The sequence below is a fragment of the Paenibacillus sp. Y916 genome (assembly GCF_056786435.1).
The window spans coordinates 1-230686 of sequence record NZ_JBXCJA010000004.1; the positions used below are offsets into that span (position 1 = coordinate 1).

227 protein-coding genes, 4 tRNA genes, 1 rRNA gene, 2 pseudogenes, 3 riboswitches and 3 other annotated features (1 of these 240 cut by a window edge) are annotated in these 230686 nt (G+C 40.8%); of the genes and pseudogenes, 52 read left to right on the top strand and 182 right to left on the bottom strand.

Annotated features, from left to right (window positions below; genetic code table 11):
* From AC1TO9_RS10655 to AC1TO9_RS10680, 6 genes are all read right to left on the bottom strand, one after another.
* A 16S ribosomal RNA gene (locus tag AC1TO9_RS10655) occupies nt 1-74 on the bottom strand; the annotation flags it as partial.
* A gap of 559 nt (nt 75-633) precedes the next feature.
* Nucleotides 634-1950: a LysM peptidoglycan-binding domain-containing protein gene (locus tag AC1TO9_RS10660; protein ID WP_482055650.1), complete on the bottom strand. Its 1317-nt coding sequence runs from the start codon at nt 1948-1950 to the stop codon at nt 634-636.
* Nucleotides 1951-2124: 174 nt separating this feature from the next.
* Nucleotides 2125-3006 carry a prephenate dehydratase gene (pheA, locus tag AC1TO9_RS10665; protein WP_482059158.1) on the bottom strand — a complete coding sequence of 294 codons (882 nt, stop codon included), beginning with the start codon at nt 3004-3006 and terminating at the stop codon, nt 2125-2127.
* Nucleotides 3003-3968 (bottom strand): homoserine kinase, encoded by a 966-nt coding sequence (thrB, locus tag AC1TO9_RS10670; RefSeq protein WP_482055648.1) that lies wholly within the window; start codon nt 3966-3968, stop codon nt 3003-3005. The genes pheA and thrB overlap by 4 nt, the downstream gene beginning before the upstream one ends.
* A 243-nt stretch (nt 3969-4211) precedes the next feature.
* Entirely contained in the window at nt 4212-5498 is a 1287-nt protein-coding gene (locus AC1TO9_RS10675) for a homoserine dehydrogenase (protein ID WP_482059159.1), read from the bottom strand.
* A 43-nt stretch (nt 5499-5541) separates the two neighbouring features.
* Nucleotides 5542-5979 carry an ACT domain-containing protein gene (locus tag AC1TO9_RS10680; protein WP_482055646.1) on the bottom strand — a complete coding sequence of 146 codons (438 nt, stop codon included), beginning with the start codon at nt 5977-5979 and terminating at the stop codon, nt 5542-5544.
* Between the two features lie 270 nt (nt 5980-6249).
* Here AC1TO9_RS10680 and AC1TO9_RS10685 point away from each other — a divergent pair, with 270 nt between their 5' ends.
* Nucleotides 6250-7413, top strand: a complete 1164-nt coding sequence (locus AC1TO9_RS10685; protein WP_482059160.1) for a polysaccharide deacetylase family protein — start codon at nt 6250-6252, stop codon at nt 7411-7413.
* A gap of 82 nt (nt 7414-7495) precedes the next feature.
* On the opposite strand, the gene obgE is transcribed toward AC1TO9_RS10685, so the two are convergent.
* The 18 genes from obgE to AC1TO9_RS10775 all read right to left on the bottom strand — a co-directional run bounded on the left by obgE (nt 7496) and on the right by AC1TO9_RS10775 (nt 21385).
* A complete protein-coding gene (gene obgE, locus AC1TO9_RS10690) occupies nt 7496-8806 on the bottom strand; it encodes a GTPase ObgE (protein ID WP_482055644.1) in 1311 nt (436 codons plus the stop codon).
* A 13-nt stretch (nt 8807-8819) separates the two neighbouring features.
* Nucleotides 8820-9560 (bottom strand): Spo0B domain-containing protein, encoded by a 741-nt coding sequence (locus AC1TO9_RS10695; protein ID WP_482059161.1) that lies wholly within the window; start codon nt 9558-9560, stop codon nt 8820-8822.
* A 164-nt stretch (nt 9561-9724) separates the two neighbouring features.
* On the bottom strand, nt 9725-10036 hold the full coding sequence (gene rpmA / locus AC1TO9_RS10700) for a 50S ribosomal protein L27 (RefSeq protein ID WP_482055642.1): 312 nt from the start codon (nt 10034-10036) through the stop codon (nt 9725-9727).
* Between the two features lie 17 nt (nt 10037-10053).
* A complete protein-coding gene (locus AC1TO9_RS10705) occupies nt 10054-10386 on the bottom strand; it encodes a ribosomal-processing cysteine protease Prp (RefSeq protein ID WP_482055641.1) in 333 nt (110 codons plus the stop codon).
* 14 nt (nt 10387-10400) lie between these two features.
* The gene (gene rplU / locus AC1TO9_RS10710; RefSeq protein WP_438347107.1) at nt 10401-10712 is read right to left on the bottom strand and encodes a 50S ribosomal protein L21; all 312 of its coding nucleotides are present in this window, start codon (nt 10710-10712) and stop codon (nt 10401-10403) included.
* 13 nt (nt 10713-10725) lie between these two features.
* Nucleotides 10726-10810, bottom strand: a sequence feature (ribosomal protein L21 leader region).
* 58 nt (nt 10811-10868) lie between these two features.
* Nucleotides 10869-12113, bottom strand: a complete 1245-nt coding sequence (locus tag AC1TO9_RS10715) for an Rne/Rng family ribonuclease (protein ID WP_482055680.1) — start codon at nt 12111-12113, stop codon at nt 10869-10871.
* A 98-nt stretch (nt 12114-12211) separates the two neighbouring features.
* Complete coding sequence (locus AC1TO9_RS10720; protein WP_482055640.1) at nt 12212-13072, bottom strand: M50 family metallopeptidase; 861 nt, start codon at nt 13070-13072, stop codon at nt 12212-12214.
* A complete protein-coding gene (locus tag AC1TO9_RS10725; protein WP_482055639.1) occupies nt 13065-13781 on the bottom strand; it encodes a peptidoglycan DD-metalloendopeptidase family protein in 717 nt (238 codons plus the stop codon). The genes AC1TO9_RS10720 and AC1TO9_RS10725 overlap by 8 nt, the downstream gene beginning before the upstream one ends.
* Before the next feature lie 157 nt (nt 13782-13938).
* Nucleotides 13939-14733, bottom strand: a complete 795-nt coding sequence (gene minD, locus AC1TO9_RS10730) for a septum site-determining protein MinD (RefSeq protein ID WP_482055638.1) — start codon at nt 14731-14733, stop codon at nt 13939-13941.
* A 3-nt stretch (nt 14734-14736) separates the two neighbouring features.
* Nucleotides 14737-15399 carry a septum site-determining protein MinC gene (gene minC / locus AC1TO9_RS10735; protein WP_482059162.1) on the bottom strand — a complete coding sequence of 221 codons (663 nt, stop codon included), beginning with the start codon at nt 15397-15399 and terminating at the stop codon, nt 14737-14739.
* An 80-nt stretch (nt 15400-15479) separates the two neighbouring features.
* A complete protein-coding gene (gene mreD, locus AC1TO9_RS10740; RefSeq protein ID WP_482055636.1) occupies nt 15480-16010 on the bottom strand; it encodes a rod shape-determining protein MreD in 531 nt (176 codons plus the stop codon).
* Nucleotides 16010-16885: a rod shape-determining protein MreC gene (gene mreC / locus AC1TO9_RS10745; RefSeq protein WP_482055635.1), complete on the bottom strand. Its 876-nt coding sequence runs from the start codon at nt 16883-16885 to the stop codon at nt 16010-16012. The genes mreD and mreC overlap by 1 nt, the downstream gene beginning before the upstream one ends.
* Nucleotides 16886-16939: 54 nt before the next feature.
* Complete coding sequence (locus tag AC1TO9_RS10750; protein WP_482055634.1) at nt 16940-17962, bottom strand: rod shape-determining protein; 1023 nt, start codon at nt 17960-17962, stop codon at nt 16940-16942.
* 40 nt (nt 17963-18002) lie between these two features.
* A complete protein-coding gene (gene radC, locus AC1TO9_RS10755) occupies nt 18003-18692 on the bottom strand; it encodes a RadC family protein (protein WP_482055633.1) in 690 nt (229 codons plus the stop codon).
* Between the two features lie 40 nt (nt 18693-18732).
* Complete coding sequence (locus AC1TO9_RS10760) at nt 18733-19335, bottom strand: Maf family protein (protein WP_482055632.1); 603 nt, start codon at nt 19333-19335, stop codon at nt 18733-18735.
* A 22-nt stretch (nt 19336-19357) separates the two neighbouring features.
* On the bottom strand, nt 19358-19600 hold the full coding sequence (locus tag AC1TO9_RS10765) for a DUF4321 domain-containing protein (RefSeq protein ID WP_438347118.1): 243 nt from the start codon (nt 19598-19600) through the stop codon (nt 19358-19360).
* Between the two features lie 119 nt (nt 19601-19719).
* Entirely contained in the window at nt 19720-20892 is a 1173-nt protein-coding gene (locus tag AC1TO9_RS10770) for an SPOR domain-containing protein (protein ID WP_482059163.1), read from the bottom strand.
* Between the two features lie 229 nt (nt 20893-21121).
* The gene (locus tag AC1TO9_RS10775; protein ID WP_482055630.1) at nt 21122-21385 is read right to left on the bottom strand and encodes a hypothetical protein; all 264 of its coding nucleotides are present in this window, start codon (nt 21383-21385) and stop codon (nt 21122-21124) included.
* A gap of 218 nt (nt 21386-21603) precedes the next feature.
* Between AC1TO9_RS10775 and AC1TO9_RS10780 the strand changes: the two genes are divergently transcribed.
* Nucleotides 21604-22023 (top strand): YlbF family regulator, encoded by a 420-nt coding sequence (locus AC1TO9_RS10780; protein ID WP_482055629.1) that lies wholly within the window; start codon nt 21604-21606, stop codon nt 22021-22023.
* Nucleotides 22024-22084: 61 nt separating this feature from the next.
* On the opposite strand, the gene AC1TO9_RS10785 is transcribed toward AC1TO9_RS10780, so the two are convergent.
* Nucleotides 22085-22570, bottom strand: a complete 486-nt coding sequence (locus AC1TO9_RS10785) for a hemerythrin domain-containing protein (RefSeq protein WP_482055628.1) — start codon at nt 22568-22570, stop codon at nt 22085-22087.
* 139 nt (nt 22571-22709) lie between these two features.
* Between AC1TO9_RS10785 and AC1TO9_RS10790 the strand changes: the two genes are divergently transcribed.
* A complete protein-coding gene (locus AC1TO9_RS10790) occupies nt 22710-22943 on the top strand; it encodes a DUF2249 domain-containing protein (RefSeq protein ID WP_482055627.1) in 234 nt (77 codons plus the stop codon).
* Between the two features lie 86 nt (nt 22944-23029).
* Here the strand turns inward: AC1TO9_RS10790 and murC are convergent, their stop codons facing one another.
* The 21 genes from murC to AC1TO9_RS10895 all read right to left on the bottom strand — a co-directional run bounded on the left by murC (nt 23030) and on the right by AC1TO9_RS10895 (nt 51524).
* Entirely contained in the window at nt 23030-24403 is a 1374-nt protein-coding gene (murC, locus tag AC1TO9_RS10795; RefSeq protein ID WP_482055626.1) for a UDP-N-acetylmuramate--L-alanine ligase, read from the bottom strand.
* 7 nt (nt 24404-24410) lie between these two features.
* Entirely contained in the window at nt 24411-25787 is a 1377-nt protein-coding gene (locus AC1TO9_RS10800) for a bifunctional folylpolyglutamate synthase/dihydrofolate synthase (protein WP_482055625.1), read from the bottom strand.
* Between the two features lie 40 nt (nt 25788-25827).
* On the bottom strand, nt 25828-28494 hold the full coding sequence (locus AC1TO9_RS10805) for a valine--tRNA ligase (protein ID WP_482059164.1): 2667 nt from the start codon (nt 28492-28494) through the stop codon (nt 25828-25830).
* A 222-nt stretch (nt 28495-28716) separates the two neighbouring features.
* Nucleotides 28717-28993: a binding site (T-box leader), on the bottom strand.
* Between the two features lie 352 nt (nt 28994-29345).
* On the bottom strand, nt 29346-30530 hold the full coding sequence (locus AC1TO9_RS10810) for a LysM peptidoglycan-binding domain-containing protein (protein WP_482055623.1): 1185 nt from the start codon (nt 30528-30530) through the stop codon (nt 29346-29348).
* A 321-nt stretch (nt 30531-30851) separates the two neighbouring features.
* Nucleotides 30852-31763 (bottom strand): RluA family pseudouridine synthase, encoded by a 912-nt coding sequence (locus AC1TO9_RS10815; RefSeq protein WP_482059165.1) that lies wholly within the window; start codon nt 31761-31763, stop codon nt 30852-30854.
* A complete protein-coding gene (gene hemL, locus AC1TO9_RS10820) occupies nt 31760-33061 on the bottom strand; it encodes a glutamate-1-semialdehyde 2,1-aminomutase (protein WP_482055621.1) in 1302 nt (433 codons plus the stop codon). Before hemL ends, AC1TO9_RS10815 begins: the two co-directional genes overlap by 4 nt.
* A gap of 19 nt (nt 33062-33080) precedes the next feature.
* Entirely contained in the window at nt 33081-34082 is a 1002-nt protein-coding gene (gene hemB / locus AC1TO9_RS10825; protein WP_482059166.1) for a porphobilinogen synthase, read from the bottom strand.
* Between the two features lie 291 nt (nt 34083-34373).
* Nucleotides 34374-35924 (bottom strand): uroporphyrinogen-III C-methyltransferase, encoded by a 1551-nt coding sequence (gene cobA / locus AC1TO9_RS10830; protein WP_482055619.1) that lies wholly within the window; start codon nt 35922-35924, stop codon nt 34374-34376.
* Nucleotides 35925-35928: 4 nt separating this feature from the next.
* Entirely contained in the window at nt 35929-36873 is a 945-nt protein-coding gene (gene hemC / locus AC1TO9_RS10835; RefSeq protein ID WP_482055618.1) for a hydroxymethylbilane synthase, read from the bottom strand.
* A gap of 3 nt (nt 36874-36876) precedes the next feature.
* Nucleotides 36877-37536 carry a precorrin-2 dehydrogenase/sirohydrochlorin ferrochelatase family protein gene (locus tag AC1TO9_RS10840; protein WP_482055617.1) on the bottom strand — a complete coding sequence of 220 codons (660 nt, stop codon included), beginning with the start codon at nt 37534-37536 and terminating at the stop codon, nt 36877-36879.
* A complete protein-coding gene (gene ccsA, locus AC1TO9_RS10845; RefSeq protein WP_482055616.1) occupies nt 37533-38360 on the bottom strand; it encodes a cytochrome c biogenesis protein CcsA in 828 nt (275 codons plus the stop codon). Before ccsA ends, AC1TO9_RS10840 begins: the two co-directional genes overlap by 4 nt.
* Before the next feature lie 16 nt (nt 38361-38376).
* On the bottom strand, nt 38377-39771 hold the full coding sequence (gene hemA, locus AC1TO9_RS10850; protein ID WP_482059167.1) for a glutamyl-tRNA reductase: 1395 nt from the start codon (nt 39769-39771) through the stop codon (nt 38377-38379).
* Nucleotides 39772-39955: 184 nt separating this feature from the next.
* On the bottom strand, nt 39956-40477 hold the full coding sequence (locus tag AC1TO9_RS10855) for a hypothetical protein (protein WP_482055614.1): 522 nt from the start codon (nt 40475-40477) through the stop codon (nt 39956-39958).
* Between the two features lie 197 nt (nt 40478-40674).
* Nucleotides 40675-41301, bottom strand: coding sequence for a ribosome biogenesis GTP-binding protein YihA/YsxC (gene yihA, locus AC1TO9_RS10860; protein WP_482055613.1), 627 nt, complete (start codon nt 41299-41301; stop codon nt 40675-40677).
* 15 nt (nt 41302-41316) lie between these two features.
* Entirely contained in the window at nt 41317-43653 is a 2337-nt protein-coding gene (gene lon / locus AC1TO9_RS10865; protein WP_482059168.1) for an endopeptidase La, read from the bottom strand.
* An 89-nt stretch (nt 43654-43742) separates the two neighbouring features.
* Entirely contained in the window at nt 43743-45479 is a 1737-nt protein-coding gene (gene lonB / locus AC1TO9_RS10870) for an ATP-dependent protease LonB (protein ID WP_482055611.1), read from the bottom strand.
* 260 nt (nt 45480-45739) lie between these two features.
* Entirely contained in the window at nt 45740-46849 is a 1110-nt protein-coding gene (gene ispG / locus AC1TO9_RS10875; protein ID WP_482055610.1) for a flavodoxin-dependent (E)-4-hydroxy-3-methylbut-2-enyl-diphosphate synthase, read from the bottom strand.
* Nucleotides 46850-46973: 124 nt separating this feature from the next.
* Nucleotides 46974-48236 carry an ATP-dependent protease ATP-binding subunit ClpX gene (clpX, locus tag AC1TO9_RS10880; RefSeq protein WP_482055609.1) on the bottom strand — a complete coding sequence of 421 codons (1263 nt, stop codon included), beginning with the start codon at nt 48234-48236 and terminating at the stop codon, nt 46974-46976.
* Nucleotides 48237-48247: 11 nt separating this feature from the next.
* Entirely contained in the window at nt 48248-48838 is a 591-nt protein-coding gene (gene clpP, locus AC1TO9_RS10885) for an ATP-dependent Clp endopeptidase proteolytic subunit ClpP (RefSeq protein WP_482055679.1), read from the bottom strand.
* A gap of 268 nt (nt 48839-49106) precedes the next feature.
* Nucleotides 49107-50438: a trigger factor gene (tig, locus tag AC1TO9_RS10890; RefSeq protein ID WP_482059169.1), complete on the bottom strand. Its 1332-nt coding sequence runs from the start codon at nt 50436-50438 to the stop codon at nt 49107-49109.
* Between the two features lie 216 nt (nt 50439-50654).
* Entirely contained in the window at nt 50655-51524 is an 870-nt protein-coding gene (locus AC1TO9_RS10895) for a hypothetical protein (protein WP_482059170.1), read from the bottom strand.
* A gap of 235 nt (nt 51525-51759) precedes the next feature.
* On the opposite strand from AC1TO9_RS10895, the gene AC1TO9_RS10900 reads away from it, so the two are divergent.
* A tRNA-Arg gene (locus AC1TO9_RS10900) sits at nt 51760-51833 on the top strand.
* A 156-nt stretch (nt 51834-51989) separates the two neighbouring features.
* Here AC1TO9_RS10900 and AC1TO9_RS10905 read toward each other — a convergent pair.
* The 7 genes from AC1TO9_RS10905 to AC1TO9_RS10935 form a co-directional block, all read right to left on the bottom strand.
* On the bottom strand, nt 51990-52178 hold the full coding sequence (locus AC1TO9_RS10905; RefSeq protein WP_482055606.1) for a sporulation protein Cse60: 189 nt from the start codon (nt 52176-52178) through the stop codon (nt 51990-51992).
* A 59-nt stretch (nt 52179-52237) separates the two neighbouring features.
* Complete coding sequence (locus AC1TO9_RS10910) at nt 52238-52687, bottom strand: GreA/GreB family elongation factor (protein ID WP_482055605.1); 450 nt, start codon at nt 52685-52687, stop codon at nt 52238-52240.
* 465 nt (nt 52688-53152) lie between these two features.
* Nucleotides 53153-53226, bottom strand: a tRNA-Arg gene (locus AC1TO9_RS10915).
* Between the two features lie 85 nt (nt 53227-53311).
* Nucleotides 53312-53443 (bottom strand): hypothetical protein, encoded by a 132-nt coding sequence (locus AC1TO9_RS10920; RefSeq protein WP_482055604.1) that lies wholly within the window; start codon nt 53441-53443, stop codon nt 53312-53314.
* 343 nt (nt 53444-53786) lie between these two features.
* Nucleotides 53787-54410 (bottom strand): XTP/dITP diphosphatase, encoded by a 624-nt coding sequence (locus tag AC1TO9_RS10925; protein ID WP_482055603.1) that lies wholly within the window; start codon nt 54408-54410, stop codon nt 53787-53789.
* 1 nt (nt 54411) lies between these two features.
* Entirely contained in the window at nt 54412-55173 is a 762-nt protein-coding gene (gene rph, locus AC1TO9_RS10930) for a ribonuclease PH (protein ID WP_482055678.1), read from the bottom strand.
* A gap of 93 nt (nt 55174-55266) precedes the next feature.
* Nucleotides 55267-56334 carry a GerMN domain-containing protein gene (locus AC1TO9_RS10935; protein WP_482059171.1) on the bottom strand — a complete coding sequence of 356 codons (1068 nt, stop codon included), beginning with the start codon at nt 56332-56334 and terminating at the stop codon, nt 55267-55269.
* A gap of 139 nt (nt 56335-56473) precedes the next feature.
* On the opposite strand from AC1TO9_RS10935, the gene AC1TO9_RS10940 reads away from it, so the two are divergent.
* Entirely contained in the window at nt 56474-57052 is a 579-nt protein-coding gene (locus AC1TO9_RS10940) for a phosphatidylglycerophosphatase A family protein (RefSeq protein WP_482055601.1), read from the top strand.
* A gap of 82 nt (nt 57053-57134) precedes the next feature.
* Here AC1TO9_RS10940 and AC1TO9_RS10945 read toward each other — a convergent pair whose 3' ends face one another.
* Complete coding sequence (locus tag AC1TO9_RS10945; protein ID WP_482055600.1) at nt 57135-58142, bottom strand: MBL fold metallo-hydrolase; 1008 nt, start codon at nt 58140-58142, stop codon at nt 57135-57137.
* 443 nt (nt 58143-58585) lie between these two features.
* Between AC1TO9_RS10945 and AC1TO9_RS10950 the strand changes: the two genes are divergently transcribed.
* Entirely contained in the window at nt 58586-59395 is an 810-nt protein-coding gene (locus AC1TO9_RS10950; protein ID WP_482059172.1) for a TerC family protein, read from the top strand.
* 253 nt (nt 59396-59648) lie between these two features.
* Here AC1TO9_RS10950 and AC1TO9_RS10955 read toward each other — a convergent pair whose 3' ends face one another.
* The 5 genes from AC1TO9_RS10955 to AC1TO9_RS10975 all read right to left on the bottom strand — a co-directional run bounded on the left by AC1TO9_RS10955 (nt 59649) and on the right by AC1TO9_RS10975 (nt 63897).
* On the bottom strand, nt 59649-60401 hold the full coding sequence (locus tag AC1TO9_RS10955) for an ABC transporter permease (RefSeq protein WP_482059173.1): 753 nt from the start codon (nt 60399-60401) through the stop codon (nt 59649-59651).
* Nucleotides 60395-61168, bottom strand: coding sequence for an ABC transporter ATP-binding protein (locus AC1TO9_RS10960; RefSeq protein WP_482059174.1), 774 nt, complete (start codon nt 61166-61168; stop codon nt 60395-60397). The genes AC1TO9_RS10955 and AC1TO9_RS10960 overlap by 7 nt, the downstream gene beginning before the upstream one ends.
* Nucleotides 61149-62129 carry an ABC transporter substrate-binding protein gene (locus tag AC1TO9_RS10965; protein ID WP_482059175.1) on the bottom strand — a complete coding sequence of 327 codons (981 nt, stop codon included), beginning with the start codon at nt 62127-62129 and terminating at the stop codon, nt 61149-61151. Before AC1TO9_RS10965 ends, AC1TO9_RS10960 begins: the two co-directional genes overlap by 20 nt.
* 443 nt (nt 62130-62572) lie before the next feature.
* Nucleotides 62573-62797, bottom strand: coding sequence for a helix-turn-helix domain-containing protein (locus AC1TO9_RS10970; RefSeq protein WP_438347154.1), 225 nt, complete (start codon nt 62795-62797; stop codon nt 62573-62575).
* Nucleotides 62798-62997: 200 nt separating this feature from the next.
* Nucleotides 62998-63897: a YhcN/YlaJ family sporulation lipoprotein gene (locus AC1TO9_RS10975; protein ID WP_482059176.1), complete on the bottom strand. Its 900-nt coding sequence runs from the start codon at nt 63895-63897 to the stop codon at nt 62998-63000.
* A gap of 253 nt (nt 63898-64150) precedes the next feature.
* Between AC1TO9_RS10975 and AC1TO9_RS10980 the strand changes: the two genes are divergently transcribed.
* Nucleotides 64151-65224: a glucose-1-phosphate thymidylyltransferase gene (locus AC1TO9_RS10980; RefSeq protein ID WP_482055594.1), complete on the top strand. Its 1074-nt coding sequence runs from the start codon at nt 64151-64153 to the stop codon at nt 65222-65224.
* Nucleotides 65225-65343: 119 nt separating this feature from the next.
* Here AC1TO9_RS10980 and AC1TO9_RS10985 read toward each other — a convergent pair whose 3' ends face one another.
* Both AC1TO9_RS10985 and AC1TO9_RS10990 read right to left on the bottom strand, forming a co-directional pair.
* Nucleotides 65344-66423, bottom strand: a complete 1080-nt coding sequence (locus AC1TO9_RS10985) for a glycosyltransferase (RefSeq protein WP_482055593.1) — start codon at nt 66421-66423, stop codon at nt 65344-65346.
* Nucleotides 66424-66455: 32 nt separating this feature from the next.
* Nucleotides 66456-68264 carry a glycosyltransferase gene (locus tag AC1TO9_RS10990; RefSeq protein WP_482059177.1) on the bottom strand — a complete coding sequence of 603 codons (1809 nt, stop codon included), beginning with the start codon at nt 68262-68264 and terminating at the stop codon, nt 66456-66458.
* Nucleotides 68265-68438: 174 nt separating this feature from the next.
* Between AC1TO9_RS10990 and AC1TO9_RS10995 the strand changes: the two genes are divergently transcribed.
* The 7 genes from AC1TO9_RS10995 to AC1TO9_RS11025 all read left to right on the top strand — a co-directional run bounded on the left by AC1TO9_RS10995 (nt 68439) and on the right by AC1TO9_RS11025 (nt 75740).
* A complete protein-coding gene (locus tag AC1TO9_RS10995) occupies nt 68439-69464 on the top strand; it encodes a CotS family spore coat protein (protein ID WP_482059178.1) in 1026 nt (341 codons plus the stop codon).
* On the top strand, nt 69403-70530 hold the full coding sequence (locus AC1TO9_RS11000) for a glycosyltransferase (protein WP_482059179.1): 1128 nt from the start codon (nt 69403-69405) through the stop codon (nt 70528-70530). Before AC1TO9_RS10995 ends, AC1TO9_RS11000 begins: the two co-directional genes overlap by 62 nt.
* A 4-nt stretch (nt 70531-70534) precedes the next feature.
* Nucleotides 70535-71380, top strand: coding sequence for a glycosyltransferase family 2 protein (locus tag AC1TO9_RS11005; protein WP_482059180.1), 846 nt, complete (start codon nt 70535-70537; stop codon nt 71378-71380).
* A 20-nt stretch (nt 71381-71400) separates the two neighbouring features.
* Nucleotides 71401-72171, top strand: coding sequence for a GT-D fold domain-containing protein (locus tag AC1TO9_RS11010; RefSeq protein ID WP_482055588.1), 771 nt, complete (start codon nt 71401-71403; stop codon nt 72169-72171).
* Between the two features lie 17 nt (nt 72172-72188).
* Nucleotides 72189-73517, top strand: a complete 1329-nt coding sequence (locus tag AC1TO9_RS11015) for a UDP-glucose dehydrogenase family protein (RefSeq protein WP_482059181.1) — start codon at nt 72189-72191, stop codon at nt 73515-73517.
* On the top strand, nt 73514-74467 hold the full coding sequence (locus AC1TO9_RS11020; protein ID WP_482059182.1) for an NAD-dependent epimerase/dehydratase family protein: 954 nt from the start codon (nt 73514-73516) through the stop codon (nt 74465-74467). The genes AC1TO9_RS11015 and AC1TO9_RS11020 overlap by 4 nt, the downstream gene beginning before the upstream one ends.
* Before the next feature lie 79 nt (nt 74468-74546).
* The gene (locus AC1TO9_RS11025) at nt 74547-75740 is read left to right on the top strand and encodes a YheC/YheD family endospore coat-associated protein (protein WP_482059183.1); all 1194 of its coding nucleotides are present in this window, start codon (nt 74547-74549) and stop codon (nt 75738-75740) included.
* A 96-nt stretch (nt 75741-75836) separates the two neighbouring features.
* Here the strand turns inward: AC1TO9_RS11025 and AC1TO9_RS11030 are convergent, their stop codons facing one another.
* The 4 genes from AC1TO9_RS11030 to AC1TO9_RS11045 form a co-directional block, all read right to left on the bottom strand.
* Nucleotides 75837-76142, bottom strand: a complete 306-nt coding sequence (locus AC1TO9_RS11030; protein WP_482055584.1) for a hypothetical protein — start codon at nt 76140-76142, stop codon at nt 75837-75839.
* Nucleotides 76139-76483 carry an alpha-helical endospore appendage domain-containing protein gene (locus AC1TO9_RS11035; protein ID WP_482059184.1) on the bottom strand — a complete coding sequence of 115 codons (345 nt, stop codon included), beginning with the start codon at nt 76481-76483 and terminating at the stop codon, nt 76139-76141. Before AC1TO9_RS11035 ends, AC1TO9_RS11030 begins: the two co-directional genes overlap by 4 nt.
* 27 nt (nt 76484-76510) lie before the next feature.
* Entirely contained in the window at nt 76511-76798 is a 288-nt protein-coding gene (locus tag AC1TO9_RS11040; RefSeq protein WP_482055582.1) for a nucleoside-diphosphate sugar epimerase, read from the bottom strand.
* Between the two features lie 304 nt (nt 76799-77102).
* Nucleotides 77103-79712 carry a WIAG-tail domain gene (locus AC1TO9_RS11045; RefSeq protein ID WP_482059185.1) on the bottom strand — a complete coding sequence of 870 codons (2610 nt, stop codon included), beginning with the start codon at nt 79710-79712 and terminating at the stop codon, nt 77103-77105.
* 441 nt (nt 79713-80153) lie between these two features.
* Between AC1TO9_RS11045 and asd the strand changes: the two genes are divergently transcribed.
* Nucleotides 80154-80960 (top strand): archaetidylserine decarboxylase, encoded by an 807-nt coding sequence (asd, locus tag AC1TO9_RS11050; protein ID WP_482059186.1) that lies wholly within the window; start codon nt 80154-80156, stop codon nt 80958-80960.
* Here the strand turns inward: asd and AC1TO9_RS11055 are convergent.
* The 3 genes from AC1TO9_RS11055 to pdxR form a co-directional block, all read right to left on the bottom strand.
* Entirely contained in the window at nt 80957-81811 is an 855-nt protein-coding gene (locus tag AC1TO9_RS11055; protein WP_482059187.1) for an SDR family oxidoreductase, read from the bottom strand. The two genes, asd and AC1TO9_RS11055, sit on opposite strands and share 4 nt — an antisense overlap.
* 25 nt (nt 81812-81836) lie before the next feature.
* Nucleotides 81837-82622: a helix-turn-helix domain-containing protein gene (locus AC1TO9_RS11060; RefSeq protein ID WP_482059188.1), complete on the bottom strand. Its 786-nt coding sequence runs from the start codon at nt 82620-82622 to the stop codon at nt 81837-81839.
* 64 nt (nt 82623-82686) lie between these two features.
* Nucleotides 82687-84135, bottom strand: a complete 1449-nt coding sequence (pdxR, locus tag AC1TO9_RS11065; protein WP_482059189.1) for a MocR-like pyridoxine biosynthesis transcription factor PdxR — start codon at nt 84133-84135, stop codon at nt 82687-82689.
* Nucleotides 84136-84284: 149 nt separating this feature from the next.
* Between pdxR and AC1TO9_RS11070 the strand changes: the two genes are divergently transcribed.
* The 3 genes from AC1TO9_RS11070 to AC1TO9_RS11080 all read left to right on the top strand — a co-directional run bounded on the left by AC1TO9_RS11070 (nt 84285) and on the right by AC1TO9_RS11080 (nt 86552).
* Nucleotides 84285-84899: a pyridoxamine 5'-phosphate oxidase family protein gene (locus tag AC1TO9_RS11070; RefSeq protein WP_482059190.1), complete on the top strand. Its 615-nt coding sequence runs from the start codon at nt 84285-84287 to the stop codon at nt 84897-84899.
* A 100-nt stretch (nt 84900-84999) separates the two neighbouring features.
* On the top strand, nt 85000-86307 hold the full coding sequence (locus AC1TO9_RS11075) for an aminotransferase class I/II-fold pyridoxal phosphate-dependent enzyme (protein WP_482055677.1): 1308 nt from the start codon (nt 85000-85002) through the stop codon (nt 86305-86307).
* 128 nt (nt 86308-86435) lie between these two features.
* The gene (locus AC1TO9_RS11080) at nt 86436-86552 is read left to right on the top strand and encodes a YjcZ family sporulation protein (protein ID WP_482055575.1); all 117 of its coding nucleotides are present in this window, start codon (nt 86436-86438) and stop codon (nt 86550-86552) included.
* Nucleotides 86553-86616: 64 nt separating this feature from the next.
* Here AC1TO9_RS11080 and AC1TO9_RS11085 read toward each other — a convergent pair whose 3' ends face one another.
* The 5 genes from AC1TO9_RS11085 to AC1TO9_RS11105 form a co-directional block, all read right to left on the bottom strand.
* On the bottom strand, nt 86617-87834 hold the full coding sequence (locus AC1TO9_RS11085) for an ABC transporter permease (RefSeq protein WP_482055676.1): 1218 nt from the start codon (nt 87832-87834) through the stop codon (nt 86617-86619).
* Nucleotides 87835-87836: 2 nt separating this feature from the next.
* Nucleotides 87837-88583 carry an ABC transporter ATP-binding protein gene (locus tag AC1TO9_RS11090; RefSeq protein ID WP_482055574.1) on the bottom strand — a complete coding sequence of 249 codons (747 nt, stop codon included), beginning with the start codon at nt 88581-88583 and terminating at the stop codon, nt 87837-87839.
* A gap of 103 nt (nt 88584-88686) precedes the next feature.
* On the bottom strand, nt 88687-90174 hold the full coding sequence (locus AC1TO9_RS11095) for a DEAD/DEAH box helicase (RefSeq protein ID WP_482055573.1): 1488 nt from the start codon (nt 90172-90174) through the stop codon (nt 88687-88689).
* A 146-nt stretch (nt 90175-90320) separates the two neighbouring features.
* Nucleotides 90321-91094, bottom strand: coding sequence for an SDR family NAD(P)-dependent oxidoreductase (locus AC1TO9_RS11100; protein WP_482059191.1), 774 nt, complete (start codon nt 91092-91094; stop codon nt 90321-90323).
* Nucleotides 91095-91134: 40 nt separating this feature from the next.
* Complete coding sequence (locus tag AC1TO9_RS11105) at nt 91135-91593, bottom strand: chemotaxis protein CheX (protein WP_482055571.1); 459 nt, start codon at nt 91591-91593, stop codon at nt 91135-91137.
* A gap of 342 nt (nt 91594-91935) precedes the next feature.
* Between AC1TO9_RS11105 and AC1TO9_RS11110 the strand changes: the two genes are divergently transcribed.
* Nucleotides 91936-92838, top strand: a complete 903-nt coding sequence (locus AC1TO9_RS11110) for a LysR family transcriptional regulator (protein ID WP_482055570.1) — start codon at nt 91936-91938, stop codon at nt 92836-92838.
* Nucleotides 92839-92869: 31 nt separating this feature from the next.
* Nucleotides 92870-93682: a histidinol-phosphatase gene (locus tag AC1TO9_RS11115; protein WP_482055569.1), complete on the top strand. Its 813-nt coding sequence runs from the start codon at nt 92870-92872 to the stop codon at nt 93680-93682.
* Nucleotides 93683-93794: 112 nt separating this feature from the next.
* Here the strand turns inward: AC1TO9_RS11115 and AC1TO9_RS11120 are convergent, their stop codons facing one another.
* From AC1TO9_RS11120 to AC1TO9_RS11150, 7 genes are all read right to left on the bottom strand, one after another.
* A complete protein-coding gene (locus AC1TO9_RS11120; protein WP_482059192.1) occupies nt 93795-94388 on the bottom strand; it encodes a GNAT family N-acetyltransferase in 594 nt (197 codons plus the stop codon).
* Nucleotides 94389-94394: 6 nt separating this feature from the next.
* Nucleotides 94395-95273, bottom strand: coding sequence for a metallophosphoesterase (locus AC1TO9_RS11125; RefSeq protein ID WP_482055567.1), 879 nt, complete (start codon nt 95271-95273; stop codon nt 94395-94397).
* Between the two features lie 31 nt (nt 95274-95304).
* On the bottom strand, nt 95305-96087 hold the full coding sequence (locus AC1TO9_RS11130; RefSeq protein ID WP_482059193.1) for a DUF3891 family protein: 783 nt from the start codon (nt 96085-96087) through the stop codon (nt 95305-95307).
* 25 nt (nt 96088-96112) lie between these two features.
* Nucleotides 96113-96949 (bottom strand): AAC(3) family N-acetyltransferase, encoded by an 837-nt coding sequence (locus AC1TO9_RS11135; protein ID WP_482055565.1) that lies wholly within the window; start codon nt 96947-96949, stop codon nt 96113-96115.
* A 72-nt stretch (nt 96950-97021) separates the two neighbouring features.
* Complete coding sequence (sdhB, locus tag AC1TO9_RS11140; protein WP_482055564.1) at nt 97022-97786, bottom strand: succinate dehydrogenase iron-sulfur subunit; 765 nt, start codon at nt 97784-97786, stop codon at nt 97022-97024.
* A gap of 78 nt (nt 97787-97864) precedes the next feature.
* Complete coding sequence (gene sdhA, locus AC1TO9_RS11145) at nt 97865-99610, bottom strand: succinate dehydrogenase flavoprotein subunit (RefSeq protein ID WP_482055563.1); 1746 nt, start codon at nt 99608-99610, stop codon at nt 97865-97867.
* Between the two features lie 13 nt (nt 99611-99623).
* On the bottom strand, nt 99624-100292 hold the full coding sequence (locus AC1TO9_RS11150) for a succinate dehydrogenase cytochrome b558 subunit (RefSeq protein WP_482055562.1): 669 nt from the start codon (nt 100290-100292) through the stop codon (nt 99624-99626).
* A 299-nt stretch (nt 100293-100591) separates the two neighbouring features.
* On the opposite strand from AC1TO9_RS11150, the gene AC1TO9_RS11155 reads away from it, so the two are divergent.
* Nucleotides 100592-101497, top strand: coding sequence for a LysR family transcriptional regulator (locus AC1TO9_RS11155; protein WP_482059194.1), 906 nt, complete (start codon nt 100592-100594; stop codon nt 101495-101497).
* Between the two features lie 56 nt (nt 101498-101553).
* On the opposite strand, the gene AC1TO9_RS11160 is transcribed toward AC1TO9_RS11155, so the two are convergent.
* Both AC1TO9_RS11160 and AC1TO9_RS11165 read right to left on the bottom strand, forming a co-directional pair.
* A complete protein-coding gene (locus AC1TO9_RS11160) occupies nt 101554-102222 on the bottom strand; it encodes a potassium channel family protein (protein ID WP_482059195.1) in 669 nt (222 codons plus the stop codon).
* A 40-nt stretch (nt 102223-102262) separates the two neighbouring features.
* Nucleotides 102263-103603, bottom strand: a complete 1341-nt coding sequence (locus AC1TO9_RS11165) for a TrkH family potassium uptake protein (RefSeq protein WP_482055559.1) — start codon at nt 103601-103603, stop codon at nt 102263-102265.
* Between the two features lie 348 nt (nt 103604-103951).
* On the opposite strand from AC1TO9_RS11165, the gene AC1TO9_RS11170 reads away from it, so the two are divergent.
* On the top strand, nt 103952-105592 hold the full coding sequence (locus AC1TO9_RS11170; protein ID WP_482059196.1) for a CPBP family intramembrane glutamic endopeptidase: 1641 nt from the start codon (nt 103952-103954) through the stop codon (nt 105590-105592).
* Here AC1TO9_RS11170 and uvrC read toward each other — a convergent pair.
* Together uvrC and trxA are read right to left on the bottom strand one after the other, a co-directional pair.
* Nucleotides 105564-107453 (bottom strand): excinuclease ABC subunit UvrC, encoded by a 1890-nt coding sequence (gene uvrC / locus AC1TO9_RS11175; protein WP_482059197.1) that lies wholly within the window; start codon nt 107451-107453, stop codon nt 105564-105566. The two genes, AC1TO9_RS11170 and uvrC, sit on opposite strands and share 29 nt — an antisense overlap.
* A 94-nt stretch (nt 107454-107547) precedes the next feature.
* Nucleotides 107548-107865: a thioredoxin gene (trxA, locus tag AC1TO9_RS11180; protein WP_482055556.1), complete on the bottom strand. Its 318-nt coding sequence runs from the start codon at nt 107863-107865 to the stop codon at nt 107548-107550.
* Between the two features lie 232 nt (nt 107866-108097).
* Between trxA and AC1TO9_RS11185 the strand changes: the two genes are divergently transcribed.
* Nucleotides 108098-108256, top strand: a complete 159-nt coding sequence (locus AC1TO9_RS11185; RefSeq protein WP_482055555.1) for a YqzM family protein — start codon at nt 108098-108100, stop codon at nt 108254-108256.
* 230 nt (nt 108257-108486) lie between these two features.
* Here the strand turns inward: AC1TO9_RS11185 and dnaI are convergent, their stop codons facing one another.
* The 3 genes from dnaI to AC1TO9_RS11200 all read right to left on the bottom strand — a co-directional run bounded on the left by dnaI (nt 108487) and on the right by AC1TO9_RS11200 (nt 111442).
* On the bottom strand, nt 108487-109440 hold the full coding sequence (gene dnaI, locus AC1TO9_RS11190) for a primosomal protein DnaI (protein WP_482059198.1): 954 nt from the start codon (nt 109438-109440) through the stop codon (nt 108487-108489).
* A gap of 43 nt (nt 109441-109483) precedes the next feature.
* Nucleotides 109484-110992: a DnaD domain protein gene (locus tag AC1TO9_RS11195; RefSeq protein WP_482059199.1), complete on the bottom strand. Its 1509-nt coding sequence runs from the start codon at nt 110990-110992 to the stop codon at nt 109484-109486.
* A gap of 156 nt (nt 110993-111148) precedes the next feature.
* Nucleotides 111149-111442 carry a YuiB family protein gene (locus tag AC1TO9_RS11200; RefSeq protein ID WP_482055552.1) on the bottom strand — a complete coding sequence of 98 codons (294 nt, stop codon included), beginning with the start codon at nt 111440-111442 and terminating at the stop codon, nt 111149-111151.
* Nucleotides 111443-111650: 208 nt separating this feature from the next.
* On the opposite strand from AC1TO9_RS11200, the gene hemQ reads away from it, so the two are divergent.
* A complete protein-coding gene (gene hemQ / locus AC1TO9_RS11205; RefSeq protein WP_482055551.1) occupies nt 111651-112400 on the top strand; it encodes a hydrogen peroxide-dependent heme synthase in 750 nt (249 codons plus the stop codon).
* Between the two features lie 71 nt (nt 112401-112471).
* On the opposite strand, the gene AC1TO9_RS11210 is transcribed toward hemQ, so the two are convergent.
* Together AC1TO9_RS11210 and AC1TO9_RS11215 are read right to left on the bottom strand one after the other, a co-directional pair.
* Nucleotides 112472-112717, bottom strand: a complete 246-nt coding sequence (locus tag AC1TO9_RS11210) for a hypothetical protein (RefSeq protein WP_482055550.1) — start codon at nt 112715-112717, stop codon at nt 112472-112474.
* A gap of 1 nt (nt 112718) precedes the next feature.
* Nucleotides 112719-113912 carry an NAD(P)/FAD-dependent oxidoreductase gene (locus tag AC1TO9_RS11215; RefSeq protein ID WP_482055549.1) on the bottom strand — a complete coding sequence of 398 codons (1194 nt, stop codon included), beginning with the start codon at nt 113910-113912 and terminating at the stop codon, nt 112719-112721.
* 329 nt (nt 113913-114241) lie between these two features.
* Here AC1TO9_RS11215 and AC1TO9_RS11220 point away from each other — a divergent pair, with 329 nt between their 5' ends.
* Nucleotides 114242-115243, top strand: a complete 1002-nt coding sequence (locus AC1TO9_RS11220; RefSeq protein ID WP_482055548.1) for an NAD(P)/FAD-dependent oxidoreductase — start codon at nt 114242-114244, stop codon at nt 115241-115243.
* Nucleotides 115244-115399: 156 nt separating this feature from the next.
* On the opposite strand, the gene sda is transcribed toward AC1TO9_RS11220, so the two are convergent.
* The gene (gene sda, locus AC1TO9_RS11225) at nt 115400-115522 is read right to left on the bottom strand and encodes a sporulation histidine kinase inhibitor Sda (RefSeq protein WP_482055675.1); all 123 of its coding nucleotides are present in this window, start codon (nt 115520-115522) and stop codon (nt 115400-115402) included.
* 274 nt (nt 115523-115796) lie between these two features.
* Entirely contained in the window at nt 115797-116459 is a 663-nt protein-coding gene (locus AC1TO9_RS11230; RefSeq protein ID WP_482059336.1) for a YheC/YheD family protein, read from the bottom strand.
* Nucleotides 116460-116597: 138 nt separating this feature from the next.
* On the opposite strand from AC1TO9_RS11230, the gene AC1TO9_RS11235 reads away from it, so the two are divergent.
* Nucleotides 116598-116807 (top strand): hypothetical protein, encoded by a 210-nt coding sequence (locus AC1TO9_RS11235; RefSeq protein ID WP_482059200.1) that lies wholly within the window; start codon nt 116598-116600, stop codon nt 116805-116807.
* A gap of 526 nt (nt 116808-117333) precedes the next feature.
* On the opposite strand, the gene AC1TO9_RS11240 is transcribed toward AC1TO9_RS11235, so the two are convergent.
* Entirely contained in the window at nt 117334-117921 is a 588-nt protein-coding gene (locus tag AC1TO9_RS11240) for a DUF4352 domain-containing protein (RefSeq protein WP_482059201.1), read from the bottom strand.
* A gap of 378 nt (nt 117922-118299) precedes the next feature.
* Nucleotides 118300-118662 (bottom strand): HesB/IscA family protein, encoded by a 363-nt coding sequence (locus AC1TO9_RS11245; protein ID WP_482055546.1) that lies wholly within the window; start codon nt 118660-118662, stop codon nt 118300-118302.
* 178 nt (nt 118663-118840) lie between these two features.
* Here AC1TO9_RS11245 and mqnE point away from each other — a divergent pair, with 178 nt between their 5' ends.
* Complete coding sequence (gene mqnE, locus AC1TO9_RS11250; protein WP_482059202.1) at nt 118841-119947, top strand: aminofutalosine synthase MqnE; 1107 nt, start codon at nt 118841-118843, stop codon at nt 119945-119947.
* Nucleotides 119948-119990: 43 nt separating this feature from the next.
* A complete protein-coding gene (locus AC1TO9_RS11255) occupies nt 119991-121052 on the top strand; it encodes an NAD(P)/FAD-dependent oxidoreductase (protein ID WP_482055545.1) in 1062 nt (353 codons plus the stop codon).
* Here AC1TO9_RS11255 and AC1TO9_RS11260 read toward each other — a convergent pair.
* Nucleotides 121049-121309, bottom strand: a complete 261-nt coding sequence (locus AC1TO9_RS11260; RefSeq protein ID WP_482059203.1) for a YuzB family protein — start codon at nt 121307-121309, stop codon at nt 121049-121051. The two genes, AC1TO9_RS11255 and AC1TO9_RS11260, sit on opposite strands and share 4 nt — an antisense overlap.
* Nucleotides 121310-121390: 81 nt before the next feature.
* Between AC1TO9_RS11260 and AC1TO9_RS11265 the strand changes: the two genes are divergently transcribed.
* The gene (locus tag AC1TO9_RS11265; RefSeq protein WP_438347211.1) at nt 121391-121636 is read left to right on the top strand and encodes a NifU family protein; all 246 of its coding nucleotides are present in this window, start codon (nt 121391-121393) and stop codon (nt 121634-121636) included.
* A 91-nt stretch (nt 121637-121727) separates the two neighbouring features.
* Here the strand turns inward: AC1TO9_RS11265 and AC1TO9_RS11270 are convergent, their stop codons facing one another.
* The 7 genes from AC1TO9_RS11270 to AC1TO9_RS11300 form a co-directional block, all read right to left on the bottom strand.
* Entirely contained in the window at nt 121728-122492 is a 765-nt protein-coding gene (locus AC1TO9_RS11270) for an SDR family oxidoreductase (protein ID WP_482059204.1), read from the bottom strand.
* A gap of 162 nt (nt 122493-122654) precedes the next feature.
* The gene (locus AC1TO9_RS11275; RefSeq protein WP_482059205.1) at nt 122655-123446 is read right to left on the bottom strand and encodes a MetQ/NlpA family ABC transporter substrate-binding protein; all 792 of its coding nucleotides are present in this window, start codon (nt 123444-123446) and stop codon (nt 122655-122657) included.
* An 86-nt stretch (nt 123447-123532) separates the two neighbouring features.
* Nucleotides 123533-124201: a methionine ABC transporter permease gene (locus AC1TO9_RS11280; protein WP_482059206.1), complete on the bottom strand. Its 669-nt coding sequence runs from the start codon at nt 124199-124201 to the stop codon at nt 123533-123535.
* Nucleotides 124201-125223 (bottom strand): methionine ABC transporter ATP-binding protein, encoded by a 1023-nt coding sequence (locus AC1TO9_RS11285; RefSeq protein WP_482055540.1) that lies wholly within the window; start codon nt 125221-125223, stop codon nt 124201-124203. Before AC1TO9_RS11285 ends, AC1TO9_RS11280 begins: the two co-directional genes overlap by 1 nt.
* 109 nt (nt 125224-125332) lie before the next feature.
* Nucleotides 125333-125477, bottom strand: a riboswitch (SAM riboswitch).
* An 87-nt stretch (nt 125478-125564) separates the two neighbouring features.
* Nucleotides 125565-126287, bottom strand: a complete 723-nt coding sequence (locus tag AC1TO9_RS11290; protein WP_482055539.1) for a Cthe_2314 family HEPN domain-containing protein — start codon at nt 126285-126287, stop codon at nt 125565-125567.
* Between the two features lie 67 nt (nt 126288-126354).
* Nucleotides 126355-127272, bottom strand: a complete 918-nt coding sequence (locus AC1TO9_RS11295; protein WP_482059207.1) for a COX15/CtaA family protein — start codon at nt 127270-127272, stop codon at nt 126355-126357.
* Nucleotides 127273-127418: 146 nt separating this feature from the next.
* On the bottom strand, nt 127419-127757 hold the full coding sequence (locus tag AC1TO9_RS11300; RefSeq protein ID WP_482059208.1) for a thioredoxin family protein: 339 nt from the start codon (nt 127755-127757) through the stop codon (nt 127419-127421).
* Between the two features lie 116 nt (nt 127758-127873).
* On the opposite strand from AC1TO9_RS11300, the gene AC1TO9_RS11305 reads away from it, so the two are divergent.
* Nucleotides 127874-129202 carry a DUF2515 family protein gene (locus tag AC1TO9_RS11305; RefSeq protein ID WP_482055536.1) on the top strand — a complete coding sequence of 443 codons (1329 nt, stop codon included), beginning with the start codon at nt 127874-127876 and terminating at the stop codon, nt 129200-129202.
* 16 nt (nt 129203-129218) lie between these two features.
* Here the strand turns inward: AC1TO9_RS11305 and AC1TO9_RS11310 are convergent, their stop codons facing one another.
* The 4 genes from AC1TO9_RS11310 to AC1TO9_RS11325 are packed head-to-tail and all read right to left on the bottom strand — an operon-like array spanning nt 129219 to nt 134281.
* Nucleotides 129219-130850 (bottom strand): putative polysaccharide biosynthesis protein, encoded by a 1632-nt coding sequence (locus AC1TO9_RS11310; RefSeq protein WP_482055535.1) that lies wholly within the window; start codon nt 130848-130850, stop codon nt 129219-129221.
* Between the two features lie 60 nt (nt 130851-130910).
* The gene (locus AC1TO9_RS11315; RefSeq protein ID WP_482055534.1) at nt 130911-131396 is read right to left on the bottom strand and encodes a DUF456 domain-containing protein; all 486 of its coding nucleotides are present in this window, start codon (nt 131394-131396) and stop codon (nt 130911-130913) included.
* On the bottom strand, nt 131393-132151 hold the full coding sequence (locus AC1TO9_RS11320) for a Cof-type HAD-IIB family hydrolase (RefSeq protein ID WP_482055533.1): 759 nt from the start codon (nt 132149-132151) through the stop codon (nt 131393-131395). Before AC1TO9_RS11320 ends, AC1TO9_RS11315 begins: the two co-directional genes overlap by 4 nt.
* A gap of 57 nt (nt 132152-132208) precedes the next feature.
* Entirely contained in the window at nt 132209-134281 is a 2073-nt protein-coding gene (locus tag AC1TO9_RS11325; RefSeq protein ID WP_482055532.1) for a peptidoglycan D,D-transpeptidase FtsI family protein, read from the bottom strand.
* Nucleotides 134282-134536: 255 nt separating this feature from the next.
* On the opposite strand from AC1TO9_RS11325, the gene AC1TO9_RS11330 reads away from it, so the two are divergent.
* The 6 genes from AC1TO9_RS11330 to queF all read left to right on the top strand — a co-directional run bounded on the left by AC1TO9_RS11330 (nt 134537) and on the right by queF (nt 138429).
* Nucleotides 134537-134965, top strand: a complete 429-nt coding sequence (locus tag AC1TO9_RS11330) for a hypothetical protein (RefSeq protein ID WP_482059209.1) — start codon at nt 134537-134539, stop codon at nt 134963-134965.
* 36 nt (nt 134966-135001) lie between these two features.
* On the top strand, nt 135002-135706 hold the full coding sequence (locus tag AC1TO9_RS11335) for an AIM24 family protein (protein ID WP_482055530.1): 705 nt from the start codon (nt 135002-135004) through the stop codon (nt 135704-135706).
* Nucleotides 135707-135834: 128 nt separating this feature from the next.
* Nucleotides 135835-135878, top strand: a riboswitch (PreQ1 riboswitch).
* 94 nt (nt 135879-135972) lie between these two features.
* Nucleotides 135973-136656, top strand: a complete 684-nt coding sequence (gene queC, locus AC1TO9_RS11340; protein WP_482055529.1) for a 7-cyano-7-deazaguanine synthase QueC — start codon at nt 135973-135975, stop codon at nt 136654-136656.
* A complete protein-coding gene (queD, locus tag AC1TO9_RS11345) occupies nt 136653-137162 on the top strand; it encodes a 6-carboxytetrahydropterin synthase QueD (protein ID WP_482059210.1) in 510 nt (169 codons plus the stop codon). Before queC ends, queD begins: the two co-directional genes overlap by 4 nt.
* On the top strand, nt 137159-137905 hold the full coding sequence (gene queE / locus AC1TO9_RS11350) for a 7-carboxy-7-deazaguanine synthase QueE (RefSeq protein ID WP_482059211.1): 747 nt from the start codon (nt 137159-137161) through the stop codon (nt 137903-137905). The genes queD and queE overlap by 4 nt, the downstream gene beginning before the upstream one ends.
* 26 nt (nt 137906-137931) lie before the next feature.
* Nucleotides 137932-138429 carry a preQ(1) synthase gene (queF, locus tag AC1TO9_RS11355; RefSeq protein ID WP_482055526.1) on the top strand — a complete coding sequence of 166 codons (498 nt, stop codon included), beginning with the start codon at nt 137932-137934 and terminating at the stop codon, nt 138427-138429.
* Nucleotides 138430-138527: 98 nt separating this feature from the next.
* Here the strand turns inward: queF and AC1TO9_RS11360 are convergent, their stop codons facing one another.
* Entirely contained in the window at nt 138528-140429 is a 1902-nt protein-coding gene (locus AC1TO9_RS11360) for an ATP-binding protein (RefSeq protein WP_482059212.1), read from the bottom strand.
* A gap of 276 nt (nt 140430-140705) precedes the next feature.
* On the opposite strand from AC1TO9_RS11360, the gene AC1TO9_RS11365 reads away from it, so the two are divergent.
* Complete coding sequence (locus AC1TO9_RS11365; protein ID WP_482059213.1) at nt 140706-141635, top strand: hypothetical protein; 930 nt, start codon at nt 140706-140708, stop codon at nt 141633-141635.
* A gap of 71 nt (nt 141636-141706) precedes the next feature.
* Nucleotides 141707-141946 carry an NHLP leader peptide family RiPP precursor gene (locus AC1TO9_RS11370; RefSeq protein ID WP_482055523.1) on the top strand — a complete coding sequence of 80 codons (240 nt, stop codon included), beginning with the start codon at nt 141707-141709 and terminating at the stop codon, nt 141944-141946.
* Between the two features lie 81 nt (nt 141947-142027).
* Here the strand turns inward: AC1TO9_RS11370 and AC1TO9_RS11375 are convergent, their stop codons facing one another.
* The 3 genes from AC1TO9_RS11375 to AC1TO9_RS11385 form a co-directional block, all read right to left on the bottom strand.
* Nucleotides 142028-143941 carry an ATP-binding protein gene (locus tag AC1TO9_RS11375; RefSeq protein ID WP_482059214.1) on the bottom strand — a complete coding sequence of 638 codons (1914 nt, stop codon included), beginning with the start codon at nt 143939-143941 and terminating at the stop codon, nt 142028-142030.
* Nucleotides 143942-144163: 222 nt separating this feature from the next.
* On the bottom strand, nt 144164-146599 hold the full coding sequence (locus AC1TO9_RS11380; RefSeq protein ID WP_482055521.1) for a glycoside hydrolase family 94 protein: 2436 nt from the start codon (nt 146597-146599) through the stop codon (nt 144164-144166).
* A 131-nt stretch (nt 146600-146730) separates the two neighbouring features.
* Nucleotides 146731-147789, bottom strand: coding sequence for a LacI family DNA-binding transcriptional regulator (locus AC1TO9_RS11385; RefSeq protein WP_482059215.1), 1059 nt, complete (start codon nt 147787-147789; stop codon nt 146731-146733).
* 202 nt (nt 147790-147991) lie between these two features.
* Between AC1TO9_RS11385 and AC1TO9_RS11390 the strand changes: the two genes are divergently transcribed.
* The 3 genes from AC1TO9_RS11390 to AC1TO9_RS11400 are packed head-to-tail and all read left to right on the top strand — an operon-like array spanning nt 147992 to nt 150633.
* Nucleotides 147992-148675, top strand: a complete 684-nt coding sequence (locus tag AC1TO9_RS11390) for a GntR family transcriptional regulator (protein WP_482055519.1) — start codon at nt 147992-147994, stop codon at nt 148673-148675.
* Nucleotides 148676-148690: 15 nt separating this feature from the next.
* A complete protein-coding gene (gene uxuA / locus AC1TO9_RS11395) occupies nt 148691-149779 on the top strand; it encodes a mannonate dehydratase (RefSeq protein WP_482055518.1) in 1089 nt (362 codons plus the stop codon).
* A complete protein-coding gene (locus AC1TO9_RS11400) occupies nt 149776-150633 on the top strand; it encodes an SDR family oxidoreductase (RefSeq protein ID WP_482055517.1) in 858 nt (285 codons plus the stop codon). The genes uxuA and AC1TO9_RS11400 overlap by 4 nt, the downstream gene beginning before the upstream one ends.
* A 50-nt stretch (nt 150634-150683) precedes the next feature.
* Here AC1TO9_RS11400 and AC1TO9_RS11405 read toward each other — a convergent pair whose 3' ends face one another.
* Nucleotides 150684-151310 (bottom strand): TraX family protein, encoded by a 627-nt coding sequence (locus AC1TO9_RS11405; protein ID WP_482059216.1) that lies wholly within the window; start codon nt 151308-151310, stop codon nt 150684-150686.
* A gap of 140 nt (nt 151311-151450) precedes the next feature.
* Here AC1TO9_RS11405 and AC1TO9_RS11410 point away from each other — a divergent pair, with 140 nt between their 5' ends.
* From AC1TO9_RS11410 to AC1TO9_RS11425, 4 genes and pseudogenes are all read left to right on the top strand, one after another.
* Nucleotides 151451-152629, top strand: a complete 1179-nt coding sequence (locus AC1TO9_RS11410) for a MalY/PatB family protein (RefSeq protein ID WP_482059217.1) — start codon at nt 151451-151453, stop codon at nt 152627-152629.
* 229 nt (nt 152630-152858) lie between these two features.
* Nucleotides 152859-153164 (top strand): annotated as a pseudogene (locus AC1TO9_RS11415) (lactate/malate family dehydrogenase); the annotation flags it as partial.
* 88 nt (nt 153165-153252) lie between these two features.
* A complete protein-coding gene (locus tag AC1TO9_RS11420; protein WP_482055514.1) occupies nt 153253-153954 on the top strand; it encodes a hypothetical protein in 702 nt (233 codons plus the stop codon).
* 72 nt (nt 153955-154026) lie between these two features.
* Nucleotides 154027-155274, top strand: a complete 1248-nt coding sequence (locus tag AC1TO9_RS11425; RefSeq protein ID WP_482055513.1) for a polysaccharide deacetylase family protein — start codon at nt 154027-154029, stop codon at nt 155272-155274.
* Between the two features lie 138 nt (nt 155275-155412).
* On the opposite strand, the gene AC1TO9_RS11430 is transcribed toward AC1TO9_RS11425, so the two are convergent.
* Nucleotides 155413-155913 carry a CYTH domain-containing protein gene (locus AC1TO9_RS11430; RefSeq protein ID WP_482055672.1) on the bottom strand — a complete coding sequence of 167 codons (501 nt, stop codon included), beginning with the start codon at nt 155911-155913 and terminating at the stop codon, nt 155413-155415.
* 24 nt (nt 155914-155937) lie between these two features.
* Nucleotides 155938-156894, bottom strand: a complete 957-nt coding sequence (locus tag AC1TO9_RS11435) for a 3'-5' exoribonuclease YhaM family protein (protein WP_482055512.1) — start codon at nt 156892-156894, stop codon at nt 155938-155940.
* Between the two features lie 372 nt (nt 156895-157266).
* Between AC1TO9_RS11435 and AC1TO9_RS11440 the strand changes: the two genes are divergently transcribed.
* On the top strand, nt 157267-158703 hold the full coding sequence (locus tag AC1TO9_RS11440) for a SpoVR family protein (RefSeq protein WP_482059218.1): 1437 nt from the start codon (nt 157267-157269) through the stop codon (nt 158701-158703).
* A 62-nt stretch (nt 158704-158765) separates the two neighbouring features.
* Here the strand turns inward: AC1TO9_RS11440 and AC1TO9_RS11445 are convergent, their stop codons facing one another.
* Both AC1TO9_RS11445 and AC1TO9_RS11450 read right to left on the bottom strand, forming a co-directional pair.
* Nucleotides 158766-159773, bottom strand: coding sequence for a LacI family DNA-binding transcriptional regulator (locus tag AC1TO9_RS11445; RefSeq protein ID WP_482055510.1), 1008 nt, complete (start codon nt 159771-159773; stop codon nt 158766-158768).
* A 197-nt stretch (nt 159774-159970) separates the two neighbouring features.
* Entirely contained in the window at nt 159971-161866 is a 1896-nt protein-coding gene (locus tag AC1TO9_RS11450; RefSeq protein ID WP_482059219.1) for a PrkA family serine protein kinase, read from the bottom strand.
* A 183-nt stretch (nt 161867-162049) separates the two neighbouring features.
* Between AC1TO9_RS11450 and AC1TO9_RS11455 the strand changes: the two genes are divergently transcribed.
* On the top strand, nt 162050-162817 hold the full coding sequence (locus tag AC1TO9_RS11455; RefSeq protein WP_482055508.1) for a DUF2161 domain-containing phosphodiesterase: 768 nt from the start codon (nt 162050-162052) through the stop codon (nt 162815-162817).
* Here the strand turns inward: AC1TO9_RS11455 and AC1TO9_RS11460 are convergent.
* From AC1TO9_RS11460 to metA, 21 genes and pseudogenes are all read right to left on the bottom strand, one after another.
* Complete coding sequence (locus tag AC1TO9_RS11460; RefSeq protein WP_482059220.1) at nt 162814-164043, bottom strand: aminotransferase-like domain-containing protein; 1230 nt, start codon at nt 164041-164043, stop codon at nt 162814-162816. The genes AC1TO9_RS11455 and AC1TO9_RS11460 overlap by 4 nt on opposite strands.
* Before the next feature lie 488 nt (nt 164044-164531).
* Nucleotides 164532-164783 carry an AbrB/MazE/SpoVT family DNA-binding domain-containing protein gene (locus AC1TO9_RS11465; protein WP_482055506.1) on the bottom strand — a complete coding sequence of 84 codons (252 nt, stop codon included), beginning with the start codon at nt 164781-164783 and terminating at the stop codon, nt 164532-164534.
* Between the two features lie 149 nt (nt 164784-164932).
* Entirely contained in the window at nt 164933-165397 is a 465-nt protein-coding gene (gene trmL / locus AC1TO9_RS11470) for a tRNA (uridine(34)/cytosine(34)/5-carboxymethylaminomethyluridine(34)-2'-O)-methyltransferase TrmL (RefSeq protein WP_482055505.1), read from the bottom strand.
* 122 nt (nt 165398-165519) lie between these two features.
* Entirely contained in the window at nt 165520-166608 is a 1089-nt protein-coding gene (serC, locus tag AC1TO9_RS11475) for a 3-phosphoserine/phosphohydroxythreonine transaminase (RefSeq protein WP_482059221.1), read from the bottom strand.
* A gap of 268 nt (nt 166609-166876) precedes the next feature.
* Nucleotides 166877-167935: a 3-deoxy-7-phosphoheptulonate synthase gene (gene aroF / locus AC1TO9_RS11480; RefSeq protein WP_482059222.1), complete on the bottom strand. Its 1059-nt coding sequence runs from the start codon at nt 167933-167935 to the stop codon at nt 166877-166879.
* 285 nt (nt 167936-168220) lie between these two features.
* Nucleotides 168221-168322: pseudogene (locus tag AC1TO9_RS11485) on the bottom strand (transposase zinc-binding domain-containing protein); the annotation flags it as partial.
* A 644-nt stretch (nt 168323-168966) separates the two neighbouring features.
* Nucleotides 168967-169923, bottom strand: coding sequence for a 4-hydroxy-3-methylbut-2-enyl diphosphate reductase (locus AC1TO9_RS11490; RefSeq protein ID WP_482059223.1), 957 nt, complete (start codon nt 169921-169923; stop codon nt 168967-168969).
* A gap of 44 nt (nt 169924-169967) precedes the next feature.
* On the bottom strand, nt 169968-171431 hold the full coding sequence (locus AC1TO9_RS11495; RefSeq protein ID WP_482059224.1) for a sensor histidine kinase: 1464 nt from the start codon (nt 171429-171431) through the stop codon (nt 169968-169970).
* A 1-nt stretch (nt 171432) separates the two neighbouring features.
* Nucleotides 171433-172122: a response regulator transcription factor gene (locus AC1TO9_RS11500; RefSeq protein WP_482059225.1), complete on the bottom strand. Its 690-nt coding sequence runs from the start codon at nt 172120-172122 to the stop codon at nt 171433-171435.
* Between the two features lie 111 nt (nt 172123-172233).
* A complete protein-coding gene (locus AC1TO9_RS11505) occupies nt 172234-173799 on the bottom strand; it encodes a S1C family serine protease (RefSeq protein ID WP_482059226.1) in 1566 nt (521 codons plus the stop codon).
* Between the two features lie 150 nt (nt 173800-173949).
* Nucleotides 173950-174600, bottom strand: a complete 651-nt coding sequence (locus tag AC1TO9_RS11510) for a response regulator (RefSeq protein WP_482055499.1) — start codon at nt 174598-174600, stop codon at nt 173950-173952.
* Between the two features lie 2 nt (nt 174601-174602).
* On the bottom strand, nt 174603-175661 hold the full coding sequence (locus tag AC1TO9_RS11515) for a sensor histidine kinase (RefSeq protein WP_482059227.1): 1059 nt from the start codon (nt 175659-175661) through the stop codon (nt 174603-174605).
* A 4-nt stretch (nt 175662-175665) separates the two neighbouring features.
* A complete protein-coding gene (gene liaF, locus AC1TO9_RS11520) occupies nt 175666-176670 on the bottom strand; it encodes a cell wall-active antibiotics response protein LiaF (RefSeq protein WP_482059228.1) in 1005 nt (334 codons plus the stop codon).
* 173 nt (nt 176671-176843) lie between these two features.
* Nucleotides 176844-177035, bottom strand: coding sequence for a hypothetical protein (locus AC1TO9_RS11525; protein ID WP_482055496.1), 192 nt, complete (start codon nt 177033-177035; stop codon nt 176844-176846).
* Nucleotides 177036-177182: 147 nt separating this feature from the next.
* Nucleotides 177183-177896 carry a 3D domain-containing protein gene (locus AC1TO9_RS11530; RefSeq protein WP_482055495.1) on the bottom strand — a complete coding sequence of 238 codons (714 nt, stop codon included), beginning with the start codon at nt 177894-177896 and terminating at the stop codon, nt 177183-177185.
* Nucleotides 177897-177992: 96 nt separating this feature from the next.
* Nucleotides 177993-179933: a threonine--tRNA ligase gene (gene thrS, locus AC1TO9_RS11535; protein WP_482055494.1), complete on the bottom strand. Its 1941-nt coding sequence runs from the start codon at nt 179931-179933 to the stop codon at nt 177993-177995.
* A gap of 386 nt (nt 179934-180319) precedes the next feature.
* On the bottom strand, nt 180320-181225 hold the full coding sequence (gene ytxC, locus AC1TO9_RS11540) for a sporulation protein YtxC (RefSeq protein ID WP_482055493.1): 906 nt from the start codon (nt 181223-181225) through the stop codon (nt 180320-180322).
* A gap of 147 nt (nt 181226-181372) precedes the next feature.
* A complete protein-coding gene (gene mqnC / locus AC1TO9_RS11545; protein ID WP_482055492.1) occupies nt 181373-182506 on the bottom strand; it encodes a cyclic dehypoxanthinyl futalosine synthase in 1134 nt (377 codons plus the stop codon).
* Nucleotides 182507-182609: 103 nt separating this feature from the next.
* Nucleotides 182610-183794, bottom strand: coding sequence for a trans-sulfuration enzyme family protein (locus AC1TO9_RS11550; protein WP_482055491.1), 1185 nt, complete (start codon nt 183792-183794; stop codon nt 182610-182612).
* A 3-nt stretch (nt 183795-183797) separates the two neighbouring features.
* On the bottom strand, nt 183798-184976 hold the full coding sequence (locus tag AC1TO9_RS11555; protein ID WP_482055490.1) for a PLP-dependent transferase: 1179 nt from the start codon (nt 184974-184976) through the stop codon (nt 183798-183800).
* Between the two features lie 20 nt (nt 184977-184996).
* A complete protein-coding gene (gene metA / locus AC1TO9_RS11560; protein ID WP_482059229.1) occupies nt 184997-185932 on the bottom strand; it encodes a homoserine O-acetyltransferase MetA in 936 nt (311 codons plus the stop codon).
* A gap of 111 nt (nt 185933-186043) precedes the next feature.
* A riboswitch (SAM riboswitch) is annotated at nt 186044-186170 on the bottom strand.
* Between the two features lie 511 nt (nt 186171-186681).
* Between metA and corA the strand changes: the two genes are divergently transcribed.
* Nucleotides 186682-187617 carry a magnesium/cobalt transporter CorA gene (gene corA / locus AC1TO9_RS11565; RefSeq protein ID WP_482055488.1) on the top strand — a complete coding sequence of 312 codons (936 nt, stop codon included), beginning with the start codon at nt 186682-186684 and terminating at the stop codon, nt 187615-187617.
* 66 nt (nt 187618-187683) lie between these two features.
* Here corA and AC1TO9_RS11570 read toward each other — a convergent pair whose 3' ends face one another.
* From AC1TO9_RS11570 to AC1TO9_RS11635, 14 genes are all read right to left on the bottom strand, one after another.
* Nucleotides 187684-188697, bottom strand: coding sequence for an HRDC domain-containing protein (locus tag AC1TO9_RS11570; RefSeq protein WP_482055487.1), 1014 nt, complete (start codon nt 188695-188697; stop codon nt 187684-187686).
* A gap of 175 nt (nt 188698-188872) precedes the next feature.
* On the bottom strand, nt 188873-189754 hold the full coding sequence (locus tag AC1TO9_RS11575) for an ROK family protein (protein WP_482059230.1): 882 nt from the start codon (nt 189752-189754) through the stop codon (nt 188873-188875).
* Between the two features lie 20 nt (nt 189755-189774).
* Nucleotides 189775-190218 (bottom strand): phosphodiester glycosidase family protein, encoded by a 444-nt coding sequence (locus AC1TO9_RS11580; RefSeq protein ID WP_482059231.1) that lies wholly within the window; start codon nt 190216-190218, stop codon nt 189775-189777.
* Between the two features lie 29 nt (nt 190219-190247).
* Nucleotides 190248-190463 carry a hypothetical protein gene (locus AC1TO9_RS11585; RefSeq protein ID WP_482059232.1) on the bottom strand — a complete coding sequence of 72 codons (216 nt, stop codon included), beginning with the start codon at nt 190461-190463 and terminating at the stop codon, nt 190248-190250.
* A complete protein-coding gene (locus AC1TO9_RS11590; RefSeq protein ID WP_482059337.1) occupies nt 190464-191324 on the bottom strand; it encodes a 5'-3' exonuclease in 861 nt (286 codons plus the stop codon). It lies immediately after the preceding gene.
* 117 nt (nt 191325-191441) lie between these two features.
* Nucleotides 191442-191804 (bottom strand): arsenate reductase family protein, encoded by a 363-nt coding sequence (locus AC1TO9_RS11595; protein ID WP_482055483.1) that lies wholly within the window; start codon nt 191802-191804, stop codon nt 191442-191444.
* Between the two features lie 14 nt (nt 191805-191818).
* A complete protein-coding gene (locus AC1TO9_RS11600) occupies nt 191819-192826 on the bottom strand; it encodes an RluA family pseudouridine synthase (protein ID WP_482059233.1) in 1008 nt (335 codons plus the stop codon).
* Nucleotides 192823-193395 carry a cob(I)yrinic acid a,c-diamide adenosyltransferase gene (locus AC1TO9_RS11605; protein WP_482059234.1) on the bottom strand — a complete coding sequence of 191 codons (573 nt, stop codon included), beginning with the start codon at nt 193393-193395 and terminating at the stop codon, nt 192823-192825. The genes AC1TO9_RS11600 and AC1TO9_RS11605 overlap by 4 nt, the downstream gene beginning before the upstream one ends.
* Nucleotides 193396-193419: 24 nt before the next feature.
* Nucleotides 193420-193959 (bottom strand): hypothetical protein, encoded by a 540-nt coding sequence (locus AC1TO9_RS11610; protein WP_482055480.1) that lies wholly within the window; start codon nt 193957-193959, stop codon nt 193420-193422.
* Nucleotides 193960-194060: 101 nt separating this feature from the next.
* The gene (locus AC1TO9_RS11615) at nt 194061-194321 is read right to left on the bottom strand and encodes an aspartyl-phosphate phosphatase Spo0E family protein (RefSeq protein WP_482055479.1); all 261 of its coding nucleotides are present in this window, start codon (nt 194319-194321) and stop codon (nt 194061-194063) included.
* 104 nt (nt 194322-194425) lie between these two features.
* A complete protein-coding gene (locus tag AC1TO9_RS11620; RefSeq protein WP_482059235.1) occupies nt 194426-195637 on the bottom strand; it encodes an aminotransferase class I/II-fold pyridoxal phosphate-dependent enzyme in 1212 nt (403 codons plus the stop codon).
* A 13-nt stretch (nt 195638-195650) separates the two neighbouring features.
* Nucleotides 195651-196151 carry an Lrp/AsnC family transcriptional regulator gene (locus tag AC1TO9_RS11625; protein WP_482059236.1) on the bottom strand — a complete coding sequence of 167 codons (501 nt, stop codon included), beginning with the start codon at nt 196149-196151 and terminating at the stop codon, nt 195651-195653.
* A gap of 183 nt (nt 196152-196334) precedes the next feature.
* The gene (locus AC1TO9_RS11630; RefSeq protein ID WP_482055476.1) at nt 196335-196883 is read right to left on the bottom strand and encodes a hypothetical protein; all 549 of its coding nucleotides are present in this window, start codon (nt 196881-196883) and stop codon (nt 196335-196337) included.
* Nucleotides 196884-197016: 133 nt separating this feature from the next.
* A complete protein-coding gene (locus tag AC1TO9_RS11635; RefSeq protein WP_482059237.1) occupies nt 197017-199380 on the bottom strand; it encodes an endonuclease MutS2 in 2364 nt (787 codons plus the stop codon).
* A 152-nt stretch (nt 199381-199532) separates the two neighbouring features.
* Here AC1TO9_RS11635 and AC1TO9_RS11640 point away from each other — a divergent pair, with 152 nt between their 5' ends.
* Nucleotides 199533-199889, top strand: coding sequence for a phage holin family protein (locus AC1TO9_RS11640; RefSeq protein ID WP_482055474.1), 357 nt, complete (start codon nt 199533-199535; stop codon nt 199887-199889).
* Between the two features lie 176 nt (nt 199890-200065).
* The gene (locus tag AC1TO9_RS11645) at nt 200066-200452 is read left to right on the top strand and encodes a cupredoxin domain-containing protein (RefSeq protein ID WP_482055473.1); all 387 of its coding nucleotides are present in this window, start codon (nt 200066-200068) and stop codon (nt 200450-200452) included.
* 100 nt (nt 200453-200552) lie between these two features.
* Here the strand turns inward: AC1TO9_RS11645 and zapA are convergent, their stop codons facing one another.
* The 23 genes from zapA to AC1TO9_RS11760 all read right to left on the bottom strand — a co-directional run bounded on the left by zapA (nt 200553) and on the right by AC1TO9_RS11760 (nt 220906).
* Nucleotides 200553-202145, bottom strand: a complete 1593-nt coding sequence (gene zapA, locus AC1TO9_RS11650) for a cell division protein ZapA (protein ID WP_482059238.1) — start codon at nt 202143-202145, stop codon at nt 200553-200555.
* 134 nt (nt 202146-202279) lie between these two features.
* On the bottom strand, nt 202280-204730 hold the full coding sequence (gene pheT, locus AC1TO9_RS11655) for a phenylalanine--tRNA ligase subunit beta (RefSeq protein WP_482059239.1): 2451 nt from the start codon (nt 204728-204730) through the stop codon (nt 202280-202282).
* 24 nt (nt 204731-204754) lie between these two features.
* Complete coding sequence (gene pheS, locus AC1TO9_RS11660; protein WP_482055470.1) at nt 204755-205789, bottom strand: phenylalanine--tRNA ligase subunit alpha; 1035 nt, start codon at nt 205787-205789, stop codon at nt 204755-204757.
* Nucleotides 205790-205856: 67 nt separating this feature from the next.
* Nucleotides 205857-206120, bottom strand: a binding site (T-box leader).
* Between the two features lie 236 nt (nt 206121-206356).
* Nucleotides 206357-206704 carry a holin gene (locus tag AC1TO9_RS11665; RefSeq protein ID WP_482059240.1) on the bottom strand — a complete coding sequence of 116 codons (348 nt, stop codon included), beginning with the start codon at nt 206702-206704 and terminating at the stop codon, nt 206357-206359.
* A gap of 288 nt (nt 206705-206992) precedes the next feature.
* Nucleotides 206993-207646, bottom strand: coding sequence for a M23 family metallopeptidase (locus AC1TO9_RS11670; protein ID WP_482059241.1), 654 nt, complete (start codon nt 207644-207646; stop codon nt 206993-206995).
* Complete coding sequence (locus tag AC1TO9_RS11675; protein WP_482059242.1) at nt 207643-208050, bottom strand: phage holin family protein; 408 nt, start codon at nt 208048-208050, stop codon at nt 207643-207645. The genes AC1TO9_RS11670 and AC1TO9_RS11675 overlap by 4 nt, the downstream gene beginning before the upstream one ends.
* An 88-nt stretch (nt 208051-208138) precedes the next feature.
* Nucleotides 208139-208279: an XkdX family protein gene (locus tag AC1TO9_RS11680; RefSeq protein WP_482059243.1), complete on the bottom strand. Its 141-nt coding sequence runs from the start codon at nt 208277-208279 to the stop codon at nt 208139-208141.
* Nucleotides 208272-208712, bottom strand: a complete 441-nt coding sequence (locus tag AC1TO9_RS11685) for a hypothetical protein (RefSeq protein ID WP_482059244.1) — start codon at nt 208710-208712, stop codon at nt 208272-208274. Before AC1TO9_RS11685 ends, AC1TO9_RS11680 begins: the two co-directional genes overlap by 8 nt.
* A gap of 11 nt (nt 208713-208723) precedes the next feature.
* A complete protein-coding gene (locus AC1TO9_RS11690) occupies nt 208724-211558 on the bottom strand; it encodes a pyocin knob domain-containing protein (protein ID WP_482059245.1) in 2835 nt (944 codons plus the stop codon).
* Nucleotides 211559-211569: 11 nt separating this feature from the next.
* The gene (locus AC1TO9_RS11695; protein ID WP_482059246.1) at nt 211570-212202 is read right to left on the bottom strand and encodes a hypothetical protein; all 633 of its coding nucleotides are present in this window, start codon (nt 212200-212202) and stop codon (nt 211570-211572) included.
* A gap of 1 nt (nt 212203) precedes the next feature.
* A complete protein-coding gene (locus AC1TO9_RS11700; RefSeq protein ID WP_482059247.1) occupies nt 212204-213376 on the bottom strand; it encodes a baseplate J/gp47 family protein in 1173 nt (390 codons plus the stop codon).
* Complete coding sequence (locus tag AC1TO9_RS11705; RefSeq protein WP_482055460.1) at nt 213366-213734, bottom strand: DUF2634 domain-containing protein; 369 nt, start codon at nt 213732-213734, stop codon at nt 213366-213368. Before AC1TO9_RS11705 ends, AC1TO9_RS11700 begins: the two co-directional genes overlap by 11 nt.
* Complete coding sequence (locus AC1TO9_RS11710; RefSeq protein WP_482055459.1) at nt 213722-214108, bottom strand: Gp138 family membrane-puncturing spike protein; 387 nt, start codon at nt 214106-214108, stop codon at nt 213722-213724. The genes AC1TO9_RS11705 and AC1TO9_RS11710 overlap by 13 nt, the downstream gene beginning before the upstream one ends.
* Complete coding sequence (locus AC1TO9_RS11715) at nt 214105-214899, bottom strand: phage protein (RefSeq protein WP_482059248.1); 795 nt, start codon at nt 214897-214899, stop codon at nt 214105-214107. Before AC1TO9_RS11715 ends, AC1TO9_RS11710 begins: the two co-directional genes overlap by 4 nt.
* Nucleotides 214892-215218, bottom strand: a complete 327-nt coding sequence (locus tag AC1TO9_RS11720; protein ID WP_482059249.1) for a phage baseplate plug family protein — start codon at nt 215216-215218, stop codon at nt 214892-214894. Before AC1TO9_RS11720 ends, AC1TO9_RS11715 begins: the two co-directional genes overlap by 8 nt.
* A 17-nt stretch (nt 215219-215235) precedes the next feature.
* Nucleotides 215236-215769 (bottom strand): phage baseplate protein, encoded by a 534-nt coding sequence (locus AC1TO9_RS11725; RefSeq protein ID WP_482059250.1) that lies wholly within the window; start codon nt 215767-215769, stop codon nt 215236-215238.
* A complete protein-coding gene (locus AC1TO9_RS11730; RefSeq protein WP_482059251.1) occupies nt 215769-217880 on the bottom strand; it encodes a phage tail tape measure protein in 2112 nt (703 codons plus the stop codon). The genes AC1TO9_RS11725 and AC1TO9_RS11730 overlap by 1 nt, the downstream gene beginning before the upstream one ends.
* Before the next feature lie 42 nt (nt 217881-217922).
* A complete protein-coding gene (locus AC1TO9_RS11735; RefSeq protein WP_482059348.1) occupies nt 217923-218111 on the bottom strand; it encodes a hypothetical protein in 189 nt (62 codons plus the stop codon).
* Nucleotides 218074-218382, bottom strand: a complete 309-nt coding sequence (locus AC1TO9_RS11740; protein WP_482055454.1) for a hypothetical protein — start codon at nt 218380-218382, stop codon at nt 218074-218076. The genes AC1TO9_RS11735 and AC1TO9_RS11740 overlap by 38 nt, the downstream gene beginning before the upstream one ends.
* A gap of 20 nt (nt 218383-218402) precedes the next feature.
* Nucleotides 218403-218795, bottom strand: coding sequence for a phage structural protein (locus tag AC1TO9_RS11745; protein WP_438347300.1), 393 nt, complete (start codon nt 218793-218795; stop codon nt 218403-218405).
* A 15-nt stretch (nt 218796-218810) separates the two neighbouring features.
* Nucleotides 218811-219815, bottom strand: coding sequence for a DUF3383 family protein (locus AC1TO9_RS11750; RefSeq protein WP_482059252.1), 1005 nt, complete (start codon nt 219813-219815; stop codon nt 218811-218813).
* Nucleotides 219816-219820: 5 nt separating this feature from the next.
* Entirely contained in the window at nt 219821-220333 is a 513-nt protein-coding gene (locus tag AC1TO9_RS11755; RefSeq protein ID WP_482059253.1) for a phage neck terminator protein, read from the bottom strand.
* A gap of 210 nt (nt 220334-220543) precedes the next feature.
* Nucleotides 220544-220906, bottom strand: a complete 363-nt coding sequence (locus AC1TO9_RS11760; RefSeq protein ID WP_482059254.1) for a hypothetical protein — start codon at nt 220904-220906, stop codon at nt 220544-220546.
* 293 nt (nt 220907-221199) lie between these two features.
* Here AC1TO9_RS11760 and AC1TO9_RS11765 point away from each other — a divergent pair, with 293 nt between their 5' ends.
* Nucleotides 221200-221622 carry a helix-turn-helix domain-containing protein gene (locus AC1TO9_RS11765; protein ID WP_482059255.1) on the top strand — a complete coding sequence of 141 codons (423 nt, stop codon included), beginning with the start codon at nt 221200-221202 and terminating at the stop codon, nt 221620-221622.
* Nucleotides 221623-221639: 17 nt separating this feature from the next.
* Nucleotides 221640-222050 carry an ImmA/IrrE family metallo-endopeptidase gene (locus tag AC1TO9_RS11770; RefSeq protein WP_482055449.1) on the top strand — a complete coding sequence of 137 codons (411 nt, stop codon included), beginning with the start codon at nt 221640-221642 and terminating at the stop codon, nt 222048-222050.
* Between the two features lie 110 nt (nt 222051-222160).
* Here AC1TO9_RS11770 and AC1TO9_RS11775 read toward each other — a convergent pair.
* The 10 genes from AC1TO9_RS11775 to leuB all read right to left on the bottom strand — a co-directional run.
* A tRNA-Gly gene (locus AC1TO9_RS11775) sits at nt 222161-222234 on the bottom strand.
* 15 nt (nt 222235-222249) lie between these two features.
* A tRNA-Pro gene (locus AC1TO9_RS11780) sits at nt 222250-222323 on the bottom strand.
* A 155-nt stretch (nt 222324-222478) separates the two neighbouring features.
* Nucleotides 222479-223438 carry an aldolase catalytic domain-containing protein gene (locus AC1TO9_RS11785; RefSeq protein ID WP_482055448.1) on the bottom strand — a complete coding sequence of 320 codons (960 nt, stop codon included), beginning with the start codon at nt 223436-223438 and terminating at the stop codon, nt 222479-222481.
* A gap of 131 nt (nt 223439-223569) precedes the next feature.
* Nucleotides 223570-223794 (bottom strand): hypothetical protein, encoded by a 225-nt coding sequence (locus AC1TO9_RS11790; protein WP_482059256.1) that lies wholly within the window; start codon nt 223792-223794, stop codon nt 223570-223572.
* A 471-nt stretch (nt 223795-224265) separates the two neighbouring features.
* The gene (locus AC1TO9_RS11795; protein ID WP_482059257.1) at nt 224266-225624 is read right to left on the bottom strand and encodes a DUF4129 domain-containing protein; all 1359 of its coding nucleotides are present in this window, start codon (nt 225622-225624) and stop codon (nt 224266-224268) included.
* On the bottom strand, nt 225621-226733 hold the full coding sequence (locus AC1TO9_RS11800) for a DUF58 domain-containing protein (protein WP_482055445.1): 1113 nt from the start codon (nt 226731-226733) through the stop codon (nt 225621-225623). Before AC1TO9_RS11800 ends, AC1TO9_RS11795 begins: the two co-directional genes overlap by 4 nt.
* A 3-nt stretch (nt 226734-226736) precedes the next feature.
* Nucleotides 226737-227705, bottom strand: coding sequence for an AAA family ATPase (locus AC1TO9_RS11805; RefSeq protein ID WP_482059258.1), 969 nt, complete (start codon nt 227703-227705; stop codon nt 226737-226739).
* Between the two features lie 166 nt (nt 227706-227871).
* Complete coding sequence (locus tag AC1TO9_RS11810; RefSeq protein WP_482059259.1) at nt 227872-228975, bottom strand: ATP-binding protein; 1104 nt, start codon at nt 228973-228975, stop codon at nt 227872-227874.
* 237 nt (nt 228976-229212) lie between these two features.
* On the bottom strand, nt 229213-229620 hold the full coding sequence (locus tag AC1TO9_RS11815; RefSeq protein WP_482059260.1) for a hypothetical protein: 408 nt from the start codon (nt 229618-229620) through the stop codon (nt 229213-229215).
* Between the two features lie 318 nt (nt 229621-229938).
* On the bottom strand, nt 229939-230686 hold the 3' portion of the coding sequence (gene leuB / locus AC1TO9_RS11820; RefSeq protein WP_482059261.1) for a 3-isopropylmalate dehydrogenase. 332 nt of this gene lie beyond the right edge of the window; 748 of the gene's 1080 nt are visible here — the last part of the coding sequence; the start codon falls outside the window, past its right edge; it ends in the stop codon at nt 229939-229941.

Consider the following 230686-nt stretch of genomic DNA (forward strand, 5'->3'; position numbering starts at 1 on the left):
AATCTCCGCTCGACTTGCATGTATTAGGCACGCCGCCAGCGTTCGTCCTGAGCCAGGATCAAACTCTCCAATTAAGATCAAACAAAGTTTGATCGACCGTCATGTAACTCGTCCATCTCCTTGCGGAGAAGATGATCTACATGACGAGTTATGAAAAGAGCGATTATGCTCATTTTGAAACAAACTGACGAGAATATTACATTCTCAATCCAAATGATTTCTCATTTGTTTTGTTCTCACTTTCGTGAAAACCACTCACTCGTTGTTCAGTTTTCAAAGATCAATTTTTGTCTTGCTCATCACCAGTGTGTCTCGGTGACAACTTTTATATCATATCATGTGAGATTTGATAACGCAAGCTTTATTTTTATAGATTAATTTCCCTGATCTTATATACTACCAAATCCATCGCTTCCAACCCGCCAAACTTTAATTGGCTGGATTAATAATTTAACATACTCTCCCCCTATTTGGCAAGTAGTAATAATACAGCACACAAAGGACGACTGCCGAAGCATACGCTTTTGTGCAAAAACCTGAATTTTTGAACTCGAACTTATGATACTGGTGCTGTTACCATTCAATAGATCAAGACGAGCGTCAACTAATCGCTCGTCTTGATATTAAAATATTTTAGTTTTTTATCCAAGGATTACGCCGTCTATGTTGTACACTTGATTTCTTGTTCTCCTTTTTTGGAGCTGATTTCCCAACCTGATTTCCAGCACCTTTTCTACCTTTACTCACACTGGATGTCTGCGCAGTCTGTAATTCCTTATCACTTACTAATACATCAGATTCGGTTGGAGCCGCATCTTGCTCTCTACTATGACAACCACAATCTTGTGTAGCTTTAACTTCTGATTGTTGTTGGGAGGGAGAATTGTATCCCCCATAAGACATGTTTGGATTCATCGAATAACCACCCTGCATATTGGACTGCGGGAAAGTCCACTCGAAAGGGTGAGTGCAAGAGTAGATATCCGAGTGAATTACAGGTCCATTCTCCATCGCATGTGTAGCATTAGATACGGCTACTGGTGCATTCTCCTTGCCCCCTCCAACTGATGAGTAGCCTAAATTATTGTCCGTAAACGGAAAATTATAAGGTGAAATATTCTGATTACCGCAATCTGGCATTTGATTAGTCATGGGCATCATCTCAGGATAGCACGATTGCTCATTTCCATAACCATAGCCATAGCCCTGTTGTTCATACTGCGGCTGAGAATACGAGTAACCCTCCGTCAGTCCTGGATAGGTTGTTTTCTCCGCCATAACTGGGCACTTTTGAGCCGGCTCTATAATAGGTTGATGTGCCACCACTTCTTGTGCAGGGACAGGAAATTGTATAAACAATTGCTGCGACATCTCTACTTTTTCCTCATGACTTTCAAATACAGGATTAGGTGCAACTGAGATTTCTAAATTCAGATTCGGTGCCGGTATATTGGGAGCAGGATTCACTGGAAGCTGCGGCAGTTGTGGAATGACTGGTGGGAGGGCCTGATTAGGCGTTTTCTCTGTCTTTGTTCCTGTATACGTTTTACCTCCATGCATCATCTTATCCGTCGTTACCTTCTCTTCAACTGGTGCATTATAAACTCCCTCCTTCATCACCACCTTAGGTATGTTTACAATTTCACCAACGAGTAGGGCATTCGGGTTTTTCAAATGCGAGTTAGCATCGATCATTTCTTTTAAAGTAACTCCCCATGCTTTGGAGATCTTCCAAAGACTATCTCCCTGTTTCACTACATGCTTGTGAACCGTGTCTTCTGGTTTAGGTGAAGAAACAGACTTCGATGGAATTTTGACCTTCTCACCTATGTTTAGTTTGTTCGGATCTGAGAGCTGCGGATTTGCTTCAATTAACTGTTCTAAAGAGATTCCATATTTGCCAGATAAGTTGTATAAGGTGTCGCCTTTCTTAACCATGTGTATTTTCACGCGGTAAAACCTCCTAAACTTCTTTTAGGCAGAATAATAGCCCGCCTTCGTTACTATCATCTTATGCAGAGTTTGGGCGAATGACATCATTGATAACAAAAAAAATCCTTCCATGTTCAATCATGAAAGGATTTCTATAGACTTAACCCCATAATCCGAGGTAAACGGATCTCACTACTTCTTCACATTCTTATCATAGGTATACGTTGGATAGGATCCCAATACTCGTACCTGACACCCTAACGCCTCGATTTCCAATATAGCCGCTTGCAATAGAACCGTATTAACCTCTTCAAGAATATCAATATAGAAATAATAATTTCCAAGTTTCTTCTTCGTAGGACGTGATTCGATTCGAGATAAATTGAGCCTTCTCCAAGCAAAGGTCGAAAGAACTTGATGAAGTGCCCCTGGGAAATCCTCTGGAAGCGTAACGATAATACTTGTTTTCAATGCATTGTTTTGACGCTCGAGATTCACTAGATCAGGACCAATAAGTACAAATCTGGTGAAGTTATTGTCATGATCTGTCACACGCTCAGACATCACATCTAAACCATGAGTTGCTGCACCAAGAGCTGTACCAATCGCCGCCCATCCATGTCCTGGATTCTTTTTCACAATATGAACAGCTTCAGTTGTGCTCCCTACATTCTCTATCTCAGCTTGAGGAGCATGGTTACGTATAAACTGCTGACATTGCGCAGAGGCAACAGGATGAGAAATAATCTTAGTAATTCGGCTATAATCTATACTGCCTGACTCAGAAAGAAATTGTTCTCGATCTCCTATCAAGTTCTGTATAGATGGATAGACCCATTCCGCTTGCATAGGAATATCAACTTCATTCACAAGCCAATCCATATGCAGACTTACTGATCCTTCTATCGTATTCTCAATAGGAATTACACTGTAGTCACTTTTACCTTGAACAGTTGCAAGAAACACATCCGAAATAAGCTTGTAATACTGTAGTTCAACAGGTTCATCACCAAATAAATGAAGTACAGCCTCATGAGAAACAGAGCCTTCTGGTAGTAATGCTATTCGTTTCATACTCCAACTTCCCCTTTAATCATGTTCATAAATGAGTTAGAGTTCATCTCATAGACCTCAACACCCTTAATAGATGGTCTAAGCCATCTTGCGGATGCTTGAATGCCATGCGACCCCATTGTATTTAACAGATAGGATTCCAATTCTTTTTTTCGGATATCTCGACGATCTACTAATGCTAACAGAGTCGGACCCGCGCCACTCAAGGCAACCCCAAGCGCTCCATGATTCGGAGCTTCCTCCAATATAGATGTCATGCCCGGCACTAGACTTGCTCGATATGGCTGATGCAATCGATCCGACATAGCTTTTCCTATCAGATCAAACCTTCCACTAGAGAGCGCAGCCACCAATAGCGATGATCGACTAATATTATACACCGCATCTTTTCGGCTAATATGATCAGGCAATACTTTTCGAGCTTCAGTAGTAGACAATTGAAATTCCGGAATAACAACCAAAACCTCTAATTCTTCATGTGGTTCTATCTTTATATAATCAGCCTGAACTCCGTCCCACACTGCAGTAATAATTCCCCCGAACAAAGACGCTCCCACATTGTCAGGATGACCTTCTAAACTTGTAGCCATGTCAAATATTTTATCATTAGATAGTGGCGATCCGATTAGAGCATTTGCCGCACTCATTCCCCCAATAATAGCTGACGCACTACTCCCAAGACCTCTCGTCAAAGGAATGTCTGAATACATAGAAATTTCAACCTCTGGCATACAAATCCCAGCCTCATCAAAGACAAGTTGCGCCACTCGGTATAATAAATTGGTTTTATCCTTAGGAATCCCCTTCATCTGGTCTCCATACAAATAAATTTGAGTTTGTTCCGATTCTTTCATCTCTACCCATGAATATAACGATAAGGCCATCCCTAACGTATCAAATCCAGGACCTAGGTTCGCCGTGCTAGCAGGAACCTTTACTCGCACTCCTTTAATTCTATCCATAACGGCTCCTTTATAGAGGTAGTTCAAAAAGTCATCTTTTGATCACGAAGTATAGCAAGAAGCGTATTCGACATCGAATATTGAATTCAGCCGGTCCTAGCAAATGCTTTCGGGGTATGTTTCCTCCGGAAACATTTCAGGTGCTCACGTAGGTACTGCCTACGCTCCGCTCCTCTCTCCCTTGCTTCTTTCAATCTTCTTGGTGCTGAAAATTTGACTTTTTGAACTCACACTTATATATAATTATCCCTCTACCCGATAAACACTTTTAATGGTACGAATAACATCAAGTCCTTCAAAATGCTGCAATACCTTATTCATACTAGCTTTGCTTACATCATGAGTAACGATAATAATTTCTGCAAAAGGGTTATGTTCGTTCGGCTGTTGCACAACAGACTCTAAACTCACATCGAATTGGGCAAAAGCCTGTGTAATCTGTGCAAGTACTCCTGCCTTATCAACCACATGTAGAAGAATAAAGTTTTTGTACTTAATTTGTTCATCACTCTTTAGCTTCTTTACCTTATAAGGAACTATGGCTTTCAAGCCATTTACCCCAAGCTTCAAATTCTTAATCACCGCTACTAAATCTGCCACCACTGAAGTTGCCGTAGGCATCGCTCCAGCCCCAGCTCCATAGAACATCGTCTCCCCAACCGCTTGGCCATACACATACACTGCGTTATACACCCCGTTAACCGCAGCGATCGGATGACTGCGTCGTACCATTGTAGGCTGAACACTAATACTGATAGACTCATCCTCACAATCCGCGATCCCTAGAAGCTTCATTTCATAACCTAGACGTTTAGCATACGCAATATCTTCTTTGGTCACTTGAGAAATACCACGGACACTCACATCATGTAATTCAACATTGGTTCTAAATCCAAGCGTTGCCAAAATAGTCATCTTGCGAGCAGCATCCAATCCTTCTACGTCCGAGGTTGGATCTGATTCTGCATAACCAAGTTGTTGTGCTTCTTGCAGTACATCATCGTAAGAAGCTCCTTCTTTACTCATCTTAGTCAGAATGAAATTTGTTGTGCCGTTTACAATCCCCATTATTTTCAAAATACGATCTGAAGAGAATCCTTCAATTAACGTACGAATAATGGGTATCCCACCAGCTACACTCGCTTCATAGAACACATCGCATTGGTTCTCTTGCGCCTTAGCAAGAATTTCAGATCCATGCAATGCCATTAAATCTTTATTCGCGGTAATAATATGCTTCCCACGCTCCAAAGCTTCCAATACGTAAGCTTTGGTCTGCTCAACACCGCCCATAACTTCTATAATGACATCAATTTCAGGATCACGGATAACATCCCATGGGTCCTCTGTCAGTTTCGATGGATCAATATCGATTTCCCGTGGTTTATCACTGCTCTTCACAGCTATCTTTTCAATAATGATTGGAGATCCTACCTGACTGCTTAAATCCTCCTGATTTCCTTCCACAATTCGAACGACACCTGTACCTACTGTACCTAATCCTAATAGACCAACTTTTATCGATTTCATTAACATACCCTCCCAGACCACTTCGTCCACCCTTTATTTACCCCTAACCCTGCCCAATCATATGAACGCGTTTCACTCCTGAAACACCTTTTATGTCTTCCAGCATCTCATTAAGCTCTTCACTGATCCTTGATATTTCCACGGAGATAACAACATTGGCCACTCCTTGCAAAGGTATGCTTTGATGCATCGTTAGTACGTTACCACCAAGGCCAGCCACAAGACTTAACACCTTCGATAACATCCCAGCACGATGTACTAAATCAATGGATATCGTCACAATGCGTTCACGTTCCAAATGATTAATAAGATGAACCCCATCTTTGTATTTATAAAATGCACTACGGCTTAATCCAACTTGTTCCACCGCTTCGTGGATCGTCTTCACATCTCCAGAAGTGAGCAATTGCTTCACTTGCATCGTCTTAATGATAGCTTCTGGTAAAATATCCTCACGAACTAGGTAATAGCGTTCTTTCACGAACGTCCTCTCCTTAAAGACTGCTGTTTGCGTATAGTGGACATTATAATATAAAAACCCGTTAAGGGTCAATAGACAGACATCCCCCTAAGGCTTTGTCGAGAACTCCATTTCAAACATCAAATAGGGCAGAGTATGCCCATTCCCAAAGTCCAGGTGTTTCCTTGCAATACTTTTACCCTCTTCGGATTCATCATGAATCGACATATATATACATTCATTATAAATGGATGATGTGGTATGATAATCCTAAAAAACGGAGTTCATTACATGAAATTTAAAATAAAATTTATCTTATTGTCCTTAATTTTAGGGATCAGCGCGTCCGCGTTTGGCTACTTCGTAGTCCAAAACTATTATTTACGAATACCTATACTGGCCGAACTCTTCTCCGATAATACTCAGTCGACTATCGTAAACCAATACGAAAGTTTAGTCCCAGAAGCCAATGATCCTGAAGGAATCTATTACCAAGATCGAGTTCTCGTACTGATGTATCATGATCTCAGTCCAGATCCGGTCGATATCGGGACATTATCTGTTGCTCATTTTGAACAGCAGTTAGCGTTAATGAGAGACAATAACTTTCACTGGATTTCAATGACTCAGTACAGGGATTTCATTCTGCATTCGTCCCCTGTTCCAGTTAATGCAGTCCTTCTCACTTTTGACGATGGCTATGAATCGCTCTATAAGTATGCTTATCCTCTCCTTCAGCAATATCAAGCACCTGCTACTAGCTTCATTATTGTCAACTCAATCGACAATCCGAAGCATGTTGGTATTCCAAAAGTAACCTGGGAGCAGGCTAAGTTAATGCAAGAAAACGGCATCGACTTCTATAGCCATACATACGATTCGCATAAATATGTCCCTACAGGTCCTAGCAATGATGAATTAACTGCGATGATCGCAGGACAAATCTACTTAACAGATAAGAATCGACAAGAAACCAAACAAGAATATGAGCAACGTGTGACCTATGATTTGAAGATGGCAAATGAGATCCTGTATCAGAATTTGGGCATCCAGAATAACGTACTCGCCTTCCCTTACGGTAAGTTCTCTAAATCGTCGTTGAACATAGCTAAACAATTGGGCATCGATATTACGTTAACTGTGAAAAGCGGACTTAACAAGCCCGGACAAGCCAACGGCTTCAGGGTTAATGCCGGGGGAATGACCAATGATCCAGTGTTACAAATTTCCCTCATGAAGCATGCAGTCGAGCTACTTGGAGACATTCAGTTTAATGATGGTGCTAAAGCCCGTTACTATACGTTATCAGGATTGATCATCCTTATGATCATTGGTACTTTCTGGTTATGGTCAGGCTGGAGATTGCTCGCGGAACGCCAAAACCTCTCTTTAGCATCGAGCGGGAACGAAGTACAACCCAAAAAGTTGTCTAGGGATGACGTAACATCACTATAGACTTATAGAGTACCCATCAATAGGTCAAAAAAAAAAAAACCGTATTCAGCACCTTATAGGTCTGCGTACGGTTTTTATTATTTTAATAATAACTACTGCCTTCAACAAATTCGAACTCAAAATCTCCAAGTCGAACGATGGTTCCATCTACAGCTCCGCGTTTACGAAGTTCTTCGTCCACACCCATGTTTCTGAGAATGCGTCCTAATTTGAGAACAGCTTCATGCGAATTAAGTTGCATTCTCTTCATCATTTGTTCAATCTTCTCACTATGAACGACGAATTCATCATTATCTCTAACGATCGTAAATGAATCATCATCCTTCTTATCTAGTTTATACACTTTTCTTTCCTTCAGTTCAGAAACTTCCTCTATAACAAGCTCATCCGGAATTTGATCAAGTAAGTCTGTAGCACGGTATAGCAATTCCTGTATACCTTGACGCGTCAAGGATGATATTGGCATAATCTCCATTTCTGGTCTGATTAGCTTAACCTTTTCACGGAAAGATGCTAATAGCGCTTCTGAGTCAGGCATGTCCATTTTGTTCGCCGCAACAATCTGCGGACGATTGACTAATACCGGATTATATAGTTGTAATTCATCATTGATCTTGACCCAGTCTTCGTAAGGGTCTCTGCCTTCAGATCCTGACATATCCACCACATGAATAATAACACGAGTTCGTTCAACATGACGTAGGAATTCATGCCCAAGCCCTACACCCTCGTGTGCACCCTCAATGAGCCCTGGTAAATCTGCCATAACAAAACTACGATGATCTCCCACATCAACTACACCTAAATTGGGAGTAAGCGTTGTGAAGTGATACGCTCCTATTTTAGGAGTAGCAGCAGATACGACAGACAACAAAGTAGATTTACCCACACTTGGGAAGCCCACTAGTCCAACATCCGCCATCACTTTTAATTCTAATACAATATAACGTTCTTGACCTTCTTCACCATTCTCGGCAATTTCAGGTGCGGTATTCTTAATTGTAGCGAAGCGATTATTACCTCTTCCTCCGCGTCCTCCACGTGCAACAACTACAAATTGACCATGTCTGGTTAAATCTGCAATTACTTCTCCGGTGTCATCATCCAATATGATTGTACCCGGTGGGATGCGAACGATCATATGGTCTGCATTAGCACCATGTTGACTCTTATTCCGCCCCTTCACACCTTTATCCGCCTTAAAGTGACGTTGATAACGGAAATCCACCAAAGTCCGAAGCCCTTCATCCACCTGAAAAATGACGTCGGCACCTCTTCCTCCATCGCCACCTGCAGGACCACCATTTGGCACAAACTTCTCACGTCGGAATGCGACGATACCGTCACCACCATCGCCTGCTTTCACAAAAATCTTTGCTTTATCTATAAACATAACTTCACCTTCCTCATGTATCACACGGTACGCGTAACTGAAATGAAGATGAAGCAGTATCCAACTTCTCCATCCTTATTCTATTACTACGCACCACATTATGAATTTGCTGCTCAAAAACTTCTGGCGTTCCTTGCAAACCACTACCTTCAAAAAGAGCGACTATTTCCCTATCTTCTTCATAAAGACTGAGCGTAAGATTACGACTCTCCCCCCAGGATACCCGTCCAATGTATTGAAACGCTCGAATACTTTTTACAATAGCGGATACCCATTCCTCAGTATCATCTTCTTTCATTCTATTACTAAGATGTAAGTCATCTGCAATATTGATCTCAAGTTCCACATTACTTCCTATGGTACGAAAAGCTTGCAGATAAAAAACTAAAGATGGAATACCAAGCTTCGCAATCTTACCCTCAAGCTCCATCCGTTCCTTTATTCTTCCCACACATTCAATAGATTTATCATGCTTTCCAAGTTGAATGTATCCATATAAAATTTGTAAATCGTTCATCCAGTCATGTCGATGATGATTCAAGCTTTTGATAGCAGTCAGTTCAACGCTTTGAATCAGTAATCGCTGTTCCCGTTCACTCTGCCTATGAATAATTGTGATTACGATCCAAAAGACTGTTGCCACCCAAAGCGTAAGCAAAACATACCATATTATCGATGGAAACCAAATAACGAACAACAAAGGAATCCATGTGGATATGATAGCTAGAGCCCATAACTTTTTCCACGTTTTCACAGCTTCTCCTCGTTCCTAAATCACCTATTGACTAATTTCGCCACTACATAGTATAGCACAAATATGAAGTTTATCTCACCTATTTATCCTAATCGTTACAAAAAAACCCCCGGCACTTAATGGCCGGAGGCTTCTTCCTTGTGTCACAGCTGTTTACTTAGCAATTAAGCTTCCACTGCTGCCGCTACAGGAGCGATATTTACCGGGTAGACGCTCACTTTCTTGCGATCGCGGCCCCAACGTTCAAATTTCACAACGCCTTCCACTTTAGCAAACAAAGTATCGTCACTTCCGATGCCAACATTCGTACCTGGATGAATTTTTGTTCCACGTTGACGAACTAGGATACTTCCGCCAGTAACCGTTTGTCCGTCAGCACGTTTCACACCAAGACGTTTCGAATGGCTATCACGTCCGTTTCTTGTGGAACCAACACCCTTTTTCGATGCGAACAATTGAAGATTCAATTTTAACATGTTGTCTACCTCCTTCTTTAAATAGTAATTTCTTCTATTTGAATATACTCACCGTATGATTCAGCAATATTATTCAACATAACGACCATTGATTCCATTAAGAGCTGCACATGACTTCCAGTAGATATATCCTCACGAAGAGGAATCTTTCCACTTAAGAAACCATCATGCATTTCACAATCCAAAATAACACCTGTTAACGCTTCAATCGAATTAACTGTTCCGACAGTGACAGCTGATACTCCAGCACATACAATATCTTCTCCAGCTTTCGCATAATCTGCGTGTCCCTTTATCTTGAACCTTTGGATCAACCCGCTATCGTTACGAAAGATACGCACGATAATCACTTTATCGCACCTTCTTACGCCTGAATTTTTCCGATTGTTACTTTAGTGTATGGTTGACGATGACCTTGCTTCTTATGGTAGTTCTTCTTAGGTTTGTATTTGAATACAACAACCTTATGACCTTTACCATGTTTCTCAACTGTAGCGGCTACAGTTGCACCGGAAAGTAACGGTGTACCTGCTACCAAACCATTGTCATCACATATTGCTAGTACACGGTTAAAAGTAACACTTTCTCCGTCTTCTGCATGTAGTTTCTCAATGAACAACACATCGCCTTCTTGAACTTTGTATTGTTTACCACCTGTTTCGATAATTGCGTACATATTCTTGCACCTCCTCATGTCTCAGACTCGCCTAATCTAGGTGGCAGCATAAAAATATACTGCACTTCATAACCCAACCGGAGCGGTTACAGCATGTGCAGGGCAATGAAGCACCAAACACATACTCGTATATATTACCACACTTCTTTCGCGCAGTCAATGAATTGTAACGATATTAATTCGCCCTGTTCCGGAACAGCTATCACAAGTTCTATCAAGCAATATCGATGTATCCTCGCGAACCTTTTTACGAGTGAGCTCAAGAAGTCCAAGTTTCGTCCATCCAACAATTTGACTCTTGGCTCGATCTTTTTTCATCACTAAGTCTAAAGCCTCCACCACATTCTGACGATGCTCTTCCTGCTCCATATCAATAAAATCGATAACGATAATTCCACCGACATCCCTAAGGCGGATTAATCTTGCTATTTCTTGGGCAGCTTGTAAATTGGTCAACGTTACCGTCTCTTCCAAACTATAAGCACCCGTATATTTGCTTGTATTTACATCAATGACGGTTAACGCTTCCGTATGATCCCATATAATCGTTCCGCCACTCGCAAGAGATACTTTTCGGGAAAGACCTTTATCTAATTGCTCAATAACACCATGAGCTTTGAAGATGGATTCAGAGGATTGAAACAACTTCACAGGTAAATGGACGCCATTACTCATTTCATACAAATATTTCTTTGCTTCATCCGCTTCTGTAACATTATTAATTATCAGTTCATCTTCTAAGGGGTTCAATACATCTCGAATTTGGCGCTGAACAATACTCAAGTCTCGATGAAGCAGACTAGGCGCAGCTAATTGGTTAGCTATCTCTTGAATTCGTTGCCACTGTTCTCGCAATAATTCCAAATCACCTTTAATAGCGTCAATATGTTCATCCTGCGATACTGTTCTAACTATAATTCCCTCACCACGAAAACGTAACTGTTCACTTAAGATCTTAAGCCTTGTTCGTTCACTATCGCTTTGGATCTTCTTCGAAACAGCTACATAATCCGCAATTGGCATATACACAATCCAGCGACCAGGAAGTGAATAGTGGGTAGTTACTCTTGGTCCTTTGCCCCGAAGAGATTCTTTCATAACTTGGACAACAACTTCTTGTCCCACTTTCAACAATTCTTCTATCGAAGGTTTAACCTTCGGCTGCTTATCAAGATGGGGGTGTAGCACATCATCAACATAAAGAAAGGCATTCTTCTTATGGCCAATATCTACAAAAGCCGCTTGCATGCCTGGTAATACATTGACGACTCGCCCTTTGTAAAAGCTTCCTACTAAGCTCTCGCCTTGGCTACGTTCCGTCGCAAACTCCACAAGCTTACCTTCCTCTATGAGAGCCATCTGTGTAAACTTCGTTTCACAGTTAACGATCATCTGTTTCATGGCTTCACCTCTGCTAGAAGACATTTCATAATCTCTACATGAAATCTCTAATAAATTTTGTAGCATACCATTATAACGTTATAACGCGTAATTCAATATTAGGGAATTCGACGTTCAGTAGAAAAATAGGCAGATATGAGTCGTTGCTCAGGTAAAACAGCAATGACATCCCCTTTTTTATCCACAACATAAATTAAATGATATTTCTCTCTCTTAAATAGACGCAAAATAGGGTCTAAATGTTTCGTTCCATTCGTAATAATCGGTTGTGCAATGGTACTTAGCATGGCGTATTTAGCATATACTGGATCTCTATTCATCAGAAATCTCATAAACCGATAAGGAATGTTACGATAATCGACAACATTGGAATAGAAAAGAAATAGACCAATCATGAGCAGATTAAGTTGTATTACTCCTTTTCCCTCAATTAGAGGCAGTATTGCATATAATACTACAGCTATACTTGTTACTATACTTACTCTTGTTGACCATAGTAAAGTCCCGTAATAAGAAAAATATCGACTTGTCAGTGATTGTAATATTTTACCACCATCGAGCGGAGGAATCGGTAGCAGATTGAACAATGCAATGACCATATTTCCTTGCATAATATATGAAATATATTCGCTATTCCCCCACCCTAGAGACATGAACATCATTCCAATAATTATCATGATTCCATTTTGAAGGGGGCCTGCCACAGCAATTGCGATTTCCTTCCATGCCGTTAACTTTCCCTGGTCTTCAATTATCACTACGCCTCCGAATGGAAGTAACTGGACAGATAAGACCTTTATACCAAATAATAATGCCATACTTAAATGACCCATTTCATGTATAAGGACAATAACAAATAGCGTGATTAACTCAATAAAGTTACCAGTCAATATAGACATTAACATCACAATTATAAATAAAGGATGTAATTTTAGCGTTATCCCTCGGATATTAATCAAAAGACATCACATCTAATGGATCAACATAACTCTCGCCCTGTTTCATAGCAAAATATAATGTTTGCGGCTGTACAGAATGTGCGTTAGATAACCATCCAATATGCTCTCCAGCTTCTATCCAATCATTTACCTTCAAAGTAGTATCTAAGTGGCCATAAACAGCCGACAATCCACCCCTATGTTGAATAGTTAGTGTTTTGCCCGACATCGTTTCGTTCAGCACTTCTATGACACGTCCAGTCGCTACACTTTTAACCTGCTGAGTAGCATTTGAATCTTCGTTCGGACTTATTTCAATTCCTCTTAGCTCCGCAGAGAAAGGAGTTGTTACTATTCCATGTATCGGCGCAATCAAGGTTTGTGATGCAATAACCTTCAGTGGGTCATTCTTACTCTCCTTGAAAATAGGGATAATGCTGGGTGCCTCTCCGAAATGAGCAACATACCATGACTCTGCCGCTTGGAAATCCATTTCCCGATTTAGTGATTGTGCAATATAATGTTGAATACTCACTGTCCAAGCCTGCTGCGAACGATAGATTCCAATAATTAACCCAAACAATACGGCACTTAATAGTAGTCTCCATATAAAACTTGAGATAAAAGAATGACTTGTTCTATTTCCATAGTCTTCATTCCAACGCCCCCGTTCCTTTTTCCATACCACTTCAGGATCACGTTCCCGCACTTCTTTTTTATCGATGATCATTCATCCCCTTAAGAGACTCTTTTATCACCTATTTTATGAGAGATGCCCATCTATTTAGAACAAGCCTCCTTAACAGCAACATTTATAAATAAAAAAGAGATTGTCCTAAAGCTAGATTCCTAGCTTTTAAAGACAGTCTCTTATTTCCAAAACTATATTATCCCATTCCTAGGAATTTCTTGAATCGTTTAAACGCACCTTGTTTAGTATCCATTTGCATCAAGGGCACTGTATCACCCAAAATACGTCTAGCGATATTACGATAGGCAATCGCTGCTTTGGATTCTGGATTCATTACTGTTGGCTCTCCATTGTTAGCCGCTTTGATCACGTACTCATCATCTGGTACGATCCCAATCAAATCGATATTCAATACTTGAAGAATGTCCTCAATCTCAAGCATGTCACCACTCTTCATCATATTCGGTCGTATTCGATTCACAACGAGCATCGGAGACTTCACATTTGAACTTTCCAATAGCCCGATAATGCGATCAGCATCTCGAACTGCAGCGTTCTCTGGCGTCGTAACAACAATAGCTCTATCAGCCCCAGCAATTGCATTCTTAAATCCTTGCTCAATACCCGCTGGACAATCAATAATAACATAATCATATTCTTTCTTAAGCTCAAGAATAATATCCCTTACCTGTTCAGGTTTAACAGAATCCTTATCTTTGGTCTGTGCTGCTGGTAACATATATAACTCATCGAATCGTTTATCCTTCACTAGTGCTTGCCCTAGACGACACCGTCCCTCGGCTACATCAATTAGATCGTAAATAATGCGATTCTCAAGCCCCATGACCACATCTAAATTACGAAGGCCTATGTCGGTATCCACCAAACACACCTTTTTACCAAGTAAAGCAAGCGCAGTTCCAATATTCGCTGTCGTGGTTGTCTTACCTACCCCACCCTTACCAGAAGTAACGACAATAGCCTCTCCCATGCACTACACCCCCTTAAACATGTTAAAATCTCTCCGTAAACGTACAATATTACTCATTTTATCAATTTGCATAACTCCATCCTGTAAATATGCAAATTCCATAGTCGTTTCCCATGTCTCCCACTCATCGGGCGGACGGCTAATCATATCGGAGATCCTTAACTGTGTCGGAGCAAAGTGAGAAGCTGCAATAACAGCATCCTCATACCCCTCCACTCCCGCGTGAGCCATTCCACGTAACGACCCTAGAATATAAATATCTCCAGTACATGTCACAGAACCTCCGGGGTTAACATCACCCAGAAATAGAAGATTTCCCTGATGATGAAGAACCTGACCCGAACGAACCATTCCACTTACGACGGTAATATTACTCCCTATCTCTTCTTTTTGTTTCAATTCTTGTGATTCAACAGAACGTACCAGTAGATTACCTTTTTGTTTCATAATATCGAGAATATTCTGTTTCTGGTCCTCGGTTACAACCCTTGAACCTAGTTTTATATCCACATGTATAATGGGTCCCGTCAAAATATTCGTATGGCTATATTCCAGTTTATAGCGAAGCTCAGTCAGTAAATCCTCAAAGTCACACTCAGCATCAAGCAGGAATACCAGGCCATCCTTAATCCCCTTAATCGTGACATGATTGGATTTCACAGTCATAACCTGTCCCTCCCATCCTCTTTCATTTCGTGCCCTGAGTCCGAAGTTCCTGCTTTGACCTTTAATTTGTAGAAATTGGCCTAAGCCACTTTCTCTTTTTGGTTAAGTTTACTAATTTTTTCTAATTGAGATCGTAGTGGAACATAGATTATTAAAGCAAAGACAAAATGAACGAATAAGTCAGGAAGAATATGATGCACCAAAGCCCAATCATACGTCGTATGATTCATTTGAAATATCGTATATATTCCAAATAACGTACTATCCAATAGTAGGCTACCCAACAGAATAACTGTCATCATAATTGGCATAGGTGCCCGCGGAGTTTGGAATACGAACCCCATAAAATAGGCGGAGAATCCCATTGCAAATGAATAGGTCCCCATGATTTGACCATAAAAGACAACATCATGGAGCATTCCAAATATGATCCCAAGTACTAATGCCGTATGACGATGGTTATAGATCGACACAAATAGAATCACGATGTACACCAAATTCGGCACAATTCTAGACTGCCATGCTCCAGGAATAAACCAAGGCACAATTGTTCCTTCAAGTATAAACAGTAGAAACAGCAACATAATAAGGACGGGTCTACGCATCATCACTATTCTTGAACCTCCGGTGTAAACACTACAAATAATTGCTTCCAATCCTCAAAGTTTGCGGCAGGTATAATCGTAGCTGTCCTAAGCGATCCCATTTCTCCGACTTGGACACTCTCCACAGTTCCAACAACCATTCCCCTTGGATACAGACCACCACTACCAGAAGTTACTATTGTATCAAACTTTTTGAGTGGGTCCTCCTCTTTAATTCCTGTCATAAGTAATGTACCGCTCTTCTGATCATAACTCTCAATAATTCCAAAGGATTTATCCTGATTATCCAGAGCTGTTGCAGCAATAGCATTTGTATTGGGATCCTTAACATCCATCGTTGTAATCAGCTTCACTGTTGAAGTAAAGTTACTGACTTTACTAACGACACCCACAAGCCCCTCTACAGAAGTAACCGTCATATCCACCTTCACACCATCACGTTGCCCAATATCTATAACCAATGATCGATTATTCGGGTCTGTATTCACACTAACCACCTGCGCAATATGGAATTCATAATTATTTTTCTCACTTTGCGCTTGTGTGAATTTAAGGTGGCGTTTAAGATCGTTATTCTCAGCTTCCATAAAATTAAATCGTGCTTTCTCGCGCGTGTACTGTGCGAGCGCAATTTTTAGCTCTTCGTTCTCTTCATAGATACCTCTCATGTTACCGATATCTTCAAACAAGCCCGCTATATAGCCAGCGGGCTTATAAAATATATTTTGTACGAAACCGACCGTATCTCTTACGAATTTCTCTGGCCAAGACAATGAAGTCCTTGAACCAATCGTAAAACCCATAAGAGTAATAAACATAACGATACCAATTAATATAACAAATAACCTTTTATTCGCTAACAACTTAAACAGTTTCAACACCCTCTAACATTGCTGATTTCTCTCCCATATCAGGGGTTGATTCACATGATCATCCTACCGTTTCGATCTAGATAGAGACTTAAATAAATGAATATTTTCCAAAGCCTTACCTGTACCGATAGCGACACAATCTAATGGATTCTCTGCAACAATAACTGGCATGCCCGTCTCTTGAGCAAGTAACTTATCTAGGTTGCGTAGTAGAGCTCCACCACCTGTTAATACAATCCCACGATCCATAATGTCTGCTGCAAGTTCAGGCGGACACTTCTCAAGGGTTACCTTAACTGCTTCAACAATGGAGTTGACCGTATCACCAAGAGCTTCACTAATTTCATCCGAAGTAATCGTAATGGTCTTCGGTAATCCAGACACTAAGTCCCGACCACGTATTTCCATCGTTTCTACTTGATCTAAAGGAAGGGCAGAACCAATATCGATCTTCATTTGCTCGGTTGTCCGTTCACCAATCATCAAGTTATATTGTCGCTTAATATATTGCATAATGGCTTCATCCATGTTATCGCCTGCAACACGAACCGAACGACTTGTTACAATTCCTCCAAGAGAGATAACAGCCACTTCCGTCGTTCCTCCACCGATGTCTACAACCATACTACCTGTTGGTTCCCAGACCGGAAGATCAGCACCAATAGCTGCAGCAAATGGTTCTTCAATGATAAACGCTTCCCTTGCACCTGCTTGCTTCGTAGCATCCTCAACGGCACGCTGTTCCACAGCCGTAATTCCTGAAGGTACACATACCATAACATTCGGATGACGTTGAAATAAAGAGCGTTGCTTCTGTGCTTGTTTAATAAAGTATTTGATCATCGTCGCTGTGATATCAAAATCCGCAATAACGCCATCTTTCATAGGTCGTATCGCTTGGATATTTCCAGGAGTACGTCCAATCATTCTTTTGGCGGATTCACCGACAGCCTCAATGCTTTTCGTATCTAGTCTAATTGCTACCACTGAAGGTTCTCTCACAACAATACCCTTACCGCGGACATAAACAAGTGTATTCGCTGTCCCCAAATCAATACCTAAATCTTTCGTGAAACCACCTAACATGCTGTAAACTCCCTTTCTCTGTCAATCTTAACCAAGTATATTACATCAAGCCTTGCTCCTTCAAACTAACGAAATCACCATCTCCAATGATGACATGGTCCAATACCTCAATTCCAATAATATGACCTGCCTCTACTAAACGAGAAGTCAAAGATATATCTTCAGGACTTGGAGTTGGATCTCCACTAGGATGGTTGTGCGCACATACGATCGACGCACTACTACATTTGATAGCTGCGCGAAATACCTCACGTGGATGAACGATGGAGGCGTTTAAACTCCCCATAGAAAGTGTCTCCTGGGCAATGACATGATTTTTTGTATTCAGAAATAAACAGACAAAATGTTCCTTTTGTAAATACCTCAATTGTTCGTTGAGCAAATCCACTGCGTCACGCGGGCTACGAATAGTAACCGTGTCACCCATTCGAGATTTCACTAGCCTTTGTCCTAATTCAATTGCAGCTTTAAGCTGAACTGCCTTCGCATTTCCAATGCCTTTAATTTGTGTAAGTTCATCAATACTAAGATCCACTAGGTTGCGAATACTTCCCACTTGATTCATAATCCGTTGCGCTAAGTGAATAGCCGATTCCTTATGGGATCCCGTACGTAATAGTATTGCCAACAATTCAGCGTGGCTTAAGGCGTCCGCCCCATATTGCATCATGCGTTCTCGTGGTCGTTCTTCATGGGGGAGGTCGCGTAATAACATAGCATGCGACTCCATTGTATTCCCCTCTTTCATTCATTTCAAAAACCTAAGAAAACTACAATACGTCCATTCCTAACTCCGATAACATATCGGAGAGAAGAGATAAAGATAAGCCCACGACATTAAAGTAACAGCCTTCTATTCTGTCAATAAAGGTCGCTCCAAGGCCTTGTATTGCATAGGATCCTGCCTTATCTGAAGGTTCACCACTATTTACGTATGCTTGAATCGTTCGATTGGATAAAGATTTCATAGTAACAGAAGTTATCCTATGACTGATCAACGTTCTACCTGTCAGTACATCTATGCACGCTATGCCAGTGTATACCTCATGGGTTCTCCCCTGAAGAGATAATAACATACGATACGCATCCTGGTCATTCTTTGGCTTGCCGAGTACCTCATTGTCTAATAGAACAATAGTATCGCTTCCTACAATGATAGAACGTTCCGTATCATTTAGGCAAGAACGATGAACAGCTTCCGCTTTGCGATGTGCTAATCCTTCTACAATCTCTCCAGGAGTCCAGTTCTCAGGTGTATCTTCATCTACATGACTCGCTTGTATGACGTATGGAATACGTAGGGAGGAGATTAATTCCTGCCGACGCGGTGATGTCGATGCTAGAATAATTACATGTGAATGTTGTGATGTCAAATCAATTTCCCCTTTATCCCAATTATAGCTTGCGATACAGCCAAACAGAGATAATCATACTAAGTAAACTAAGCAAACACAGTTTCAATTGAATTGTGAAATCATACTTGATAATATTCAGGTCAGCTTGTGGTGACCATTTAATCATCGTTGATGCAGTCAAAAAAGATAGACTTTGAACAGGTTCAAGCGCTTGAGCTATTAAAGCCCCTACGAGCCAACCAAGCACAAGAAACAATATAAGCATTCCTACGTTTCTTTTCATTCATATCTTCCTCGCCATTTTTTGACACACACATTATTATACGGTTAATTCTACTTCAATACAAACAAAAATCCGACAAGGGATGTATTTCCAAATCTCCTGTCGGATATACGAACATTTTAACTCGTTATCATCATTTCTAGAACTTGCTTCTGACCCATTATATATTGCATCATGAATGATTGTATTTCCCACAAATGACCTTTTGATGTGTTCTTGTTATATTCAACTACTGATGATAAGGCACTATTCATAGCTAGTTCCATCTGTTTGACCTCTGCGCTTCCTTCAGGAGTAAGCCCCACGTGGATATTCTTGATAGATTCTGTCCATAACCGGTGCAATTCAGTCAAAGCTACTGTGTCACTATTACTTAAAGACGTAGGTCGTTCCATCCCCAGTAAGACTGATGATTGATTACTTAAAGAAGCAATAAGATTCGTGCTGACTGCAAAATAATCATTTAAGCTTTGTGCATCCCCTGCAAAAGTAAGTTCGCTTGCTGACGGAAGTATAATTTCTCGAACATAGAGTTCGACCCCTTGAGTCTTTAACTGATTACTTAGCAATTTAGCCTGTTCACGATCTGTCGATATACCTGCGTATACTCTATTTTCCTGATTCGGATCATCACCAGCAGCTAAACCAATCTGCTCAAGCTCCTTTTTAGCTATTTCCACTCGTTCAGCATTACTAAACACGCCATACTGCAACATATAATAGGTTTGGGGTTCAATCGTTACTGCGACAGCTGGTATTTGTCCATTACTGTCGGTAGGCACCAGGCTTGTAACTGTAATGGCTTCTGTATCTGTTATCGTTGATGAATCCTTAGGAAAGATGCTTCCTAAATCAATAAAGGAAAGAACTACAAAGCCGAACAACGCTCCTGTCACTACAGCGGCAGTAACAGTACCAAATATTTTCCACAATGACGTGGGCCTATGCTTCCGGTATTCTGAATGGATATCATTAATATCAGGGCTTACCTTTCCTTCCAGCTCTGTCTCTATACTATATAAATCATCATATTCATTTTCCCTTAAATCCACTTTTTGTTGACGATTCATCATCATCTCTTCCCACGCTTCATTCTTGCTGAACGGATCTCCCCATCCCTCTAGCGGTTCCGGTACAACGGTTAATCTAGGATAAGTCTCATTTCTCACTACATCCCTGGGTTCACTTTCAATTAGCTTCTCTACTGCTTTCTCTACGTTAGATGTTTTCTCATTCCACTCCGCATTCCGCTCACCTTCATCGAATCGAAATGTCATTCTTCCCTTATTCATTGTGAACACCCACCTTGTCTCATCTTCTATTATCTAGATATATGATAGATTTCAGAAAGATATGTTCAACAATGAATACTTCTGAGAATAGAGACCACTGAGAATCCAATTGTAGAATGCATACATATTCAGAAGGATACCGCTACAATGACGGATTGTCCTTACAATCGCTATTGCCCTCTGATTTCTTAATTATATACCGCTTGAGCGGTTGAAATCAGAGGGCAAATCATATGCTTCCGAGTGGGTTGAAATCTTCTCCGATAATTTTAAATGAATGCTGACCTTCAAAGAGTTCAGTAACAAATACAGCCATACTAGCTGCATTCACCGCAACTAGAAAAAGGCGATCCATAACGTCCAAATCTGAAATCTCCGTAATTTTCAATTGAACATCCTGAGGTATAGAACCAAAACGTGTATTTAATATTCCCAACAAATCTGTTGCATCCGATTTCAAAGCATTGTTCCTCATTATTTGCTCATACGTCATTGTTCATTCTCCTTATCTATGTATGAATCAAGAAACTCTGATTCTTATTCATTTCGTATTCTATTCCATCTAATAGATGTATCTTAACACCCTAAATATAGTCTATTTGTGAGACCAGTCACATGTGCTTCATGTTGCTCATTGTAGAGTAGATGATGTCATTATGTTCTTATTTGAAGTACAGAAATTTGTTAAATCCAATAGAGGAGGATATACACATGATCAATACACTGGATACAACTTTAGTCTTAGGGAAGATGGAGGAGCTGTGTACGGAATTACTACAACAAGACGCATATCAGGAGCTAAGGCAAATGATTGACCAATTCGCCTCAGATGAACAAGCTATTGAGAAATATGAGCACTTCCTGGAACTACAACATACCATGCAACAAAAAGAAGCACAGGGATTGGAGTTGACTGAAGCGGAGGTCAACGACTACGAACAAGAAGAGGCTGACATATATAAGGACGATGTTATCCGCAAATTTCTATTTGCACAACGGGAGTTCAGTCAACTTCACAGTTTGGTTAGTCAGTATTTCACCAAAACCGTTGAGCTCAATAGACTACCCGAACAAAAAGAATTGAAAAAGGGCGGTTGTGGGTGCGGCGGAAACTGTGGCGGAGGACATTAATAACATCAAGAAGAAACGGTAATCCTAAGTTAATAGGATTACCGTTTTTGTTTCCTTTCTGTTACAACACTGTGTTCATTACCCGTGGGAATAGTACGTTATCTTCTAAATTGATATGTTGATTCATATCTGACTCTAACTCCTGTAACATTTGGTAGGTCAACCGAAAGATATCGTTCGCATCATCTGGAAGTGTATAATTATTCGTCACTTCCCGGATTTGGTTAAGGATATCCTCGCTAGAATCATGTTCACTCTCCAATGCCTCCATCATACGCAGACATTTCTGAAGCATTAGGTCAGAAGGATCTTGTTCCAATTTCTTAATCGCCGGGAACATGTCCATCTCTTCCTTCGGCAGATGGATTAATAATTCCTTGTGCACTTTGGCGAACAGCCTACGTACCTTAGTAAGTTCAGGATGGAGCTTACCATGGCTGTTCTCGATTTCAATCGTATATTGAGCAAGCATAGGTAATGTTCGATACAAGTAGCCATGATGAATGTTCACGATATATTCTATCAATTCGCTGAATGTTTTGTCCATATTGGACCTCCTTCAAATGAGATAGAATTATCATAGTTCGCAAAGTCAATCCGAGTATGTGACTGGACTCACTAAGTCGAATCATCTCCTACTCTATAATCAAAATCACAAACAAACTATTTTCTAGGAGGAATAAAAAATGAGTCAATATGCTGCAACTGTCAACGCTACTGAATATCCACCACATTTAAAACATAAGGTGATCTTCGAAACATTTAATAATCTACAACCGTCTGAAGCTATGCTCCTAGTAAACGATCACGATCCGAAGCCTCTCCGCTTCCAGTTCGAATCGATGCATTCAGGACAATTCACATGGGAATATATTGAACAAGGCCCAACGACCTTTCAAGTTAGAATTGGAAGAGTGTAACCTGGCTTAACCATAAAAAAAACACGTCATATCCTTATGGATACGACGTGTTTTTTTATAATGATGCATATGTTGTTATCTCACCATTACTTTTTATTCATACCTTTAGCAAGTTCAGCTCCAACCTTCCAAATATCTCCTGCCCCCATAGTAAGAACAACATCTCCAGATGCGACTCTGTTCTTCAAATCCTCAAGGACCAATTCCTTTGTCGGAATGTATCTTGCCGTCGCATTACTGTTCTGCACAATAAGTTCCACTAATCTAGAAGAATGGACACCTTCAATTTCCTGTTCACCTGCAGGCGAGTATATATCCGTAATAATGACCTCATCTGCTTCACTAAAGGCTCGGCTAAATGCATCCAATAGAAAGAATGTACGCGAATATCGCTGCGGTTGGAATACTGCAATAATGCGTTTACCCGTCGCTTTTGCCGCACTAATGGTAGCTTCAATCTCCGTCGGATGATGTGCATAATCATCAATGATGAGAATACCATTCTCTTCGCCAAGTACCTGGAAACGACGCTTTGCACCATTAAACTCCAATATTTCTCGCACGATAGATTCGAAAGGTATGCCTGACTTAAGACAGACAATAACAGTTGCCATCGCATTATACACATTATGAAGTCCTGGAACAGACAATTTTACTACTCCAAGCTTCTCGCCTCTATGACTCAATGTGAAGGCAATTTGGCGATCTCCAAGAGTAACTTCACTTGCCATATAATCCGCTTCTGTCTTTATACCAAAAGTGGTAATAGAGCTATTTAGTCTCGGTAAAATAGACTGTACATTCTGATCATCAGCGCAAACAACAGCTATACCGTCTTCACGAATCTGATTCAAAAATTGAACGTACGCTCCCTTTAGCTGTTCGAAGTCACTGTTATAATTCTCCAAGTGATCCGCTTCAATATTGGTAACTACGCCAAGCCATGGGTGGTATTGCAAGAACGAACCATCACTTTCGTCTGCCTCAGCGACAACATGTTCTCCTTGACCTGCCTTCGCGTTCGTCCCTATATTCATAATCTCTCCACCGATAATATAGGTAGGATCGATTCCGCATCTTTCCATTACCAGTGCAATCATAGATGACGTAGTCGTCTTGCCATGAGCCCCAGCAACAGCTACCCCTTTCCGCTCGTTTAGCAACCTAGCCAACATTTGCGAACGATGTAACACCGGAATATTGAGTTGTTCTGCTTCCACTACTTCCACATTATCTTTGGATAGAGCAGTCGAATATACGACTACGTCAGCACCATGCACTTGTTCTGCAGTATGTCCAATATAAATTTTGGCTCCATTGGCAGCTAACTTTTCCGTTAACTCCTGGGAGACCATATCCGAACCCGTAACTGTATAACCCATTTCTAACATAACTCTTGCGATGGCGCTCATCCCGTAGCCACCAATGCCAATAAAATGAATATGTTCTGATGTATTCAACCGTTATTCACCAACCTTTTTCAGAATCGGATTGATTTAAGAGAGATCCTCGCACGTCGGCAATGAGATATAATGTACCAGATACCACTCCAAGATCCTCCTCTTCCGTCCGTAACTTTAATTTCTCTAGTGCTATTTGCCAATCAGGTTCTACGATAATTTGCAAAGTAGGTTTAGCGTAATTAGACTGCAAACGTTCCACAACCTCAAGTAGCTTATTAGCGTCCATTTTCTTGCGGAAATCTGGTTCAGTTAGAATAAGTGTATCCACTAAAGGAAGTATATGCTTCAAGTAGGATTCATGATGCTTATTCCCCAACATCCCCATCATTAAATTTAATGATCGGTATTTATAATACTGAGGAATACTGTTAGCCAAGCTCTCAGCACCCTCTGGATTATGCGCTCCATCCACAATAATTCTAGGATGATTCACTACTTCTTCTAATCTTCCAGCCCATACAGTATCTCGGAATCCTTTGAGGATATCTTCATCTTCCATGACATAGGCCATATATTGACGTAGCACCTCTAGCACCATCATCGCACCTGCAGCGTTCGCAATCTGATGCTCACCCTTCATCCCAACTTCAATATCCATTGAGCGAAAAGGACCCTTGAAGTGGAATGACTGAACATCTACTTCAAATTTCACACGTTCATACGTAAAATTCTCCCCCGCAAGGTATAAGGTCGAGTTACTTCTATCTGCTGCTGCTTTCAGTATTTCTACTACTTCAGGCTGATCAGCACAACTAACGACAGGAACGCCACGCTTAATAATACCTGCCTTTTCCGTAGCAATAAGGGATAAGGTATCTCCCAGAATATCCGTATGATCTAAACCAACATTCGTAATGATAGAAACGACTGGAGTTACAATATTTGTTACATCCAGTCTACCCCCAAGACCCGTCTCCCATACGACAATATCAGGAACACAAACCTTAGCGTAGTATACAATCGCAATGGCCGTTGACACTTCAAACATCGTTGGTGATCCTTGGTCAGTTAATGCGATGCTCTCTACCACTGGACGTAATATATTCGTCAGATCGAGCAGCGTTTCTTCTGGAATATCTTCCCCATTATATTGAAATCGGTTAGTAAATTTAGTGATATACGGTGATGTGAACGTCCCTACTGAATAGCCTGCTTGTAACAATACCTTTGTTAAAAAAGCACAAGTGGATCCTTTACCATTGGTTCCCGCTACATGAATAAATTTTAGACGGTTCTGAGGTTGCCCAAGTTGTTCCATCATCATCTCCATGCGAGATAATCCTGGTCGGATTCCAAAAGGTATCAAGCCATTAATCCAATTAACTGCTTCATGATATGTCGTAAAGGGAGCTGGAACTTCAGCTACATTATCATTTCCCATGCTTTCCACCCTCAGCTCTATAAAATATTTGATGTTCGGCTTATCCTCTGAGTTCTTCTATTCTAGCCAATACTTTGCTGCGTTTATTAGAGTAGTCTGCCATCTTCGCAGTCTCTTCTTCTATAACTTTCGCAGGAGCCTTAGCAACGAATCCTTGATTACTAAGCTTCTTCTCAACTCGCTCAACCTCAGCATTTAACGTTTTTACTTCTTTTTCAAGGCGTTCAATTTCTTGAGCAATATCAATCAATCCAGCCAAAGGCAAATACAACTCAGCACCTGTCACAACAGCTGTCATCGACTTATCTGGAGCTTGAATATCCACGCCTACTTCAAAGCTCGATGTATTACAGAAACGCTTCACGTATTTCTCATTACGACTCACGATTCCAAACATCTCCACATCACCTGCTTTGACAATCAGTTCAACCTTCTTACTCATGGGTACGTTAACCTCTGAACGAATATTACGTACCGTCCGAATAATTCCCATCAACATATTCATTTCATTCACTGCTTCTGGATGCTCAAAGGAAGCGTTATACTCTGGCCAGGAAGCTAGTGTAATCGTATCTCCTTCATGCGGAAGATGCTGCCATATCTCCTCCGTTATGAACGGCATGAACGGATGAATCAAGCGTAGCGTACGGTCAAGAACATAAGCAAGGACAGATTTCGTGCTCTTCTTAGCTTCTTCATCTTCTCCATATAATGACAGTTTAGCGAATTCGATATACCAGTCGCAAAGGTCATCCCATATAAAGTTATAAAGAACTCGGCCCGTCTCTCCAAAATCATAAACATCTATTAGACGCGTAATATCACGTGAAGTTTCGTTTAAACGATGTAGAATCCAACGATCTGACGTTTGTAAGTCGCCGCTTATATCAATATCCTCAAATGTGAAGCCTTCTAAATTCATCAGAGCAAATCGAGATGCATTCCATATTTTATTGGCGAAATTACGCGCTTGCTCTACACGCTCCCAACGGAAACGAAGATCTTGACCAGGCGTACTGCCCGTTGAAATCATATAACGCATGGCATCCGCGCCATACTTCTCAATAACTTCTAGTGGATCCACGCCATTGCCGAGTGACTTGGACATTTTGAGTCCATCCGAATCTCTAACCAAGCCATGCATCAATACATCCTGGAAAGGAATCTGGTCCGTGAATTCAAGTGCAGTGAATATCATTCGCGCCACCCAGAAGTAAATGATGTCATATCCCGTAACAAGTACATTCGTTGAGTAGTATCGTTTCAGATCTTCCGTATCATCAGGCCATCCAAGTGTTGAGAAAGGCCATAGTGCTGAGCTGAACCAAGTATCAAGTACATCATCGTCCTGTCTTAGTTCAGTGCTTCCACATTTAGAACATACATTCACATCATCTTGGGAAACGTGGATCTCACCACATGATTCACAATACCAAGCAGGGATGCGATGCCCCCACCAAAGTTGTCTTGATATACACCAGTCACGTACATTTTCAATCCAATTCAAATAAACTTTCTCAAATCGATCTGGAACGAAGTTTACACCCTTACCAGACTTCTGTACTTCAATCGCTCGTTCTGCTAATGGCTTCATCTTAACGAACCACTGTGTAGAAAGGTAAGGTTCCACTACAGCTCCCGTACGCTCACTATGTCCAACTTGATGAACATGATCCTCGATAAGGATTAACACACCTTGTTCTTGTAAATCCTTTACAATCTGTTTGCGGCATTCACTACGATCTAGACCTTCATATGGACCAGCAAGATCATTCATCGTTCCCGTATCATCCATAACTATAATTTGTTCCAATTGATGACGGAGGCCTACTTCGAAATCGTTCGGATCATGAGCAGGGGTAATCTTAACTGCACCACTCCCAAATTCTCGATCGACATATTCATCAGCAATAATCGGTATTTCACGATTCACGATAGGTAGTAAGACCGTTTTGCCAATCATATCTGTATATCGCTCATCTTTTGGATGAACAGCAATAGCAGAATCTCCTAGCATCGTCTCAGGGCGCGTCGTCGCCACAACAATATGACCGCTACCATCTTGTAGAGGATACTTCAGGTGATAAAGATGTCCCTGTACCTCTTTATGCTCCACTTCAATATCAGATAAGGCTGTTCGTGCAACTGGATCCCAGTTGATAATATATTTACCACGGTAGATTAGCCCCTTCTTATAGAGCTTCACAAACACTTCTTTTACAGCTTTGGAGAGACCTTCATCCAATGTGAACCGTTCTTTAGAATAATCAAGAGACAACCCCATCTTAGCCCACTGATCACGGATCGTATTCGCATACTGATCTTTCCACTCCCATACTTGATCTAGAAATTTCTCTCTTCCCAGATCATAGCGAGTTATTCCTTGCGCACGTAACTTCTGCTCTACTCTCGTCTGTGTAGCAATTCCTGCATGATCAGTTCCAGGCAACCAAAGCGCATCGTACCCCTGCATTCTCTTGGTTCGTATTAGAATATCTTGTAATGTGAAATCCATCGCGTGACCAATATGAAGCATCCCTGTCACATTTGGTGGTGGGATAACGATGGTATATGGCTTCGCATCCGGTCTTTGACCTGCTTTGAAGAATTCACCCTCTAACCAATATTTATACCATTTCTGTTCAGCGGATTTAGGATCATACGTTGTTGGCATTTCCGTCGTTGTTTTCATTTCTTTATCTGTCATTATTATTAAACCTCCAGTACATCTTCAAAATATCTAACAAGCAGAAACGATTATGCCGTCCTTTTTCGTGGACGGTACCCGTCTCTGTGGAAATATAAGGATTAGAGTATCGAGAATCAATTTCATAATTACGCAACCCGATTTAGCTGCATCGGCGATTATGAAATTGATTCAAGTAAAACGTATACTTCTTATATTTGAACACAAAAAAACCTCACGCCCTCAAAGGACGAAAGGTTATCTTTCGCGGTACCACCTTTGTTTCATGATAAGTAAAATAATAAGCCAATATGACATAGGCTTACAATGATACTTCTCACGACACTCATACAGATAACGGCTGCAACCGGCCATATTCTAATCCCTTGTATAACACATGGACTCAAACAGGCAACTCCAGGGCGACTTTCGCTTGGCTTACATCCTACGGAATCTTCCAGCGTTGCAATTCCGCTCTCTGAAGGGTATGCCAACTACTCTTCCCATTCACAGTTGATTGTCAATATTCTGTATTAATAATAGCGTGCATGTTGCATATAGTCAACATCGTGTACATTAAGGACGTTGACTATATACAACATCTTATAGTGCGTGTTCAAAAAGTCAAATTTTCAGCACCAAGAAGATTGGATGAAGCAAGGGAGTGAGGAGCGGAGCGTAGGCAGTACCTACGTGAGCACCGGAAGGACCGGCTGAATTCAATGTTCGATGTCGAATAAGCTTCTTGGCATACTTCGTGATCAAAAGATGACTTTTTGAACAACCTCTTATATACACAAAGGGCTATCATCTTAGTAATGAAAATCTACTAAGGTGATAGCCCTTTGTGTTAATAAAATTATCGTTACATGTTACGGGATATAAAGAATCTGCCCTTCTTCAATCGTCTGCTCAGATAAACGATTATGCAATAGCAGTTCTCTCGGACTCATTTGATAGCGATCTGCAATCAAATCAATCGTCTCTTCCCTTTGTACGATACAAAGTCGAACTTTACTGAATGGCGTTTTCTCAGATGTTCCGCCGAGAAAAAGACTTTTCCACTCGACCTCTTCATTTACTGCATGATCATTATTCACTTCACGAGCTTGCTGCTGCTCTTCCTGAACCTGTTGCTCCAAATCTCTTAGTGTTCTCGCACGACTAGAACTCAATATTGACGATAATCCAACATGGTCTTGCTTAGAAGTTGTGGGTTCTTTTTTGCTTCCTAAAGCAATTTTCATTTCCACTTTCTCATCAGTTTCTTTAAGCTGATCAGCTTCCGGTATTCCAGTCACTAGAATTGAATCCTCTTCTAACAATCCACCTTCTATTGAATCCAATGACGGCTCTCGTTCTCCATTGTTGTCGTTCATAACATGCTCATCAGGAAGACTGTTTTGCGTAGGTGATGAGAGTTCCTGGTCATCCTCAGATTTAATTTGCCACACATTTGAGTGATCTTTAAGACGAGCAAGATCTTCCTCATCTATATGTAGCGCCGATATGTTAGCTTGAGAACCCTCCAAATCAACGGATTCACTTAACTCTAGCAATTCATTCTGCACTTGATCCTCATAGGCTATATCTTTATCCAATGGTCTAGATGAAGACCCTTGAAACACATCCCAATCCGGAGCATGTACAACCGTGAATTCTTCGGCATTCCAGGCTGATATGTCTTCTCCCGGTGATTCAACCCCCTGCAATGACAGCACTCCTGTAATGTTAAGGCTTCTCTTGGATAACAAATCGATGTCGAAGTTCTCAATCTCCACAGCAATCTCGTTCAAGGATGATACACGGTTAAGAGGCACAGTAATTTCAACGGGAATATAGTGCTCAAGCCGTTGTGTACCCTCCTCTTCACCCTCTCCCCTGTATAAACCTGTTAGTAATAAGTGCCCCCGGAGTGTAGCTTCCTCATCCTGATTAATCACCTGAATATGCGGTAACAATTCAACCTCTTCAAGTTCCGCAATTCCAGCCACTTCTTCTGATAATTGAATGCGTTCATAAATATCAAAGCGCAAACCATAGGACTGGTCAAACACAGGTAACGTCCTCCTTTTCAGCATATTCTAACCATGAGTCGACTCATGGCATGAGCCCATTATTCTTAACTCACTATATTTATATGCTCAAGCAGAAACGGCTATGCCGTCCTTTTTCAAAGAGTTTACGCTTCCGATGCTAGCGATACTTCGTATCACTTTAAGGTATCCGTCTCTGCCGAAATATAAGAAATAGAGTATCAAGAATCAATTTCATAATTACGCAACCCGATTTAGCTGCAGCGGCGATTATGAAATTGATTCAAGTGAAACTTCTACTCCCTTATATTTAGAAAAAGGAACACATGCATTTTTTTAAGATTATCCTTTGGTCATAGCTTGCAAATTAATCCGAAGATTGAGCAAATCCTCCGGCCACGGATCCTCTATTTCTATAAATTCACCCGTAAACGGATGGGTGAAACATAACTTCTCCCCATGCAGTGCTTGTCGATGAATCAAGGCATCACTTCCACCATAAAGTGTATCCCCTAGCAATGGATATCCTAAATGGCTTAAATGAACACGTATTTGATGCGTGCGACCTGTATCTAATTCAAGATAAATGAGACTCGCGCCTCTATACACCTCTTCCACACGTACATGTGTGCGTGCAGATTGCCCTGTAGGAGAGACACGACGGCGCTGAGCATGGTGACGATCCTTCCCAATGGGCAGATCAATCACCGATAGATTGGAAGCGACAGTCCCTTCAACGAAAGCGATATATTTTCGCTCAATTTGTTTTCCACGCATGTCTTCATCTAATTTCAATTGAGCCCATTCATTCTTAGCATAGAGCACAGGTCCTGACGTGTGCTGATCAAGTCTATGAATATGTCTAACGGCAACCTGCTCACCCATTCCTTCATAGTGCGCAGCAACAATGTGATCCAGTGTTACCTCGCCCTCCCGCCCGTCCGGATGTATCGTCATTCCTGCTGGTTTATGAACAACTAAACAGAAATCATCCTCATAGAGAATATCAAGTTCCTGCCATAGCGAACCAATACCATGGGAACGTGATGGAAAAAGAGCCAACCTAAGCTTATCTCCATTCCATTGAATCCCTTTCTCATGCTTAAGGCGACGCAACAACTTCTCAGGCATTCCGACAGAATTCAACAACCATGCAAGCGTCTCCGCCTCACGGTTATCTGAATCACGGATAGCTTTGCCAGGAATAAGTTCTAGCCATTCTCCACGGCGACTCCAACTGCCTAGATAGCTCATAGATTCTTAAGGGCTTTATAGTTAGCTTCAATACTATGATCAATATCCTCGATACTATGTGCTGCCGAAACGAACATTCCCTCGAACTGTGATGGAGCAACGCTCACACCATGGTTAAGTAAACCTGCAAAATAACGTCGGAATGTGTCTGAATTACTATTCTTTGCTGTATCAAAGTTAATGACCGGTGCATCAGTAAAAAATGGACATACCATAGATCCCACGCGATTGATCGTAACAGGAACACCGAGTTCTTGAGCATTCCGCTCAAATCCAGCTTGTAGACGTGCAGCGCGCTCCTCTAATTGCTTGTAGACTTCCGGCGTGAGTAACTTAAGTGTCGTGTATCCGGCTGCCATCGCCAACGGATTCCCACTAAGGGTGCCTGCTTGATAGATCGGTCCAGAAGGAGATATCTGCTCCATAAATTCACGTTTGCCACCGTACGCACCTACTGGAAGTCCACCACCAATCACTTTCCCGAGGCAAGTTAAATCTGGTGTTATACCATATAATCCTTGTGCACAATTTAAGTCCACTCGGAATCCAGTCATGACCTCATCAAAAATAAGTAAACTTCCATATTGGGTCGTTAGATCACGTAAACCTTGTAGAAACCCTGGAAGTGGCGGTACAACACCCATATTCCCAGCTATAGGTTCGACAATGATACAAGCAAGTTCTTCACCGAAGCGCTCAAAAGCTATTTTGACAGATTCAAGATCATTATAAGGAACCGTAATCGTGTTCACTGCAACACTTTCTGGTACTCCTGGGCTATCAGGTAAGCCTAATGTAGCTACTCCTGATCCCGCTTTGATCAGAAGGCTATCTGCATGTCCATGATACGAACCTTCAAATTTCAAAATTTTACTTCTGCCCGTAATACCACGCGCTAGACGAATAGCACTCATCGTAGCTTCTGTTCCCGAATTGACCATCCGCACAATTTCAATAGATGGAACACGTTCACAGACAAGCTTCGCCATCTCCGTCTCAATTAAAGTCGGAGCCCCGAAGCTTGTCCCCCGCAAAGCTGTTTCTCGAATAGCTGAAATAACCTCTGGATGAGCATGTCCCATAATCAGCGGTCCCCAAGAGCAGATATAATCAATAAATGTATTTCCGTCGATATCAAAAATACGGGAACCTTCCCCGCGTTCGACGTATATTGGAGTCAATCCGACTCCTTTAAATGCACGAACAGGGCTATTAACTCCCCCTGGAATAACCTGCTTAGCTTCTTCAAATGCCGCTCTAGAAGCCTCTTCTTTGCGCTTGCCAGACAATTGAGTCATTCTCGACACTCCTATCCTTCTATTTTCCTGCGATCCAACCAGCTACATCTTTTGCGAAATAAGTAATAATGATATCTGCACCAGCTCGTTTCATACCCGTAAGCATTTCCTGAACAATGGCTTTCTCATTAATCCAACCTTGCTGTGCAGCAGCTTTAACCATGGAATATTCTCCGCTAACATTATATGCAACCAGTGGAAGATCGAATTGATCCTTAATCATTCGCATAATATCCAAATATGCCAGGGCTGGCTTCACCATAAGCATATCAGCACCTTCAAGCACATCAGATTCTGCTTCTCTAAGCGCTTCTCTGGCATTGGCAGGGTCCATTTGATAAGTCTTACGGTCACCAAATTGAGGTGCAGAGTCTGCTGCTTCACGGAAAGGTCCATAGAATGCAGAAGCATATTTCACCGAATAGGACATAATGGGAATGTTCTGATATCCCTCTTCATCAAGCCCTTCACGAATTGCTCGTACAAATCCATCCATCATATTAGATGGTGCGATGATATCCGCTCCTGCTTTCGCTTGAGATACTGCGGTCTTGACAAGCAATACGAGTGACTCGTCATTAAGCACATCTCCACAAATATGACCTTCATGTTCAAAAGTATGTACCATCCCACAATGCCCATGATCCGTAAATTCGCATAAACAAGTATCCGCAATAACTAACAATTCAGGATACCAACCTTTAATAAGACGCGTTGCCTCTTGTACGATGCCATCATCTGCAAATCCTGATGATCCAATGCTATCCTTCGTTTCCGGTATCCCAAACAATAACACTGCTGGAATGCCCAAAGCTACAATATCGTCCACTTCACTCTTCAACATGTCGAGCGAGAAATGGTACACGCCTGGCATGGAGGAAATCTCCTTCTTCACATTTGTACCATATGCAACGAAGATAGGCTGCACCAAATCCTGCACATTTAGAACAGTCTCCCGTACCATACTCCGAATAGCAGCAGACTGTCGTAAGCGGCGATGCCGCACTAATGGAAAACTCATGGTTGTAACCTCCTAAAAGTTTTTAAGCATACACTTCAAGATTTACTTCGAAAAAACTCGCATCGGAAGCGTAAACTTATTTCTGTTGCATGACCGCTACGGTGACGGATTATTCTTACGATCGCTGTTGCCCTCGGATTTCTTGATTGTATACCACCTATATGTGGTAGAAATCCGATTCATAAGCATATGCTTTCGAAGTAGCTTTCCTATGGAAAGCTTGTAGGCGAGCGCTATCGCTTCTTCAGAACAATTCCGTCCCCTCCGCAAGGTTCTTCACGATCTTTTTTTTCAGTTCTGCACTGCGTTCCAACGGCATAAAGATTGAACCACGCTCTCAATCGTCGCTTCTTCCGCAATCATCCCTACAGTTAATCCCGCTTCCTTTGCGGTCATAGCTGTAATTTCCCCAATACAGAAGGTTTCAACACCTTCCAATTGCTTGACAGGATCTTGAATCCCCATCCGCTTCATGATGGTTAGGAGATTCGTCACGGTTGAGGAACTAGTGAACGTAATGGCATGAATACTGCCCTCATCAAACATTCTTAACAGTTCGCTATCATCTTCGCCCGTTATAACCGTATGATATGTAACCGTATCGGTCACTTCAAGCCCCATCTCCATAAGCTTCTCAGGAAGCCACTTTCTACCTTTATCTCCTCGTGGTAGCAGAACCTTCTGTCCTGCCTTCAACTGTGCCCCCAACATCTCCACCATTCCCTCTGCTTGGAATACTTCTGGAAGTTGCTCAGGGATGATACCATGTGACATCAAGGCTTCTGCAGTAGCCGGTCCAACAGCTACCACTTTTGCACGATATAATGAACGGACATCTCGTCCATGTTCCTGTAAATGCATAAAGAAGAATTCTACTCCATTCACGCTGGTGAAGAAGATCCAATCATACTCCTCTAATTTAGCAAATGACGATTGTATATCTAGTATTTCCTTCGAGTCTGTCGGTCTCACTATATCAATAACTGGAAACTCATATGGTTCGCCACCAAGCTCCTCAATTCTGTTAGCCAACCCGCTCGCTTGGGAACGAGCACGGGTTACAAGAATACGTTTGCCGAAAAGTGGCATATATTCTGCCCACATTAATTTCTCACGCTGTAGTACCACATCACCTACAACAATTACAGCGGGAGGCTGAAAGTCAGCAGCTTTTACTTTATCCTCAATATCTGCAAGCGTCCCAGTCAATGTTTCCTGTTCCGCACGAGTTCCCCAACGTACGAGCGCTACAGGAGTGCTAGCAAGACGACCGTGTGTGATCAATTGCTCACTTATGTACCCTATCTTAGCAACACCCATCATAAAGATAAGGGTTCCCGTAGCATTCGCTAACTTATCCCATTGTATCTTTACATCAAGCTTGTCCGGACTTTCATGACCCGTAATAATCGAAAGTGAAGAAGACAAATCACGATGAGTCACCGGAATACCTGCATAAGCCGGAACACTTATCGCGGAAGTTATTCCCGGAACGATCTCATAACGGATACCATGCTTCCACAGTAGTTCTGCTTCCTCGCTAACACGACCAAAGATAGTTGGGTCTCCACCTTTTAACCTAGTCACTGTCTTACCTTCCAAAGCCAAGTCCACTAACAGCTGATTAATATCTTCCTGTTTCATCGTATGTCTGTCTGGAAGTTTGCCAACGTATACCTTCTCGGCCCCAGGTTTCATCGATTGTAGCAAACGTGGATTTGCCAAACGATCATACACAACTACGTCTGCTTTTTTGATACATTCCAAGCCTTTGACAGTAATTAAACCAGCATCTCCTGGTCCTGCCCCCACCAAATATACTTTACCAGATGTTAACGACATCCCTTCATCCCCTTACTTGCGCCAATATATTCTCCGCTCCCTGAGCAATTAACTTGTTTGCTACTTCAAGACCAAGCTTCTCGGGGTCAGTACCCGTCACCATTTCTTTCAAAATGACATCCCCCTCTGGAGAACCAACCATACCTGTTAATTGTATAACTTTAGAACCTGTTTGAGTATCATCCACCCATATCGCATGAGCCCCAATCGGAACCTGGCAGCCACCATTTAATACACCTAGAAATTTACGCTCTGCTGCTACTGTCATCGAAGTATCTTTATCATTATACAGAGCAAGAAGTTTACGAACTCCCTCATCATCTACACGACATTCAATACCTAGTGCACCTTGCCCAACAGCAGGCAGACAGACATCTACCGAAATATAAGATGTAATTCTATCTTCCCAGCCCATACGTTTCAAACCCGCTACTGCTAGTAGAATGGCCTGGAATTCACCTTCCTCAAGCTTCCGGAGTCGCGAGTCAATATTACCGCGAATAGGCTCTAACTGCAGATCTGGACGATATGCCTTCAGTTGACTTGAACGCCGTAAACTACTCGTCCCAACCTTAGCGCCATGTGGTAGTTGATCTAAATCCAATCCATCCAAGGAGATAAGACAATCGCGTGCATCAGCCCGAACTGGCACAGCGGCATTCATTAGACCTTCCGGTAACTCTGAGGGCATATCCTTCATACTATGTACGGCCATATCGATCTCTCCGTCAAGCATCGCCTGCTCAATCTCCTTAACGAACAACCCTTTACCACCAACCTTTGAAAGAGTCACATCGAGAATTCGATCCCCTTTTGTAACAATCTTTTTAACCTCAAATTTAAAATCAAACCCATGCTCATCACTAATTTTCTGCAACGCCTGAATAACTTGTCCCGTTTGCGTTAAAGCAAGTGCACTTTGTCTACTACCTACTATAATCGTTCGCATTTCTTATTCCCCCTTATTTTCCATAATCCACATTTGTATTTCTGCTTGACTCCACTCCTTATAGGTACCCTGTCGAATATCCCCCAGAATAGAGCATTGCGCTAATTTTCTAAATAACTTACCACGTTGCTCAAGTGATGCAACTCCTTTTTTTATTTCTGAACGCATATGGTACAGGAAATCAAGATATAGCTCGTACTCTTCACCATACTGCTCGGCTAAAGTATTGCTTATACTCCTGGCTATTGTGGGACCCGCACCTAAAGTTGATACAGCAATGGTTAGTCGTCCGCGCTTCATGACAGCTGGAGTGATAAATGTACCTAACTCTGCATTGCTCGCTACATTAACTGGAATCGCCATTTCTTTGGCTTCCTCCGCTATTGTTCTATTCAGATCTTCTTGATTTGTTGTAGCATGAACAATCCAATGTCCCGCAGTATCACCATCAGAGAAACCTCTTTGTTTCCATTGAATACGACCCTCTTTATATAATACAAATAATTCATGCGTAAGCTCTGGACTAATCACGGTTACATTCGCTCGTGCTTCAAGGAGTGCCTTAATCTTTCTCTCCGCGATCATTCCCCCACCCACAACAAGACAGCGCCGATCTTCACACTCTAGCATGATGGGGATATATCCCGCCATTGATCCACTCACACTCCTGTCCACCAATGAAATTTAGACCACGAATTCAGAAGAAGATTTATAATAATAACGGCATATCCGATTAATGCCCACTTTGATATCACTACACCGGAATTTTTCTTAGCCCTTCTTTTAACAAAATACAATATAAAAATACTCAATCCCATGAAAGTGGTCACTACCTTAGAATCCAACAGCAATTCTAAACGCCCTTCGGCAACAATGGACAGCACAGCCACGATTAGTGATACAGATAGAAGTGGTAGGCCCGTTACCATGCCATAGTAAGAGTATTTGTCCATCATTTCAAGACTCGGTAGTCGTCTAACTGTGTCATTCCATTTCTTGTCTTTTAATTTCTTATGCAAAAATAGATACATCACTGCAAATACAGCAGCAACTGTAAACGATACTACACTTAGATTTGCCAAAATAATATGAAATACTAACAACCCATGTACACCTTGCCAATTACTCATAGGATCATTACTGAAATCGAACCACAAGTGATTAAGCACAAAAACACAAAAGCCAATCACACTTAACAAAAGAACAGCAAATTCAGACTTTTTCAAAAAGCACATCACTAATGATGCTATGACAAGAATGAATGCAAACATGAATAAGAAATCATATAGGGTGAAAATTGGAGCAATACGATCCTCCCACATCCGAATTCCAAGGATCGTTAATTGAGATACAAATACAACAACAAGAAGCCCTGTGCCTGTCCACTTCGCTCTCAAATTGCGTCGAATGCAATCAGAGAAAAAGAACAAAAGGCTCAGGGCATAAATATAAATGCCTGCATCATAAATTCTACTTAATAATAACATCTTATCTCACCCACCTCTACAGGCTGGCCGGCATCAAAGATGCCTTAGAAAGAGATGATTTGATCTCCGTAGAAGATTTACTGCTTGTACCCACCAATACATGCTGTGTTCCAACCATCATACCATCATCTCTAGTGTCATTCAGCTGATTCTCTAAAGCGAATATCTGTGTAAAGACATCCAGGGAGTCCTCACCATTCTTCTCACCAGTCAATTCCTTAATTCGATTAATCGGATCATGCAACATCTGGTTCACGATACTTTTAGTTAAACGACGGATCACTTTCCGTTGATGTTCATCCAGTTCAGGTAGTTTATTGAATAAACTTTCCATCGTTTCTTCGTGAATTACATTGGACTTTTCTTGTAAAGCTCGAATAACAGGTCTCACTCCAAGCGTCTTCAACCACTGATTAAACACAATGATCTCTTCCTCAATCATGATCTCAATCTTAGTTGCTTCCGTTCGACGCATTTCAAGATTACTCTGTACTATCCCTTCTAAATCATCGATATCATACAGGAATACATTATGAATATCACCAATAATAGGATCTATATCCCTTGGCACAGCAATATCAATAATAAACAATGGCCGTGATTGACGACGCTTCATACTCTCCTTCACTTGCGCAGAAGTTAATACATATTCTTCGGCACCTGTGGAGCTGATTAGTATATCCACTTCATCTAAGCGCGAAATTGCCATATCTAAAGTACATGGTGTGCCATTAAACTTCTTAGCTAATTCTTCAGCACGTGACAACGTGCGGTTGGCAACAATAACTTCGGCCGCTCCATTTCCATACAAATGCTTCACAGTTAATTCACTCATCTTACCCGCGCCGAGGATCAATACTTTCTTATCTGTAAACAATCCGAAAATCCGTTTACCTAGTTCAACTGCGGCATAACTAATGGATACCGCGCTCTCTCCAATAGTCGTCTCAGTATGCACTCTTTTCCCTAGGGTAACTGCCTGCTTAAATAGCATGTTGAACCAAGTTCCAGTTGCATTATTCCTTTGTGACTCTAGGAATGCACTACGAACTTGACCTAAAATTTGCGTCTCTCCAAGCACCATAGAATCCAGGCTACATGTCACGCGTAGCAAATGAGATATTGCTTGTTCATCTTCATATATATATATGTGTTTCGTGAATTCCTCACGGGAAATACCGAACCACTGTTCCATGAAACCTCGTATGAAATAACCGCACATATGTAGACGATCCACGACTACATAAATTTCTGTCCGATTACAAGTTGCAACAATGACACCTTCCAAAACCGTTTTGGTATGCTTTAATTGGTCTAGAGCTTCCGGTAAATCCTTATCTGCGAATGTGAACTTTTCTCTCACTTCCACAGGCGCTGTCCGATAATTTAATCCTACAACGACGATATGCATATATAAAGTCACCTACCCCAAATAATTTAAATATCTCCGAACTATATAGAGTTTGTTCAAAAAATAAGCTTTTGGAACTCGTAGTTATATCATAATTCATTTATGTTAATTATATCACATTAATTAAAATCTCCATGACGATTTATTGACATGTTTATGAACCTGTATCGTAATGAATGAACTTTCACTTTGAAATAAGATCATCTAACTGCTTACTTAGTTTGCTCAATTGCTCAGCTTGTACTGAATTCACCTGATGGTTACTATTCACAATAATGCTATAAATCGGTATTAAGTCAGTAAATTTAGAACTGAAATCAACTAATAACTCACGTTCCTGCTGATTAATCGAACGATCTCCAGCAATCTGCCAGCCTGTTATCATATTAACCAATTCATCAATGGCTGGCAAATATTCTATCTCTTTCTTACCAAAAGCCCTAACCATCCGTTCATGTCCGAAGTTAGCTGAATAAGCTGCCAATTTCACTCGATCTAACTCTTTCGTATTATTCATATGAGTAGCCTCCATCAAGGAGGAATTCAATATTTCCATTTGAAAATAAACAACTTCATAAAGCATCTGGGATGCATCCACTTTCACCTCATTGGGCTTTAATAATTGATAGCCCTGATACAACAAACTCCCAACTAACAGTAGTAATACACAAGTGAATATAATGTCTTTGTACTTTCTTCGACGCAACTATACCGCCCCCTTATCACATTTATAGCTATGTAACATTGTATGGGAGTGTGAAAAAACAAATAACCACGGACCTCCATGGTTATTTGTCAAATAAAAACGACTATGATCTCCTTATTCAAGGAGATCACGCTTCCGATGCTAGCGATGCTACCGTATCACTTTAAGGCACCCATTTCAGCGGAAATATAAAATTATTACACTTCAGTTAGTGCTTCATCCTCATCATCTTCTTCAGTAGCACTCATATTAGCTTTAATAATACTCCACAGTTCATCCTTGCCTAAGCCTGTATCAGATGAAAATAAGACTAGCGGATGATCGATCCGTAAACCCAAACTTTCCTTCATCTGTTTAATCTGCTTGGCCCATCGGCTACGAGGAATCTTGTCAGCCTTCGTTGCTACAACACAGACAGGAATATCATAATGTGACACCCAATCATACATAATCATATCATCCTTGGAAGGCGGATGCCGCAGATCTACTACAAGTAGCAACAACTTCAATGTCACTCTTTCCAGTAAATACTTCTCGATCATGTTTCCCCATGCAAGTCGCTGCGACTTAGATACTTTGGCAAATCCATATCCAGGAAAGTCAACCAAATACAATTCATCATTAACGACATAATAGTTTAATTGCTGAGTCTTACCAGGAGTTGAGCTCGTTCTAGCTAAATTCTTACGATTAATCATGCGGTTAATTAATGATGACTTACCCACATTCGAGCGACCTGCCAGAGCAATCTCTGGCAAGCCATCGCCCGGGTATTGATCAGGCCCAACGGCACCAATCACGAACTCGGATTTGGTTACTTTCATAGTTATAATCCCTCTCTAGTGCACTCCCTTACGTTCCACAAGCGCATGTTGCAGAACCTGATCCATATGAGACACAGGAATAAATTCCACTTCATTCTTTATGCTGTCCGGAATCTCACTTAAATCCCGTTCATTATCTTTAGGGAGCAAAATTTTCTTATAGCCTGCACGATGGGCAGCTAGTGATTTCTCTTTCAGTCCTCCAATTGGTAGTACACGTCCACGCAGCGTGATCTCACCTGTCATAGCCACATCCTTGGAGACAAATCTCTTACTCAAAGCCGAAACCAATGCAGTAGCAATCGTAATCCCTGCCGATGGTCCATCTTTAGGAATGGCACCTTCAGGAATATGGATATGAATATCATTCTTCTCATGGAAGTCAGAATCGATTCCTAGCACTTCGGATTGGGAACGAGTATAACTAAAGGCGGCCTGTGCAGACTCCTTCATCACGTCACCCAATTGACCTGTCAATATTAGTTTACCTGAACCTGGCACGACTGTCACTTCAATCATTAACGTCTCTCCGCCTACTTCGGTCCATGCAAGTCCCGTTACCGTTCCAATCTGATCCTCAAGATCAGCTACACCATAACGGAATTTAGCAATTCCAAGGTTCTCCTTAATATCTACAGGGGTAATGATAATGGTCAAATCCTGTTGTGAAACAATCTTTCTAGCAGCCTTACGACACAAAGAAGCAATCTGTTGCTCTAAATTCCGAACGCCTGATTCACGCGTATACTCACGAATCACTTTCAATAAGGCATCCTCATCGACCTGTAGTTGATCAGGTTCCAAGCCATGTTCACGCTTTTGCTTCGGCAACAGATAACGATTGGCAATCTGAAGCTTCTCAAGTTCTGTATAACCCGGAATATGGAGTATTTCCATCCGATCCAAAAGAGGTCTTGGAATGTTATGAATAGCGTTGGCTGTCGTAACAAACATCACCTTAGATAAGTCAAATGGTACCTCGATGAAATGATCACTAAATGTATTGTTCTGTTCTGGATCAAGCACTTCAAGTAAAGCCGACGAAGGATCACCTCTGAAATCAGATGCCATTTTATCTATTTCATCTAATAGAAACACCGGATTCATCGAGCCGGCAGATTTCATCCCCTGAATGATACGACCTGGCATGGCTCCTACATACGTGCGACGGTGTCCACGAATTTCGGCTTCATCTCGTACACCTCCGAGCGATATGCGTACGAATTTCCGTTCAAGTGATCGGGCTATTGAACGTGCAAGTGATGTTTTACCAACACCTGGAGGTCCAACAAGACACAGTATCGGCCCCTTCATTTGCTTAACAAGCTTTTGTACTGCCAAGTACTCCAGAACGCGTTCTTTCGGTTTATCAAGACCATAATGATCCTCATTCAGAATATCTTCTGCTTTCTGGAGATCTAGATCATATTCCGTTTCATTAGACCAAGGCAGAGCGAGTAACCAATCAACATAATTACGGATGACTCCACCTTCTGCTGAACTTGAAGGCATCTTTTCAAGCCGATCGATCTCTTTCTCAATTTTTTCTTTTACTTGTTCGGGAAGTTCCTTTCCATCCATCTGCTCACGAAGCTCATCCACTTCGTTCGCCCGACCTTCCTTCTCGCCTAATTCCTTTTGAATAGCCTTCATCTGTTCACGGAGGTAATATTCTTTTTGCGTTTTCTCCATTTGTTTCTTAACTCGCTGACCAATCTTTCGCTCCAATTCAAGCACTTCACGCTCGTTATTAAGAATATCTAGAAGCTTCTCAAGCCGTTCTCGAATATCAACAGTCTCTAATATCTCTTGTTTATCCTTAATCTTCAAAGTCAAATGACTGGTAATCACATCTGATAGTCGGCCTGGTTCCTCAATGTCCGAAACAGCGGCTAACGTCTCTGGAGTAACCTTCTTTGACAAATTAATATAATATTCAAATTGACTAAGAACTGTACGCATTAAAGCATCAATCTCTGGATCATCAATCTCTAATTCTGGAAGTACACGGGCAATAACCTCGTAATACTCTTCATTATCTGTATACTGAAGAACCTCCGCTCGCTCCACACCTTCAACTAGCACACGAATGGTTCCGTTTGGAAGTTTCAACATTTGTCTCACTTTCGCTACTGTACCGACTCTAAATATATCCTCTTGCTCCGGTTCTTCAATGTTCACTTCAGACTGAGAACAAAGGAGAATTAAATTATCTTCTATCATCGCTTTCTCCAATGCTTTGACCGATTTCTCACGACCCACGTCAAGATGAAGCACCATACTTGGGTATACAAGAAGTCCTCTCAAAGGCAGCAAAGGAAAACGACGACCTTTCGATTTAATAGACCCCATCGCTTTCACACCTCCAGTTGCTCTTTTTACGCATATGCATTTTTATATTTTAACAAAAGAATGGCTGAAACACCAATATAACGCGGTTTCTAAATGCTACTCGAATCTGTCACTTGACCTTGTGTAACAGATTTCGCCTGAAGGAGAGATGATGATATTCCAGTGTATACATCCGGGAACTCAGACAGTGTCGTTTCTTGTAGATGATTCACCAGTTCCTTACCAAACACATGATGGAATACTTCCTGAATGTGATCAACTGGGATAACTTGTAACCCATTAAGATCTGCAAACAGAGCCTGCCAGTTGTCTTTAGGTATGATGACTGTTGTTGCTCCAGCTTGAAATGCTGCCTCAACCTTGGCAATAACACCACCAACAGGCTTCACCTTACCGTGAATGCTAATCTCTCCAGTCATCGCTATCTTGTGATCAATCGGTATATTCTTTACTGCTGACACGATTGCCGTTGCCATCGCAATACCAGCAGATGGACCATCAATCGGAGTTCCACCAGGAAAGTTAATATGCAAATCGTAATCACTGGCGTTAAGCCCCATTAAACGAAGAACTGTGAGGACATTCTCTATTGAGCCTTTCGCCATGCTTTTCCTGCGAATCGTCCGAGCTCCACCGCCAATCTCTTCCTCTTCCACCACACCTGTTATATTGATTTTCCCTTGACCCTTTGAACTTATAGAAGCAGATACTTCAATTTCAAGTAATGTTCCTAGATTTGATCCATACACAGCAAGTCCATTAACTACTCCAACCTGTGAATGCGTTGGTATTTTACGTTCAGGCCGAGGTTGGAGTTGGCTGCTATTAGCTACCCACTCCACATCTGTTGCCTCTAATGAGTCTCTCTTTTCAGTCCATGCTAAACCAGCTGCGAGCTGAATGATATTGACAGCTTCTCTTCCATTGGTAGCATACTTCTTCACCACTTCTACAGCCGAAGGACATGGTTTAAGACCTATTTTTGCAATAGCATCTTCTGCAATCATGCCGATTTCATCGGGCAGTAGCGGTCGAAAGTATATTTCCATACAGCGGGACCGGAGCGCAGGTGGAATTTCTTCCGAGGAACGAGTCGTCGCACCAACGAGACGGAAATCAGCAGGTAAGCCATTCTGAAAAATATCATGGATATAAGCAGGCGTATTATTATCTTCAGAGTTATAATATGCACTTTCCAAGAGAACCTTGCGATCTTCAAGTACCTTTAATAGTTTATTTAATTGGATCGAATGTAATTCACCAATCTCATCAATAAATAGAATTCCACCATGCGCTTTCGTCACAGCTCCGGGTTTAGGTTGCGGAATACCCGCAACTCCCATTGAGCCGGCCCCTTGATATATCGGATCGTGAACAGATCCAATGAGAGGGTCTGCTATTCCTCTCTCATCAAATCGAGCAGTGGTTGCATCAATTTCCGTAAATTTCGCTTCACTTTTAAAAGGTGAAGTCGGATTTTTTTTAGCTTCCTGCAATACAACCCTGGCTGCCGCTGTCTTCCCCACTCCTGGAGGCCCATAAATAATGACATGCTGAGGATTATCACTACATAGCGCTGCTTTTAAAGCACGTAATCCTTCCTTTTGTCCTACAATATCATCAATCGATTGTGGTCGGGTTTTCTCTGAAAGAGGTTTGGTAAGTGATATAGAACGTAGTTTCCGTAACTTATCTAATTCTTTCCTCGACTCCCTATCGATTGCTGTTCGGTTTGTCTTCTGACCCCGTAGCAAAGTCCAGAAGTAAATCCCGATAATGACACCAAAGAACAATTGAATCACCATAAATATCATACTTAAATTCATAGTTTTCCTCCCATTTCTATAACTCCCATTAGGCTAATACTTGGTAGTATAGCCTTTTCCTCATTCAATAAACGCACTTATTGTGATTTTCGGCTGGAAATATGTCTAAAGGACTTTCACATGGTTAGATTTAGATGACTTGAATGTATCGTTACTGTCATGGTTAGGAAGTAATGTCTATAGGCTACATCCGCTCTTATCTGTCAAAAAAGCTACAGGCCGATAACTTACGGCCTGTAGCTTTTGTACTTACACTATAATTAGGATTGATGCTGATGATTGCGACCTGGTATTTCTCCAGTAGCTTCATACACTTCAACGATATGATCAATTTCTTTCTTCAATTCATTAACTAGCTCAGCTTCAGGTACCTTACGGATCATCTCTCCGTAGCGGAAAAGCATCCCTTCTCCACGTGCACCAGCAATACCAATATCCGCTTCACGCGCTTCGCCTGGGCCATTCACAGCACAACCAAGTACGGATACCTTAATAGGTACTTTTAAATTAGATATATACTCCTCTACTTCATTAGCAATAGAGAATAAGTCAATATCCAATCTTCCACAAGTTGGACAAGAGATCAATGTTGGAGCATTCGAGATCAGACCAAATGCCTTTAGAATCTCACGTGCTACTTTCACCTCTTCGACAGGGTCCGCACTAAGCGAAATCCGTAGGGTGTTACCGATCCCCATAGAGAGTAGAGCACCAATACCTGCCGAACTCTTAATTGTACCCGAGAACAACGTTCCTGCTTCCGTGATCCCTAGATGCAATGGATATGGGATAACTTCAGCGGCCTTGCGATAAGCCTCGAGAGCCATAGGTACATCCGATGCTTTTAAAGAAACGATAATATCATGAAAGTCCAACTCTTCCAGTATTCCTATATGAAAAAGTGCACTCTCAACCATAGCATCAGGTGTCGGATAACCATATTTCTCAAGCAAATGATTCTCAAGTGAACCAGCATTAACCCCAATTCGTATAGGTATTCCCTTCGCTTTACAGGCTTTTACGACTTCTTCTACCTTGGAGCGACGTCCGATATTACCAGGATTAATGCGCACTTTATCAATGCCGTTCTCAATAGCAGCTAAAGCTAATCTATAATCGAAATGAATATCCGCAACTAATGGGATATGAATCTGTTTCTTTATTTCTTTGATTGCAGCAGCGGCCTCCTCATTATTAACGGTAACCCGCACCATTTGGCAACCCGCTTCTTCTAAACGTAATATTTCAGCCACTGTTGCTTCCACATCTGCCGTCTTCGTCGTACACATGCTTTGAATGATCACATCGTTATTTCCACCTATGATCAGGTCTCCAACTTTAACAGAACGTGTGTCTTTTCTTGAAAACATAGTTAGCCTCTCCCTTTAACGCTAAAACTCCACCCCTTGCCCCGACGTCAATAGCTGCACGTACAGGGCTGGAAGTGGAACTTCGGCAATCTATCTACATAAGCCCTATGGTATTCACAACCCTTTAGGCGCTCTCTTCTTGATTCTTGCTAACCTTAGTGCTGGCACTTAATTCAGGAACTACTTTCTCTTGAACTACCTGCTCGGTGATAACGCAATCTTCGATGTCGTCGCGAGACGGAACCTCGAACATCACATCAAGCATAATGCCTTCAATGATTGCTCTTAAACCACGAGCACCCGTATTACGTTTAATGGCTTCCTTAGCAATAGCCACCAACGCTGCAGGTTCGAATTCCAGATTCACATTATCCATTTCCAACAGTTTTTGATACTGTTTAGTCAATGCATTCTTCGGTTCAGTAAGAATCCGAACTAATGTGTTCTCATCTAGAGGCTCCAAACTTGAAATGATAGGTAGGCGCCCTACAAATTCAGGTATTAGACCAAATTTCAACAGATCCTCTGGTAGAACCATAGATAGATACTCACCAGGATTCAGATCTTTCTGAGCTTCTCCACCGCCGTTAAATCCGATTACCTTCTTACCGATACGACGTTTGATTAATTGCTCCAACCCGTCGAAAGCACCACCGCAGATAAACAATACATTTGTAGTATCAATCTGAATGAATTCTTGATGAGGATGTTTACGTCCCCCTTGAGGCGGAACAGATGCAACAGTTCCCTCAAGAATTTTAAGAAGGGCTTGCTGCACCCCTTCACCCGATACATCGCGTGTAATCGATGGATTCTCCGACTTGCGAGCCACTTTATCGATCTCATCAATATAGATGATGCCACGTTCCGCTTTCTCCACGTCATAATCAGCTGCTTGTATAAGCTTCAATAGAATATTCTCAACATCCTCACCCACATAGCCAGCCTCAGTTAATGATGTCGCATCTGCAATTGCAAAAGGTACGTTAAGAATTTTGGCCATCGTTTGAGCTAGCAATGTCTTACCTGATCCAGTAGGACCCAACAAGAGGATATTACTCTTAGATAACTCTACGTCATCAATCTTACTTTGTGTATTAATTCGTTTGTAATGGTTATAGACCGCAACAGACAATGATTTCTTAGCTTGATTCTGCCCAATAATATATTGATCGAGAATATCGCAAATATCTTTAGGCTTCGGGATATCTTTCAAATCCACTTCTTCCTCATGCCCTAGCTCTTCCTCTACAATCTCAGTACACAACTCGATGCACTCATCACATATATAAACGCCAGGACCTGCAACTAATTTACGCACCTGTTCCTGAGTTTTACCACAGAAAGAACATTTAAGTTGCCCTTTCTCATCATTAAACTTAAACATATTACCACCCCTTAAGATTTGTTCGGTGAAGATAGTACTTTGTCAATAAGTCCATAAGACACTGCTTCTTCAGCGCTCATGAAGAAATCACGATCCGTATCCATCTCGATTTTGTCAAGAGGTTGACCGGTTCGTTCTACATATATTTGATTAAGCTTTTCTCTTGTCTTCAAGATCCAATCCGCATGAATCCGTATATCTGATGCCTGCCCTGAAATACCTCCCAAAGGCTGATGAATCATCACTTCGCTATTACTCAGCGCAAATCTCTTACCTTTCGCTCCCGCGGTCAATAGCAAAGATCCCATACTTGCCGCCATACCCACGCAAATCGTAGATACATCTGGCTTTATGAATTGCATTGTATCATATATCCCCATTCCCGCTGTGACAGAACCACCTGGTGAGTTAATATATAGACTAATATCCTTCTCTGGGTCCTCAGCAGTTAGAAATAACAGCTGTGCTATGACAAGATTGGCAACATCATCGTCAATGGCAGTACTCAGAAAAATAATGCGATCCTTAAGCAATCTGGAGTAAATATCAGAAGAACGTTCTCCACGACTGGTTTGTTCAACAACCATAGGTACGAGACTCATTTGACCAACCTCTTTTCCTTTTAAAAATACAATTTCATATCTCATCAATATTTTAACATGTTAGAAGCGCGATGTCATTTTTTCAACATACGCAATAAGTATGCAACATAATCCCTTTAAATAAGTATGTATCAAGCAAACACGGCTATACCGTCCTTTTTTTTAAAACAAACCCAATTTTCACATGTATTATCCATTTTTTGGTCAGTTTAGGTAAAAATGAGGCGCGTCAAAAAAACGCACCTCATCAACCACTATAATAATTTTCTTATTTGTCTTCTTCTGGAGTTTCATCTTCAACTTCTACAGGAGCAACTTCCTTACTGTTAGACAGTAGGAAATCAACTGTTTTGCGTAGAGAAATCTCTTCACGTAGACTGTTCAATGATCCATTAGCTTCTAGAACACTACGTAGTTCTTCAGGAGAGCGCTTGTATGATTCAGACAATGTAGCCAATTCACTCGTAACGTCTTCTTCGGTAACTTCAATCTTCTCATCCTTAGCAACTTGCTCAAGTACGAGATTGTTACGAACACGTTTCTCTGCATCAACTTTCATTTGCTCTTGAAGATCAGACTTAGTCTGACCTGAGAAGCTTAAGAACATCTCAAGATCCATACCTTGTGAACGAAGACGATTATCGAAATCAGTCATCATATTCTGAACTTCACTTGAAATCATCGATTGTGGAATATCAACTTCTGCTAATTCAGCAACTTTATCCACTACAAGACCTTCACGAACACCTTTCGCTTCTTGGTCTTTACGTGATTCTAGTTGTGTCTTCAAGTCTACCTTGTACTCATCCAATGTTTCGAATTCACTTACATCTTTAGCGAATTCATCGTCCAATTCAGGAAGTTGTTTGCGCTTGATTTCGTGAACTTTCACTTTGAAGACAGCTAGCTTACCAGCTAATTCTTCTACTTGGTAAGTTTCAGGGAATGTTACTTCAACGTCTTTCTGATCGCCAGTAGCCAATCCTATAACTTGTTCTTCAAAGCCTGGAATGAACGAACCGCTTCCCAGTTCCAAAGAATGACGCTCAGCTTGTCCACCTTCAAAAGGAACACCGTCAACGGAACCATCAAAATCAATGATTGTGATGTCACCATTCTCAGCAGTACCCTCTTCAATAATAACTAGCTCTGCATGACGTCCTTGTAAGCGAACTAATTCTTCGTTCAGTTCATCTTCAGTAACTTCAACTTTTTGTGTTGGTACTTCTACGCCTTTGTATTGACCTAAAGTTACTTCTGGTTTAACAGTAACTTTAGCTTTGAACTTAAATACTTCACCTTTAGCAAATTGATCAATATCAATTTCTGGGCGATCTACCGGGAAGATATCCGTTTCGTCTACCGCTTGTGTGTACACTTCTGGAAGCAAAATATCAATAGCATCTTGATACAAGCTTTCTACTCCATAACGTGCTTCAAAGACAGAACGCGGTACTTTTCCTTTACGGAATCCAGGTACATTAGCTTTCTTAGATACTTTCATAAAAGCTTTATCAAGCGCCTCAGCTACACGCTCTGTTTCTACTTCAACTTCAAGAACCCCAAGGTTCTTCTCTATTTTTTCCCAAGTTGCTTTCATTTTATGCCTTCCCCTCCAAAATAATTCTCATGGTTTATTTATAGAAAATAAGAAAGTATAAGTTCCACTCTATACTTAATCCTTATATTTCACGCACAGAACAACCATTATAGTATAAACAACATTGTACCTTTTTTCAAGGGTAGGTTCAACCTAGAATCCTAAATTAATTATTATATTAAAAGTAAATGTTCAAAAAGGCGTCATAACAGTTTATTATGCTTCACCTTCTGTAACAAACTGTTTCATCACTCGGTAGGCTTGTTCGAATCGAAAACGGAAGTTCTCTGTAATCCCGTATATTGCCCGAGTCTCCTCTTCATTGCGGTTTCCTGTTAGACTTTCAGATACCGTCTGATGGAGCGCTGCCGCCCATATATCCATTACCAAATCTTCTTCTGTTAACATGGATAGATAAGCATTTGTTCCATATACCGCCTTAATAAATTGTGACCATAACTCTTGAGCGAAATAAAACAAGGTCGGCTCTTGAACTTCAGTGTACTGAGCAACCCGATCTACAATTTGCTGAACAACTAGCGGAAATTCGCTATCTTTTGTCGGAATACTCTCAATATCAACTTCAACCTGTTCTTGTCCCCTCATAAAAGTAATACTTCCTTGCATACCACGCTGATGTAATGTCTGTAGAACTCGATATTGAAGCAGTGGATGAATGTCATGGCTCTGCAACCAATTAACCAACTCCTGATTAATGGCGTCGCCATTCAAGTAGGAGAGTTGTTCCAATGCGAGCATCGTCTGTTCAGACAAGACTTCATTCTTCACAATGCTTAGCAATTTATTAGCGTAATCAGCATCTTCAGCAAACTTCCACTCCGCATTACGCCGAGCTAGATCTTCCTCATCTAATTCAATTTCACCATCTATAGTTGCTTGTTCATTATCTACTCCAGAAATATATTGAGGAAAAGCAGTCTCTAACCATTCAAGTAAAGCCTGCCATTCATCAACATATCTCTCTTCTTGCCCCTGGCATTGAAGTAGAAAGCGAAGTAAATCCATCGCCTCACCATAGCGTTCACTTTCCAACATAAGCGTAAGTTGTATTTGGTAATAATCCAATGTTTTTGGAAAAAGAATCAGATTATCTTTCGCAGAGGAAATGATGTCGTTAATAAGTGCCCCTCCTCTCTTTGCTTAAACTCTGTTAATTGTACAGGTTGTTCAAAAAGTCATCTTTTAAACTCACATTTGTAGATTATATCATACCCTCTTTAAAATCAAAAAAAAATTCAACACAATTAGTGCTTGATATTCTATCGCATCCATGATATATTATTCATTGTTGATTTTTCGAGTCTCAGTAGCTCAGCTGGATAGAGCAACGCCCTTCTAAGGCGTCGGTCGGGGGTTCGAATCCCTCCTGGGACATATTATAAAAAAGCCCTCCTTTTTGGAGGGCTTTTTTTTGTGTTACAGACAGATACTAGCTATGGTAATTGCAACAATCGAAATGTGGGATACCACTTTAGAGTAAATGTATAAAGAATCCTTAAGAAAACGTATACAATACTATTTGCTTTTACGCTATTCTGCTGTCTTATAGACGACTAAGATCGTGCTTCTTTGACGTTCCGTTTTGGATACACTGGATTTCACTACCGATCCATAACGTATATTAATCACTTGTTCCTCTTTTAATCCAGCTAAAAACTGATTCGCCTTATTCTCTGCATAGGAATTATCTGAATCTACGAACTCTTTAACCTGTATCATATAAGCCCTCCTAAATTCATCAATTACTTTACTACTCATTCATCATGCAACATTCCTTATTATTTGTCTATATTACCGTAATTCATATATTTAACTTCTTGTATCTTCACTCCAATATGACCTGAAGGTACGATAATTTCATACGTTTTATTTATTTCAGTCATTAATAGTTGCAATCCCATCGGAGATAGAAATGAAATCCAGTTCTTACTTGGATCTACTTGATGAGGGAACACAATGATGTACTTCTCCTCATAACCATCATCCTCATAACGAAGGGTCACCTCGCTACCAATAAGAACCATAGAATTTAATGAGCCTTCTTTTCGTTCAGAAATGATCTTTTCAAGCGATGTCGTATATATAGAAAGAATTTGATCGATCCTTTTCTGCTCTTTAGAATCATCTGGTATATATTGCATCAAGAAGAACTTCTTCTCTTCATCAAAGAAAACCAGCTGGTTTACCAACTGTGTATTGGAGTTTTGGAGGATCGTACTATGGTTCATAGTAGATTTCACCTCCTGTTTGAAGATTTTCCCTTTCAAATTCGACGTAAAATAGTACCATTATTTATCCCTCCATAAAAATATAGACCTCGTGTAGGAGGCCTTTATGCTATCTTATCAAATATTCACTATTTTTCCAATGAGAAATAATAATAATTGTGGATAAACTTAAAGGTAATTCTCGTCGCGCACTGATCAAAGAATCGGAAGAAGAATGACTAAACAAACAGGACCCGGATCTATTTCATGTTCTCCACCTATAAATGGATGAAAATTGGTTGCATAGTCTTTGAAACCACGGGCTCACTCTAACCATAAAATAACATACCTCCTATTGTTTGATAAGAGCATTCTATAGTTAACGGAGATATTCTGATTGTACAGATGCCCATTTTGAATCAAAAGATAGGGTTCTCACTCCCTAGAACGCAAAAAAACTCTCCATAATGGAGAGTTTTCTGTATACGTCCCAGGAGGGATTCGAACCCCCGACCGACGCCTTAGAAGGGCGTTGCTCTATCCAGCTGAGCTACTAAGACATGATCATATAACATTGCTCCTGATGAAAAGGGTGCGTTGTTTATTATACCGCACCCTCACAATTAATCAATAGCTAATTTTAAATTACTTATTTCCACGACGCCAGTTTACTTTATCTTGAACGTGTTGTGCATGATTCTTGGACATGACATCCTCAGCAAATTCATTATTATGGGCATACTTGTTGCCTTTATTTTTCTTATATTTATCCGCCACTACGATCACCTCCTGGTATTAGTATGGTTACACTAGTGAGCGGATATAAGTATTATTTTTTGGTTATTATCCATCGTATGAATGAAGAAACGCGCTTACCCCAGACTCCCTCATCTGCATACGGGTCTCCTCTGAGCAAAGCTCATATATCATTCTATAGACATCGTCTAATGCATTCTGATACGCTAAATTTACTACTCGTTCTGGCGTATTATGCTCTCTTTCGGCATATATCTGTATGACTTTGAAAAAAGAAGGCCGCCCAAGGGCAGCCTTCTTATCAATTAATGAATAATCAAGCCATATCGTATTCCTCAGCTTGATTATTCTCCTGTAATAACATTCATTTCTGCAAGCGATCGATTAACTCTCGCAAAGCAATCCCACGATGACTTATGGATTGTTTCTCCTCTAATGAGAGCTCAGCCATCGTCTTCTCATACTGAGGAACATAAAAGAGCGGATCATAACCGAATCCACCGGTACCCGCTACATCTGAAGTGATCCAGCCTGCCACAGATCCAAAAGTCTCCATATGTTCTTCTGAAGAGGGGTTATATAACACCAATGAACAGTTAAAGCTTGCTGGACTTAACAATGTCTGTTCTGTATCTTCACCTTGTTTCAATTGCTCAAGCTCTTGCAATAGCTTCTCGTTGTTCTCCTGATCCGTTGCATTCTTACCCGCATAACGTGCAGAATATACGCCTGGACGTCCATCCAATGCCTCTACGCATAATCCTGAATCATCAGCAAGAACAGGCAAACCAAGCGCGTCCCCAACCATTTTAGCCTTTTTGAGAGCATTCTCTACAAAAGTATGTCCGTCTTCAATCACTTCCGGAAGGTTAGGATAGTCAAACATGCTTTTCACTTGTTTACCTAGTAGCGCAAAAGCATGCTCAAATTCTCTAACTTTCCCTTTATTCTTAGTGGCAACAATGACAATGTCTTGATCTAGCTTCATGTTAGACACCTTTTCCAGTTAATCCAGTTCCGATCATAAGAGCAATTGGACCTAATGTTTCCTGCTGACGCGTAATAATATCTTTGATTCCCTGTTCACCAAGCTGAAGCATTTCATCCAACTCTTGACGTGAGAAGGGGCTTTCTTCACCCGTTCCTTGTAGTTCCACAAACTGCCCCTTTCCCGTCATGACCAAATTCATATCTACTTTAGCCTTGGAATCTTCTTCATAATTTAGATCCAATAGTGTTTGATCTCCTACAACGCCTACACTAACAGAAGCTAAATAATCGGTAATCGGGAATACAGGCAGTCGATGCTGTTGAGATATCTTATTTACTGCTATACAAAGAGCTACAAATGAGCCTGTAATTGAGGTTGTTCTTGTCCCTCCATCAGCTTGAATCACATCGCAATCCAATGTGATTGTACGTTCACCCAAAGCATGTAAATTCACTACAGAACGAAGTGCTCTACCGATTAACCGTTGAATTTCCATCGTCCGGCCCGTTAGCTTGCCACGATTCGCTTCACGATGATTTCGGGTATGCGTCGCTCGTGGTAACATAGAATACTCTGCCGTTACCCAGCCCTTTCCTTGCCCTTTTAAGAATGGAGGTACTTTCTCATCCACAGTTGCTGTGCAGAGTATTTTGGTATCTCCCATTTCTATATACACAGAGCCTTCCGCATATTTATTCACATTTGTAGTTATTTTCATATCCCGTAATTGATCGTTATTCCGTCCGTTCGATCTCAATATTATCTGCCTCCTACATCATTAGCGTCCTATTTTGCAAACCTTATTTTATCAAAGTGTAGCAATAAAAGCATCTTTTGAAGTAGGATTTCCTAATTATAGCGGTATTTCGTTAATATACTGAGGCCTTGATACTGGCTCACTGTAATTTTGGTCGTCATCACCTATTACATTGGACTCGCCATTCATTTGGATCACGACCTTGTTATTTCCAACATTCTCCGTAACGGTCAGTACGACGGACTGTAGTAGTTGTGAAGGAATCTTCTCACCTTTAATAAACATATCTTCCTTAAGTGATACGGTTACTGTTCCATCTTTAGCCGTCTTCACTGACTGCAAGGAAGTTCCTGTCGTCATAACACTTTCTAACCCACCTCTTGGCTGGGGGCCACGAATGAGCTCGCTAAGAGCTGCGTGAAGTGTATCCTGTCCAGATACTACAAGCCGGGTGATCGGCACATAATATTGTATGCCCGCAGGTGATTCTGAAGAGAAGTATATCGTTGCCGAGCTAGAACTCGTATAACTCGCTCCATCTCCTTTTTCTAAATTGATACCCATACTTCGTCCAAGATTCTGATCAAGTGGTGTATGATTAAGGGGCATTTCGGTTATCTTTTTACCTTCTACCCAGAATTGAACTTGCTCAATACTAGGATCACTTGTGAGTGTCCAAGTTACAGCCTCTAGCATTTTCCTTTCATTTGAGGCATCATATTCAGTAAAGGTCTTACTGAATTCTACAACAGCTAACTTTTTTTCCTTCTCAATAGAGACCATCTTTACTTCTGTTCCTTTAGGCAATACACCTGAGAAGCCTTGTGGTAGATAGGTTGCATAAGGTCCATCTTTAACCAGCGCCTCAAGAGATTGACGAAGGAGCATATTATCTTTATTATCCTTTGGAGGAATTCCTAAAGATACTGGAGCCAGTAAACCATGTTGGTCTGCCAAATAAACAGTCGATGTCGGTGTCATTTGCTCTTTCGTTGCTTCTGGAGCGCTGCCATTCATGGACTGAAGCATATCAGCTTCAATTTGAGCAGGGGGTGGATCAATTTCCATTGATTGACTACTGAAACCACTGCACCCAGACAATATGATGGGAACGACTATTAACCCAGCAACGGAGATATTTCGGATTTTCATTTTCTTCAACATTATTATCGCGCCTCCTTAACCATTTTATACAGTTTGTACTAGTATATATACGAGCCCTTTTCAAAAAAATAACTACTTTTTACGTTTTTGGGACCTAAGTGAGAAGTTTATTCTATTACAAAGGATGATGTGAACAGTTATGGCAAACGAAAAGAATTCTTATAGCTTAAATAGCAAGGTCGTATCGGATACAACCCATGAGTTACTTCACCAAAGAGGAGTTACCATTCCCGAAATCGCTGAACTCGTCCTGTTTCTGCAAAAAAAATACTATCCTGCCCTAACTATGGAGGAATGTGTTCACAATGTTGAAATGGTTCTCAGTAAGCGCGAAGTTCAGAATGCCGTCTTAACCGGAATACAACTGGATATATTGGCTGAGGAAGGCAAACTCCTCTCCCCATTGCAGGAGATGCTGGTCAATGATGAAGGACTTTATGGCGTAGATGAAATATTGGCCTTTTCCATTGTTAACGTATATGGGAGTATTGGATTTACGAATTATGGATATGTAGACAAACTAAAACCTGGAATATTAGAAAGGCTTAATGATAAATCCAGTGGACAGGTGCACACTTTCCTAGATGATATCGTAGGTGCGGTAGCTGCTGCGGCAAGTAGCCGTATTGCTCATCGTAAGCAAGCAGAGAGGGAAGTCGACCCTTCCAACCCGAATGCAGAGTCAGATCCTCTAAACGACGGGAGTTCCCCAGAGTAAGCGACAACGTAAAACCTCCGAAACCACTATTTATAGTGATTTCGGAGGTTTTTGTCGATTAATCTATTCTATAAATTCAAGTTCAAAAGATGATATTTCGACCTTCCTCTAAACGCGTGGTAAACGTAATGCTCCCGTCTAATGATGATACTATAGTTCCTGCTTTACTACGGCGAACTAACTCCTGTAAATGTGCGAGCGCTTCACATATGGCAAACCTCATTTGATGTGTTGAAAGATTATCTCCAAATAGAGCACAACAAATCCCATACCCACTCTGCGGGGAGTCGGCTAGTAGCTGCTCAATCTTGATTAATCGCTCTTCATGATGGTTCAGTAGCTCTTCTATTCGTTGCTGAACAGTATGGAATGGATCTCTATGCCCCGGAAATGCTTTATTCACCTCATACTCCTTCAGTCGTTGTAAGCTGTTCATGAAGGTATACAGCGGCTCAGGATCACTACCTGGGATCAGACTAATATTGGGTGAGATCTGAGGTAATATAGCGTCCCCACACATCATTATTCCTAATTCTTGATCGTATAAAGATAGATGTCCTGGTGCATGACCTCCACTCTCAATAGCCAGCCAAGAACGACCTCCCAATGTAATATAGCTTCCACCATCTACTATTGTTATTTCTGGCATCGGAGAAACCTGTGGTAAGAATTCAAGTAAGTGCACTTCAATCTGAGCAGCCAACGTAACAGGTGATCCATGTTGTCGCAACCAACTCGTTAGTTCAGTATTCATATTGGAGTTACTTCCCCACATATGTAAAGACTCAGCATATGCTCTTTGCGACATATACACTTTGCAATCCCCCTGAGATTGAAACCAACCAGCTAGACCAAAGTGATCGGGATGATGGTGTGTCACAAATATCTGGTTCACATCTTCAAACGTATATCCTAAATGTTCAAGAGCTTTCTTCCACTCTTCCTCCGTTATACTATTGCGTGGTCCAGGATCGATAATTGCTACCCCTGTTGAACTCGGCAGCACATAACTGTTCACCCAGCGTAATGGATACGACATTGATATCTTCACTTGAATGATGCCATGATCCCATAAATGAATTTCTGGCATATTTACGATTTCTATAACCTTCTCCTCCTCTACCCCTTTCTACCATATAAGAGGTTGTTCAAAAAGTCATCTTTTGAACACGAAGTATATGTTGATCCTATTATCTCTTCCGCTAAATCTCACCCTACTATTGACATTCACCCGAAATAAATATATGATTTCAATGTTAATTCAACAACTTACTTTCACTCTAAAATCCAAACCCGTAAAGGGGAGTAGCTACATACAATACAGTCGTCAAGACGAGATTATTCTCCGGCTATATTGGCAATTGATACTAAACAATTGTTAGCGAGACCTTTACCAATTAGGGCACCTTTGATTTTTGAAAGGAGCCACCTATTTGGTAAAGGTCTTTTTTGATTTTTATCATCAGAAGTACGTCAAAAGACGTTTTTCTTATAGATGTTTGAAGCATACTAAAGACATGAGGGGGAGAAGTAATGGATTTGGGATTAATATTGGAGTATAGCTGGGTACTTCTCGTACTCGTTGGATTGGAAGGTCTTCTTGCCGCTGATAATGCACTAGTATTAGCAATTATGGTAAAGCACCTTCCTGATGAATCAAGAAAAAGAGCGCTATTCTATGGTCTTGCTGGAGCATTTGTCTTCCGCTTCGGTTCACTGTTTATCATCTCTTATCTAGTTGATATTTGGCAAGTTCAAGCCATTGGCGCACTATACTTGCTATTTATTTGTGGGAATAACATCATACGTAGATTATTTGTAAAAAAGCGTCAATCGGACAATACAACGGATGCTACTTCCAACGATAAACCAGCAACGAAAGCAAACTTTTGGCTAACTGTGCTTAAGGTCGAAGTCGCTGATATTGCCTTTGCAGTTGACTCCATCTTGGCTGCCGTAGCACTTGCCGTAGCACTACCTGCGAGTGGACTGGGTCACATCGGTGGCTTAGATGCTGGGCAATTCCTTGTCATCTTTGCCGGTGGATTCATGGGACTAATCATTATGAGATTTGCTGCCTCCTACTTTGTAAAACTGCTACATTCCCGCCCTGGTCTGGAAGTTGCTGCATTCGTCATTGTGGGCTGGGTTGGTGTCAAGCTATCTGTCATTACACTCGCCCATCCATCCTTAGGTGTTCTATCTGAATCATTTGCTCATAGCACAGCATGGAAGACTACATTCTATATCGTTCTCGTATTGATTGCCGTGTTAGGCTGGTTTATGAGTAGTAAGAATGAGGAAGAAACAGATCCGAAGGTTGCCACTGAAGTGGAGAAATAATGAACTTATTCAACCAAGTAGAAACGGCTGTGCCGTCTTTTTCAAAGACAGCACCCGTTTCAGCGGAAATATAAGGAATAGGGTATCAAGAATCAATTTCATAATTACGCAACCCGATTTAGCTGTATCGGCGATTATGAAATTGATTCAAGTGAAACTTATACTTTCTTATATTTAAATAAATACGGGTATCGTCCTTGAAAAAGGATGATACCCGTATTCTAATTATACATTCAATATACCCTTGGTCTAATCAATGCCGCCACTTCATAAATTTATAATCTAAATAATCCACGAGCAAGAACAACCCGAAGCCCACCAAACTGAATAGTAGAATACCAGCATACATCTCCGAATAATTCATTCTTAACCATGCATCCATAATGAAATAGCCCATACCATGTTCTGTTCCATAGATCTCTGTGAAAAAAAGTACGGAAATAGCTGTTCCCAATGAAATACGAATCGTACTAAGAATAACGGACAATGCACCCGGTAACGTGACATGCCAAAATTTCTGCGCTGTGCTTGCACCAATACTCGTTAATACATCATAGGTATGCTCTGGAATAGCCTTCACGCCATCGCGAACAGATATAATGACTTGAAAGAGTAATATCAACATAATCATCAAAATTTTAGATCCTTCACCAAGTCCAAAAAACAGCATTACTACAGGTAGTAACGCAATCTTAGGTACGGGATATGTCAAATAGACAACAGGATCCAAAAGCTTATTCCAAAACTGCGACCGACCCATGAGCAAACCAATGAGCAGTCCAATAATTAACCCCAGTAACACACCTACAAAAATTCGTCCCATACTGTAGTAAACATGAAGCCCTATCGTTCGCATCCCCAAATGACCTAAAGCGTTGTAAACAGCGCCCGGACTTGGCAGAATCGGATGATTTATGAGAAAAAATGCAATATACCATGCTATATTCATACATAAAAATACGAATAACAATGTTAATCCATAACGGAGTTTACGTCTTTTCACCATTTCTTCTGCATTACCTTTCTAATGTTCTTCATCTGTTGAAAAAATTCGTCACTGTTACGCTTGTCTTCATGCTTCATATGAAAGATAGGGTTGTCGACCACTTCGAGCGACTCATCTTGATTGGACGGCATAACGATGATTTTCTCTCCAAGCAGAATTGCCTCTTCCACATCATGCGTAACAAATAATGTCGTGGTCGGGTGAGTTAACCAATTGTCCAAAAAGATTTGCTGTATCGTTTCACGAGTAAACGCATCTAATGCAGAGAACGGCTCATCTAACAACATCATTGTCGGTAAAATAGCGAAGGCTCTGGCAATCGCCACTCTTTGTTGCTGTCCTCCACTGAGTGATAATGGATAGCGATCTGCTAGATCGGAAATACCCATTGATTTAAGCCAAAATTCAATTTGCTGTTCTTGAGCCTGTCTTCGTGCTGTATCTGGCTGACTAATTTTCATCGCCATAAGTATATTAGAATGAACCGTTTTCCATGGAAGGAGACCGTAACTTTGGGGGACGAGTCCAATCAGTGTTTCTTTGCTATGCACGGATTTTTCATTAAAGAGAATTTCTCCTTGATAGGTCTTGATAAGTCCAGCAATGGCACGTAATAACGTGGACTTTCCGCAACCAGACGGCCCAATAATCGTGTACATCCCATGCTCAGGTATCGTTAAATTAACACGTCCAAGCGCCAATTGTCCTCCGGTATATTCAACCCTTAGATCCGTGACTCTAAGGCCGCTATTGCTTAAATCTGACATCAGAGATCACTTCTTCAGGAGTTATATTTTTACTAAGCAGTCCTTTTTCCCTCGCCCATGCGAAAGCTGATTCCACTTCTTGGATATCCACTTGATTTGATAATATATAGTCAGGCACCTTAATCTCATCCTTTAAGCTCTCCGGAAAGCCTACTTCTTTAATAATCAAATCGATGTATTCTGATTGTTCATGGGATTTAAGATAAGAAACCGCATCATCATATGCCGCGTACATCGCTAGAATTTCTTGTTCATGTGAAACGATAACCTTCTGTTGAAACGCTAAAACAAACGGATTAATCCCCGCTTCCACCGTCGAGCTCAACACATGTAGACCTGCAGATCTCCCCATCGTAACAAATGGCTCAGGCACAATAGCGGCATCTGCCTTATTATTCTTCAACAATTCTAATCTTGTTGGTATTTGCGGTACCTCTTTTATCGTTATATCTTGCTCCGACAGCCCCGCCTGTTTGAGCATCATCGCAACTGTATATTCCGTTGACGTGTTCTTGGAAAGAATAACGGACTTCCCTTTTAAATCTTTGACCTCTTTTATACCGTCAGTTCCTGTTAGTAAATCAAATTCTCCAAAGGTCGTACTAGCAATTTTAACATCCATCCCTGCTTCATTATAAATAGCAATAGCGACCAGATCAGTGCTAATTCCTTGCAGCCTTCCAGCTTGGAAAGCCGCATCACGATCTTTTGCACTTTTAAACGTTTGGATATCCAGATTAACGCCATGCTTCTGATCAAAGCCCTGTTCATGAGCAATTATGAATGGGATAGCATCAATCGAGGGCATCAATCCAAGAGATAGTGATCGTATTTCCTCCTCCACTTTTCTCGCACCATCCGAATTCGCATTTTCAGCTGAACTACAACCAATTCCAAGGGCACTAATTAGAACAACCAACATCATAAGTATAATTACTTTCTTTATTTCTCTGCTCTCCATAATCCTTACAAGCCTCCATGTCTTTTTCATTGTCATTTCTATAAGTGTAGAATCTTTTCTGCTTCGGGTTTTGAATGTAATAATCGAGTATGACTTGGATAAGGAATGAATGCCTTCTCCCTTCATTGCGTAATATACGACATCATATACATTGCGAATTTATTCACAATCATTCCTGTTAAAGAGTCTCTCTACTTTTACCATGAAGCATTCTATATTCCGATTTTACACCACTCCTTATTATTTGTATATTTTAAATTTAAACAAACAGAAACGGCTATACCGCCCTTTTTCAAGGACGGTATCCGTCTCTGCCGAAATATAAGAAATAGAGTATCAAGTAAAACTTATACTTTCTTATATTATCAAAGAACCTTCTTCACCGCACTCCCTAGAAGGGATTCAGGTAAAGAAGGTTAGTCAGAGCTAGCTATACAAGCCCGCTAGATTATGAGTTCCCCAAGCTTGATCAGCTCAACAACCGCTTGAGAACGGCCTTTCACATTCAGCTTTTGCATGACATTGGAAATGTGGTTACGCACTGTCTTTTCACTTATAAATAATAGACCGGCGATGTCGCGTGTCGTTTTATCCTGAACAAGTAATTCAAAAACTTCCCGTTCACGATGAGTCAATAAAAATTTGCTGTTGTGCTCATTTCCCTTCAATGGTGTCACCCCTCCTTGCTCGGGTTTTTGTGGTATAACAAGGTAAAGGGATACAGTCAACTCATTCTATGAAATATTGTGATTAATGGTGCTTTGTTGCTTGAAAATAGGCGCCAGCTATCCTTACACGCAAACAATGCCAAGAACCCTGATTCTCACAGGTTTCTTAGCATTATTTAGTCTATATTTCCATTAGTTCATTAACGCCCCAAATTGTTCATTGGTTTAAGATCATTTGTAGTGTTCACATTCCCTGATGGTGTTGGAAATATTCGATTAACTAGCGTCTGAAATTCATCCACAATACCACTTATCGGATGGCCATTAGATACATCAGTCACGAAGTTTCCTACTCGATCAACAAAATCTGGGTTGGCTGATACGTAAACATTTTTAATGTTAGTATCACTTTTCTTAATGACATCCGCTATCATACCCTTAATTTCTGTAGTGATATATTGGTCATCCCCATTCATATTTCCATTACCTGTATTTGGGGAAGTTGTTAAACCACGCATTAAATCGTCAACGCCTGACGATATTTTTCCACCATAGCCTTGATCGTTATTTGTTGTGTTATTACCAGTCATTTGATTTTGATCATTAGTGCCTGAATCAGTTCTAGCAGGTGCCCCAACGCCATTATTTCCACCCATACCCAACGCATTAGTTCCATTTGTAGTTCCGAATCCAGTTCCGTTACCATTTCCAGCTCTACTCGTCCTATTTTGATTCATTGACGTGCCATTTAAATTGTTATTGTCCTTTATAGATACAGCAACATAAGCATTATCACCAGTTAACATGACGTTTGCCATATCGACTTGTTTCATCTTAGCAATCTTACTCGAAAGCTCTTCACTGTGCCTTAAATTCGTCATCCGATTATCACTGCGTGTAGCGAGACCTCTATCATTATTCACAGAATTTTTACCATATCGACTGAGGTTGCTTTGATTGATTGAATTCGTATTATACTTCACACTTTTAGTACGTAAATTCTGATTATCCGTGTTTTTGGTTCCACATCCCGTTACCCCAATCATACCTACGATGAGAGCAGCGGATAAGGACATCGTTATCGTTTTGGATCGTATCATGAATTCATCCTCCATCTCTACAATTTGTTCGTTCACATAAAATAGGATGACCATTCTAACATAGAGCTATGCTTGAAACAATTTGGAATGTGAGTCATTAAAAACTTGTTACGCTTCCCATGATAAGTACCGTGCCAAAAGAAAGCCAGCTCCCATACAGTAGTAAGAAGCATCATAATAGGTTCTATATCCAAATTGGTATCACTTGTTCAGATGAACGGAAAGTACTTTTTTATAGGGGGAGGTTTTCTTATTGAAAGGCTTGATTTTATGTGCCGGAAAAGGTTCTCGCTTGCGTCCTTTAACCTTCTCTAGCCCAAAACATCTCTTGCCATTGATGAACAAGCCAGTTCTATTCTACGGAATTGAATCATTGATTCAAGCAGGTATTACGGAAATTGCCGTCGTTGTTTCTCCTATATATCGAAAAATCTTTGATGAAGAGTTGCAAGCAGGGAAGCCTTGGAATATCGACATTTCTTTAATAGATCAGCCTCAACCGAGGGGATTGGCTGATGCCATTCGAGTTGCAAAGCACTTTATTCAGCATGACGACTTTCTTTTATATTTGGGTGATAATGTGATCGACGGACCGTTACAACCCCTTATTGACAAATTCCAAGCAGAGAATCTTGATGGTTTGGTGTCCGTAAGCCACGTAGATTTTCCGGAACAATTCGGTGTTGTTCAGTTAGAAGGTGAGACAATAAAAAGAGTAGTCGAAAAACCTAAACATCCTCCAAGTAATCTTGCCATCAACGGAGTTTATCTGTTTCGGCATTCCCTTTTTGATGCGATTGAAAAAATCACTCCTTCACCGCGTGGAGAATATGAACTAACCGATGCCATACAACAATTGATTGACGACAAATATCAACTAGGGGTTTATCGTTCCCCATATTGGTGGAAAGATACAGGTCATCCAATCGATTTGATCATATGTAACCAATACTTATTAAAAAAAATGACCAGTATTGATATCAATGGATTGATCGACCTAAATTCAAACATCTCCTCACCAGTCTCGATCGGAAAGAACGCCCAAATTATTAATAGTGTCATTCGCGGGCCGGTCATTATTGGACAAAACACGGTTATTGAAAACTCCTATATTGGTCCCTTCTCTTCTATTTCTGACAATGTATCCATCTATAACTGTGAGATAGAGAATAGCATTGTGATGGAGAATACAGTTCTCGACAGTATTCCTTATCGCGTGGATGAAAGTTTAATCGGCCGAGAAGTGAAAGTGATCGGACAACCGAAAAAGCCTCAATGTATTCAGTTATGGATAGGCGATAAGTCGCATCTCAATTTCCCCTGCTAAAACTCTTGATAGCGCTCATAATAAGTCTAATAATAGAATAAGAAGGCGGTGACTCTCTACTGGTATAGAGAGTCACCGCCTTCTTCGTTATAATCATACCATGTCCCTTTTGCTACTATTCATTTCGATTTCAAGAGGACTTCATCATAATACTTTTTTTGTTTTTCCAATTGATGTGTCAAATTAAAGTCCTTTTCCACCTTTTTTCGTGCTTTCCGTCCCATAACATCCCATCTTTCAGGATGTTCAGCTAACCAGAACATTGCTCTTGCTAGATCGTTAACCGATCTTTCCGACACCAAAAGTCCCGATACCTTGTTCTCAACCAGTTCAGGAATACCAGCATGTTTCGTTGATATAACAGGCATCCCGGTAGCCATTGCCTCTTTTAACGTATTCGGAATTCCTTCCTGATTCCCTTCCCGATCCGTACAACTCGGAGCACAAAAGATATGGGATTGGTAATATTTCCTCTGAATTTTGCGGTAATCAATCCATCGAATAATGTCAACACTGGTGCCAAGTTGCAATTTTTTGATTAATTCACGGTATTTCGCTTCACAAGGTCCTTCGCCAATTAAAATTAGTTTGACCTCTTTATTTTTCTTTTTCACTTGTGAAAATGCACGAATCAGATCCGAAAACCCCTTTTTCTCTACGAAACGTCCTATAGCCAAAAACTGAACTTTGTTGTTACTATCTAATTTACGGGACTTGAATTCAAATCGGTCTAAGTCAACGCCACCGTATAGAACACGAATTTTATTTTCTGGGCACCCTAATTTGATAATCTCCTTTTTAAGATGTTCACATACCGGGAAAAACCGATCACCCAATCGAAATAACTTTTTTAATTTTTTTAGATTTTTTTCATCCTTAGGGTACGCGGTAGCATCCTTCCCGCGAAAACCGATAAATAAGGGGATTCCATGTTCTTCTTTAAGGAATTGAAATTTAGATGCTAATGTACCATGGTGAATATGAACTCCAACGACATTATGTTTTTTCAATAGCTTCTGATCTTGTTTGATAGTTTCTAAAGAAAGAACGGAAGAAAACGGTGAATGTGTACGACTTTGTTTCGAGTTGCTCATTACCATAACTCCGTTATAACCTTTAATACCCGTGATTTGCGCTGCTACATGCCCGTCTGCCAATGAATATTTATGATGCAGAATAGTAGGATCATTTTTTCCCACGCACAATTTCCCCTTTTATGTTCATATTAGTTTTAATACTTTTTTTTCAGACTTAACAAGGCCTCCCTATCCCAACGATATAATTTATAGGCATTTTTCCTAATTAGCCGGTGTCGATTCCCCATTGGGATAGGTATTCGATTATGTCTGCGGTACAAAACTAATGGTCTTTTTTGGCAGTACCCCTGATAATGACAGGCTAACCGAAGCCACATATCCCAATCTTGTGAATAACGATATTTAGAATTAAAAAGTCCGACTTTATCAAAACAACTATGGTGAATGACTGCCGTCGAGGTTCGGATGGTAAACTTTCTCTCATACAATTGAAGTCGAAACTTATTCAAATTAGGAATTCCTTTGGCATTACTAATAAGCTGTTTTCTCCTCCCTCGTCTAACACTGTAATACCAACTGTATAGAAAACGGCACTCTGGATGGGTTTCCAAAAACTCTTTGTTCTTTTGTAATTTATCCGGAAGAAAGAGGTCATCAGAATCCAAAAATGCGATGTATCTTCCTTTTGCCAGAGTAATCCCCTTATTTCTTCCTGCAGAAGGACCACCATTTTTTTTGTACACATATCGGACTTGTTCCCCAAACGACTTCACTATCTTTGAAGTCTGATCCGTTGAACCATCATCGACCACGATTAATTCATAATCTGTGCAGGTCTGTTGCAGAACACTTTTAATGGCTCTGCCGATAAACCTTTCGCGATTATATGTCGGAATAATGACACTGAAAAGAGGTCTTTCCCGCATCTTGATTGCATGAGTCTGGATCACTTGTTCAAAGAGTTGTTCTAATTTCACCGTTTGTACTTGACGATTGAAGTCTGTCTCGATTTTAATTCGAGCGTTCTTCCCTAACTCTTTCCATAATTCTGGATGCCCCATTAAATACATTAATTTCTCTGCTAGTCCATCGACATCTTGTTCAGAAACCAGATATCCATTCTTACCATCTTCAATAAGTTCTGGGATTCCTGAATGATATGTGGATACAACTGGAATTCCGCAAGCCATCGCCTCTTTAATAGCGTTCGGAATTCCTTCCTGATTTCCGGATCGGTCCTTCATGCTAGGTAGACAAAAAATATGTGCCTGTTCCAATTGCTCCACAACCTGAGAATGCGTTAGAGCACCTTTAAATTCAATATACTGTTCAAGCTGCATCTTTTTGCTCAACTGTTGCAATTTATTTTTTAACTCACCGTCGCCGATCAGGCAGAGTTTAGTATTTGGATAGACCTGCTGGACGCGCTTAAAAGCTTTTATCAGCATTTCAGCACCCTTTTTTTCGACCATCCTACCGACATATAGTATCCGAACCGGGCCTTCTGTTGGTATAGTCCGCTCTTTATAGGCAAATTGTTCAAGGTCAATTCCGCTGTATTGGACAGCAATTTTATCTTCCGGACAGCCATGTTTAATTAAATCTTCTTTCATTGCTTGACAGGGGGCTGTAAAGCAATCGCCGACAGTAAATAGTCGCATTAATGATTTTTTCTGTAGTTTCATCCTTTTGCTACCAGGCGAATCACAGCCATGGAAAGATGTGATTAGTGGTACCCTCCACTTTTCTTTTAACGGCATCATTCTAATGCCAGAGGGCCCAAACCTAGCATGAATCAGTTGAAAAAATCCCTTCTGCAACATCAGATTCAATTGATGATATTTGGGGTCAATCGTTACATTTTTAAATGGAAATAAACTTATATTCTTCTTTTTTTCACAAAAAACGAATGGTTTATAGACTTTCATTTGTTGAATCTCGCCGTAAATAAAAGTTTCACTAATCGGCAAATAAACGGATCGTACCACTGCGATGTGTTGCAAACGTATTCCTCCCTCAAGATTATATCTTGTTTATCTTTAATTTATGAGTGCTTGAAACAGAATGTGTATACGCTCTTGGATACATCGTTTTTTATAAATTAGAATAGGTTTGCCCACTCTTTTTTAGGGGTTGTGCATAGTGTGGTATAAAGAGCGGATGAGGAAGAGAGGATCGTGGGTGCAATAGACCAACTAAAACAAGAATTGGAGAAAGTCTTCGGATTTAAAATCCAAACCTGGGATGTGATCAAACACATAAAAAACTCCAGTTTCGTCGCTCGAGTTGTCACAAATGAGGGTATACAATATGCTCTCAAAAGCCTTTATATCAAACCTGAGCGGCAACTTTTCATCGCTACATCAGAATATTTGTTATCCCAAAGAGGAGTAAGGCTGGCTCTTCCTATTCCGACTTTAAATGGTGACCTGTACATGATCTTTAATGTAGTCCCTTACGTTCTATACCAATGGATTGAAGGTAAAGGAAGTCGCTTACAGGACCGGAATGACCTTGAATCCATTGTTCAGATTATGAGCCAATTACACTATGCTTCCCGCGAACTGGATTATCCTCCAGATGTAAAAATCTATGATCATCTCCATTGGAAGAAGGAATATAAGCAGCGTTTAAAGTCATTAGAAGTTTGGTTCAGCAAACACAAAGAATCAAAGTCAGAGAAAGATGTAATCATCAACAGTAACCTTTCTTTCTTTTATAAGTTTGGTAAAAGAGCACTGAAAGAACTGCAAAGAAGTCGCTATCAAGACTACATGAAAGATCTTGTTTCGGCCAAAGGTTTGGTGCATGGAGACCTTCATCATAAAAACCTAATTAATAAGGAGAATGTACTAACACTGATCGATTTTGAAGATGTTCGCTATGATCTTCCTTCCAAAGATTTACTTCGTATTTACAGCATGTATACAAAAAAAAAGCCATTTAAAAAAAAGACATTCCTAAGAATGATGAATATCTACAACGACAACAATCCACTATCCCCTGAAGTAAAAAATATTGTAACTATCGACTTGTTATTTCCTCATATTTTTGAACGAATGCTACGCAAGAAAAAGTATTCCCGAATGAGCATTGATCAACTTCATTTCACGATTCAACAGGAAAAGAAAAAATCGTTATTTGTTCACAATCATTATTTTAGAAAACAACGGTATCAAGAAAGAGGGAACAGTCTTGACTAAAATTGCCTTTGTTCGTCATCGTTATCTTCCACCCTCGGAAACATTTATTTATGAAGAGTTAAAAAATATTGAAACGTTCAAACCTATCGTGTTCGCACGAAAACAAATGAATTTAAAACTTTTCCCTTTTTCTAGAATTAAACGATTACCCAAAAACCCTAGAAAAACTGCCATGGTATTTAAGAAGAATAAAATTAAACTCATTCATGCACGTTTTGGAAATGCTGGTGTCCGACTAATCGGTGTGAAACAACAGCTTCGTATTCCCATGATCACCTCGTTCCATGGGTTTGATCTACCTACAAAAAGAAATAGACGAAAATCTTATCATCGAAAGCTACCTGTATTGTTCCGAGTTGGCAACAAGTTCACGGTTCCTTCTCGCCATATGAAACAACAGTTGATTAGATGGGGATGTCCTAGGTACAAAATTGAAATTATGTATAGCGGAATTGATCTTAAGAAATTCTCATACAAACAGCGCGATCACAAAACCGCACAACTAACAATCATTTCTGTCGGACGTCTGCATAAAAAAAAGGGGCACCGCTATCTATTGCATGCCTTCAAAAAGATACATGATCAATATCCTTCCATTCGGCTTGTCATCGTAGGTGAAGGAAGTGAAAAAAGAAAAATAAAACATCTTATTTCATCATTAAAGCTAAACAAATATGTACAACTGAAAGGCCTCGTTGCACATAGCCAACTCACCGAGTTGTTGTACCGAGCAGATATATTTTGCCTGCCCAGCATCACGACCAAGGATGGAAACCATGAAGGAATCCCTAACGCAATAAAAGAAGCAATGGCGACGGGCTTGCCCATCGTTTCCACACGCCATGGAGGTATTCCTGAGTTGGTTACCGATGGACAGGAAGGACTCTTAGTACCTGAAAAAGCCATCAATGGATTAGTGGAACAATTCAAATATTTAATAGAAAATCCGAGTATACGACAAGAAATGGGGAGAAAAGGTCGTAAAAAGGTGGAAAGTAACTTCGATTCTTCGAAACAGGTAAGAAAATTAGAGTCTATTTATTCGAATTTAATCAGAAAGGGGTAATATCATGAATGACATCCAAGAGGTAAGACAGGTCCAGCTAACGAATAAGCACTCGGACAGCTATTCACCTCTTATTACTGTAGTTATTCCAACGTATAACCGTGCAAAATTTATAGCCCGAGGAATTAATAGTGTATTAGGGCAAACCACCGAAAATTGGAAACTATTAATTGTTGATGATGGTTCTAATGACCATACAAGTGCAGTGGTTACACCTTTTTTAAAAGATCCAAGAATTACTTATGTGAAATTAAAGAAGAACAGAGGCGTTTGTTTTACGTTGAATCATGCGTTGTCTTTAGTGGATACCAAATATTTCTCACAGCTCGATGCAGATGATTGGTATGAGCCGAACACACTCGCAACTTGTCTGAAAAAAATAGAAAAATGTAACAGTAAAGTTGCAATTATCTATGGGAATGACAAAGTTTGGAAGGCCCAAAAAAGAGATAGGATCAAGTATCAAGGCACGAAAAGAAAACGCCAAATCAACGGTAAATATGACTTCATTACTTTCCATTCGATGTTTTATCCTCGATTTTACCGAACGAAAGCTCTAAAACAGGTTGGAGGTTGGTCGAGAAATGTACCGGAAAACGGCCGTTTTGCTGAGGATAGACAAATTCTTCTCAAGCTAGCAGGACGCTATGCATTTAAATGGGTGAACAAACCATTATATAACCGATTAAAGCATAAAAAAAATAATTCAAGAATAGAAAACCGTGATAAATACGCCCATGTTACAAGATACCTGTATACAAAAGCATTAAAAAGATGGGGAAATAAGTATAAACCTAAATTTATATGGGTTCGTGGCCGCCTTAAAGTAGGTAGGCTAATAAAAAAATAGATTTAAAGTGAGGGAAATATGTGAACAGGCCGAAAGATAGAAAATGGTTGACGACGTTAGATGTCATTGATGAAATCGGGAAGGCATTGGATAAAAAGGAGCCCCTTTCTGTAGTCCGTGTCGGGGATGGTGAAAATATTACACTGTCCCAATACAAAGTATGGCCGATTCGCAAAACACTGTCCACCCGCTGGGCGAGGTTGTCACGAAGTACCAACTGGAAAGGAGTTACATTACCGAATGTCAGACTTCGCGATCAATTGATTAAGTCGATCCAAAAAGCGGACATTGTAGGTATTCCTTACTATAAGGACAATGAAATATTAGCTGAACAACAATTTTTACGCCCTTTGACGAATGCTTGCTTTAGAAGATTCAATATTCATCCAAAAAAATGTTGCCACACGTTCGTCAATCGTCACATGGTCGAACACCAGCAATTTTGGGAGATTCTGAAAGGAAAAAAAGCAGTCGTCATTTCCCGTTGGGCTGACGATTTCAAAAGTTTGGTCGGCCGAGCATACGATGATTTCGACATCGATATAATCAAAACGATTTCTATTAATCGTTATGAACAAATTCCAAAAGTTCTGCTCAAAATGAAATCTGTAGATTGTGACATTGTATTTATTTCTGCGGGAGTTAATGCGGTTATATTAGCGCAGAAATTGGCAGAGGAACAGGGACGAATCGCGATTGATTTTGGAAAGTCAGCGGTATTCATGGTCACAAGCAATCGAAAAGTTAATCCATGGAAGCCCAAATATTTAGATAAACGCGAGTACTCATAAGAAAGGGGCATTGCGATTTGAAGATTACCGTCATTGGTTCCGGATATGTCGGTACAACGACAGCGCTTGTATTATCCGATCTGGGTCATGAAGTTATCGGCTACGATGTCGATACACTCAAAGTTGAAATGTTAAACAATGGAATTCTTCCTTTCCGTGAGCCTGGCTTGGACCAATTGCTTCAAGAAAAACTGAAAAGCGGAAGAATCATTTTCACCTCAGATAGTCGATTCGCTATCACTCAAAGCGAGATCTTAATGATTTCGGTTGGTACGCCTTCCACCTTAAGCGGAAATGCAGACTTAACTTATATACAACAAGTCATCGAGGTCATTGCCACACACATCAATGAACCTAAAGTTGTCGTTACCAAAAGTACAGTACCCATTGGAACTAACCGTTGGATGCAGCAGCAGTTAGAAGCGAGAATCAACACGAATAAGTATCACATTGAAGTGGTCTCGAACCCTGAATTTTTACGTGAGGGATCGGCTCTTCATGATTCATATCATCCTTCCCGAACGGTGATCGGCGGAGAAGTAAATTCGGCGATTGAGAAAGTGAAACAGCTATATAGTTCCCTACAAACGTCTTATTTCATCTGTAACTACGAAACGGCTGAAATGATCAAATATGCTTCCAATGGTTTTCTAGCGGTTAAAATCTCTTACATCAATGAAATTGCTCGGTTAGCTGATGTAGTGGGAGCGGATATCGATGGAGTTGCTATAGGCATGGGAATGGATCCGCGTATTTCCCCGCATCATTTGCACGCCGGTATCGGTTACGGTGGATCCTGTTTTCCAAAAGATGTTGATGAGCTTCTATATCTCGCAACGCAAAAAAAAATAAATCTTCATCTGCTTAAGCAAGGCAAACGTATTAATGATTCACAAATTGCTTGGTTTGTTCAAAAAATCGAATCTTCGCTTCCCTTAAAGGGCAAACGAGTGCTCGTACTGGGTGTCACTTTCAAAGAAGATACCGATGATCAACGAGAATCTCCCGGCATTCGACTCATTGAGCATTTGCTTGATAGAGGGGTTGATGAAATAAGGGTCATTGATCCTACTGTCACTTCCGTGGAGCAAATTCATTGGTCAAAAGATCTCCTTGATCATGAAAAGAAAAGAGTGAACATTTTCACGAACGAAGACGAAGCGGCAACCGGAGTTCATGCAGTCATGTTGACAACCACATGGCCACAATTCTCCACATATCCTTGGCAACAATGGGTTGGTCTAACGGAGTCCCCCTATTTATTCGATGGACGTAATTTTCTCAATCCACAAGAAATGCGTCGATTTGGTTGGCATTATGTCGGAATTGCCAGAGGTGTAAAATGAACATTATTGTTACCGGAGCTGCGGGATTTATCGGTTCTCATTTAAGTGAAGAACTACTTAAGAGAGGACATATTGTCATAGGAATTGACGATATGGAGCACACTGCTAATCGGGAGATCAAAGAAGACAATCTGAAGAACATTTTAGGACACCCTCAATTCCAATGGCATGCTGTTGATTTATTGAAATCAGATTTGGAGCATCTCGTTAACGATGCCGATGTTGTATTTCATTTAGCAGGTATAGCGGGTGTAAGAAATAGTTGGGGTCTATCTTTCAATGATTATTTACAGGCAAATGTTCTGCTGACACAAAAAATTCTTGAGGCATGCAAAAAAGCTTCAAGGTTAAAAAAGCTAGTGTACGCTTCCTCATCCTCCGTCTATGGTGGCGGAGTCGGACCGTTCAGTTCTGAGGATTCACCTACTAGCCCGATTTCCCCCTACGGATTAACGAAATTAGCAGGAGAGCATCTCTGCTCTCTTTATCATAAACAGTACGGACTTCCCTATACGGCTTTAAGATATTTCACCGTATATGGGCCAAGACAGCGCCCTGATATGGGATTTCACCGTTTCATGAAGGCCGCTGTGCTCGACCAACCATTAACCATTTATGGAAATGGTGAGCAAACACGTGATTTCACCTATATAAGCGACTTAGTTGAAGGAAATATTAAAGCGATGAACTATACAAAGCACGGGACTGTTTTTAATATCGGTGGAGTCGAGACAGCATCAGTCAATGGTGTAATTACAGCTATCGAACGCCTCTCTGGAAAAAAATTGCGGTTAAGTTATTTACCCGAGCAACCAGGCGACCCGTTTACAACACGCGGCGACATTTCACTTGCCCGTAAGGAACTTGGGTATGATCCAATCGTTTCATTGATCGAAGGACTGACTGAGCAATGGCTATATATATCTAATCTTTATAGAAAGGAAAAATAGTCATTTATCGGGTTTCCGAACAGATTGCGGGACATACACTATTACAAATCTTTCTTACTTGTGATCGGAGGTGAAACGCTTGATCGGAATACTGTATTCAAAAGCAATGCTAAGCCAATTAATGAAAGGTAAACGTAGCTTTGAAAAGCCGGCTTTCTATATGGAAACCGCCAGAAAAATAGAGGAAAAAATTATTTTTTTTTCGTTGTTTGATATCAATTGGAGAACGGGTACAGTTCAGGGTTGGGACGGAATAGAATCTATTCGAGTGAAAAGTATACTTCCTCCTGTGATCATAAACCGAACGAGAACGAATCATCCTAACACAAAAATGTTGATTCAGCGTTTGAAGAAGATGGGAAAGATCATCTTCAACGAACATAACGTCATTTCTAAGTTGGAAGTTCATCATATTTTAACTAAGAATAATAAACTTCTACCCTATCTTCCACCAACAGATTCAGTATCGCATCATTCGGTCAAAGATCTATTGGAACAAAACACATGTCTGTTTCTGAAACCAAGTACATCATCTGTCGGAAACGGAATCATTCGCATCCGTAAAATAAATAACAACACAGTAGCCGAAATCAACGCACTTGGGCGGACTAAAATGTATAAAGTTGGTATCCATCAAATTGTTAGATTCATCAAAAGAAAGAAACGAGACTACTTGGTACAGAGCGGTGTCTCTCTCAAAACGTATAATGGAAATCCTGTTGATTTTCGGGTATCCATGCAAAAGAACGGTAAGGGCCACTGGCAGTATACTGGAATGGTCGGGAGAGTAGCAAAGAAAGGTTCGATTGTTACCAATATTCACTGCGGCGGACAATCGCTGAAGGCAACCGAACTTTTTCAACATTGGGGTTGGAATGGACCCCGAATTGAAAAATCTATCGCAAAGCTTGGGTTGCTTATTGCAAAAACACTTGAAAAAGAACTCCCTTATATTGCTGACCTGGGATTGGACATTGCCCTAGATGAGTGGCAACACCCATGGCTTATAGAAGTTAACTTCCGTGATTTACGGATTACGTTCCGGGATGCTGGAGATAAGGAGACATGGCGGGCAACATTTGCAACACCCATTTACTATGCAGCTTATCTAATCCGTCAGTTGAGCGAACAAGAAACACGGAAATCGGAACATGACGAATCAATGGCCTTAGCAAACCATTTGACTGATGAATTAATAACGAGTTATTTACCTGATGATCATGACAGCTCTCGAGTCGAGATTGATATCCCTACGGAAATAATAGCAGAGTAACGCTTTCCTTTGTAATAGAAAAATAAGACTTGTAAGTAATAAACCCGCTGGTATATCCCGAGCGGGTTTTTATTTATTCATGGTTCCTATGGGTATTCATTCGCTTTTCTTCCGCACTCCACGGGAGTTATTTAATGCAGTGATATGAAATGCATTTATCCAGGGTGATGAAGGAGTTCCATATTTGTTGCGCCGAAGTGGTATTCTTGTTATCATCAGGCTCATCGTACTTTGATACTCCGTCAGCAATCTAATATTTTCTTGTAAGCTGCGCGCTGTGATTTCCGAATGGGAAGATACATCCGCTATGCTGCTTAGTATACGGGCTAGCGCATGTTGGCTGAGAGCAATTGCATTTACAAGTGCAATCTTAGCTTCAAGTTGTTTGTCTAGATAACTCATCTCTCCTGATCTCCTTGATCATAATGACTACCAAAGAAGCCATTCATATCACCACTGTCTTCACCCACTTCTCCCCCCCTTAATACAACCTTCAGATTATTACATATTCCATTCTCTAGCTTCGTTAGCCCTTTAATAAGTTCTACAATCTGTCCACTTATTAGTAGCGACTCATGAAGCTGTTTATCATGGCTCTTAAACGCATCCGAATTAAAATGATTCAAAGTCCAATTGCGAATCTTTTCGGCTTCAATAGCTTTAGCTTCTAGAATCATAGAAATATCAAATTGTATTTTGGAGGTTGCATCAAGCATCCTTAAAAAGGTACGTTCTCTGCTCATTTAAGTCCTCCCTCAGTATGGATTAATTTATTCTTCTTCATGATTTCCCAATTCACTAATAACATGACCCAAGGTTTCTGCTAAGGCTTCCTCCAAGTCTGCAAGACTAAACAGGTATGCGATGATGCTTTTATTGATTCCCCCCGAATGATTAATTAAAGCGCTGATGTCGTCGAATTCCAGATTAGAATCTGGCAATTCATGAATGATCTGAGCCATATGGGTAGCCATCTGACGCTCAGCATCCAAGATGCTTGCCATTTGTTGATGGGAATTTGACATATGAGTTAGCATTTCGTCGATTTTGGATTGCACAAAAAAGGCCCCCTAATTCATCAAGTAGAAACGGCTGTGCCGTCTTTTTCAAAGACGGTACCCGTTTCAGCGGAAATATAAGGAATAGAGTATTAAGTGAAACTTATACTTCCTTATATTTTAAAAAAATGTACACCCCTTCGAAATAGATGGTTTGGTTCCCTACCCCATCCGCTTCCGCCTACAATATCATATGCCTTCTGCAAGAGGACAGTCACGATAATTCCCAATCTTTTTAACTTATCCCCAAAAAAACTCCCTTACTATGTTGAAGTAAAGGAGTGTACGCTTCCTCAATCATATTCTATGAATGGGGTGCTGTTCCAACTGCTATCCAAGATAAATACCCCAATAACTGCGAACCCCCAGGACGCCGAATAACTTCTATAATTGCATGATCTACATCCTGAGATTGTAGTGAGGCGTAGAAATCAGGATGATTACACATGGCAACAATCACATAGTGAATATTCATGAATGGCTCTTCAATAGAGATAGGGACTTCTACACTACTTTCTCCCACCTTGAACATAAAGGGTGTCATACCATACTGTTGCAGCGTGGGCTTCTCGGAACTGCTATACACAGGCGTAAACGTGAGATGTTCGAAATTTACAGATTTCGAACTTAGATGTATACCTTTAACAGCATCCTCCTGCAAGTGTCCCATACCCACTACACTAGGCCCCAAGTGCCACTCCTGCACGCTTTCCGCTTGCAGGTGCTCTCCCGCTACCGCGCCTGACTGTAGCGCCGCGCTTCCTACGGATTCTGCACCAAGCTTCGCTACCGTTACCGCCCCATCTTGCAGCGCAGCACTGCCTACAGCTGACGCTCCGAGTTTCTCCCCTGTCACTGCCCCTTCTGCCAAGGCATCTCCCCCTACAGCTGCTCTCGAGATATGCTCACTTAAGATAGAGGCAAGGGCAATCTTTGACGAACCGATACTCCCATCCGCAAATTTAGACGAAGTCACAGATAAATCCTGAATTTTGTCAGTTGAGACACTTTCAGGTGATAACTTAAGCGAGGTAACCGCATAGTCGGCGAGATTCTGTGAAAACACAATCCCATGTCCTAACTGCTCTGTCTTAACACTACCCAAGGATAATTTCTCTCCGGTTACAGACGCATCCTTCAAGTTTGCGGTATCCACACTTCCAGCCTGTAAATGTTGATTATATATAGTATTGTGCGCGATATGAAGGGAATGAATAGCATCTTTTTGCAACTCTGTTGAACCAATACTATTGACTGCAATATGCTCATTAGTAACAGCTTCCAAAGCAATATGCTTGGAAGTCACAGCCTGTTCTTCAATGGCCTTACTTCCGACTGCTCCCGTACTTATTTTGCCGAACGTCACGCTCCTATCGGCAAGTTTCTCAGTCGTAATTCCACCTTCTTTGACATGACGCGTTTCAATTGAGCTATCTGTAATATGTTTACCCTCAATTGAATAAAGGTCTATTTTATCAGAGGTGACTGCATGATCTTCTAGATGTAACTTTGCAATACTGGCTACATCAATATGTTCGCCTCTAATCGCTCCTGAACGAATGTGACTAGTATTTATAGTATCCTTCGCAATATGGATGTCTTGTATTGCTGATTTCGCGATATGCCTTGCCATGATCGCCTCATTTACAATCTTGTTCGGAAGAATGCTCTGATCCGCAATTTTGGATGCTGTTATCGTCTGCTCTACGATATGATTCGTACTCACCGATTGATCTGCGAGCTTGGTAGAGCCAACGCTTTGGTCAGCAAGGTGTCTGTTACTCACTTCACCTTGCCCGATTTGATTCCCACTCAAGATTACTTCTGCTAAATGTCGTTCTGTGATTGCATCATGCGCTAAGATTTCCGAAGTTACGGCCCCTTGTTGTAAATGAATACTCTCGATAGAACCAGCAGCGATATGCTCTGAACTGACACTCTCGAGAGCCAGTTGTTCCCTGCCAATGGCTTCAAACGCCACATGCTCTGCAGTTACGGATCGTTTACTTAAATGACGTCCTTCAACCGTATTATCCTGCAGCTTATCACCCGTTATTTCACCACTCCGAATCTTAGAAGTTGTAACTGCTCCTTCACTTAGCTTAGAAGTCGTAATAGACTCATTCATCAAGTGGTGATCCTGAATACTAGATCCAGCAATTTTGTTAGTTGTCACGGACTGATCCTGCAGCATATCACTGGAAATAAATACATGACTAAGATGGCGTAGTCTTATTGAACCATCCGCAATTTTGCTCGCATCGATGATCTGATCGGCTAATTTGGATGAGGTGATACTACCATCCTTAATCTTATCCTCATCGATGGAACGATCACGGATCTTACTTCCTGTAACAGCGCTATCCGCAATATGATCCTCTGTAATTGACCCTAGAGCAATTTTGGAAGAAATAACTGAATCGTCCGCAAGTTGAATGTGAGTCACCGCATGATCTGCAATAGCCTCACTCCCGATAATCCCTGGTTGTAGTTTGGAGCTATCAATTGCCCCAATCGCTATTTTATCACCTGTCACAGATGCGTAACTGAGGTCGTCTGCATAAATGAACGCTTGCGGGGAACCCGGCATCTTTTTCTCTGCTAAAATCGACTCCAAATGACTCCCTTCTTCATATGCTGTAATTTCCGTTTCTGTAACTTCTGTTTCATTTAAGTATTCTTGCCACGAATCTACTGTTTCGGAATTTGGTCCAGCCATATTTGAGAGGACTGCAAGTGAGGGATCTTCCTCTATTGAGACCTCCGTTGCTATGGAATTAATATTAGCTACATTTCTTTTTTTTTCCAATCGTTTGGATTTACTCATCAAATTCAGCTCTTGTATATCTGGATTATCTACATAATAGAGCCGCTTATTAGCTTTCGCTGAATAGTTCTTCATCCTTTTTTTCAAAGCATTCTCTCCTTCCTGACATAACGATCTTTGGCATCCTATGCAGGCACTTAGGCTGATGTCACCATTTTGAATGAAAATAGTAATCTTGCCATTCCATTAGTTCGCCATTCTGCTGAATACACGAGTTCTATCCAACACATCAGGGTTCGGATTATTTCTTATGTAATAGTGCGTGTTCAAAAAGTCAGCTTTTCAGCACCGAGAAGATTGAATGAAGATAGGGAGTGAGGAGCGGAGCGTAGGCAGTACCTACGTGAGCACCGGAAGGACCAGCTGAATTCAATATTCGATGTCGAATTAGCCTCCCGCTATACTTCGTGATCAAAAGATGACTTTTTGAACAACCTCTAATAATATTAACCATTTTTATTGATTTAACATCTAATCTATGCCAGTATATTACAGAACGATTAGGTAACCTCTGAAGGGAGAATAACGATGGCAAAAAAAATACTTCGGCTGATGACGGAACTCTCCTCAAGAAAATCGCTATCCCGAATCATGGGTCGCTTTTCTCATAGTGGTGTAAGTCGCTACGTCATCCCAACGTTTATACGAAACTATCAAATACCCGCATCTGAAGCGGAAAAAGATATAAGTGAATACCATTCTCTTAATGCATTCTTTACTCGCAAGCTAAAACCTGGAATGAGACCCATTGATACGGGTGAGCATTCCTTAACTAGTCCCGTGGATGCCCGAATCACGGCAATGGGTGACATTTCATCAGGGACCATTCTAAATGTAAAAGGACAAAATTATTCTGTAGAGGACATTCTTCATCACTCCCCACATTTAGAGCTGTACAAGAACGGTTATGTATTCGTTCTTTACTTGAGTCCAACCGATTATCATCGTATTCACTCACCAGTAACGGGCGTGAAGACGGAGAGTGAACATATTCGTGGTCGTGTTTATCCCGTGAATGATTTCGGAATGACACATATGCCCTCAGTACTAAGTCGTAACGAAAGACTCATCACGTACATAGCACATTCTTTTGGGGAAGTGGCTGTCATAAAAGTGGGCGCGATGAATGTCAGCAGTATCCAATACACCGACAAGTCAGTGAGCCAATGGAGTAAAGGCGATGATCTTGCCTATTTCGAATTCGGATCCACTGTAGTTCTATTGATGGAGAACGGTACTTTTACTCCCCGTGATGATCTAAAACCTGGAGATGCCGTACGAATGGGACAACGATTAGGTGAGCTTCATCCTTGTCCACAAATTGGGCATCGCTAGTTCTTCTTATTTAGGATATACAGGATCATGAATTGGAACCAACGATCTGGTAATACATGTTTGGCAATCACCGTTAAAGCTGTCCCCCGAGGAATTCGATAACGAAATGCTGGAGAGTGTACGGTGGCAATCTTTGTGATGAGTAGAGCCACATCCACAGGGTCACCACCGCCTGTCGCACTCCGTTGCGAATATTGTAGAATACGATCCAGTAAACCTTTATAAGGAGAATGGGATGCTGTTCTTAATTGAGAGAAGCTCTTCCCCCAGATCGGTGTCCCATAAGCTCCAGGCTCCACCAATACAACATGAATACCGAACTGCTTCACTTCCATGGCGAGGCATTCGCTGAATCCTTCTAATGCGAATTTAGAGGATGCATAGGGTCCAAATCCAGGAAACCCAACCTCCCCACTTATGCTGCTCATCTGAATAATGCGTCCTCCATTTCCCTCCCTCATTAAAGGGAGTACGGCTTGAGTAACACAGACCATCCCTATAAAATTGACCTCAAACTGCTCCTTCCATACGGAAAGAGGTACCTCTTCAATCATCCCTCCGTAAGCTGCACCAGCATTATTTACTAATACGTCTAGTCGCCCGTACCGTTCTTTAATCTGTTTGACTACTTGATGTACCTGTTCTTCATTCTGAATATCCATTTCAACTACTTCGATTAAAGATTCCACGCCTGCCATCTGGGCCGCTCGCATCAACGAATCTTTGTCCTCTGGTCGACGCATACCTGATACAACGGTAAACCCCTTCCGCGCAAGCTCTACACTGGTAAGTAGACCGAAGCCACTCGAGCATCCGGTCACAAGTGCAATCCGATCTGTCTTATTGTTCATAACTCATGATCATTCCCTTCCTATTCTAACGGATTTCTGATGGATTATGACCTGTATATTGTTTAAATTGTCTGCTAAAAAAGAAGATATCACGATACCCGAGAGTCTCTGCCACTTCTGTCACATTCATACCTGCATACAGCAGTAGATGCTGTGCTCTTTCGATTCGCATCTTAATACTATAGGACTGAACAGACGAACCTATGATTTCTTTAAATTTAATAGAGAAATAGCGTGGTGACAATCCTGCACGAGCTGCTAAATTTGCCACACGATGTTGAGTTCCGGGGTGTTGTAATATGTAGTTAGCAATTTCGTGTATAGCTTCTGATAAATGATTACTTACCATTCTCTGAACAGGTTGCTCCTGATCTTCACGCATTAAATGGATCATAAGCTGCTTAAGAATAAGCTGACCTTCCTCCTTAGCAGCATAGGTTGCCACTAGAAACAAACGCACGTAACGAGCTAACATATATTCAAAGTCAACTGTCTCACAAATGATTCGATAGGGAAGAGGAACACCCGTTATGGGTTCCAACACGTCAAAGTGAATATAACTCAGGATCAATGGCTTCTTTGGATTATGTATAGCGCTCGTATGATCCCCAGGTCGAAATAGAAAGCAACTTCCTTTAGCTATTTCATATGATTTATCATTCCTTATTAGTGTCCCTTCGCCACCCCAGACGTAGAAGAGATCGTAATTGGGCAATGCTTTCTCTCGTTTTTGCCATTTCCATGTAGGCTCACATACAATTTTGGCTACAGAGGGCTTGATCTCAAAGGAAGACGGCGAAGCATGTAGCATGTCCTAATCCTCTCCTATCTAAAATATTTAACTCTACTAGCAGTTCATCTCATGCTATTTCAAATCATTGTTGCACATCCATCCATGCTGTCGCAAGCCGGTGCACCCCTTCTACCATCTGATCATCATCGAGGTGAACAAACCCAAAGCAAGCTCCTAAAGGCCCAGGTATGATTCTATATGTTGAAGCATCCCTAAAGTCCACATTTCTCAACTTCGCTGCCACTTTAAAAGCTTCATATTCCTCTGCTGAACGCTGCCAATTCGCATAAATATGCAATCCTGCATCTCCTTTAATAAGACAGAATATATCACTCAGATGATCTGACATTAGAGAATAAAGTCGGTCATACCGCACTCTATATATCCGTCTCATTCGCCGGAGATGCCGGTTATAATGTCCATGGATCATGAAATGTGCAAGTGCCCTCTGCTCCAATAGCCCTGGAGAAATGGGATCGTATAACGCTTTAGCTTGCACGACAGGCTCAACAAGTGCATTCGGTAATATTGCGTAACCTAAGCGTAATCCAGCGAACATCGTTTTTGAAAAGGAGCCTACATAGATGACTCTACCATCCGAATCCAATGCCTTGAGCGGCTCAATTGGACGACCTCCCCAGCGAAATTCACTATCATAATCATCTTCAACAATGACACCCTCTTGCTTCTGTACCCATTTCAATATCTGCCTACGTCGGTCTAATGAGAGTACAGCACCCGTAGGAAATTGACGACTAGGGGTCACGAAGAGTACCCGTGCATTCCACTCTTTCGGTATTAATCCTTCCTCATCTACATCTCCTCTTACAATCTTGCCTCCACACGCTTGAATCGCATTACGAATACCATGGTAACCTGGATCTTCCACCACAACCGATTCCCCCTCATTCACCAGAAGCTGTGATAGAATGGCAATCCCTTGCATAGAGCCACTAAATAGAACGACGTTAGAAGCTTCTACTGCAATACCACGGGTAATCCGTAGATGCCCTGCAATAGCTTCGCGTAGCTCAGCATCTCCTTCAGGACGAGCAATAACTGCTAAATCTCCGCCACCTTTACCACCTGCGTAAGCTAGCGCACTTCGCCATTCATCATAAGGGAAGTATTCCATGGGCATCCCTTCAAGCAGAAAGCTAATTCCTCCTTCAAGTTTCGGTTTATCGTAATGGGTTCGATGCTGACTTAGCAATCTTTTCCCCCAAGAAGAGAGCGTGATATCTGCACTAAAGTCCTGTTCTTCAGTTGCCGGAGTGGGACCCGCATGAGTAACAAAGGTTCCCTTTCCTACAATCATTTGAACGTACCCCTCAGCAAGTAACATATCGTAACTCTGGGCAACAGATCCGCGCGAGATATTATACAGATTCGCTAAATAACGAGTAGAAGGAAGCTTGGAGCCTGAAGACAATCTCCCTTCGAGAATAGCGTCACGTAATGCATAATAGATCGCTACATATTTATATCGATACTTCTCCAAATAGGAGTCTAATGGCAAAGACAACTCCATTCCATCACCTTCTTCTATCCTTAGTAAATTGAGTGGCCTATAAAATATAACCCAAATTGGATCTTATTACTTGTCAATTATTATTATACGATATTGTTATGAATCATAGTGATTCAACCAACCCAATTACAGATTAGGAGATCGTTGCCATGAGAAGACAAGAGTTTAGTGTACAAGAAGAGGGGGAAGTAATGAAATTCTTATCAGGAATGAGCTTCGGATTTCTAGGAACTGTCAATGAATTCGGTAGCCCACGAGTGACTCCGCTCAATTTCATATATGATCAAGGTTGCTTTTATTTCCATGGAAGTCGTGTCGGAGAAAAAATGAATCATATGCGTTCCAATGATCAAGTCAGCTTTACAGTTGCTGATGAATACGCATTGATACCTTCCTATTTCAGTGATCCCACATTAGCTTGTCCTGCTACAGCTTACTTCAAGAGTGTAACGGTCAGCGGAAAGGCTGAAGTCGTTGATGGACTAGAAGAAAAAGGAAGGATATTTACTTTATTCATGAAAAAACTACAACCAGAGGGAGGATTCGATCCTATTGATCCTGTGGATCCTCGATATGCCTCACGACTTCGCGGAGTGGCCATCATGAAAATAATAACGACCCACTTATCGGCTAAATTTAAATTCGGACAGAATTTATCTGAGACTGCCATGGATAAAGTGATCACTGGACTCGAACATAGAGGACGAGAGCGTGATCAAGAGACAATTAAACATATGAAGAAATACTGTCCTCATATGCAGTGATTCAGTAATTATCAGTGACTGTTTACTTACTAGGTGGTATAATATGTCCAGCGAAAACGGAAAAATCCTCACATTATACAAACTTGGAAGGATGGACATTATGAACCAACTTGCTGAACAGTTAAATGAGAATATTAAAGCTGGAAATACGCATGTGTATGACATGTTATCAACCCTTGGAAAAGAGATTTATTTTCCTAAAGAGGGGATTCTTAGCCAATCCGCTGAAGCAACAGCCCATGCGAAGAAATATAATGCAACGATAGGCATTGCCACTGAAGGCGGAGTTCCCATGCATCTGAAAGTCATTCAAGACAAACTATCCGCATTCCAACCTAAAGATCTATATAGTTATGCTCCTCCGGCAGGAAAGCCGGAACTTCGGAGCGTATGGCGGAGCAAGATGCTACAAGAGAATCCTTCTCTACATGATAAGTCTTTTGGTAATCCCGTTGTCACTAATGCACTGACACACGGACTTAGTATCATCGCCGATTTATTTGTTGATGAAGGCGATGCTGTCATCTATCCTGATAAAAATTGGGAGAATTATGAACTAACCTTTGGTGTTCGTCGCCATGGTGAGACCATTAACTACCCACTATTTACGGATGACATGTCTTTCAATAGTGCTGGACTTCGGGAAACCTTATTAGCTCAACAGAGCAAGGGTAAAGCTATTGTTTTGCTCAATTTCCCTAACAATCCAACAGGTTATACGCCAGGTCTCAAAGAAGGCGAAGAAATTGTTGCCGTCATTAAAGAAGCTGCAGAAGCTGGAATCAATGTTGTTGTCGTAACAGACGATGCCTACTTTGCCCTCTTCTTTGAAGATTCCATGAAAGAATCATTATTTGGTAAGCTAGCAGGAATCCATCCTCGCGTGCTTCCAATCAAAATAGACGGAGCTACCAAGGAAGAATTCGTATGGGGTTTCCGTGTTGGATTCATCACCTATGCCTCTGATAATACAGATGTGCTAGTTGCTCTTGAACAAAAGACATTAGGCATTATCCGTGCGACGATCTCAAGCGGGCCACACCCTTCTCAAACCTTTATACTCGAAGCTCTGAAGGCTCCTGAATTTGCAGCCCAAAAGGAAGAAAAATTCCAAATTATGAAGGGGCGCGCCAATCGTGTAAAGGCCTTGCTCGATAATGACGCATACAATGAGGTATGGGAGTACTACCCTTTCAACTCCGGATATTTCATGTGCTTGAAATTGAAGACAGTAAAGGCTGAAGCTTTACGTATCCATTTGATTCAAGAATACGGTGTGGGAACTATCGCTTTAGGGGAGCATGATTTGAGAATTGCTTTCTCCTGTATTGACGAAGAATACCTTGAGGATTTATACGAATTGATTTATAAAGGTATTCAGGATTTACAATCTAGCTCTAACGAATGAGTTTTTGAACAACCTCTATCATGACTTCATTTTTAACAAGTATGGGGTAATACCCAAGCACTCAATTCCTTACTTTCATACAATACGGTGTAGTACCGAAACACATCATGTATGAGAGGGGAATTAATATGAGCGGAGTAGAAGAAGTTAGAGGCGGATATGGTGGGGGAATGTTTACTAATACTGGCGCGATCTTAGTCCTGTTCATTTTGTTGGTTATTATCACTAAATCCTTCTGGATCTAATTTAACATCGTAATTAATAACAGGCCGGAGAGATCACTCCCCGGCCTGTTTGTTCATATATTAACTAATCTTCATCAATTTCCTTATTAATCTTACGAGAGAGTACACCTCGAATGAGAAATGACATAACGATTCCAGCAGCAAGCGTACTCATCGTCAAGCTTACATGCGCCCATCCATCCCCCCATAAGGGTAACCAAAGAATAATCGCCAATAACAAATGAACTTGAAATACAAATATCGTTACATTACGTTGTCTGCTATTACTCGGAATCGGATAAATATTCAGCCAAAAGGAATCTCGATGATAACCTTGTAGCGAAGATAACTGTACGCCAACCAAGAACAGAAAGAATAAGTAAATGCCACTTCCCAGCAAGCTACCACGTGTCCACCATGCTAGTAATATACCTAGTAAGCTAGCACGCATAACAATTCCAAATATATCGCTACGCACGAAACTCTTCGTAATAAGATATCTATACGCGGAACTTCGTACCCATGAGAGTTGGCTTCCCACTTTAGAGAGTAAACGACGAGGATACACACGTTGTTGCCGCTCTGGAACATTAACAAACCATCCTAACACCATCATCACTCGGCCAATTTGAGATTGTTCTTTCGCAATCAATCGCTCCCATGCAACTAAATGCTTCACTGGGAATGACAATGATATGACATAGGTTACTAGAAGTAGAAGAACATAAATAAGACTCTTCCCCACGGGCTGCCATAGCCATGCGGACAGGCCCAATGCCATCACTACCCACCGCAGTAAGCGATATCCTTTAGAAGCTCGAATAGACACCATTGAGAGCTCTTTCCAGCCACCATAGCTTGATATGATCTTCAATATAAAAAGGAGAATCAGAAAAATCCAAAATGGCTTCGGTGTAATATCACTTCGAAAGTACAGTGGCCATGCTGTCAGAAATACCAGTGTCAGTCCAACTAGCTTGTACATCACACTGCTAATCCAACTGCCTGATAAATAACTCTTCATCTTCGATTCTTGCGGGAGAAGGAATACAACATCAGGAAATTGTAGATATGTACGGAAATTACTCTGAGCAGTTAGCGGAAGTAATACAACCAACATGATCCAGCGAATAGGTAATTCTGCTGGAATATGTTGTACTAATGATGTATACCATGCAGAGAAAGCAATAAACATAAATAGGAACATGACGGCCACGCCACTTTGCATGACATACCCTAAATAGGGAATGATCTCTCCCCAAAATTGACGACGTCGTTGAATACGGAGACTCTTCAGATCCATCATCAAACCCTACCTTGTACAAGCGTGTAGAAAAGTTCCTCCAACGGGACACCTGGCTTGCCTACTTGTTCAGCAATTTGTTCAAGTGTGCCTTGCGCAATAATGCTTCCTTGATGCAAGACGATAAATCGATCACAGTAATTCTCAATAGTCGATAGAATATGTGAACTTAGTAGAATCGAGGAACCACCTGCTTTTAACTCCACCATGAAATCCAGCAACGATCGAATCCCAAGTGGATCAAGACCGAGGAAAGGCTCATCAATAATATAAAGGGATGGTCGTGCCACAAACGCACACATGATCATCACCTTTTGTTTCATCCCTTTAGACAAATGAATCGATAAACTATCCATCTTATCTTCCATATGAAATAATGCCATTAGCTTCTGGGAGCGTTCCTCGAAGTCATCCTTGGACACCCCGTAAGCTCTTGCGGTAAATTCCAAATGCTCCCTAACGGTCATTTCCTCGTAAAGTAACGGAGATTCCGGTACGAATGCAAGAGCATTATGATATGCTTCAGAATCTTCTTCCCGCTTCTTTCCTTTAACGCGAATATCCCCTTTTTGAGGTGTCATGAGACCAAGAATATGCTTCATCGTTGTACTTTTACCGGCCCCGTTCAGCCCGATTAAACCGATCATTTCCCCTGTCCCCACCTGAAGCTGAACATCATGCAATACAGGACGATTCAGACTGTAACCTCCAGTTAATCCTTGAATATCTAATACTGGTGTTTCACTCATTATTATCACCTCAATTTTGATAAATACAATCCATTTGCAGGCTCATGGGAGCAGAGATACATTTTAGCAGGCTGTTCAAAATTCAACTTTTCAAACTCGTATTTTATGTGCGCGGCGGCTTATTTTTCAACCATTTCGGTGCACCTTTGTTTTTACGTATACGCTCCCGCTCACTTTTACTAGCTCCAGTAGAGTTCCGAGCTGACTTACGTGGGGCCTCCGTCATCTGAACTGGTGGTGTGAAAGACTCACTGCTAGCACTTTGCTGTGTATATTCTATGGCCTCAATCTGTACTGGCTTATTATCGATGGATGGCTTCCGCTCATTTGTTGTAAGATTTCCTTGTCTTTTCTGAGCTTCATCCCTACGTTTACTACTTTCTTCACCTGAACGATTGGCTGTTTTCGCTTCCTTAAATGAACCTGGAACTTCTCTAACCTTTAAGTTCTCTTTGCCAGGTTCAATCACCTTGCCCAATGACATCGTTCGAAGTCCAATCGGGGTCTTAAGCTCTTTGATAAACTTCTTTATAATAAATGTCTGACGATCCGTAATGATGGAGAGTACCGTTCCACTACGTCCCATTCTTCCTGTTCGACCTGCACGATGCACGTAATGCTCCGAATTTGTTGGTGGATCATAGTTAATAACCATCGTTAACCCTTCAATATCCAATCCACGCGCTGCTAAATCACTAGCTACAAGCAATTTAAATTTACCTTTACGAAATCGATCCAACACCCCACTACGGGCCATTTTGTCAGCATCCCCATAAAGTGCCTGCGTCGTAATCCCTAAATGGTTCATCTTCGCCTCTACTTCCGCTATATCCTCTGTCGTGTTCACGAAGACGAGCGCCTTTTTAGGATTGTAATGACGGATTAGACGACGTAGCGTGTCTGGCTTATCCCGTTCTTCTGCAATAAAATAGAAATGCTCTAGCCCGGAAGCTGTCATTTGCTCAGGAGCTATCCCAACTACTACGGGTTCCTTCATTTCTCTACTTACCAGCGCTGCCGACTCTTTACTAATCGTTGCAGACAGAAACACCAGTTGTCGATCACGCATAGTACTGCGAATAATACGACTTACGTCACCCGCTGCACCCAATTGGAACACTTGGTCAACTTCATCTACAACAATCATGTTAACTTGATGCATTCTGAGCTTGCGCGTTTCGATCAATTCTCTTACTCTTCCGGGAGTTCCAACGATTAATTGGGGATTAAGCCGCAACTTCTCCAATTGACGTTTCGTTGACGCTCCACCAATGAGTGCCAGAACACGAACACCTCTATCCTCTCCATACCGTTCACTTTCACGCACAATTTGCATAGCCAGTTCTTGCGTAGGCGCAATAATCAGCTTTTGAACGAATTTAAGTTCAGGATCAATCTTTTCGAGAATAGGAAGCAAATAAGCAAGCGTCTTTCCTGTTCCCGTCTGCGAATGAGCGAGCACATCCTTTCCTTGCAATACTGCTGGTATAACCTCAGCTTGTACAGGTGAGGGTTCGTGTATTTCAAATTCAGATAGTTTATTCACTAAATCCATTCGAATACCTAATTCACTAAAAGTAGTTATATTCATGTAAGTCCATCCTTTATGTTCAAATCATTCCTAATTAGAGGTTGTTCAAAAAATATGGCTTTTTGAACTCGCATCTATACATTATATGCTAAAATAGAAATCCCTCCAAATAATTAGAAAAAACCGTCCCATATGAGCCGGTTCTCTTATTTCTTATTCATCATTCTATATGTTAATCTGTCCGCCAAACGAGGGAATAGTTGATATATACGCATCCCAACCGCAGCCAACCAGGGAAGGTTAATCTCCTCCTGTTTACGTTCAATAAGTCTAACCATCTTACGAGCAACATGCGTAGGCTTCATAACAAACCAACCTATATTAGATAAGTACTTCCCTGAAGGATCTGCCAATTCAAAGAATGGCGTATCGATCGGTCCCGGATTGACCGTAGATACCGTAATCCCAGTCCCCCGCAGCTCTTGGCGCAGACTATTACTAAATCCATAAACAGCATGTTTAGTCGCCGTATATGAAGTAGACCTCGCTGTTCCAATCTTAGCTGCCATGGAGGCTACATTCACGATATGCCCATCTCCCCTCATCAACATATCAGGCAGAACCGCCTTCGTACATCTCACTGTTCCCATATAATTTACATCCATCATTTCACTGAATTCGTCTACATTCATCTCTAGAATAGAATCAAATTTACCATACCCCGCATTATTCAAAAGAACATCAATTCTTCCGTATCGTTGTATCACTCCGTTGATCACCTGTTGTACTTGTTCCTGTTGTGTTACATCCATCACAATGAGCTCGTATTTCCCCGTTAACTGCGCTCCTACGAACTCTAGCTTCTCCTTCGAGCGGGCAAGTAACACTGGAATAGCACCCTGCTCTGAAAGATACTTCGCAGCCAATGCACCAATCCCACTAGAGGCTCCCGTAATAACAACTACTTTATCTTTCAACATGATCTTTTCCTTTCCCCTAGAACTACCTTGTTTCTCTATTCTAAGATATCATCACTTGAATATCCATCTCTCCAATTCCATCCATCTTGAGTGGAATACTTAGTGCCTTTTTAGTTAGAATCAGGGAATTATTCTCCGGTGTAACAATTCTAGGTGGTGTAATATCAACCGTTACACCCTGATTGGAAAGAATGGTGCTAGCATTACCACTAATCATATTTCCAAGTTCAGATATTGCACTCTGTCCCATTTCGTCCATTTCCGTTAGAATAAAGCCGCCCATCATAACCGATACAATCTTTAATGCAACCGTCTCCTTCAATCCGAATACTATATTACCAGAGAGCTGCCCTGTCATACCCACTTGAATCCATATATCACCTTTAGTAAATTCAATTGTCTTAATACCTAGCATTCCAGTAGAAGGAGATACTTGAATAACTTGCTCGATAACAACCCTAGCAGATTCTAGAAATGGATTAATAATCTCAGCTTTCATCGTTTAATTGCGCCTCTTTCCATTGAACTTATGGTTATGGAGCCAAAAGTCCCTATATTTCATCAAAATAATTATACTTTAATCCCAAGATTATGACACCATTTATATAATATTTAATGTTTTTGATCCCTTATACCTAAATAATCCGTGCTCTATACACTCTTCGAAAAAGTACATATCTATATCTATCGGACTTTAATACCAGTTTCTGAATGGTACTCAAACATTAAATTAATAATATATCCAGACTTCCATTGCTCTGAATTAGAGTATCATCTATAATTTTATATAACGTATTGTAACGATAATATGAATTAAGTGCGTATAAAGAGGAGGAATAACGTGAATATCAGTCAGCTGGAGACACTTGTAACCATTTCAAAAACGATGAGTTTTCGAAAAGCAGGAGAATTACTTAATCTAACACAACCAGCCGTATCCGCTCAAATTAAAAGTCTCGAAGATGAGTTTAACACGGTACTTGTGGATCGAAGTCAGCCTGTCACGTTAACAGATCGAGGTGAAGTATTCTTAGATCATACCGAGCGTATTCTGTCCATTGTTGAGGAATTAAAACAACGTCTCTCTGATTTGAATGACACACCTCAAGGGCATATCGTTCTTGGAACAACCACTTCCATTGCTATACAGATACTTCCCCGAGTCCTATCTTATTACCAAGACCAGTTCCCACTCATCAAAACCAGAATTCAATCTATGGCATCGTCCCAAGTGTACAATAGCGTAGTGAATGGACAAATTGATGTTGGAATTGGATATCTTATTGAACGTAATCCTAATTTAATTACTTCAGTACTTTACTATGACACTTTTGAACTTGTCGTCACTCCCAAGCACCCTCTATCTCAAAAACCTGTAGCATCGATCGAAGAGCTACATGGTTTACCACTTATTTTACTTACTGGCGATACGGTTGGACGTAAATTTGTTGATGAAATTTTCAAAAAGCATAATATTACTCCTAATGTAATCATGGAGCTTTCTAGCAGTGAAGAAATAAAACGTATGGTGGAGCTTAACCTAGGTGCAGGTATTATTTCCAAATTATCTGTCTCTAGAGAACTACGTTTGGGCACACTAAAGATCATCCCGTTCTTCGAACTTGAGGTCACTCATCCTGTTGGTGTCATTTATAAGTCAGGAAGATATCTTAACTCTGCCATGCAGCAATTTCTAAGCGATCTAAAAGGAATGCCTGAGACAGAATTTATCAGTTCTGAATAATTTATATATAATTAAGAGGAGTGTGCAACCCTTGAAATTTGATATTCATACACATCATTATCGTTGTGGGCATGCCGATGGCGATATCCGAGATTATATCGAATCAGCTATTTCCTCTGGACTTCAGGTGATCGGTATTTCTGACCATACTCCTTACTTCCATAGAGAAGAAGACCGGGCGTTTCCGTTAATCACTATGGCAAAATCTGAATTGGCGAATTATGTACAAGAAGTCCTTCAGCTTAAGGAGGAATACGCAGGTAAAATTGATGTTTTGCTCGGTATTGAATCTGACTTTTTCCAGGAACAAGCTGATCTTTATCGACAAACGCTCTCAGAATATCCCTTTGATTATATTATTGGATCTGTTCATCAAGTAGATGATGTTAGCATTTTCAACAAGAATCGTTGGTCTAGCTTAAATACTAAACAGCAGGTTGACGTTAAAAAGGAATATTATGGATTGATACAGCAATCTGCAAAAAGTGGTATCTTCCAAATACTCGGACATATCGATGCCATGAAAGGTTATTATCCTGCATTTTCCGACATTCCAGCTAATGAAGTCATCGATGAAACTATGAAGACCATAGCTGAATGTGGTGTGGCTATAGAGATTAACACATCAGGTAAGACAAAGAAATGCGGGGGATGGTATCCTTCAAATGCCCTATTAGAAAGAGCACTCTATTATGGCGTGGATGTCACATTCGGATCTGATGCACATATTCCTGAACGTGTTGGAGATGAATTACTAGAAGTACGCTCAACACTCAAGGAGATCGGTTTCAAAGAATGGGTATACTATAAACAGAAGCAGAAGCATGTTGTCCCTTTCATTTGAAAATAAGGATAAAAAAAAGGGGACCCGTTATCAACGGGTCCTAAATGTATTTATATTTCAAAAGGGGGTTATGTAATCAGTATAACCACTCTCTGTTAGAGTTACGTAACTGTTATATTTCATTTGTGTAACAATTACTTTCTCTATATTCTCTAAAACATGTTGCGTTCAGACTGAATATGTTGATCTTACTCGTTAGATCCTGTTCTCCATACCTCTTCGGATGTATTCGATCCCAAATGAATCCATTCTTTATCAGTACCTTTTCCGAAGCGATATTATCTTCACGACATCTTCCCTCAACTCTTTTCAATCCAAGCTCCATGAAACCGAAGTTCATCAGAATCCCCACCGACTCTGTAGCCAATCCCTGTCCCCAGAATGATCGATCAAGCATGTAACCTAACGTCGCCATAGATTGAATCTTACTCCAACTTTGGAGGGAGATGAACCCTAGGAGATGATCCTCTTTACCCAGACAGATTCCGAAATGAAGATTATGCTCCACGTCACGACTTAAAATTTGGTCAAGTATCTTTCTAGATTGATAATAAGTATGATCCTTATATATTGCTACAGAATGGATCGCTTGATGATCAGAAAGAATTGACCATAATTGTTCCTTATCCGATCGCTCAATCCGTCTTAGCAGTATCCTTTCGCTATGTAGATCAGACAAATCCATAGGCCCAACGTTCCCCAACATACCTGTTCACTCTCCAGACTTATTCAAAGTAAATACAGTTAGTTCAGGTCTACATAGAAATCTTATTGGCAATTGCGTAACTCCCACCCCACGATTCACATATAACTGCATTCCACTGGATTCCAGCTTGTAGAGCCCCTGTATATATCGCCTTGAACCCAGAGGGGTAATTACTGCTCCGAGGAAGGGTAACCTCACCTGCCCACCATGGCTATGTCCTGATAGTTGAATATTAAATGGATATAGCGCCGCAGTATCAGCATAATCAGGTTCATGCATGAGTAATAGTGAAAAGGTACCTTCCGTTATACCCTCCAGTGCTCTCTTGGGGTCAGGATTACCGTGTAGTTGATCTTCTAATCCTACAATAGCAAACATGCTATCTTGTTTCCTCACAATCACATGAGTATTCTCAAGGACAGTGAACCCAGACTGTTGTAGCATACGCTTAACTTCAGCGGGTTGCCCCCAATGATCATGGTTACCTAATACAGCATATTTCCCTAACGGAGCCTGAAGTGAAGATAAGTCTGGAATGGCTTCGATTAATGATTCTGAATCGCGATCAACCATATCTCCCGTGAAGCAAATAATATCTGCCGATTGACTTGAGATCGCTTTAACTAGATTCTTCACCCTCTTACTATCGAAGTGAAAACCTAGATGTACATCACTAAACTGAACCACTTTCAATCCATCAAAGGCTGACGGAAGCGTTTTGAAATATAATTGTACCCGTTCAACAGAGAGCTGCCTCGGTTCCCATAGCCATGCATATCCACTTGTAAGCAACCCTGCACCCATAACCGTTGATATACTTATCTGTAGAAACTGTCTTCGTGACATCTTCTTCGAGGAATATTGAGCTTTCTCATTATTCATCATGATACATCGTCTCCAATATATTAAATATTGATTACCTACTCTGAATTTGAATAGAGTAATTTATTTCTTCACTATTCAAGAAAGCTTCGACTATACCCATCTTTTGAATATCCATCTTGGATACATATCTACAAGGTAACTTAATTGAAAAGGTAGAGTCAAATGGATAATTGGTTAATTCCACTGTCGATTGGTCCTTCCAGAATCCCTGAATCATTCCCCCATGAGTACAATCAAATTGTTTCGAAACAGCGAATCCATCACGAAACCAAGGATGCTCATGTTCCTTAGCAATTCCCGGTTCATTCAAACATAGGTATAAAGATAAATCATCACAGAATTTCAATACTTGAAGATCGTAAGTAAGTTCGCCTTCTACAACTAATTCGGTTCCACCCAGCAATAACTGTATATGATCTCTACGCTTCTGTTCATGTTGCATATACTTCGTAAGTGTTGGATGTTCAAGGTCTGCTTGGTTCAGAAGGTTCTCGAAATGCAAACTACATATTAATGCTGCGTATAGGCTTGTCGATTCGATTTCATCTAATCCTCTTCTGTAGAATGCAAGCTTCGTTGCGAGGGGTAAATCAATAAACGTATAAGGTGCGTTCTGTGCATCATTCCAAAAAGGCATGTCATCCAAATCAATCCATCCCCGATCATGCTCAGTCACCGCGAATATAGCTTCTTCCCAACGTTTACTACTTCGGAAGCTTACTGAATTAAATGCCTTAGCAAATTGACCTGCGAGCACTCCGTGGTCATGTTGCGTAATCATGACCCATTCCTCTTTACGTTCTCTGCATATCATATCGATTCCTCCTTAGGAAGTGTGATTATCGATTATTCTCTAACCAAGACACCGCATAATTCACCAAATCTCTTTGTTTGGCAAGCATACAAGGCGATTTACCAATGTTCCCACGTATACATTGTTCAGAACGATACCGTTCGAAATCCGATCCTATGATTTGAAAATCATCCGAATGAAAATTAATGTCTTGATATGATCTCCACTCTGTATTTTGTTTACCCTTTATGGGTGCTTTGGACTCAATTTCCTTCTTCCCGCGGTATGAGGCTCGATATTCTGCCAGATGAAAAGACGTATTACTATCATGAGTCGTTCCTAACAATAACACATAGGTATCCATCTCAAACATTTTTGCGAGTGGTGAACTCTCTCCTAAACTATAATCTAACGGGTGAGACTCCATGAAGTATTTAGCAAGTCTCCCCCTAGCAGCGAAAGATGTGTGAGGATGAGCGCTACGCCAAACTTCAGACTGTTTGCGAAATGTTTCTGGAATCATCCCCATTCCTGTGGTCACCGTGAAATCCGGATCATACGGAGGCATACTCTCGCGGATAAGGTGCCACCACTGAGGGTCTGCTGGCGGATTCATCCAAGTCTCTGGATCTGTAAGATTAGACGATTGTGTAGGCATAATAAGTGTACCCTCGTCTCCTAGTACATTCTCTAATGCCAGAATCACGGCTTCTGCTCCTCCTACGATCCAACCACCGATGCTTTTCAAGGAAGAATGAACTAATAAAGACATACCAGGACGTATTCCGAGTTTTTTGCAATCTCTCATCATATCGGCGCTCGTTATCGGTCGATCAATAATCAATATATTCTCCTCCATTCCTAAATTTTGTGAGCTGTCCATTCTCCACAAATAACACCTCTATAGTATCGCAGAAGTTGCGAATCGTAGAGGTGTTATTATTTCAAGCTTTTATTATACTCCCAACCAACGCTTAAACATATGTTTTGTTGTGTCTTTATTCATTTCAGCAATGGAAGTTGTAAGTGGAATACCTTTGGGACAGGAACGCACACAGTTCTGTGAGTTACCACAGCCATCTATACCGCCGTCCTCCATTAAAGCATCCAACCGCTCCTCAGAATTCATTTCACCCGTAGGATGGGCATTAAAGAGCCTCACCTGTGATATAGCTGCAGGTCCAATGAAGTCCGTCTTCTCATTCACGTTGGGACAGGCTTCAAGGCATACGCCACATGTCATACATTTAGACAATTCATAGGCCCATTGACGTTTCTTTTCTGGCATACGCGGTCCAGGTCCCAGATCGTATGTTCCATCGATTGGAATCCATGCTTTCACTTGCTTGAGTGCCTTAAACATTCGATTACGGTCGATCACAAGGTCACGAACGACAGGAAATGTACTCATCGGTTGTAAGCGTACTGGTTGTTCCAAATTATCGATAAGTGCTGCGCAGGCCTGCCGTGGCTTACCGTTAATAACCATTGAACAAGCACCACACACTTCTTCCAAGCAATTGGAATCCCAGCATACAGGAGCAATATTCTCACCTAAGCTATTCACTGGATTCCGCTGAATTTCCATGAGTGAACTAATGACGTTCATATTCGGACGGTATGGAACTTCAAATTCCTCCGTATAAGGTTTGGAATCCGGTGAATCCTGACGAGTAATAATAAACTTAACATTTTTCTTAGCTACAGCTGTTTCCGCCATATCAATTCCTCCCCAATGTTTTGAGCGTTTCTACTTGATGTACGTCGTTCGTACAAACATACATCGAAGGCATAAGCTCTACTTTTCTTTCGAATAGTCGCGAATTCGCGGTGGGATTAAAGATACATCGATCTCATCGTATGAGATCTGCGGACCTTCAGGCGTCCATTTCGCTTTGGTTGTCTTCAGGAACCGCTCGTCATTACGCTCCGGGTAATCCGGCTTATAGTGAGCACCACGACTTTCATCACGCATTAGTGCACCTAGTGTCATTGCCTGAGCAAGCTCAAGCATATTCCATAGTTGACGGGTAAACGCCACACTTGGATTGTTCCAACGAGATTTATCACTCATATTGATATTCTTATAGCGTAGCTTCAATTCTTTAATCTTCTCAATAGTAGCCTCAAGCTTGTCATTATAGCGAACAACAGTCATGTTATTCGTCATCCATTCGCCTAGCTCTTTATGGATGACGTAAGGATTCTCTGTTCCATCCATCGCGAGCAGATTCTCATATATATCCGTCTGTTCTTTCTTATAACGCTCAAATAAAGAGGAAGGAACATCTTCCGCTTTCTTCTTCAAGCCCTTAATATATTCGACTGCCTTCGGTCCAGAAATCATACCACCATATATTGCAGATACGAGTGAATTAGCTCCTAAGCGGTTCGCACCGTGATACTGATATTCACATTCTCCAGCAGCAAACAGTCCTGGAATATTCGTCATTTGATTGTAATCAACCCATATTCCACCCATAGAATAATGGACCGCAGGGAATATTTTCATAGGAATTTTCCGAGGATCATCCCCCATGAATTTCTCATATATCTCAATAATACCGCCTAATTTCACATCTAATTCCTTTGGATCCTTGTGAGAAAGGTCAAGATATACCATATTCTCTCCATTTACCCCAAGACCCTGATTGACACACACATCGAATATTTCCCGTGTCGCAATATCGCGTGGAACCAAATTTCCATAAGCAGGATACTTCTCTTCTAAGAAATACCAAGGCTTTCCATCCTTATATGTCCAGATTCGTCCGCCTTCCCCACGTGCAGATTCTGACATTAAACGTAACTTGTCATCCCCTGGGATAGCTGTCGGGTGAATCTGAATGAACTCACCATTAGCGTAATAGGCACCTTGCTGATAAACAGCACTTGCCGCTGTACCCGTATTAATGACAGAGTTCGTTGTTTTACCGAATATGATACCTGGACCACCACTTGCCAATATCACCGCATCAGCAACGAAAGTATGAACTTCCATGTTCTTCAGGTCTTGTGCACATATTCCCCGACATATACCTTCATCATCAATAACTGCAGATAGAAATTCCCAATTCTCATGCTTAGTAACTAATCCGTCTGCCTCATACCGACGTACCTGCTCATCCAATGCGTATAACAACTGCTGACCCGTTGTTGCTCCTGCAAACGCTGTCCGGTGATATTTGGTACCCCCAAAGCGACGGAAATCAAGTAATCCCTCTGGAGTACGATTGAACATTACACCCATCCGGTCCATGAGATGAATAATACCCGGTGCTGCATCACACATCGCCTTGACAGGAGGTTGATTCGCTAGAAAATCTCCACCATAAACAGTGTCATCGAAATGCTCCCAAGGAGAATCGCCTTCCCCTTTCGTATTAACCGCTCCATTAATTCCGCCTTGCGCACATACAGAGTGTGATCTCTTAACTGGAACTAATGAGAATAAGTGTACGTGAGTCCCTGATTCAGCTGCTTTAATGGTTGCCATCAACCCAGCTAATCCACCGCCCACAATAATAATATTTGTTGTTGCCATAATTGAGCACCCCTTAACTTAAGACTGTCTTTAATGATCCAATAACATCTATTGCACTCGCAAATTCAACATTACGGAAGGCAATAAGTGACAATACGAACAGTACTGATACGATAGCAAATAGCCCCATACACATCATTGATGATACACGTTGAGAACGTGGGCCCACAGTAATTCCCCAACTTACAAGGAAAGACCAAATGCCATTGGAGAAGTGAAAAGCTGTAGATAGAACACCGATTAGATATAATGTGAAGGTAATAGGGTTCATTACAACGGCATGAATGATGCCTCCCAGTTCTTCATGTGTAACATTTCCAAGAGCTACTTGCACCCGAGTTTCATATACATGCCAAATAACGAACATGAATGTAAGTACGCCTGTAATTCGTTGTAACGTGTATCTCCAGTTACGCTCATACTTGTATGAACCTACGTTAGGTGTGGACTGATAAGCAATATATAAGCCAAACACCCCATGATAGAGTAGTGGTAACCAAATGAGAAACATCTCCATGAAGAATACAAATGGCAAGCCATTTAGGAAGGCAACTCCCTCATTAAATTGTTCAAGTCCTCCTTCAAATGCACCGAAGTTCGTCACTAGATGCTCCAGTAAAAAGAAACTTAATGGAATAACCCCGAGTAACGAGTGAATCTTTCTGGCATAATACCCTTTCATATGACGAGTATTCCCCTTTCCATAACAGCGTTTTCAATTCATAGTTTATTATAAAACCACATTAAAACATGACATAATCCACAGAGATTGCTATAAAACCTCTATTCATCTCCCTATTTTGTGAACATCTTGTGGCACTTTTCATGTTACTCCATTTCATCTTATAATGGAATTGCAATATAAGTATTATTAGTTATAACTAAAACGCATATGCTAATATATAAACAAGTAGAAACAGCTATGCCGTCTTTTTTCAAAAAAGCTTATGTTTTCTTATATTTTAATCAGGGAGGTGTACTATGTTTGAATCATTAGATGTATTTGCAATTGTCGTGGAACAATCCAGCCTTAATAAGGCTTCCAAACTACTTAATATCTCTCAACCTGCTTTATCACGCAAAATCGCAAAATTGGAGAGCGATCTTGGGGTCAAGCTTTTCCATCGACGCGGCAAACGATTAGAGTTAACCTCCATCGGACATTTAACCTATGTCTTTGCCCAGGAACAAGGTAAGCAACAAAGGAAATTTCTGAGAACTATTTCCCAACATCAAGATGGAAGCCAAATCTCTGTCACTCTCGGAGCCAGTCTAACGACTCTCCAAACTACTCTTCCGCCATTAATAAATACATTTATGGTAAAGTATCCGACAGCTGAAATCAAAGTGGTTACAGGGAGAACTCACGAGATCGTCTCCGCACTTCGCGAGAAGAAGATTGACGTAGGGATTGTTGCTTCTTCTATATATGAACCAGGTCTAACCTGCATCCCATTATTTGATGACCATTTGGAATTAGTTCTTCCGAGAAACCATCCTCTAGCTGAACTGACTGAGGTCAACATGAATCATTTGCAAGGAATACCGATGATTATCTTCTCCAGCGGAACATGGTATCGCAAATTAACAGACGAGCTATTTCAAAGTACGGGAATCATTCCGGATATTCGGATGGAGATCGATTCTTTCGAAGCCATTGTTCGCTTACTACCGACTTGTAAGGCTGTAACACTACTTCCCAAATCTTATTTACATCAAAGATTACTTGATGACAATGAACTAATACTTATCCATATCCCCGATCTCAAAGAGACTCGACGGACTACTTCCTTAATTTACGGGGATTATTCGGAGCTAAGTAAAGCCGCCCAACAATGGACCGAAGAAACGACATCATTATTCAACTCATCTACTCTTTATCAATAAGCCCAAAAATAAACCCAGAATCCATTACATCAGATTCTGGGTTAGCCCCAATCCATTTAATTGTCGATCATTAGTTCATTCTCCAATTGTGCTATGTTCTCGTTAGATCCAATAATGACCATAATATCATCAGTCCGAAGCTGATCCATAGCGGTAGGAGCTATAATAATTCCATTTGCTCTATGCAAGGCTACGATACTGCAGCTAAATCTCACACGCGTATTTATTTCTGCCAATGTCTTTCCATCAAGCCGAACCGGTACTTTAATCTCGACAATGCTATAATCTTTCGAAAGCTCAATATAATCCAACAGATTGGGAGTGACCAATTGGTGTGCCACCCGGATGCCCATATCCCGCTCGGGATAAATAATTCGATCTACGCCAAGCTTCTCAAGTGCTCTCCCATGCAGAACAGATATCGCTTTAGCTATGACAGTGGTCACCCCTAAGTCTTTTAAGATGATGGTCGCAAGAATACTCATTTGAATATCGTCTCCAATGGCTACAATCCCACAATCAAAATTACGAACACCTAACGATTTCAGTACTTCTTCATCTGATGCATCGGCTACAACAGCGTAAGTGAGTAATTCACTCATATTACTTACAATTTCTTCATTTCTATCAATACCTAGCACTTCATAATTTAGTGCAATAAGTTCAAGTGCTACTGCCGATCCAAACCGGCCTAACCCAATAACAATAAACTGCTTCTTTTTCATTTTTATCCCAATGCCCCTTTTTCATACTTCAATTTCTCATTTATCCAATGATCACTTTACCCTCAGGATGACGGTATAATTCTTTTCCTTTCTTCGGTCCTAGTGCATAAGCAAGTGTAATCAGTCCTAGACGACCAGCAAACATCGTAAAGATAATGAGGATTTTGCCCGTAAAACTTAAGTCCGTCGTTAACCCCATGGAGAGCCCTACCGTACCGAAGGCAGATGTAGTCTCAAATAATATCATCAAAAAGCTACTGTCTTCTGTCGTAGAGAGTACCATGACTACAGCTATGACAAGCAAAAGTGAAAGTATTGTAATCGTCAGAGCTTTGAATATCCGTTCTTGCGCAAGACGGTAACGGAACATCACAATATCATCTCGACCACGTAACATTGCGATAACAGCTCCAATAATAATTGTAAACGTCGTCGTCTTGATCCCACCTCCAGTGGATCCTGGTGAAGCACCAATGAACATAAGTATAACCATGAAAAATTGAGAGGCCTGTCGCATATCCCCAATAGCAATCGTGTTCGCTCCAGCTGTACGTGTCGAGACTGATTGAAAAAAGGAACTGAGGATCTTTCCTCCTCCATGCAGCGATCCCAACGTTTTGGTATTTGTAAATTCGAAAACATATATAATGATCGCTCCGAATAAGATCAAGAATGTTGTCATGGACAGCACAACTTTAGAGTGCAGTGATAATCTGCGTGTTCTTCGAAAATCTACTATATCAGATAATACAATAAATCCAATCCCACCTGACACAATCAGGAACATAACTACAAAATTAACTATAGGGTCATATACAGAACCTGTGAGGCTGTGGAAATGACCGAATAGATCGAAACCAGCATTGTTAAACATCGAGATCGCATGAAAAATACCAAAGTATAAAGCTTTTCCAAAAGGCATGTCAAATGCCCAACGACTAGTCAACACAATTGCTGCAGTTCCTTCTATCACGAAGGAAAACAATAATACTTTTCGAATCAAACGTACTATACCTTCCATTGTATTCTGATTCATCGCTTCTTGCAGTAGTAATCGATCCCGAAGCGAAATCTTCCTTTTTAGAGCTAATGAGAACATCGTCGCCATCGTCATAAAGCCAAGACCACCCACTTGAATGAGTGCAACAATGACAATTTGACCAAATGTACTAAAAAATATTCCTGTATCCTTAACTACCAAACCAGTTACACATGTAGCCGATGTAGCCGTAAATAATGCATCAATAAAAGCTAGCGGCTTTCCTGTTGTATTAGAGATAGGTAACGTGAGTAACAAAGCTCCTAACATAATAATACTGGCGAAACCCAATACTAGAATTTGCGGAGGGGCTAATTTAATCCAACTCAACTTTAACTTCAACACGTTCACCCCTTAAAAGACCAACAAAAAAAGACACTGGAAATCCGATGCCTCTCGGGTTGGTTCCACCGTATTTCATATGAAAATTCGGCGCATTATTTATTTGCATCACGATTATAATCCTTATTTAGAAACTGTACAAAGTTCCTTTTCGTATAAATGATTCAATATAACGTTAAAAGAGGATAAGGGGCGTCCTCCAAGGGTTATTCTCTCTGTTTATATGTTATTATCTTCGCTTTTAACATGTTTTCGCATTTTCATTTTACAGTTACTGGATTAACAACTTGAACCTATGCTATGTTTACGTTATTCTAATGGCTACATAAAAATTTGGGAGGGAAATAAATGAATTCGTTAGGGCAACCTTTGAAACTGAAAGCTAATTATAAGATTTTGAGTATCTGCGCAGCTATCGGTCTGCTTGTATTCATGATTGTGCAAGTTTTTCCTAGTACAGCTTCAGATACATTGGAGCAGCAGAGCAGGGATTTAATTAGTAAGGAACAAGCAAGAGTAGTTGCAACACAATATGCTGAGTCACAACTTCAACTTGAAGTAGCATCTTCTCAAGAAAGTCTCGTCACATATCAATCTCATTCAGAATTATATGGTTATCTTGCTAAAGAGAAACTCGTAAAGAAATATGATGAGACTTTTGCAAGTAAATATCCATACGACGTATATCGCGTCCGTCTAAAGGAAGTCGATTCAAATACATTTTTCAATATTGATATACATATGAACACAGGTGAAATCGTAGCCTTTGCTCAGGTGAAATCTCTTACTGCACCATCTATGGAAGTTCCCATGAATTCAAGAGATCAAGAGGCTCTTGCTGTACAATGGTTGAGTAAATCAGGCTATAATCCAAGTGATTTCCACATCGTTCCGAATGAAGATTCTCACCTCACGTATGCTGATTCATCCACGATGATTGGTGAGGCTGAACTACAGTTTAACTTCACCTTCGGCTCTGAAGTAATACAATCCTTCCAACCTTCATTTTCAGTTCCAGAAGAGCATTCTTCCTATGTGAACAACGAACGCACGAAAGCACTCTGGATGACTTTCCTTGGATATGGGTTTCTGACTCTGGTACTAGGTGTACTCGCTATCGTTTATAGTGCATTAACTAGAAGGCATACTTCTTTTGTAAGAGGTATATTCCTGAGTTCCTTCTACTTCATTGTATCGATGTTGAGCACACTAAATATGTTACCCGCATTGGAAGCGCAAGGGGTTACAGGTATTGCTCTGATCATCGGATTGATCGTGCAAGGGGCTCTCACTTTAGTTATGGCTGCCTTATTGTACTTCTCTCTTGTCGGCGGAGATGGCTTATGGAGAAAGGAAGCCAATCTGAATCCTTGGCCACGCTGGAAAGAAACAGGTTATGGACATTATGTACTTCATAGCATGTTCGTTGGATACTTATGGGCATTAATATTGTTAGGAATACAATCTATTATTTATTTCACTTTAGATCTAACGATCCATAGTTGGTCCACGACAGACGCAACACAGTCTCCCATTAACATGATCTACCCTTGGATGTTGCCATTATTAGCATGGGTGGCTGGAATTTCTGAGGAAGCTGTTTATCGTTTATTCGGCATAAAGATGATGAAGAAGCTTGTTAAAAATACCTTTGTAGCCTGCCTGATTCCATCCATCATCTGGGCATTCGGTCATACACTTTATCCTATTTATCCCGTTATTTCACGGCCAATAGAGCTTATTATCATCGGATTACTGTTCAGTTTCATCTTTTTACGCTATGGCTATATCGCTGTCATGTTCAGTCATGTTGTGTTCAATAGCATCCTTATGGGATTGAGCCTACTCATGCTAGGGGACACTACCAATATCATAGCTGGAATTGTTTCTATGATCATGCCATTCATCGTCGCTTATCTCATTTACATGTTTCGTTCCAGAAAAAAAGAGAAGCCTTATGTTATGACTCCTCCTGAAGTGCTGCAATAATTTGTGAGGCGAGCTTCTCGCCTATCGAGAGAGACCGGAAGTCTTCGACACTGGCCTCTCTTATTTTTTTGAGTGAACCGAAATGCTTCAGCAGAAGCTTACGACGCTTATCCCCCACTCCGGGAATAGCATCGAGTTGCGAAGTAACCATCGATTTACCTCTTTGTTCACGATGAAAGGTAATGGCAAAGCGATGGACCTCATCTTGAATCCTCTGTAAAAGATAGAATTCCTGGCTATCGCGTGGAAGCTGAATCGTCTCAGCCGGGTCACCAATCATTAGCTGAGAAGTTCTGTGCTTCACGTCCTTCACTAGCCCACACACAGGTATAAATAATCCTAATTCATTCTGTAACACATCCACAGCGACCGAGATTTGCCCTTTTCCGCCATCTACTACGATGAGGTCTGGCATTTCCAAGTTCTCCTTCAACACACGCTCATAGCGACGACGAATGACCTCACGCATCGTATTGTAATCATCTGGACCCGCAACCGTACGAATTTTGTACTTTCTATATTCTTTCTTCTCAGGCTTACCATCAATAAATACAATCATGGCAGATACAGGATTCGTTCCTTGAATATTAGAATTATCGAAAGCTTCTATTCGGTGTAGTGAATCAATTCCTATCGCTTGACCTAAATTAGCAGCCGCTATAGATGTTCTCTCTTCGTCACGTTCAATAAGTCTGAATTTCTCATCTAAAGCAACCTTCGCATTCTCAATCGCCATGTCTATTAAGTGCTTCTTCATCCCACGCTGTGGTACATATACTTTAATTCCTAACCACTCCTGAAGGGATGAAACAACGTTGCTAGCATCCAAACTCCCTGCTAATAAAGGGGCAATAACCTCACTTGTAGCCTCTATGTCAAGTTCCTCCCGCTGTATGTCAGGGAGTAGAATCTCTTGTGGTAATGCCGGATTGTCCAAATAATATTGCGTAACATAAGTCATAAAGTCACTGTAGGCTTCCCCATAGAACGGAAAGACCGAAGCATGGCGGTGAATCATCTTCCCTTTGCGCATATAAAGAATCTGAACACACATCCAGCCCTTATCCACAGCAAACGCGAGTACGTCTCGATCTCTTGCGTCCGAAGTTGTAATTTTCTGTTTCTCCATAATCGTATCTATACTAATAATCTGATCACGAAGCTCTTGCGCACGTTCGAAATAAAGTTCCTCGGAAGCTTCAAGCATCTTACGCTGCAGTTCCTTCCTTATGACTTCATGCCCACCATTTAGAAAAGAGCTAATTTCTTGTATAATCTCATCATATGTCGCTTGAAGCACCTCATCTGTGCCACACGCTAAGCACTGTCCCATATGATAATAGAGACATGGTTCCTTCTGCTTCGAGCTACATTTACGAAGGGGATACATACGATCAAGAAGCCTCTTTGTCTGCTGCGCCGCATAGGCATTCGGATAAGGTCCGAAATACTTTCCTTTATCCTTCAGTACACGACGTGTCACTTCCAAGCGAGGGTGTAACTCATTTGTAATCTTTATATAGGGGAATGTCTTATCATCTTTTAGCAAAACATTATATCGGGGTTGATGTTCCTTAATCAGATTGCACTCCAAAATAAGCGCCTCTATATTACTCCTTGTAACGATATATTCGAAATCTCGAATATCAGATACTAACAGTTGGGTTTTTGCATTATGACTCCCTGTAAAATAAGAGCGAACCCGATTCTTAAGCACTTTAGCTTTACCCACGTAGATAATAGTTCCTTCGCTATTCTTCATCAAATAGCATCCAGGAAGATCCGGTAACAAGGCTAATTTATTTCTGATATGAATTTGAGCTTTCTCTTTCTCTTGTTCAGAATGGATCTGGTGCTCCATTTACTCTCATTTCCTCCCTTCAGACCTCTTATCATCATCGCATTGTAATAAAGCGCCCCCGGAATCCGGAGACGCTTAGAATATAACATCATTCTTATTGGTGTTTGGTGATCATGTTCTTTAATGCTTCCTTCGAGTTCAATCCAACCACTTTATCTACCGGTTGACCATCTTTGAAGACAATCAAAGTTGGGATACTCATGACACCGAAACGAGATGCTGTTTCTGGATTCTCATCCACATTCACTTTAGCGATCTTGACACTATCACCTAAATCAGTGGATAGTTCATCCAGAATAGGAGCGATCATCTTACAAGGACCACACCAAGGTGCCCAGAAATCTACTAATACTATTCCTTGACCTTCTACTTCTCCGGAAAAGGATTGATCAGATACATTAACAATAGCCATTATATTTCCTCCTTAATTTAGGAAAGTTCCATGAATTTAAACTGATATGTCTTTGAGGACAGTTCTAAGTATAGCACATTTTAATTAGCAATGCGAAATGCCCACACTCACTTTTTCTAGATATTCTTTACAAGTTCTTTTAGTATTGAGTATACTTGAAGTAAGTTAGGTCTATTTGTCTATGATTATTATCATGTGCAAAAAAAGTGATCTTTATGAGGAGGATTTGATCATGGAAGCAAATGTGCATTTCAAAGATCCACGTGAACATATCAATGAAGAGCCACGTGATGATTTGGGCGATTTAATGGCTGGCTTTGGTGGTATGTTCCTACTCATGACCGTTCTATTCTTCGGTATGGTTATTATCAAGTTCATTGTCGTTGGCTAATCGTAGCTCATGTTAGGACAATACAGGAAGGGGCTGTCCCGAAAGGTCTTAACTCTGACCTAGCGAGTCAGCCCCTTTTTGTAAAAATATAAGAAAGTATAAGTTTCACTTCATACTCCATTTCTTATATTTCGGCAGAGACGGAAACCTTAAAGCGATACGAAGTATCGCTAGCATCGGAAGCATGAACCCCTTCAAAAGGACGGCGCAGCCGTTTCAGCTTGTTTCATTTATCGATTGCCACGATGGTTCTCTCCATGTAAGTTCACTACATCAACGAAAGGCGCAATTCGATCCATTAAACGTTGCCCTTTATATCCTTCTTCCCCATCCTTATTCGTAAAGCTGAGATGCTTCTCTAGACTCTCGAGGTTGTAATTCGAAGTATAAAATGTTGGTTTGCGATTCATTCGATAATTTAGAATAGATCCCATGATATGGTCGCGAGCCCATGGATTCAAATTCTCCGCACCAATATCATCAAAAATAAGCAAATCACAATTCTTCATCATTTCAGTCGTTTCCTTAAGCTTTACATTATCCATCATTAACGATTTCAAATCCTCCACGAACTCCGGCATATAGACTATAACTCCAGTGAAGCCCGCAATCGCTAATTCGTGCAGCATGTAGCTCATAAGAAATGTCTTCCCAGTTCCAAATGAACCATAGAGATACAATCCACGTATGGATAATCCATTCTCCTTAGTCTCGCTAATATATTGAAACACCTGTTGTACTGCAGGTGCACGCAAACGATCCTTGCCCATAATCTCTACTTCTTTATACCCCTCATTCAATGCCCGCTCATCCACATAAAAACTCTGAATACGTTTCTTCACTTGATCCTCATGTTGTTTAGTGACATAGAGTGCGCAGGGGGCCTTCCGTTCATTTAACTCTGCCACTCCATTGATTGTTTGCACCTCAAGTTTAGTAAAATGGCCTTGAAAGTCATTGGGACATTTAGCAAGTCCGGGACAGTTATCACAGTTACGCTTATCACCAACATACTGATATAAACGACTCATATTGAGACGTAGCTTAGCATCATCTAATTCAGGATGAAGTATACGTAACTCCTTAATCCGCGGATGATTAAACAGTTCTTCTTCTAGCTCCTGTTGCTGACGACGGAAAGAAGGGTTCTTCATCTGCTTGAGAAGTTCACCTAAAGACTCCATCCCTTATCCCCCTTAAAATGATTATTTAATACTCTATTCGGATTTAGCCTTGTTTCTTATTCGCTTGAATTTCGGCAGCCATCTTCATCATTTCTTCAAACTGTGCTTCTGACACTTCTTCAGCCGGACTGTTATCCTGAGCTACAGGAATTTCCGGCTTCACCTTCGTAGTTTTGCCATATGTCCGACTTCGTGTGTTACCTGAGGCTTGCGCCTGCTTACCTTTCACCTTGGACTGATCTTTAATGTACTGCACTGCCTTCTCATAGGTATCAATCTGCTTCAACAACATATTAGATGCGATAGCCTCTACAAAATTACGATTAATACGCTGATCACCACCTGAAGCCAATAGTGAGATCAAATAGTGAATGAGTATATTAATAACTTCTCCAGGAAGCTTATAACTCAGATCAATCTTTTCAAATATATCTACGAAGTTATCCGGCACAGAACCAGGAAATAGCGTCTTTAGTAATTTAGTATATGGTTCATTTCGAAGCATCATATTATACTGATGTATATCACATTTAGACTTAAATTGCATCGGAACTTCAACATAATACTCCATCTGCACAGCATGTTCCATTTGAAGGGACGCTGTAGATGTTTCTTGCGCTTGACGAATAGATATTATTTTACCTGCTTGAACTTCTCGTTGTTCTTGTCTTTTCTTTCCTTGGCGAAAATGTAAATTAGCCTGATGTTGTAATTCATCCAGTTTGATATCCCCCTGTACAGTAAATATTCCATCTTCATCAAGAAGACGACATAAATCCTGAACACTCAGATCATATTTATTGACAACGTAATTCACAATGCCCATTTGTTCAAAGTTGAAACGAAGCTTCTCGACATACTGGCGATTGTCAGATTCTTTCGGAAAACGAAGAATGATATCAGCATAGTTCAGACCGTTACTTTCATCGCCTGCCTGTAGAACCGATTGTCTTGTGGTAGAAACTTCAGATAGTGCTTGCTCCAATTCATAATCTATCACATGTGTGTTTAATTCAAAGATTTCATAAAAGGGCACCGAAATATTCTCTTTATTGTGCGTAGCTCCTGACCATTCTTCAGGTTCTTTGGCCCACAGTTCCTCACGTAAAGAAAGAACCGCAAACTTACCAATCTTATCGCGTAATAAAAGTGTTAAGTGCTGCGTATTAAAAAAATCAGACGGTGATAATGGGGCTGCCAATTCATACTCGTACATATAATCATCATTATCTGGTATATAAATACGACTTGTTTGTAAAAGACCTACCGCTTCAAGCTTCGAAGCTTGTTCTATAAGAACTTTGCGCCCCGCCTCACTAGGATCCATCCCCAGTGTTAAAAACAGGTGGCGTTGTTGATCTATATTGGAATAACCTATCTTCTCTACAGGTATTTGTTGAAACAGCAGACGATAGAAACTAATAGCGAATGCACCAACCATCGGTTGATAGATACAACTTAGCATTCTTTCATCCAAGCTGCTTAAACTAAAATTACGATACACATAGTATAGATGGTTCTCAGTATAATGTAGAAGACTCTTTATGCGCATTGTTTACCTCCCACTCATTACGTACACTTCTTCTATTCTATCATAATTTCAATAGTGCATTCGACGTATTCCATGTTTATTATTTAAATTACATCATTTTCCATATATAGAAAAACAGCCCCTCCGTAAGGAAGGACCGCTTATAAGGACACATATTCAAAACATGGTATATCCACCTTGACGCAACTTCTTGATCGCCCAACCACTAACATAGGCCCCTACTAAACCAGCAATCCCCGTAAGATAGTCTCCTATATGAAACGAACTAAGATGAGTCCAAAAGGACATACTGTGATCCCACATAGAATATAGAACAACGGGCAAGATCACGATAATGAATAAATAACAAGGAAACCACGTTGTCTTCATTAACATATTAAGAATAAAGCCAATGCCGAACATCATTACAAAGAACAACACCATCAATACGATCATAGGTATAAATCCCACTTGGTTTAGCTCACCTCTTCTTCATATCAACTATTCAATTAAAAACATCACCAAAAGACTAGCTAGTAGCTAGTTTACTAAATAAATTGTCACGAAGCAATGAACATTGCGTGAATTGATTGTGACATCGTTTGCTCAATGGCTTCCACTTGAGATACAATATAATTATTGTAATAGGATGTTACCAAAATTAGGAGTGATTGATCATATGAGTGAAGTCGCACAAACCCTTGAAGGATGGTATTCTCTTCATGATTTACGTTCCATAGATTGGGCTGCCTGGAAATCTGCTGATGACGAAGACCGTGCCATGGCACTAGATGAACTTCATGCATTTCTGCAAGAGTGGACTCATGTAGAATCTGCTCAAAAAGGGAGTAGTACTGTGTACTCCATTGTCGGTCAGAAGGCTGATTTTATTTTTATGCACCTACGCGAAACACTAGAAGATTTAAATGCTGTCGAAACGGCATTTAATAAAACAATGTTTGCTAAATACACGACCAAAGCTTATTCCTACGTCAGTGTTGTTGAACTCAGCAATTATATGGCTAGTGCAAATGGCGGTAACCCTATGGATAGTCCGGAAGTAGTCGCACGACTTAAACCTATTCTTCCAAAAAATAAATATATCTGTTTCTATCCAATGAACAAGAAACGCGATCTCGGAGATAACTGGTACATGCTCAGCATGGAGGAACGTCGCACATTAATGCGTAGCCATGGTTTGATCGGTCGCAGCTACGCTGGTAAAGTGAAACAGATCATCACTGGATCCGTTGGACTTGATGACTGGGAGTGGGGAGTCACTTTGTTCGCCGATGACGCTCTCCAATTCAAGAAACTTGTCTACGAAATGCGTTTCGATGAAGTTAGTGCTCGCTATGGCGAATTTGGAGCATTCTATGTAGGTAGTCTGCAGAACGAGCAATCTTTCCAAGATATGCTTAAATTATAAGCTTTAATTACTTCATTATAAAAAAAGGATTTGTCACACCAATGAACGGGTGACAAATCCTTTTCTTCTTGTTATTCTTGCGTTGTTTCTTTCCTAGAATTCAGATATTCCGCCGTAGCTGCATCACGAGCACGACCTTTCTCCTTGAGCCTTTCAATAGCTGGTAGAATCAGAATATCAACTTCCTTCTGAACCGTATAAGCCATATCGTAAGCATCTTGTGATTCTAAGTAAGATCCAACTTCCATCAGTGCATTATAACGATCCAATTCATCCCTCGTAAGTAACCCACGAACTTGAACGCTGCAATGTCTCATCCTATAAGAATCTTCCCTTTTTCAGCGCAAGTCCAATGCCGCCGATAGTTAATAGATATCTCATGTCTACAATTTTCTTCAGTTGAGCTGCGATCCAGCCCTTATAAGTCTTGTTACCTACAATTGCAATCCCCTCACCTTTACCTAGAGAAGCGACTGTACCCTTATTACTATAATTGAATTTCTTCAGCGGTTGCTTACGTATCGTAGCTACCACGTTCTGTGCACAACACACACCTTGTTGCATCGCTATTTGTGCAGTTGGTGGATATGGGCGACCTTCTGGATTGAACACAAGTGAGTTGTCTCCAATGATAAATACATTTTCACTACCTGGGACGCGTAATTGCTCATCAACTTTGACCCGACCCCTCATCGTCTCGAAGCCTGCAGCTTCGATCATATGATTCCCACGAATTCCACCCGTCCATACAACAGTAGAAGCTTTGATCTCTTCACCTGTTGCAAGAAGAACTCCTTCGGTTGTACATTCCTTGATGGCTACGCCCATTTTGAACGTTACACCTTTACTTCTAAGTACTTCCATAGCGTACTCCACTAATTCGGGAGCAAACCCTGGCAATGCAGTTGGAGCTGCTTCAACATTATAAATATTCACAAGATTAGGTTCCACATCATATTCTTTACAAAGCTTCGGAATACGATCAGCTAGCTCAGCTACGAATTCAATACCACTGAATCCAGCTCCCCCAACTACGAAATTAATGCGTTCTTGTGCGTTCTTCTCATTCTTATATTGTGCAAATTGATATTCAATATGTTTGCGTATCAGGCGGACCGAGTTGATGCTTCGAATGGACATCGCATGTTCAGCAAGCCCAGGAATACCGAAACTTTCAGGCTCTCCTCCCAATGCGATGATAAGATAATCATAAGAAAGCGTACCATCTTCAAGAATAATCTTTCTTTCTTGCGGACGAATCTCTTGTACAGATGATTTCACCAAATCAATCTTAAATTCATCAATTAAATTCGAAATTGAAACGCGTGTATTCTCTATACTATCTGTCCCTGCAGCTGGCATATGCAGATGTGTTGTGATGTAGTGATAGTCATGTCGATTTACCAGCGTAACATCAGCCTCGTTATACTTTAATTCTTTTTGTAGTCTTTGCGCTGTTAAGATTCCTCCGTATCCAGCACCTAGAATTACAATTTTGGGAATGTTGCTCATGATCCTACTCCTTCCAAGTTTTCCTCTTTATATAGTTTTAAGCTTTTCAAACCTTATGTTGTGAAAATTTACATATCAATAATAAAACACTTCAATTCTAGAAATGAGATATTTATCACATATATACTAAACCTTTTATAAGATATAATCAAAGGTATGTTTCATTATTGATCTAGCTCATCACATATACATAGAAATACTAGCCATTTTGCAAGTAAATATCAAGATTTATTTGTAAAGGACGACACTTTTCTTATCTTGTCGATCAGATTATAATGAATAAGATCAATTATGAAACAATAACTATTTATTTGGAGGTGCTTTACCGAATGACATCCGAACCAATTAACGAAGAAATGACCGATATAATTATCATCGGGGGCGGACCTGCTGGTATGTTTGCTGCATTTTATTGTGGTATGCGTCAAGCGTCCGTAACTCTTATCGAAAGTATGCCTCAGCTTGGTGGGCAACTTGCTGCTCTTTATCCAGAGAAATACATTTATGATGTTGCTGGATTCCCTAAAGTGACAGCTCAAGAACTTGTAGATAACCTACAACAGCAATTGGATCTCTTTAAGCCTACTCTACGTCTTGAAGAAAAGGTCATCTCTGTCGTTAAAGTAGATGAACGCCATTTCATTGTTGCAACTGACCAAGGTGAATATCATTCTAAGGCAGTCATCATAACAGCAGGTGTGGGCGCATTTGAACCTCGCAGACTAGAAGTTCCGGGGGCAGAACGTTTCGAGAAGGCGAATCTTCATTACTTTGTGAATGACCTTCAAGCTTTCAAAGGTAAAAAGGTACTGATCAATGGTGGCGGTGACTCCGCAGTTGACTGGGCACTTATGCTAGAACCTATTGCTGAACAAGTTACTCTTGTCCATCGTCGTGATAAGTTCCGTGCACATGAACACAGTGTTGAGAACTTAATGTCTTCCAAAGTAAATGTAGTTACACCTTCAGAAATCACTGATCTTCACGGAGAGAACACAATAGAAAGAGTCACCCTCTCACATGTTAAAACAAAAGAAACGCAAGAGATCGAAGTAGACGAGGTTATTGTTAACTTCGGATTCATATCCTCTCTAGGACCTATATCTGAATGGGGCATCACCATCGAAAGTAATTCAATTGTTGTAGATTCACGAATGGAGACTAATATCCCAGGTATATTTGCAGCAGGAGATATTACTACTTATTTAGGGAAGTTAAAACTCATTGCCGTAGGATTTGGCGAGGCTCCTACAGCTGTAAATAATGCCAAAGTATATATTGATCCTGAAGCACGTCTCTCTCCAGGCCATAGCAGTAACATGAAGCTATAACTTCCATTATTATAAATAAACAGCTTTAAGGGTATCCCTTCTTAACGGACATGCTTTATCGTTAAGTGGATACCCTCTATTAGTCTGTCATAATCATGTATGTTAATAATGCACGCACACCTCCGAAACTCCAACTTTATAAGTACCGATCACTACCTAAATACCTAAATTACGTTTGTTTATTTCAGCTAATAGTAGCTTTATGAAATCACGCTCTAGCTTTAACTGAACTGCCAGCTCATAGGAATCTAGCAACATCTCATCCGTTAATATAGCTATGACAACCATATCCTTTCCTATTTCTTCCTAAAACTATCATATCAAACAATCAATAGCAGAACAAGCGTTCTATTTATCCACAGGACACTGTGGAGAACCTGTGTATATTTTGTTGATAATAGTCAAATAGACTGTCAAATAGCAGTGGATAATGTGGACAATTGTTATGCACAGGGCAGAATCCTTTCACTTCCAAAAAAAATATTTTTTTATTCTTTATCTACTCTATTAAATTACCCTCTATTAAGTCCGTGACTCAACTTTTCGATAGTTCTTATTGTGGACGAGTGTTTACTTCAAAAATCCAAATCCGGCCATTTATATCCACCCCGTAATCAAATCCGAGCTCACCAATTCCCGGGAAATGTCGCTCCATAATGGTTGTGCACACTCTTGTCAGTTGACGCATTTCTTGACGCTTAGCTTTGGTCGATTTATTAGGCATGGACCGACGTAATCCCTCGTGGCAACTAAGCAATGTCCCTCCCTTACTCAGATTCGTAACAAACAGACCTGGCTTTGCAAGACGCCCTACCATAGAACGGAATATCCATTCCCCCCCTGACTTAACTACCTTTACCCGATAGTCAATAGGTCGCCCATTAATGGTTGCCAGACGGATTCCTTGTTGTATTAAGTAGGGTCTAGATGCTTTTATTTTGCGAAATGCTATCATCATATTGTCAAAACTCGAAAAACTCAAAGTTTGTGAATGATGTGTTAGCTTATACCCTTTCGCACTAATACTTATTCGTATGACCCCATATCCACCCCCACCAACAACTGGCTTCACAACAACCATTCCAAATCTACGAAGCATCTTTCGCATGTTAGAATCAGTTAAGTGCCTTGTCAGTGGAATAAACTTTATGACACTAGGATTACTCAATAGTGCCTTCGTCTTTAACCACTTGCTTGCCAACTGTCTTATTGCCATCTTCATCCATCCCTTCTGGCTGGTATATAGTAACATACTCCCACGTTGCCAATAATTCTTGGATGATTGGCTTACACTATTAAATCGGATATAATCAAGTGTAAATGGATATGAAGATACGGGAAGGAAGATGAAACTGTGGCACAGTTTTTCGAAATTTTATATTGGATCGCAATTGTTGGGATGTCAGCAGTTCTGGCACTAGTCACTTTAATGATCTTTGCCATTGGGTTTAAATTTATTAAAAACAAACGAAATATTTTAGGAATGGGCTGTATCGCCTTTTCCATTGCAGCCGCAACTATGATCGTATTGATGGTTAATCACACATTTCTCTTGAACACATGATAAGACCGTTACCTATGCAGCAACCAGCTAAAAGCCACTTGAATGATGTTTATGGTAAATGATTTTAGCGAAGTGAAGTTGATGGTTTTGTAATTTGATACCCTTAACATGTTCGATCAGAATCATTGACCTCGTCATCATTAGATAAGTTTGACTTTGAAGGTACAGTTTCGCCTTAAGTAATACCTATTTTCCATTTGTACTGCATCTTCTATGTACCTCACTAGAGTGAAGAGTATCAGTAGCACAGCATATTGAAAGAATAAGTAGATTGATTCTATATTGGCGGATCCAGCTTCCTTCAGCAAAAATTAGATGAGATACAGTTCGTATCTTCTTGAGCATTACGCTCATATTATAGTAATATTAAACTAAATAAAGAAAACGAGTCAGAAGATGTTGTTACATCTCCCGACTCGCTACACGATTTACCGCTTTAAAGACGGTTGGAATTTATCAAAAGTGATATCTAAATAGAAAAGTAGACCATCATCCTTTGGGGATATTTGATCTACTTTTTTGAGTCTTATTTTGCTTCAAGTTCCCATATTGCAGAGTCGCCACTGAGCGAGAACATTTCTTCATAATGAAGCTCCCAGACACCTTCTTGTGCAGGAACATCGAACAACACTACACCTTTAGCTTTCTTCCCACTAGGTACATCGGCAGTAAGATTCATCTCATCTCCTAAAGCCTGTGCTAATTCAAATCCATCTACATCATACATTTTGAAATTATAACTTGAAACTAAAATGTTTTCTGCTGTTGTATTCTCGATAATAACATTTATCTTAACAGCATGGTCTTCTGTAAGTGGTTGGAATTGATTGATTTTACCATCATACTTTGTTATATCTACAACGGTGATTTTGATACCATTAACATTCAGTGTATCACCCACTTTGGCATTGACAACTGGTTCTTCAACTACAACTGATTCTTTATCTGCTACAACTGGTTCAGTTGCGTTAGATGAGGTTGTTCCTGCAATTTCTTCTACTTTCTTTTGTACTTCTGGACTTGCATTTTCCTTTGTAACAACTTGCTCAGAACACGCAGAAAGAGATAGTGCTAGTACTAAAGACACGCCCAACATTTTGATTAACTTAGACAATATTATTCCCCCAATGATTATATGGTTATAATTACCTACTTATTAGGTTATCATATTTGTAAATATTTGTCGAGAATTTGTGTGTATGTCGAATTCACACTCATAAAAATACCGAGAATCTTCAACATCGATCAATCGGTTACCCATTGGAACTCTACGTTCTTTCTTTTTTAGCATAAAAAATACCTCCTAAGTTTATGTTATAGCAATCAACACAAGCTTGGAGGTAGTTATCCGCAACCCATAAACAGCAATTCTAGGGTTGTTACTACACAATATGAAGATCGCGGATTGTAATTTCTCTCCTGCAATCCTTAATCCACAGTAAACAATTAAAGAACTATTTTAAATATCTCCTCAAAACGCTCTATCCCCTTACTAACACTCGCCCTCAGGAGCAGGTTTCCCTGCATCCAACGCCGTACGGAAGCTTGAGCCACACCCACACGTAGCGGATGCATTCGGGTTATTGATGGTGAAACCACCTGTCATGCCGGATTCCTCGAAGTCGATTTCGAGTCCATCAAGATAGATCAAGCTTTCCTTGTCAACGACGATCTTCATATCATTAACATTCATATATATGTCATTCTCAGCCTCGTCATCATCAAATCCCATTGCATATGAGAAACCACTGCAACCACCAGCTTGCACGCCAAGTCTTAGGAACATATTCGGTGTTTCTTGTTCTGATAACATCACTTTCAGTCTATCTGTAGCTAGATCACTTATATTAATCATTATTTCAGCCTCCTTTTGAGTCATACATCAATTATACTTCACAACGCATTTACCCTCAAGTGAGTACAGACTAAATAGTTCTTCTCCGTCTACCTATTCATTTCTATTCATATTGCGACTACTTAAAGGTAGGTCTATAATAAGATAGTATGAATTCGATTGAACAGGGGGAATTATTGTGTCTACACTTACTACACCTAATACAGATCAACACATGGCTGCCATTATAGAAAAGGTACAATTAGGACAACGTTTAACGATTGAAGATGGTATTTATCTCTATCAAACAGATGATATATTGACCCTTGGACAACTTGCGAACCAAGTCAATCTTCGTAAGAATGGTAAAAAGGTGTATTTTATTGAGAATATGAGTCTTTACTTTACTAATGTATGTGAGTCCTATTGTGCCTTCTGTAACTTCCGTAAAGATCAAGGAGAAGAAGGATCTTATACCCTCTCAGGCGAAGAAATGGTTCAACACGTGAATCAGCATATTCATCCTGGTATCCGCGAGTTTCATATTGTTGGAGGTCATAATACCCATGTCCCTTTCCAATACTATGTGGACTCTTTACAAACCTTAACTGATCATTATCCTGACGTCACCTTAAAGGCATATACCGCAGCCGAGATCGAGTTCTTTACACGTATAAGCGGTCTTAGTACTACTGAGGTACTTCAGAAGCTTCAGCAAGCGGGTCTGAAGTCTCTAACAGGTGGCGGAGCTGAAATTCTATCCGATCAATATCGTCAAAAGATGAAGGTCGATAAAGCCAATGTTGAGCAGTATTTAGACGTCCATCGTTCAGCTCATCGATTGGGAATGAAGACACACACGACGATGTTATATGGCTCTATTGAAAGTCATGAAGATCGCATTAAACATATGGTTCAAATACGTGAACTTCAGGATGAAACGAACGGATTTATGGTATTCATTCCACTGTCCATGCAACCCAAGAATAGAAACGCTGGTATTATGCGACGTAATTCTGCCTATGAGGATCTCAAGACCATTGCCATTAGCCGATTAATGTTGGATAACATTGACCATATCAAAGCATACTTCATTAATATAGGGGCCCAATTGACTCAAATGGCCTTAAGCTTTGGCGCTTCTGACGTTCACGGTACAATCATAAATGAACGTATTAGTCATGCAGCTGGTGCTTTAACCCCAGAAGGATTGACACGCAAAGAATTAATCTGGCTTATTAAAGGTGCTGGACGAATTCCCGTTGAACGCGATACTTTCTATAACGAAATCCAAGTGTACGAATAATTATTCACCCATAATCTGAGTAGATAAAGGGGACGAGGCATTCATGAGGAAACTAGTTATTCTTGGTGGTGGATATGGTGGTCAAGCAATTATACAAGGTCTTATCAATCACCACCTACCTGATGATGTTGAAGTCATATTAATAGATCGAATGCCCTTTCAAGGACTTAAAACAGAATATTATGCCTTGGCTGCAGGTACCGCTGCAGATATTGATCTTCGGGTCCCTTTTCCCAAGCATCCGCAACTCAGAATCCAATATGGCGAAGTTACTTCCATTGATTTAGACAACAAAACTATCCATATAGCACACGCCGAGGACATTTCATATGAATATCTTGTCATAGCTCTTGGTAGCACAGATAGTTACCACGGAATTGAAGGTGCCGAGCAATATACAAATAGTATCCAATCGTTCTCCAATACCCGTAAAACTTATCGACAACTTAATGATCTCTCACCTTACGGTCGTGTGAACATTGTGGGAGGCGGTCTTAGCGGAGTTGAGTTAGCAGCCGAATTAAGAGAAAGTAGACCCGATCTGAATATTTCTATTCTTGACCGCCCAAGTCGTATTCTCTCTACTTTCCCCTCTAAGTTGTCTATTTATGTAGAACACTGGTTCAAAGTCCACCACGTAGATATTCGTTCCCTTATTTCAGTCGAGCGAGTGGAAGATGGTGTCATCTATAATGGTTCTGAAATCATTCATAGTGATGTAACGATATGGACTGCGGGTATTCAACCTGTCCAAATCGTACAAGATCTTCAAGTGGTCAAAGACCGCGGTGGGCGTATTATTCTAAATAGTTATTCCCAAATCGCTCAACACCCTGAAGTTTATGTTATTGGAGACTGTGCAAGCCTGCCATTCGCACCAAGCGCACAGGCCGCTGGTGCTCAAGCCGAGCAAGTCGCCGAGGTTATTCATTCGTTATGGCGTGGAGAAACTCCTAAATTACAACCCATTCGCTTAAAGGGCACTCTCGGCGCTCTCGGTAAAAAGGCTGGTTTCGGACTCATGGGTAAATCCTCTGTTATGGGGCGTGTTCCCCGTATATTAAAGAGTGGCGTTCTTTGGATGTCTAAACGGCACTTTGGTTAATCTAGATCCAGATCCAGCTCTTCCCATGCTTCAGCTTCTTTAATTTTTGCCATAATAGCAGTACGGAGTTCTTCCGCAGTCTCCGCTGACACAATTTCACCATCTACCATAGCATATGGCATCATATAACATTGGCCGCAATTCGTTAGACATCCATATTCAACAACGTCATAATCAAGGTTAAGCTCTAGCTCTGCCATGATTTTATCCGTACCAAAATGTAAATTATTCGTACAAAATTCAATAATCGGTCTCAATTGGTTCCACCTGCTTTACTTTCTGTTTTGTTTTTGTCTGCATTTGTACTATAATGAGTATATAGGAAGGAGTTGAACACTATGAGTGAAAACGCACAAAGCACCATGTATGATGAAGTATTGGATGTATTAGATAAACTTCGTCCGTTTCTTCAACGTGATGGCGGTGACGTAGAATTGGTCGACGTAGAAGATGGTATCGTAAAACTAAGATTGGTGGGGGCATGCGGCAGTTGTCCGAGCTCCACTATTACTTTGAAAGCTGGTATAGAACGTGCTCTCCTTGAAGAGGTTGATGACATTCAGGATGTAATCCAAGTATTCTAAACCAAATTTCTAAAGTAAGAAATCTTCATCATATTTAGAGAAAGTCTTGGTCTTCATTTATAGAAGAGACCAAGACTTTTTTTTATGCAATTTATACCCATGGTCTAATGGGATCAAGCCCACCCGTAATATCCATAATATTACCCGTTATGAAGTCGGAATCTTCCTGACACAAATATTGAATAACTCGGGCAATATCCTCACCACTACCAGGTCTTCCATTAGGAGTCTCTAGATCCACTATGTCTTCAACTTCTGCAATTGATTTCTCTTTATTCATTCCTCTAATATCTCCAGGACACACCATATTAACCGTAATTCCATAAGGAGCCTCTTCTACAGCTAATGTCTTGGTGAACGAAACCAACCCTGTCTTCGCTGCTGCATACACTGCCCGATGAGGCCATGCTCTCGCTTCACCTGCATGTCCGAAGCCAAAGTGGATAATTCTTCCCCATTTCTTCTTCCGCATAGCAGGAATAACCATATGATCAAGCAACATCGCACCAAGTAAATTTCCATGAATAAGAGCTATAATCTCCGCTTGGGTATACTCTAGAAATGAACGCCTTTCTCTTATAAAAGGACCCGCATTATTCACGATTATATCTGCACCACCGAATTGCGTGTTCACTTGATCTACCAATCTCTCGATCTGTTGGGGCTCAGCAATGTCAGCCCCAATAGCGATACATTGTACACCTTTGCGCTCAATAATGCTACGTAGTTCCTCTGCTTCATTCGCACTATGAACATAATTAAGGACGATATTGCAGCCTTGGTCCGCCAAGGTTAGTGCTGTTCTCTTACCTAGTCCCTTCGCACTTCCGGTAATCAGGGCTACTCTTCCATTCAAAGCTTTCCCTCCTCAAAGAGTGGTCATCCATTAATTATAGAAGATTTAATAGCCCTCTACAAATATAATCCCACAGAACTAAAAATCGTTCTGTGGGATTATAAGAAAATCACTATAAATTTGAGTTCAAAAGGTCTGGTTTTTAGCACATAAAAGTATCAATTAGAATGCTGGAAGCACGGCCCCTTTATACTCATCCTCAATAAATTTCTTCACATCGTCGGAAGTCAGTAGTTTCGCTAACTTCTGGATAGCTTCAGAATCTTTATTATCTGGACGAGCAACCAATATGTTCGCATATGGATTATCTTTACCTTCGATGATCAATGCATCATTCACAGGATCTAATCCAGCATCTAGTACGAAGTTCGTATTAATGATTGCAAGATCCACTTCTTCCAATTGACGTGGTAGAATAGCAGCATCATGTTCAGTAATTTTAAGATTCTTCGGGTTCTCTGTAATATCACTTATCTTCGCTTCCACTTTATCCGGATCACTTAGCGTGATTAGACCGTTATTAGCTAACAAACTAAGAGCGCGCCCTCCATTGGTAGCATCATTCGGAATTGCAACCTTAGCACCGTCTGGCAGATCATTGATTGATTTAATTGTACTAGAATATCCACCTAGAGGCTCAATGTGTACAGCTACGATGGATACTAGATCCATTGAGCGTTTCCCATTCTCACTATCAAGATACGGTTGGTGTTGGAAGAAGTTCGCATCCAATTGCTTCTCGAACAATTGAGTATTAGGTTGAACATAATCTGTGAATTCGATGATCTCTAACTTTACGCCATCTTTTTCTAATTCTGTTTGAATATGCTTTAGAATTTCGGCATGAGGTACAGAGCTTGCCCCAACTTTCAATGTATCTGATGATTTGTTACCACAAGCAGCCAATACAACAACTAGTGACAAACTAAGAAAAGCAAGTGACCATTTTTTCATTTGTAATTCCCCTTTTCTTTGATATGAATAATGTGATATATATGCGTCCGAATAGATATTCGGTTGATGCCATATGAATGAAATCCTTACTTTCGTGTAAAATGACGCACAAGACGATCGCCTGCCATTTGTAGACACTGAACAAGTATAACCATTAACAACACAGATATAATCATAACTTCCATTTCATAACGGTAATAGCCATATCGAATGGCCAGATCTCCAAGACCCCCTCCACCCACCATACCCGACATCGCCGTGTAGGAGACGAGAGTAACGATTGTAATCGTCATCGCTGCCAATAGACCTGGTCTAGCTTCCGGTAACAGTACACGCATAATAATCTGCCCTATCGAAGCACCCATTCCCTCTGCAGCCTCAATCACACCACGATCCACTTCACCAAGAGACGTCTCAACGAGTCTCGCAAAGAATGGAGCCGCTCCAACAACCAGTGGAGGGATCGTCCCTAATACCCCCATCGACACCCCAACAATCTGTCTTGTAATGGGAATCATAGCAACGATTAGAATGATAAAAGGTACCGAGCGTAATATATTCACAATGACCGAAAGGATTGAATATAAGAAATAGACTTTACGATCAGAAGATCGTCCCGCAAGATAGAGAATAATACCTAATGGAAGTCCAATAATAAATGTAAATACAGCGGACGCTCCTAACATTTTAAGTGTATCAATTATAGCTATTCCAATCTCATTCCATTCTACTTTAGAGAAATCTAATCCCCACATCAGCCTATCACCTCCACGTCAAGCCCTTGACTTACTAGCTTATCCATTGTTTTAGAAATATCAGCCGACTCACCTTCAAGTCGAACAATAAGTTGACCATAAGGGGTATCTTTCAGAGTAGATATCGTCCCTTGTAGGATGGCAAAATCTACTCCTGTCTCTCTCACTGTTCTTGAAAGAATAGATTCGTAGGTTTTCCCACCTAGAAAAGTAATCTTAGCAACTTGAGAAACTAGAGGGTATATAGAACTCATATTTACTGCTTGTTTAAGTAAGTCGCTATGATCCAAATCTCCCCGTGTAAAGTCACGTGTGATGTGATGTTGTGGGTTAAGAAATACATCTGACACTGTGCCCTGCTCTACAATACCGCCTTGATGAATAACAGCTACGCGATCACAAATACTCTGAATGACATGCATTTCATGCGTAATAAGTACGATCGTTAAGTTGAATCTCTTATTTATATCCAGCAATAGTTTCAAAATAGAGTTCGTTGTTTGCGGGTCCAATGCGGATGTTGCCTCATCACATAACAACACTTCTGGATCACTTGCCAATGCACGTGCTATACCTACACGCTGCTTCTGCCCACCAGATAGCTGTGCCGGATATTTATCACGATGATCTTCTAGACCAACAAGAGTAAGTAATTCATTCACTTTCGTCTCAATATTACTGTTAGATGTGTGAACAAGGCGCAATGGAAATGCAATATTGTCATAGACGGTCGCCGAAGAGAGCAGATTGAAATGTTGATAAATCATACCTATCTTACGACGCTCAGCCTGCAATTGCTTCGTTCTCAAAGAGGTCAGATTAACGCCATTCACCCATACTTCACCTGATGTTGGTCGTTCAAGCAAGTTAATACATCGTATAAGCGTACTTTTTCCCGCACCGGAATGACCGATAACCCCAAATATTTCTCCCTTTTCAACCGAAAGATCAAGTCCAGCTAATGCCGTCGTTACACGATTACCTTTGCCGTACTCCTTTGTTAATTGCTTTAATTCAATCAAGCTCAAGCCCTCCTCTCACGTTCGATGTGACAATAGTATAAATATCAAACAATATAAAAAGCCCATTTTTCAGAATGAAAAAGGGCGCTCTTTATGTAAAGACGATGCCTTCTCATCTGTCAGCGCCGATATAACACGGTTCTGAAGGATTTAGCACCATGACATTTGCAGATATTGAGGGACATTTATCCCTGTTCATACAAACCGGTTGCCGGGCTTCATCGGGCCTATCCCTCCGCCACTCTTGATAAGAAAAAACGTATGAAATTAATTGTTGTTATTATATGATCTTTCTGAAAGTTTGTCAAAATTATTTTTATTCCATAATGTCAAATAAACAATCAAGTCCTGATGGATTTATCTATCCATTGTTTGTTTGTATAAAGATAAACAGTGGAAAGCGTTCTACAGATCATATCTAGACCTTGCTTTAGTTCTAGCAAATGCATGTCCAGATCTTCTAGTGTAAGCTTATCATGAAGTCCATGATGTCGTTGCCATAGATCATCTTGCATTTCCATATTCATATAATGAATTTCTGAATTTCTTCGTTTTCTAAGAATTCTAAGCGGCTCACGGTATTCTTCCTTGATAGAAGTCAGCATCACCCCTAGTGAACTATGCTTCTTATTACGTGGAAATTGTCGTAACACCGTAAAGAAAGAATACTGAGACTTAACCTTTGCTGTTCGTAAATCATAAATTTCATTTAACACGGTACCTAGTTTATCTAGAAGAGCAAATACACGGATAAACCCGTTCTTATAGAAATAAACATACCGAGAGTACGCGAGTTGCTCATCTGAGGTCATATCATCCATATATCCAGCTGTTACAGATTTCCTGAAATAGAATGATACAGAGTAGCTTTGTTCCAACTCAGTCAAGGATGATATAAGACCACGAGTCCACACCTCTATTTTACGTAGGTTATGGGTTGGGTCCTTATAACGATTCATTTCTTGCTGTAGCAAGTGAGTCGCCTTCTTCATCGCAACATAAGCATTCTCCAATAAGGGATTACTTTCTTCCATTGACGTGTCTCCAAGTAATTCTCTCAGCATAGTAATACCCCCTATATACGGTATAGTCTGTCCATCGGATTGAAGATTTACGAATCACAGTTCGTCTCTACTTTCTTAATTGCCAGACTCTAACACTAAGATAACACAGTACACCAAATAAAGAGGACACGAGCAGATTATGAAGTAAAGCTGCAAATATATAGAGCTCAGCATTGCCCAAAGTGTAGATAAGCCCTGCACCACTTAATACTTGCATAAGACATAGAATGACAGCCGAAATACCCAACATCTGTAATTCTCGATTCCCGCGATTCCCGTGATATGCCAAATGTGCCAGCGTCGCGACCATAATAAATAAAAGTAACGCAGCTAGTCGATGAATAAAGGCGATCCCAACCCCACCCGACAGTTCCGGTATCCATTCTCCATTACAGAGTGGCCAGCCTGAGCATCCCCCAGACGAATCAGAATGACTGACATAAGCACCAATATATACAACAACGTAACAATATCCGGTCGTAATCCAGGTCATATTTTTGAAAGTTGAACTTACCCGCTGCATTCTAACAAAATCTAGGTCACCCTTCGATTTATGTACTCTACGTATACCTAGCGCGAGCATTAGCGCACTTGCAAAGGCGATTAATGAGAAGCCAAAGTGTAACGCTTTTACGGCAGAGGATTGATCATAAATGACTGTAAGAGCCCCCATAACAGCTTGAACCAATACGAATATTAGTGTCATCACAGCATACGCCCTTAAATCACGACGTCTGTTATATAACCAAAAAGCAATAACGACCGCCAAAGCTAATAAACCAGCTAGTCCACTCACCAATCGGTGTGAATACTCAATGAATGATTCAACCGTATGTGCCGGGACAAACTTACCGTGGCATAGCGGAAATTCTTGGCCGCATCCCAACCCTGATCCTGTTCTCGATACAACCGTACCACCGAAGGTCGCAAAAAACATTACGAAAAATGTTACATAACTAAGCCATTTTAATTGTTTCGTATTCAATATGTTCACCTGCTGATCTAATTATTTTTGCTTTTTTATTATAACCTATAATTGTATCCTACCATAGTTCCTTTGCGGAAATCCCATTCATAAATAGAAAAACACCACCCCTATCTTTTATAGAAGTGATGTAAATCTTTTGCTTACTATATCGTGTTATACACGTTTATGGCTGTTTGCAGAAACTGTTCAATTTCTTCACGTGATTTGCGAAGTTTATTTACAAAGCGAACGAGTTCCCTTCCGTCTGCGTACGCAACAAAACTTGGTATACCCATAATATTCTGTTCCTCGCTCACCGTTCCAACTTGATCTATATCGACTTCTATGAGCGTTAATTGTTGTGAGAACTTCTCCTCAACCTCACCAATAAACGGCTCAATATACTTACAATCAGAGCACCAATCTGCTTTGAATATGGCAACCGTTAAATTTGGAGATTGTATAGATGCGTCAAATCGTTCTTTTGAATTTACCTTTTCCATCCAATTCAACCCTTTCTACTCTTCTTTTTATATAAGTGAACCAAAATGGGGAGTGGAAGTCAAACTTTTGAGCCATACTGACCATAAAGACAGATCCTTAGAAAGGATGTTCAATTATGTCGAACAAGCATTCGAATACCCACTCATTCATCAATACGTTGAGCCTTGTAAGAACTCTTCCACAGCAAGCTACTGAGATGTTAAAGGGTAGATATGCCTGTTGGAAATTATCACGCCCATTTCACAAACATCGTAGGACCTTAGGATGGAACGAGGCAACTGCACAAATAATAAGAGATCAAGTAGACAGAGCACTAGACGACTTGAATCGCTACCGAGATAATCATATTCACTTGGACAAAGAACTTCATCGATCCTTAACGGATTTAGAACATCACATCATACATGAAATACAAATCGCTACAACTACCGCCAACCAAAGTAACATCACACGTACTCAAGCCTATCTTCATTGCTATGAGGCCTATCCTGAACTACATTGGGCCTTATTAGCCCACATGGTATCTCGCAATGCAGGTTGGAACATGAGCGACCTGAAAGGTGGCTTAATGGCCGATCTGACAGATTCATCTCTCAGAGATGACATCTACCGAATGTTAGAACGCTGCAATGCTCTTATTTTTCAAGATGCCTATCCTCAACTTCAACTCTACCTGCACAGTAGGCAACATGGTTGCAGCTTCTTCCATCTACTACCACATTTCCATGTATCTACGTTCATGGATTCCTTTTGGAATCATTTCTGGCTTGATCGGAACGGTGCGTTGCTCGCTGTAGGTTTAATTATTAATGAGCAACATTATATTGAGGATCGAGTCATTCAACAACCCTTTTTCCAGAAAAGGATCTTCCAGAGTTCAGCATATAAGATCAATCATCTAGCCCATGTGAATCAAATTCTCTTCCCTCTAGCCGAGATTAATCCTTCTAATAGCAAGGAGTGTGCTGATCCTAGCCCGTCTCCAGGACTCGTAGGTCTGGTATTAGAAAGTTTCAAAGATATCGAAGAACGAATCAATCTTGGCAAATCATTATATGGTCTTCTTTTCGGATACAGTGACGTCCTAGATCGAGTTACCTCATATGCAAACAGTATGATTCATCAGGGCTCAAGAAGCGAGTATTGGCCACATTTATTTACTACAGATAAAGAGACAGCTGTGAACTCCCCCTTAGAGAGCTCACAGCTGTTAGATCATGAATGGCTATCGTCAGGACAACGTATTTACAGTCCCGTTCTAAATGACGTGTGGTTCGATATGCCCTATGATCCCATTCCCCGATACGATTGGCTTAAAGACAAGAATATTACCCATTATATCTCCAAACCTTCGAGACCTATTCTAATTGAGATGAGTCACGATCACCGAGCCGCATTGCAAAAGGCAGCATTAGCACACGATATCATAAGAAACTTTAATTAATGTAAATCTTTCAGTGTTAACTATTCGCACGATTGCGAATACGCTTCGGTTGCAGAGTCATAAGTGGTGAGAATACCTTCTGTAACATGCGAGGGTAGCTGGTTAATTCATCTTGACGCAGTACCCCAAGTACAATAAGCAGAACCAAGTAAATAATAACGACAGCGACTCCTACAACTAAACAGGTGATTAGATAAGCTAATCTATCTGGCATGATATGTACAAGTTGGATTCCAGCTTGATTCAGTCCATACCCCGCTCCAGCTGACACAATAATCGTTATCATGAAGCTAACCCAGCGTTTCCCAAGGATCGTGAAAGGCACGATCACCTTAAGGAGTCTAAGGTTGAGAAGCGTAATTACTAAGAAACAAAGTCCCGTTGCTGCGATAATACCATAGATTCCAAAGAATGGAGCTAGAGCATAACTGGCTGCAAGCTTCACAACGACACCAATCATAACGTTGACCATCGACACTCTCGCTTTACTCACGCCGAGTAATATTGAGTTAGAAGTCATCATCGTGATCTGGAATATAGTTCCGAATGTAAGCAACATAATAATCCCACTACCATCTAAGTTACTAAACAACAGACCATTGACAGAATATGATGCCACACATAGTGCGATAACCATTGGCATTCCTGTTAGAATGGCAATTCTCATAGCTAATGTAATTTGTTGTTTGAGATAAGGCTGATCCCTGCGAGCAAATGCAGCTGATATGATTGGTATCAGTGATGTACTAAGGGCGATAGCTAGAATTGGAGGAATACCTGCTACTGGCTGTGCCCGACTTCCGAGAATAGCTAGAGCTTGAGTTGCGTAAGCATCTCCTGACTGCCCTATTAGCAAATCTTTAATAATAGAAGTATCAATAAAGTTCACAGCCGGAACAGCTAACGAGGTCAATACAATAGGTATCGATAATGTAAATATATCTTTATAAATACGCATCAGAGGAATCGACGAACCTTGACCCTCTTGAAGATGAAGTGTGCGATCCTGTTTACGTATTTTGATTGTGAAATATAACATAACCCCAAATGCACCAATACTACCGAACACTCCTCCGAACGATGCCCCGGCAGCAATCAAGCTATCATCGTAATCCATTCGTAGCAACACATATGCCAGTATGAGTGCCGTTCCTACTCTTGCAATTTGCTCCACAATTTGCGAGAGACCACCAGCCATCATATTGTTACGACCTTGGAAATAGCCACGCATCATAGCAATGGTAGGAAACAACAAGAGTGCAGGTGCCAAAGTACGAATAGCAAGGGTTGCTTCAGGTGTGTGCGTGCTGGCAGCGTAATACGGTGCACCCACGTACAGGAGAACCGTCATGAGAACCCCCATGACCGCAGAGAAGATTAAGGCCGCATGATAAATTCTCTGTGCCTCATGTGGTTTCTCCAATGCATAGCGCTCGGATACCATCTTGCTTAGTGTACTCGGGATTCCAGCAGTTGCTACTGTCAATAACATCAAATAAATGCTATTGGAAATCGTAAATGAAGCATTACCAATATCACCAAGCATATGTTCCAGTGGTACTCGCTGTGCCAAACCGAGAACACGTGCGATCAAGGCTGCCGCTGCTAGAATAAGTGTTCCTTTAACAAAAGATTCTTTCTTTACCAAACTCGTTCCCCTACTTTCTCACGACAAGACAGCTCCAATTGCGAGCATTACATCCGTTCATTAATACACGATGATCCAAATGAAGAAGATGATAACCATGGCAATTTGCAGGATGATCTTCATGACCATACTGCTAAATAGCCCTACTAATGAGCCAACGCCCACTTTTGCAGACTTCGATACATTTGAACCGGACAGAAGTTCACCGATAAATGCCCCTAGAAACGGGCCAATAATGAGACCGAAAGCTGGAATCACGAATGGACCAACAATGACTCCAATGGTGCTGAGAATGACTGATTTACGTGAGCCCCCAAACTTTTTAGTCCCCCACGCTCCTACAACATAATCAGCAACAAATAATACGACCACAATTAACGTCTGGATGATCCAGAACCATACTCCAAAAGAATCAAAATGAAAGAACCAACCATAGACAAAGAACGCTAAATAAATGGCGAGTGCACCCGGTAGAATAGGATATATCGCTCCAGCAAGTCCCACAATAAACAAAACAATAATCAAACTCCACCCGAGTATCGTCATTTACCGTTTAGCCCCTCAAAAATAATATTTTTGATTACTTCCACGATACCATCATCATTGTTGCTTGCTACGACAACATCTGCTTCATCCTGCACATGTTGCTGCGCATTCCCCATCGCTACTCCTAAGCCACATTGCTGAATAGCTGCCAAATCGTTCAAACTATCACCAACAGCGATTACTTCAGACATATCTATATGTAGTAACCTACATACTTCAGCAATACCAGTAGCCTTATTGACTCCTTTAGGATTAATTTCAAGGTTGAAAGGGGATGAGTTCGTTATCTCAAGACCATCCATGTCTTGTAGCTTCATAAGAATACGATGTCTAACATCATTATCCTCCGTATAGTAACCGAATTTCAGCCATTCACTATCTTCTAGTGGCTGCTTAATCCAATGTTCTTTGTTATATACGGTATCAACTGCGTATGCCCAGAACCAAGTATCCATCTCCATGGCGATCTCATGTAGCTCCTTGAGCCTTGGAACGTCAAGTAAAGAACGTCGATGAAGCTTATGTGGAGCACTCCAGACCTCACCCCCGTTAACTGTAACCATCGGGGTATCAAGGCCTAATTGTTCCGCATAAGGAAGGGCACTTGTGAAGGACCTCCCAGTTGATAGGCATACATGCACCCCATGTTCAGTCGCCTGTCTAATCCATTTCATCGTTTCTAATGAAATCTTCTCTTCGTCATTCAAAAGTGTACCGTCCATATCCAATGCCAGCAATTTATACTTTGTGTTCATGGCGCGCTCACTCCTGTCATAATATCCCAACATCTACCTTGTGCTATAGGATGTTCATTATTGTGGATTATCATCAACTGTAATATCTTTCTTTGGTTTAGGTATTCCATCTAATCCATAAACCTCATCATACGCATCAAATATTTTCCGTGCGATTGGAGCCGCACTATTCGATCCAAATCCGCCCTCAGGAATCATCACAGCGACAGCTAATACCGGATTTTCTCGTGGCGCATAAGCGATAAATACGCCGTTATCCACTGACTTAGGACCAACTGTCTGCGTTGATGTACCTGTCTTCCTAGCAAAGTCGTATGGAAAGTTATTGAAAGCGGACACGCTACTATTCATACCTTTCTTCACTACATTCCAATATGATTTATCGAAATTAACACCATTATTAACAACATTTAATACTTCCGGACCGAATTCTTGAACAATATTTCCATCACTATCGGTTATTTTACTAACGAGCTGTGGCTTTATGCGTTGACCTTCATTAGCGAGTGTTGCTGTAAATTGGGCAAGCTGTAGCGTTGTATACTTCCCACCTTGACCGAATGATGCATATGCCATAGCAGACTGGGTACTTCCCGCCGCCTTCACATCAACATACTCACGCCACCCTCTGTATTCACCAGGCAGACCACTGCCCGTCACAACGCCAAGTCCGAACTCCTTCATGTATCTATCCCATTCATCGATGGCGTCCGCTCCATACTTATTAGTGAGAGGTTTACCCACCATATCGACCATAAAGGCATTCGAGGATTTCTCTATCGCTCTCGCTGGATCCATAGCACCATAGACAGTTCCACCTGAGTTTTGAACTCGTGCCTGATGCCCTACTTTACCGAAATAGGCTGCACCTTTATCATAATACGTATAGTTTCTTGAGAAGAAACCTTCATTTAATCCAATTAACACAGAAAGAGGTTTAATCGTGGAGCCCAAAAGGACAACAGATTCAGGATGAGTTCCTTTTTTACCAGGATTAAAAGAACGAATCGTTCCATTCTGATAAATATATTCTACCTTGCCAGACCAATCTTCTGATGAAATGTTACCCGAACTCCACACATTTGTATCATAGTCCGGCATACTTGCCATAGCTACGACATTACCCGTCTTCACTTCCATAGCTACCGCGAAGCCAGTGGTCGCATCCTTATGAAGTTTCCCAGATACAGGATTCTTATGTAACCAATCTAATTGGTCCATAATCGCTTGCTCAGTCTTCACTTGAATCTCCTTATTAATCGTTGACCATACATCATGTCCTTTTTCCGGAGGTACTATCTCGTCGATACCTTCAGGCATATTACGTGGATCAACCGGTATCTTCAGATAACCGTTCTTACCTCGAAGTTCATCTTGATACATCAATTCTAAGCCATCAAACCCAACGAACTCGGATTCTCCATACATGAGTCCCGGGTCAGTCTGTGTACCGTTTCTCATCTCTTCATTAATATTTTGATATTTGTCTAACGTTTTAGATCTTTTGAAATCCTTGATGTAGCCAATCGTTTGAACAGCGACGGTGTCCAGATCATATTGTCGAACGTTCTCCTCAATAACGCTTATTCCTGGGAATTCCGTCTTATGTTCCATGAAATAAGCGATCTCTTTATCATTAAGTCCCATCTTAATACGTCTAGGAATAAATCCGAAATACAATTTATTATTCAAATCCATCGCTGTTAGAACGTCTTCTTTCGTTAAGTTCCCACCATCAGCATCTTTAAACTCCGCGAATGCTGCTGCAATCCCCTCAGCCAGCTTCTCTATTTCCGGATAATTATCTCGTTTCTCCCCATCTGGTTTATCACTATAATTACTCTGTAAAGTAATATATAAAGATTGAACCGGTTTAGAATACGCCAACTTTATACCCGTGGCATCTCGAATACTTCCGCGTGCCGGGGCGATAGGCACATTCTTCACATCTCTACTTGTTTCTTCCCCTTTTAACGTAGGTCCTTCCACAAATTGTAATATAGCTAGCCGTATAATAATGACGCAAAATATAAGAAATGTGCTGAAGAAAAACAAATTAATCCTCAAGTTAAAACTATTCTTATGTTTGGGCGATTCTTCCTGTACCCGATCCGGCACGTAATCACTCACCGGCTCACCCTCCTTTAACTTTAGCCTACTTAAAAGTTGTTCAATTTTACGAAAAATGTCTTTCTTATTCTAACATAAATCAAAGCCACCTTCACCTTTACCACGTTCTTCATCTCAGGTTATATATATGCCGAATCAAACATAATGTATTTTCTTCTAACTTATATTAATATAGATGTAGATGAAGTAGATTATTGTCGAACATTGGCTATTATAGTTCATAGTTCGTATACATTACATCAGGTGGTGATTAATATGAAGTTACGAATTCTCCTTGGTAAATTCAGTATAACTACAGTTATTATCCTTGTCCTATGTATTTCGATCACTCTTCTACCACAAAAGACATATGCGAATTACTTCACAGATTTTTATGAAGGATTAGAAATATTCTCCGGGCTTCCAGCCCAAATGAATGAGCTAAAGAAAAACTATGAGCAGACTTATAGTGATCTAAACGATGCCCGAGCAAATATTAAAGCCTATGAACAACAAACAGCACAACTGATAGAACAGAATCGCCAACTCACAGAGACGGTTCAACTATTGAATGATTCAGAGATAGCACGTCAGAATCGCTACTCTCAAATAAAAAATATCGTCATTTGGGCAATAGCTCTAGCTGTAGGTTATTTCGTTCTTACACGTACGACTCGCTTCGTGATGAGGCGCTCAAATAAGTGATAGGTCTATTTAACTTCTGCATAGGAGGTTCACCCCATGGATATACGAATAGATAATCCCAGTAATGCCCCCATTGGACAAGCAGTCACCTTTTCTCTTGCAGAAGGAGATCTCATTCATATACTTCATCCCGAACAGATCGTTTCCTATCGAGGACCATCTAACGGGCGCAGCGATCGTTTCATGAATGTGAAACGTATGTACCGCAAGGGGAAGTTGATCCAATCAGACATGAGCGGTCCTTCTCAATTTGTGGCAGCGCTACCTCCTGGCTTTGCAATGAAATCTGTGGAAATCCATAATGGTAGTGATCTCCTTTATGATTTTCGCAATCTGTTCTTCTATAGTGATGGCATTACTATGCAGACACGGCTGTTACAAATCAAGAATATGCTCGTCACTCGTGATGTCATAAAAGTGAAGTTCTCTGGAACAGGAACCCTCGGCCTACTTACTCAAGGACCTGTGTGCCAAACTGAGCTACACCCTACAGAACCTGTCTATATCGATGCTGGAAGTCTGGTCGCCTATCCTGAGAATGCTAAGCTTGAGTTAACCGTATATGGAAACACACTCGCCAGCCAGCACATGAGCTATCACTGGAAGATGACTGGACTAGGGTCCGTTCTTTTCCAGGCTGGTCGTCAAAACCATCGATTGGAAAAAGAGTGGGCTAATGATGGTTTCATCAAGCGTGTACTTAGAGAAGTCATCCCATTTGGAGGGATTTTCATTAAATAGTAGATCGTCAGATAAACATTGGGATAAGTTAATAACGTGATTATTTACTGCTTCCATGTTATAATGATGCCGTTCTAAGTTCACGTTGTACAAGTTATAATAATTGAAGATAATCTATGCTGATCTGCATGGAAGAGGTTCGCGAACTCCCTCTATAAAAAACTATTTACCTTATTCGATGTAATGAGGCTTTTTTCGAGTTGGATACAGTTCATGAATCTCCTATTCTTCTATGAAATTTAAAGAAGATTGCGAGGTTTTTTGTGATGATTAACGACAAAGCGGTCGTCGTATTCAGCGGCGGCCAAGACAGTACTACATGCTTATTTTGGGCCAAGAAAAATTATAGTGAGGTAGAAACCATTACCTTCGACTACGGTCAACGTCATAAATTAGAGATTGAGTGCGCAGCAAGTATTGCAGCTGATCTGGGTGTCAAACAGACCGTACTTGATATGAGTCTGCTGAGTCAACTTGCTCCGAACGCACTAACTCGTCACGATATTGATATCACTCACGAAGATGGCCAGCTTCCTAACACCACCGTGGATGGACGTAACTTGCTATTTCTAAGTTTCGCAGCGATCGTTGCAAAGCAGATTGGTGCGAGGCATTTAATTACTGGTGTGTGCGAAACAGATTTCAGTGGGTATCCTGACTGCAGAGACGTGTTCATCAAATCTCTCAATGTCACTCTTAATCTATCTATGGATTATAATTTCGTAGTTCATACTCCCCTCATGTGGTTGAACAAAGCAGAAACATGGCAAATGTCTGATGAATTAGGTGCATTCGACTATATTCGGAATCGTACATTAACTTGTTATAACGGTATCATTGGTGATGGCTGCGGAGAATGTCCAGCATGCATGCTTCGAAAGGCAGGCCTTGATCAGTATTTAGTTGCACGCAACGATTCTGCATCACTTAAGGGTGGTGCTGAAGGATGACTCGTACACCAGGGGAATTCCGCATCGTAGATGCTCTTCAGCACTTCGAAAGGGATATTCAGCGTGATGAACTCAGATACCACACCAAAAGAGTACTCGTCAGTAAGGAATTCACTTTCGACGCCTCTCATCACCTACATGCCTATGAAGGGAAATGTAAAAATCTACACGGTCATACGTACAAAGCCGTCTTTGGAATTAGTGGTATACCTAATGATATAGGATTAACGATTGATTTCGGAGATATCAAAGAAATTTGGAAAGATCGTATCGAGCCCTTTCTTGACCATCGTTATCTGAATGAAACTTTACCAAAAATGAATACTACGGCTGAGAATATGGTCGTCTGGTTGTTCGAGCAAATGGAAGATGCCTTGCACAACTCCGATCATTTCAATAAACCGAACGATATAAATCACTCTAGAAAGATCCGTACAGAATTTGTACGACTTTATGAAACTCCTACAAGCTTTGCCGAAGCAAGACGGGAGTGGATGATTGGGTGAGTAACGCTACGATAAATCGCCCCATTCCCGTTCTCGAAATATTCGGACCTACCGTCCAGGGCGAAGGGATGGTCATCGGGAGAAAAACGATGTTCATTCGTATGGCTGGCTGTGACTATCGTTGCTCATGGTGTGACTCAAGCTTTACTTGGGACGGTAGTGGAAAGGAACACATCAGGCTTCTTACGCCTGAACTGATCTGGGATGAACTCTCCCAAGTTGGTGGAGACCGCTTCTCACATGTGACTCTCTCCGGTGGTAATCCCGCCTTACTTCCGCAACTTGGCAGATTAATTGAGTTGTTACACCAGCGGAACATAACAATTGCAGTCGAAACACAAGGCTCCAAATGGCAAGATTGGCTCACTACCGTTGATGAAGTAACATTGTCCCCTAAGCCTCCAAGTTCTGGCATGAGTACAGAATGGGAAGTATTAGATGTTATTATAGATAACTTGAATTCTCGACCTTCAGCTTATTCCCATAGTCTAAAAGTGGTTGTTTTTAACGAGGATGATCTGGAATATGCTGTTAAGGTTCATCTTCGCTATCCGGATGCTACTATGTATCTACAAGTGGGGAACGAAGATGTCCACACAATGGACTCTGCTCAACTCACGACTACTCTATTACAGCGATATGAATGGCTTATTGATAAAGTAATGGATTCCTCCATTCTTAATGATGTGCGGGTATTGCCTCAGCTTCATACGTTAGTATGGGGGAACAAACGCGGCGTTTAATAAACAATAAAGGGGTATCATATATTATGTCAGGAAGACAACCTAATGAAATGGAAGACATTACGTTACTCGGAAATCAAGGGACGAAATATGTTACAGAGTATGATCCCTCCATTCTCGAAAGCTTTGATAACAAGCATCCTTACCGAGATTACTTCGTTAAATTTAACTGTCCGGAATTTACAAGCTTATGTCCTATTACCGGGCAACCAGATTTCGCTACAATCTATATTAGTTATATCCCTCATATTAAAATGGTAGAAAGTAAATCTCTTAAGCTATACCTATTCAGCTTCCGTAATCATGGAGATTTCCATGAAGACTGCATGAATATTATTATGAATGATCTTATTGCATTGATGGATCCCAAGTATATTGAAGTATGGGGGAAATTCACGCCACGCGGTGGAATATCCATTGATCCCTACTGTAATTACGGACGTCCAGGAACGAAATATGAGGAAATGGCACAACATCGTCTCATGAATCACGACATGTATCCAGAGAAAATAGATAATAGATAATCCTCCAGAAAAAAAGGGGCTATCTCATAAGTGACCTTTAATGGCTTATGAGATAGCCCCTTCGTATATCATAATTTCCACGCTATGCGTTATTCCCCTTATGAGCCCACTGGGAAACCAATGACGACCTCTGTTCCGATCCCTTTTTCACTTGTAAACATAATATTTCCCTCCATTGCTTCAATGATCCTGAACGTCACCATTAGACCAAGGCCAGTTCCTCTAGTCTTATTAGAGTAGTAAGGTTCTCCCAAACGCTTAATTTCATCAGCTTCCATTCCTTCTCCATTATCATAGATATGGATAACAACTTGTCCTGTATCTTGATATGCCCATATTCTAACAACTCCGTCTTCACCCAAAGCCTCAATACTATTCTTAATCATATTAATGAACGCTTGCTTGAATTTAGATACATTTCCGCGAATCATCAATCCAGACGGAATATCAATCTGAATACGCCCACCTTGGTAGTTGGCCAAAGGTAAAAGTATGCTTTCTATATGTTTAAACTCAACAAAAATATCTAGCAGAGTAACCTGTTCAATTTCAGGCTTAGCAAATGTTAAAAAGTCTGTAATAATGCTGGATGCTCTATCTAATTCCTCAATAGCAAGCTTTAAATAATCTCTCTCTTTATCCTTAGATTTCTCCTCCAACAATTGAAGAAACCCCCTTGTGACTTGCAGTGGATTTCTTACTTCATGCGCTACAGAAGCTGCTAGTTCACTAATAATATCCATCTTCTCAGAGCGCTGTAGTTCATTATTAAACCGTTCGAGTTCCTTAGAATACTCAATAACTCGACGATGATTTAACGCTAATTTCCTTCCAAGCACTACAATGAGTGAGATCAGAAACCCTATTAATCCCCATTTCCATAGAAACAATTCATAATTTCTCTCTTGCATATAAAACCATATAAACTCCGCTATCACCACTAATGAGAATATAATAAATCCCAAAAAAATAATTCCAGCGTCTTTATTCCCCTTAATGGCGTAGTATATGGCATGAATCATCAGTATCATACCTTGAATTATAATTAGAATACCTAATAGCAGCACGGAGACCACATAATAAGCTTCGTACAGTTCATTATCATAAAGACTGTTGATCAACATAAAAACCAAACAAAACAGGGAGTAGATCACCTGGAATTTGCGCAATTTACGAATAGATCCACCATATCCCTTACCAATCATGGATTCAAATATGTAGGTCAGACCTGGTAAAAAGGTAAATAGAGCTATATCAAATAGGGCGATATACAAGTTACCATATTCTCCGTAATGGCTATATAAAAAAGGCGAATATGTAATGATTAATATACCTATCGAAAATAACACGACATTTAGTGGGACCCATTCAGCTATTTGGGCCTTTCTTAAGAATATGGTACAAATAAGCATTACTATCGCTATAAAAATAATAGAACTTCCTAAAATGATATCCATCAAGTTTGTCACGATGAAACGTTGGAGTAGTGTCTGGTAATCTCCGACAATAATCTCCTCAACCATACCTATACGATTATTCTGTGCATGTAAGACCATAACTATTTCTTTACCTGCATCCTGAGGATTTAACGGCAAAAGGATCGTGTTCAAATCATACATATAGGTTCTATCGTCCTTATAAAGGATCTCATTATCTAAATATATATGGACCTTATTCGCATAAAGCTTATTCATGAATAATGCTGGAGTATTTATTCCAAATGCCGGCAGTCTAAATTTGATCCATAAATGATCACTTAAATGCTCACGATTTGAAATACTCAGATTTGAGTCACGCCAAGTCCAGGAATTTGAGGGATGAACAGTATTTATATTTTGTATAGATTCCCTATAACTCTGATCCCAATAATATTGCCATTTCGTAATTGTAGTGGAATCATGCCTTGGCTCCTCTTGAGGAGATGCATAGATCGTATTAAAAGATGTACCGACAATCATCATAAACATAACAACAAACACACTTCTTAGAACCCACTTCATGAATACACCTCAACATAAAATAAATAGTACTCTCTCTTCGTTTATTTTTCAGTATTATTCAAAATTCGACAAACTTCGTTACTTCCCTCTAAAAAAATCCAAATTATTGAAAATAAAAATTTATTTTATCAATATAAACGATTTTCACATAGGATTACTAAAATAACTGTAGTAAAATATTGAAAAGGGAGGTGTCACTTTTATTATCCAATCTAATACATTCATCTGTTGAATCTGAAGCAAGGCATCAAAAATTCTAATTATTCAGGTGATTCTATGAATTGGTATACAGACTTCGAAAATGAAATAGCCCATGTCTTTGTCGCTTCACAACGCGTAGTAGAGAATTTTCCACCGCCACTAAATCACAAAGGCTTAACTTATCTAAGTAAATTTGATGCTCGACGAGAGGATAGCGCAAAGAACTATATTTGCTATCTATTGCCCTTTTGGTTAAAGGATTTGAGTCATCTTAAGAATGAGGATTATGTCGCATTATCTGTTGGCAATGTATTTGCCATGCTCTACTTCTTCATTCAAGATGATATCATGGATAGTAAAGACGACTTAGATCGAGATCAAATACCACTCGCAAATTTACTTCTTATGCATTTCCAACAAATCTACAGAAATTATTTTCCTTCCACTTCCCCATTCTGGATATACTTTCACCAATACATAATCGAATGGGCAGACGGTGTCTCCAATGAGAAGCAACAGGATTACTTTCACACAAATTTAGCTATGATGGCCAGTAAAGCCGCTCCCCTGAAGCTGTCTAGTACAGGTACCTTATTACTATCAGGGCAGTCTGAACTCGTATCCCCCTTATCAGACATGATCAATCATGTCCTTATTACTTTACAGATGGCTGATGACTGGATTGATTGGCAGGAAGATTACAATGAAAACAACTACAACGGATTGATATCCATGATTAAAACGGAGAATGATTCAGGGGAACCTATAACTATCGAATATATTAAAAATGCTATCTTTGTCCATGGTGTATTGAAGCGTTATACAGAAGTCGCCATTCGTAATCACACTTATATTCAACAGTTAAACTTAAACCTTCCTTACCTTTTATCCTTTCATGAAACACTTGTTAATGATTTGATTAAAGATGCTGAACGGATTGAGAAAGACAAAACATTACAAATACATGGTGGATTATATTACTTTTTATCAAAAAATATGAAATAATGGTAGATTTATTTCACTTCCCATGTTATCCTCATAAAGTAAGTATTAACCAATTTGAAAGGGTGATTCTAATGGCGCAACAGGCTCTCCTTCAAACACAAGTCATTAACAAGGCATGGGAGGATCCAAGTTTCAAGGCACTTCTCTTAACAGATCCTAAGAAAGCGATCAAAGACGCACTAGGAGTTATTATTCCAGATCATATTAAGCTTAGAACAGTGGAGGAATCATCCGATGTATTCTATCTAGTCCTTCCTTCTAGCCCTTCTGGAAACAATCCTGATGACACTCAAACAAAAGCAAAGTGGTAGTTTAGTTACATTACCTTTCACTTCATAGATTACTGCTAAGGGTTGGGCATGGGGCACACTACCTCTCTATCCATCATGGATTCAATCCAAGATGGATGGGAAGGTAATGACCGCCTCTGTCCCAACCCCTTTTTGACTTTTATATTGAATTTCTCCTTTCATTACTTCAATTATTCTAAAACTCACCATTAAGCCTAATCCAGTTCCTTTCGTTTTATTCGAGAAATAGGGCTCTCCCAATCGTGCTAATTCCTCCTGATCCATTCCCTCGCCATTATCTTGAATATGGATAGACACAGATGAATGATCTTGATAAGCCCATATTCTAATATCACCTCCACCTTTCCAAGCTTCAATACTATTCTTAATTAAATTGATAAGAGCCTGCTTAAACTTAGATGAATCGCCCCTGATCTTAATATCCTGAGGAACCTCTACCTTAATTTCTCCACCTGATAAATTAGCAAGCGGCAAAAGAATACCTTCAACATGCTTCAATTCATCATAAATATTCAACTCTATAGTCCGATCGAATCCAGGCTTAGCAAATGTCAGGAAATCAGTAATGATATTCGAAGCATGATCTAGTTCATCAAGTGCCAATGTCAAATACTCTCGCTCCCGTTCTTTCTCATAACTTTCCAATAATAACTGTAAGAATCCTCTTGTCACCTGTAACGGATTTCTCACTTCATGTGCAACTGATGCTGCCAGCTCACTAATGATCTCGATCTTCTCGGAGCGTTGTAGCTCATTATTAAATAATTCCAGTTCCTTAGAATATTGAACAATTTGATCGTGATTAGCAGCGAATCTTCTTCCACTAATAATAATGAGCACTACAATAAATGCGACAACACCCCATTTCCAAGCAAAAAAGTCATAGTTTCCCGAGCTATAATAAAACTGTACCATTTCAATTAAAACAGTTCCTGCAATAAGCATGATTCCAATGGATAGAATTAAGGCATCCTTATTGCCCTTAACGACATAAACAATCGAAGTAATGACCAATAACAGACATTGAACGATAATCGTGTACCCTAAAATCTCGACAGAAACAAAATAATAGTATTCATAATACTTGTCTCTCAAAAACTCATTCATTAACATAAACATAAAACAAATAATAGAGTATCCAACCTGGAATCTTCGAAAATGTTTCACAATAGAACGATATCCACTACCAAACGTTTCCTCAAAGAAGAACGTTAATGATGGCAACAAAACAAACATTGAACAATCAAACGCAATATCAAATAACTTCCCCTGGCTTCCAAATAACATGTATAAATAAGATGAATAGGTCATCAGTAAAATACCTATAGAGAAAATAATGACTGACAATGAAAACCACATCGATAAAAATTCTTTTCTTAGAAAAATGGAGCCAATCAGCATTATGACCGATACAAAAATAAACGAGCTACCAAAAATAACATCAATCAGATCCTGATTAACAAATCTCGAGATCCGTTCATGGAAGTTCCCAAGCACTAGTCTATCCTGAATGCCTATTCTTCCAATGTCTGTTGCAGTTCCTACATACATTAATTCGTTAGAATCGTTCAACTTCTTGGGATTAATAACCTCGTTCACTTTATAGTCATCCATGTTCTGCGATTCATATATTAGCGAATTACTTGTCTTAAGGGCAATATCCTGTCTATAATTGTTATTGATAAATAATGCTGGGGTACCCCAATGCATCTCAGATAACTGTATCTTATACCATAGGGTTGAATCGATTTTCGGTTTAATGGGTATTGGCTCGCTTGAGTCACCATCTACCCAATCCTCCTGCAGTTCTAAAGCTGTATCTCCCATTAACTCGGCCTGCGAGCCCCATTTGGTCTGCCATTCTTTAATTGTTATAGTGTTTTCTTGCTGATCTTGCTGATCTTGCTGAACTTCTCTATTATTGGTTGAGATAAGAACTAATGAGATCATGATCAACACAATAATAACAGCCATCATTTTGGGTACAACCTTCATAGTAAACAGCACCTCAGTAGTAATATTTAGATTAAAGTTATAGATATCAATATTGAATAATCTATACATTCTACCTATTGATGGCTTAAACCTTCTATAATAAGTAATATTTTAAAAATTAAGTGAATGACATCGGTTTTTATGCATAAGAATTTACATTTTCCCATAAAAAATAGACCATAGCCTAAGCCATGATCTATTTCAGTATAAACTATATTATGTTTATCCTAATACAACGTCCACTTGATGTGTCTTGCCATCGCCAATAACGGATAGTACGTTACCTTCGATCAATTTACCATCGACAGTCATGGAGGCTACTCCTTTGGATACATGGTTTGGATTCGTAATGTTAATTACAAAGGTATCTCCACGGAAGACACGTGTGATACTAAATCCATCCCAAGCTGTTGGGATACATGGATTCACTCTAAGTCCATCAAATTCTGGTTGAATCCCGAGTATGGATTGTGTGATTGCCACAAAGTTCCATGCTGCTGTACCCGTTAGCCAAGAGTTCTTCGCCTCACCTTCACGCACCGCATCTTTACCTGCAATCATTTGAGAATAGACATATGGTTCTGTACGATGAATATCACTGATCTCTTCCAAATAGGCAGGTGCAATCTTCTTGTAAAGTTCAAATGCACGATCTCCACGGCCAATAGTCGTCTCAGCCATCATAATCCATGGATTATTGTGGCAGAATATGCCTGCATTTTCTTTGTATCCTGGCGGATACGAGGAAATTTCACCAAGATTAATATAGTATTTGGAATATGGTGGATTCTGCAGAACGATACCATATTTCGTATCTAGTCTTTCTTCAACCGCATCCAAGGCTTTCTTCGCTAATCCTTCTTCAACACCAATTCCAGCCATGACGCAGAATCCTTGTGGCTCAATAAAGATTTGTCCCTCTTCATTCTCTTTACTTCCCACTTTATTACCATAATGATCATAAGCACGCAAGAACCATTCACCATCGAACCCATGCTCAAGCGTTATTGATGTCATGGTATCAATATGTTTCTGCGCAGCATTAGCTTCGTCGTCAAGCCCTCTACGTTTACATAGTTCCACAAAATCTGGTCCCGTGAATACGAATAGACCCGCGATAAACACAGATTCTGCTACGCGTCCTTCTAAGTTCTGAGTCGTTTGGTAAGGCTCATCTGGAACGTTAGAGAAACAGTTCAAGTTCAAGCAATCATTCCAATCTGCACGACCAATGAGTGGTAGACCATGTGGTCCAAGATTCTCAATGACGTGGTAGAAGGAACGTTTCAAGTGTTCGAATAAGCTTGCTGTATTATTCGGATCACTGTCGAAAGGAACCTCTTCATCTAGAATGCTGAAATCTCCCGTTTCCTTAATGTACGCAGCTGTTCCGAGGATCAACCATAATGGGTCGTCGTTGAATCCACCACCGATTTCGTTATTACCTTGTTTCGTTAATGGTTGGTATTGATGATATGCTCCGCCGTCCTCGAATTGAGTTGAGGCAATATCAATGATACGCTCTTTCGCCCGTTCTGGAATTTGGTGTACAAATCCAAGTAGATCCTGATTGGAGTCACGGAAGCCCATACCACGGCCAATACCGGATTCAAAGTAAGAAGCTGAACGTGACATATTGAAGGTAACCATACATTGATATGGATTCCAAATATTAACCATACGATCCAGCTTGTCGTCTCCACTATTAACCGTATATTTAGACAGAAGATCATTCCAGTAAGCTTGAAGATCTTCCATCGCTCTGTCCACGTCTGATTCATTCGCGAATTGCTGTATCATCGCTTCAGCGCGTGTTTTGTTAATGACATCCAGCGCTTCCCACTTCTCTTCCTCTGGGTTCTCTACATACCCCAATATGAAGTTGTAACTTATTTCTTCTCCAGGTGCAAGTTCAATCTCCATACAATGTGAAGCAATCGGTGACCAACCACTTGCAATAGAATTGGATGATTGTCCAGCAGCAACCACTTGTGGGTTATCAAGACCATTATATAGACCTAAGAAGGACTCGCGATCCGTGTCGAATCCATCCATCGGCCGATTCGCCGAGAAGAAAGCAAAATGATTACGACGTTCGCGATACTCTGTCTTATGATAAATGACAGAATCCTTCACCTCTACTTCACCTGTATTTAGGTTACGTTGGAAGTTCGTCATATCGTCATATGCATTCCACAAACAGAACTCTACAAATGAGAACAATTTCACTTTTTTCGTTGCATTTGATGTATTGGATACCGTTACTTTATGAACTTCACCGTTATAATTCAAAGGTACTAGTGCTAATTGATTAACGCGAATTCCATTTCTTTCACCCGTAATAGAGGTATAACCGAGACCGTGACGGCATTCATAGAAATCGAGTTCTCTCTTGACTGGCATCCAACCTGGAGTCCAGAAATCACCTTCATCATACAGGTAGAAGTAACGACCACCATTATCTACTGGAATGTTATTGTAACGGTAACGAGTTAATCTACGAAGCCGAGCATCACGGTAGAAGGAATATCCACCCGCCGTATTGGACATCAAACCGAAAAACTTCTCATTACCAAGATAGTTGATCCAAGGATACGGTGTTTTAGGCGTGTTAATAACATACTCTTTGTTCTTATCATCGAAAGATCCGTACTTCATTTACAAAACTCCTCTCAATTTATAAATCTATGAACGCGTGTTTATTTCGCGTTAAATGAATCCCCTGTAAAGGGGAACACTTTAGAATAATATCGTGAAATGGTTACTATAAAAACCTTCTTCTTTAAAGCCTAGAATCCCAGTTTCTTAGTGGATTCCCTGATCATTAACTGTGTTGGAAAGCTAATTGTACTGAAGGATACGCTTCCCTTCTCACACATTTCGACTAGACTAATCGCTGCCTTTTGAGACATTTCATAGATAGGTAGACTTACAGATGAAAGACTAGGATTCAGTTGTGAAGCTACAGGTATATTATCAAATCCAATGAGTGATAACTGTTCCGGAATTGCAATTCCAAGTTCTTTGCAAGCATCCATTGCTCCAAGAGCCATCTCATCATTCGCTGAGAAGATCGCAGTCGGCCATGTATTCTTATCAGATTGCAATAGCCTTCTCACTTCCTCTTGAGCCTTAACCCTTAGGAAATCACCACTTAAGATATAATCATTATCCACATTCAAACCATGATTATGCATCGCCATAACATATGCCTGATAGCGCTGTTGGCCAGAATAAGTATTCTGTCTACCGCTAATAAATGCAATATCACGATGTCCTAGACTAATCAAATGTTCGACCGCTTTTGCTGCACCCTCATAATCTTTAGAGTTTATAACAGCCAAATTGTTGCGGTCTAGCCCATTCTCAAGCAACTCTGCAATGTCATAGTCTATCAGAACAAAAGGTACCTCCAGATCAGCTATGATTCTAGCCATAGCCATATTATTCTCGGTACCTACAATAATGCCTCCGTCAATTCTTTTCTGCTGGAACGCTTGCCTTACCTTCTGGAAATCATCCTCCGAGTATATTGTGTGGATCAACACATAATAGCCAAGCGCATTAGCGGTGTCTACTAGTGCATCCACAAATGGTGCAAAATAATTATTCTGATAAATACGATTCGGATTATGCTTCTCAGCGGTACTAACAACAAATAGCCCAATAGTATTCGTTCCCTTGCCTGCTAACACTCTTGCAGATGTGTTGGGCTCATAATGATGTTCTTCAATGATCTTCATGATCTTTACTCGTGTCTTCTCAGGTACGTTTGAATAATTGTTAATGACGCGGGACACTGTGCTTCTAGACACCCCCGCAAGTTTGGCGATATCTTCACTTCGCATAGTAACCCTCTTTTGTGAAAGCGCGTTTATTTCATATATTGTAACTGCTTATATGGATTATTTCAATCCTATTTTTGGATATTTTTTGTCCAACTTAGCAATATACGGACACATTTTACCATCCAGATGAAATTCCCTACTACCATACTAGCATACAAGTATGCTAGTATATATTTATCCTACTTAATAAGGAGATGATCTATTGGATCTATTTATGAGAGCGCAACCAATTTCAACCCGAGACGCTATCTATTATGCACTACGGGATCAGATTGTGTTGTTAGAACTTCCTCCGGGCACCGGAATATCCGAGAAGGAAATGTCGATCAAGTTCAATGTGAGCAGAACACCTGTCAGGGAAAGCTTCGTTAGACTCTCACAAGAAGGTCTATTGGAAATATACCCTCAACGCGGAACCTTCGTCTCCCTCATTGATTTAGATCTTGTTGAAGAGGCACGCTTCATGCGTGAACAATTAGAAAAAGCCATTATTCAACTCGCATGCACAAGTTTTCCCTCCGATCAATTAGCGATGTTAAAGAGTAATCTAGCGTTACAACAATTATGTATCGAGGAACACAATCACATCACTATGTTCGAGCTTGATGAAGCCTTCCATCGTATCCTATTTGATGGTTGTAATAAATTGAACACATGGTCGATCATGCAACAAATGAACGTACACTTGAATCGAACTAGAACACTACGCTTAGCAGCCGATCAACATTGGGATCTGCTCTATAATCAACATCTCCAAATGGTTCAGGCCATAGAGTGGCATTATCATCAACAGGCTGAACAACTGATGAGCGACCACTTACACCTGACGATTACTGATCAAGCTCTATTAAAGGAAAAGTACCCAGCTTATTTCAAAATTATATAATGGAGTGAACGCATTATGAAAATGGTATTCAGATGGTTCGGTGAGAATAACGATACTGTTACATTTCAACAAATAAAACAAATCCCAGGTGTTGAAGGCATCGCTTGGGCGCTTCATGATGAATTACCCGGTGAAGAATGGCCAATGGAGAAAATACTCGAAATCAAAGAACAGGCAGAGCAAGCTGGTCTTCATATACATGTCGTGGAGAGTGTTAATATTCATGAAGATATAAAGCTCGGACTTCCCAGTCGCGACAAGTATATCGAGAATTACAAAAGAACAATCGCTAAGCTAGCACAAGCAGGTGTTAAGGTGATCTGTTACAACTTCATGCCCATCTTCGATTGGCTACGTACTGATCTATATAAAGAAGCAAGTGATGGTTCAACAGCTCTCTTCTATGAGAAGAGCAAAGTTAGTGGTCTCGATCCCTTCGAGCTAGTGAAACAAATTAACCAAAATTCAGATTTTACGATGCCCGGTTGGGAACCAGAACGTTTACAGCATTTGACTGCACTCTTTGAAGCTTACAAGAATGTCACTGTCGATGATCTGTGGGACAACGCCAAATACTTCTTAGATGCAATTATTCCTTTTGCGGCTGAACACGATATTCAGATGGCCATTCATCCGGATGATCCACCATGGCCTATATTTGGACTACCACGAATTATAACTAGCCAAGATCATATCCGTAAGTTCTTACAATTGCACGATAGTCCTTATAATGGTCTTACATTATGCAGTGGTTCGCTTGGAGCCAATCCTGATAATGATATTATTGGCATGATCCACGAGTTCGCCGATCGCATTCCTTTCACCCATATTCGTAATGTTCGCGTATTTGATAATGGAGATTTCATTGAAACATCACATCGTACGCAAGATGGCACGGTTGATATTACAGGAATTGTGCAAGCTTTCCATGAGAATGGCTTTGAAGGTTATTGCAGACCTGATCATGGTCGACATATATGGGATGAACAATGTAGACCTGGGTACGGTTTATATGACCGAGCACTCGGTATCATGTACCTATGGGGACTTTGGGATGCTTATCGACAAGGAACTACAATTGAGGGAAAGAAGGTGCAACAATGACTCACTCATTAACGGTTCATCCATCTTTGAAAGGTAAGGTTGTTGTCATTACAGGAGGGGCTGGTGTCTTATGCCGGGTAATGGCACTTGAACTTGCTAGACAAGGGGCATCTATTGCTATTCTAAATCGTACCATGGAGAAAGGTCTTGCTGTCGTAGCTGAGATTCAGGCCATTGGGGGGCGAGCTATATCAGTCTCATGCGATGTGACAGAACATAGCAGTGTCCTTCAGGCTTCAGAAATAGTTCTTGAAGAATTAGGGACATGCGACATACTAATTAACGGTGCTGGTGGAAATCATCCGAGCGCTAATACTACGAATGAAATTTTCAGTAGCGAAGATTTAAACAATCCTAATATTTCAACATTCTTCGATTTAAGTATTACTGGTTTTCGCAATGTGCTCGATCTTAACTTCATTGGCAGCCTGATTCCAACGCAAATATTTGCGAAACAAATGCTTGGTAAACAAGGAACGACAGTTATTAACATTTCATCGATGAGCGCACCTTCACCTATGACCAAAGTACCTGCGTATAGCGCAGCTAAAGCAGCTATCGATAACTTCACCCAGTGGCTTGCAGTCCATATGGCCGAGAGTGGCATTCGTGTAAATGCCATTGCTCCGGGATTCTTTCTCACGCAACAGAATGAGAAACTTCTAAAGAATGAGGATGGAACATTAACTGATCGCTCACATAAAATTATCACTCATACACCGATGCGCAGATTCGGTGAACCTAAGGACTTACTTGGCACGCTTCTATGGCTAAGTGACGAGAATACATCAGGTTTTGTTACTGGCGTAACCATTCCAGTCGATGGTGGATTTATGGCCTATTCAGGTGTGTAGAGAGAGGGTGTCCCATAAGTCATTATAAATGGCTAGGGACACCCTCTTAATCACATGATAGTTTTTTGAACAACCACTAAAATACAAAGATGAAGAGGATAAAATGATCTCCATATCCATTTGGGCACTCGCATCGATTCTAGCCTATTCCAAAGCTGTGAACCATAAACCATAATTATCGTCGGAACAATACTAAGCATTTGTAATATCCAGTTATTCGAGAACAAAAACAGTAAGTTAAGTAGCAAATGTGCACCAACTAACTGATGAGAAGAACAATATCTAAATAATAATACTAGCAGAAGTCCATAGGCTCCATAATCAAATGGAAATGCCTCCATCACCATTCCAAATAAAAGAATAATCCCTGCTGACAGCATCTTGGAAGAAATTCTATCTATTATATTCATGACTATGACTGCTACTACTAAAGTCCCCACGACATTCATACCATTGGGGTCTAATGCTAGTTGATACGGTATTTGTGACACCAACGCTATAATAAACAATCGGATCATATACTTTGACTTATTCGATGTGTGCAAATGTCCTTGTACTAGTGCATATGCATAAATCGGGAAGGACACCCTTCCAATTATTCTCCAAAGCATCTCATTAGGAAAGAATACATACCCAATATGATCTATGAGCATCGTTAACATCGCAATCCATTGCATTACAAGATCTCCTTTTAGTTAAGTTGCTTCTTATTAGTATATATCACTTTCCTTTAGTATAATGACTGTTATCAAGGAGAGCGTATTGGGTCAAACTTATACTATCTTCTATTCTAGATTAACCTTAGGGGGACAACAACATGGATTTCAACCAACTTACACAACGTAATCATACCGCATCATTAAAATGGGATGGAATCGAGAGTATCTTCGGGGTAAAAGACGCCTTACCTATGTGGGTAGCGGATATGGATTTCATGGCACCTCCATCTGTCCTTGAAGCTTTGCAGAAGAGAATAGCTCATGGCATATTTGGATACTCGCTCCAGACTGATTCCTATTTCCAAGCCATTATCGACTGGATGAAACGACGTCACCAATGGGATATCGAAAAGGATTGGATCGTTTATACTCCTGGTGTCGTACCCGCACTAAGCTTGATCGTGCAAGCCTTCACAGATCCCGGCGATAAAGTCATCATTCAGACACCCGTGTATCCACCTTTTTATCAAGTCGTAGAGAACCATGGAAGAGAGCTTATAGAAAATCCACTCCATTTAGTAGATGGTGAATACACGATGGATCTAGCTCAGCTAGAGGCACAGATCGATGATCGAGTGAAGATGTTAATTTTATGTAGTCCACATAATCCAGTAGGTCGCGTCTGGACAAAGGAAGAGCTTGTACCTTTAGCAGAGCTATGTGCACGTCGGAATATTCTTGTTATTTCGGATGAGATCCATGCCGACCTTCTCTTCGATAAAGGATCACACACTCCTTATGCTCTTCTCTCAGAGGAGGCAAGGAATCAGTCCATTATTTGCACGGCACCTAGTAAATCTTTTAATATTGCAGGACTTCATACTTCGAATATGATCATTCCTAATCCAGATATTCGAAGTAAATTGGTAGAAGCACTTCAAAAGTATGCGTTAGGTTCGATTAGTCCATTCGGCTTAGTTGCAACAGAAGCAGCTTACAATGATGGAGAAGAATGGCTTGATGAATGTTTGTTATATATCCAGGGTAATATGGAATATGTAATACATTATATCAAGGAACACATGCCTGAACTACAAGTTACGATGCCAGAAGCCACCTATTTACTCTGGATTGACTTCCGTAAGCTTGGAATGTCATCTGAAGAACTCTCTTCTTTCATGCTGAACAACGCAAGAATTGCATGTAATAACGGGGTGGCATTTGGGCGGACTGCAGAAGGCTTTATACGGATGAATATGGGATGTCAGCGCGAAATCGCAGTAGAAGCAATGCAACGATTAGACAAGGCGATACAATATTGGCGAAATAACAAATAACATCATTATTCCATAACCATCTATTCCACCGAATTAATGGTGATTAGATGGTTATTTGTAGTAGCTATAGTTTAAATTAACGGTGACTATAGTACAATTAAGCTTAGTGTGACAAACTTAGACAATCTATCATATAAAAGTTTGCTGAAATTTGTTACAATAAAGTAAAATATGTGACATTCCAAGGGGTGAAGTAATTGTAATAGATCCAACTCATAAACCAAGTCGAATGGTGATTGTTGGTACTGGCGCAGTAGGAACTACTACTGCATATACATCACTGTAAAGACATCGTATGACAGAACTAGTATTAATTGACGTAAATCACGAAAAAGCTTTGGGCGAATCACTTGATATGAACCATGGTCTTCCTTGCGTTGGCGGCATTAAACTATGGGCTGGGGGTTATGAAGATTGTACGGATGCTGATATTATTATTGTTACCGCTGGGGCATCACAGAAACCTGGGGAGACACGCATTGATCTTTTCAATCGTAATGTCACTATATTCAAAGATGTTATTCAGCAAATAGTCTAGGTGCATTTATTGCTATTCAACTAAAATCATACGCTCTATATACCGATATCATATAATAGAATCGTTTCAATGGGAGATGAATATTGTGACTAACAAATCCAATTCCAGTACTAAAACACGGGGATGGTTGAAAAATGTTTTAACTGCTCGCTCTGAATCCGGAAATGAGCTTATTTCCTCACAAGAGGTTTCCGAAGGAGAACTCATTGGAACTGATGTCGATTCTTCCAAACTCGACTTTTCATTTCTGGATCAAGACAAAACAGCTCTCGATCTTGTTGTTGCTGTTGAGAACCTTCTGAATGACCGACAATTATCCCATTTCAAAAGTAAAGATACGGAAGACCAGTTGTCAAGTGCTAATGAATCAATTAACCGACTTAAGAATGATTTGAACAAGAAAGAACACATGATTCTTGAGAAGGAGAAAGAGTTTAGAATACTTGAGGATAAATTGACAAACAAACAAATGAGCTATGATCAACTTCTAGAGGATTATAAAGACTATCAAAGCTCCTCAAATACAGGGATCGAGAACTTGAAATATCAACTAGAGAAGGAAAAAAGTAAATACTCTCTAATAAATGAAGAGTTTGCAAAACATCAGTATGATAGCATGCAGAAGATAAAAGAACTAGAAGAAACAATACGAGATTCAGAAGCTGAGAATGCGCAAATTTCAAGCCAATTCCAAAAGGTTATGGAAGAAAAGACACAATTACTACAGACTGTCACCGATTTTACCGAACGCATGTCTTTTTCATTTTCACCCCCTTCAGAAAAATAAATACTAATCTCTGCATACAAGGAGGGCAAGCTTATCCACACTCACACTGAGAAATGGCTGGAGCTCCTATACGTGGATAAAGGATCCAGTACTAATTACATCCATATCAAGTTTACCTTTGAGCGAACCTTCTTACTGCAATGGGAGATTGATTCATATACTGCAGATCATATTATGGCTATAACCGAAGCTGCTGATAATATCAAATACAGGCTTTCTTTACAAAGTTATTATAATGCATCACACAACCATTATTACAGCTACATAACTACATATGATCATGAGAATAGTAATAAAACAATGTTCCCATGTTCTCAAGCTTATGCAGCGAAGATCTCTTCATTGAGAGTTATTGAAAGTCCGAACCAATTAAACTCAGCGGTTCCTAATTTAGATCAACAAGATGTCTCAGAATTTAATAAAGAACCTAGTGGGATAAATGGATTGCGTCCTTTGATGGTTAGCAGATTAAAACCAATCTTATCTCGGACATTAGTTATGACGATGATTTTAACTATGCTATCTTTCATCTACCTTCCCAGTTATTCATATATAAGTGAAAAAGTATTCGCAAAGTTCATTACAGTAGCTCCTGATTTAGCAGAACCTACCTATCTGGAACCTGCAGCGACGCTTGAGATGAAAGAATCGGTTTATTCTAATCCTACTACTGTAGCATCAGTGTCATTAGCTACAGTAACGAAACCTACCGAGGAAAACGAACTACCTGAGAAACACGCAGTGACACTGGACAACTTCGTTAGTTTTAGTGTACCTGTTGGATATGTTGCCATTACCTTCGATGACGGACCTTCCATTTACACCAAGGATATCGTCAACATATTGAACAAATATAATGTTGGTGGAACATTCTTTTTTGTGGGAACACAAGTTCAGAAATTCCCCGAATCGGTTAAGTATGTTCATGACCATGGTTTTTCGATTGGAAATCATTCCATGACGCATTCTAACCTATCTAATCTATCTGCGGAGAAGCAACTTTCTGAGCTTGAGCGAACCAATCAATTGATACAGGATATCACTTCCAAGCCTGTACTTCTGTTCAGACCACCTTATGGCTCGCGAGATGATAAACTCTCCGAGTTAATAGCAAAGAAGAACATGAGGATGGTATTATGGAACAACGATCCTGAAGATTGGAATAATGACAGTCCGCAACAAACACTTAATTATATCTCCCAAACTAGATCTACAGGAGCCATCATACTCTTACATGAATCCAAAGCAACATTAGACATTCTACCCATGATCATAGAGTATTTACAAAAGGAGCAACTTAAGATTTCGAGTGTATTCTAATTTTGGGGATATTTATGAATACGTTAGAAACACAAAAGACTGCGATCTTTCTCCGCAGTCTTTTGTGTTATTGTATGCCCTACAAATAGCATAATAATGTCAATTGCTATTAAGGCAACGTAATCTTTATTCACTCGGCTATTTGACTTCCTCTTGAAGATCTCTCCACACTTTCTTATTGCTATACTGCTTCTCCGAACTAATATCTTTACCGAACCAGTCTGGTTCTACGAAAGATTCTGCTGCCTTGATAGACTCGAATTCAACCTCGACTACAGTCATGTTGATTTGATCATAGCAATCAATTTCAACGAGAGTATCTTCCCATTCTGCTGTTATACGGTTCTTCGTAAGGGGCACTGCCTTGAAGGCTTGTACAATCTGCGCATATATCTCTTCAGTGATGGAGTATTCAATTTCCTCACGAACGAGACCATTCCCGCTCTTAAATGTATGTGTAAACTCAACCTCTTCAGTGATCAGATCCATAATTCTTCGAACTCTCAATTCCTGCGTAGCATCCAGCGCCAGATAGGTCTGTTCAATCCGTTGCTCTGAGCGTACGCGAAGTGTTCCTTCCTTAACCAGTGCTTCAGGAAATTCAGGTAAGAGAAATTTTCGTTCTATTTCTAATGACATCATGTTCAGCTCCTATTAAACGACCTACGACTTCATACGATAGATTGCCTTGTTCTCCAATCCACGAATAAAAGGGGTCCATTCTTCCGTCTGTGGTGTTGTATCTAGCGCATCTTCTACCATTTGCAACTTAGCATCCATCGCATCTATGAAGTGAAGGGCTACAGCTTCAGCCATTTGTGGTTGAACAGGGCTACCCCATTCTCCTAAGTTATGATGAGATAAAACCATATGTTGTAAACAGATCATTTTCTCGGAATGTTGATCAATCTCACTTCGAATAGCTGCTTCCGTAATCCAGTTCGATGCCATTGAGATATGACCAAGAAGCTTCCCTTGAACACTGTATTCCTTCACGATGCCTAGTTCAGCTGTCATCTCTTCTGTTTTGGCTATGTCATGAAGTATAATACCTGCCTTGATCAGATCCGCATTGAGAAAAGGTCTCTGCTTGCAAATAAAGTCTCCTAGTTCCAACATCCGTACAATATGGTAAGCCAGACCAGCGTAAAAAGCATGATGGTGCATTTTGGCGGCGGGATAATGCATTAATTTCCCTTCAACTTTAGTAACACAGTAATTCACGATCGTTCTCATCTCAGTATCATTGATACTTTCTATTGCCTGCTTAATCGTAAATAAGAGATCCACCGGAAGAACAGGTGCAGCACGAATAAAATCGGTAATCGAAATACCATCTTCGTCTGTTACCTTCCGTATCTTCATTATTTTCACTTGCAACCTTTCTCGATACACATGAGCGACTCCCTGAACTTTAACTAGGTCCATAGGAAAAAATGTCTCTTTCTCCATTGGTTTAACATCCCAATACTTTGCCGAAAGCTGACCACTGGCATCTCCAAGCACGATATCGAAATAATCCTTCGGTGGAGTCCCATTCGTTTGCTTCACTTCTAATTCTTTCAATAAGTAGTATCCAGTAAACTCTTCTTGATTCGTTAACGTATTAATTAATGTCATGAGTTATCCTCCAGCATAAAATAGAAACACTATATAGCGTGTTCAAAAAGTCAGTTTTTCAGCACCGAGAAGATTGAATGAAGATAGGGAGTGAGGAGCGGAGCGTAGGCAGTACCTACGTGAGCACCGGAAGGACCGGCTGAATTCAATATTCGATGTCGAATACGCTCCTCGCTATACTTCGTGATCAAAAGGTGACTTTTTGAACTTCCTCTATATAGCTATTATATCGTTATTTGTGATCATTAGACATCCTTCTTTCTTGTAGTTAGGAATAGAATGCCCATAATCCATTGAATATCTCGTTGTTTCCCCTCATAGACATAGAAGGTATCTAAATTTCTCCTTCCAGAAAGGGGGGAAGAACTTCACATGCATCAAGATGAAATAACCGTATTAGAACGTGCCATTGCAGAAATCACTGAGATTGCTACTGGGTTCGGACTCGACTTTTATCCTATGAGATACGAAATATGCCCTGCTGAAATTATTTATACTTTTGGCGCCTACGGGATGCCGATCCGGTTCTCCCACTGGTCTTTCGGTAAAACATTCCACAAGATGAAAACTCAGTACGATTTTGGTTTATCTAAAATTTATGAGCTTGTCATCAATTCTAATCCCTGCTATGCATTCCTGCTCGATGGAAATTCATTAATTCAGAACAAACTAATTGTGGCACATGTCCTTGCTCACTGTGACTTTTTCAAGAATAATGCACGTTTTCGCAAAACAAACCCCGCTATGGTCGATAGTATGTCAGCCACAGCGGAACGAATTAGCCAGTATGAGATAAAATATGGCAGTCAAGTCGTTGAGGAATTTCTTGATGCCGTCTTAGCTATTCAGGAGCATGTAGATCCAGAATTAGTTCGGCCTTACCGTCAGAATCGATACGATCTAAATAGTGATGGTAAGAAAGATTCCTACAATAAAGAGCCCGCTCAACAAGTAACTGGGTTTGAGGATTTATGGGATCTTGATAATGAACATAAGCATGATCAAACACCCGAGGACAAAACGACTGTATTCCCACCTCATCCGGAGAAGGATATCATTTGGTTCATCCAAGAGTACTCTTCTCATTTGGAACCTTGGCAACGTGATATCCTTACGATGCTACGAGATGAGATGCTATACTTTTGGCCGCAAATGGAAACTAAAATTATGAATGAGGGTTGGGCCAGCTATTGGCATCAAAGAATTCTACGCGAATTAGACCTAACATCAGAGGAAACCATCGAGTATGCTAAGCTCAATTCTTCCGTTGTACAGCCTTCCAAGAATAGCTTGAATCCCTACTACTTAGGATTAAAAATATTTGAGGATATTGAGAAACGCTGGGATTCGCCTTCGAACTTAAATCCGCATCAACCCTCTAGAAAACCCGGTCAAGGTCGAGCCAAAATCTTCGAGGTACGAGAGCTAGATTCTGACACCTCCTTTATTCGCAATTATATGACAAAAGATCTAGTCAATGATCTAGACTTATATGTATTTGAGAAAAAGGGCGTTGAGTGGAAAATAACCGACAAAACATGGGAGAACATTCGAGATCAGCTTGTCTACTCCCGCGTGAATGGCGGTTTCCCTTACCTAGTTGTTCAAAATGGGAATTATATGGACAATGGCGAACTCTATATCAAACACATGTATGAAGGTGTTGAGTTGGATTTAAAGTATGTCGATCGAACGCTACCTTATGTTCATAAGCTTTGGGGTAGAACTATTCATGTAGAAACGATCATGGAGGAAAAGACGGTGTTGTTTAGTTATGACGGATCTAAGAGTATCCGAAGATTTATGTAAATAAATAATAAGGAACACTATAAGTCACCTATAAGCCTAGGTATCCTTATAGTGTTCCTTATTTACGGTTCCCTTACTATTCCAGTAGACTGCCTTATAACCAAACTAGACGGCTCAGTAAGAATAGGTGGCGGTGTATCCGATTTCTCAATCATCTTAATCAGATTCTCTATCGCTCTTATCCCAATGCTATGCGTATTCTGATTAATGGTAGTAAGCGCCGGTTTAAACACTTGGGCGTAATATGTATTATCAAATCCTATAACTGAAATATCATCTGGAACAGACAACCCTTGCTCTTCGATTTCGTGGATCGCGCCAAAAGCTGCCATATCAGAAGTGCATATGATACCTGTCGGAGGCACCGGCAAAGAGAGTAACTTCCTCATTGAGAGACTTCCCCCATCAAATGAATAATCACATAATTCAAAATAAGATGGATTATAAGGGATATTTAATACATCTAATCGTTGTTTATATCCACCATATCTACTATCTGACATCACATGACCCAATACGCCAGATATATATGCAATTCTCTGATGCCCCAAATCATATAAGTGTTGAACTGCTATTTCAACTGCCTTTTCATTATCCGTAGTAATGTATCCCGCGCGCTTCCCCATCAATGCTGTATCCACGAACATAGTTGGAATTTCTGATTGAATCAGTTGTTCCAAATTTGGATTATCATATTCTACTCCAAATACAACAACCCCGTCTAAATTACGACTCTGACAATGATCTATAAAAGAATAATTAGGGTCATCAAGTCGGGTCGAAAGACGCATAAGATCATATCCGCTATGCTCTAAAGCAGTCTTAATTCCTTCTAACAATTCGGCCACATAGGGATTCGTAAATGGAATATTAATCAAGACACCTACGGTCCAAGAACGCCCTGTGACTAATGCTCGCGCAACTACATTTGGTTGATACTTCAATAATTCAATAGCTAACTTAACCTTTTTTCTTGTTTTATCGCTGACATCTGTATAATTGTTAATTACTTTGGATACGGTTGCAATCGAAACGCCTGCTTCCTTTGCAACATCATGAATAGAAGTCACTACTAACTCAACCTACTCTCTGTCATATCTGAACAACATGTCATTTATCAATCATTATAACTTAAAACGTTCTGAAACGGTATGACTTTACAAATCAAGTAGAACTTATACTTTCTTGTGTTTATAAAAACCCTGTAATCTCCATTGAAGAGAATACAGGGTAGAAGTACAAACTTTTGTTAACATCTTTCGTTTAACTATCGATTCAATAAGCTTCCCACATATTTCAGCAACTCATTTGCACATATTGGGCAATAACCATGATCTTCAATAAGGCGTCTGCTTACCTCATTCATTCGTTTTAACTGATTTCCATCTGGGGTCTTTGTTGAAGTCGTAATCTTCACAATATCCTTCAGATCCACAAATAACTTCTTCTCAATCGCTTCCCGAAGCCGATCATGATGATTGTATTCGAACTTCCTACCTTTGCGTGAGTACGCAGAGATCCTGATCAGAATTTCTTCCCGAAATGCCTTTTTTGCATTTTCTGACACACCAATCTGCTCTTCTATAGAACGCATCAGTCTTTCATCCGGATCCATTTCCTCATCCGTAAGCGGATCGCGTATTTTAGACCAATTGCAGAAAGCTTCAATATTATCAAGGTAGTTCTCAAATAATGTTTTGGCAGACTCTTCAAAAGAATAGACGAATGCCTTTTGTATTTCCTTTTTCGCCAATTCATCATACTCTTTACGGGCTATAGCAATAAAATTAAGGTATCGTTCGCGTTCCTCTTTCGTTATAGAGGCATGCTGATCTAACCCATCTTTGATTGCTCGTAGTACATCCAGTGCATTAATGCAATGGAGATCCTGCTTGATGAGAGCACTTGATATCCGATTGATCACATAACGCGGATCTACTCCAGACATTCCTTCGTCCAAAAATTCACTCTGCATCTCTCTTAAGTCCGCTTCCTTATACCCCTCCACTTCCTGCCCATCGTACATCCGCATTTTTTTGACGAGGTCCATCCCTTGTTTCTTGGTCTCCTTCAGACGAGTCAGAATCGAGAAGATTGCAGCAGCGCGTAATGCATGTGGTGCGATGTGTATATGTTTCATATCACTTTGATCAATTAATTTAGCATATATTTTCTCTTCATCAGATACCTTCAAATTATACGGTATAGGCATGACGATCATACGTGATTGTAAAGCTTCATTCTTTTTATTAGAGATAAATGTTTTATACTCAGATTCATTTGTATGGGCAATAATCATTTCATCCGCCGATATTAACGCGAATCTCCCTGCTTTGAAATTCCCCTCTTGAGTCAACGATAATAAATTCCACAGAAACTTTTCATCACATTTGAGCATTTCTTGGAATTCCATTATCCCGCGATTCGCCTTATTCAACTCTCCATCGAAACGATACGCTCGTGGATCAGATTCTGACCCAAACTCTGTAATTGTGGAGAAGTCTATGCTACCCGTAAGATCAGCTATATCTTGCGATTTAGGATCCGAAGGACTGAACGTTCCAATCCCCACACGTCCCTCTTCAGAAATTAACACTCTCTTTACTCGCACTTTCTCAATATCACCATCATATTCCGTGTTAAGCCTCATTTGGCAAGAAGGGCACAAACTCCCTTCAATTCTCACGCCTAGTTCCTTTTCTACTTCAGGACGTAATTCCAATGGAATTAAATGTAGTGGTTCTTCATGCATGGGGCAACCGTCAATGGCATACACAGCGCCCTGAGATGACTTTGAGAATTTCTCCATTCCACGTTTTAAAAGTGTTACCAAGGTTGACTTCCCACCGCTTACAGGTCCCATAAGCAATAGTATCCGCTTACGGACATCTAGGCGTCTTGCTGATGAATGGAAATATTCCTCCACTAGCTTCTCAACAGCACTATCTAATCCAAAAATCTCTTGTTCAAAGAACTTATACCGCTTATGCCCATTAACCACTTCAACCCCATAAGATCGGATCATTTCGTACACACGAGCGTGTGCAGTCATGGCCGGAGTCGGATCTTTACGCAGTAATTCAATATATTCTTTACATGTGCCACTCCACTCCAACTGATCACTTTCTGCCCTATACGCTGCCACACGTTCAAAAATATCCATGATTGGTACCTCCTATAACTATGTTGTGAACTCCTATCTCGATTGAAAAGTGTATTACATACCTATGCTAGAAAGTCGGTTTAGTTGACCTATTTTTTTGATATATGGAGTTTGTCTTTTGGGAGATGGTATAATGGATCATTATTAATAAACGATTGAAATACATTCGAGGAGTGCATCCGTATGGCTGTGAAATACGAAACTGAACTGTATGAACCTTTGAAGCAGTTCTTTGAGCAACAAGGGTATATCATTAAAGGGGAAGTTCGCCTTTGTGATCTGGTCGGAGTGAAGGATGAGTTAGCAGATCCATTAATTGTGGAAATGAAGAAGACATTCAATCTCTCGCTGTTACTGCAAGGAATGGAACGCCTCAAAATGAGCTCTAACGTATATTTAGCTGTTGAACGTAGTCGAACCAAGCGCGGGGCTGTAAACCAACGTTGGGGGGAGCTATCGGCGCTTTGTCGACGTTTAGGACTCGGATTAATTACAATAACATTTTACAAAACGAAGAAACCATTTGTTGAGATACTCACCCAACCTACGGATCAGGTCAAACCGCTACCGAGAAGTAAACGACGTCAATCACGTTTAGTAGATGAGTTTCATGAACGAAGCGGTGATTATAATATAGGTGGAAGTAATCGTACTAAGTTGATCACTTCGTACCGAGAAAGAGCTCTGCGTATCGCTCTACCGTTACGACATGCTGATTCTAGTGGGTTGTCCCCAGCTTCATTGCGCGAGATGACAGGCATTGGTACCGCCTCCTCAATCCTGCAGAAAAACTATTATGGCTGGTTTGAGCGTGTATCTCGCGGTCGCTATGTTCTCACTCCATTAGGAATCTCTGATTTGATTAAGTATCAAAACGTGTTAGAAGTATCTGCATCACTTCACACATTGTCTACACCGGTAGAATACCGCATGGACACAGAAAATGACTAGCTTCTAGCAGTAAATTCATTCACTGCCTCACTTAATAGATTCATACCAAGTAACAATTCATCTCGTCTTGGATGAGTGAAATTAAGACGAATGACATCCATTCCCATAGTCTTGTCCGTATAGCAATGCGTCCCGATACAGAATGATACGCCTTTACTAATAGAACACTTCAATAATGTTTCACTTCGCATGCCCTCGGGCAATTGAATCCATAGAAACATTCCACCAGAAGGTAGGTTGTATTTACACTTCCTCCAGGTAGGGCGCTTTAGTAACTCCGTCATCAATCTTAGACGTGTACTATATTCACGCCTCAGTAAAGTAATATGTTCATGCCAATTAAAAGTTGTTGATGTAAGCATTTGGTACAGCAGTCGTTGGTTCAAGTTATAGCATTGCTGATCCAACCACTGTTTAGCTACCCCCATCATATCAATCAACTTGCTAGGACCAGCTGCAAAGCCAGTGCAAAGACCTGGTGCCACCGTTTTACTGAACGATCCTATATAAAGCACTTGTCCACCTTTTCCGTGATCGTCCAGTGCACTTAAGGACGGATACCGTCTGCTGAATGGTTCATTCTCCTTATTCTCTTCGAAATACAAATCACCATAAGAATCATCTTCCACAATGAATACCCCATGGGCTCGACATAAATCTAATACCTGCTTGCGCCGTTCCAAGCTCCATAGAGCTCCTGTCGGATTGGTGAAATTGGGAGTTACAAATAAAAGCTTCGGATGATGCCTCTCAATTAACTCAGCTAAACGTTGAATGAGCACCCCCTCCCGATCCCCCTCAACCGGAATAATATTTGCTCCTTGCATTCTTAGAATTTGTAAGCTAATGGGTGACGTTGGATTCTCAATAAGTACATTATCTCCTATATCTACGTATACCCGCATCAACAAATCCAGCGCTTGTTCACTACCTGTTATCATTAGGATTTGGTTCATATCCAAGTCCAGCTGTTTATGTTGTTTCCACTCTGACTGGAGCCATTCACGAAGAGGTGTATACCCTTCTACATTACCATATTGAAGAGCCTGCGGAAGACTTAAGAGGACATCCGTTGTAGCAGAATACAAGGATGTCAGAGGAAATATATCTGAAGTTGGCCATTCATCTGCTAGTGATATAAATGAGCTCTGCTGGGGATGCGATCTAATATTGTTGAATGGGGCCGACATTATCCATTCCATACGAGAAGAAAAAGAATATTTCATGTACGTCCTCCTTTGCATTTTGCTGAAAAGCTGACTTTTTGAACTCGCACTAATAGGTATTCCTACGCAGACAAAATTATGACTATTCATCATAAATACTAATGTTCACCTATACTGTCATCACTTTGTCTAAAATGATATGATGGAGACATTGCCACGTTCATACCCCATTTTTTTCATGAAATAAAATTTTAGTGAAACTACCATTTATTTTTATACGATGTCTGGGTATAATACAGATAGCAATGTATTTGTACAGGAGGTGTCCATGATGTCATTTTCATTAACTTTTTGGATTGTTACATTAGTACTCGTTCTATTCATGACTGGCATCCTCACATCATCTTATAACGAGGATAAAACTAAAGGCCTATAAGCTAGTAAGTACTATCAGGATTCCTCACTTCGAGGAATCCTCTTTTTTTCATTGAGCAACTACCACAAAAAAAAGCATTGCGACAATGTCGCAATGCTTTCTGTTACTTATACTAGGCCTTTATTAATTGCATCATATCTGACTGACACTGTTCACAAATAAAACGTTCTTTAAATAAGCTGACTTCTGCTACCGAACTACAGAACACACATTTCGGACGATATCTTTCCAAAATAATGTGATCTCCCTGAACCAAGATCTCTACTGGGTCTCCTTCATTCATCTGATATCTCTTTCTCAGTGATTTAGGTAGAACGATTCTTCCCAGTTGATCCACTTTACGAACCACACCGGCAGGTTTCATATTGGTACTACACTCTCCTATCAATAATTAATTATAAAACACTCAAAAAAATAGGTCTAAAGAAACAAATCATACTTTCACAGCAAAATAAATAGGTAATACCTAATAGTTCGATATAATTACGTCGAATCCTGCTTCACTCGACAAAATTATTGTAAATTCGCGAAATCTAGCTGCCTTAATGCCTCATAAACGACAATTGCTGCAGAATTAGACAAGTTTAATGATCTAACCAGATCACCCATTGGCAACCTTATGCATGTATCTAGATTCGCTGAAAGTAATTGTTGTGGAAGTCCCTTTGTCTCTTTTCCAAATACAAAAAAGTCACCATCCTGATATTCAAAGTCACTATATCTCATCGTCGCCTTGGTTGATGCATAGAAGAAGCGACTTCCTGCATATTTCTCTTGAACCTCTGCAAAAGAATCGTGATGCTCAATATGAACAGCATGCCAATAGTCCAGACCCGCTCTCTTCAATGCTGAATCATCAGTATTGAATCCCAACGGGTGAACCAAATGTAAATGAGCACCTGTCGCAGCACATGTTCTTGATATATTCCCTGTATTAGCCGGTATTTCTGGCTCTACGAGCACAATATGTAATGCCATGATGATATCCCCCACCTCTTCGATTTATTGTTATTATACCCCTGTTTGTTCCACAGCAAAAGCCCTCCACCATTGGCGAAGGGCAAAGATTACATCTTAATCAATAGAACTATCGACTTCGATTACCCGTTACTTTTTTGAAAATGTATCATGAAGTCCGTTAATGCTTTACAGTTCTCGTAAGGAACAGCATTATAGATCGAGGCGCGCAATCCACCCACACTACGATGTCCTTTGAGTCCTACGAAGCCTTCCTTTTCTGATTCTTTAATGAACTGCGTCTCCAACTCCTCAGAAGTCAGACGGAATGTAACGTTCATAATGGAACGGCTTCCTGGTTCAACAGGACCGCGATAGAATCCTCCGCTGTTATCTATTGTATCATAGATTAACTGTGCTTTCTTCCGATTAATCTTCTCCATTCCTGCCAATGAACCTTGCTCTTCGATCCATTTCAGAACTTCATTAACCATATAAACAGAGAAAGCAGGCGGCGTGTTATAAAGTGAGTTATTCGACTGATGTGTACTGTACCGCAACATCGTTGGAATATCCTTCGGTGAGTTAGAGATCATTTCTTCCCGAGCAATAACAACTGTTACACCTGATGGTCCTAGGTTCTTCTGAGCACCTGCATAAATAAGTCCGAATTGATTCAAGTCTAATTGACGACTAAGAATATCACTCGACATATCGGCAATTAACGGAATATCTCCTGTATCTGGGAATACTTGATATTGTGTACCTTCAATTGTTTCATTAGAAGTCACATGCAGATAAGCTGTCTGATTAGACAATTGAATCCCACTCAGATCAGGAATAGACATGAATTTATTAGCCTCTGATGAAGCTACTATTTGTGTCTCACCAATCAATTTCGCTTCTTTGATTGCTTTATCTGCCCAACTTCCAGTGTGTACATAACTAGCAACCTTGCCTTTAGGAAGCAAATTCATAGGCAACATAGCAAACTGAGTACTAGCTCCACCTTGCAAGAATAGAACTTTATATCCTTTCCCACCACCGAGTAATGACAACAGACGACTCTCTGCTTCATTATGCACTTCTTCGTACACTTTACCCCGATGAGACATCTCCATAATTGACATGCCTGTATTTCTAAAATCTACAAATTCAGCTTGTGCACGTTCAAGAACTTCAAGCGGTAACGCAGCAGGTCCTGCATTAAAATTATAGGCTCTCTTACTCATCAGTACTCCCACCCTTTCTCTATCTTCTATTATAATAACGTTATGATAGCAGTATTCTAACACCTCAGCAAGTATATTCCCCATGTTCTAACATATACTGGGACATTTAATTTTTTTATTGGTTCATTTGCTTATATTTATTGGAATGATGAATGAAATACTTGTAATCCAATAGGATCAACGTATCCATCAAAAGACCCAGTAAGTTCGGTTCATTAAACCGGACTTACTGGGTAGATGAAGCCAAAGAGTAATATAAATATATTAATTATGCTCTTGTAGAGAAAAACTCAGCAGGTGCTTTCTCTGTATTGAATGATCTTCCTACCAAAGGTGCTAGTTTCTCTAAATCTTTAAGTAACGCTGCAAATTGATCTGGGAATAGTGACTGTACGCCATCGCCTGTCATCGAATTATCGGGATCGGTATGCATCTCAACAATCAGTCCGTTTGCACCCGCAGCAATGGATGCCTTCGACATTGGCTCTACCAATTCACGTCGTCCAGTACCATGGCTTGGATCCGAAATGACTGGAAGGTGACTCAATTGTTGTAATACTGGTATCGCAGTTAAATCAAGTGTATTTCGTGTATAGGATTCGAATGTTCTAATCCCACGTTCACAGAGCATAACATCGGGATTTCCTCCAGCAAGAATATACTCTGCAGCATTTAGCAATTCGTCATACGTTGCACTGAAACCACGTTTAAGAAGAACGGGTTTACCACAAGTTCCTAACTTACGAAGTAAGTCGAAGTTCTGCATATTACGGGTTCCGATCTGTAATATATCGGCATATTCAGCGCAAACATCCACATATTCAGGTGTCATCACTTCAGTAATTGTTAACAAACCATGTTTCTTCCCTGCTTCTTGCATCATAATAAGACCTTCTACTCCAACACCTTGAAAACTATATGGTCCTGTACGTGGTTTAAAGGCTCCACCTCTTAGCACCTGGCCTCCAGCAGCTTTGACTAATGCAGCTATTTCATCAATTTGTTCAGCGGATTCTACGGCACATGGTCCACCCATAATAACGATTTCTTTCCCGCCAATCTTCACACCATTAATATCAATAATGGTATCTTCCGGATGGAAATCACGACTAGCTAATTTGTACGACTTAGAAATTTTGACTACGTTCTCTACACCTGTCATCTGGCGTAAATGCTCAGCAAGTTTAGGATCAACACTACCAATTAGACCAATCACAGTACGGTCTGCTCCTTGGGATACATGTGCCTGTAGCCCCTCTTTCTCAATGACCCTCACGATTTCCTGAATTTGTTCATTTGGTGTTACGTTTGACATAATAACGATCATAATGTTCATCATCCTTTCCTTATTTAAAGGCAACAGAATTAATCCACTGCTTAGATAGTGATTACTTTTTATTTATTCGCTTAATAATTCAATCCACATCTCACTTAGACGCTTAAACGCTTTTAAGCTTTTAAGCGCTAAAGTAAATATACATCAACTCCCCCTTCGCCGTCAAGGTGAAAGACGAAACATCTACTGTCTTCTATTATTTAAGAAAAGCCGATCTAAAGATCGACTTCTTACAATACGATATCAATAATGCGGATAATCGGTACGTAGAAGTTTAACTATTCGATGTTTAACTTGAATGACATCTTCTAGCAACATACGGCTCCATTCTTCCGTTTCGTCGCAAGAGCATGTTGTGCAGAAGCGGCCTTTGCATCGCTGGCAGGTATGTGTTGCAACACTAATAATCACCTTTCACCTCTATCCATTAGCACTGTAGAGTAAAGGACTGAGGTTACCGTGCCTCAGCCCCCTTTCTCAATCGCCTATTACTACTGATAGTAACTGTGTTATTCACAGAGCTTCAGTCATTGGATTTCGCCAATAGCTGTCTTCTAGCTTCGCTATGCATCCAGCTGCATTGTATACATCTAAATTCTGCCTTTGTCATCTTCAGCCAATTTTAATTGCAAAACTGCATCTAAATTACTGAAAGTTCTACTTTTCAGCGTTATTTCCACTTCTAAGTGTATTTTTACAACTAATACTCACTTCCCCTAATTTTTCTGCTAATTAAATGTACTCTATGCATCTATTCTAGCCTCACTTTCACTACCTTCATGCGCGAAGCTTTGTTCATCACTCTAACATCCTCATTCTATGCCCATTTCACTGAATGACATCCATAATTTAAGAGTTTTATGGAATTTGGTGGGTGTCGTATCACTTTAAAGCACCTGTTTCAGCGAAAATATAAGGAATAGAGTAGAGTATCAAGTGCAGCTGATTTTTTTATAATTAAAATAGGAGTTATCCTAAAAGGCTTTCTTGGCCTTTAGAATAACTCCTTCATTCATCATCATTTAAGTGGTAGCTTCACTCTTCGCTTTAACAGTGGGTAGCAATTTTTTCATATTAACTGTTCGCTTAATTTCCCATGTATCCTGATTATTGGGGTCATACTGCTCCAAATAGGCTATAACTTCCTTCGTAATCGGTGTCGGTGTCGATGCACCCGATGTGACCGCAACCTTCGCGATTCCTTCAAGCCATTCCCGCTTAACTTCTGTCACATCACTTACTCGATATGCTTTAACATTAGCAATTTCCTCAGACACTTGTGCAAGACGATTGGAATTATTACTCTTCGGATCTCCTACTACGATAAGAAGATCTGCTTGCCCAGCTTGTTCTACCACAGCTTCCTGACGCACTTGTGTCGCGAAACAGATTTCATTATGAACTTCAGCAGTAGGGAATTTTTCTAACAACTTCTTCATAATATGTTTAATATCCCATTGGCTCATCGTCGTCTGATTCGTAATCACAATACGTGTCGTATTTATTTGAAGATCTTCAATCTCTTCTTCTTTTTCAATAAGATGTACATGCTCAGGCGCAATACCAATGGCACCCTCTGGCTCAGGATGACCATCCTTGCCAATATAAATCACTTCAAATCCATCCTTAACCTTTTCCTCGATAAGAACATGCGTCCTTGTGACATCAGGACAAGTAGCATCAACTGTTGTTAATCCTTTGTCTCTAGCAATCTTACGCACTTCTGGAGACACACCATGAGCAGTAAATATAACAGTCCCACTCTCTACCTTATCTAGTATATCAAGACGGTTCGTACCATCTAGTGTTATAATGCCATCATCTTCAAACGAATTCGTGACATGGCTATTATGAACAATCATGCCCAATATATATATAGGACGGGGAAGATCTAAGTTCTGAGCTGCTTTGCGAGCAAGAACCATGGCATCAACAACGCCATAACAATAACCTCTTGGAGAAATTCTAAGTACTTCCATATCAATAACCTCTTTTCATAGGCTTACCTTTTATCCATTATACCTCATTCCAAAGGGACATTAAAGATCATCGGCAACCAGATGATGAACGTGCTCCCCTCATGAAGTTTCGTAACCACTTCAACGGAGCCATCCATTTCATCTATTATCCACTTCGCAATCGATAATCCTAGTCCAATCCCTTCTGTTATACCTCGAGATTGATCAGCACGATAGAACCGTTCAAATATAAGCGGAACATCTTCCTTATTCATCCCAATCCCTGTATCTGCTATTCGGATCCCAATTTGTCCTTGATAACGAAATGCATCCAGAGATACTTGCCCTTCGGGAGTATACTTAAATGCATTCTCAATGAAAATGAACAGCACCTGTTGTAAATAATCTTTGTTCCCAAGCACATAAATTCCATTTAATGTGGATAAATTTCCTATTATCCATTTTGCCTGATGAGGAAGAAATTGCGCACGCCGTGCAACTTCCTCAACTAATGGCTCAAGGGGTACTGGTGATTTCTCAAATGTCTGTCCTGTATCTGCGCGTGCTAATGACAGCATATCGCTCACAAGTTGGCTCATTCGTTTAGCTTCATCGGCAATATCACTAAGCGCTTCGTTAGACATCAATCGTAATGTCCCTTCATCCATATTAGGACGATCGCCAAACTCCTCATCCCACACCTTTTGGAGTAAGTCAACATTCCCTCGGATCGTCGTAAGTGGTGTTCTTAGTTCATGTGAAGCATCCGAGACGAATCTCCGCTGTGCTGCATAAGCATCTTCTAACTCCTTATAGAATCCATTCATACGACTAAGCATATTATTGACAGTTCCAATTAGCTGACCAATTTCATCCTGAGGACCATTGTACTCAATCCGTAAGCTAAGATCTGCACCTTTCTGAATTTGATTGGCAGCCTCAATCACTTTACCTATAGGACGAATAGATTTATGTGCAAGAAATAATCCTAAGCTCGAAGCAATAATGATCATGATCGCCGAGCCCATAACGAGTATGTTCTGAAGGCCATTTAATAGGTTCTGTTCAGATCCTGTATAAGCAGCGATCTGGAGAAGAGCAATGACAGTCCCTCCTTCAGCAATAATAGGCTCCTGATATACGAAGAATGGTTTACCTTCAATTTGGACATGACTTATACTTTTCATGATTTTTTCTGGATCGACTGACGGAATAGGAATCTCTATCCCTAGTCCCTTCAAGTTTTGATCTGCTATATTTACTCCTGTATAATAATCGTGTATCTGTGCAAAGATCTGATTTTCTTGAATGGTACTTGGCTCTTTAAACCTGATATCAAATGTTCCTTTATTCCAATCTACTCTAATAGATGGATATGGATCAATGCGTAGACGCTGCTGTTGAATACGTTTCTCCACTTCATTGTATGTATCGAAGTAGATAACACCATAGATGGCAGAGCCGAATATGATCAGCGTCACCGCTAAAATCGCCGAATACCATGCAGTAAGTCTAAATCTAATAGACATGTTATGTGTCTCCTCTTAGAATGTATCCAGCTCCTCGAATGGTTTGAATAACTCGCTTGCCTCCGTGCTCCTCTACTTTTTGACGGAGCATGGCAATATACACTTCCAATACATTGGACTCGCCACTGTAGTCATATCCCCATATCTTATCCATAATCAAATCACGAGATAGCACTCGCTTTGGATTCTGCATGAATAAATTCAGCAACTCAAATTCCTTAGCTGTTAATTCCAACCGAATACCTGCTCGAAGCACTTCCCTAGCATCCATATCCAATATGATATCTTCATAGCTGAGTATTGGCTCTCCTGATTCATTGGCTCCTGGTTTACGACGAAGTAATGCACGTACACGAGCAAGGAGTTCTTCTAGTGCAAATGGCTTAACTAAATAATCGTCTGCACCCAGATCTAATCCCTTCACTCGATGTTCAATCTCATCTTTAGCAGTCAACATCAGAATAGGAACCTTACTCCCTCCTTCTCGAAGTCGTCGACACACTTCAAACCCATCCACTTTTGGCATCATGACATCCAATACAACAAGGTCAGGTTCACTGCTTAATAGAATATTCAATCCCTCTGCACCATTCATTGCTGTTAATATATCATACCCTTCAAAGGCTAATCCTCTACGCAACATAGATATAATCTTCTCATCATCATCAATCAGTAAAATAGTCGAACGCATAGATTACAACCCCTTTATTATTAACGAATCGTGATTCATTCATATTACTATTAAACCATATTTAAATAGCGGAAGGAGTATTTCCCTTCCGCTATTCATTGATCCACCTTATTACCGTGTTGTCGAGACATCAAATCCGTTCTTATCCCCAATCGATACTGGCAGATCCATACTCTTTCCATCTCTTACAATGTTAAGCGTTATTTCAGTGTTTATTCCCTGTTTCTGAATGAATTCGATCAACTCTTCCCTTGCAGCATAGTTGGTCCCATTGATTCCAGTAATGATATCATATGGACGAAGATCGGCTACATAAGCTGGAGATTTAAAAATAACATCTGCAACTAGCGATCCTTCTTCCACCGTCGTTTCCATTTGTTTGGCCACTTCTTCAGTCATCGTAATTAAAGATGCACCAATAAATGGAACTGGAGTTTTCGGAATTTCTTGATTATTCTCAAGCTTATCTAAGACTCCTTTAATAACCGTTGTCGGTATTGCGAACCCAATTCCTTGTGCATCTGCACTAACTGCAACATTCATTCCGATAACCTCACCGCTCAGATTCAGAAGCGGACCACCAGAGTTACCGGGATTTATAGAAGCATCTGTTTGTAGTAAATGCTCATATTTGCGCGTACCACTACCATCTTCTTCAGCGATTTCAATCGTACGTTCCTTGGCACTAAGTACACCGGACGTAACGGTATGGTCAAAGCCTTGAGGATTACCGATAGCTACGAGACTCTCGCCAATGACAGCACGATCTGAATCTCCCATTGGAACAATCGGGAAGTTATTATCTCCTTCAATCTTCAAAACTGCCAAATCGAGATCTTTACTTGATCCAAGCAACTTAGCTTCATAAGGCTTGGTAATCCCTTCTATTGTCACCTGGATAACATCTGCACCACCGATAACATGTTGATTCGTCAATATATATCCTTCTGCGTTATAGATAAATCCTGAACCAATACCATAAGCAATCAACTTGTCTGAATCTGATTCGGATTGTGAGGATGAATCGCCATTATTGTTTTTGCTATTCCCCCCGAATTGATCACCAAAGAAATAGGAGAAAGGATCATTAGAATATGGATTAGTCTGATTACTATTTCCAGACTTCACGAATGTTGCAATCTTCACCACCGCAGGACTTGCCTGTTTAAATACCGTTGAGACATTTCCGGAATTCGTTAAAGGCAGCGATGTTGCTACTGCTGTACTTGTCTCAACTGGAGCAAGCGCCGCTATTGGCGTGTCCGGTGTGAATAAGTTCATTCGATCCGCTGTGAACATTAATGACGTAATCACAACCATACCTGCTAAGAAGGATACCAATATCGTTTTAACTGAGCTTTTTGGCTTTTGATTATACTGCCAGTTACCATTCCCACCAAAGCCATTATTGCCTCCATCTTGGGAATGCCGGAATGAATTAAATGAATTCTCTACAGGTAAGTTACGTAGTGGTTGAGGTTGAGTAATCTCCACTTCCTCACGTTCCTTATAATTATTGGAATCTGCATTATTCTTTAACACGCTATCTTTACCTATGGATTGAAATGGTCCGTAGGAATAATAATAAGAACCTGAATCTGAAGACTCATTACCTTTTGCCATTTCTTGATCCAATTCGTCGTCCAACTGTCCAAATTTATTATCGCGTTCGTCCATGTTTTGTTACCTCCTATACCCTAATCTTACTGTTGTAAGTGGGATATTATTTAACTGTTCTTATCATGTACTATGAACCTTAACGTCACATTAAAAACAATTTAAAGAGAGATAAAACATATTCAAACGACTTATGTATTTATTTCACAACTAAACCAATCCTTTTCGATGAGCATAAATGGCAAGTTGCGTACGATCGTCCAATTCGCATTTCATTAACAAGTTACTAACATGCGTTTTCACCGTCTTAATACTAATATGTAGTTCTTCACCAATATCCTTATTACTTTTCCCTTCAGCTATTAGGAGAAGCACTTCTTTCTCACGCTCTGTAAGATTAGAGGAATCTGCTTCAACCATGCGGTTACGAATTCCTCGAGTTAGAGCTTGAGAAACATCCCCTGTCATGACGGGCATACCCCGAAATGCACCTTGTAACGCATAGATCAATTCATCTGCTGATACAGTCTTTAACACATAACTAACAGCACCTGCTTCGATAGCATCAACCACTAGATTATCCTCAAGGAAACTAGTTAATATAACAATCTTCATCTCAGGATATTCTTTCATGACCACTTTGGTTGTCTCGGCACCATTCATAATAGGCATCATAAGATCCATCAATATTAAATCGGGCGGACTTTCTAATAATTCATTTCTCAACATTCCGAGAACTTCTTGACCATCCTTCGCTTCACCAATCACTTCGAATTTGGGTTCTAGCATTAAATATGTTTTCAGACCCATTCTTACCATATCATGATCATCTACAAGCAGTATCTTAATTTTATCTTCCATACTTACAGTTCCCCCTCAAAAATAGCGTCATCCTGTTCATGTTCCAATGGCGTAAATTTAGGTATATGTACCCGAATCGTTGTCCCTGCACCTTCTTTACTAATAATCTCTACTTGCCCCCCCAGCTTCTCCGCCCTCTCTCGCATCGTCATAAGCCCATAAGAACCTTGCTTCTGCACGCCTCCATTAAAGCCACGACCATCATCACTAAGACTGAGCACGACCTGATGTGTTCCCTCACGTAAAGACATGCTCACTAACCCCGCCTGTGCATGCTTCACAATATTAGCCATTGCCTCTTGAATAATAAGGAATAGTTGATGCTCAATAGCTTCCGACATATTCCCTTGCATTTCAAGCTCCTTCATCCCCTTTAGCCCATTCTGGCGACAATAATCTGGGAACCATTTCTCCAGTGCCTCTGCAAGACTCTTCCCTTCAAGTTCCACGGGACGCAGTTGAGCGATGAGTGCGCGCATTTGCTTCTGTGCCATATGTGACATTTCAATGAGTTGTTCCAGTACAAGCTTGCCCTGCTCTTCGTTGTGGATCATTACTTTGGGCAGAGCTGAGGCAGACATATGTATGGCGAACAGCTGTTGACTCACTGTGTCATGGAGATCTCTAGCCATCCTGCGACGCTCTTCAATAACAGCATTCTCTGCTGCTTTCTCCTTCTCCATCACTTCTTGAGCGCCTAACCGTTGCAATAACTTCATCTTTTTCTCCACAGCATCCATCATCGTATTGAATTCGTGATATACGCGTGCAAAGGATTGATCATCCGCAAGTGGCATCCGCACAGATAAGTTGCCCTTAGCCACCTGCAGCATATTAAGATCCAGAACGTCAATTCCCCGCTGAATACGCTGTCCTGCCATATAACCTATGACGACAGTAAACACAATGATTCCAAGTGAATAATATACCCACATCACACTATCTTTGATCTCAATGTATCCCATATAACTCCCAGCATAGATAACTCCAGCCATTACAACTCCACTTAGCAAGAAATACAACAACAACAACCATTTAGTACTCTTAATTATTTTCAGCATTGGCTTAAGCTACCGTATTCACTTTAATATCTCCAATAAAAGCACTAACAGTAATAATTATTTTTTTATTAGCTTCCTTGAAATATGGGGTTGAGGATGAAATATTGCTAATAAATCCACTCTTATCTTCGGATAATATCGACATATCTCCTATGAAAGAACTGGCATTAATTTTGAAACCTAAATCCATATCATCGGGAACATAGATCTTGATATCTCCAATGAACGCTGAAATATTAATCTTAGTCTTACCATAAGGAATTTGAGCTTTCGTCAGATCAAGTACTGTGTCACCAATAAACTGAGAGATATTCGTAGGCTTCAACTCGAAATACTCCCGTCCCATATGCGTATCGCCAATGAAAGTGGACTTGTTAATCTTCTCACCGTCACCATAATTTTCTTTCGAATAATGTCTTTTTCGTCTATCATCATAGGAATTACCCTTTTTATTGTTATCGAAATCTTCTGCTTCATCCGAATCTACATGTTTCTTACTTCCAAAAGACATACCGAATTTCTCTTCAAATTGTTTATCTAATGTTGATTGGGACTCTCCATTCGGCAAATCCGATATATTAGATAAGTTAGGTAGCTCAGATGGTTCCTGTGGTTGCACGTTCGGTTCGATCGTAGACTTCATCTTCTTCCCCGAAATAGAATGACGGCGTTGCGGTTTAAATATAACGGCAAGACCCGCCACAATTAGAAAACCAGGAACTAGGAACTTAAAAAAATCACCTGGAGTCAAGATAATCCAGTCCAACGCCCGCGCTTGAAAATAACATCCAATAGCAAGGAGAACGAAGCCTCCTACAAAAGAACTCCCTTCATTACGTAACGTCAACAGATTTTTTATACCTGCATATATTAAGATTAGCGGCCAATACGTAGAAATAATAGATCCAATACTGATATCCACTATATTCATTTGCTGAAGGAGAAATATTACCCCTATTCCGATAAGTACTAATCCGCCGATACTTCGATCAACCCATCCCTTTTTCATGTTCAAATCCCCTTTTCCTCATATATTATTATAAGTGTACAACAGACTCTTTATTTCGGATACATGCGCTAGAATGATATTCTCTCAGTCTAGAGGATGAGATGGATAAACCAAAAATGCCCATACCGCTGTAGTAGCGGCATGGGCACTCTTTACACAAACATGTAGAATCATTATTCTTTAGATTCAAACTCCGCATTAAACTTTTCATTCGGAGTTTTATAGTTTTCTTGAACTTTATTCTTCTTCTCAATTTGACCATTTTCCTCGGCAAATTCAGCGTTAAACTTTTCATTCGGAGTTTTATAATTTTCTTGCACTTTCTTTTGTTTTGATTTAAAATTTTGGTTTTGGCCCTTTTCCACGGATATCCACCTCCTCATTATTTCTGCCTGTCGACAACTTGAATTGGGGTCACATCTTATCCCATTCATTAGTATGTCATCCACTCAGAAATTTATGCAGAGGATTTAACACCAACATGAACTCGTACACGCTGGCTTGGAAATCCGTCAAATAGCTTCTTCTAGCACAGAGGCTGGTAGGGATTTATAAGTCTCAATCGCTGTACCAAGTCTCTGCAACATTTGCTCAGTACACTTGCCATTTCCACGTTTAATTACTTGTACGCTAACGTCTTTCTTCCCCCACTCTTTATATACCTGCTTCGTTGTCGCAAAATATAAATCAATCTTATGTCCTTTGATAGCTGATCCTGTGTCAGCAACAATACCGTAGCCATAACCAGGGATATAAAGAATACTTCCTAGTGGGAACACTTTGGGATCGGCTGCAATCGTGGATACTTTATTTTTATTCCGTTGCACCTTCACACCTGAATAGGTAATTCCATATTGTGGGTGATTCGGTCTTTTACCTGTTGATTCATATCCAGCCGTGTAACCGGTCGCCACTACCTTAACCGTTCGAATAACTTGCTCTTGGCTAGGCGCAGATACTGGAAGTGACTTATCCTCTGTTGTATTCCCTGGTTTTATCTTAACATTCTGCACGTTATTGGTTTGTGTGCGAACATTGTTCAAGTTAACATTATTCTTCATTTGTTGACTATAATACATCTGTTGCTGGTAACATTTATTTGTAGATATTCCTAACTCACCGCATTCTGTGAAACTCATCGAAGCATATAACTTATTTCCCCCATCAATCATACTTAGCAAAAATACACATAACAAAATCCTCTGCCATGTTGTTACCTGATTCATATGGAAATCTCCCCCTTACTATCGAGGGTTCCCACATAAACAGATAAGTATACATACGATGACAGAGGTTTATAAATAAATAATTGTTATTTAGTGTTAGGAGATTCGGTGATTATCGATTTCATCTTTCAGCATGGAAATAACCTCATCAAGGGATTTAGCTCCTATATCGCCTTCTCCACGTTTACGAACTGAAACCGTGCCAGTTGTCATTTCATTCTCACCTACTACGAACATATACGGAATCTTCTCCAGTTGGCTTTCACGAATTTTGTATCCAAGTTTTTCATTACGTAGGTCACCTTCAACCGAAATACCGTTAAGTTTCAACTTGTCTACAACCTCATTCGCATAACCTTCAAAGGCACCAGATACCGGAATAACCTTCACTTGAACAGGCGACAACCAAAGCGGTAACGCACCCGCAAAGTTCTCTAATAAGAATGCTGTCATTCGTTCCATCGTTCCAAGAATACCACGGTGAATAACGACTGGACGATGCTTCTGTCCATCATCCCCTACATATTCTAATTCGAAGCGTTCTGGTAACAGAACATCAATTTGTGTCGTAGATAATGTCTCTTCCTTACCCAGTGCTGTCTTAACCTGCACATCCAATTTCGGACCGTAGAACGCAGCCTCACCTATTGCTTCAAAGAATGGAAGCCCCATCTCTTCAACGACTTCACGGAGAATACGTTGTGTGTTTTCCCACATTGCATCATCTGGCCAATACTTCTCTGTATCCTGAGGATCTCTATAAGACAATCTGAAGCGATATTCCTTGATTCCAAAATCCTCGTAAACCTTTTGAATCAGTGTCACAACTCTTTTGAATTCATCTTTAATCTGATCCGGACGGCAGAAGATATGAGCGTCATTCAACGTCATGGAGCGTACACGATGCAGACCTGTTAGTGCACCTGACATCTCATAACGATGTTGCGTACCTAACTCCGCAATTCGGATCGGTAGATCACGATAGCTGTGCATATCACTCTTATATACCATCATATGATGCGGACAGTTCATTGGACGAAGTACTAATTCTTCGTTATCAAGTTCCATTTTAGGGAACATATCCTCTTGATAATGCTCCCAATGTCCCGATGTTTTGTAAAGTTCGACATTACCGAGCACTGGAGTGTATACATGTTGATACCCTAGACTTTCTTCCATATCAACAATATAACGTTCCAGCGTCCGGCGTAATTTCGCACCTTTTGGTAACCACATTGGAAGACCTTGACCCACCAATGAAGAAAATGTGAAGATTTTTAATTCTTTTCCTAATTTACGGTGATCACGTTTCTTCGCTTCCTCTAAGAAATGTAAGTACTCATCCAATTGCGCCTTTTTAGGAAAGACCGTTCCATAAATTCGTTGAAGCATCTTATTCTTGCTATCCCCACGCCAATATGCACCAGCAACATTCATTAATTTGAATACTTTAATCTTTCCTGTTGATGGAAGATGTGGTCCACGGCAAAGATCGAAAAACTCACCTTGATCGTACATCGAAATGATGCTATCTTCAGGTAAATTATTAATTAATTCGATCTTGTACGGGTCAGCAAGTTCACCAAAAATCTGTAAAGCTTCTTCACGGCTGACTTCTCTACGAGTAATTGGTAAGTTCGCACCGATGATACGTTCCATTTCTTTCTCTATTTTCTGCAGATCTTCCGGATTAAGGGAATGCTCTAAATCCATATCATAGTAGAACCCATCCTCAATGACCGGGCCTATTCCAAGCTGTACCTCTTTATTACCGAACAAACGCTTCACAGCTTGCGCCATCACATGCGCTGTACTATGACGCATAACTTCAACGCCTTCTGGCGAATCCAACGTCACTATTTCGATAAGCGCTCCTTCTTCTAACACAGTGGATAAATCCACCACAACGCCATTCAATTTGCCGGCTACTGCGTTCTTCTTCAGACCGCTACTTATTGACGCAGCTACGTCTTCAATGTTACTGCCTTCTGCGTATTCCCGAACTGAACCGTCCGGTAACTTGATGCTTACTGTCATTTCAATTCCTCCTATTTTCTTTGTATATTTCCGAGAAGGCACACAAAAAAACACCCGTCCCGGTAAAGGGACGAGTGTTATCACCCGTGGTTCCACCCTAATTTAACAGTTGAATATACATTCTTACGAAAATTGAATGTAAAATCATGTCCTTCATCAGCATTATATAACGGTAATGAACCGGCGCTTCTTACTGTTCTTCAATCAACTGATGAAGAAGTTCATAATCGCAGCTACAAAGGGGTAAACCAACGTCGGTTACTGAAGGGAATTACAGCCTATGTTCCCTCTCTCTGAACAGCCCGTATTACGATGGCTCATGTCTTTCTCAACGCTATTAGTGAATTTAACAGTAATTATAGTTCTAGCTGACACTACTCGTCAAGTTAAATCTTCTCTTTCTCCCTAAAGAATGCATGACATTTGGGACAATTGTGACATATCTCAACTCTTTTCTCAAAAATCTGCTGTATCGTCTTCACGGCCGGCATTTGCACATCACGCGTATGGATAATTAATTTAGCCGGTGAAACGGAAATAAGCGTACTGACTACAACATCTTCCATTTCCATATCCTGCTGATTAATTCTTTCTACGTAAACAGCATCATCACCTCTACAATCCAATGAATTCATTTTATCGTCAAACAGCAACAGTTCCCGTCCGCCCTTATGAACGACATGAGCCAATGGTATTCGTGGCTCTTGGAAGTACACGAAATATTTAAGGAGACCGACAAACTCCTCATACTGTTGATCGACCAAGAACTCATCTATCGTATACTCAACAACTTCCCTCAGCTCTTTACCATATTCCTGCAGCCGAAAGGAAATAAATCCATCTATATTTAATTCATTGCTTTCAAGGAGGCATTTCTGCAAACTTTTTGCCAGCATCAGATAACGCCGATTCCAAGATGGATTCGGTGAATCGTTTCCTTTCTCTAACAAAGTTATACAATGTTCAATAATCGGCTCAGATTCCTCTTTCTCAGAGAAATTAAATTCATTCCGAATCAAAGATCTGATTATATGTTGTTCCTTTATTTCTAGAATGAGTTCCGCAGTAGCCTTGGCTGCGAGCTGATAAATAAAGAGCAAGCTCTCACCTTTAAATGATCTCTGCTCATTTCCCATGCAATGCCAATATGAAGTTCCATCATTTGAAACACAAGTCAAATGTAATGATTTGTATTTTTTATGTAGCTCTTCATTCACTCTCGATACAATTCGTTGGAATGCCACTTCTTCTTCTGATGTCACTGTCGTAGCTGATATACTGAATATCATCATGGAGATCACTCCTTTCGTTATCCTTGTTAAGTATATGGTCCCTGAACAAAGGATATACGGAAGGGGTTAGTGGAAAACAAGCTAACATTTCTCAAGTACAGAAAAACCCCATTTTCTCTTGGAAAATGGGGTGGTATTTAACAAATATTAATTTTGCATAACGAAATCGCGATCAACGGTTGTTCCTTCTTCAAATACTTTCAATATATCATATCTCGTATTACGTTGCGCTGGTGTTTTACCTGCTTCACGGATGAGTCCAATAATAGATTCAATATTAACTTTATACACTGCACCTGCCGAAGAAACGACATTCTCTTCCATCATCGTACTACCGAAATCATTACATCCATAACTCAAAGATAATTTACCTATCTCCGGTCCCATAGTCACCCAGGAAGACTGCAAATTCGGTACATTATCGAGTAGTATCCGCCCCATTGCTACAGTCTTAAGATAAGCCTCAGGCGTCTCACGTTCACGCACAAAATTTGTATTATCCGGTTGGAAAGTAAATGGAATGAATGCCAAGAATCCTTTGGAGTTATACTTATTCTGTATGCATTCATCTTGAGCATCCCGAATACGCATCATGTGCAGAGCTCTTTCTTCCATCGTTTCACCAAATCCAATAACCATCGTGGCACTCGTATTCATTCCTTGCTTATGCGCAGCCTGCATCACATCCATCCAATCTCGCCAAGTCCCTTTTAGTCGGCTAATCTTCTTACGAATACGATCGTCAAGAATTTCAGCACCACCGCCAGGTAGAGAGTCAAGCCCTGCTTCATGAAGCTCACGAACGACTTCTTCTAATGTTAATCCAGAAACCTCCTGCATCTTACGAATTTCAGCAGGGGAGAATGAATGCATCGTAATATTAGGGAAACGATGTTTAATCCCTCTGAGCAAGTCGGTATAATAGCTAAATGGAAGATCTGGGTTCGTACCACCTTGCATCAGAATCTCGGTCCCTCGAACATCTTCAGTCTCTTGGATCTTCTGGAATATTGCCTCATCTGGCAACACATAACCCTCACTAGAACCTGGCGGTCTATAGAAAGCACAGAACCGACAATAGGTATCGCAAAAGTTAGTATAGTTGATGTTACGTCCTATAACAAAGGTTGTGATCGGATCAGGATGTATACGTTTCATGAGAATATCTGCGGTATGTCCTAATTTCTCAATCTCATCACTTTCAAATAATCTTACGCCTTCTTCGAGATTAAGTCGCTCACCTCGAACTGCTTTATCTAAGATACGGTCCACCGTACTCATAAAGGAAACCTCCCTTAATTTCAACTCTATTATCTTTACATTTCTTTATATTAACATATTACTGTCTTCAAAAAACAGCATCGTCAAAACGATGCTGTTTTGATTAATTTTCTTGGAGTGCTTGGTCAAGATCTGCGATCAAATCATCAATATGCTCAAGTCCAACAGAGAAACGGAGTAGCCCATCCGTAATGCCCCGTTCAGCGCGAACCTCAACTGGCATAGCAGCATGTGACATCATTGCCGGATAAGAAAGTATACTCTCAACAGCACCGAGACTTACAGCAACTAGCGGTAACTGAATTTTGTTGAGTACTTTCTTCGCCCGTTCTCCTGAACCAACATCAAAGGATACCAACGCTCCATATCCTGTGGACTGTTTCTCATGAATTTCACGCCCCGGATGGCCCGGTAAGCCTGGATAGAACACATTGGTAATATCTGTTCTTTCACTTAACCAGGTCGCCAATATACCTGCACTAATCTCACTTTGCTTCATCCGTGCTTCTAGCGTCTTCATTCCCCGGATAACAAGCCAAGAATCCTGTGGACCTAGCACGGTACCGAGACCATTCTGAAGCTGCTTTAACTGACGTCCAATAGCATCCGTTCTAGCAACAGCAAGTCCGGCTAGCACATCACTGTGCCCACTTAGAAACTTAGTAGCACTATGGAGTACAATATCCACTCCCATTTCTATGGGACGTTGATAATAAGGAGTCATAAAGGTATTATCCAGGATCGTTAATAGATCATGCTCTTTCGCCCAATTCGTGACAGCTGCTACATCCGTAATCTTCAATGTCGGATTGGACGGTGTCTCCATATATACAGCTTTCGTATTTGGCTTAAGTGCGTTCTTCACCTGCTCGATATCAGTCATATCTACAAATGTACTCTCAATCCCATGTCTATTCAGAATACTTGTTAAGAGACGGTAGGTTCCACCGTATACATCCTCAGTTACAATCATGTGATCGCCAGATGACAGCATCATAAATGTACTTGAAATGGCTGCCATCCCTGATGAATAAGCAAATCCACGTACCCCACCCTCCATTAGAGCGATATAATCTTCTAGAGCTTGGCGTGTGGGGTTGCCGGAGCGACTATAATCATACTCTGGCGGGTTATAGATATCCTCATGATGGAAAGTAGATGCCTGATAGATTGGAACACTTGATGCCCCTGTCGTACGATCTATTTCAGATCCAAAATGAAGCAATCGCGTTGCGAAATTCAAGTTTTTCAGTGAACGTTCTTTACCCGACTCATGTTGATCACTCATACCTTATTCTCCCCCTTCAATTTCTTGACGCGCAGCCTCTAGAGCCCCACCAAGATCAGCAATCAAATCTTCCACATGCTCTATGCCCACAGAGAATCGCAGCAAACGATCATCCACACCAATAGCTTCGCGAATTTCAAGTGGAATATCAGCATGTGTTTGTACTGCAGGATAAGTCATCAGTGACTCGACTCCACCCAAGCTTTCCGCAAAAGCAATTAATCTAATATGTCTAAGAATCGGTTCCACATAACGGGCATCCTTTACTTTAAATGAGAAAATACCTGTATTCCCACTACACTGTTCTTCTTGAATAGCTCGTCCAGGATGATCCTTTAGATACGGATGAAATACTTCTGCTATAGCAGAATGAGTAGTTAAGTACTCCGCTATGGCAATCGCATTACTCTCATGACGTTCCATACGAAGTGCTAACGTCTTCATCCCACGCATTAATTGGTAGGAATCTGATGGTCCAAGAACCGCACCCATCGAATTGTGAAGGAAGAACATCTCTTCCGATAGTTCCTTCCCTTTCGTAATAATCAATCCTGCCAATACATCATTATGCCCGCCCAAATACTTCGTTGCACTATGGACAACGATGTCTGCTCCCAATTCCAATGGACGTTGGAATAACGGTGTCATCAAAGTATTGTCAACAACGGTTAGTAATTGATGTTGACGTGCCCATGAACAGACCGCACGAATATCTGTAATCATCATGAGTGGATTTGTTGGAGTTTCAATAAAGACTGCTTTCGTATTCGGACGTCTATGACTCTCCAATGCGTCCAAATCATTCGTATCTACATAGGAGGCACTAATGCCATATTTAGAAAGCACTCGTTCCAATAGTCGGTACGTTCCACCATATAAATCTAAAGAGACAATGAGATGATCACCTTGACCAAACAAAGCAAATACGGTCTGTAGTGCTGCCATGCCTGAACTACAAGCAAAACCAGCATCACCTGATTCCAACTCTGCGGAAGCGTCCTCCAGCACCTTACGTGTGGGATTCTTAGTACGTGAATAATCAAATCCAGTACTCTTCCCTAATTGAGGATGACGAAAAGCTGTCGCTTGATAAATAGGAAAATTAACCGCTCCAGTAACTGGTTCTTCAATCGAACCAATCTGTGCTAGCCTACTCTCGATCCTTAACCCATTCTTCTCCATATCGAATTTCTCCTCATCTATTATATTTGTGGCCATATATCCCTTGTTTCACCAATATCATAAGGTGTTTCTTGGTATACATAATAATTCAGCCAATTTGCAAACAATAAATTAGCATGTGACCGCCAGATTGAAGGGGGGACACGATCTGGATCATCATTCGGATAATAGTTCCTTGGAATTTGAATGTCCATTCCTTTAGCAATATCTCTTTCATATTCCCATCTTAATGAGAATGGATCATATTCAGAATGGCCTGAGACAAAGATCTGTTTACCATCTTTTGTCGCAACGAGATAAATACCTGCCTCTTCTGATTCGGACAATATTTCAAGTTCCTGAACACCCTCGATATCCTCACGGCGAACCTCCGTATGGCGGGAATGTGGAACATGGAATATTTCATCAAATCCTCTTAACAACTTCACATTTGGCTGATTAATCGTGTGTTGGAATACACCAAATATTTTCTCTTCCATATCCCATTTCGGAATACCAAAATGATGGTATAGTCCTGCTTGAGCTGCCCAACAGATATGAAGTGTTGATGTCACATGGGTCTTACTCCACTCAAATATTTCCAGTAGTTCTTCCCAATAGTTCACATCTTCAAATTCCATCTTCTCCACAGGTGCTCCAGTAATAATCAGTCCATCAAATCGGCTATTCTTCACTTCTTCAAACGTTTTATAAAATGCTCTTAAATATTCTTCAGATGTGTTCTTCGATACATGAGAGTCTGGATGTAGCAATACAATGTCCACTTGAAGTGGTGAGTTCCCCAGCAAACGGAGTAATTGCGTTTCTGTCGTTTCCTTAGTAGGCATCAAGTTAAGAATTGCAATACGTAGGGGACGAATATCTTGCTGGTATGCAAGGCTCTCATCCATGACAAATATGTTCTCTCCTGTGAGAATTTCTTTTGCTGGTAACGTGTCTGGAATCTTAATTGGCATTCTAATTTCACTCCTTCGGCCGAGGCCTCTCATCATTATTGCTAACAAAAATGACCTTATCCATAGGAAAAGTCCATAGGAGAAAGGTCATCATCGTTAATCTATGCGCCCTTCTCATCTCTCAAGAAGGATTCGCATGAACTTCAGCAAATCTTCCTGCAAGAATTAGCACCGTGCGTTATTCACGCCGGTTGCCGGGTTTCATCGGGCCTGTCCCTCCACCTGCTCTTGATAAGAAAAAACTCTTTAATTAGTCACTTCTAACGGTTATTAACCTTACGGATAAGATTATTCATCGTTAACTTGCTAATTAGTGTTATTCAATTGAAGTTCATTGTACATCATTGAAAATTTTGGATATGATCATAATTATACATGTTTTATTTACTTTCGCAAGATGAGAGTCATTTTTACGCTCTTTCCATATGCTATATATTAAGAGGTTGTTTTCTTTTTCTTCTTGAAACGAAGTTTACGGACAGTTATACTAGACAAGTGTTACAACCAAATGATGAATAAGAGGTGAGATGGAAGATGGACGGTGACCCGAGGCCCAAGCTCTTTGGACTTGAAATGAAATTGCATAGGATTTGTACCAGCCTGTTGATAAAGGGGACTATTCATTCTTTCCATGCTCAATCAGTAACTCCTCTTACAGTAGATATACTACATCGACAAAGCTGATCTCTTTCCTTTGCGTATAATTTACGTTACCCATGACAAATTATGGGATGAAGGAGTGAACCTAGATGAAAATTCGGTTAGTTAATTCAGGGGTGTTTACCCCTATTGATGATATTCAAACAACGCTTAGCCCTCCAAAGGATGGATTCTACTGGATTGATGCTGATTCAGTAGATCTACCCATTCTACAACCACTCTTTTCTTTACATGACTTAGCTGTAGAGGATTGCCTTAGTGAAGAAGAACAACGCCCTAAGATCGAAATATATGAAGATCATTATTTCATTGTAGTCAACAGCATTCGATTTGATGATGAGGAAATATTTCTGCGTGGTCTTAGCGTGTTCTTAGGTAGAAATTATATTATTACAGTTACGAATCAAAAGATAAATGAACTCCGCGTACTCAAACCTATCCTATGGGAACAAGAGGTTAGTGAACCAGACCGATTCCTGTATCTACTCATTGACTTAGTTGTCGATAACTACTTCACTGTAGGTGACCGAATTGAAGCCAAAATTGAAAAGTTAGAAGAAGACATTCTTATGCACACTAAGAAATCTCATTTGATTGAGATTATAGGACTTCGCAGTGAAATATTGTGGCTGAAGAAAGTGCTTGGACCACAGAAGGAAGTCATTAACATCCTCAATAAGAAGGACCTTCGATTGATCGATGACCAATTGCAGAAATATTTTAGCGACATTTATGAAAATGCAGTGAAAATCGCAGAAACCTTTGAAACCTATCGCGATCTTATGGGTAACTTACGTGAAGCTTACCAATCCAGTATCGCAAACCGTGCGAATGAAATTATGAGAGTGTTTACTGCAATTACAACCATCTTCATACCACTAACACTTATTACCGGCATCTATGGTATGAACTTTACTAATATGCCTGAATTAGATATGAAATATGGATATTTTATGATCCTCGCTATTATGGCGACGTTAGGTTTCGGAATGTTTCTAATTTTTCGTAAAAAGGACTGGATTTAATAAATTTGCAAAAGGACGAAGAATTCTCTCCTCTTAGAGAATTCTTCGTCCTTTTGTGTATCATGTTCAGCTGACGCTTCGTCTCATGATCTTATTTCGTCTAAATTGAATACGAATCAATCGTATACGTTCATACAATACGTCTATACTTCCTTTGCCCACTAAATCTTTATCTTCACCATATACTCTATGCAGAATCGGTTTCAACAGGGAATCCCCCAGTTCTTGAAATGCTGACCAAATGGCCGTCTGCTCTTCACTCGCCGTATCCTTGAGTTCACTTTGTAGTAGCGGCTCCGTATCATATCCCGCCTTCTCCAGCTCCTCCAAAGCTTCGATAATTTCTTTACGTGAAGACTCACAATCTCGTTCTAACTGCTCCAAGTTCTTCCCTTCTGATATCCCTCTCATAAGAGCACTTTGCATCCTAAATTGATTCAGCTCTTGTTTGTATTTCTGTTCCTTCTGCTTAAATACCCATGCCCTGTATACCTCTTCGTTTAATTCAGCATACACCCAGTTCAAAGGGAAGGTATGATTGCGTTCCACTTTAGCGGTAATCTCTAAGATTTCAGCCCCATACTCACTTGCCTTAGTCTGACCTACTCCTGGAAGTTGCTTCAATTCATCCACATGCTGAGGAATATAAGCACTGATTAGTCGCAGTAACTTATTACTCGCAATAAAATAGGGAGCCTTACGCTCAGTAGCTGCTCTCCTACGTCTCCATGTACATAATTCTGCATATACGCTCTCCTCTGAATGAAGTTCACTATAGCAATACAGCTTCTGAGCCGCCTGCCCCCGTGATGGAATCTCCTCATCTTCATGAAATACCCCCTCTATAATGGGGCGATATCCCTCACCAAGCTTAATTGCAAGGTCATGACGATAAATACAGAGGAGCTCGTGCCATGAACCACCTTCGTACCATGAAACATCATTAAATTCCCCGTCTATCAATAGATCCCTCCATCCTAGATGCCAGACCCCTTCCTCCTCACCAATCCACACTTGTGCAACTAGTTCTTCAGCACTTCCAGATGCCTTCATCAAACGATTCATAAATACAATCTGCATCTTTAACACTCCTACATTCAATTCAGCATAACACGCAAAAAAAAGCACCCCTCTTACAATAAAGTAAGAGAGGTGCTTCCTCAGTCGAATCATGTTATCCTGTTGTTACTATAATACCATATGCTACCATAACGTCAATCACATTATAGGGGTGGTTCAAAAAGTCATCTTTTGATCAAGCTTCCTCGATTGCTAGCATTGCAAGTGCTAATGCACCACTTAGACCGGCATTGTCGCCTAATTGAGGAGAGACGATATATTGCTCTATGTCATTATGGATGGATGAATGCTGAACATAACCATTCAACAGACTACGAAGCTCACGATGAATAAGTGGATAAAGCTGTTGTTGCTTCATAACTCCACCGCCCATAATGATCTTTTGCGGAGATAATATCAATATATAATTCATTAATGCTTGTGCTAAATAATAGGCTTCCATCTTCCACGCTGGATGATCAGCACCCAATTCAACACCTTGTAATCCGGAGCGGCGACTGATGGCAGGTCCTGCTGCCAAACCCTCTAAGCAATCCGCGTGATAAGGACATGTGCCCTCGTAAGTATCTTCAGGATGACGGCGAACGATGATATGTCCCATTTCAGGATGTGATAGTCCATGTAGCATTTGCCCATTAACGACAGCACCAGCCCCGATACCCGTCCCAACAGTAATATACATACAGCTATTTAGTCCTTGTCCAGCACCCCATAAATGCTCACCAAGCGCTGCTCCGTTCACATCCGTATCAAATCCAATAGGTACATTAAACTTTGATTTCATATGACCAACAATATTGTACTGACTCCAATGCGGTTTAGGCGTCGTCGTAATATAACCATATGTCGGACTTCCCTTAATAGGATCAATCGGTCCGAAAGAACCTACTCCAATAGCCTCTACTTCTTTACCCGCGAAGAAAGATTCCACTTGAGCCATCGTCTCATCTGGCGTCGTTGTAGGAAAACTGACTCTTTCCTTTATTTGCCCATCCTTCGTACCTATTCCGCAGACGAATTTAGTGCCGCCGGCTTCAATTGCTCCTAATAAACCCATAACAGAACCATCCCTTCTGATTACCTATTCAGATTGTTACCAAATACTAACGTATTGCTCAATGACCGCCCAGCTGGGGTCATGACTTTCCCGTCACCATAAAGTGCCGAGGAAGCACCACCATCCAAATTCATAGCCTGTTTAGCGCCCATTTTCTGCATCACTTCAGCTCCAACCTCGAAGCGATCTGTCATCGATTTCATTGTTCCAGTACATATAAGTACATAGCCATTCTTCGGAATAGGGACATTATCATTCACTACTTTTTTCGTCACTACTCCATTCTCCATCACCACAGCAATGCCACCCATAAATTCCACATGACTACCACGATCTTCTGTGTATAGGATGCTAACATTAGCATTAGCCGATGGAGTTCGGTTAACAAAGGAAACGTACCATCCAATGGGACTACCCTTTATCCTGCTAACTGTACCTGTAAGGCTCATTCTAAGACTATCCATAAGTACGGTTCCGTCAGATTTGAAGCCAATTATCGTCCCGGTGTTCCCTTCGGAATAGCAACCGTCTGTACAGTAAAGCTTTTCCCACTAACGGTTACCTTCTTCACGCCACTTTTAATCGTAGCCTTCGATGTTGCATATGAAGTATTCATGTTCCCTGATAGTAGAAAAGATAATACCGTTACGATCACTAGTGCTGGAATTACTACATGTCGTCCCTTAAATTTAAACGATAGAATCCTCACTTAGGATACCTCTAGCCCCATCAATTGACAGAGGCTTCTCATTTCAAGTTCTTCAAATTTAGATGCGACTAGATCATGATTCAATTCAAGTAAAGAGCTCTCTATTGAATACGCGACAGGTACAGCGCAATGAATTTCTGCAAGTCTACGTGATAAATGAAGCATATCAAGATCATTCTCTATCTTAGTACGTACACTCGCGGATAGTTGATCTAAGTTCTCAAGAATCCCCTCAATTGAGCCATATTCTTGAACAAGCTTTGTCGCTGTCTTCTCTCCTATCCCACGAACACCGGGATAATTATCACTAGCGTCTCCCATCAAAGCCTTCATATCAATGATTTGACGAGGATGAAGCTCCTTTTCCTCGTATAAGGATTCTGGCGTATATACTTTATAATTGCCCTGTCCCTTTTTCATAATAATAACGCTTGTAGTTGGACTCACCAGCTGAAGCAAATCATGATCCCCAGTCAATACCATGACATTCATTTCTTGACTAATTTGCGCTGCTAAAGTTCCAATACAATCGTCCGCCTCATATCCTTGATAACTAATATTAGGAATTCCGAAACTCTCAACGACTTCCTTAATCAATGTAAACTGAGGAATTAGATCATCTGGTGCTTCTGAACGATTCCCTTTGTAAGCTGCATATTCCTGCGCACGAAAGGTAGGTCCACTCAAATCCCAACAACAAATAACGTGGGTTGGGTCAAATTTTTGTACTGCATCCCAGAAATAACGTACGAACCCATAAATAGCATTCGTAGGTACACCCGATTTCGTTCGACGAATGTAACCGCTGGAAGCTGATGCGAAATACGCTCTAAATAATAGAGCCATTCCATCAACTAGCATAATAGATTGTTGTTTATTGCGTGTCACTCTTTTACCGCTCCTTATATATCTCTACTTCCGCACAGATGGCGGTGATACGATTAGTATAGCATAACTATGAATGACCTTGCGGTCTCATCAACCGCTCCAAACATTGGCATATTGATCTTCTTTGAACCCTAAAGTCACACTCTCTCCGTTAGTTACAATAGGTCGTTTAATCAACCTGCCATTTGACGAAAGAAGCTCGATTTGTTCCTCTCGGCTCATCTCACTAAGCTTGTCCTTAAGCCCCATTGCTCTATAGACATCCCCGCTTACATTGAAGAACTTCTTAAGTTCAAGCCCACTATGCTCCACTAATTCAGTTAACTCAGAAATAGTTGGAGGTTCTACAAAAATATCTCTGATCTCAGGCTCATGCCCGTTAGCTCTTAACCATTTCACTGCATTCCTGCATGTACTGCATTTGGGATATAGATATATTAATAGATTACTCATGTGTATTATTCCTCCTAGATCGAACGATTAAGTAATTGATGTCGCAGTGTTTCCATATCTAATGGCATAGGTGCCTTAAACGTCATCCGCTCATGTAGAATAGGATGAATCAACGATAATTCATATGCATGTAAAGCTTGACGTCCTATACTCAGATCAAGATTTATGACATGATTATTCTCACTGCAACTGTCAGCATTTTCATTTCCTATACGATTATCCGCTTGCTCAACATCTAACGCAACATAAATTGGATGCCGGTATAATGAGTCTCCAATCAATGGACAGCCGATAGATGTCATATGAACACGAATCTGATGAGTTCGCCCACTTTCCAACTTCAAATTCACCATGCTAGCATCATGAAATTGCTCAGTCACCCAATAACGTGTCAATGAACTGTACCCTGTTGGTGTAACTATTCTGCGATGAGGATCCTCTGGATCTCTATCAATCGGACCGTCTATCATTCCTTCAGGTGAGCTAGGCACACCATGGACTATTGCAACATATTTCTTATCCACTTCTCCAGCGATCATCTGCTCAGAGATATGTTGATGGACATAGGGATTCTTCGCAATAACTAAGACACCCGTCGTTTCTCGATCTAATCTATGAATAGGCCTAAAACGATAATTCTTCCCTTGTTCAAGCCAATAATGAACGACTCCGTTCGCTAGCGTATCCGTGTAATGACCGTGTGTCGGGTGGACAATTCTACCTGCCTCTTTATTCACAACTAACAAGTGATCATCCTCAAATAAAATGTCGAAAGGAATGGGCTGCGGCAAAATGTCTTCCGAAGTTTCCTGCTCCATTCTAATTTCAACCACATCTCCATTCCTTACAGGTACGCTAATGTAAACTCTTTCACCATTCAACATAATTCCTTGCTCGGTATATTTCAAACGTGATAATAGTTTACGAGAAACATTCAGCTTCTTTTGCAAAAGCTTCTTCAATATCCAGCCATCTTCTTCAGGGGACACTACATGTGTGATTGGGTTATAATATTGACTCATTGTTCCGATTTAAATACCTTTTGGCTACGCACATATTCGATGTCTGCTACTTCTTTGCGTGCATTTACCGTTCTTGCAATGACGAAGAAATAATCGGATAAGCGATTTAAATACTGACGTACATGCGGATTGATATCCTTCTCCTTGCCTAAAGTAACTGTTCTGCGCTCTGCTCGACGGCACACTGTACGACAGACATGGAGAGTGGAAGATAAGATGTCACCACCTGGTAGAATAAAACGCTCTAAAGGCGGATTCTCCTTCTCACAAGAATCCAGCCAAAGCTCCAAGCGTTCAACCAATTCGCCTCTCACTTTATATTTACTCTCGCTTAGCTTCACGAATGCTAAATCCGAACCACAATCAAATAACTCATGTTGGATCTCTAATAATTGTTCCTTCAGATCGACGAAGAGCTGATCTTCTCCCATGAGACTGATCGCTTGCCCTACAAAACTATTCAGTTCATCAATCGTTCCATAAGCCTCAACTTGGTTATCATCCTTGATCACACGTCCTCCAATAACAGAGGTCTCACCCGCATCACCTGTGCGTGTATATACTTTCATTAGAATTCCTCCTACAATATTTACTTATTTCATCATTGCCTTCAATAATGCAATCGAACTCTCCATAGAATCTGTTGAGATTGGGATCGTAGCGTACAGACCTTCCCTCGCATAATTCAGATCCTGAAATACCTTCATTTGGGAGATAGGAATGGCAAATAGATGCGTCTCCATAACTACCTCATCGGTGTCCACGTCTATTACACCAGCTTCGAATACTCCCGCGGGGTATTTCTCAGAATCGAAATCCTCATCAAGTACGATATGGGTTCCATCTCTAGCATATAGCTTCATAATCGATTCAGGCAATATAAAAATCTCATGCTCCTTAGCTGCATATTCTATCATTACTTTTTGCTCATTATATATTGGCGAAGCAGAAACCTCGACCGCCAGTTCTTCTCCAACCTTTTCTTGTAATATCTTTTCTAGTGGCTCTCGAATACCGGAAGGATCCAAGTAATCATCTGTAATAAAGACCGATACCTTCCCATTTCCCTTCCCACAGCCTGCCAGCATGATCATACTAATAACAATAATAAGTAACTTTCTACCTAATCTCATTTTATTCCTCCTATCGCAAGTAAGATCAATATACCATATGTCAAGATCAACCCACAAAAAAAGGGCTCTCATCATGACGAGCCTTTCTGGATATGATTACTTTATTTGTTGGATGAGGAAATTCTCATATATTCATTAATTTTCAAGTCTAGCAAACTGCTAATTTCGATTACAATATTGGAAGTAAACGACTGCTCCTGAACAAATATCTGTTCCATCTGACTACGAAGTAAACAGATCTCATCTTCTAACGTACACTCTCTTTTTGAAGAGTCAATCGCTTGGCTTGACCATTTACCACGGATTTTTTCGGCGATATTACTTCCCCGATATGTGGGCATGTTATAATCAGCACAAAACAATTCAAATCCCTCCTTAGACCGTTCATTCTGATACTAAAGGAAGATTATAACATAGTTCATTCAAAATAATAGTGAATTTATTAATTGTTTATTTTATTTAGTACTTAGCCCTTTTTCAATTGCTCTACAAACTTACCTATTCGTTCCAGCGCCTCGTTCAATTGAGCTACCGATGTTGCGTATGAACAACGAAGGAATCCTTCTCCTCCGAGTCCAAAGACATTACCCGGAACAGCAGCTACCCTCGCCTCCACTAGCAATCTCTCCGCAAAATTGTCGGATGATAGTCCAGTATCTTGGATGCTTGGGAATGCATAGAAAGCCCCTTGTGGTTCATGACAATTGAGACCTATCTCGCGAAACCCTTGCACGATCAGACGTCTACGTTGGTTGTAAGATTCCACCATCCGATCTTTCTCCTCCAAGCCATTGGTCAATGCCTCTAGAGCTGCTACTTGACCCATCACTGGGGCACACATGACTGTATACTGATGAATCTTTAGCATCGCAGCAATGAAATCCTCATGCCCGCATACATAGCCCATCCGCCAACCTGTCATAGCAAATGCTTTAGAGAACCCGCTCACTAGTAACGTTCGATCTTTCATCCCAGGAATGGCTGCAAAGCTAACGTGTTTATCATCACTATAAGTAAGCTCTGCATAAATTTCATCAGAAATAACGATGAGATCATGCTTTTCAATTACTTTAGCGATGGGAAGCCAATCCTCATAGGTCATAATCGCGCCTGTCGGATTGCTTGGATAACATAGCATCAATACTTTCGATTTAGGTGTAATCTTCGCTTCTAGCGCCTCAGCTGTCAGTTTGAATCCATTCTCAGACGTCGTCTCAATCCCAACAGGAATACCTCCACCAATCGTTGTAATCGGCGAATAGGATACATAACACGGTTCTGGAATGAGTATTTCGTCACCTGGGACAATCAATGCTCGCAATGCTAGATCTATCGCCTCACTTCCCCCTACGGTAACTAGAATCTGATTTGAAGGTTCATAGGCCACTTGGAAACTGTCATGCAAGTATTGGCCAATTGCCTCACGAAGTTCAGGGGTTCCAGAATTAGAGGTATATCCTGTGCGGCCACGTTCTAGAGAGTACATGCAAGCTTCACGTACATGCCATGGGGTGACAAAGTCAGGCTCACCTACTCCCAGCGTAATAATATCCTTGTTACCAGATACTAGATCGAAAAATTTCCGTATGCCCGAAGGAGCGATATCCCTGACGAGCGGTGCTAAATAGCTATCCATTGATTTATTGTGTTTCTGCGCACGCTCTTCATTCAAGATCATCACATTTACTCCTTCACGGGGAGATCATAAGTCGAGGTTCTTCTTCTTGTGCCTCGTATATAATCCCAGCTTGTTTATATTTTTTCAGAATAAAATTCGTCTTCGTAGATAGAACAGAATCGATCGTGGATAACTTCTCGGATACGAAATTTGCAACTTCTCTTAAGTTACGTCCTTCAACCTCAACAAGTAAATCATAGGCCCCGGACATCAGAAAAACAGATTTCACCTGAGGGTATAAATAAATACGTTCTGCAATCCCCTCGAACCCACGCCCACGTTCAGGCGTAATCTGCACCTCAATCTGAGCTGTTACCTTCTCATCTTCAACCTTACTCCAATTTACAACAGCAGCGTATTTCACAATAACGTGCTCACTTTCAAGTTCTGCTATAGCCGTTGCAACTTCCGCTTCATCGACACCAATAAGAGTAGCCAGTAAAACTGGCGTCATTCTAGCATCTTCTTTCAGAAGGTCTAGCACTTTCATTTCCAGTTCATTAAGTTCCTTCATAAGTTACCCTCCAGTGCTTGCTTTTTGTGGGCACTGATAATAATCAAATAACATACCCGCGAAAAAGAGATTAATACATATAGTACAGCATTAAAAGGTTTATGCATAGAAAAAACTATCCTCATGGCATACCTTTCAAAAGCTAATTGATCATGTATATGATGCAACTACTCGAGTTGTGTCTTACCCACTTAATCCTTGAATAAGTCTTAAACGATCTTCCTCACATAGCGTAGTATGAACATGGAAACAACCTGTACATACATATATGTCCACTGAGAATGGTGCATTCAATACAGATCCCTGCAGTACTGGCACCACAGCCGGATTCCAACCAGCGCCTGTGATTTGCTGTTGCCCAGTAAGCAACATAAATTCACGACAATGAGGGCATTCAGGCACTTCCTCCTGATGATCCAACACCTTTTCGACCATAGCTTCATAGTTCATTAGATCGTGACTACTCTCATATTTATCAAGCGCACGAAATGCAGGGGTCGTAGTCATCATATCTTGCTCCCAGAATGGCTGAATAGATTCGACTCTATTCACTGGTTTATCATAGGCTTGTGTGCTTACTTGTTCCTCTAGCTCATCCTCATCATCAAGACCGATGTTGAGTGTACGATACTCATTCAACTCATTCTGACAATGTGGACATTCATCCTCCGGACCTATTTCTTCATCCCATACAATTTCCGTCTGACACCATGGGCACACCGTTGTTTCCATGTCCTATTCCTCCTAGCTATTCTTCAAATATATAATACCCGCCGCAAAGAAAATAACAGCGGCCACAAATAATATACGTGCCAAATTCTTCATAGGATGATCCTCCTACTGCGGTACTTTTTAAAGTAATGATTTATTCCAACTCAACAACGGTAACTCCATTTCCGCCTTCTCCATAATTCCCTAGACGATAACTCTTTACATGCTTATGTTTGCGGAGATAGTCCTGAATGCCAGCTCGTAATATTCCTGTACCCTTACCATGAATAATATGGATCTGACCTAGATTACTTAAAAAAGCCTCGTCGATGAAGTGATCGACCTCCATTAATGCCTCTTCTAGATTATCTCCACGCAGATCCAATTCAGTACGTATATTATCGTCTCTAGTTCGCTTGACCATCGTTACTTGCTTCTGAATTTGTGGTTTGTCTGACTTGTTAGCACTTAATAGTTCCAGATCATCCAAACTTACTTTCATTTTCATAATACCTAATTGTACTAGCGCTTCTTTGTTACCTGTTAGCTCAACAACAGTCCCCTTCTGGTTAAGACTATATACTTTCACATCATCACCTGGTTCAATCGTACGAGCTTTAAGTTGCATCTTCGCTGGGTTTTTCTTTCGTTGCTTCGGTTCCGCTTCTTCTAATTGTTTGCGTGCTGCAATCAACTTATGTTCTTTCACTGAAGCTCCTTCAGCCATAGCAAGTTCACGTAGTTCAGATATAATTCGTTCAGCCTCTGATCGAGCTTTGTTGATCACTTCCTGTGCATCAAGTTCCGCTTTCTCTAATAGCTTATCGCGTGATTCCACAAGCTTCTCAAGCTCTCGCTGGTGGGTTCTTCTTAATACTTCCATCTCCATTGTAATCTTCTCAGCTTCTGCCCGTTCATTCTCAGCGCGAAGACGATTCTCTTCAAGAGATGCAATCATATGTTCCACCCGCATATCTTCCTCTTTCACTTCACCACGAGCGAAATCCAGTATATTCTGCGGTAATCCCAATCGCTCTCCGATAGCAAATGCATTACTTCTACCAGGAATACCGATCAGCAAGCGATATGTCGGACTTAATGTGTTCACATCAAATTCCATACTCGCATTAATAATTCCTTTACGTTCGTAAGCATAGGCTTTTAACTCACTGTAATGCGTTGTTGCGACCATCCGGCACCCAAACCGATGAATATGTTCCAGAATGGATATCGCTAGCGCTGAGCCTTCCGCAGGATCCGTCCCAGCTCCTACCTCATCTAGAAGGATAAGACTCTTCGTCGTCATCTGCTTCAGAATACGAATAATATTTGTCATATGGCTGGAGAAAGTACTCAAATTCTGCTCAATACTCTGTTCGTCCCCAATATCCGCAAAAATAGCATCAAATACACAAAGCTGACTTTCCTCCTCAGCCGGTACAAATAAACCAGACATCGCCATTAGACTCAGCAGTCCAATCGTTTTTAATGTAACGGTCTTCCCACCTGTATTAGGACCTGTAACGATGATAGATGTATGGGCATTACCGAGCTCCACATCTAAGGGTACTACTTGATCCAAAGGGATCAGTGGGTGTCGTCCTTTTCTCAACTTTAAGTATCCACGATCATTCATTCTTGGCATCGTCGCCTTCATCACATGTGCCAATCTTGCTTTGGCGAATATGAAGTCCAGTTGTCCAACCAAATCAATATCAATCAGTAACATCTCCGCTTGATCGCCAACGAGAGCCGTTAACTTCTGAAGAATAACTTCAATTTCGCGTTCTTCCCTCATCCGTAATTCTCGCAGTTTATTGTTCATTGCCACGATAACCTCTGGTTCAATGAACATGGTTGCACCCGAACCCGATTGATCATGAACGATACCACCGAAATGAGAGCGGTATTCTGCCTTCACCGGGATAACGAAGCGATCTCCTCGAATAGTAACGAGTTGATCCTGTAGCATTTTTGAAACCGTTGAGGAACGAATCATCGAATCCAACTTCTCACGAATACGACTCTCCCCAGATCTAAGTTCTCTCCGCACTTGCCCTAGTTCTACACTTGCGGAATCCATGACCTCAGCACTTTCATCTATACATGATTTAATGGCATCTTCAAGAACCTTCTGTTCTGAAATCCCCTCGCTAAGATTGAATAATATCTCAACTTCTTCGTCCTCATGGATATTAGCAATGAATCGCTTAATACGTCTTGATCCATAAATAGTATTACTAACAGCAAGTAGTTCATGAGGATTCAATGTTCCTCCCAACTCTGCTCGCTTCGTAGGAGCTGTAATATCAGTAATTCCACCGAATGGAGGAGTACCTTTCAATCGATCTACGGTATATGCTTCATCTGTAGTTTTTAACAGCCGCAGAACAATATCTATATTGGTATCAGGTTTAAGTCGGTCAACGATCTGTTTCCCCATGCTTGTTTGGGTGTAACCCGAACATGTATTTAAAATCTTGCGATATTCCAACGTATGCAAAATTTTGTCGTCCAAGAGTGCTCACTACTCCTTTCAATCTTGCCTTTATTATAGCGAAATCACTCCGAATTCGCTATTCGTGAATCTTGCCATACATAATGTTCCCGACAATTGCGTACAATAACTCTTGCATAACAATGAGATCATGTGTAAAGGAGGCCAAATGCATGCATTTCCTAGGTCATATCGTTAGGTTCATTGTAGCTGCACTTGTGTTAATGGTTGTGGGTTGGATTGTCCCACAATTTTCTGTCGGAGGTTTCTGGAGCGCCCTTGTACTCGCTCTAGTGATCGCCTTGTTAAGTTGGGTCATCGAGGGAATATTCGGCAAACGAATAAATCCCTTTGGTCGAGGTATTGTCGGTTTTCTGGTAAGTGCTTTGGTAATCTATATTGCCCAATTCATCGTCAGCGGGGTCAGCGTCACTATGCTGGGTGCCCTACTCGCAGCATTGGTCATTGGAATTATCGACCTCTTCATTCCCGTAGCTACACCTTATGAGGCAGCGCGTGACAATCGATAGATCCCAAATCGACAGTAACTTTAATTAGCAGTATCAGTTAAGCCTCTGTTTTTAACAGGGGCTTTTCTATCTGATTTGTTCACCATTCCTTCATATGATCATGTGCAAATAGAGTAACTATACGTTATGATATTACTATATTTGTCACAGTATTTAGATATGGAGGAGATGAAATTATGAAAAAAGTACTTGTTTACATGATGGGTTGTGTGCTATTGATCGCTCTAACTGCATGTGGAGGAAATAACTCCTCAGCAAAGTCATCGAGTAACGAAGTTTCAGATACCGGGGTAGCTCCAGCCGAAGAGATTATTATTAAAGCTACAAATTATAGCTTTGACCAACAAGAATATCGTATCAGTAAAGGTGTTCCTGTTAAGATAATTTTCGAAAATGTGGAAGGTAACCACGGTATTATGATTCCCGGATTAGACCTCCAATTATCCACTAAGAAGACTTCTAAAGTTGTTACCCCTGACGAAACAGGGGAATATGAAATTATCTGTTCCGTATTTTGTGGTACTGGGCACGGCGGTATGATATCCAAATTAATCGTTGAATAACACACTTTAATCCCTCCGCATTTCAAGGAAGTGACTATTTCTTTCTTGAAACGGGGGGATTCTCATGTATTTGGAAGAGCCGTCTTGGGATCACACCGTATTATTCTTGATCCTGCTCAATCAGCTCAATCCACTCATTATATTCCGTTTGCAACTTCCTATATTCCTCAGCTAGCTTGAGATGTTCTTCTCTAAGCTGCTTCTCCTGCTCGATCTTCATATCATGCTCTACTTGTAGAAGTCGGTATTGATGAGCCATAAGCTCAAAGGACTCTCCAACATCGAGTAACTCTGACTCCACAGTGTCCTTCTCTCCCCGAAGCTCATCCCACTTCTGCTCTGTTGCTGCAATCTCCTGTTGCCAAATATCCAGTTCTTCCTTCAACTTCTGTTCATCTTGAATCCACAAAGATTGCTTACTCTCAAGCTGGCTATATCGTTCTTTCCAGTTCGCCAGCGAATGTTGTGCTATTTCAAGTTCCTTTAGTCGCTCTACCTCACGACTTCCCGCTTCGGTAACTTTACCTTGCAGATCACTCACCAGCTGCTCATTCTCTTTCTTCACTTCTAATAACGTCACATTCTCTGTTCTTACATCCTCATATCGTTTCAGCGTATCGCGGTATATCTCTTGCGCCTCTTCGTACTCCTGCTGAAGATGCAATAATTCATCCTCAGACATTCGTCGTCTGTTCAGTTCCAGCTCAGATTGCTCCTTCAATACACTTAGTTCATCATGAAGTAGCTTCATGCCAGATTCAAGAATCTCATTCTGTTCATTCGCCTTTACAATCCGTTGCTCCAAATCAGCAATTTCTTTATTCCTTGTGTCCTCCAGCATCTTCCACGATTTCACTTCTGCAAGCAATCTATTCACTTCATCTTCAAACTTACGCGATGAGGAGATTTGTGCCTCAAGTGACTTCTGTACCGTATGGCACTCTGTTTCGGATTTGGTTAAACTTATCTTCAGCGTATTTACTTCATTATTTAATTTAGCAATCTTACTTTGTAAAGCATTCTGCTCAACCTTCGCAGTCTGCTCTCTTTGAATCAATTGATTATGCTTCTCATCCAACAATCCATGAACACGTTGCTCTTCCTTCAAATCCTTCTCAACTTGGACTAGCTTAGTCTGTAATTGAGTATTACTATTTCGAAGATCTATTAAATTCTTATCCAAAGCTTGAAGAGATTGTTTATGCTTCTGCTCCTGATTGGATTGTGTTTGCGTTAATTGTTGGTTCTTCTGTGTCTCCTGCTGTAGCAAAGACATCGTATCCTCAAGCTTCTTCTCTAATTCGGCCTTTACTCGCGTTAACTCTTCTTGAAGTTCTTCCTTTTCCTTAATAACACTAGCGGATTCTTCCTGCAGCTTCTGAGTCTGCTCGTTATGTTCAGCACGACTCTTCTGAAGTTGTATGATTTCAGCTTTAAGTTCACTACGCTCTCCGGTGAGCATCTTTAATTCATTACGAACTTCCTGTGTTTGAATAGCTTCTTCAGCCATGTGGACAGCAGCGAGTACCGCGATTTTGGGCGTATCCAGCCTAGAATGATTCTTTGATATGCTATTCATACGTTCATCAACATACTGTGCAATTTTTTTCATATAGTCAGAACTACTTCCGACAATTTTATAAGAGCTCCCGTAGATTTCCACGGTAACACGAGTACGTTCGGGTAAATTCACTGTTGTTCCCTCCTTCTGATGTGAGTAACTCTTAGATGTCTACTTACCATAGATTCTACCAAATTTCCCTATAGAAAAAAAGCCACACCGAACCTTTATGTCTATGGATTCGATGTGACTATGTTCTATTCCTGCTATTTTCTTAATTCAGCGTCAAAAGTTTGTTCTAACGCTGCCACAACTGTACCATGTAACGTTGTTATTTCTTCATCCGTCAATGTCCGCTCCTGATGGCGATATAGAAGTGAAATGGCAACGCTCTTCTTATTATCACCTAGTCTACTGCCTGTGTACACATCGAATACTTGTACAGTCTGGAGTAGTTCTCCTGCAGTCTCACGAATCGTGGACAGTAATGCCCCTGCTTCCGTGCTATGATCTACGACAAGCGCTATATCACGTTCAACAGCAGGATAGCGTGGCAAATCACGATATTTGATCTCATAATCCGTGTTATCCAATAGTGGCTGTAACAAGATTTCAGCCACATACACGTCTTCTAGATCTCGATCAAGTTGCAATTGTGGATGAACCTGACCTAACGTACCTAGCAACACTTCTCCACCAGTGCTGTTCTTCAAGTAGATTGAAGCAGAACGACCAGGATGATATCCTTCCGGCTTGTTGGCTACATAGGTAATGGAATCCCGCACACCAAGATGATTAAACAACGTCTCTAGGGTTCCCTTGAGATCGAAAAAGTCAACTTCCACTGGATTAACATTCCATTGTTTCTGGCCTAATTTCCCGCTAAGAAGTAAGGACAAGACCGATAGTTCTTTCGGCTGTGTAGTCAGTGTCTCTTCTTTTGAAAAGAATACACTCCCCATCTCAAACAATGCCAAATCCGGATGTTTCCGATTCACATTGTAAGTGGCAGCATCCAACAATTGAGGAATAATGCTCGTACGCAGAACACTACGCTCCTCACTCATCGGCATGGACAACTTCACAGGCTTGTTATCTATCGTTAATGCTGGAAATACTGCTGTTTGATCTGGATGAGTAAATGAGTAGCTAATCAATTCCTGCCATCCACCATGAGTAAGCAATCTCCGTAATTCGCGACGTAAAGCTTGAGGTTTCGTGTAAGCCCCAGGTGTCGTCGGTCCTTCAATGGCTGTCGTGGGAATGTTATCATACCCATAAAGTCGAGCAATCTCTTCCATAAGATCTACATCGCTTGTAATGTCACCGCGTCGAGTTGGAACTCTGACATCAATAACCCCCGGGGTCGTATCCGCACAATCAAAGTCCAAGCGAGCAAATATCGTTTTCACTTCAAGCATAGATAGTTTCGTACCCAAAATACGATTCAACTTATCAAGCCCTAAAGCAATCGTTACTTCTTCAACAGGTGTATCCACAGATTCTACAATACCTTGGTGAACTTTACCTCCAGCATAACTAGCCATAAGCGCTGCAGCCCTGTTCAATGCTGGAATAATCGCACCACGATCAACTTCTTTCTCAAACCGAAGACTGGCTTCTGAACGAAGACCTAACTGTCGAGAAGTTTTACGTACAACGCTCCCAGCGAAATGGGCTGACTCTAACAATATATTCACCGTTTGCTCTGTCACTTCAGAGTTAGCTCCACCCATCACACCTGCAAGCGCTACTGGTTTCACTCCATCGGTAATTAGAAGCATATGTGGTTCCAACTTACGCTCTTGTCCATCCAAAGTAATCAACGTCTCTCCCGCTTTAGCAAGTCGAACATCAATGGCACCATTATTCAGCTTATCTGCGTCGAAGGCATGAAGTGGCTGGCCATATTCGAGCATGACATAGTTCGTAATATCTACGATATTATTAATCGGACGTACACCCGCAGCCATTAAGCGATTCTGCATCCATTGCGGCGATGCCTTGAGAACCACTCCTGTAATATAACGGGCTGCATAGTGGCTGCAATAATCTGGTGAACTGATATTTACAGATATATGATTAGCAGCTGCATCGTCTATTTCCTGATTCATATCCAATGGATCTGTAATGTGAACTTCACGACCTAGAATAGCCCCAACTTCATATGCAGCACCATGCATACTTAAACAATCTGAACGGTTAGGTGTAAGGTCGAATTCAAGCACATAGTCATCCAATCCGAGTACATCACTAATCGGGCTACCGATCTCTACAGAATGAGGTAGAACGAGAATCCCTTCCTGTTGGTCTTTAGGCAATAATTTATCATTCAAGCCCAATTCCTTAGCGGAACAGATCATACCTTGAGATGGGACGCCACGTAGCTTCGCCTTCTTGATCTGCATGCCATCTGGCATTGTAGCACCAATCAGTGCAACGGGTACCTTCTGACCCGCTTCCACATTCTTCGCTCCACATACGATCTGCAATTGTTCTTCCTGCCCTGCATCTACGATGCAGACGTTCAACTTGTCAGCATCTGGGTGCTTCTCTTTACTTACCACATAACCAACAACAATCTTGTTAACACCTTTATTGCGGTTCTCAACGACATCTATTTCAATACCTGCACGTGTAATTTGCTCCGCTAGATCCTTTGCGTCCACATTATCTATAGCAACGTAATCCTTCAGCCATTCCATTGATACTTTCATGATGATCCCCTTTCTTCCTTTAAATTAAATCCTTGCAAACTGCTTCAAGAAAGCCATATCACTATTGTAGAAATGACGAATATCGTCAATACCATATTTCAACATCGCAATCCGCTCTACACCCATTCCAAATGCAAATCCACTGTATTTGTCAGGATCATAGCCGCCCGCTTTCAATACTTTCGGGTGTACCATGCCACAACCAAGAATTTCTAACCAGCCTGTTTGTTTACATATACGACATCCGCTTCCCTCACATTTGACACACGTGACATCCACTTCCGCACTAGGCTCTGTGAACGGGAAGAAACTTGGACGAAGACGAATTTCTGTATTATGACCGAACATCTCCTGAACGAACTGCTGTAACGTTCCCTTGAGATCGCTCATACGAATGTTCTCACCGATCACAAGACCTTCGATCTGATTGAACTGGAAGGAGTGAGTCGCATCATCATCATCACGGCGGTATACTTTTCCTGGACAGATCACCTTGACTGGCGACTCACCATCCATGCTCTGCATCGTACGCATTTGCACGGGAGAAGTCTGTGTCCGCATCAATAATTCCTCTGTAATATAAAAGGTGTCCTGCATATCACGAGCTGGGTGATCCTTCGGAAGATTAAGTGCTTCAAAGTTATAATAATCCGTTTCAACTTCAGGTCCTTCTGCGATGTTATATCCCATACCAATAAATACTTCTTCAATGTCTTGTATGACTTTGTTGAGCGGATGAACGCCTCCTTGAGGCATTGTGCGTCCTGGCAATGTAACGTCAACTTGTTCTGCTTGTAGACGTTTCTCAGTCTCTTCTTTTTGAAAAGCATCCTGTTTGGCTTCAATCACGTTCTCAATGGCGGCGCGAACTTCATTACCAACTTGTCCTATCACTGGTCTTTCCTCCGCACTTAATGAACCCATTCCTCGTAAAATTTCAGTCAATGCGCCCTTCTTACCTAAATATTTCACACGTAGATCATTCAGCTGTTCTGGGCCACTCACCTCTTGCAACTGGGCCAGTGCCTCAATCTTCAACGCTCCTAATCTCTCTTTCATAGCCTTTCAAGCCCCCTCAATTCATAATGTACAGTATATTTCAAACAAAAAAGGCCCTTCCTCCCGGAAAAGGGACGAAAAGACCGTGGTACCACCCTTGTTAGAAAACATGCATCTAAAACTTAGCAGCATCTCTTATCACTGCGTAGCTAAATACAACTCTCTCACTTTAAACGATGTAACGGATCGTGAACCGGTATCCCCTACTCAAGTTCAAGGAACTGCTCCGGAGGGAACTTCAGCAGCCTATTTCTGTAGAAACGCTCTCAATCAACTGGCGCTTCCTCCCTGTAAAGAGGCACTGCTTACTTTACTCCATCAATGCATTTCATTCATAACACTCTTGTGCAACAATTATATCATATCTGTGTCCACTGGCAAGTTTCTATAACAATTCAGAGCAATTATACTGAGTTTGTTCGGTGCTAACATACTGAGTTGCACCCAGAGTAGTCATTCCTAATATTAGAGATCGGAAGCTTTAGATATGTATGTTGTAACAAACACAAATAAGACCCTTGTCGTCACAAGGGTCTTTAGCAATGCGAAAAGTAATATCCAATTCGATTACTTTTTATCATTATCCTTATTGTCTGTATTGTCCTTATTTTCGTTTTCATCTTTTTTACTTTCTAGATTATCCATTGTATTACCTACTCGTTTATTAAAAGCTAACTCAAAAAATCCTGTCGCAGATAACCCTGCTAATCCCCCACCCCATAGCCTTTCGATCGTCTGTAAATCCGTGAAAGGGTAGAATGCTAGTCCAAGTAGAAGACCGATGAGCACCCCAACCAGTGGTATAATCTTTTTAGGTAGATTAATGGTGTTCTTTATAAGTTGAACAACTGCCATTACAAATACAGCTAATATTGAAGCAAACGACAAGACCTCATTTAAATTCTGATTTATCATAAACGGTCACTGCTCCTTCTCAAGGGTATACAAATCCAATCCAATACAATCCCTCCTCCAATCTGTTGGAAAGTGTAATAGAGCTTAGCAGAATTAAAATTATTCACGCTGCCTCGGAGTTATGTATCACTTGACTGATGGTCAAGACCCCTTGAGAATAAATATGTTCCACTGGCGAAAATAGTCCATGCTTATACAAATTCATGAAATTGTATTCACTTAATTGGGGTAGTTATACTCTCTGTTGCGTAATCTATCTTTTAATGCTTGATTCCATTGTCTTGTCTATTACTTAGCTCTCATAGCAACTGCTAGCGTCCGCCAACCCTCCAAAGTAAACTGCGGGTCGTTGATTATTCCACCCAGATCTGAGGATCCAAACTCCTTCACGAACCATGCTGGGGCCAAAATACGTTCCTCTAATATGCTTACGCGCTCTATCAACTTATCTACTAATGCTTTTTCCTCTTTTGTCATTGCTTCACCCTCCTTGACCTCACTTTCATAATAGTCATGTAAATACTTTGATGGTTCTACTACTCCACTTTCACTTTCTGTATGTCCATAGGACGGTGAGCAAGTTTTACGAATCTCATAGTGAAGATGCGCACCCGTTGAAACCCCTGTACTTCCTTGATGCCCTATCTTAGTCCCCCTCTTCACCTTATCCCCTACCTTTACCGATGCAGCGGATAGATGAGCGTAACAATGCAAATACCCTTTGTCGTCCTTGATTCCGACTGAGATACCGTAACCTCCGAATCCTGAACCCTTTACGCCTTCCTTAGCATGTATGACTTCACCGGATATAAATGCGTACAATGGACCTAAGGAGGGTGTGATTACCAGATCAACGCCTCTATGAAACTTTGGAATTTTATATACTGGGTGCATACGCATACCGAATGGACTTGTTAGTCTGAAAGATTCAAATGGATTCATGATTGATCACCGCCTTTTTGTTTGAAAATAGCTATGATTTCTCTGATCTTGTTCGGTAAGGGCAAGCCCATCCTCCCATAATTTTCTGTGACTGAAATCAATTCATTCGTCAAATAAAAATAAATAGAACCCACCATGATGAGCTCAGTACCAAACAATTCATCTAATCGGTGTGCCAAGATCACTATAAGAATCATGAGTCCCTTTTTAGCCAGCCCCCAAAAACCAACATCGCTACTAAGTCCATTACCTATTTTTATTGAAGCCGCTATGCCAGTCACGTAATCGATTATAATCGCAAGTAAAAAAAATGAGATCAGTTCAGACCATTCACCAAAAAGGTAGGTGGCTGCCGATCCTAAAAGGGCTATGCCCCACTTTAAAATCAATTCGAATCTTTCCATGCTTCTCATCTCCTCCGATGATGTAATATAAAAAAAGCCCTCGAGGGTTCGAGGGAAAAATAAAAACGCCAAATGGCGCCATTTCTTGTTATGCATATTGAATATCTGTAATTAATGTAAACTCTTCTGAAGTTATGACACCAAAAGCTACATACTGCCTAAGCTGCGGTTCCTTGGCCCACTTCTTTTCGAAGTAATACTTAAGCCGCTCAAAATTGTTCTCAAACATTCGTCTTCACCCCTTCCATAGCCAATACACGCAATTCCAAGCCGATGATTTGATCGTTTAACGCTTCGTTCTGCGCCTTCAAATCTACCGATTCTAACTCGCGTACAACGATCTGAGCACCTAGTACCTCGCTCTGACTACATAATTCCAAGTACTCTAGCTCGCGTTGTACGAGTTGCTCCCCAATCCTGTCAAGTTCTGATATCGATGCAGGAGGTAAGGATGCTATCTCATCAGCAATTTCCTGCTCTGTCTTTTCTCTAATTTTCTCATCGTCTAGTTTGAATAGATTCGCTTTACTAGAATACAACACCCACTCGTCAACCGTAATAGGCACAGCTGCTTCAGGTATGTTGTCGCCGTGTATCTCGTTGACGTAGAATCCGCTTATGTTTCCTAAATCATTGAAGTCTGCGTAATACTGTTTCATCATTTATCCCTCCTTTAGTAACCCATTGCCAACCATCTTACTGAAATTGAGTAACCGCTATTTTGTATTACTTGTATAGAAGCAATAGTAAATCCTGGTGTAGCTATGGAGATTGCAGGATTAGAAACACCTGTAACCGACACTAGGGTTGTGTTCGTCGGAAAAGTTATTGGATAGATTGCTTCTGCAAGTACACCGCTTATGGTTTCAATGCTACCCCACTGAATAATGAGACCACTTGCAAGCCTTTGGTATCCGTTAACCGCAAGACTAGCAGGGTTATTATCAGAGCTATATAACTCCACCCACGGCTGATATACTCCGTCTAATTTGCGGCGAAAAAATCTTTTATCTATTCCATACGGTGTGAACGTTTGGGTGGCTGAATAATCATGAAAGGCATATGCTTCATGCAATACAAAACCACTATGAGCATAAGGTAGACCACTTAAATCTATTTCCACATAATATAAACCACCCTTCATGATGCTGTTAACACCGCTAGTCCAATTAGAAGATGCACGCTTAGAGTCCCCGAATACAAATCTCTCAGACTTTTTTCCACCGAGCAACAAAGCCCCTGCTTCACTATTTGCTGCTAAGGTTCTTTCAACATCGCTTAATACACTATATATGCTATCTGCATATTTAAGCGATGCCGTAACCGCTGGAACGTCTATCGATGTTAGAGTTACGCTATTATCCCCTGATTCTAAGATAACTGCACCACTTGTCTGAACACTCTTTGTGGTCGGTCGTGCTAATTTGTATAGTAAATTGTAAGGTTTATATCCTATTGGTGCTTGTGTTGTAGGGAGTACTGCTTTGGTGAACTCATTCAGTACCGTAGGAGCCCATACTGCATTTGTTGACCACGCCGCGTACCATCTCCTAAAGGTTGGGTGTACTAAGCCGTCCCATAATGCTCCAGAAGAACTCGACATTTTCCATCCCATGAAAAAGGCTTTGATTTCATCAGCTGTTGGTGTGTATGTGTCTCCCCAACCGCTATCGGTGTTATTAATTGTAATGAATAGATCTTTAAATCCTGATTGGATTGTCAAATACGTCTCGTCCGCATTCCCAGTAATAAATGCACCTACATTTTCCAATCGTCTACCATCATTCTTAGTTACAGAAAGATGCTCAGCGGTATAGTTAACTCCCCCTTTAGATACCCCGACAACACCTACTGCTTTTATTCCCGGAAGGCTAGTGTATAGACCCCAATTGAGTGATCCGTCCAATATAACTTTTTCCCAGTGCATAATCTTCTGAGGCTTCCCATTCACGTACTCCAGTCTATCTGTTATACCCCCTTCCCCGTTGCCATGTAACTCGGTATATGCAATTAAAGGTGTTTTACTTTGCGGCTTGAACGGATGCACTATGGATCCCCTAGTAAGAATTGGATTAACCAGTGTGTATGTCCCTGCGTTTGTATTTGTAGCATAAATACGAACTTTTTCAGATGTAGGTTCAGTAGTGAATGTAACCGTAACAACTCTTTTCTCATTCTCCAACGTGGAGTAGATCGTAGGACCAGTCGCTTCACCGTTTGAATCAATTTGAACAACAGTTGTTCGACCGTTCACCTGTGCTGAATACGTATATACTGTGCTTGGAGTTACTAGCACATCCACATAAGAGGCATCAGTAGAAACTATAGCCAGCGTTTGTAGACTATACGGACTAATAATCTGCGCCCTGTCACCCAACACCCACTCACCAAACATAGGTACTAAGTTATCCTGTACGCTTGTGATCGTCGAATTCATTACTCCGTGGATACCGGTTCCGACATACGGATATTTTGCAGCGACTTGCTCATCAGTCATACCATCGATTTTTGCGTACTCAGCGGCTGTTACTTCATAAACTCTTAAATTATCAGCATAGGCGAATTTCCCAGCAGCCCCTATAACTTTTAATACAGTAATAAATCCAGTTGCAGAATCACTCATTTTGTTTGCATCAAACTTTATGATTGTGGATGAAAACTTACTAGTATTAGATATAGGCTTAGAGACCGCATAGCTTATGTTATCAGTTAAGGAAAATACCGCATTCACGCCATCTCCATTCTTTATATCACCTACTAGAATAAACAATCGGTTTGATTTTTTCATAGCGATTTCTTTGCTTTGCATAAACCCATCGACTGCAGTATTGGTTAGTTTAATACCATTCGTACCTGTTGTCTTATTTACTGAATCTAATTCTCTAACCGCATTGACTCCTTGCCATCCATCAACTGCTTCACAACCCCCATCATCCCCCAATAAATTAATCAGAGTCCGCCCTTCAACCTTAGGGAAAGCAATAGCCGGAGCCTTTCCACCTTGAATGACTTGCGCACCGTATTTAAGTTCTGCTGAAATTTGTGAATCGTTGCTTAATTCGTTGTACAATAGTCCTACAGCTTTTTCTGTAGCTGCTACGTCCTCACGTATACCGTCCGTGGCACTAGATAGTTGGACATGTCCTTTTGTTGTTAATGTCGCATCTTCCGCTGTATGCGTAGTAAGAGTGTCATTTACAATCTTAACTGCTTTTGGCGTAGCCGACTCCGTCTCTGACGTGCTATCTACAGCGCTGTTTAGTCGTGTGATTCCTTTAACCGTTAATGAAGCATCATCTGGAATAGCTTCCGCTATTTGTTCATCCACATATGTTTTCTCCGCCGCCTTAGTCTGTAACTCCTGAAGTGATTCAGTAGTCAGGTTCATGAACCAGTTCAACCATGCTGCAGGCGGACGATCTTCTACTTCCCAACCCGTGATCCTCTTAGACTCGGGGGGTTCGATCCCTATTGCTTCCCACTCCGGTGCTTGTTTATTAAATGCCATGATAATCCCTCCTATATCGGTAATTCGTAATCATTGCCTGGTACATATACTTCTCCGAGCGTGCCCCCCATGATCATACTTGGATCAGATAATCCAAATTCGTCTCCTTGTAACCCTTCATAAATGGAAGACAGCCGAAATGTGCCCGCTAATTCAATCTGTGCAATACTAACGCCAGCAGCTACTGTCTTCTGAATGATCTTCGCGAATTGTAAAGGTGACATTCCCACCTCATTCAGTCTTTTCATGGGCATGCGAATTAATGAGAGTGATGCTGCTTCCGGCTCGTACGGATCGCTAAATTTTTCTTGAATTTGAATATCTTTATAATCACAATCTAAGGCCAGAGCAAGCACTCGTATAATCGTGTTAATGTCTGTTTTCGATAGATTTCTTGCTATCTTCGACTTTAACAGCACCCTGTACACCTCATCTGTCGCGGCACCACGTGGTTGGATGACATTTTGGCCGATACGATCCAATGTCGTACCTTGAGCTTTATCAATGTCTCTCCATTCACGCGCCTTCTCGAGAGAAGTGTTTAGCTCTTCCATTTGAGCATAGAGAATACTGATTAATTTACCGATATTGCTATTCGGATTTTTGTTGAACACATCTGTGAATCGCGATAGCATATCCTTCATACTAAACATGACGATTCACCACAATGTCCTTAGCACTAATCTGGGCGACTTGATAACGTTCTAAAGTGACGTTATCCTCTTCCAGCACATCGTCCTTACCCATCTTTAACGTAAAATCCTCTATGCCCTCAATTTGATCTATTGCGCTGATCAGCTTTTTGTATACAGCTGATGCACCCATCGATAATCCGCTGTAGTAACTGCCTCCATCTTCCCCACCAATATAACGAACTATGGCTGATCGAATCTGTTCATCTCCGTCTGCCGGATACTGTTCATTAGTCGTCAGATTGACAAAGACTTGCAGCACCACTTCTTCCGCTCGACTGAACTTCACCTCATGCCCGTAACCACCAATATCCAAGACCCTCTTTACAATATCTCCGTAAGACTCAATGCCACCCGCTCCAGTTGAAAATATAGCTTGTGCTATCTCATCCTCATCCCCACCTAACACATAACATTGATACGTATGAGGCGGTCGCCCGAAAGCATCCGGTTCGCTAGAGTAATTCTGGATGACTGTCGCCGCTCTGACCGAATTAATTCTAAGCAATGCGCCAATTAGAGCATCAATCGTAGCCGCACCACCACCAGCAACCGACTGAGTAAATAAATCACGGAATTCTAAGTCCGTCATTTTCTCTCGCCCAGCCGTGGTTGGCACGATATTCGTCACACCTGTAACATCTGGGGTTGGATTCACAATGACGATAATCGAACCCGCAGCAACATTCCCGGCCTGACCTGCTTCTACAGCTTCCACAGGAACCGTCGCTAAGCCAGTGCTATCAAAAGTTATATCTTCCGTCGTATCGAAATAAACCTTTGTTTCGGTTGCAACACGGAATCCTTGTGCCAACGTATGGCCCGATGTTCCTGTCAATTGAACAGTCCCCCGAGCATATTGATCCAATACGCGAGTAATCCCTACATGGGGACCCAGTCGATCTAAGCTACTTCCTTCTGCAGTATTTATATAACTGCTGTTGTATACGTCCTCTGCTGTCACCCACAACTTAGAGAGAAACCATGCAAAGATACGCAAAATAATTCCTAACGGCGATCTTTCAGAAGTGTTCACCTTTTCCCCAAATGTCTCTTTCGCCTTGTCATTCATCTCTGCAAATAAGTCATCAAATCGTCTGCGTTTAAACCCTGTTCTATCCAGCACCAATACTCACTCCTTCCGCCTTAATCCGTTCTCCCTCTGTACTTGTAGCATCAAATGTTACCAGCAACGTCCGAGATTTCGCGTCTATTTCGAATTTGATTAGATCCACAGACTGAATTCGTTCTTCCTGCATCAGTCCCTGTATCAATTCATCACGCATGTCTTCTTCGTTCAACTGTTTCCCCAGAAACTTAGAGAATGTAATTCCCATATCCGGATTCAGAAACCATTCACCTTTATTCGTTCCAATTCCAATATGACAGCATTGAGCGACTTCCTCGGTCCCCTCTATCAACACTAAATCGCCTGCAACATTCATTAGAAGATCTCCGGTCTCGCTTAACTTTAAAGACTGCATCCAAACACCCCCACAATGACAGCATCGTTCACGTCATGTCTTCGTTCTGTATCTACGGAAGCCACCTGCCCATTCAGAGCATTCTTGATTTCTCGATCCGCACATACAACATATACGGTATCTCCAGATTTAAGAGAGGGTCTATAGATCTGTTCTATCTCATTAACTTTGAATCGATGTCCTAGCGCAGGTATGCTCTGAATCATGGCAGGTTCACCATCGTTAGTTCGAACCAACGGCTGCACATCAGCCTTACATGTCACTTCATCAAATGAAATGACACGACATGGGAAGCCCACATGAACTGCATTCAACTGGTGAACCATCATCTGAGCAATGACTTCAGACAATGTTGAAGCCGGATCATTTCTCACATGATCGCCTCCATTTCCGTAGTGAAATCCCCAGTGCGACTAATATGATGTGTACCACCCCGAACATATAAGCGCCCTTCAAATTGTGAACATGCTAAATCAACAACAGAAGCGGTTGTTATAAGATGCTGTAATTGTGATTTGAGGTTAAAGCCTTTGAATCCACCTTCGTCAAAGCGTTCTGGTGTCCCAATTAAACCCGTCGCTTTAGCTAAGCGGAACACATGGTCTCCCCCACGACGCAAACTTCGCACATACAGCTTTCCTTTATTAATAAAAGCGGATGTACCACAGTCTTTCGCTACCTTAGTAATAATCTCAATGACATTCCCCTTGGCTGTGTAACCATCCTTATACTGATAGTCCACATTCAGCGCTATTTGAGCTATTGATAGATTTATCTTTTTTGCCATTTGCTTGATGATGTAACTAGCAGACGTATTCCTTGCAAATGCGGTTTCGTTCACTTCTTGCTTATCGTAATTCTTATCCTCACTATCTAACACAAAGATTGATGTTACCTTATCTACGCCCTCCCATCGTGTCTGAACCTTCGATATATAACCCTGCAACATAAGGCCCACATCTCCACGGTAACCACCATTCATTTGTAAGAGAGCGCCATACTTCATGTTGTTCAACGTTTTATCCGATAAGTTCCAAATCTTAATTTCACTCTCATTCGGCAAAATATCATTATCAAAAGGAATGGTTGCTTCCATTGCAAAGTCCTCCATACTAAATTTACGATTGGCGACAATCATCTCTGCAACTCGTCCAAAGTTAGTCATCCTCTTCCTCCCCACTTTCAATGACATATAAAAAAACACTCTCAGAGAGTGTTTCCCATGTTACATCTATACTGTTCTCAGATTCATCGTATGGAATGATCGAGACTTTAGGGAACCTGTGATCTATGACGTCATAAAAAAGAGGCATCGCATAAATTAATTTCTCACCTGTAATTAATACTTCCCCATCTCGTTCTAGATCGACCGTAAAGAAATCGTAATCCTCGTTATAGTTCACTTCAAAGGTAAAGAACTCGTCTGCAAGCGAAAGATCGAACCGATACGGAATGAGATTCTTTTCAATATCAATATAGTTCATATTCCCTCCTCCTCCCTTTACGTCTCCATTTCCCATGGAGTCCCTTTCTTGTGTTTAGATTTCGTCACCTTGGCAGGACTCTTAGCCTCATTCGAGATACTGCTACTTCCCTTAGTTGGACTACTCTTTTTACTTTGAGGTTGTTTCACTCCGGCGTTGGCAGCCTTGGCAACTTGTACTTTAACCGGTGTTGGAAGTTTCCCCACATAAGATGAAACTGCAATACGAACTTCCTTCATCGTCAATGTAAACGCTAATCCATCCTTAATCGTATGGTCATGCTTAGATGAGAACCCTGAGAGTAATCCAGTAAACATAGTTCGACCCGAAAAACGAACGATCTCTCCTCGATCCTGAGCCTTCACGATCATCGCCCGTGTACTATCCGCGTTGTCACCAACAATAATACCGCTAATAGAAAGTGTCCGGGCTTTACGTTGAACATGGTCACTGAGGTCAATATCCCTCTCCACAGGCTGATCAGTGATATCCACTTCAAAGCTCGGACTCTCATCCTCAACTAAGATGTAATGACCGTTAAGAATCGCCATTATCCACTCGCCCCCAATCCATTACGTCTCAGCACACTCTCTAATATTTTTTGAACTTCTTGGGCAACGATCGCTCCTACGTCCCGTGCATTCTTAACATCTCCGCCACCCTCTACAGTGACAGGTACGGTGACATTAATGGAGACACTACCACTCCTTGGTGTCGTACTGGCTGGATAGCTTCTTGCTGGATTTGCGGATGAATAAACTTTGTTCTCCGCAGCCGTCATGACTCTTTCACCCTTATGAAGTTCGGCAATATAACCATCGAAAGGAACGTTATCTAAACCAAGAGCATGACTCCCATCAGCTTGTACACCGTTAGGGATCGTTGCAATAGTCGGAATGCTGATACCCAATTTACCAAATCCGGGTATTTCCATACTTAAGATGCTATTCACTTTCGTGATCATGTTATTCAGTTTCCCTATAACCCAATTAATCCCTGTTATAAAGCTTCCCTTAATTCCTTCCCACATCCCTGTAACGCTTTGAGACATTCCATCCCACAATTCGGAGGATACCGATTTAATTGTGCCCCATACATCAGTAATAATAGTTAGAATACTATTCACTGACGTCGTTATGGATAAAATAATACTGTTCCAAATTGACGTCAACATCGTCCATATCCCAGTAAACACTTCCATTGCGTACAATCTAATTTGGTTCCAATAAGTAGCGAGTTGAATGACTAAATTACTAATGTATCCTATGATCGCATCCCATATTGCCAATCCCCATGTTACAAAAAAATTAATAACCGAATTGAATATTGCCTTGGTGAACGCTATAAATGTCGTCCATAATCCAGCTAACCAAGGCCCAATCGCGCCCCAATTTTTAAAAATCAGGATAACACCCGCTATAGCTGCTCCAACAAGTACTGCAATTCCTATAATAGGAAGAAGTGGTGCTATCATTGCCCAACCAGCAATAGCGGCAGACCACATAGCTGGAATCATGGCTACTAGAAGCACTAGCGCAACGCCCCCAAGAGCTGGAGCCAGTACATCAATATGATCAACAAAGAACCCTACAGCGTCTGAAATAAGTTCCAGTACGGGTAGCAATAATAATCCCATTGGAATTAGAATACCTGTTTCAATTTGCCTTCCCATGGTTTCAAGCGCCTCTCCTGGAGATTCAAAATTCGTCTGATTTATCTGCTCCATTGTATCCTTCGTCATATCAAACTGGCTTCTAGCTGTTCCCATAGCAGCGATAATAGGCGCATCCAATGTCTTGAATTGATCTCCCATTAGAGCCACACCTATAGAATTTCGCTTCAAGGGATCTTCTATCTCGGAAAGCTTCTGCATTATTCCTGAGAACGACTGCTTCGCTTGAGGTCCCCCATCGGTAAAAGTACTGAACATTTGATCTGCATTTAGACCAAGAGATTCAAACGCTTGTCTCGTCTCATCTGATCCACTGGTCGAAAGCATACTAAATTGTTCAATTGCAGCACCCACTGTATCTAAACTAAGCGCACCATTGCTTGATCCAGCAGCTAAAGTATCGAACATTTCATTAGCAGTAAACCCTAGCTCCTGAAATGGTTTAGAGTATTGGTTAGCCGTTTCTACAAGCTTACCTGATTGATCTAATCCACTTTGCGCTCCTTGCGCTAATAGTCCCATAGATTGTTCGGAAGTTACGCCAAAAGCTTGCATCATCGTATCTGCAGTCTTTACAGATTCTGTGACGCTATAACCAAATGCCTCCTCTAATAATAAAGCATTCTTAGTCGTATTCTGTAAGTCATCTCCGGTCTGCTTCGTGATCTGCATCGTTGTTGATATCGCGCTCCCCAAATCTTCCCACGACTTACCGAAATTCTGATTGTATAAATTATTAGCGACATCCTCGGTTACCTTCATCTGCGCATTAGTGGCACCTGTCGCTTGTTGAATCGATGTCATCGCATTAGAGTAATCACTCGCTGCATCCATTGCTTTCTTTCCTATTGATATGCCGTTACCTACAACGTTTAATTTTTTGACCAAATCCGTTAACTTAATCGTCTTCTTCTCGGCTTCTTTCAGTGCAAAGCTGACAACTTTGATGTCAACCTCATAAGTGAGATCACCGATCTTTACATCAGCCAAATAAATCACCTCATATGAAAGAAAGAGTACCCGAATGGGTACTCATTTCTTATTCATTTCCTTTTTTTGATGCTCCATATAAAGATCCAAAGCTGCATTCGCTTCTGCTAGATCGTCATGATCCATCTTATCCAGATCACTATATGAAATTTTCATATCCGATAACATCAAGCGCCACATATGCCAATTCTCTTTAGCTTTCCTGCGAGCTTCCGCCTTGCTTATTGTCATCCTCTTCACCATCCTCGTCTTGACCCGAGATGAATGAGTACGCTGCATTGATGACTTCGGTATATTCCTTATAATTCGAGAAATCATCAATTTTCATTTTGGGATTAACGACAACGTGCTTCAGCACTTCTTCGGCCAGACGTTCCTCAAGAACAACACCATGCTTGTTCATAGCTGCATCCTTAATTTTGGATACGGTACGTACACCTGGATGTTGGAACATATACTCCTTCTTCAATGCTTTAGATGTATAATTTTTCTGTTTAAACATGAATGATCGTCTCCTCTAGTTTACTCGACCACATGGTCAAGACATTGAATTTCATACTGGCGGTCTTCCGCTTCATTACCGTAAGTGCGTGTAGCTGGCTTTTTAACAAAAGCTTGTGTCACTGTAATTGTTTCCTTAGGTTCGCCATTGAAAATAATTGAGATCGGCACAAGCTTGCCTGTACGTGCTATCTTATCCAGGAATGCAACCTGTGGACTGGTTGGAAATAACGTCAACGTGAGCGTCCCCAATGGGTTATTCACCTTTGTCATTACAACGTCACCCTGAGAACCTACCTTTGCTGTTTGTGCATCCTCATCCTTCTCAAACTCCACCATATCCTCTGAGAATCCAGTGATATATACTCCATCAATCGTCACAGTTAGATCCATCGGATCATAAGTTGTTGCCATATTTATCTCTCCCTTTTATAGCTTAATAACGCCGCTAATTTTAGTTTTGTGAATAGCTCCTGCCAATTCAAATGAGAATGAACCATCATTGTATTCCCGCTTCTCACGATCCGCTGGGTCCACTTGGGAACGCGGCTTAAAGGTTGTGCTATATAACGGTAGACCTTCATCATCTTGAGCAATCATGCCATTCATATCCGCACGCTTCAGTACAGTCTTAACTTCCCCCTCAATCTGAGAAATTCCAGTATTATCGTACCGAACCTTGTCTTGTCGATTGAAAAGTTTCTGTACAGCCAGTTCGATACTTTGCGTAATATAATCCTGGGAATGAATAATATCGATATACTCACCACTAACGGTCTTACCTTCACTTGTAACGTCATCACCTGCTTTGGTGACATACGTATTCGCACCAAGATCATGAATATTAAGTAATTCCGTTGTATCCATATCTACAGGTGCAATTCCACGCAACGTTAGATTCTTCCATGTCAGAGCCCCAGGCGATGTTGATGCTGCTCGACCCGCCCACGCTGCTTCGGGAAAATTGGATACATCTGCATGATAAAAAACGGCTGTACGTGTAAATTTTTTAGCCTTCATTGCAGTGAGGGTTTCTTTATCACTACTACGGGCGATAAACATCCGCGTACCATTCTGTTCCACTGCCTCAGCAATAGCTGTCATATCAGCAAGTTCGGTAGAAGTAGATATAAGGAAATACCAATCCTTAGTAAATATCTTCCCTACCAAATCCTCTAGCGTTTCTCCTACCGTTTTATGAAGCATAATGGCAATTTCAGCGGGTGAATGGTCACCCTGATTCAAGAGCGCATAAGCTGCCTTATACACTTCCGTATTCTCTGCAAAATCCTTCTTAACGGCATCTAAATCAGCATACCTTGTATACTCCATCCCACTTACGCTCTCACCAATAATCATCGGTTTGCCAAAACCGAGTTTCGGTGTTGGACGCTGAATATCAATCGTTACAGTTACATCATTTCTTACTGACAAAGTCCTCAACTCCTCTGAATTTTTGTTTGTTGTATCCATTCTAAATCTGATTCCAAGATATCCAACGTTCGGAACTCCACGTCAAATCCTTCACGACGCTCCCATACCGTACCGTTCTGAATATCTCGATTGCTTACTGATCCTACTTTCGCTACAACCACATTAACCTTTTCTTTCAGTTCTACATGTCCCTCTGACTTAAACCATTCCCGAGCGGCACATGCATTGTGTGTGCGGATTGCCTTGTCGTCAGCGAAAGATAAGAACGTCATCGTGAAATGTACCGTCTCTGTCTTAACGAGCTTATCTCCCACTTGCATGACAACGGGAAACCCACGACTACTATGGAACACATCTGAGAATTCGCAGGTAACCAGTCCACCTGTTAAATTGCCAATCGTTCCAACCGTTACATTGACTTCGTTATCGAGGTGAGCAGATAACCCCTCGATAATAATCGTACGAATAGTCTCCAATGCAAGCATAGGATCCTCCTTTCTTCGTAACTTTAACTTCAACAAACCATAGAGTGGTCTTACCTCCTTTCCCCCGCACCGCACCCTTGACGATTCACGTCTAAGGTCAATGATCTGACCCACAGCACAGCCGAGTTCTGCAACGATAAGGGGTAGCAGATACACCCGAGAGTGTTCCTCTCTATGAATCTACTATATCTTCGAACCCCCGCCAGAAGACTGTCACGTTGCCGCCAGTTTACCGTCATTGTTCTAAATCACTCCCCAAAGTTTCAAGCTTTCTGTGATCATGGTTATCCCCTTCTCCAGCCTACGATCTACAGTCCGCTCACTCATGATGCTCCGAAATTGTATAGATGTAAGAACATAGCTCCTTGACTTGAAATACCTATGGTCTATAATCCGTTTCACTTCATCATCTAATATAAGGGCGTGTGCTAGTTGAATATGCTCAACTAAATGCTTGTACGCCTTACTCACTTGCTCCTCTTGCAGCGTTAGCTCCTGTTTATGGGACAATCCCGTAATCATCTGACACATCTTAGGGTAATCTCTCAAAAGTGCTTTCGTAGCTTGCTTGTCATTTTTAGTAACTGCCAATAAAACAGAGTTCATCATATAACCTCCTACAACTCGTATTGATATAAAGGATCAAATGGTATTAAGTGAAGTTCCAATACTTACCTTGTGTAATTAATGTAAGGTAATCACGACATTTTGTAAAAGCCCATATTAGACTGAATTGGATCGTTTTAGGTTGATTTTGTAGGTTTTGTCGTTAATTCACGACTATTATCTTGTGTTTACTGGTATATACGACATACAATAGTATTGTATATCCGTCTTCACATCGTTATAATAGGTTATACATGTCGGTAATCCCGACAATAGATGAGGGAGTGGACAAGGTGAGTATCGGGGATCGAATCAAAGAACAACGCAAATTAAAAAAACTTACACAAGCTGAGCTAGCTGAACAAGCTAACTTGTCCCGCTCCTATTTAGCGGATATCGAACGAAATCGTTACAACCCTAGTGTAGATACGTTGAAATCTATAGCGAACGCACTTCATATCAATCTCTCACTACTGATTGAGGAACAGACCTATGACGCGAACACATTGCCCGAATGGGCCACATACAAGGATAAAAGAGACTTTAAGAAGATGCTTGAAGATGATGGGGAATTAATGTTTGATGGAATACCACTTAACGGAGAAGATAAGCGCAAAATTAAAGATGTACTCACGGGATTGTTCTGGGAGGCCAAGCATATGAACAAAGAAGCTCGTAGAATAGGTCAAGAACAAAGACAAAATAACAAAGACTAACGGTTAGGGTGAATGCTATGGATGAACTTGTTAATAAACTTATTCGCAAATATAAAACGAATGATCCCTTTGCCATCGCCCTCAACATGAACATTTCCATTCGTTATGCTGATCTGGGTAATCACACGCGGGGGATATATCATAGAACACTTCGTCGGAGATTCATTATATTACATAATCAGCTTTCACCTGAATGGCAACGTTTTATTTGCGCACATGAATTAGGCCATGATCGCCTTCATAAAGGGATTAATCGTTTCTTCATAGATGAGCATTCTTTCTTTCATGCGGGGAGATACGAACGACAGGCTAATCGGTTTGCGGTTCATCTTTTAACGGCAACCGATACCCTGTTGCCTAATGAATCCGTCCAACATTTCTTACAACGAAATCATATACCTGAAGAAGTGTATCCATTCTATTATTAGCTTGTTTCGCACGCCCAAAAATAGAACATACGTTCCTTGCTGGCGGTATTATGTGAAAATAAGCAAACAAAAAAAGCCCTTGATTATCAAGGGCTTCGAAGTTGTATATTTGGAGCGGGTGATGGGAATCGAACCCACGCTATCAGCTTGGAAGGCTGAAGTTCTACCATTGAACTACACCCGCATAAATAATTAAAGATCGGGACGACACGATTCGAACATGCGACCCCCTGGACCCAAACCAGGTGCTCTACCAAGCTGAGCTACGTCCCGTTATCTATCTTACTTCAATAAAAATCTTTAAGAGTACGAGAAATAATATACCACGAATTCCTATACATTGCAACCATAAAATTACGAATAGTTATAAAAAAGGCGTATCCAATCATATTCTCATTGGATACGCCTTTATAAATTCATTCATTCATTTATTTCTGTTCGAATGTCACTTCAGGAGACATTAATTTATCATAGAAGTCAGCTGATTTGTCTTTGTCTTTCGTCGCTCTTAGAGCCATAGCAGAACGTGGATGCTCATCTAGAGATCCCGTAATCATGTAAGGGATGATATATCCCCACTCTTCCTTTTCACGTAAAGGAATCATGAGTTGTTCGATCACATCTAATACAGGACGTAGCTTGTATTGTGTGTTCTTTAGTTGTGAAACGAGTAGCTCGGTAGGACAATTCCCTGCTGCACGACCCATACCGTACACGGAAGCATCTAACATTTCAACACCGCACTCCGAAGCAAGCGCTGTGTTCGCGAACGCTAGTTGAAGGTTATTGTGGGCATGAATACCAAGACGTTTATTTGGCAAATGAGTCTGGAACTTCTCTACCAAAAATTTAATATCTTTATGATCCAAACTTCCGTAAGAATCTACAATATAAACTACATCAACGACGCTCTCTTTAATCATCGCGAATGCTTCAAGTAATTCATGCTCCATTACATTGGATAGAGCCATAATATTAATTGTCGTCTCATAACCACGATCATGGAATGTTTGAACAAGCTGAAGTGCTTTATCAACGTCCTTGACGTAACAAGCTACACGAATAAGATCAATCATGCTCTCTGAGCGATCTGGAATATCGTTCTCATCCACACGTCCGATATCGACTAATGCAGATAATTTCGTAGTTCCCTTCTGAGGAATGACTTTACGAAGGAATTCATCGTCTAGGAATCTCCAAGGACCTGCTTGCTCTGCGCCCTTAAGCAATTTAGGAGAGTTCTTATAGCCAATCTCCATATAATCAACACCAGCTTCATTCAAGCCTGCATATAGTTTCTGGACAAATTCAACACTGAAGTCCCAATTATTAACTAGACCTCCATCACGAATGGTGCAATCTACAATTTTACTTTGATTCAACTTCATATTTCTAACTCCCCTCACCTATACAATATTATCCCATCATACTAGAATGCCGATCTCAATGTAAAGGGTAAGCGGTTCATTGCAGCGTATTATTCAGTATCATTATGTACACATGAACAATTCGGAGTTTCTTAATAAGTCTGAAGTGACGCAATCAGTTGTGTCGAACCTTCCCCTACTTCACCCTTGTTTAGATTACCCATCGTAGATACGACTACTTCCTTCGCCACAGAACCGGTTAAAAGGGCAACCGATGATCTCCAATCTCCGAAGCCAAGTGGTGTAAAGAATGGAGGATTACTTTGTTGCTGTAACCGAAAGCGGAAGGCAAGAATATCGTACACTATGAGCTTCAACGGGGTGTGAATACATCGTGCGGAAACAAAAAATGAGTAGAACAATTACAGAAACGTCAGAATAAAAAAACTGCCTTTCGGTGCCCTTACCTCGACCGATCCTTCCTCGGTTACATGTACCTAGCTTCACTAGGCACGCAGTTGCATTTTGTACAACTAAATTCAGCCTTTATCCTCTTCAGCTAATTTTAATTGCAAAATCTACATCTAAATTACTGGAAATTCCACTTTTCAGCGTTATCGCCATTTCTAAGTGTAGATTTGCAACTAATTCTCTCTTACGCTACTTTTCCTGCTATTTAAATGTACTTTATACATCTATTCTAGTATATCAAAAGGAATGAGATTGCAGCGAGTTTACGCTTCAACCTCATTCCCTTCCTACCCACTTACTTTTCCACAATCCAAAAATAGCTGTTCCTCTTTGATTCATTCCATCGGTATCCACTATATCTACTATTGGAAGCTTTCTTATTTCTTCAAGCGATCGATCACGCTCTGCAATTGGTGCTCCTGAATTACTTTGCCTCCATAGCGGACTTCATTGTAAAGTGAGGTTACGTCTTGCACCACCGAGGGAGACAGCGTAGCACCCTTATTCTTCTGAACTTGTGCCTTTAGTGTCTTTATTGTCTCTTGTTCCCCTTGCATTCCCTGTGTCTCATATATCCCCTGTATCTCCTCCGCAACTTCATTGGGAGTTTGAGATGTAGAGTACACTAATCCCTGTTTAATTGCTGTTCTAACCATGTCCTGGTAGTAGTAACGAACCTTCCCATGATGATCTTCTGGAGGCGGATTATTCTTGCGTCTAAATGAACGTGAACGCCGTTTAACCTCAATCTTCTCAACCGTATCCAAGTAAATATGTTGATCATCACATTGTTTACGGGGTGATTCAACCCTAGCTCCAAACTTCGCCAGTAACTCTCCTATTTTCAAAAAGACAAAACGGACTAACTTATAGAGTGCAAACAGAACAAGTAATAGTAGAAGAATTCCTACTATCCAGTATAGAATATCCATCCATATCGACGGTCCAGCTTCTGTCGGAAGTTCACCATCCAGCATAAACGGATTTTCCATCATCTCTGGCGGAGGACTCATATTATCCGTAACAGGCTCATTCGTACTGGATAATATGTTGTTTAACCAATTAGCAAATTGAATCCATAACCAATAGAAACCTTGACTTAATTGTGTAAATGCTCCAAAGACTAACATCACCACTAGAGTAACGACACTCCAGTTGCGATTCACTTTTACCAACCCTTTTAGTGGCCCCTGTTGAAGAGACTCACTCGATACCTCTCGGCTAACCTGCTCAGAATTCAGACGAAGTAACCATGAAGAGAGTGAGATGACACCCGCTATATATAGCAAACCTGCTTCCCAAGGAGACAAGGATAGTTTCGTAGCAAACATCGACAGGACTAACGTGCAGCCAATGCCTGCTAATTGATATTTGAGGGGAAATACCCATTCCCGATTATCATTACCGAGTTTACTTCCTCTAAAAGATATGATAGTGACTACCAACCCTATGATCCAGGCGCTTATAGTCATGCTACCTTGACCAGAAATCGCAAAAGCCACCCCTCCTACAAGCAGTATGCAGAAGTAACTTAGCCAGCGATGTCTAGCTCCTATAAAAAGGGTAGACGCAATCCCAACCATCCCACCGATCCACATCAAGCCAGCAGTATATATGGATGGCTGCAGCGCGATATATTGACTTATAATTAGAATAAAAGAGTAGAAAGCTACCAATTCAAAAAAGACAGCCCTAGATAATACGCTAAATCTATTTATCCCTGTTCTCAAGTTCATGCAATGGCCTCCTTGCCTGATGGCATCTCAGCATGAATGGGAAGAACCATAACAGAATTACCCCGAGAACGAAGTCTCCATACTTGCTCTTCTATTTGTTCAGATACATGACCTGTGATCAGTAAATAATCCCAAGTCTCCCCTTCATTTCTTAATTCTAACTCGTCTTTCAGAAATTGTTCAAAAGGTTGGAGACACTTCATCTGTACTTCTGCCATTGCCTTCAATATGTCGTCCAAATGAGCTTTACCGTACCCAGGTTGAATTCGTATAGCTTGTACAGACTTCGTATGATGAATCGCATTATGCCCAAACCCTACCTTCATCCCTTGCTGGATAAGATATGAGGCTGCCGTTGCTGCATAAGATAATGCTCGTTCCACCATTTCCGGATCAGAGACCACATTCCACATTTCAGCATTAACCTGGACGTTAACATATACGATCACCTCTGGATCAGCCGTATATCCTTGTTTATACACCTGTAGCTGGCCTGTCCGAGCACTTGCTTTCCAATGAATTCGATTCATCGGATCATTTCCCGAATACTCTCTCGTACCTAATATAAGAAATGGGTCCTCCACTACCCAACGTGACACTTCCAGTTCTCCTTGCCAGGTTCGATAGGATGACGGCATATCGTCGATCGATAGCAAAGTAGGGTAGACCGATAATGAAGCATTCACAGGCACTAACTTTGTATTAGAGAATAAACCGAATAAATCTCCACCTGACATGGATACCGTCTCTAATATGTACACTCCTCGGTTCTGTGCTATGAATGGATGATGCCTCGTAATTTTATTATAGGGCTTGAGCGTAAATACACTTCGATGATTCTGATATATACTACCTTTACTGATCTGCATGACCTCTTGGGATTGAAATAAAAAGGAAGCAGGCAGCATAGCCTCCAAACGAAGCCAAATGACAGGCAATCTTTTTTCATTGAGAATGATCTCTACCATCTCTAGTGAATCACCCGCATAGCAATAATCTTTGTTCAAATGACGAGAGTAAGAGATATGTCGCAACACCGGAACACCCAATATAGCAACTTGGATCAGAATGACCAGGATGCCGGCAAAGCACAACCATACAAAAGCCATAGATCACTTCACACTGCTTTCTAATTGGTCTTCGCTCGGCACTGCAATATGTTGTATTACTTCCTGCAGGAGCACTTCTGCTCGTCCTTCCTGTTGTGCAAGACGATTTCTAAATACTAATCTATGGGACAACACACTAGGCACCATATATTTGATATCATCTGGAAGAACATAATCCCTACCTCTTACAGCGGCGAATGCCTGGGTAGCCCGAAGCAAAGCCTGTGTCCCACGTGGACTTACCCCAAGCGATATATCTGCATGTTTTCTAGTAGCCTCAGCGATCTGAGTAATATAACGGAGGAGATCCTCATGTACCTTTACTGCCATATAGGAAGACTGCGCATCTACAATTTCTTGCTGAGTGACTACAGAGTTCAATTTCTGGCTAACCACTGAAGATGTCGTTCGCTTCAATATTTCAACCCCTTCATTCTCAGAAGGATACCCTAACTTCATTCTAAGCATGAATCGATCCATCTGTGCTTCCGGCAGTGGGAATGTCCCCTGATTATCTATCGGATTCTGAGTAGCTATTACTATAAAGGGTCGTCCAAGAATATGCGTCTCACCATCAACACTGATTTGCCGTTCCTCCATACACTCGAGTAAACTTGCTTGTGTGCGGGGAGTAGCACGATTAATCTCATCAGCGAGCACCATATTGGCGAACAGCGGACCTGGACGGAAGTTGAAATCCCCTTCTTTTTGATTGTAGAAGTGAATTCCTGTTAAATCAGAAGGAAGTAGATCTGGCGTAAATTGAATCCTTTGAAAAGAACATGCCATTGAATTCGACAATGTCTTCGCTAATAACGTCTTGCCTGTTCCCGGCACGTCTTCAAGTAGCACATGTCCCGAAGCTATGATGGCTGTTAACAGTAATTCCACTGCCTCTTCTTTCCCCACAATAACTCGACTAACATTTTCCTTCAACTTATTAGCTAACTCCTGAATCTGTTGAACTTCCATTATCTCCATCTCCTCTAGTAATCGCTTACAACGTTGTTGCCAATGATATAATCATAATTAAACACTGTTCATAATAATTATATCATTCAACCGCCATGGTTTCATCTTATGATGTATGTAGAGGAATTCTAATGGAAGATATAACTTAACGCATTCATATTCTTCTTTACCTAGCACAGGGTAACGATATCATAAATTGCGTTCCTTCTCCTAAGGTGCTTTCCACAGCAATGATACCACTATGATTTTTAATAATTCTATAACTCACGGAGAGTCCAAGACCTGTTCCACTTTCCTTTGTAGTAAAGAATGGTTCAAACAAGCGCGCCAATGAGTTCTGATCCATTCCCTTCCCATTATCAGCTATGTTAATCCGCACATGATCGTTAAGAACTTCAACATGTATTTGGATCATTCCAACGTGATCATGACTCAAACCATCAATCGCATCCATGGCATTTTTAATAATATTTAATATGACTTGCTTTATTTGCTTCACATCAACCGATATATAAGCAGATTCTATTACTTCATGAAGGATAATTTGGCAACCTTTCATTAACGCTTCGCTCTCCGTAAGCAAGACCACTTGCTTCAACAACGATGAGACATTAATAACAGACATTTGAGGAGCTGTTGGCTTAGATGAGTTTAGAAATTCACATATGATGTCATTCGCCCGATCGATTTCCATTAAAATGATTTTTGCATATTCATCTTTTCCCAGCTGAAGTAAGTTAGGGCGTAATAATTGGATAAATCCACGTATCGCTGTCAATGGATTTCTAATTTCATGTGCAATGGAAGCCGATATTTTACCCAACATAGCTAGTTTATCATTCTGATATGCTGACTCTTCAATTTGTTTGTAATCCGAGACATCCTTAGCGCTCAGTAAAAAGTCACCATCCATTTGATCTCCGTACGTTACTGTGAGCAACCAATCACGCCCCCGTTCATCACGAAGTTCATGATGTCCTTTACGTAGAAAGATCGTTTCCCTGTAGATCCGCAATAATTTTCTCTTATTTAGTCGACTTAACTGCGGATGTCTTAATATTTCTATTAAAGAACAACCTATTAAAGATGAACGAGATATTTCAAAAAGCTTGGCCATCTGCACATTAATAAACGTAAGTATTCCATAGCTATTAAAAAGAATAATTCCACTATCAAGATGTTCTAATACATTCTCATACTTATTCTTTAATAGTTGTGATGATTGAAAATCCTGAGGAGATCTTAATAATGTATCTTGGACTTCTCTCAACTTTATTCCTCCCTCTTCATTGAAAGTGAACATCAACTAAGTAATAAGAATATTTTCATTTATTTCCATATTTCATCACATACCAATCATAGACAGACTATTAGAAGAACGTCAATCAGAAATTCTGTCGAAAAAGATAAGATAAAGGGTTCCTTTCAAATATAATACCAAAACAAAAAAAAGGGACCTCCGCATAAGCGAGTCCCCTAATATAATTCCATATATTTAATACTATTGTTAAGTCTTATGTCGAAGACGAATTCTACGCTGACTCATCACTGCAAGTCTTGTTTTAAGTTCTCTTTCCCACTTCTCATCTTCCATCTTCTTCGCAACAACGAGTAAATCCAAAGCCATGTCAATCTGATTCTGAACGATATGATTTGGATCCTCAGTTTCACGGTTAACAACATTCTCGAAAATTTCATCCTCATCTTCTGTTACATAATCTTGAAAGTCAACCTCGAATGCGCCGTCCCCATGTGCATATTCTGCAAGGATTTCATATTCATTCTCTACCTTATAATGAACCTCCACCCGCTGGCAAACTGGACACAGAAGTAGGGGAACATTATGGACTTGAGTGCGGTAATGCTTTAGGGTCCCCTTCGTACCAACCATACTCGCTCCACAGCAAAAACTCATGATCGCTCACCCTCCTCGATTTCTTCTTTCTTGCTTTAAAATATTCGTTCAACAGGTTAACAATTCCTCTTTTTTATGAAAAACCCCCTTACCTGGCACTACATAGCCAGATAAGAGGGAGTTTCACAGTAAGTAATTTATCAAAAAGGCTATTCAAAAAAGAACAATCCACGAAGTGCAATACCTTCTTCTTCTTCGATAAGGATACCGTAATCACTAGCAAGCTTCTTCGTTGATTTCTGCTTTATAAATGTTATCATTCACCGAAAACAAAGTCAATATTATAGGAGTTATTATTTTATATTTATTATAAATAGACTATTTCTTCATTGCAGCTAGTATTAAATCACCCATTTGACTCGTGCTGATCGCCTTACTCTTATCCACCGCGATATCACTAGTACGATGACCTGCATCCAATACTTCTTCTACCGCAGCCTCGATGGAGTTGGCAGCATCTTCGTATCCGAATGTTAGACGGAACATCAATGCAAGGGATAGAATCGTTGCAATGGGGTTAGCCAATTGTTGTCCAGCAATGTCTGGTGCAGAACCATGGACTGGTTCATACAAACCGTAGCTTCCTTCTCCCATTGAAGCTGAAGATAACATACCGATAGATCCCGTCAGCATCGCTGCTTCATCACTCAGAATATCACCGAACATATTCTCTGTAACGATAACGTCAAAACTTGATGGGCGACGCAGTAGTTGCATTGCACAGTTATCTACTAGAATGTGTTCCAACTCTACATCTGGGTATTCCGGAGCTACACGGTTCACAACTTCACGCCATAGGCGGGATGTTTCAAGAACGTTCGCTTTATCAACAGATGCAAGCTTCTTACGTCTCTTCTGAGCAATTTCAAAAGCCTGACGAACGATTCGCTCGATTTCTACTACATTATAAACACATGTATCTACTGCTTCCTCACCATGTTCACCTTGGCGTCTCAATTTCTCACCGAAATAGATACCACCTGTTAATTCGCGTACGACCATTAGGTCCGTTCCTTCAAGAACTTCAGGTTTCAATGTGGAAGCATCTTTCAAACAATCAAATACG

Coding starts and splice junctions, on each gene's coding strand:
- pheA (WP_482059158.1), bottom strand. CDS start 3,006: ATGAAACGAATAGCATTACTACCAGAAGGCTCTGTTTCTCATGAGGCT.
- thrB (WP_482055648.1), bottom strand. CDS start 3,968: ATGGATAGAATTAAAGGAGTGCGAGTAAAGGTTCCTGCTAGCACGGCG.
- AC1TO9_RS10675 (WP_482059159.1), bottom strand. CDS start 5,498: ATGAAATCGATAAAAGTTGGTCTATTAGGATTAGGTACAGTAGGTACA.
- AC1TO9_RS10685 (WP_482059160.1), top strand. CDS start 6,250: ATGAAATTTAAAATAAAATTTATCTTATTGTCCTTAATTTTAGGGATC.
- obgE (WP_482055644.1), bottom strand. CDS start 8,806: ATGTTTATAGATAAAGCAAAGATTTTTGTGAAAGCAGGCGATGGTGGT.
- rpmA (WP_482055642.1), bottom strand. CDS start 10,036: ATGTTAAAATTGAATCTTCAATTGTTCGCATCGAAAAAGGGTGTTGGT.
- rplU (WP_438347107.1), bottom strand. CDS start 10,712: ATGTACGCAATTATCGAAACAGGTGGTAAACAATACAAAGTTCAAGAA.
- AC1TO9_RS10715 (WP_482055680.1), bottom strand. CDS start 12,113: ATGAAACAGATGATCGTTAACTGTGAAACGAAGTTTACACAGATGGCT.
- AC1TO9_RS10725 (WP_482055639.1), bottom strand. CDS start 13,781: ATGATCATCGATAAAAAAGAAGTGCGGGAACGTGATCCTGAAGTGGTA.
- minD (WP_482055638.1), bottom strand. CDS start 14,733: ATGGGAGAGGCTATTGTCGTTACTTCTGGTAAGGGTGGGGTAGGTAAG.
- minC (WP_482059162.1), bottom strand. CDS start 15,399: ATGACTGTGAAATCCAATCATGTCACGATTAAGGGGATTAAGGATGGC.
- AC1TO9_RS10750 (WP_482055634.1), bottom strand. CDS start 17,962: ATGTTAGGTGGTTTCACGAAAGATTTAGGTATTGATTTGGGGACAGCG.
- radC (WP_482055633.1), bottom strand. CDS start 18,692: ATGGAGTCGCATGCTATGTTATTACGCGACCTCCCCCATGAAGAACGA.
- AC1TO9_RS10765 (WP_438347118.1), bottom strand. CDS start 19,600: ATGAAAAGAAACGTAGGAATGCTTATATTGTTTCTTGTGCTTGGTTGG.
- AC1TO9_RS10770 (WP_482059163.1), bottom strand. CDS start 20,892: ATGAATAAGGGAAGAATGACATTTCGATTCGATGAAGGTGAGCGGAAT.
- AC1TO9_RS10775 (WP_482055630.1), bottom strand. CDS start 21,385: ATGACGTATGAGCAAATAATGAGGAACAATGCTTTGAAATCGGATGCA.
- AC1TO9_RS10780 (WP_482055629.1), top strand. CDS start 21,604: ATGATCAATACACTGGATACAACTTTAGTCTTAGGGAAGATGGAGGAG.
- AC1TO9_RS10785 (WP_482055628.1), bottom strand. CDS start 22,570: ATGGACAAAACATTCAGCGAATTGATAGAATATATCGTGAACATTCAT.
- AC1TO9_RS10790 (WP_482055627.1), top strand. CDS start 22,710: ATGAGTCAATATGCTGCAACTGTCAACGCTACTGAATATCCACCACAT.
- AC1TO9_RS10800 (WP_482055625.1), bottom strand. CDS start 25,787: ATGGGAAATGATAATGTAGCTGAAGTTCCAGCTCCCTTTACGACATAT.
- AC1TO9_RS10805 (WP_482059164.1), bottom strand. CDS start 28,494: ATGACAGATAAAGAAATGAAAACAACGACGGAAATGCCAACAACGTAT.
- AC1TO9_RS10815 (WP_482059165.1), bottom strand. CDS start 31,763: ATGAGCTATCTAGGCAGTTGGAGTCGCCGTGGAGAATGGCTAGAACTT.
- hemL (WP_482055621.1), bottom strand. CDS start 33,061: ATGACTCAATTGTCTGGCAAGCGCAAAGAAGAGGCTTCTAGAGCGGCA.
- hemB (WP_482059166.1), bottom strand. CDS start 34,082: ATGAGTTTTCCATTAGTGCGGCATCGCCGCTTACGACAGTCTGCTGCT.
- cobA (WP_482055619.1), bottom strand. CDS start 35,924: ATGTCGTTAACATCTGGTAAAGTATATTTGGTGGGGGCAGGACCAGGA.
- hemC (WP_482055618.1), bottom strand. CDS start 36,873: ATGCGAACGATTATAGTAGGTAGTAGACAAAGTGCACTTGCTTTAACG.
- ccsA (WP_482055616.1), bottom strand. CDS start 38,360: ATGTTATTATTAAGTAGAATTTATGATGCAGGCATTTATATTTATGCC.
- hemA (WP_482059167.1), bottom strand. CDS start 39,771: ATGCATATCGTCGTTGTAGGATTAAATTATCGGACAGCGCCTGTGGAA.
- yihA (WP_482055613.1), bottom strand. CDS start 41,301: ATGAAAGTAACCAAATCCGAGTTCGTGATTGGTGCCGTTGGGCCTGAT.
- lon (WP_482059168.1), bottom strand. CDS start 43,653: ATGGGGTCTATTAAATCGAAAGGTCGTCGTTTTCCTTTGCTGCCTTTG.
- lonB (WP_482055611.1), bottom strand. CDS start 45,479: ATGAATTTAAGTATGATATTTATGGTGATTCAATTGTTCTTTGGTGTC.
- ispG (WP_482055610.1), bottom strand. CDS start 46,849: ATGTTTTCAAGAAAAGACACACGTTCTGTTAAAGTTGGAGACCTGATC.
- clpX (WP_482055609.1), bottom strand. CDS start 48,236: ATGTTTAAGTTTAATGATGAGAAAGGGCAACTTAAATGTTCTTTCTGT.
- clpP (WP_482055679.1), bottom strand. CDS start 48,838: ATGAGTCTCGTACCTATGGTTGTTGAACAAACCAGTCGTGGAGAACGT.
- tig (WP_482059169.1), bottom strand. CDS start 50,438: ATGAAAGCAACTTGGGAAAAAATAGAGAAGAACCTTGGGGTTCTTGAA.
- AC1TO9_RS10905 (WP_482055606.1), bottom strand. CDS start 52,178: ATGATACAGGTTAAAGAGTTCGTAGATTCAGATAATTCCTATGCAGAG.
- AC1TO9_RS10910 (WP_482055605.1), bottom strand. CDS start 52,687: ATGAACCATAGTACGATCCTCCAAAACTCCAATACACAGTTGGTAAAC.
- AC1TO9_RS10925 (WP_482055603.1), bottom strand. CDS start 54,410: ATGAAGCTAGATCAAGACATTGTCATTGTTGCCACTAAGAATAAAGGG.
- AC1TO9_RS10935 (WP_482059171.1), bottom strand. CDS start 56,334: ATGTTGAAGAAAATGAAAATCCGAAATATCTCCGTTGCTGGGTTAATA.
- AC1TO9_RS10940 (WP_482055601.1), top strand. CDS start 56,474: ATGGCAAACGAAAAGAATTCTTATAGCTTAAATAGCAAGGTCGTATCG.
- AC1TO9_RS10945 (WP_482055600.1), bottom strand. CDS start 58,142: ATGCCAGAAATTCATTTATGGGATCATGGCATCATTCAAGTGAAGATA.
- AC1TO9_RS10950 (WP_482059172.1), top strand. CDS start 58,586: ATGGATTTGGGATTAATATTGGAGTATAGCTGGGTACTTCTCGTACTC.
- AC1TO9_RS10955 (WP_482059173.1), bottom strand. CDS start 60,401: ATGGTGAAAAGACGTAAACTCCGTTATGGATTAACATTGTTATTCGTA.
- AC1TO9_RS10960 (WP_482059174.1), bottom strand. CDS start 61,168: ATGTCAGATTTAAGCAATAGCGGCCTTAGAGTCACGGATCTAAGGGTT.
- AC1TO9_RS10965 (WP_482059175.1), bottom strand. CDS start 62,129: ATGGAGAGCAGAGAAATAAAGAAAGTAATTATACTTATGATGTTGGTT.
- AC1TO9_RS10975 (WP_482059176.1), bottom strand. CDS start 63,897: ATGATACGATCCAAAACGATAACGATGTCCTTATCCGCTGCTCTCATC.
- AC1TO9_RS11005 (WP_482059180.1), top strand. CDS start 70,535: ATGAATGACATCCAAGAGGTAAGACAGGTCCAGCTAACGAATAAGCAC.
- AC1TO9_RS11020 (WP_482059182.1), top strand. CDS start 73,514: ATGAACATTATTGTTACCGGAGCTGCGGGATTTATCGGTTCTCATTTA.
- AC1TO9_RS11030 (WP_482055584.1), bottom strand. CDS start 76,142: ATGAGTTATCTAGACAAACAACTTGAAGCTAAGATTGCACTTGTAAAT.
- AC1TO9_RS11035 (WP_482059184.1), bottom strand. CDS start 76,483: ATGAGCAGAGAACGTACCTTTTTAAGGATGCTTGATGCAACCTCCAAA.
- asd (WP_482059186.1), top strand. CDS start 80,154: ATGGCAAAAAAAATACTTCGGCTGATGACGGAACTCTCCTCAAGAAAA.
- AC1TO9_RS11055 (WP_482059187.1), bottom strand. CDS start 81,811: ATGAACAATAAGACAGATCGGATTGCACTTGTGACCGGATGCTCGAGT.
- AC1TO9_RS11060 (WP_482059188.1), bottom strand. CDS start 82,622: ATGCTACATGCTTCGCCGTCTTCCTTTGAGATCAAGCCCTCTGTAGCC.
- pdxR (WP_482059189.1), bottom strand. CDS start 84,135: ATGGAGTTGTCTTTGCCATTAGACTCCTATTTGGAGAAGTATCGATAT.
- AC1TO9_RS11070 (WP_482059190.1), top strand. CDS start 84,285: ATGAGAAGACAAGAGTTTAGTGTACAAGAAGAGGGGGAAGTAATGAAA.
- AC1TO9_RS11075 (WP_482055677.1), top strand. CDS start 85,000: ATGAACCAACTTGCTGAACAGTTAAATGAGAATATTAAAGCTGGAAAT.
- AC1TO9_RS11080 (WP_482055575.1), top strand. CDS start 86,436: ATGAGCGGAGTAGAAGAAGTTAGAGGCGGATATGGTGGGGGAATGTTT.
- AC1TO9_RS11085 (WP_482055676.1), bottom strand. CDS start 87,834: ATGGATCTGAAGAGTCTCCGTATTCAACGACGTCGTCAATTTTGGGGA.
- AC1TO9_RS11090 (WP_482055574.1), bottom strand. CDS start 88,583: ATGAGTGAAACACCAGTATTAGATATTCAAGGATTAACTGGAGGTTAC.
- AC1TO9_RS11095 (WP_482055573.1), bottom strand. CDS start 90,174: ATGAATATAACTACTTTTAGTGAATTAGGTATTCGAATGGATTTAGTG.
- AC1TO9_RS11100 (WP_482059191.1), bottom strand. CDS start 91,094: ATGTTGAAAGATAAAGTAGTTGTTATTACGGGAGCCTCTAGTGGGATT.
- AC1TO9_RS11105 (WP_482055571.1), bottom strand. CDS start 91,593: ATGAAAGCTGAGATTATTAATCCATTTCTAGAATCTGCTAGGGTTGTT.
- AC1TO9_RS11120 (WP_482059192.1), bottom strand. CDS start 94,388: ATGTTGGGGAACGTTGGGCCTATGGATTTGTCTGATCTACATAGCGAA.
- AC1TO9_RS11125 (WP_482055567.1), bottom strand. CDS start 95,273: ATGATGAATAATGAGAAAGCTCAATATTCCTCGAAGAAGATGTCACGA.
- AC1TO9_RS11130 (WP_482059193.1), bottom strand. CDS start 96,087: ATGATATGCAGAGAACGTAAAGAGGAATGGGTCATGATTACGCAACAT.
- AC1TO9_RS11135 (WP_482055565.1), bottom strand. CDS start 96,949: ATGGACAGCTCACAAAATTTAGGAATGGAGGAGAATATATTGATTATT.
- sdhB (WP_482055564.1), bottom strand. CDS start 97,786: ATGGCGGAAACAGCTGTAGCTAAGAAAAATGTTAAGTTTATTATTACT.
- sdhA (WP_482055563.1), bottom strand. CDS start 99,610: ATGGCAACAACAAATATTATTATTGTGGGCGGTGGATTAGCTGGGTTG.
- AC1TO9_RS11150 (WP_482055562.1), bottom strand. CDS start 100,292: ATGAAAGGGTATTATGCCAGAAAGATTCACTCGTTACTCGGGGTTATT.
- AC1TO9_RS11155 (WP_482059194.1), top strand. CDS start 100,592: ATGTTTGAATCATTAGATGTATTTGCAATTGTCGTGGAACAATCCAGC.
- AC1TO9_RS11160 (WP_482059195.1), bottom strand. CDS start 102,222: ATGAAAAAGAAGCAGTTTATTGTTATTGGGTTAGGCCGGTTTGGATCG.
- AC1TO9_RS11170 (WP_482059196.1), top strand. CDS start 103,952: ATGAATTCGTTAGGGCAACCTTTGAAACTGAAAGCTAATTATAAGATT.
- uvrC (WP_482059197.1), bottom strand. CDS start 107,453: ATGGAGCACCAGATCCATTCTGAACAAGAGAAAGAGAAAGCTCAAATT.
- trxA (WP_482055556.1), bottom strand. CDS start 107,865: ATGGCTATTGTTAATGTATCTGATCAATCCTTTTCCGGAGAAGTAGAA.
- AC1TO9_RS11185 (WP_482055555.1), top strand. CDS start 108,098: ATGGAAGCAAATGTGCATTTCAAAGATCCACGTGAACATATCAATGAA.
- dnaI (WP_482059198.1), bottom strand. CDS start 109,440: ATGGAGTCTTTAGGTGAACTTCTCAAGCAGATGAAGAACCCTTCTTTC.
- AC1TO9_RS11195 (WP_482059199.1), bottom strand. CDS start 110,992: ATGCGCATAAAGAGTCTTCTACATTATACTGAGAACCATCTATACTAT.
- hemQ (WP_482055551.1), top strand. CDS start 111,651: ATGAGTGAAGTCGCACAAACCCTTGAAGGATGGTATTCTCTTCATGAT.
- AC1TO9_RS11210 (WP_482055550.1), bottom strand. CDS start 112,717: ATGAGACATTGCAGCGTTCAAGTTCGTGGGTTACTTACGAGGGATGAA.
- AC1TO9_RS11215 (WP_482055549.1), bottom strand. CDS start 113,912: ATGAGCAACATTCCCAAAATTGTAATTCTAGGTGCTGGATACGGAGGA.
- AC1TO9_RS11220 (WP_482055548.1), top strand. CDS start 114,242: ATGACATCCGAACCAATTAACGAAGAAATGACCGATATAATTATCATC.
- AC1TO9_RS11230 (WP_482059336.1), bottom strand. CDS start 116,459: ATGGCAATAAGACAGTTGGCAAGCAAGTGGTTAAAGACGAAGGCACTA.
- AC1TO9_RS11245 (WP_482055546.1), bottom strand. CDS start 118,662: ATGATTAATATAAGTGATCTAGCTACAGATAGACTGAAAGTGATGTTA.
- AC1TO9_RS11255 (WP_482055545.1), top strand. CDS start 119,991: ATGAGGAAACTAGTTATTCTTGGTGGTGGATATGGTGGTCAAGCAATT.
- AC1TO9_RS11265 (WP_438347211.1), top strand. CDS start 121,391: ATGAGTGAAAACGCACAAAGCACCATGTATGATGAAGTATTGGATGTA.
- AC1TO9_RS11275 (WP_482059205.1), bottom strand. CDS start 123,446: ATGAAAAAATGGTCACTTGCTTTTCTTAGTTTGTCACTAGTTGTTGTA.
- AC1TO9_RS11280 (WP_482059206.1), bottom strand. CDS start 124,201: ATGTGGGGATTAGATTTCTCTAAAGTAGAATGGAATGAGATTGGAATA.
- AC1TO9_RS11290 (WP_482055539.1), bottom strand. CDS start 126,287: ATGCTGAGAGAATTACTTGGAGACACGTCAATGGAAGAAAGTAATCCC.
- AC1TO9_RS11300 (WP_482059208.1), bottom strand. CDS start 127,757: ATGGAAAAGGTAAATTCAAAAGAACGATTTGACGCATCTATACAATCT.
- AC1TO9_RS11305 (WP_482055536.1), top strand. CDS start 127,874: ATGTCGAACAAGCATTCGAATACCCACTCATTCATCAATACGTTGAGC.
- AC1TO9_RS11315 (WP_482055534.1), bottom strand. CDS start 131,396: ATGACGATACTCGGGTGGAGTTTGATTATTGTTTTGTTTATTGTGGGA.
- AC1TO9_RS11320 (WP_482055533.1), bottom strand. CDS start 132,151: ATGAACACAAAGTATAAATTGCTGGCATTGGATATGGACGGTACACTT.
- AC1TO9_RS11330 (WP_482059209.1), top strand. CDS start 134,537: ATGAAGTTACGAATTCTCCTTGGTAAATTCAGTATAACTACAGTTATT.
- AC1TO9_RS11335 (WP_482055530.1), top strand. CDS start 135,002: ATGGATATACGAATAGATAATCCCAGTAATGCCCCCATTGGACAAGCA.
- queC (WP_482055529.1), top strand. CDS start 135,973: ATGATTAACGACAAAGCGGTCGTCGTATTCAGCGGCGGCCAAGACAGT.
- queD (WP_482059210.1), top strand. CDS start 136,653: ATGACTCGTACACCAGGGGAATTCCGCATCGTAGATGCTCTTCAGCAC.
- queF (WP_482055526.1), top strand. CDS start 137,932: ATGTCAGGAAGACAACCTAATGAAATGGAAGACATTACGTTACTCGGA.
- AC1TO9_RS11360 (WP_482059212.1), bottom strand. CDS start 140,429: ATGAAGTGGGTTCTAAGAAGTGTGTTTGTTGTTATGTTTATGATGATT.
- AC1TO9_RS11365 (WP_482059213.1), top strand. CDS start 140,706: ATGAATTGGTATACAGACTTCGAAAATGAAATAGCCCATGTCTTTGTC.
- AC1TO9_RS11370 (WP_482055523.1), top strand. CDS start 141,707: ATGGCGCAACAGGCTCTCCTTCAAACACAAGTCATTAACAAGGCATGG.
- AC1TO9_RS11375 (WP_482059214.1), bottom strand. CDS start 143,941: ATGAAGGTTGTACCCAAAATGATGGCTGTTATTATTGTGTTGATCATG.
- AC1TO9_RS11380 (WP_482055521.1), bottom strand. CDS start 146,599: ATGAAGTACGGATCTTTCGATGATAAGAACAAAGAGTATGTTATTAAC.
- AC1TO9_RS11385 (WP_482059215.1), bottom strand. CDS start 147,789: ATGCGAAGTGAAGATATCGCCAAACTTGCGGGGGTGTCTAGAAGCACA.
- uxuA (WP_482055518.1), top strand. CDS start 148,691: ATGAAAATGGTATTCAGATGGTTCGGTGAGAATAACGATACTGTTACA.
- AC1TO9_RS11400 (WP_482055517.1), top strand. CDS start 149,776: ATGACTCACTCATTAACGGTTCATCCATCTTTGAAAGGTAAGGTTGTT.
- AC1TO9_RS11405 (WP_482059216.1), bottom strand. CDS start 151,310: ATGCAATGGATTGCGATGTTAACGATGCTCATAGATCATATTGGGTAT.
- AC1TO9_RS11410 (WP_482059217.1), top strand. CDS start 151,451: ATGGATTTCAACCAACTTACACAACGTAATCATACCGCATCATTAAAA.
- AC1TO9_RS11430 (WP_482055672.1), bottom strand. CDS start 155,913: ATGTCATTAGAAATAGAACGAAAATTTCTCTTACCTGAATTTCCTGAA.
- AC1TO9_RS11435 (WP_482055512.1), bottom strand. CDS start 156,894: ATGACATTAATTAATACGTTAACGAATCAAGAAGAGTTTACTGGATAC.
- AC1TO9_RS11440 (WP_482059218.1), top strand. CDS start 157,267: ATGCATCAAGATGAAATAACCGTATTAGAACGTGCCATTGCAGAAATC.
- AC1TO9_RS11450 (WP_482059219.1), bottom strand. CDS start 161,866: ATGGATATTTTTGAACGTGTGGCAGCGTATAGGGCAGAAAGTGATCAG.
- AC1TO9_RS11455 (WP_482055508.1), top strand. CDS start 162,050: ATGGCTGTGAAATACGAAACTGAACTGTATGAACCTTTGAAGCAGTTC.
- AC1TO9_RS11460 (WP_482059220.1), bottom strand. CDS start 164,043: ATGAAATATTCTTTTTCTTCTCGTATGGAATGGATAATGTCGGCCCCA.
- AC1TO9_RS11465 (WP_482055506.1), bottom strand. CDS start 164,783: ATGAAACCTGCCGGTGTGGTTCGTAAAGTGGATCAACTGGGAAGAATC.
- trmL (WP_482055505.1), bottom strand. CDS start 165,397: ATGGCATTACATATTGTGCTCGTAGAGCCAGAAATACCGGCTAATACA.
- serC (WP_482059221.1), bottom strand. CDS start 166,608: ATGAGTAAGAGAGCCTATAATTTTAATGCAGGACCTGCTGCGTTACCG.
- aroF (WP_482059222.1), bottom strand. CDS start 167,935: ATGATCGTTATTATGTCAAACGTAACACCAAATGAACAAATTCAGGAA.
- AC1TO9_RS11490 (WP_482059223.1), bottom strand. CDS start 169,923: ATGGAAGTACTTAGAATTTCTCCAAGAGGTTATTGTTATGGCGTTGTT.
- AC1TO9_RS11495 (WP_482059224.1), bottom strand. CDS start 171,431: ATGTCTATTAGATTTAGACTTACTGCATGGTATTCGGCGATTTTAGCG.
- AC1TO9_RS11500 (WP_482059225.1), bottom strand. CDS start 172,122: ATGCGTTCGACTATTTTACTGATTGATGATGATGAGAAGATTATATCT.
- AC1TO9_RS11505 (WP_482059226.1), bottom strand. CDS start 173,799: ATGGACGAACGCGATAATAAATTTGGACAGTTGGACGACGAATTGGAT.
- AC1TO9_RS11510 (WP_482055499.1), bottom strand. CDS start 174,600: ATGGAAGATAAAATTAAGATACTGCTTGTAGATGATCATGATATGGTA.
- AC1TO9_RS11515 (WP_482059227.1), bottom strand. CDS start 175,661: ATGCTGAAAATAATTAAGAGTACTAAATGGTTGTTGTTGTTGTATTTC.
- liaF (WP_482059228.1), bottom strand. CDS start 176,670: ATGAAAAAGGGATGGGTTGATCGAAGTATCGGCGGATTAGTACTTATC.
- AC1TO9_RS11530 (WP_482055495.1), bottom strand. CDS start 177,896: ATGAATCAGGTAACAACATGGCAGAGGATTTTGTTATGTGTATTTTTG.
- thrS (WP_482055494.1), bottom strand. CDS start 179,933: ATGACAGTAAGCATCAAGTTACCGGACGGTTCAGTTCGGGAATACGCA.
- ytxC (WP_482055493.1), bottom strand. CDS start 181,225: ATGATGATATTCAGTATATCAGCTACGACAGTGACATCAGAAGAAGAA.
- mqnC (WP_482055492.1), bottom strand. CDS start 182,506: ATGAGTACGGTGGACCGTATCTTAGATAAAGCAGTTCGAGGTGAGCGA.
- AC1TO9_RS11550 (WP_482055491.1), bottom strand. CDS start 183,794: ATGAGTGATCAACATGAGTCGGGTAAAGAACGTTCACTGAAAAACTTG.
- AC1TO9_RS11555 (WP_482055490.1), bottom strand. CDS start 184,976: ATGGAGAAGAATGGGTTAAGGATCGAGAGTAGGCTAGCACAGATTGGT.
- metA (WP_482059229.1), bottom strand. CDS start 185,932: ATGCCAATTAAGATTCCAGACACGTTACCAGCAAAAGAAATTCTCACA.
- corA (WP_482055488.1), top strand. CDS start 186,682: ATGAAAATTCGGTTAGTTAATTCAGGGGTGTTTACCCCTATTGATGAT.
- AC1TO9_RS11570 (WP_482055487.1), bottom strand. CDS start 188,697: ATGCAGATTGTATTTATGAATCGTTTGATGAAGGCATCTGGAAGTGCT.
- AC1TO9_RS11575 (WP_482059230.1), bottom strand. CDS start 189,754: ATGGGTTTATTAGGAGCAATTGAAGCCGGCGGCACTAAATTCGTCTGC.
- AC1TO9_RS11580 (WP_482059231.1), bottom strand. CDS start 190,218: ATGGATAGTCTTAGAATGAGCCTTACAGGTACAGTTAGCAGGATAAAG.
- AC1TO9_RS11590 (WP_482059337.1), bottom strand. CDS start 191,324: ATGCTAGTTGATGGAATGGCTCTATTATTTAGAGCGTATTTCGCATCA.
- AC1TO9_RS11595 (WP_482055483.1), bottom strand. CDS start 191,804: ATGAGTAATCTATTAATATATCTATATCCCAAATGCAGTACATGCAGG.
- AC1TO9_RS11600 (WP_482059233.1), bottom strand. CDS start 192,826: ATGAGTCAATATTATAACCCAATCACACATGTAGTGTCCCCTGAAGAA.
- AC1TO9_RS11605 (WP_482059234.1), bottom strand. CDS start 193,395: ATGAAAGTATATACACGCACAGGTGATGCGGGTGAGACCTCTGTTATT.
- AC1TO9_RS11610 (WP_482055480.1), bottom strand. CDS start 193,959: ATGAGATTAGGTAGAAAGTTACTTATTATTGTTATTAGTATGATCATG.
- AC1TO9_RS11620 (WP_482059235.1), bottom strand. CDS start 195,637: ATGATCTTGAATGAAGAGCGTGCGCAGAAACACAATAAATCAATGGAT.
- AC1TO9_RS11625 (WP_482059236.1), bottom strand. CDS start 196,151: ATGAAGGAACTTAATGAACTGGAAATGAAAGTGCTAGACCTTCTGAAA.
- AC1TO9_RS11630 (WP_482055476.1), bottom strand. CDS start 196,883: ATGGAAACAACGGTGTGCCCATGGTGTCAGACGGAAATTGTATGGGAT.
- AC1TO9_RS11640 (WP_482055474.1), top strand. CDS start 199,533: ATGCATTTCCTAGGTCATATCGTTAGGTTCATTGTAGCTGCACTTGTG.
- AC1TO9_RS11645 (WP_482055473.1), top strand. CDS start 200,066: ATGAAAAAAGTACTTGTTTACATGATGGGTTGTGTGCTATTGATCGCT.
- pheT (WP_482059239.1), bottom strand. CDS start 204,730: ATGAAAGTATCAATGGAATGGCTGAAGGATTACGTTGCTATAGATAAT.
- pheS (WP_482055470.1), bottom strand. CDS start 205,789: ATGAAAGAGAGATTAGGAGCGTTGAAGATTGAGGCACTGGCCCAGTTG.
- AC1TO9_RS11665 (WP_482059240.1), bottom strand. CDS start 206,704: ATGATAAATCAGAATTTAAATGAGGTCTTGTCGTTTGCTTCAATATTA.
- AC1TO9_RS11670 (WP_482059241.1), bottom strand. CDS start 207,646: ATGAATCCATTTGAATCTTTCAGACTAACAAGTCCATTCGGTATGCGT.
- AC1TO9_RS11675 (WP_482059242.1), bottom strand. CDS start 208,050: ATGGAAAGATTCGAATTGATTTTAAAGTGGGGCATAGCCCTTTTAGGA.
- AC1TO9_RS11680 (WP_482059243.1), bottom strand. CDS start 208,279: ATGTTTGAGAACAATTTTGAGCGGCTTAAGTATTACTTCGAAAAGAAG.
- AC1TO9_RS11685 (WP_482059244.1), bottom strand. CDS start 208,712: ATGATGAAACAGTATTACGCAGACTTCAATGATTTAGGAAACATAAGC.
- AC1TO9_RS11690 (WP_482059245.1), bottom strand. CDS start 211,558: ATGGCATTTAATAAACAAGCACCGGAGTGGGAAGCAATAGGGATCGAA.
- AC1TO9_RS11695 (WP_482059246.1), bottom strand. CDS start 212,202: ATGAAGGATATGCTATCGCGATTCACAGATGTGTTCAACAAAAATCCG.
- AC1TO9_RS11705 (WP_482055460.1), bottom strand. CDS start 213,734: ATGCAGTCTTTAAAGTTAAGCGAGACCGGAGATCTTCTAATGAATGTT.
- AC1TO9_RS11715 (WP_482059248.1), bottom strand. CDS start 214,899: ATGACTAACTTTGGACGAGTTGCAGAGATGATTGTCGCCAATCGTAAA.
- AC1TO9_RS11720 (WP_482059249.1), bottom strand. CDS start 215,218: ATGAACTATATTGATATTGAAAAGAATCTCATTCCGTATCGGTTCGAT.
- AC1TO9_RS11725 (WP_482059250.1), bottom strand. CDS start 215,769: ATGGCGATTCTTAACGGTCATTACATCTTAGTTGAGGATGAGAGTCCG.
- AC1TO9_RS11735 (WP_482059348.1), bottom strand. CDS start 218,111: ATGACAATAAGCAAGGCGGAAGCTCGCAGGAAAGCTAAAGAGAATTGG.
- AC1TO9_RS11740 (WP_482055454.1), bottom strand. CDS start 218,382: ATGTTTAAACAGAAAAATTATACATCTAAAGCATTGAAGAAGGAGTAT.
- AC1TO9_RS11745 (WP_438347300.1), bottom strand. CDS start 218,795: ATGGCAACAACTTATGATCCGATGGATCTAACTGTGACGATTGATGGA.
- AC1TO9_RS11760 (WP_482059254.1), bottom strand. CDS start 220,906: ATGAACTCTGTTTTATTGGCAGTTACTAAAAATGACAAGCAAGCTACG.
- AC1TO9_RS11770 (WP_482055449.1), top strand. CDS start 221,640: ATGGATGAACTTGTTAATAAACTTATTCGCAAATATAAAACGAATGAT.
- AC1TO9_RS11785 (WP_482055448.1), bottom strand. CDS start 223,438: ATGAAGTTGAATCAAAGTAAAATTGTAGATTGCACCATTCGTGATGGA.
- AC1TO9_RS11795 (WP_482059257.1), bottom strand. CDS start 225,624: ATGAACTTGAGAACAGGGATAAATAGATTTAGCGTATTATCTAGGGCT.
- AC1TO9_RS11800 (WP_482055445.1), bottom strand. CDS start 226,733: ATGGCTTTTGTATGGTTGTGCTTTGCCGGCATCCTGGTCATTCTGATC.
- AC1TO9_RS11805 (WP_482059258.1), bottom strand. CDS start 227,705: ATGGAAGTTCAACAGATTCAGGAGTTAGCTAATAAGTTGAAGGAAAAT.
- AC1TO9_RS11815 (WP_482059260.1), bottom strand. CDS start 229,620: ATGAGTTTTTGCTGTGGAGCGAGTATGGTTGGTACGAAGGGGACCCTA.